This window comes from Ignavibacterium sp. (genome assembly GCA_032027145.1).
Lineage (GTDB): Bacteria > Bacteroidota > Ignavibacteria > Ignavibacteriales > Ignavibacteriaceae > IGN3.
Genome location: JAVSMP010000001.1, coordinates 2,570,157 through 2,800,842 on the forward strand (window position 1 = coordinate 2,570,157; position 230,686 = coordinate 2,800,842).

At 32.5% G+C, this 230,686-nt stretch carries 200 protein-coding genes and 9 tRNA genes (2 of these 209 only partly in view); 124 read left to right on the top strand and 85 right to left on the bottom strand.

The window, feature by feature from the left end; translation table 11 throughout:
• The 14 genes from ROY99_10765 to ROY99_10830 form a co-directional block, all read left to right on the top strand.
• Positions 1 to 1,173: the 3' portion of a (Fe-S)-binding protein gene (locus ROY99_10765; protein ID MDT3696861.1), read on the top strand. It extends 828 nt beyond the left edge of the window; the window shows 1,173 of its 2,001 coding nt (coding positions 829-2,001); its start codon lies off the left edge, out of view; it ends in the stop codon at positions 1,171 to 1,173.
• Positions 1,174 to 1,201: 28 nt separating this feature from the next.
• Positions 1,202 to 1,393, top strand: a complete 192-nt coding sequence (locus ROY99_10770; GenBank protein MDT3696862.1) for a histone H1 — start codon at positions 1,202 to 1,204, stop codon at positions 1,391 to 1,393.
• A gap of 64 nt (positions 1,394 to 1,457) precedes the next feature.
• Entirely contained in the window at positions 1,458 to 2,630 is a 1,173-nt protein-coding gene (locus tag ROY99_10775; GenBank protein MDT3696863.1) for a CapA family protein, read from the top strand.
• Positions 2,631 to 2,717: 87 nt separating this feature from the next.
• Positions 2,718 to 3,704, top strand: a complete 987-nt coding sequence (gene dusB / locus ROY99_10780; GenBank protein MDT3696864.1) for a tRNA dihydrouridine synthase DusB — start codon at positions 2,718 to 2,720, stop codon at positions 3,702 to 3,704.
• Between the two features lie 21 nt (positions 3,705 to 3,725).
• The gene (locus tag ROY99_10785; GenBank protein ID MDT3696865.1) at positions 3,726 to 4,337 is read left to right on the top strand and encodes a hypothetical protein; all 612 of its coding nucleotides are present in this window, start codon (positions 3,726 to 3,728) and stop codon (positions 4,335 to 4,337) included.
• Positions 4,334 to 5,086, top strand: coding sequence for an enoyl-CoA hydratase/isomerase family protein (locus ROY99_10790; GenBank protein MDT3696866.1), 753 nt, complete (start codon positions 4,334 to 4,336; stop codon positions 5,084 to 5,086). The genes ROY99_10785 and ROY99_10790 overlap by 4 nt, the downstream gene beginning before the upstream one ends.
• Entirely contained in the window at positions 5,087 to 5,611 is a 525-nt protein-coding gene (locus tag ROY99_10795; GenBank protein MDT3696867.1) for an adenine phosphoribosyltransferase, read from the top strand.
• Positions 5,612 to 5,625: 14 nt separating this feature from the next.
• Entirely contained in the window at positions 5,626 to 6,597 is a 972-nt protein-coding gene (locus tag ROY99_10800) for a stage II sporulation protein M (GenBank protein MDT3696868.1), read from the top strand.
• Entirely contained in the window at positions 6,584 to 7,489 is a 906-nt protein-coding gene (locus tag ROY99_10805) for a hypothetical protein (protein MDT3696869.1), read from the top strand. Before ROY99_10800 ends, ROY99_10805 begins: the two co-directional genes overlap by 14 nt.
• A complete protein-coding gene (locus ROY99_10810) occupies positions 7,464 to 8,240 on the top strand; it encodes a DUF4129 domain-containing protein (GenBank protein MDT3696870.1) in 777 nt (258 codons plus the stop codon). Before ROY99_10805 ends, ROY99_10810 begins: the two co-directional genes overlap by 26 nt.
• The gene (locus ROY99_10815; protein ID MDT3696871.1) at positions 8,240 to 9,421 is read left to right on the top strand and encodes a DUF4350 domain-containing protein; all 1,182 of its coding nucleotides are present in this window, start codon (positions 8,240 to 8,242) and stop codon (positions 9,419 to 9,421) included. Before ROY99_10810 ends, ROY99_10815 begins: the two co-directional genes overlap by 1 nt.
• Entirely contained in the window at positions 9,411 to 10,385 is a 975-nt protein-coding gene (locus ROY99_10820; GenBank protein MDT3696872.1) for a MoxR family ATPase, read from the top strand. The genes ROY99_10815 and ROY99_10820 overlap by 11 nt, the downstream gene beginning before the upstream one ends.
• Positions 10,385 to 11,716 carry a DUF58 domain-containing protein gene (locus tag ROY99_10825; GenBank protein MDT3696873.1) on the top strand — a complete coding sequence of 444 codons (1,332 nt, stop codon included), beginning with the start codon at positions 10,385 to 10,387 and terminating at the stop codon, positions 11,714 to 11,716. Before ROY99_10820 ends, ROY99_10825 begins: the two co-directional genes overlap by 1 nt.
• The gene (locus tag ROY99_10830) at positions 11,716 to 12,453 is read left to right on the top strand and encodes an RDD family protein (GenBank protein ID MDT3696874.1); all 738 of its coding nucleotides are present in this window, start codon (positions 11,716 to 11,718) and stop codon (positions 12,451 to 12,453) included. Before ROY99_10825 ends, ROY99_10830 begins: the two co-directional genes overlap by 1 nt.
• Here the strand turns inward: ROY99_10830 and rsmI are convergent.
• Positions 12,446 to 13,132 (bottom strand): 16S rRNA (cytidine(1402)-2'-O)-methyltransferase, encoded by a 687-nt coding sequence (gene rsmI / locus ROY99_10835; protein ID MDT3696875.1) that lies wholly within the window; start codon positions 13,130 to 13,132, stop codon positions 12,446 to 12,448. The genes ROY99_10830 and rsmI overlap by 8 nt on opposite strands.
• Positions 13,133 to 13,204: 72 nt before the next feature.
• Positions 13,205 to 14,569, bottom strand: a complete 1,365-nt coding sequence (gene lat, locus ROY99_10840; protein ID MDT3696876.1) for an L-lysine 6-transaminase — start codon at positions 14,567 to 14,569, stop codon at positions 13,205 to 13,207.
• 584 nt (positions 14,570 to 15,153) lie between these two features.
• Here lat and ROY99_10845 point away from each other — a divergent pair.
• The 4 genes from ROY99_10845 to ROY99_10860 all read left to right on the top strand — a co-directional run bounded on the left by ROY99_10845 (position 15,154) and on the right by ROY99_10860 (position 24,295).
• Positions 15,154 to 21,267, top strand: coding sequence for a right-handed parallel beta-helix repeat-containing protein (locus tag ROY99_10845; protein ID MDT3696877.1), 6,114 nt, complete (start codon positions 15,154 to 15,156; stop codon positions 21,265 to 21,267).
• A 57-nt stretch (positions 21,268 to 21,324) separates the two neighbouring features.
• The gene (locus tag ROY99_10850; GenBank protein ID MDT3696878.1) at positions 21,325 to 21,789 is read left to right on the top strand and encodes an Rrf2 family transcriptional regulator; all 465 of its coding nucleotides are present in this window, start codon (positions 21,325 to 21,327) and stop codon (positions 21,787 to 21,789) included.
• A gap of 9 nt (positions 21,790 to 21,798) precedes the next feature.
• Positions 21,799 to 23,331 carry an aldehyde dehydrogenase family protein gene (locus ROY99_10855; GenBank protein ID MDT3696879.1) on the top strand — a complete coding sequence of 511 codons (1,533 nt, stop codon included), beginning with the start codon at positions 21,799 to 21,801 and terminating at the stop codon, positions 23,329 to 23,331.
• A 238-nt stretch (positions 23,332 to 23,569) separates the two neighbouring features.
• Positions 23,570 to 24,295, top strand: coding sequence for a hypothetical protein (locus ROY99_10860; protein MDT3696880.1), 726 nt, complete (start codon positions 23,570 to 23,572; stop codon positions 24,293 to 24,295).
• On the opposite strand, the gene ROY99_10865 is transcribed toward ROY99_10860, so the two are convergent.
• Positions 24,292 to 26,367 carry a carboxy terminal-processing peptidase gene (locus ROY99_10865; GenBank protein ID MDT3696881.1) on the bottom strand — a complete coding sequence of 692 codons (2,076 nt, stop codon included), beginning with the start codon at positions 26,365 to 26,367 and terminating at the stop codon, positions 24,292 to 24,294. The genes ROY99_10860 and ROY99_10865 overlap by 4 nt on opposite strands.
• 141 nt (positions 26,368 to 26,508) lie before the next feature.
• Here ROY99_10865 and ROY99_10870 point away from each other — a divergent pair, with 141 nt between their 5' ends.
• On the top strand, positions 26,509 to 27,072 hold the full coding sequence (locus ROY99_10870; protein MDT3696882.1) for a hypothetical protein: 564 nt from the start codon (positions 26,509 to 26,511) through the stop codon (positions 27,070 to 27,072).
• A gap of 66 nt (positions 27,073 to 27,138) precedes the next feature.
• Here ROY99_10870 and purB read toward each other — a convergent pair whose 3' ends face one another.
• The 8 genes from purB to ROY99_10910 all read right to left on the bottom strand — a co-directional run bounded on the left by purB (position 27,139) and on the right by ROY99_10910 (position 33,535).
• On the bottom strand, positions 27,139 to 28,446 hold the full coding sequence (gene purB, locus ROY99_10875) for an adenylosuccinate lyase (protein ID MDT3696883.1): 1,308 nt from the start codon (positions 28,444 to 28,446) through the stop codon (positions 27,139 to 27,141).
• Positions 28,446 to 29,633 (bottom strand): trypsin-like peptidase domain-containing protein, encoded by a 1,188-nt coding sequence (locus tag ROY99_10880; protein MDT3696884.1) that lies wholly within the window; start codon positions 29,631 to 29,633, stop codon positions 28,446 to 28,448. Before ROY99_10880 ends, purB begins: the two co-directional genes overlap by 1 nt.
• Positions 29,626 to 30,252, bottom strand: coding sequence for a glycerol-3-phosphate acyltransferase (locus tag ROY99_10885; protein MDT3696885.1), 627 nt, complete (start codon positions 30,250 to 30,252; stop codon positions 29,626 to 29,628). Before ROY99_10885 ends, ROY99_10880 begins: the two co-directional genes overlap by 8 nt.
• A gap of 69 nt (positions 30,253 to 30,321) precedes the next feature.
• Positions 30,322 to 30,657, bottom strand: coding sequence for an Ig-like domain-containing protein (locus ROY99_10890; protein MDT3696886.1), 336 nt, complete (start codon positions 30,655 to 30,657; stop codon positions 30,322 to 30,324).
• Positions 30,658 to 30,812: 155 nt separating this feature from the next.
• Positions 30,813 to 30,886, bottom strand: a tRNA-Cys gene (locus ROY99_10895).
• A 38-nt stretch (positions 30,887 to 30,924) separates the two neighbouring features.
• Positions 30,925 to 30,997 (bottom strand) — tRNA-Gly (locus tag ROY99_10900).
• A 121-nt stretch (positions 30,998 to 31,118) separates the two neighbouring features.
• Entirely contained in the window at positions 31,119 to 32,882 is a 1,764-nt protein-coding gene (locus ROY99_10905) for a T9SS type A sorting domain-containing protein (GenBank protein MDT3696887.1), read from the bottom strand.
• Between the two features lie 134 nt (positions 32,883 to 33,016).
• On the bottom strand, positions 33,017 to 33,535 hold the full coding sequence (locus tag ROY99_10910; protein MDT3696888.1) for a DUF5698 domain-containing protein: 519 nt from the start codon (positions 33,533 to 33,535) through the stop codon (positions 33,017 to 33,019).
• An 87-nt stretch (positions 33,536 to 33,622) separates the two neighbouring features.
• Between ROY99_10910 and ROY99_10915 the strand changes: the two genes are divergently transcribed.
• The 6 genes from ROY99_10915 to ROY99_10940 all read left to right on the top strand — a co-directional run bounded on the left by ROY99_10915 (position 33,623) and on the right by ROY99_10940 (position 39,501).
• On the top strand, positions 33,623 to 34,261 hold the full coding sequence (locus ROY99_10915) for a protein-L-isoaspartate(D-aspartate) O-methyltransferase (GenBank protein MDT3696889.1): 639 nt from the start codon (positions 33,623 to 33,625) through the stop codon (positions 34,259 to 34,261).
• A complete protein-coding gene (miaA, locus tag ROY99_10920) occupies positions 34,249 to 35,178 on the top strand; it encodes a tRNA (adenosine(37)-N6)-dimethylallyltransferase MiaA (protein ID MDT3696890.1) in 930 nt (309 codons plus the stop codon). Before ROY99_10915 ends, miaA begins: the two co-directional genes overlap by 13 nt.
• A complete protein-coding gene (locus ROY99_10925; GenBank protein MDT3696891.1) occupies positions 35,162 to 36,529 on the top strand; it encodes an acyclic terpene utilization AtuA family protein in 1,368 nt (455 codons plus the stop codon). Before miaA ends, ROY99_10925 begins: the two co-directional genes overlap by 17 nt.
• Positions 36,530 to 36,865 carry a hypothetical protein gene (locus ROY99_10930; protein ID MDT3696892.1) on the top strand — a complete coding sequence of 112 codons (336 nt, stop codon included), beginning with the start codon at positions 36,530 to 36,532 and terminating at the stop codon, positions 36,863 to 36,865.
• 63 nt (positions 36,866 to 36,928) lie between these two features.
• The gene (gene prfB / locus ROY99_10935; GenBank protein ID MDT3696893.1) at positions 36,929 to 37,966 is read left to right on the top strand and encodes a peptide chain release factor 2; all 1,038 of its coding nucleotides are present in this window, start codon (positions 36,929 to 36,931) and stop codon (positions 37,964 to 37,966) included.
• Positions 37,967 to 37,983: 17 nt separating this feature from the next.
• Entirely contained in the window at positions 37,984 to 39,501 is a 1,518-nt protein-coding gene (locus ROY99_10940; GenBank protein ID MDT3696894.1) for a hypothetical protein, read from the top strand.
• A gap of 7 nt (positions 39,502 to 39,508) precedes the next feature.
• Here the strand turns inward: ROY99_10940 and ROY99_10945 are convergent, their stop codons facing one another.
• A complete protein-coding gene (locus tag ROY99_10945; protein MDT3696895.1) occupies positions 39,509 to 40,519 on the bottom strand; it encodes a glycerophosphodiester phosphodiesterase family protein in 1,011 nt (336 codons plus the stop codon).
• A gap of 74 nt (positions 40,520 to 40,593) precedes the next feature.
• On the opposite strand from ROY99_10945, the gene ROY99_10950 reads away from it, so the two are divergent.
• From ROY99_10950 to pbpC, 3 genes are all read left to right on the top strand, one after another.
• A complete protein-coding gene (locus tag ROY99_10950) occupies positions 40,594 to 40,947 on the top strand; it encodes an MGMT family protein (GenBank protein MDT3696896.1) in 354 nt (117 codons plus the stop codon).
• 138 nt (positions 40,948 to 41,085) lie between these two features.
• Entirely contained in the window at positions 41,086 to 46,536 is a 5,451-nt protein-coding gene (locus ROY99_10955) for an MG2 domain-containing protein (protein ID MDT3696897.1), read from the top strand.
• Between the two features lie 27 nt (positions 46,537 to 46,563).
• Complete coding sequence (pbpC, locus tag ROY99_10960) at positions 46,564 to 48,891, top strand: penicillin-binding protein 1C (protein ID MDT3696898.1); 2,328 nt, start codon at positions 46,564 to 46,566, stop codon at positions 48,889 to 48,891.
• A gap of 171 nt (positions 48,892 to 49,062) precedes the next feature.
• Here pbpC and ROY99_10965 read toward each other — a convergent pair whose 3' ends face one another.
• Together ROY99_10965 and ROY99_10970 are read right to left on the bottom strand one after the other, a co-directional pair.
• Positions 49,063 to 49,986 carry a DUF5668 domain-containing protein gene (locus ROY99_10965; protein ID MDT3696899.1) on the bottom strand — a complete coding sequence of 308 codons (924 nt, stop codon included), beginning with the start codon at positions 49,984 to 49,986 and terminating at the stop codon, positions 49,063 to 49,065.
• Positions 49,986 to 50,459 carry a PspC domain-containing protein gene (locus tag ROY99_10970; protein ID MDT3696900.1) on the bottom strand — a complete coding sequence of 158 codons (474 nt, stop codon included), beginning with the start codon at positions 50,457 to 50,459 and terminating at the stop codon, positions 49,986 to 49,988. Before ROY99_10970 ends, ROY99_10965 begins: the two co-directional genes overlap by 1 nt.
• Before the next feature lie 233 nt (positions 50,460 to 50,692).
• On the opposite strand from ROY99_10970, the gene ROY99_10975 reads away from it, so the two are divergent.
• The 5 genes from ROY99_10975 (at position 50,693) to ROY99_10995 (ending at position 57,910) form a co-directional block, all read left to right on the top strand.
• Complete coding sequence (locus ROY99_10975; GenBank protein MDT3696901.1) at positions 50,693 to 52,330, top strand: NAD+ synthase; 1,638 nt, start codon at positions 50,693 to 50,695, stop codon at positions 52,328 to 52,330.
• A gap of 103 nt (positions 52,331 to 52,433) precedes the next feature.
• Entirely contained in the window at positions 52,434 to 54,281 is a 1,848-nt protein-coding gene (locus ROY99_10980) for a 2-oxoacid:acceptor oxidoreductase subunit alpha (protein MDT3696902.1), read from the top strand.
• Complete coding sequence (locus ROY99_10985; GenBank protein ID MDT3696903.1) at positions 54,271 to 55,308, top strand: 2-oxoacid:ferredoxin oxidoreductase subunit beta; 1,038 nt, start codon at positions 54,271 to 54,273, stop codon at positions 55,306 to 55,308. The genes ROY99_10980 and ROY99_10985 overlap by 11 nt, the downstream gene beginning before the upstream one ends.
• Before the next feature lie 86 nt (positions 55,309 to 55,394).
• On the top strand, positions 55,395 to 56,378 hold the full coding sequence (locus ROY99_10990) for a bifunctional oligoribonuclease/PAP phosphatase NrnA (protein MDT3696904.1): 984 nt from the start codon (positions 55,395 to 55,397) through the stop codon (positions 56,376 to 56,378).
• Positions 56,379 to 56,392: 14 nt separating this feature from the next.
• Entirely contained in the window at positions 56,393 to 57,910 is a 1,518-nt protein-coding gene (locus tag ROY99_10995) for a leucyl aminopeptidase (protein MDT3696905.1), read from the top strand.
• A gap of 69 nt (positions 57,911 to 57,979) precedes the next feature.
• Here ROY99_10995 and ROY99_11000 read toward each other — a convergent pair whose 3' ends face one another.
• From ROY99_11000 to ROY99_11010, 3 genes are read right to left on the bottom strand one after another with little or no spacing between them, the layout of a single operon-like run.
• Positions 57,980 to 58,678, bottom strand: coding sequence for an ABC transporter ATP-binding protein (locus tag ROY99_11000; protein ID MDT3696906.1), 699 nt, complete (start codon positions 58,676 to 58,678; stop codon positions 57,980 to 57,982).
• 4 nt (positions 58,679 to 58,682) lie between these two features.
• The gene (locus tag ROY99_11005) at positions 58,683 to 59,915 is read right to left on the bottom strand and encodes an ABC transporter permease (protein ID MDT3696907.1); all 1,233 of its coding nucleotides are present in this window, start codon (positions 59,913 to 59,915) and stop codon (positions 58,683 to 58,685) included.
• A complete protein-coding gene (locus ROY99_11010; GenBank protein ID MDT3696908.1) occupies positions 59,915 to 61,231 on the bottom strand; it encodes an ABC transporter permease in 1,317 nt (438 codons plus the stop codon). Before ROY99_11010 ends, ROY99_11005 begins: the two co-directional genes overlap by 1 nt.
• A gap of 212 nt (positions 61,232 to 61,443) precedes the next feature.
• Between ROY99_11010 and ROY99_11015 the strand changes: the two genes are divergently transcribed.
• From ROY99_11015 to ROY99_11035, 5 genes are all read left to right on the top strand, one after another.
• A tRNA-Pro gene (locus ROY99_11015) sits at positions 61,444 to 61,518 on the top strand.
• A 486-nt stretch (positions 61,519 to 62,004) separates the two neighbouring features.
• A tRNA-Arg gene (locus ROY99_11020) sits at positions 62,005 to 62,078 on the top strand.
• Positions 62,079 to 62,102: 24 nt separating this feature from the next.
• Positions 62,103 to 62,176: transfer RNA gene (locus ROY99_11025), tRNA-His, on the top strand.
• Positions 62,177 to 62,218: 42 nt separating this feature from the next.
• Positions 62,219 to 62,290 (top strand) — tRNA-Glu (locus ROY99_11030).
• Between the two features lie 99 nt (positions 62,291 to 62,389).
• The gene (locus tag ROY99_11035) at positions 62,390 to 64,978 is read left to right on the top strand and encodes a DUF3160 domain-containing protein (protein ID MDT3696909.1); all 2,589 of its coding nucleotides are present in this window, start codon (positions 62,390 to 62,392) and stop codon (positions 64,976 to 64,978) included.
• Between the two features lie 59 nt (positions 64,979 to 65,037).
• On the opposite strand, the gene ROY99_11040 is transcribed toward ROY99_11035, so the two are convergent.
• The 7 genes from ROY99_11040 to ROY99_11070 all read right to left on the bottom strand — a co-directional run bounded on the left by ROY99_11040 (position 65,038) and on the right by ROY99_11070 (position 71,450).
• Positions 65,038 to 65,853, bottom strand: coding sequence for a sterol desaturase family protein (locus tag ROY99_11040; GenBank protein MDT3696910.1), 816 nt, complete (start codon positions 65,851 to 65,853; stop codon positions 65,038 to 65,040).
• A 58-nt stretch (positions 65,854 to 65,911) separates the two neighbouring features.
• On the bottom strand, positions 65,912 to 66,799 hold the full coding sequence (locus ROY99_11045; GenBank protein ID MDT3696911.1) for an N-acetylneuraminate synthase family protein: 888 nt from the start codon (positions 66,797 to 66,799) through the stop codon (positions 65,912 to 65,914).
• A 17-nt stretch (positions 66,800 to 66,816) separates the two neighbouring features.
• Complete coding sequence (locus tag ROY99_11050; GenBank protein ID MDT3696912.1) at positions 66,817 to 67,347, bottom strand: HAD-IIIA family hydrolase; 531 nt, start codon at positions 67,345 to 67,347, stop codon at positions 66,817 to 66,819.
• Positions 67,341 to 68,153, bottom strand: coding sequence for an SDR family oxidoreductase (locus ROY99_11055; GenBank protein ID MDT3696913.1), 813 nt, complete (start codon positions 68,151 to 68,153; stop codon positions 67,341 to 67,343). The genes ROY99_11050 and ROY99_11055 overlap by 7 nt, the downstream gene beginning before the upstream one ends.
• A gap of 71 nt (positions 68,154 to 68,224) precedes the next feature.
• Complete coding sequence (locus tag ROY99_11060; GenBank protein MDT3696914.1) at positions 68,225 to 69,565, bottom strand: aminotransferase class III-fold pyridoxal phosphate-dependent enzyme; 1,341 nt, start codon at positions 69,563 to 69,565, stop codon at positions 68,225 to 68,227.
• 10 nt (positions 69,566 to 69,575) lie between these two features.
• Positions 69,576 to 70,385 carry a glycosyltransferase family protein gene (locus ROY99_11065; protein ID MDT3696915.1) on the bottom strand — a complete coding sequence of 270 codons (810 nt, stop codon included), beginning with the start codon at positions 70,383 to 70,385 and terminating at the stop codon, positions 69,576 to 69,578.
• 9 nt (positions 70,386 to 70,394) lie between these two features.
• Positions 70,395 to 71,450, bottom strand: coding sequence for a hypothetical protein (locus ROY99_11070; protein ID MDT3696916.1), 1,056 nt, complete (start codon positions 71,448 to 71,450; stop codon positions 70,395 to 70,397).
• 370 nt (positions 71,451 to 71,820) lie between these two features.
• Between ROY99_11070 and ROY99_11075 the strand changes: the two genes are divergently transcribed.
• Positions 71,821 to 72,762 carry an LD-carboxypeptidase gene (locus ROY99_11075; protein MDT3696917.1) on the top strand — a complete coding sequence of 314 codons (942 nt, stop codon included), beginning with the start codon at positions 71,821 to 71,823 and terminating at the stop codon, positions 72,760 to 72,762.
• On the opposite strand, the gene ispE is transcribed toward ROY99_11075, so the two are convergent.
• The 4 genes from ispE to polA form a co-directional block, all read right to left on the bottom strand.
• The gene (gene ispE, locus ROY99_11080; GenBank protein ID MDT3696918.1) at positions 72,755 to 73,594 is read right to left on the bottom strand and encodes a 4-(cytidine 5'-diphospho)-2-C-methyl-D-erythritol kinase; all 840 of its coding nucleotides are present in this window, start codon (positions 73,592 to 73,594) and stop codon (positions 72,755 to 72,757) included. The genes ROY99_11075 and ispE overlap by 8 nt on opposite strands.
• Positions 73,587 to 75,611 carry a homocysteine S-methyltransferase family protein gene (locus tag ROY99_11085; GenBank protein ID MDT3696919.1) on the bottom strand — a complete coding sequence of 675 codons (2,025 nt, stop codon included), beginning with the start codon at positions 75,609 to 75,611 and terminating at the stop codon, positions 73,587 to 73,589. The genes ispE and ROY99_11085 overlap by 8 nt, the downstream gene beginning before the upstream one ends.
• Positions 75,612 to 75,774: 163 nt before the next feature.
• Entirely contained in the window at positions 75,775 to 76,800 is a 1,026-nt protein-coding gene (locus tag ROY99_11090; protein ID MDT3696920.1) for a glycosyltransferase family 9 protein, read from the bottom strand.
• Between the two features lie 20 nt (positions 76,801 to 76,820).
• Positions 76,821 to 79,601 (bottom strand): DNA polymerase I, encoded by a 2,781-nt coding sequence (gene polA, locus ROY99_11095; protein ID MDT3696921.1) that lies wholly within the window; start codon positions 79,599 to 79,601, stop codon positions 76,821 to 76,823.
• Positions 79,602 to 79,778: 177 nt separating this feature from the next.
• Here polA and ROY99_11100 point away from each other — a divergent pair, with 177 nt between their 5' ends.
• From ROY99_11100 to ROY99_11165, 14 genes are all read left to right on the top strand, one after another.
• Positions 79,779 to 81,596 carry a KUP/HAK/KT family potassium transporter gene (locus ROY99_11100; GenBank protein ID MDT3696922.1) on the top strand — a complete coding sequence of 606 codons (1,818 nt, stop codon included), beginning with the start codon at positions 79,779 to 79,781 and terminating at the stop codon, positions 81,594 to 81,596.
• Between the two features lie 20 nt (positions 81,597 to 81,616).
• Positions 81,617 to 82,669, top strand: a complete 1,053-nt coding sequence (locus ROY99_11105) for a hypothetical protein (GenBank protein MDT3696923.1) — start codon at positions 81,617 to 81,619, stop codon at positions 82,667 to 82,669.
• Entirely contained in the window at positions 82,662 to 83,354 is a 693-nt protein-coding gene (locus ROY99_11110) for an SDR family NAD(P)-dependent oxidoreductase (protein MDT3696924.1), read from the top strand. Before ROY99_11105 ends, ROY99_11110 begins: the two co-directional genes overlap by 8 nt.
• A gap of 291 nt (positions 83,355 to 83,645) precedes the next feature.
• A complete protein-coding gene (locus ROY99_11115) occupies positions 83,646 to 84,341 on the top strand; it encodes a MotA/TolQ/ExbB proton channel family protein (GenBank protein ID MDT3696925.1) in 696 nt (231 codons plus the stop codon).
• A gap of 18 nt (positions 84,342 to 84,359) precedes the next feature.
• On the top strand, positions 84,360 to 84,893 hold the full coding sequence (locus ROY99_11120; protein MDT3696926.1) for a biopolymer transporter ExbD: 534 nt from the start codon (positions 84,360 to 84,362) through the stop codon (positions 84,891 to 84,893).
• Between the two features lie 12 nt (positions 84,894 to 84,905).
• The gene (locus tag ROY99_11125; protein MDT3696927.1) at positions 84,906 to 85,319 is read left to right on the top strand and encodes a biopolymer transporter ExbD; all 414 of its coding nucleotides are present in this window, start codon (positions 84,906 to 84,908) and stop codon (positions 85,317 to 85,319) included.
• Between the two features lie 72 nt (positions 85,320 to 85,391).
• Complete coding sequence (locus ROY99_11130) at positions 85,392 to 85,844, top strand: GatB/YqeY domain-containing protein (GenBank protein ID MDT3696928.1); 453 nt, start codon at positions 85,392 to 85,394, stop codon at positions 85,842 to 85,844.
• On the top strand, positions 85,841 to 86,362 hold the full coding sequence (locus tag ROY99_11135; protein MDT3696929.1) for a CvpA family protein: 522 nt from the start codon (positions 85,841 to 85,843) through the stop codon (positions 86,360 to 86,362). The genes ROY99_11130 and ROY99_11135 overlap by 4 nt, the downstream gene beginning before the upstream one ends.
• Entirely contained in the window at positions 86,359 to 88,704 is a 2,346-nt protein-coding gene (locus ROY99_11140) for an endonuclease MutS2 (GenBank protein ID MDT3696930.1), read from the top strand. Before ROY99_11135 ends, ROY99_11140 begins: the two co-directional genes overlap by 4 nt.
• 8 nt (positions 88,705 to 88,712) lie before the next feature.
• Positions 88,713 to 90,200 (top strand): acetyl-CoA carboxylase biotin carboxylase subunit, encoded by a 1,488-nt coding sequence (locus ROY99_11145; protein ID MDT3696931.1) that lies wholly within the window; start codon positions 88,713 to 88,715, stop codon positions 90,198 to 90,200.
• On the top strand, positions 90,193 to 90,696 hold the full coding sequence (locus ROY99_11150; GenBank protein ID MDT3696932.1) for an acetyl-CoA carboxylase biotin carboxyl carrier protein subunit: 504 nt from the start codon (positions 90,193 to 90,195) through the stop codon (positions 90,694 to 90,696). Before ROY99_11145 ends, ROY99_11150 begins: the two co-directional genes overlap by 8 nt.
• Before the next feature lie 73 nt (positions 90,697 to 90,769).
• Positions 90,770 to 92,011, top strand: a complete 1,242-nt coding sequence (locus ROY99_11155; GenBank protein MDT3696933.1) for an outer membrane protein transport protein — start codon at positions 90,770 to 90,772, stop codon at positions 92,009 to 92,011.
• Positions 92,012 to 92,025: 14 nt separating this feature from the next.
• Positions 92,026 to 93,516 carry a hypothetical protein gene (locus ROY99_11160; GenBank protein MDT3696934.1) on the top strand — a complete coding sequence of 497 codons (1,491 nt, stop codon included), beginning with the start codon at positions 92,026 to 92,028 and terminating at the stop codon, positions 93,514 to 93,516.
• A gap of 67 nt (positions 93,517 to 93,583) precedes the next feature.
• Positions 93,584 to 93,988 carry an SPOR domain-containing protein gene (locus ROY99_11165; GenBank protein ID MDT3696935.1) on the top strand — a complete coding sequence of 135 codons (405 nt, stop codon included), beginning with the start codon at positions 93,584 to 93,586 and terminating at the stop codon, positions 93,986 to 93,988.
• Positions 93,989 to 94,036: 48 nt separating this feature from the next.
• Here ROY99_11165 and ROY99_11170 read toward each other — a convergent pair whose 3' ends face one another.
• Genes ROY99_11170 through ROY99_11180 form a run of 3 tightly spaced genes read right to left on the bottom strand, consistent with a single transcriptional unit; the run spans position 94,037 to position 96,434 of the window.
• The gene (locus tag ROY99_11170; GenBank protein ID MDT3696936.1) at positions 94,037 to 95,290 is read right to left on the bottom strand and encodes a hypothetical protein; all 1,254 of its coding nucleotides are present in this window, start codon (positions 95,288 to 95,290) and stop codon (positions 94,037 to 94,039) included.
• A gap of 9 nt (positions 95,291 to 95,299) precedes the next feature.
• Complete coding sequence (locus ROY99_11175; GenBank protein ID MDT3696937.1) at positions 95,300 to 95,896, bottom strand: hypothetical protein; 597 nt, start codon at positions 95,894 to 95,896, stop codon at positions 95,300 to 95,302.
• Between the two features lie 19 nt (positions 95,897 to 95,915).
• Positions 95,916 to 96,434 carry a hypothetical protein gene (locus tag ROY99_11180; protein MDT3696938.1) on the bottom strand — a complete coding sequence of 173 codons (519 nt, stop codon included), beginning with the start codon at positions 96,432 to 96,434 and terminating at the stop codon, positions 95,916 to 95,918.
• 348 nt (positions 96,435 to 96,782) lie between these two features.
• Between ROY99_11180 and ROY99_11185 the strand changes: the two genes are divergently transcribed.
• From ROY99_11185 to ROY99_11300, 24 genes are all read left to right on the top strand, one after another.
• On the top strand, positions 96,783 to 97,208 hold the full coding sequence (locus ROY99_11185) for a single-stranded DNA-binding protein (GenBank protein MDT3696939.1): 426 nt from the start codon (positions 96,783 to 96,785) through the stop codon (positions 97,206 to 97,208).
• A gap of 109 nt (positions 97,209 to 97,317) precedes the next feature.
• The gene (locus ROY99_11190) at positions 97,318 to 98,226 is read left to right on the top strand and encodes an MlaD family protein (protein ID MDT3696940.1); all 909 of its coding nucleotides are present in this window, start codon (positions 97,318 to 97,320) and stop codon (positions 98,224 to 98,226) included.
• Positions 98,210 to 99,910 (top strand): gamma-glutamyltransferase, encoded by a 1,701-nt coding sequence (gene ggt / locus ROY99_11195; protein MDT3696941.1) that lies wholly within the window; start codon positions 98,210 to 98,212, stop codon positions 99,908 to 99,910. Before ROY99_11190 ends, ggt begins: the two co-directional genes overlap by 17 nt.
• A gap of 9 nt (positions 99,911 to 99,919) precedes the next feature.
• Positions 99,920 to 100,294, top strand: coding sequence for a holo-ACP synthase (gene acpS, locus ROY99_11200; GenBank protein MDT3696942.1), 375 nt, complete (start codon positions 99,920 to 99,922; stop codon positions 100,292 to 100,294).
• A 304-nt stretch (positions 100,295 to 100,598) separates the two neighbouring features.
• Positions 100,599 to 101,102 carry an HNH endonuclease gene (locus tag ROY99_11205; protein MDT3696943.1) on the top strand — a complete coding sequence of 168 codons (504 nt, stop codon included), beginning with the start codon at positions 100,599 to 100,601 and terminating at the stop codon, positions 101,100 to 101,102.
• A 53-nt stretch (positions 101,103 to 101,155) separates the two neighbouring features.
• Positions 101,156 to 102,136 (top strand): tryptophan--tRNA ligase, encoded by a 981-nt coding sequence (gene trpS / locus ROY99_11210; GenBank protein MDT3696944.1) that lies wholly within the window; start codon positions 101,156 to 101,158, stop codon positions 102,134 to 102,136.
• Positions 102,136 to 102,855, top strand: a complete 720-nt coding sequence (locus tag ROY99_11215; protein MDT3696945.1) for a segregation/condensation protein A — start codon at positions 102,136 to 102,138, stop codon at positions 102,853 to 102,855. The genes trpS and ROY99_11215 overlap by 1 nt, the downstream gene beginning before the upstream one ends.
• A complete protein-coding gene (gene scpB, locus ROY99_11220; GenBank protein ID MDT3696946.1) occupies positions 102,848 to 103,498 on the top strand; it encodes an SMC-Scp complex subunit ScpB in 651 nt (216 codons plus the stop codon). Before ROY99_11215 ends, scpB begins: the two co-directional genes overlap by 8 nt.
• Entirely contained in the window at positions 103,467 to 104,177 is a 711-nt protein-coding gene (locus ROY99_11225) for a pseudouridine synthase (protein ID MDT3696947.1), read from the top strand. Before scpB ends, ROY99_11225 begins: the two co-directional genes overlap by 32 nt.
• Positions 104,152 to 105,678 carry a D-alanyl-D-alanine carboxypeptidase/D-alanyl-D-alanine-endopeptidase gene (gene dacB, locus ROY99_11230; GenBank protein ID MDT3696948.1) on the top strand — a complete coding sequence of 509 codons (1,527 nt, stop codon included), beginning with the start codon at positions 104,152 to 104,154 and terminating at the stop codon, positions 105,676 to 105,678. Before ROY99_11225 ends, dacB begins: the two co-directional genes overlap by 26 nt.
• A gap of 2 nt (positions 105,679 to 105,680) precedes the next feature.
• Positions 105,681 to 107,192 (top strand): lysine--tRNA ligase, encoded by a 1,512-nt coding sequence (lysS, locus tag ROY99_11235; protein MDT3696949.1) that lies wholly within the window; start codon positions 105,681 to 105,683, stop codon positions 107,190 to 107,192.
• Positions 107,193 to 107,267: 75 nt separating this feature from the next.
• Positions 107,268 to 108,875, top strand: a complete 1,608-nt coding sequence (locus ROY99_11240) for a S41 family peptidase (GenBank protein ID MDT3696950.1) — start codon at positions 107,268 to 107,270, stop codon at positions 108,873 to 108,875.
• On the top strand, positions 108,872 to 109,684 hold the full coding sequence (locus tag ROY99_11245; protein MDT3696951.1) for a DUF3108 domain-containing protein: 813 nt from the start codon (positions 108,872 to 108,874) through the stop codon (positions 109,682 to 109,684). Before ROY99_11240 ends, ROY99_11245 begins: the two co-directional genes overlap by 4 nt.
• Entirely contained in the window at positions 109,657 to 110,241 is a 585-nt protein-coding gene (locus ROY99_11250) for a gamma carbonic anhydrase family protein (GenBank protein ID MDT3696952.1), read from the top strand. Before ROY99_11245 ends, ROY99_11250 begins: the two co-directional genes overlap by 28 nt.
• Positions 110,238 to 110,657, top strand: a complete 420-nt coding sequence (gene ybeY / locus ROY99_11255) for an rRNA maturation RNase YbeY (GenBank protein ID MDT3696953.1) — start codon at positions 110,238 to 110,240, stop codon at positions 110,655 to 110,657. The genes ROY99_11250 and ybeY overlap by 4 nt, the downstream gene beginning before the upstream one ends.
• Before the next feature lie 119 nt (positions 110,658 to 110,776).
• Positions 110,777 to 111,658, top strand: coding sequence for a tyrosine-type recombinase/integrase (locus ROY99_11260; protein MDT3696954.1), 882 nt, complete (start codon positions 110,777 to 110,779; stop codon positions 111,656 to 111,658).
• A 15-nt stretch (positions 111,659 to 111,673) separates the two neighbouring features.
• Positions 111,674 to 111,976 carry a ribosome-associated translation inhibitor RaiA gene (raiA, locus tag ROY99_11265; protein MDT3696955.1) on the top strand — a complete coding sequence of 101 codons (303 nt, stop codon included), beginning with the start codon at positions 111,674 to 111,676 and terminating at the stop codon, positions 111,974 to 111,976.
• The gene (gene hprK, locus ROY99_11270; protein ID MDT3696956.1) at positions 111,976 to 112,986 is read left to right on the top strand and encodes an HPr(Ser) kinase/phosphatase; all 1,011 of its coding nucleotides are present in this window, start codon (positions 111,976 to 111,978) and stop codon (positions 112,984 to 112,986) included. Before raiA ends, hprK begins: the two co-directional genes overlap by 1 nt.
• A gap of 62 nt (positions 112,987 to 113,048) precedes the next feature.
• Entirely contained in the window at positions 113,049 to 113,960 is a 912-nt protein-coding gene (locus ROY99_11275; protein MDT3696957.1) for a M23 family metallopeptidase, read from the top strand.
• A gap of 31 nt (positions 113,961 to 113,991) precedes the next feature.
• Positions 113,992 to 114,213 (top strand): DUF2795 domain-containing protein, encoded by a 222-nt coding sequence (locus ROY99_11280; protein ID MDT3696958.1) that lies wholly within the window; start codon positions 113,992 to 113,994, stop codon positions 114,211 to 114,213.
• A 27-nt stretch (positions 114,214 to 114,240) separates the two neighbouring features.
• A complete protein-coding gene (locus tag ROY99_11285) occupies positions 114,241 to 115,359 on the top strand; it encodes a hypothetical protein (protein MDT3696959.1) in 1,119 nt (372 codons plus the stop codon).
• An 83-nt stretch (positions 115,360 to 115,442) separates the two neighbouring features.
• Positions 115,443 to 116,621 carry a thiolase family protein gene (locus tag ROY99_11290; GenBank protein MDT3696960.1) on the top strand — a complete coding sequence of 393 codons (1,179 nt, stop codon included), beginning with the start codon at positions 115,443 to 115,445 and terminating at the stop codon, positions 116,619 to 116,621.
• A 13-nt stretch (positions 116,622 to 116,634) separates the two neighbouring features.
• Positions 116,635 to 117,486 (top strand): 3-hydroxybutyryl-CoA dehydrogenase, encoded by an 852-nt coding sequence (locus ROY99_11295; protein MDT3696961.1) that lies wholly within the window; start codon positions 116,635 to 116,637, stop codon positions 117,484 to 117,486.
• 200 nt (positions 117,487 to 117,686) lie between these two features.
• Positions 117,687 to 119,564, top strand: coding sequence for a chloride channel protein (locus tag ROY99_11300; GenBank protein MDT3696962.1), 1,878 nt, complete (start codon positions 117,687 to 117,689; stop codon positions 119,562 to 119,564).
• Between the two features lie 40 nt (positions 119,565 to 119,604).
• Here ROY99_11300 and ROY99_11305 read toward each other — a convergent pair whose 3' ends face one another.
• From ROY99_11305 to purF, 5 genes are read right to left on the bottom strand one after another with little or no spacing between them, the layout of a single operon-like run.
• A complete protein-coding gene (locus ROY99_11305; GenBank protein MDT3696963.1) occupies positions 119,605 to 119,802 on the bottom strand; it encodes a hypothetical protein in 198 nt (65 codons plus the stop codon).
• A gap of 14 nt (positions 119,803 to 119,816) precedes the next feature.
• Positions 119,817 to 120,743 carry a signal recognition particle-docking protein FtsY gene (ftsY, locus tag ROY99_11310; GenBank protein MDT3696964.1) on the bottom strand — a complete coding sequence of 309 codons (927 nt, stop codon included), beginning with the start codon at positions 120,741 to 120,743 and terminating at the stop codon, positions 119,817 to 119,819.
• The gene (locus ROY99_11315; protein ID MDT3696965.1) at positions 120,730 to 121,302 is read right to left on the bottom strand and encodes a CDP-alcohol phosphatidyltransferase family protein; all 573 of its coding nucleotides are present in this window, start codon (positions 121,300 to 121,302) and stop codon (positions 120,730 to 120,732) included. Before ROY99_11315 ends, ftsY begins: the two co-directional genes overlap by 14 nt.
• The gene (locus tag ROY99_11320; GenBank protein MDT3696966.1) at positions 121,299 to 125,510 is read right to left on the bottom strand and encodes a S8 family serine peptidase; all 4,212 of its coding nucleotides are present in this window, start codon (positions 125,508 to 125,510) and stop codon (positions 121,299 to 121,301) included. The genes ROY99_11315 and ROY99_11320 overlap by 4 nt, the downstream gene beginning before the upstream one ends.
• Positions 125,500 to 126,981 (bottom strand): amidophosphoribosyltransferase, encoded by a 1,482-nt coding sequence (gene purF / locus ROY99_11325; GenBank protein ID MDT3696967.1) that lies wholly within the window; start codon positions 126,979 to 126,981, stop codon positions 125,500 to 125,502. The genes ROY99_11320 and purF overlap by 11 nt, the downstream gene beginning before the upstream one ends.
• A 156-nt stretch (positions 126,982 to 127,137) precedes the next feature.
• Between purF and ROY99_11330 the strand changes: the two genes are divergently transcribed.
• Positions 127,138 to 127,614, top strand: a complete 477-nt coding sequence (locus ROY99_11330) for a CoA-binding protein (GenBank protein MDT3696968.1) — start codon at positions 127,138 to 127,140, stop codon at positions 127,612 to 127,614.
• 89 nt (positions 127,615 to 127,703) lie between these two features.
• On the opposite strand, the gene ROY99_11335 is transcribed toward ROY99_11330, so the two are convergent.
• Complete coding sequence (locus ROY99_11335) at positions 127,704 to 128,720, bottom strand: alpha/beta fold hydrolase (GenBank protein MDT3696969.1); 1,017 nt, start codon at positions 128,718 to 128,720, stop codon at positions 127,704 to 127,706.
• 438 nt (positions 128,721 to 129,158) lie between these two features.
• Here ROY99_11335 and ROY99_11340 point away from each other — a divergent pair, with 438 nt between their 5' ends.
• The 4 genes from ROY99_11340 to ROY99_11355 all read left to right on the top strand — a co-directional run bounded on the left by ROY99_11340 (position 129,159) and on the right by ROY99_11355 (position 133,799).
• Positions 129,159 to 130,124 (top strand): hypothetical protein, encoded by a 966-nt coding sequence (locus tag ROY99_11340; protein ID MDT3696970.1) that lies wholly within the window; start codon positions 129,159 to 129,161, stop codon positions 130,122 to 130,124.
• 94 nt (positions 130,125 to 130,218) lie between these two features.
• Positions 130,219 to 131,124 (top strand): hypothetical protein, encoded by a 906-nt coding sequence (locus ROY99_11345; protein ID MDT3696971.1) that lies wholly within the window; start codon positions 130,219 to 130,221, stop codon positions 131,122 to 131,124.
• 23 nt (positions 131,125 to 131,147) lie between these two features.
• Positions 131,148 to 133,103: a hypothetical protein gene (locus ROY99_11350; GenBank protein ID MDT3696972.1), complete on the top strand. Its 1,956-nt coding sequence runs from the start codon at positions 131,148 to 131,150 to the stop codon at positions 133,101 to 133,103.
• A gap of 18 nt (positions 133,104 to 133,121) precedes the next feature.
• Positions 133,122 to 133,799, top strand: coding sequence for a hypothetical protein (locus ROY99_11355; GenBank protein MDT3696973.1), 678 nt, complete (start codon positions 133,122 to 133,124; stop codon positions 133,797 to 133,799).
• Here the strand turns inward: ROY99_11355 and ROY99_11360 are convergent.
• From ROY99_11360 to ROY99_11395, 8 genes are all read right to left on the bottom strand, one after another.
• Complete coding sequence (locus ROY99_11360; protein MDT3696974.1) at positions 133,796 to 136,219, bottom strand: sigma 54-interacting transcriptional regulator; 2,424 nt, start codon at positions 136,217 to 136,219, stop codon at positions 133,796 to 133,798. The genes ROY99_11355 and ROY99_11360 overlap by 4 nt on opposite strands.
• Positions 136,220 to 136,373: 154 nt before the next feature.
• Positions 136,374 to 136,913, bottom strand: a complete 540-nt coding sequence (locus ROY99_11365; GenBank protein ID MDT3696975.1) for a hypothetical protein — start codon at positions 136,911 to 136,913, stop codon at positions 136,374 to 136,376.
• 49 nt (positions 136,914 to 136,962) lie between these two features.
• A complete protein-coding gene (locus tag ROY99_11370) occupies positions 136,963 to 137,820 on the bottom strand; it encodes a T9SS type A sorting domain-containing protein (GenBank protein ID MDT3696976.1) in 858 nt (285 codons plus the stop codon).
• Positions 137,821 to 138,048: 228 nt separating this feature from the next.
• Positions 138,049 to 139,923, bottom strand: a complete 1,875-nt coding sequence (locus tag ROY99_11375; GenBank protein MDT3696977.1) for a T9SS type A sorting domain-containing protein — start codon at positions 139,921 to 139,923, stop codon at positions 138,049 to 138,051.
• Positions 139,924 to 139,939: 16 nt separating this feature from the next.
• Positions 139,940 to 141,217 (bottom strand): T9SS type A sorting domain-containing protein, encoded by a 1,278-nt coding sequence (locus ROY99_11380; protein ID MDT3696978.1) that lies wholly within the window; start codon positions 141,215 to 141,217, stop codon positions 139,940 to 139,942.
• A 42-nt stretch (positions 141,218 to 141,259) separates the two neighbouring features.
• Complete coding sequence (locus ROY99_11385; GenBank protein ID MDT3696979.1) at positions 141,260 to 142,573, bottom strand: T9SS type A sorting domain-containing protein; 1,314 nt, start codon at positions 142,571 to 142,573, stop codon at positions 141,260 to 141,262.
• A gap of 202 nt (positions 142,574 to 142,775) precedes the next feature.
• On the bottom strand, positions 142,776 to 146,909 hold the full coding sequence (locus ROY99_11390; GenBank protein ID MDT3696980.1) for a two-component regulator propeller domain-containing protein: 4,134 nt from the start codon (positions 146,907 to 146,909) through the stop codon (positions 142,776 to 142,778).
• A gap of 125 nt (positions 146,910 to 147,034) precedes the next feature.
• Entirely contained in the window at positions 147,035 to 149,053 is a 2,019-nt protein-coding gene (locus tag ROY99_11395; GenBank protein MDT3696981.1) for a bifunctional 3-deoxy-7-phosphoheptulonate synthase/chorismate mutase, read from the bottom strand.
• Between the two features lie 119 nt (positions 149,054 to 149,172).
• Between ROY99_11395 and ROY99_11400 the strand changes: the two genes are divergently transcribed.
• Positions 149,173 to 149,246 (top strand) — tRNA-Arg (locus tag ROY99_11400).
• Positions 149,247 to 149,421: 175 nt separating this feature from the next.
• On the opposite strand, the gene ROY99_11405 is transcribed toward ROY99_11400, so the two are convergent.
• Entirely contained in the window at positions 149,422 to 150,267 is an 846-nt protein-coding gene (locus tag ROY99_11405) for a hypothetical protein (protein ID MDT3696982.1), read from the bottom strand.
• A gap of 380 nt (positions 150,268 to 150,647) precedes the next feature.
• Here ROY99_11405 and tadA point away from each other — a divergent pair, with 380 nt between their 5' ends.
• Positions 150,648 to 151,127 carry a tRNA adenosine(34) deaminase TadA gene (tadA, locus tag ROY99_11410; GenBank protein MDT3696983.1) on the top strand — a complete coding sequence of 160 codons (480 nt, stop codon included), beginning with the start codon at positions 150,648 to 150,650 and terminating at the stop codon, positions 151,125 to 151,127.
• 66 nt (positions 151,128 to 151,193) lie between these two features.
• Positions 151,194 to 151,853 carry an adenylate kinase gene (locus ROY99_11415; GenBank protein ID MDT3696984.1) on the top strand — a complete coding sequence of 220 codons (660 nt, stop codon included), beginning with the start codon at positions 151,194 to 151,196 and terminating at the stop codon, positions 151,851 to 151,853.
• Here the strand turns inward: ROY99_11415 and ftsE are convergent.
• From ftsE to alr, 11 genes are all read right to left on the bottom strand, one after another.
• On the bottom strand, positions 151,847 to 152,521 hold the full coding sequence (gene ftsE, locus ROY99_11420; protein MDT3696985.1) for a cell division ATP-binding protein FtsE: 675 nt from the start codon (positions 152,519 to 152,521) through the stop codon (positions 151,847 to 151,849). The two genes, ROY99_11415 and ftsE, sit on opposite strands and share 7 nt — an antisense overlap.
• Positions 152,521 to 153,252, bottom strand: coding sequence for a class I SAM-dependent methyltransferase (locus ROY99_11425; protein MDT3696986.1), 732 nt, complete (start codon positions 153,250 to 153,252; stop codon positions 152,521 to 152,523). The genes ftsE and ROY99_11425 overlap by 1 nt, the downstream gene beginning before the upstream one ends.
• Positions 153,230 to 154,231 (bottom strand): 4-hydroxythreonine-4-phosphate dehydrogenase PdxA, encoded by a 1,002-nt coding sequence (pdxA, locus tag ROY99_11430; GenBank protein ID MDT3696987.1) that lies wholly within the window; start codon positions 154,229 to 154,231, stop codon positions 153,230 to 153,232. Before pdxA ends, ROY99_11425 begins: the two co-directional genes overlap by 23 nt.
• A complete protein-coding gene (locus tag ROY99_11435) occupies positions 154,228 to 155,508 on the bottom strand; it encodes a GWxTD domain-containing protein (GenBank protein MDT3696988.1) in 1,281 nt (426 codons plus the stop codon). The genes pdxA and ROY99_11435 overlap by 4 nt, the downstream gene beginning before the upstream one ends.
• A gap of 98 nt (positions 155,509 to 155,606) precedes the next feature.
• A complete protein-coding gene (rho, locus tag ROY99_11440; GenBank protein ID MDT3696989.1) occupies positions 155,607 to 156,854 on the bottom strand; it encodes a transcription termination factor Rho in 1,248 nt (415 codons plus the stop codon).
• Between the two features lie 152 nt (positions 156,855 to 157,006).
• Positions 157,007 to 158,269 carry a folylpolyglutamate synthase/dihydrofolate synthase family protein gene (locus ROY99_11445; protein MDT3696990.1) on the bottom strand — a complete coding sequence of 421 codons (1,263 nt, stop codon included), beginning with the start codon at positions 158,267 to 158,269 and terminating at the stop codon, positions 157,007 to 157,009.
• Positions 158,269 to 159,186 (bottom strand): dihydroorotate dehydrogenase, encoded by a 918-nt coding sequence (locus tag ROY99_11450; protein ID MDT3696991.1) that lies wholly within the window; start codon positions 159,184 to 159,186, stop codon positions 158,269 to 158,271. The genes ROY99_11445 and ROY99_11450 overlap by 1 nt, the downstream gene beginning before the upstream one ends.
• A complete protein-coding gene (locus ROY99_11455; GenBank protein ID MDT3696992.1) occupies positions 159,183 to 159,944 on the bottom strand; it encodes a dihydroorotate dehydrogenase electron transfer subunit in 762 nt (253 codons plus the stop codon). The genes ROY99_11450 and ROY99_11455 overlap by 4 nt, the downstream gene beginning before the upstream one ends.
• Before the next feature lie 113 nt (positions 159,945 to 160,057).
• Positions 160,058 to 161,125, bottom strand: a complete 1,068-nt coding sequence (locus ROY99_11460; protein MDT3696993.1) for a mannose-1-phosphate guanylyltransferase — start codon at positions 161,123 to 161,125, stop codon at positions 160,058 to 160,060.
• Positions 161,125 to 161,988, bottom strand: a complete 864-nt coding sequence (locus ROY99_11465; protein MDT3696994.1) for a hypothetical protein — start codon at positions 161,986 to 161,988, stop codon at positions 161,125 to 161,127. The genes ROY99_11460 and ROY99_11465 overlap by 1 nt, the downstream gene beginning before the upstream one ends.
• Entirely contained in the window at positions 161,988 to 163,109 is a 1,122-nt protein-coding gene (alr, locus tag ROY99_11470; protein ID MDT3696995.1) for an alanine racemase, read from the bottom strand. The genes ROY99_11465 and alr overlap by 1 nt, the downstream gene beginning before the upstream one ends.
• Positions 163,110 to 163,713: 604 nt before the next feature.
• On the opposite strand from alr, the gene ROY99_11475 reads away from it, so the two are divergent.
• The 16 genes from ROY99_11475 to ROY99_11550 all read left to right on the top strand — a co-directional run bounded on the left by ROY99_11475 (position 163,714) and on the right by ROY99_11550 (position 176,670).
• The gene (locus tag ROY99_11475) at positions 163,714 to 164,142 is read left to right on the top strand and encodes an NADH-quinone oxidoreductase subunit A (GenBank protein MDT3696996.1); all 429 of its coding nucleotides are present in this window, start codon (positions 163,714 to 163,716) and stop codon (positions 164,140 to 164,142) included.
• A complete protein-coding gene (gene nuoB / locus ROY99_11480) occupies positions 164,142 to 164,633 on the top strand; it encodes an NADH-quinone oxidoreductase subunit NuoB (GenBank protein ID MDT3696997.1) in 492 nt (163 codons plus the stop codon). The genes ROY99_11475 and nuoB overlap by 1 nt, the downstream gene beginning before the upstream one ends.
• Positions 164,630 to 165,118 (top strand): NADH-quinone oxidoreductase subunit C, encoded by a 489-nt coding sequence (locus ROY99_11485; protein ID MDT3696998.1) that lies wholly within the window; start codon positions 164,630 to 164,632, stop codon positions 165,116 to 165,118. The genes nuoB and ROY99_11485 overlap by 4 nt, the downstream gene beginning before the upstream one ends.
• 2 nt (positions 165,119 to 165,120) lie before the next feature.
• Positions 165,121 to 166,269, top strand: a complete 1,149-nt coding sequence (locus ROY99_11490) for an NADH-quinone oxidoreductase subunit D (protein ID MDT3696999.1) — start codon at positions 165,121 to 165,123, stop codon at positions 166,267 to 166,269.
• Positions 166,266 to 167,351 (top strand): NADH-quinone oxidoreductase subunit NuoH, encoded by a 1,086-nt coding sequence (gene nuoH, locus ROY99_11495; GenBank protein ID MDT3697000.1) that lies wholly within the window; start codon positions 166,266 to 166,268, stop codon positions 167,349 to 167,351. The genes ROY99_11490 and nuoH overlap by 4 nt, the downstream gene beginning before the upstream one ends.
• An 8-nt stretch (positions 167,352 to 167,359) precedes the next feature.
• Entirely contained in the window at positions 167,360 to 167,923 is a 564-nt protein-coding gene (locus ROY99_11500; protein ID MDT3697001.1) for an NADH-quinone oxidoreductase subunit I, read from the top strand.
• Positions 167,924 to 167,939: 16 nt separating this feature from the next.
• Positions 167,940 to 168,434, top strand: a complete 495-nt coding sequence (locus tag ROY99_11505; GenBank protein MDT3697002.1) for an NADH-quinone oxidoreductase subunit J — start codon at positions 167,940 to 167,942, stop codon at positions 168,432 to 168,434.
• Positions 168,434 to 168,742 carry an NADH-quinone oxidoreductase subunit NuoK gene (nuoK, locus tag ROY99_11510; GenBank protein ID MDT3697003.1) on the top strand — a complete coding sequence of 103 codons (309 nt, stop codon included), beginning with the start codon at positions 168,434 to 168,436 and terminating at the stop codon, positions 168,740 to 168,742. The genes ROY99_11505 and nuoK overlap by 1 nt, the downstream gene beginning before the upstream one ends.
• Positions 168,743 to 168,744: 2 nt before the next feature.
• Positions 168,745 to 170,817 (top strand): NADH-quinone oxidoreductase subunit L, encoded by a 2,073-nt coding sequence (gene nuoL / locus ROY99_11515; GenBank protein MDT3697004.1) that lies wholly within the window; start codon positions 168,745 to 168,747, stop codon positions 170,815 to 170,817.
• 31 nt (positions 170,818 to 170,848) lie between these two features.
• A complete protein-coding gene (locus ROY99_11520) occupies positions 170,849 to 172,453 on the top strand; it encodes an NADH-quinone oxidoreductase subunit M (protein MDT3697005.1) in 1,605 nt (534 codons plus the stop codon).
• A 9-nt stretch (positions 172,454 to 172,462) separates the two neighbouring features.
• Positions 172,463 to 173,971 carry an NADH-quinone oxidoreductase subunit N gene (locus ROY99_11525; protein MDT3697006.1) on the top strand — a complete coding sequence of 503 codons (1,509 nt, stop codon included), beginning with the start codon at positions 172,463 to 172,465 and terminating at the stop codon, positions 173,969 to 173,971.
• Between the two features lie 69 nt (positions 173,972 to 174,040).
• Positions 174,041 to 174,445 carry an Rrf2 family transcriptional regulator gene (locus tag ROY99_11530; GenBank protein MDT3697007.1) on the top strand — a complete coding sequence of 135 codons (405 nt, stop codon included), beginning with the start codon at positions 174,041 to 174,043 and terminating at the stop codon, positions 174,443 to 174,445.
• Between the two features lie 82 nt (positions 174,446 to 174,527).
• Positions 174,528 to 174,800: a hypothetical protein gene (locus ROY99_11535; protein ID MDT3697008.1), complete on the top strand. Its 273-nt coding sequence runs from the start codon at positions 174,528 to 174,530 to the stop codon at positions 174,798 to 174,800.
• Between the two features lie 45 nt (positions 174,801 to 174,845).
• The gene (locus ROY99_11540; protein ID MDT3697009.1) at positions 174,846 to 175,184 is read left to right on the top strand and encodes an iron-sulfur cluster assembly accessory protein; all 339 of its coding nucleotides are present in this window, start codon (positions 174,846 to 174,848) and stop codon (positions 175,182 to 175,184) included.
• 138 nt (positions 175,185 to 175,322) lie between these two features.
• Positions 175,323 to 175,928, top strand: coding sequence for a superoxide dismutase (locus ROY99_11545; GenBank protein ID MDT3697010.1), 606 nt, complete (start codon positions 175,323 to 175,325; stop codon positions 175,926 to 175,928).
• Positions 175,929 to 176,049: 121 nt separating this feature from the next.
• On the top strand, positions 176,050 to 176,670 hold the full coding sequence (locus ROY99_11550; GenBank protein ID MDT3697011.1) for an LON peptidase substrate-binding domain-containing protein: 621 nt from the start codon (positions 176,050 to 176,052) through the stop codon (positions 176,668 to 176,670).
• 139 nt (positions 176,671 to 176,809) lie between these two features.
• Here ROY99_11550 and ROY99_11555 read toward each other — a convergent pair whose 3' ends face one another.
• From ROY99_11555 to atpD, 3 genes are all read right to left on the bottom strand, one after another.
• On the bottom strand, positions 176,810 to 177,034 hold the full coding sequence (locus tag ROY99_11555) for an N-6 DNA methylase (protein ID MDT3697012.1): 225 nt from the start codon (positions 177,032 to 177,034) through the stop codon (positions 176,810 to 176,812).
• A 116-nt stretch (positions 177,035 to 177,150) separates the two neighbouring features.
• The gene (locus tag ROY99_11560; protein MDT3697013.1) at positions 177,151 to 177,558 is read right to left on the bottom strand and encodes a F0F1 ATP synthase subunit epsilon; all 408 of its coding nucleotides are present in this window, start codon (positions 177,556 to 177,558) and stop codon (positions 177,151 to 177,153) included.
• Positions 177,558 to 178,970 carry a F0F1 ATP synthase subunit beta gene (gene atpD / locus ROY99_11565; GenBank protein MDT3697014.1) on the bottom strand — a complete coding sequence of 471 codons (1,413 nt, stop codon included), beginning with the start codon at positions 178,968 to 178,970 and terminating at the stop codon, positions 177,558 to 177,560. Before atpD ends, ROY99_11560 begins: the two co-directional genes overlap by 1 nt.
• A gap of 258 nt (positions 178,971 to 179,228) precedes the next feature.
• Here atpD and ROY99_11570 point away from each other — a divergent pair, with 258 nt between their 5' ends.
• The 3 genes from ROY99_11570 to ROY99_11580 are packed head-to-tail and all read left to right on the top strand — an operon-like array spanning position 179,229 to position 181,023.
• A complete protein-coding gene (locus ROY99_11570) occupies positions 179,229 to 179,993 on the top strand; it encodes a 1-(5-phosphoribosyl)-5-[(5-phosphoribosylamino)methylideneamino] imidazole-4-carboxamide isomerase (protein ID MDT3697015.1) in 765 nt (254 codons plus the stop codon).
• A 9-nt stretch (positions 179,994 to 180,002) separates the two neighbouring features.
• Complete coding sequence (locus ROY99_11575) at positions 180,003 to 180,560, top strand: cyclic nucleotide-binding domain-containing protein (protein MDT3697016.1); 558 nt, start codon at positions 180,003 to 180,005, stop codon at positions 180,558 to 180,560.
• Positions 180,544 to 181,023: a universal stress protein gene (locus ROY99_11580; GenBank protein MDT3697017.1), complete on the top strand. Its 480-nt coding sequence runs from the start codon at positions 180,544 to 180,546 to the stop codon at positions 181,021 to 181,023. The genes ROY99_11575 and ROY99_11580 overlap by 17 nt, the downstream gene beginning before the upstream one ends.
• Before the next feature lie 99 nt (positions 181,024 to 181,122).
• On the opposite strand, the gene ROY99_11585 is transcribed toward ROY99_11580, so the two are convergent.
• The 8 genes from ROY99_11585 to glgA form a co-directional block, all read right to left on the bottom strand.
• A complete protein-coding gene (locus tag ROY99_11585; protein MDT3697018.1) occupies positions 181,123 to 182,097 on the bottom strand; it encodes a polyprenyl synthetase family protein in 975 nt (324 codons plus the stop codon).
• Positions 182,098 to 182,099: 2 nt separating this feature from the next.
• Complete coding sequence (gene tatC / locus ROY99_11590) at positions 182,100 to 182,861, bottom strand: twin-arginine translocase subunit TatC (protein ID MDT3697019.1); 762 nt, start codon at positions 182,859 to 182,861, stop codon at positions 182,100 to 182,102.
• A gap of 12 nt (positions 182,862 to 182,873) precedes the next feature.
• On the bottom strand, positions 182,874 to 184,169 hold the full coding sequence (gene glyA, locus ROY99_11595) for a serine hydroxymethyltransferase (protein ID MDT3697020.1): 1,296 nt from the start codon (positions 184,167 to 184,169) through the stop codon (positions 182,874 to 182,876).
• A gap of 95 nt (positions 184,170 to 184,264) precedes the next feature.
• Positions 184,265 to 185,497, bottom strand: coding sequence for a hypothetical protein (locus ROY99_11600; protein MDT3697021.1), 1,233 nt, complete (start codon positions 185,495 to 185,497; stop codon positions 184,265 to 184,267).
• A 28-nt stretch (positions 185,498 to 185,525) separates the two neighbouring features.
• Positions 185,526 to 186,773 carry a hypothetical protein gene (locus tag ROY99_11605; GenBank protein ID MDT3697022.1) on the bottom strand — a complete coding sequence of 416 codons (1,248 nt, stop codon included), beginning with the start codon at positions 186,771 to 186,773 and terminating at the stop codon, positions 185,526 to 185,528.
• A complete protein-coding gene (locus ROY99_11610; protein ID MDT3697023.1) occupies positions 186,773 to 187,963 on the bottom strand; it encodes a hypothetical protein in 1,191 nt (396 codons plus the stop codon). The genes ROY99_11605 and ROY99_11610 overlap by 1 nt, the downstream gene beginning before the upstream one ends.
• On the bottom strand, positions 187,964 to 188,536 hold the full coding sequence (locus ROY99_11615; protein ID MDT3697024.1) for an HAD family hydrolase: 573 nt from the start codon (positions 188,534 to 188,536) through the stop codon (positions 187,964 to 187,966). It lies immediately after the preceding gene.
• A gap of 4 nt (positions 188,537 to 188,540) precedes the next feature.
• Positions 188,541 to 190,037: a glycogen synthase GlgA gene (glgA, locus tag ROY99_11620; protein MDT3697025.1), complete on the bottom strand. Its 1,497-nt coding sequence runs from the start codon at positions 190,035 to 190,037 to the stop codon at positions 188,541 to 188,543.
• Positions 190,038 to 190,443: 406 nt separating this feature from the next.
• Here glgA and ROY99_11625 point away from each other — a divergent pair, with 406 nt between their 5' ends.
• Both ROY99_11625 and hutI read left to right on the top strand, forming a co-directional pair.
• A complete protein-coding gene (locus tag ROY99_11625) occupies positions 190,444 to 190,986 on the top strand; it encodes a hypothetical protein (GenBank protein ID MDT3697026.1) in 543 nt (180 codons plus the stop codon).
• Positions 190,986 to 192,227, top strand: a complete 1,242-nt coding sequence (hutI, locus tag ROY99_11630) for an imidazolonepropionase (GenBank protein MDT3697027.1) — start codon at positions 190,986 to 190,988, stop codon at positions 192,225 to 192,227. Before ROY99_11625 ends, hutI begins: the two co-directional genes overlap by 1 nt.
• Before the next feature lie 21 nt (positions 192,228 to 192,248).
• Here hutI and ROY99_11635 read toward each other — a convergent pair whose 3' ends face one another.
• From ROY99_11635 to ROY99_11710, 16 genes are all read right to left on the bottom strand, one after another.
• Positions 192,249 to 193,901 carry an Ig-like domain-containing protein gene (locus ROY99_11635; GenBank protein ID MDT3697028.1) on the bottom strand — a complete coding sequence of 551 codons (1,653 nt, stop codon included), beginning with the start codon at positions 193,899 to 193,901 and terminating at the stop codon, positions 192,249 to 192,251.
• Positions 193,898 to 194,887 carry an endolytic transglycosylase MltG gene (gene mltG / locus ROY99_11640; GenBank protein MDT3697029.1) on the bottom strand — a complete coding sequence of 330 codons (990 nt, stop codon included), beginning with the start codon at positions 194,885 to 194,887 and terminating at the stop codon, positions 193,898 to 193,900. The genes ROY99_11635 and mltG overlap by 4 nt, the downstream gene beginning before the upstream one ends.
• Positions 194,888 to 195,088: 201 nt before the next feature.
• Positions 195,089 to 196,105, bottom strand: coding sequence for a tRNA (adenosine(37)-N6)-threonylcarbamoyltransferase complex transferase subunit TsaD (gene tsaD / locus ROY99_11645; GenBank protein MDT3697030.1), 1,017 nt, complete (start codon positions 196,103 to 196,105; stop codon positions 195,089 to 195,091).
• Entirely contained in the window at positions 196,102 to 197,007 is a 906-nt protein-coding gene (locus ROY99_11650; GenBank protein ID MDT3697031.1) for a proline dehydrogenase family protein, read from the bottom strand. Before ROY99_11650 ends, tsaD begins: the two co-directional genes overlap by 4 nt.
• A 171-nt stretch (positions 197,008 to 197,178) precedes the next feature.
• Positions 197,179 to 197,763, bottom strand: a complete 585-nt coding sequence (coaE, locus tag ROY99_11655; GenBank protein ID MDT3697032.1) for a dephospho-CoA kinase — start codon at positions 197,761 to 197,763, stop codon at positions 197,179 to 197,181.
• Between the two features lie 36 nt (positions 197,764 to 197,799).
• On the bottom strand, positions 197,800 to 199,362 hold the full coding sequence (gene rny, locus ROY99_11660; protein MDT3697033.1) for a ribonuclease Y: 1,563 nt from the start codon (positions 199,360 to 199,362) through the stop codon (positions 197,800 to 197,802).
• Between the two features lie 232 nt (positions 199,363 to 199,594).
• Positions 199,595 to 199,891, bottom strand: a complete 297-nt coding sequence (locus ROY99_11665) for a cell division protein ZapA (GenBank protein MDT3697034.1) — start codon at positions 199,889 to 199,891, stop codon at positions 199,595 to 199,597.
• Positions 199,892 to 199,934: 43 nt separating this feature from the next.
• A complete protein-coding gene (locus ROY99_11670; protein MDT3697035.1) occupies positions 199,935 to 200,258 on the bottom strand; it encodes a hypothetical protein in 324 nt (107 codons plus the stop codon).
• Complete coding sequence (gene pheT, locus ROY99_11675; protein MDT3697036.1) at positions 200,259 to 202,664, bottom strand: phenylalanine--tRNA ligase subunit beta; 2,406 nt, start codon at positions 202,662 to 202,664, stop codon at positions 200,259 to 200,261.
• Between the two features lie 13 nt (positions 202,665 to 202,677).
• The gene (pheS, locus tag ROY99_11680) at positions 202,678 to 203,691 is read right to left on the bottom strand and encodes a phenylalanine--tRNA ligase subunit alpha (protein ID MDT3697037.1); all 1,014 of its coding nucleotides are present in this window, start codon (positions 203,689 to 203,691) and stop codon (positions 202,678 to 202,680) included.
• A 71-nt stretch (positions 203,692 to 203,762) separates the two neighbouring features.
• Positions 203,763 to 204,110: a 50S ribosomal protein L20 gene (rplT, locus tag ROY99_11685; GenBank protein MDT3697038.1), complete on the bottom strand. Its 348-nt coding sequence runs from the start codon at positions 204,108 to 204,110 to the stop codon at positions 203,763 to 203,765.
• Positions 204,111 to 204,125: 15 nt separating this feature from the next.
• Positions 204,126 to 204,317 (bottom strand): 50S ribosomal protein L35, encoded by a 192-nt coding sequence (gene rpmI, locus ROY99_11690; GenBank protein ID MDT3697039.1) that lies wholly within the window; start codon positions 204,315 to 204,317, stop codon positions 204,126 to 204,128.
• A 6-nt stretch (positions 204,318 to 204,323) separates the two neighbouring features.
• Complete coding sequence (gene infC / locus ROY99_11695) at positions 204,324 to 204,869, bottom strand: translation initiation factor IF-3 (GenBank protein MDT3697040.1); 546 nt, start codon at positions 204,867 to 204,869, stop codon at positions 204,324 to 204,326.
• A 30-nt stretch (positions 204,870 to 204,899) separates the two neighbouring features.
• Entirely contained in the window at positions 204,900 to 206,837 is a 1,938-nt protein-coding gene (thrS, locus tag ROY99_11700) for a threonine--tRNA ligase (GenBank protein MDT3697041.1), read from the bottom strand.
• A gap of 51 nt (positions 206,838 to 206,888) precedes the next feature.
• A tRNA-Val gene (locus ROY99_11705) sits at positions 206,889 to 206,962 on the bottom strand.
• A gap of 152 nt (positions 206,963 to 207,114) precedes the next feature.
• A tRNA-Leu gene (locus ROY99_11710) sits at positions 207,115 to 207,203 on the bottom strand.
• 326 nt (positions 207,204 to 207,529) lie between these two features.
• On the opposite strand from ROY99_11710, the gene mce reads away from it, so the two are divergent.
• The 5 genes from mce to ROY99_11735 all read left to right on the top strand — a co-directional run bounded on the left by mce (position 207,530) and on the right by ROY99_11735 (position 211,624).
• Entirely contained in the window at positions 207,530 to 207,934 is a 405-nt protein-coding gene (gene mce / locus ROY99_11715; GenBank protein MDT3697042.1) for a methylmalonyl-CoA epimerase, read from the top strand.
• A 90-nt stretch (positions 207,935 to 208,024) separates the two neighbouring features.
• Positions 208,025 to 209,578, top strand: a complete 1,554-nt coding sequence (locus tag ROY99_11720; protein ID MDT3697043.1) for an acyl-CoA carboxylase subunit beta — start codon at positions 208,025 to 208,027, stop codon at positions 209,576 to 209,578.
• 12 nt (positions 209,579 to 209,590) lie between these two features.
• Positions 209,591 to 210,001 carry an OadG family protein gene (locus ROY99_11725; protein ID MDT3697044.1) on the top strand — a complete coding sequence of 137 codons (411 nt, stop codon included), beginning with the start codon at positions 209,591 to 209,593 and terminating at the stop codon, positions 209,999 to 210,001.
• 13 nt (positions 210,002 to 210,014) lie between these two features.
• Positions 210,015 to 210,458, top strand: a complete 444-nt coding sequence (locus tag ROY99_11730; protein ID MDT3697045.1) for a biotin/lipoyl-containing protein — start codon at positions 210,015 to 210,017, stop codon at positions 210,456 to 210,458.
• 2 nt (positions 210,459 to 210,460) lie between these two features.
• Positions 210,461 to 211,624, top strand: coding sequence for a sodium ion-translocating decarboxylase subunit beta (locus tag ROY99_11735; GenBank protein ID MDT3697046.1), 1,164 nt, complete (start codon positions 210,461 to 210,463; stop codon positions 211,622 to 211,624).
• A 215-nt stretch (positions 211,625 to 211,839) separates the two neighbouring features.
• Here the strand turns inward: ROY99_11735 and ROY99_11740 are convergent, their stop codons facing one another.
• On the bottom strand, positions 211,840 to 213,168 hold the full coding sequence (locus tag ROY99_11740; protein ID MDT3697047.1) for a pyridoxal phosphate-dependent aminotransferase: 1,329 nt from the start codon (positions 213,166 to 213,168) through the stop codon (positions 211,840 to 211,842).
• Positions 213,169 to 213,697: 529 nt separating this feature from the next.
• Here ROY99_11740 and ROY99_11745 point away from each other — a divergent pair.
• The 13 genes from ROY99_11745 to ROY99_11805 form a co-directional block, all read left to right on the top strand.
• Positions 213,698 to 215,041 (top strand): nucleotide sugar dehydrogenase, encoded by a 1,344-nt coding sequence (locus ROY99_11745; protein ID MDT3697048.1) that lies wholly within the window; start codon positions 213,698 to 213,700, stop codon positions 215,039 to 215,041.
• A gap of 59 nt (positions 215,042 to 215,100) precedes the next feature.
• Complete coding sequence (locus ROY99_11750; GenBank protein MDT3697049.1) at positions 215,101 to 216,045, top strand: Gfo/Idh/MocA family oxidoreductase; 945 nt, start codon at positions 215,101 to 215,103, stop codon at positions 216,043 to 216,045.
• 36 nt (positions 216,046 to 216,081) lie between these two features.
• Positions 216,082 to 216,669, top strand: coding sequence for a DapH/DapD/GlmU-related protein (locus tag ROY99_11755; protein MDT3697050.1), 588 nt, complete (start codon positions 216,082 to 216,084; stop codon positions 216,667 to 216,669).
• Between the two features lie 898 nt (positions 216,670 to 217,567).
• Positions 217,568 to 218,734 (top strand): hypothetical protein, encoded by a 1,167-nt coding sequence (locus tag ROY99_11760; GenBank protein ID MDT3697051.1) that lies wholly within the window; start codon positions 217,568 to 217,570, stop codon positions 218,732 to 218,734.
• Between the two features lie 386 nt (positions 218,735 to 219,120).
• Positions 219,121 to 219,630 (top strand): SLBB domain-containing protein, encoded by a 510-nt coding sequence (locus ROY99_11765; GenBank protein ID MDT3697052.1) that lies wholly within the window; start codon positions 219,121 to 219,123, stop codon positions 219,628 to 219,630.
• A 9-nt stretch (positions 219,631 to 219,639) separates the two neighbouring features.
• The gene (locus ROY99_11770) at positions 219,640 to 221,856 is read left to right on the top strand and encodes a polysaccharide biosynthesis tyrosine autokinase (protein MDT3697053.1); all 2,217 of its coding nucleotides are present in this window, start codon (positions 219,640 to 219,642) and stop codon (positions 221,854 to 221,856) included.
• Positions 221,857 to 222,503: 647 nt separating this feature from the next.
• Positions 222,504 to 223,442, top strand: a complete 939-nt coding sequence (locus ROY99_11775) for an SDR family oxidoreductase (protein MDT3697054.1) — start codon at positions 222,504 to 222,506, stop codon at positions 223,440 to 223,442.
• Positions 223,443 to 224,930, top strand: coding sequence for an oligosaccharide flippase family protein (locus ROY99_11780; protein ID MDT3697055.1), 1,488 nt, complete (start codon positions 223,443 to 223,445; stop codon positions 224,928 to 224,930).
• A gap of 18 nt (positions 224,931 to 224,948) precedes the next feature.
• A complete protein-coding gene (locus tag ROY99_11785; GenBank protein ID MDT3697056.1) occupies positions 224,949 to 226,283 on the top strand; it encodes an O-antigen ligase family protein in 1,335 nt (444 codons plus the stop codon).
• Between the two features lie 7 nt (positions 226,284 to 226,290).
• Positions 226,291 to 227,571 (top strand): hypothetical protein, encoded by a 1,281-nt coding sequence (locus ROY99_11790; GenBank protein ID MDT3697057.1) that lies wholly within the window; start codon positions 226,291 to 226,293, stop codon positions 227,569 to 227,571.
• Positions 227,568 to 228,497 (top strand): glycosyltransferase family A protein, encoded by a 930-nt coding sequence (locus ROY99_11795; protein MDT3697058.1) that lies wholly within the window; start codon positions 227,568 to 227,570, stop codon positions 228,495 to 228,497. The genes ROY99_11790 and ROY99_11795 overlap by 4 nt, the downstream gene beginning before the upstream one ends.
• A gap of 250 nt (positions 228,498 to 228,747) precedes the next feature.
• On the top strand, positions 228,748 to 229,593 hold the full coding sequence (locus tag ROY99_11800) for a glycosyltransferase family 4 protein (protein ID MDT3697059.1): 846 nt from the start codon (positions 228,748 to 228,750) through the stop codon (positions 229,591 to 229,593).
• On the top strand, positions 229,586 to 230,686 hold the 5' portion of the coding sequence (locus ROY99_11805; protein MDT3697060.1) for a polysaccharide deacetylase family protein. 111 nt of this gene lie beyond the right edge of the window; the window shows 1,101 of its 1,212 coding nt (coding positions 1-1,101); it begins with the start codon at positions 229,586 to 229,588; the stop codon falls past the right edge of the window. The genes ROY99_11800 and ROY99_11805 overlap by 8 nt, the downstream gene beginning before the upstream one ends.

Below are 230,686 nucleotides of genomic sequence, written 5' to 3' on the forward strand. Positions count from 1 at the left end.
TTGGATGGATATTCCTGTACCGAATGCGGAAGATGTACTTGGAATTGTCCTGCAAACATTGTAGGTAAGTCGTTATCACCAAGGGAGTTAATTGTAGACATCAGAAGAAGAACTTTTGATAAAGCTCCATTGATTGTTGAAGGGAAAACTGAGGGTGAGCTTTATGAAAAAACTTTAATTCATAATTACATTTCGGATAAAGTACTGTGGCAGTGCACTACTTGTTTAGCTTGTGTTCAAGAGTGTCCGGTAATGATTGAACATGTTGATTCAATTGTAGATATGAGAAGGAATTTAGTTTTAACAGAATCAGAATTTCCGCCGCAATTAAATCCTGTATTTAAGAGCCTTGAAACTAATTACACTCCGTGGGCATTTAATGCTGCGGATAGAGCAGCCTGGGCTGAAGGAATGAACATAAAAACGATGGCAGAAGATAAGGATGGTGAAGTTTTATTCTGGGTTGGCTGTGCTGGTTCATTTGATGACAGATATAAAAAAGTTACAAAAGCTTTTGCCACTATAATGCAGAAAGCAGGCATTGATTTCAGAATACTTGGAACTGAAGAGAAATGTAACGGTGATACAGCAAGGAGATTGGGTAACGAATATTTAGCCCAAATGATGATGCGCGAGAATATTGAAACCCTGAATAATTACGGTGTAAAAAAAGTAGTAACAGCTTGTCCTCATTGTTTTCATTCATTAAAGAACGAGTTTCCTCAGTTCGGAGGTAATTATGAAGTTACTCATCATACTGTGTTTATAGAAGAGTTGATTGCAAAAGGCAAAATTCAGATTAAAGATGAATCTGAAAACCAAAAAGTTACATATCACGATTCATGTTACTTAGGCAGATATAATAATATTTATGATGCTCCAAGAAATTCGTTAAGTAAGGTTGCTGGTTTGGATATTGTTGAGATGAAAAGAAATAAGAGTAAAGGATTTTGCTGCGGAGCCGGAGGTGGAAGAATGTTTCTTGAAGATGATGAAGGTGGAAGGATAAATGAAGAAAGAACAAGAGAAGCCTTGGAAACAAATGCTGATACAATTGCTTCTGCCTGTCCGTTTTGTATGACAATGATAACTGATGGAGTAAAACATTTTGAAAAGACTGATGAAGTTGCTGTTAAAGATATTGCAGAAATAATTCTGGAAAACATAAAATAATTAATTCACTAATTTATAGGAGGTTCGTATGGAAAAATTTAATCAATTGGTACAATTCGTTCAAAGTTTGGAAGGTGATTTCCAAAAATTTTATGTGAAAGAACAAGCTGCTGCCGGTACAAGAGTACGCAAAGGTTTGAGCGATCTCAGAAAATTATGTCAGGAAATCAGAAATGATGTTCAGGCAGTAAAAGCTGCTAGAAAAGCTCCTAAACCATAAGAGCTTAAAATATTTGAATTATAAAAGGCTGAGTTAGAAATAGCTCAGCCTTGTTTTATATTGTATGAAAAATTTAATTATCTCATTATCAGTTTTATCTACATTTGTATTTAATATTCCATCAACCCAAATACTTGATGATTATAAAAGTGCTGTCAGAACAGATAGTACTATTACAATCACCATTTCTGTGGTTGGTGATTTAATGTGCCACAGTCCTCAATTTGAATATGCTAAAGTTGGTAAAGATAGTTTTGATTTTACTCCTACTTACAGAAATGTAAAAAGATATCTTGAATCATCCGATTTCACTTTCGGAAATCTGGAAACTGTTACTGCTGGGAAAAAAAACGGAGGTTTTACCGGATATCCTTTTTTTAATTCACCATCTCAATATCTTGATGCACTAAAATCTGTTGGATTCGATTTACTTGTAACTGCTAATAATCATTCTATTGATAGAGGTGAAAATGGTGTGCTTTTAACAATTGATGAACTGATAAAACGCAATATTAATTATGTTGGCACTTATAGTTCTCAAACTGACCGGGATTCTGTAAGAGTGTATGATATTAAAGGAATTAATATTGCTTTTCTTGCTTATAGTTATGGAACAAATGGTAATCCAATTCCAAAAGGGAAAAATTATTTAATTAATCTTATTGATTTTAACTTAATTGAACAGGATATTAAAACAGCAAGAAATAATGGAGCTGAATTAGTTTTAGTTCATTATCATTTTGGAGATGAATATATCCGTGAGCCTGTTAAAGCTCAGAGAGATGCTGTTAATAAAGCGATTGAATTTGGAGCGGATATTATTATTGGAGGACATCCGCATGTTCTTCAGCCTGTGGATTTTTTTCGGACAGTAAATGGAAAGCTTGATACCGGATTTGTTGCCTATTCAATGGGAAACTTTATTTCAAACCAGAGAGATAGATTTAAAGATGCTGGTATTATTATTACTCTGAATATCTTAAAAGATTTTAATGATAATAAAATTACTATCAATGAAGTAAATTATCTTCCCACCTGGGTATTTAAAGGAAATACTCTAAACGGCAGAGAATATGTGATAATTCCTTCTACATTTCAGAATGATTCAACCATAACTTTATCATTAGCAGATATAAAAAGAATGAATCAGGCATTTCAGGATACAAGGGATATAGTTAATAAATATTCAACAAATCCTAAGTTAAAAGAAATAATAGACATAAAAGAAATTGATTAGAAATTGAATTATCCTTAAATGCACTACGTTATTTTTTAAATCAATTATTTATATTAACCAATAAAAAGTATTAAAATATTATAACTGATGTTTAAAGTTGGAAATGTTGAAATAGATAAAGCAATTCTTCTTGCACCAATGGAAGATGTTACAGATGTTTCATTTCGTTTGGTGTGCAAAGAGCTTGGTGCAGATGTAGTTTATACTGAATTTGTAAACTCTGAGGGATTAGTCCGCTCAAATGAGCGAACACACAACAAACTTAAAATTATTGAAGCTGAAAGACCAGTTGGAATTCAGATCTATGGAAATAATATTGAATCAATGGTTGGTGCTGCAAAAATTGCAGATGCAGAAAATCCAGATATGATTGATATTAATGCCGGATGTTGGGTTAAAAATGTAGTTGGCAGCGGAGCAGGCTCAGCTTTACTAAAGGATATCCCGTACCTTACAAAACTTGTAAAAGCAGTTGTTGATTCAGTTGATAGCCCTGTAACTGTAAAAACGAGAATTGGCTGGGATAATAATTCAATTCAAATTGTTGAAGTAGCAAAACGACTTGAAGATATTGGAATAAAGGCTTTAACTGTTCACTGCAGAACAAGATCAATGGGGCATAAAGGTGATGCCGACTGGAGCTGGATTCCTAAAGTGAAGGAGTCAGTATCTATTCCGGTTGTTCTTAACGGAAATGTTCTTTATCCAGGAGATGTTAAACGCGCTTTCAGAGAAACTAACGCTGATGGTGTTATGATTGCCCGCGGAGCAATTGGTAATCCATGGATATTTTTGGAAGCTAAGGAAATTTTATCAAAAGGATATATCCAGACTAAAATTGACGATGAAAAGAAAATCAACACTTGCTTAAGACATTTAGAACTTGCCGTCGGAATAAAAGGCGAAAGACGAGCAGTAATTGAGCATAGAAAATTTTATTCAGGATATTTAAAAGGTATGCATCATGCATCTCGTGTCAGAAACGAGTTGATGCAGTACACAGAGTTAAATCCGGTTAAAGAAACTTTATTCAGATTTTTAGAAGAGCTAAAGAAAACTGAATCTATATTCTAACTATAATATTTATGATGATAATTGTTGAATCACTTTACTACAAATAGCTTTGCACGAGTTATATCAACCATTTTAGTTCCGCCATCTTTTACTATTATCATTTTTACCATATTTGCTTTCACACTTGAAATTGACTTATCAAAAAAAATCCTGACATTCGTGATACCCTTTGTTTTTGGTTTTGCATCACCTATTGCATTGTTTTTATATCTGAGAAAAAAGGGAAAACTTGCTGATCAGGATGCTTCAATTAAAGAAGAAAGAACTTTCCCGTTTTTAATCGCAATTGTTTTTTATTTTATTGGATTATTGTTAATGATAAAATTCAATCTTAATATTATTTCAATCGCATTTTGGTTTTGTTATATTTCTATCACAATAATTACAATATTTATTAATAAATATTGGAAGATAAGTGCTCATTCAATGGGAGTTTCGGGTCCTTTTGCAGTACTAATTTTTGTTTTTGGCTGGATTGGTTTATTGCTTCTCCCGATTGTTTTTCTTGTCGGCTGGTCAAGGGTAAAATTAAAATGTCATAGTATTGCACAAGTTATAACAGGAATTTTAGTAGCATTTATATCAGTTTACCTTCAAATGTATTATATAACTAAATACATAATCAATTTATGATAAAATCTGAAATTATAAATAATACAGCGGTTATAACTCTAAACCGACCTGAAAAAAGAAATGCTTTACATCCCTTTATGGTTGAGCAGATGAAAGGAAGTCTTAAAGAGTTTGCTGATAATGATGTTGTTCATTCTTTAATCATAACTGGTGAAGGTAATACTTTTTGCGCAGGTGCTGATTTAGAATATCTGAATAACTTATCTGATAATAATGCAATTGAAAACTATGATGATTCAAGATCACTTGCAGAAATGTATTTAACGATATACGAATTTCCAAAACCAACAATTGCAGCAGTTAATGGAGCAGCAATTGCCGGCGGTTGTGGGCTGGCTTCTGTTTGTGATTTTATTTTAGCTCATCCCGAAGAAAGTAAATTTGGTTACAGCGAAGTAAAAATTGGATTTATACCTGCTATAGTTTCAATATTTTTAATTAAAAGAATTGGAGAGGGAATGGCAAAACAATTGCTTTTGGAAGGAGATAGAATTTCAGGAAAGAGAGCTTATGAAATCGGTTTTGTAAATTATTTAAGCGAAAATGTATTTGAAAAATCTCTGTCACTTTCAGAAAAATTAAATAAAAACTCATTCGCAAGCATAAAGCAGACTAAACAAATGATTAATCAGATTTCTAATCTTTCTGTCCGCGAAGCAGTTAATCATTGTATAAATCTTAATGTGATAAGCCGTTCAACTGCAGATTTTAAAAATGGGATTAATTCTTTTTTAAATAAGGATAAGTAAATGGATTTAAAATCTTACATCAGGAATATTGAAAATTTTCCCAAACCGGGCATTATGTTTCGTGATATAACAACCCTGCTTAAAAATCCTTTAGTATTTAATTATACTCTTGATTTATTATTTTCTTTGATTAAAGATAAAAAAATCGATAAAGTAGTCGGTATAGAATCACGCGGATTTATTTTTGGTGCAGTATTGGCTTATAAACTTAATGCCGGATTTATTCCTGTGCGAAAACCGGGAAAACTACCCGCCGAAAAAGTTGCAATCTCTTATTCGCTTGAATATGGAGAGGATAAACTCGAAATTCATAAAGATGCTATTAAACCGGGAGATAAAGTATTAATCCATGATGATCTGCTTGCAACCGGCGGAACAATGAATGCAGTATGCAGCTTAATTGAAAAGCTTGGCGGTGAAATTGTTCAATTGTCTTTTGTTATTGAATTATCCTTCTTACAAGGAAGGGAGAAATTAAAAAAGTATGATATTCGTTCTATTGTCAATTATGTTGATGAAAAATAAATATCTGGATAAAATTGAAAGAAGTACAATTCATAAAAAACAATTCAGAACGATGGAAAGAAGTAGAATTATTCCTTTCTAAAAAGACTTCTTTTCAGGACCCGGATAAATTAGCTGAATTATTTATTCAATTAACAGATGATCTATCCTACTCTAAAACATTTTATCCTGCAAGTAAAACAACAGAATACTTGAACTCAATTACTGCAAAACTGCATCAATCTGTTTATAAGAATAGAAAAGAAAAAAAAAGCAGAATAATTTCTTTTTGGCAGTACGAATTGCCACTAGTTTTTTTTAGGCGAAGAAAAGAATTACTCATTTCATTTTTTGTTTTTCTAACTTCAATTTTAATTGGAGTAATATCGTCAACTGGTGATACAGGTTTTGTAAGATTAATTCTTGGCGATTCTTATGTTAATATGACTTTAGAGAATATTAAACAGGGTGATCCGCTTGCAGTTTATAAAAAGGTGAATGGCATTGATATGTTTATGGGGATTACTTTCAACAATATCAGGGTCTCGTTTTTTACATTTATGGCCGGGTTACTTTTATCTATTGGAACAATTTTGTTGCTGCTTTATAACGGAATTATGCTCGGTACTTTTCATCATCTGTTTTATTCACAAAATCTGTTGTTAAAATCACTATCTGTTGTTTGGATACACGGAACATTAGAAATTTCATCTATAATAATTGCCGGTGCAGCCGGTTTAATTCTTGGTAATTCTATACTATTTCCTAAAACTTATTCAAGACGACAGTTCTTTTTATTATCAGCAAAAGATGGAATAAAAATTATTGTTGGACTGATTCCGCTCTTTATTATTGCAGGATTCCTTGAATCTTTTGTTACCCGATTTACAGATATGCCGATAATAATTAACATTCTGATAATTGGTGGTTCAATAACTTTTATTGTGTGGTACGTAATACTTTATCCTATTAAGTTAAAGAAAAAGGGAAACTATGACACAAAGTAAAATAGAATTTAAGCGTTATCGTGATCTTGGACAGATACTTAATTCAACTTTTGAATTTATCAGACAGAATTTTTTATCATTGTTAAAGTCACTTGTCTTTCTTGTAGGACCTTTTTTGCTGATAACCGGAATATTATTAGGTTTTTATCAAAAGAGTGTATTTACAATTTTTCAGATAACTTCGATTTCTCAAATGGGAATAGTCATTTTATTAATGATTATTTCAATATTATTTACAATGCAAATGATGTTAACTACGGTATATTCTTATATTTTGATTTATCTGTCTAAACCTGAGTTTACACCAATTTCAATCGAAGAGGTTTGGGAAGGTGTTAAACAAAACTTTTTCAAGATTCTCGCTTTAACAGCATTAATATTTTTCTTGACTCTGATATACCTGTTACTCTTTTCATTGATTATTGCGGCTGTTTCAAGTGGTACATCCAGTATAGGCTTAGTAATGTTGTTGTTTTTAATATTATTTATTTTTCTAATTTTCTTAATGGTAAAGGTGTGTTTGGCTTATATGATAATGCTGTATGAAAGAACTGGAATCTGGATATCAATTCAACGATCGTTTTATTTAGTTAAAAATAAATGGTGGTTTTCTTTCGGAGTGATCTTTGTGTTAGTAATAATTCAGTCTTTAATGGGTTTTATTTTCCAGATACCACAATACATCGTAATGTTTGCAACAATGTTCAACTCCATTGATGGCAGCGGGGTTTCGGGAGTAACAGAGATTTTGATTATGTTAACCTCTGTCTTTGCAACGTTTCAATATCTTTTAACTACAATTCTAATTATTGCATTTGCATTTTTATATTTTAGTTTAGTTGAACAAAAAGAAGCAAAAGGTTTAATTGAAAAAATTGAATCTATTCAATAATAAAATATTTTTAGTCTGCCTTTTTGTATTGGTAAGTAATGTTGTTCTTTCGGTTCAATATGAAGAATACTTTCCCAATGCTGCATCAGCTTCTGAAATCAGAAGAAGTTTTAATTTGGATACATCTAATATTGAAGTTAGACAACTTGATTCTCAAATAATAAAATCATATTTGAAGGACAAAGATTTCAGATACTTTGAAAATCCCGAAGACACTAAAACATTATGGGAAAAGTTTCAGGATTGGATTCAGAAACAAATTGATAAACTCTTTTCTCTTGATCCTGAAGGAATAAGACAGAGTATCATTCAATATTTATTAATTGCGTTTGCTATTCTGGCTTTAATCTATGGATTTTACAGAAATGAAATAAAGGGTTTGTTCTTTGGAAATCAAAGTATTAAACAAATAATTATTAAAGAAGAGATTGAAGACATTCATTCAATTGATTTCAATAAAATGATTGATGAAGCAGTTCAAAATAAAAACTACAGATATGCAGTTAGACTTAATTATCTAAGAATACTGAAATTGTTATCCGATAAACAAATAATTAATTGGAAACCCGAAAAAACAAATCACGAATATTTAAGGGAAATAAAATCAAAAACTTTGTTTTCTTCTTTTTCTATAATTACAAATGATTTTGAAAATATTTGGTACGGCGGATTTATAGTTGATCAGAATAATTATTCTTTATTGATTGCAAGATATAAAGATGTTAATTCATTATTGGAGAAATATCAATAATGAAAACTTATAAATTTGTTATACCTGTTATTATTGTTGCGGTATTATTTCTGGTATTTAAACTTTTTACTCCAGAGCCTACCAATTGGGAGCAAAGTTATTCAAAAAATGATAAAACTCCTTATGGCTCTTATATACTTTATGAACAATTAAATCATCTGTTTCCCGGCAAAAACATCGAATCAACAAACCTGCCGTTTTATAATATTTCGATTCAAAGAAAGATTGAAGACAAGAACATCATTATTATCTGTAACAATTTCAATCCTGATGAACTTGATGCGAAAGTATTATTTGAACTGTTAAATAATGGTAATGATGTTTTTATTGCCTCAGCCTCTTTTGGTACTATACTTTCTGATTCCCTTAAAATACAAACTTACTTTTCTTACTTTAACAATTCTGATTCAGTTGGAATTAATTTTGTAAATCCGGCATTGAAAAGAGAAAACAATTACAGTTTTAAGAAAGGGAACTATGACCATTATTTCTATATGTTTGATACTGCTAAAGCAATAGTATTAGGAATAAATGAACAGGATGCACCTAATTATATAAAGATGAAAATAGGCAGCGGAACATTATTCTTACACACAATCCCTAATGTTTTTACAAATTATAACCTCTTGAACAAAGAAAGAGACTATATTTTTACAAGTTTATCATATCTAAAAGTCAGAGATGTTATCTGGGATGAATATTATAAGGAAGTAAATAAATATCAAAGCACCCCGATACGGTATATCTTAAGTCAGCCTTCGTTAAAATGGGGATACTTTACATTTCTTTTTGCAATGGTTCTGTTTGTGATATTTAAAGGAAAGAGGGAGCAGAGAATAATTCCTGTAATTAAACCATTAACAAATACTACGTTAGAGTTTATTCAAACAGTTGGAAATGTATATTTGAAACAGTCAAATCATAAAAATATTGCAAAGAAGAGAATCGTTTATTTTTTAGATCATATAAGAAACAAATATGCGATGCGTACAACAGAATTAAATAATGATGTAATTAAACAACTATCCGAAAAAAGCAATTATGATGTAAGTGAATTAAATAAAATCAGGAATATTATAACTATTGTTGACAGCTCTTCTTCAGTAAAAAAAGAAACCTTGATTGAACTAAATACTCTATTAGAAAATTTTTATTTAAAAACAGGTGCTTATGGAAAATAATTTGTCAAACAGAACAGACTTAACTGAATTACAAAATTCAATTGAAAAAGTTAAAACAGAAATAAAGAAAATTATAGTAGGGCAGGATAAAGTAATTGAGCTGCTGCTTGCCGCTGTTTTTGCAGATGGACATGTTTTAATTGAAGGCGTTCCTGGTATTGCAAAAACACTGATTGCAAAAATCTTGACAAAGACAATATCAGCAGATTTTTCGCGCATACAATTTACCCCGGACTTAATGCCTTCGGATATCCTTGGTACTTCAATTTTTAATATGAAGTCATCAGAGTTTGAATTCAAGAAAGGTCCCATATTTGCAAACATCATTTTGATAGATGAGATCAACAGATCACCCGCTAAAACTCAAGCTGCTTTATTTGAGGTGATGGAAGAAAAGCAAATTACAATTGACGGCAAAACTTATAAAATGAATGAGCCATTTATTGTGTTTGCCACTCAAAATCCTATAGAACACGAAGGAACATATAAACTTCCTGAAGCACAGCTCGATAGATTTTTATTTAAGATTGAAATGAATTATCCGGAACTTTCAGAAGAGATTAAAATATTACTCGAATTCAACAACAGGAAATCTGTAAACGATTTAGACCAAATAAATAAGATATTTACACAATCTGATTTAAATAACTTCAGGTCAATCATAAGATCAATCCATATTGAAGAAAAGATAGCATCTTATATTGCCAGCATTGTTAATCAGACAAGAAAATCAGGTGATTTATATCTTGGTGCTTCACCAAGAGCTTCAATCGCAATTATGATGGGTGCAAAATCATTGGCAGCAATAAAAGGCAGGGATTTTGTTATTCCTGATGATGTTAAAGAAATTACCTATCCTGCTCTAAGACACAGAGTTATGCTTACCGCAGAAAAAGAAATGGAAGGGAAAAATCCTGATGATATTTTACAACAAATATTGAATCGTGTTGAGGTGCCGAGGTAATGAAATTCTTAAAAGAATTTTATCTCACCTCCCGCTTTTTATTGATTACAGCAATTATAGTGCTGTTGTTTTTCTTTGGTTATTTTTTCGATCCGTTATTTTTTACCGCAAAAATATTATTGATATCATTTATTACGGTAATATTTGTTGAAACATTAATTCTTTTTACAAATAAAAAAAATATTTTTGCCGAAAGAGTTTTATCAGAACGGCTTTCTAACGGTGATGATAATGAAATTAAAATTGTTGTAACTAACAATTATACATTTGATGTTAATATCCGGATTATTGATGAACTGCCATTCATTTTTCAGATAAGAGATTTTGAAATATTTTCAAAAATTAAACAAGGAAATACAAAGATATTTTCTTTCATAATTCATCCGGTTAAAAGAGGTGAATATCAGTTTGGTTATTTAAATATATATGTCTCAACAATCTTGAATATAGTAAGCAGAAGATTAAGGATTGATCAAAGTAAAAGTGTCAAAGTATATCCTTCGTATATTCAGATGAGAAAATATCAGATCATGGCTATATCAGACAGGCTGATTGAAGTTGGTGTAAAGAAAGTAAGGAAAATCGGTCACTCGATGGAATTTGAACAGATTAAAGATTATGTAAGAGGAGATGACTATCGTACAATTAATTGGAAAGCAACTGCAAGAAAAAGACAACTGATGGTTAATCATTACGTTGATGAAAGAGCACAGCAGATTTATTCAATTATTGATATGGGCAGAACAATGAAGATGCCTTTTAATAAAATGTCGTTGTTGGATTATGCAATAAACACTTCACTTGTTATCTCAAATATTGCTTTGTTGAAGCAGGATAAAGCAGGAATAGTAACATTTAACAGTAAAGTAAACTCTATGTTGCCGGCTGAAAGAAATTCCGTTCAAATGAAAAAAATACTTGATTTGTTATATAAACAAGAAACAGATTATCTGGAATCAGATTATGAAAGACTTGCCGGAGTTATAAGAACGAAAATAAAACAAAGAAGTTTATTGCTCTTCTTTACTAACTTTGAAACTGCTAACTCGTTAAAGCGACAATTACCTTATTTTAATAGCCTCGCAAAGTCTCATCTGCTGATTGTTATATTCTTTTTTAATGTAGGATTGGATGAGCTTCTTTATGGTAAAGCAAAATCCCTCGATGAAATCTATCATAAAACAATTGCAGAAAAATTCGCTTATGAAAAAAGAGTTATTCGAAAAGAATTAGCTTTGCTTGGAATACAATCTATTTTAACTACTCCTCAAAAATTATCAATTAATACGATAAATAAATATTTGGAATTAAAAGCCAGAGCTATGATTTAATGGAAAAGATTGGAATTGAAACTACCCAGAATGTTGATATTAATTATAGAATTGCCAGCTTAGGTGATCGGGTAATAGCTCAAATTCTTGATACGTTAATAATCTGGGGATACTTCTTTGCACTAATTATTTTATGGATATATCTATTTGATTCATATTCTAACAGTCCTTACTTCTATCCGGTAGCTCTGTTTATAATACTTTTTCTGCCTGCGTTTTTATATGATTTTATTTTCGAAGTATTTTTTAATGGTCAATCACTTGGAAAAAAAATAATGAAGATAAAGGTTGTAAAAATTGATGGAACACAACCGGGTATTGGCAGTTATTTCTTAAGATGGATTCTTAAACCAATAGATGTTTTTTTTACTTATGGCGCTGTAGCAATTATAACTATTCTGATTAATGGAAAAGGTCAGCGCCTTGGTGATCTAGCTGCTAATACAACTGTTATCAAAATAAAAGCATACGTTAAACTTGAAGATATTTTAGTCCCGGAGTTGAAGGAAAATTATAATACAGAATATCCTCAGGTAAGTGTTTTATCAGATAATGATATTCAAATAATTAAAGATGTACTTAGTCACAAAGTTGATACAAACCAGATTGTATATCAAAACCTGATTGACAAAACTAAAGAACGAATTGCACTGAAGATGGGCGTTGAACCTGATACAAACGGAATAAGATTTCTAAATACTGTTATTAGGGATTACACTCATTTAAATTCTAAGTAAGATTTTTGATTTTCCAGTTTTGGGGTGCAATTACAACTACAAATTCTCCCTTAACAACTTTATCTGAAAAATTCAGTAAAACATCTTTTGCAAATCCGCGCCAGGTTTCTTCAAACTTTTTTGTGATCTCTCTGCAAACGACAATATATCTTTCAGGCAGAAATTCATTAAGTTCATTCAGAAGCTTTTCAATTCTATACATTGATTCATACAGAACAATTGTCCGTTCTTCTGCTGCTAATTGTTTAAGTTTTGTCTGACGCCCTTTTTTTTGTGGGAGAAATCCTTCAAACACAAAAGAATCTGTGGGTAATCCGCTCATGCTTAAGGCTGATAAAACTGCAGAAGCGCCTGGAATAGGGATGACCTCAATTTCATTTTCAATACAAGCTGAAACTAATCTGATCCCAGGATCCGAAATCAACGGAGTGCCCGCATCTGAAATTAAAGCTACAGATTGATTTGATTTTAGTCTGGTGATTATTGATTGAATTTTATGACTTTCGTTTACAGCATTTAAAGAAACAAGATCTTTGTTGATTCCGTAGTGATTAAGAAGATTTACAGAAACTCTTGTATCCTCACATAAGATAAAATCCACTTCTTTAAGAGTTTCTATAGCTCTCAAAGTAATATCCTTAAGATTGCCGATCGGAGTGCTTACAATGTATAATTTCATACTCTAAATTACTTTAAAACAGCAACGGCTCCAACTTAGGAGCCGCACCGTGCAAGTAGTTTATTTATATTGTTATTTTGACGAGACTAATTTCAGAACTTTTCTAACAATATTCAAGCCCTTATCTATTTCATCTTTAGTAATTGTTAGTGGAGGTCTGAAACGAACAGATTTCTCACCACAGCCCAGTATTATTAATTTCTCTTTGTAGCATATATTTCTAAACTTATCCCTTTGTTCACTTGATGGAAAATCAAATGAACACATCAAGCCTAAACCTCTGACATTTGAAAGTAGTTGAGGAAATTCATTTTTAATTTTCATCAGTTCACTTTTTAAATGCTCACCAACTATCCTTGCATTTTCGACAAGATTATCTTTTTGAATTACATCAAGAATGAACTTGGCTCTAACCATATCAGTAAGATTTGCACCCCAGGTTGAGTTAATTCTGCTTGAGACTTTAAAAACGTGATCATTAATGTCATCAATTCTATCTGAAACCATTATACCGCAAACCTGTGCTTTTTTACCGAAAGCGATTATATCCGGTTTAACATAATACTCGTATGCCCAGAATTTTCCTGTTAATCCAAAACCTGTCTGCACTTCATCAAACATTAATAGAATTTCATTTTCATCTGCAATCTGTCGTAGTTGTTTAAAGAATTCCGGTCTGAAAAAATTATCTCCGCCTTCGCCTTGTACTGGTTCGATAATTATTACTGCAATATCATCGGGATTATTTTTTATCGCCTGATTAATTTGTTGAATAGCGGTTTCTTCACTTTTGATAATTTCGTCTAAATTATTTTCTAAAGGAAACTTAATTTTAGGATTATCAATTCTTGGCCAGTTAAATTTTGGAAACAATTTTACCTTAGTCGGGTCAGTGTTTGTTAAAGACATTGTATAACCGCTACGTCCATGGAATGCCTCTTTAAAGTGAATGACCTGATGACCTTTTTCTTCTTTATAACCTTTGAGAAAGTTTTTTCTGACCTTCCAGTCAAAGGCTACCTTCAAACCGTTCTCAACTGCAAGCGCACCGCCTGAAATGAAAAATAAATACTTCATATAATCTGGTTTTGCAACTTTAGCGAATGTTTCAACAAAGTCAGCCATATATGTAGTATAAATATCAGAGTTTGATGGTTTGTTAACTGCAACTTTACCAAGTGTGCATTTTATTTTATCAGAATTAAGGAATGGATGATTTAATCCAATTGCAGAAGATGCAAAGAATGTAAAAAAATCATAATACTCATCTCCAGTAACCTGATCAACTAAGGTTATTCCGTTACTTTTCTCCAAGTCTAATACGATTTCAAAACCATCAGCCAATATATGTTTGCTTAATACAGAAAGAACATCTTTAGCATCTATTTCAGGTTTATAAATATTTGAAGTTATTTTATCAGAAATTAAAGAATTCATTTTTGACTCCTCTTTAAGGTTAAAACTATTGGAAATTATAATTGAAGAGCAGGGGACAATTAGAATAGATTTTCGAAGCTGGATACGAAATAACTTCGTAGAGAGAATTTTAGATTTTTATTCCAAGTAATCATAATTTTTTTATTCTTAGTTCCAATATACACAAAAACTGCTGATAATTTCAATTTGGATTTAATGAAAAATATTGGTTGAGGTTGCTGCTGTAAGCTCTGAATTAAGACTTTGAATGATGCTTAAATTAAACTCTTCCTTCCAATGGATTTTAGATTATGCAAGAAATTGCAGGATTAAAATTCTTTGTATTTTTTCAGTAGACTCCAATTATCAAATTATTGAATAATATTCTTTGATTTTGATTAAAAAAATGAGTAAATACTGAACAATATTTAGATTTGTTTAATAAAAGGGATTATTTTTAACTATTCGGTAACCGACAAAATATACTTTGGCTTAAGATTTATTTTTAATAAAGTATTACTGAAAAAATCTTTCAATTGAAAAAGAAGACTTGCTTTCCAAGCTTAATTAATAAATAAACAATAAATAAAAATAGGGAGAGTCAAATGAGACACACTTTACGCAGGTTACTTTTTGTTCTTTTTGCTCTGCTGCTTATGTATCCTGTACATACATTTGCACAACTAACAGGCAATTTTACAATCCCTGGTACTCCTTTTTCCACAATTAAAGAAGCAATAGATTCTTTGAATCTTGTGGGAGTCGGAGCAGGCGATGTTACTTTTAACATTGCTGCCGGATATACAGAAACCGCACCGGCAAATGGCTATTTACTCGGAAGTACAGTTTTGAATGCTACCACTTCAGCAAGTAATCAGATTGTATTTCAAAAAAGCAGTACCGGAGTTAATCCGTTGATTACTGCATTTACTCCTGGAACATCCACCACTGTTGATGGAATCTGGAAAATACAAGGAACAGATTATGTTACAATTGATGGGATAGATCTACAGGAGAATTCAAGTAATATTACAGCTACTGAGCTAATGGAATGGGGATACGCTTTAGTAAAACTGAATAATACTGCACCATTTGATGGCTGCCAGTATGTTACTATAAAAAACTGTACTATTACTTTAAGTAATTTAAATACCAGTTCTGTTGGTATTTATGCAGGAAATCATATTGCAACAGCTACTACTTCTTTAACTATAACAGACCCTTCTGATGCAATGAATAATTGCGGGTTCTATAGTAATACCATAAACAGTGCTTATACAGGCATCAGATTAGGTGGCTATGCTGCTACATCACCATTTACCCTTTACGATCAAAACAATGATATTGGTAGTATTGGAGGAAATACAATTACTAATTTTGGTGGTGGAAGTGCTACAGCTTATGGAATATATTCTATTTATCAGAATAATATTAATGTTGAAAATAATTCTATAAGTGGTACTGGAGCTTCAACTCTTTATGGGATTTTTTGTTCTACGGGTACAAGTTCAAATGTTGATATTGTAAATAACTACATAACAGTTTCCAGTACTGCTACAGCAAGCGCTCTTTATGGTATCAATAATGCTATGGGTTCAACTGCTGCAGGAAATACTGTTAACATCATTAATAACACTGTTGAAAACTGCCAATATCTTACTGCTACCAGCGGAACTTTCTATTCTATTTATAATACTGCTTCAGCAGAAAATGTAAATATAATTCAGAATACTGTTAATAATAATATATCGGCAGGAACAGGTGGATTTTATGGTATTTACAGTGGAGCCTGCCCTAACTTGCTTGTTCAGCAGAATACCGTTAGTAATAACCAGAAAACAGGTGCTTCAGGCAGTATGTATCTTTCTTATGCAAGTACATCTATTGTTAATTATCACAACAATAATCTTTTTAATAATAGTATTCCAAATAGCAGTGGAACAACTGCTGCAACAATATATGGGTACTATAATTTTGGCTCTCCGACAGTTGAAAATATACATCACAATAATATTTATAATAATTCTGTTAGTGGTACAAATACTTCTACTACTTCTTATAATGATGGTATTTACTCAAATACAATTGCTGGCGATGTAAAAAGTATATTTAATAATAATATTTATGGGCTTACGGCAGTATCAGGTAGTGTAAATGGAATTCGTACTAGTCTTGGTAATGCCAGTATTTATAATAACGATATCTATAATCTTACAAATAATACTGCTGCAACTACTGCTGCCTCTGTAAACGGAATTACAATTGCTTCTGGAAATCCGGTATATTTTTACAACAATTTTATATCTGATTTAAAAGCTCCTCAATCAGCAGGCACAGATGCTATCAGAGGAATAAATATTACAAGTGCAACTGCTTCCTCGGTTATTGGTTTGTATTATAATACAATATTCCTTAATGCTTTATCCACAGGTGCAAACTTTGGAAGCTCAGGTGTTTTTCATACAACAAGTGGTACAGCTACAACAGCATCACTTGATATGAGAAATAACATTATTGTTAATACTTCTACACCATCCGGTACAGGTTTAACAGTTGCCTATAGAAGAAGCAGCACTACATTAACAAATTACAATAGTGCATCTAATAACAATGATTTTTATGCAGGATTACCTTCAGCAACAAACCTGATATTTTCAGATGGTACTAACTTTGATTCAACAATTGCTGATTATAAAACAAGAGTTAGTCCAAGAGATGCTGCTTCTTTCAGTGAGAATCCACCTTTTGAAGATATAACTACAGCACCTTTTGATCTTCATCTAAAGACTAATGTACCTACTCAAATTGAAAGCGGGGGCATTCCGATAAGCTCACCAATAGCAGTAGTTGAGGATTTTGACGGAGATACAAGAAATGCTTCTACTCCCGATATTGGTGCTGATGAGTTTTCTGGTATGGGATTAGACTTATCTTCTCCTCTTATTTCATATACACCTCTATTGAATACAAGCTCACTTTCTAGCAGAACTTTAACAGCAACAATCGTTGATGCCAGCGGAGTACCAACTTCCGGTTTAGGATTACCTGTCTTATATTGGAAAATAGGAGTAAGCGGAAGTTATACTTCAGCTACCGGAACTTATTTAAGCGGAGATGATTATTCCTTTACATTTGGTAGTGGTGTAGTATTGAATGATACAGTATTTTATTACATTGTTGCACAGGATAATGCCTCTGTACCAAATGTAGGAGCATCACCTTCTAGCGGAGCTGGTGGTTTTACTGCTAATCCGCCTGCTGCATCAATACCGCCAACTGATCCCAGCGATTATTTTATTATTGATGTTCCGCTTGCCGGCGATTATACTGTCGGGACAGCATTGTTTAACCGGATTACTGGTCTAAATTTATCATTTGAAAAAGTAGTAAATAAGGTAGTGAAAGAAGTTGATGTTTTAGTTGCAGCCCCTGAAATAAAAGATGAAAAGGGACAAGTTACCCAAAAGACTTCTGCAGCTCCAATTACTGAAAAACAACTAATGGAAGTTGAAGAAACTACCTGGATTGCTTATTCAAATGGACAACCATATACGGGCGATTTATATGTAAAGAAATCTGAACATCCTGAATTGAATTTCCCGGACGGTGTAGATGGTATTTATTCTACCATCACTGCAGCTGTTGCTGATTTGAATCTTCGAGGTGTTTCTGCTCCGGTCAGATTCTTATTAACAGATGCATCATATTCAAGTGGTGAAACATTCCCTATAACAGTTTATATTACAAATAATGCACTTCCTACCGCAACAAATACTGTTACCTTTAAACCAAATACAGGTGTAACAGCTACAATTACTGGCTCAACTGCACAAAATGTGTTTGGTATATATGATAGTTATGTAACCATTGATGGCTCAAATACTGTTGGTGGTACAAGCAGAGATTTAACTATTATCAACAGTTATACAGGCGGAAGTTTCAATCTTGGAGTTGTCTTATGGAACGGCGGTGGTAAAGTTGCAACCAACACTACTGTTAAAAATTGTATTATTGAAGGTTCTCCAACACCTACAAGCAGTTACGGTTTGTTTCTAAATGCAAACGGTGGTGCTTATCATAATACTTCTTTTATTAACAATAAAATTCAAAATGTAAGAGTAGGAATTCAATTTGTTGGTGTTGACGGAAGTAAGACTAATGACGGTTTAATTTCCGGGAACATAATTGGAGAAGTTACTAAGCCAATAAAACAAGGTGGTATTCTTGCTGGTTATGTTGATAATTTAACAATTACTGAAAATGATATTTTTGGTGAGATTGATGGTAATACCAATACCGCTCAATATGGAATTTCATTATTAGCTGGCTCAACATCCAGTAAGATTACCAAAAATAAAATCCACGATTTCTACTATACTGGTACATCAGGATACGGATGCTTTGGGATCCGGTATAATTCTGATGCAACAACCGTTACCGAGATATCTAATAACTTTATTAGTAATATTAAATCTGATGGCGATGTTTCAAGTCAAAATTTCTCTCCGTCTGGTATTTATATTATCTCCGGTGGAAACATAAACTTGTATTATAATTCAATTTATATGTCTGGCAGTACACTTGGAAGAGGTACCACCTACAACGGAAGAAGTATCTGTGTTTCAATTGCATCGGGTATTACTTTATTGGACTTCAGGAATAACATATTCCAGAATTCAATGGATTCATATCCTGGCTCAACAAGAACTAATACTACATTCGGTGTTTACTCTGCAAGTGCCAACACTGCTTTTACAGATATAAACTATAACGATTATTTTGTAGATGGCGTCGGACCAAGAGTTGGTTATCTTGGTGGTGACCAAACTGATCTCACAGCCTGGCAGACTGCTACCGGTAAAGATGTAAACAGTATCTCAGCAAATCCTCAATTTGAAAGTACAACTGATTTACATATTCAAACACAGTATAATGTTGTAGATGGTAAAGCTCAGCCTATTGCTGCAGTTCTTACAGACATTGATAATGATTCAAGAAACGCAACTACACCTGATATAGGTGCTGATGAATACACTTTTGTTTTACCAACAGTTGTTGATCCTACCGCTGTTTCTGCAATTGCAATCAGTGGAGAACAGATAGATATTTCGTTTACACCAAATCCAAGCAATAATAATGTTGTAATTGTATATAATCTTACTGGCACATTCACTGCACCAACCGGTACTCCAACAGTTGGTCAGCCATTAGCAGGTGGTGAAGTTATTGCAATAACAACAACCGCTCCATTCTCGCATTTAGGGTTAACTCAGTTAACAACTTATTATTATAAGTTATTCTCTTATGATGGAACTGATTACTCACCAGGTGTTTCAGCAAACGCTACAACACCTTGTTTACCAATATCTACTTTCCCCTGGAACGAAAGTTTCGAGACTGTTACAATACCTGCATTTCCTGATTGCTGGTTTAGGGAGAATGGTGATTGGGTAACAACAAATAATGCTAATTCTACTTATGATGCAGATGCCCGCACTGGTACACAATTCTTGCGTGAATCTTATACAGCAACAAATGAATATATGTGGACTCCTGGTTTCCAACTTACAGCAGGAACATTATATGATTTCTCATTCTGGTGGGCAGGGGATAATTACGCAGGTTGGACAGGAGATGTATTTATGAATACATCACAAGTATCAACAGGTGCTGCTCAGATTGGAACTTCATTTGTTGAAAGTGGAACGACAACTACAAAAACATATCAGCAATTTTTATATACATTTGCACCATCAGCAAATGGAACATATTATTTTGCTATCAGAGTTAACGCCACTGGAGTTCCATGGTACTTAAGTTTTGACGATTTCAGTTTTGATGTTGCACAGGTTCCAACAGCACCATCCAACTTAACGGCAGTAGCAGATACATTTGCAATATTGTTGAATTGGGATGATAACTCTGCAACTGAACTTGGATTTAAGATTGAGAGAAAAAATGGTGATTCTTTAAGTGTTGATCCATTTGTTGAAATTGATTCAGTTGGTGCAAATGTAACTTCTTACAATGATTTAGGCAGGACACCAAATACTACTTATACTTACAGAGTAAGAGCATTTAATCAGCTTGGTTTCTCACTATATAGTAATGAAGTAACAGCTACTACAATAATCCCAGTTGAATTAACTTCATTTGCAGCTAACATTAGTGAAAGTGAAGTGTTGATATCCTGGACAACTGCTACTGAATTGAATAACAAGGGATTTGATCTTGAAAGAAAACTCGATGGCGAATGGCAGAAGTTAGCATTCATTGAAGGAATGGGAACTAAGTTAGAAGAAACAAAATATTCGTACAACGATAAGTTTTCTTATACATCATATCAGGGAACAGCACAGTATAGACTGAAACAAATCGATTACAATGGAACTATTTCTTATTCAAATGTTATCTCAGTTGAGTTAGATTTTACTCCAAAAGAATATGCTTTGTATCAGAACTATCCTAATCCTTTCAATCCTGCAACTTTAATTAAATTTGCATTGCCTTTCGAGAGCAGTGTTAAAATTTTAGTTTACAATTTGCTAGGCGAAAAGGTTGATATACTGTTTGAAGGAACAAAAGAAGCTGGTTATCACGATATAAATTGGAATGCCGGTAAATTAGCATCTGGCATCTATTTATATACTATTGAAGCAAATTCTTTAGATGGAACAAAGAACTTTTCTTCTGTAAAGAAAATGATGCTGATGAAGTAATTCTTTGTTAGTTATCTTGTTAATTAAGCCGCTCAGTTTTGAGCGGCTTTTTTTTTGTTGATTTTTGTTATTGGAATAGTTACACTTAGTGTAACAATTACAAAAATTATGTCTGCATCCACAAAATTATCAACATCTGTAAAAGCTTTATGTTTTCTCGCAGAAAATTCCATATCAAAAAACAGTAATGATATTGCAGATGCTATTGGAATTAACGCTTCCAAAATAAGAAGACTAATGGCTATGCTTGGAAAAGCCGGAATTGTTAAAAGCGATAGTGGAATGCTGGGCGGCTTTTCTTTAAATAAAACACCGGATAAAATTCATTTACAGGAAATTTATTGTGCTATTGAAGATAGAAAAGCTTTTTATCTTAATGTAAATAAAGAGAAGTTAAATCAATCTTCAAATTCAAAAAAGATTAATAACTTCTTTCTTAATCTGTTTTCTGATATTCAGGTTGAAATTGAAAATAAAATGGAAAATATAACATTAAATGACATATTAAATAATATTAAATAAGGAGTGAATATGGAATTCTTAAAAAGACTTGGTATTAAAGAAAAAAACTTTGGATGCTGTACTGGTACAGTATGGAATAAAACTACTGATCAGGGAGAATTGAAAATTTATTCTCCTGCTACCGGCGAGTTTATTGCTTCAGTTTATCAGGCTTCTGAAGACGATTTTAATAACCTGCTTGATGTAACTGATAAAGCATTTATATTTTGGAGAACATTACCAGCACCTAAAAGGGGGGAGATAGTAAGACAAATAGCCAATAAGTTAAGGGAGTTTAAAAAAGACCTTGGTACTCTTGTGTCATTTGAAATGGGGAAATCATTACAAGAAGGAATGGGTGAAGTTCAGGAGATGATTGATATTTGTGATTTTGCAGTAGGACAATCGAGACAGCTTTATGGTTTTACAATGCAGTCAGAAAGACCAATGCACAGAATGTATGATCAATACCATCCCCTGGGTACTGTATGTACAATTTCAGCTTTTAATTTTCCGGTTGCAGTTTGGTCATGGAATGCTATGATAGCGGCAGTTTGCGGCGATGTAAATATCTGGAAACCTTCTTCCAAGGTCCCGCTTTCAGCCATTGCTTGTCAGAATATTTTAAAAGATGTATTGATTGAAAACAATCTGCCCGAAGGAATATTTACTTTGATAATTGGTAAAGGTTCTACTATTGGTGAGAAAATACTTAATGAAAAACGTATTCCATTAATTTCAGTAACAGGTTCTACAAATGTTGGAAGACATGCAGCTGAAGTAATCGCAAAAAGATTTGGTAGGGCAATTCTTGAGCTTGGCGGAAATAATGCAATCATAATGACTCCTGATGCAGATTTAAAAATGGCAATGCCTGCAGTTGTGTTTGGGGCAGTCGGCACTGCCGGACAGAGATGTACAACCACAAGAAGGTTAATTGTGCACGAGTCTATTTATAATAAAGTAAAAGATGCTTTAATTAAAGCTTATAGTGGATTGAAAATTGGAAATCCACTGGATGAAAATAATCATGTTGGTCCGCTTATAGATAAAACAGCTGTAAAAGATTTTACTAATGCTCTTAAGCAGGTTCAGGAAGAAGGCGGAAAAATTGTTTATGGTGGAACTGTACTGGAAGGCGAACAATACAAGTCTGGTTCTTATGTGGTTCCTGCAATTGTTGAAGCAGAAAATCACTATAAAATTGTTCAGGAAGAAACATTTGCTCCAATATTATATCTGATAAAATATTCCGGAGATGTTAAAAATGCTATTGAATTACAGAATGGAGTTGTTCAAGGCTTATCTTCTTCCATATTTACAAACAATATGCGTGAGGTTGAAATGTTCCTTTCTGCAGAAGGTTCTGATTGTGGAATTGCAAACGTGAATATAGGTACTTCAGGTGCAGAAATAGGCGGAGCTTTTGGTGGTGAAAAGGAAACCGGCGGCGGTAGAGAATCGGGTTCTGATGCCTGGAAGACTTATATGCGAAGACAAACCAATACAATAAACTTCGGAACAAAACTTCCATTAGCTCAAGGGATTAAATTCGATATTTAAGATTTCCAATTGTAAAAAAGGGAAGTAAGGTTGTAAAATTTTACTTCCCTTTATGTTTTTATTTCAAATTTCTATAAGAAAAAATTACCTGAATTATTTTCCGCTTTTATTAATTCGTTTTTCACTTGAAATCTCAAACAACGATTAAGTTACTTTGGTCAATTCTGTCATGTTCAATTGCTGATACATTTCATTAAGTGGCCTGACATTTGTTTATACGGGAATAAAAAATATTGAAATGAATTTAGATATAACCAAAATAACTTCTTGCGGATCTGATTGGGAAACTAATCGGTACACTTTTTTACAAACCTTAAAAAGCTGGAGAAGTGAAATCCATCAAAATAAACTTTATCCGGTAATTGAATATGTTGATCAACTGCAATTAAGATTTAATGATATACTTAATGAAAACATTGAATCAAAATCCTGGTTGGAAAATGAAGTAAGGGGAACTTTTGTAGATAATAAACTTGTGATCCTCGAGAAAGCTCATCAGATAAGCTCACAATTGGATAAGTTAATTGACTTTGTAAAATGGGCATTAAATGAAAATCAGGAAATCCTAAATGAAGCAGGAATAGTTAAACAATTTGTTTGTGAGAATATTGATATATCTGCCTGCTGTAATAAGGATAAATACAGAGGGAAGGGATATATTTTAATTCCGGATAATATATTAAGTGTTTATAAAATATATCTTTATGATCTTTCTATAAACTGGTCTATAAATAATCCTGTTGAATATCTGGAAATGACATTGCTCAGATCTATTCCTGTAAAATTAGTCAGTCAATCACTTGAAGAATTAATGAACGAATTTGTAGAAAACTCCAGAACATTGTTTGATCCGATGATATATGTTTGCAGAACTGAACTTGATTTTCCATTCAAGGAAACAATGTTTCCTGTAATTAAAGAAAAATTATTAGCATCAGTTAACGGATTAGAACCTTATCTTTAACCGGATGTAAGCATAATCAGATCAGATAAAATTTTTCCGGTTTCATCAAGAATAAAATCTTTCTTTTGATTATCAATAACCCGAACTTCGCCATCTAAAAGTTCAATTTCTGTATTTCCGTCTGTTTCATCATTCCTTGCATATTTTCTTTGTTCTTCATTTTCTTTTTCGATCTTTCTTTTATCTTCATTCAAAGAAATTGAAGTTTTAAGTTTATTTTCCTGATATAACTTAATATCCTCTTTCAAATAGTTAAAATCCTGATCATTAGAAATTCTAACATCGTGTTTAATCTTTAATTCGGGGATAAATTTCTTCAGATCTTCAAATTTGTTAAATGAAGCCGGATTAATTTCATCGTAAGGCAAAGCACTTGGTTCAGCGCTTTCACCAAAGTCTTTCGGGTCAATCGCTGAGGGAAAAGTTATGTCAGGAATAACCCCAAGATTCTGAGTACTGGCACCGCTTACTCTATAATATTTTGCGATAGTAATCTTAAGCTGACCAAGGGTATTATTTTTATTTGAAGAAACTCTGTTCAGATCTATAAGATTTTGAACTGTACCTTTACCAAAAGTTTGTTCTCCAATAATAATTCCTCTTTGATAATCCTGAATTGCTCCCGCAAAAATTTCTGAAGCTGAAGCACTAAATCTATTTACAAGCACTGCCAGTGGTCCATCATACACTATTTGTGGATCTGGATCTTTTGCAATATCAATTTTTCCATCTGAATTTTTAACCTGAACCACTGGTCCATCTTTTATAAACAGACCTGTTAACTCAATTGCTTCCTGCAACGAGCCGCCGCCATCTTCTCTCAGGTCAATGATAATTCCTGAAATATTTTCTTTGGATAAAGAGTCGATAAGTTTTCTTACATCACGGGTAGTACTTCTAAAATCTCCGTCTCCTTTTCTTTGAGCTTCAAAATCACTATAGAATTTAGGAATATCAATAACTCCTATTCTAAAAGGTTTATCATCATTAAGGATTTCTAGTACTTTACCTGTAGCTGCCTGATCTTCAAGTTTAATTTTATCCCTAACTAAGGTTATCTCGATAGGTTTGGAATTTAAATCGCTGCCGGCTTTGATAATTTGTAACCTTACCGTTGTACCGGATTTGCCTCGTATTAGCTTTACCGCGTCTGTAATCCGCCATCCTATTATATCTTCAAATTCACCGTCATTGCCTTGTGCAACTCCAATAATTTTATCGTCTGCTTTAAGTAATTTGCTTTTATGTGCAGGACCACCGGGAATAATTTCAACTATCTTCGTATAATCATCTTCAGTTTGTAGCCTTGCACCAATACCCTCAAGTGAAAGACTCATATCGATTTTAAAATTTTCAGAGGAAACTGGTGATAAATAATTTGTATGCGGGTCAATATTTTCTGTAAAAGAATTCATTGCAAATTGAAATACATCTTCCGGTTTGTATTGATTTATAAAATTTGCCAGATTTCTATAACGCTTTCTAAGTGTCTTTTGAATAAACTCCCAATCCTTACCATTTAACTTATATGTAAGTGCATCATTTTTCAGTCGTTTCCTCCATAGCTCATCCAACTCAGATTTATCTTTAGCCCAGTTTGATTTATCACGATTATATTCAAAACTTTCATCGGCAGAATAATCGAATTCAGTATTCAACAGCGAATCAATTATATGCAGTCTCTCGTTGAACCTTTGACGATACAGATTAAATGTTTCAAAGTAAAAATCCAGATTGCCATCAAGCAGATTATCATCTAGTTTATCTTTATAAAAAGTAAGTTTATCTATATCCGATTTTAAAAAATAATTTTTCCCATTATCTAAAACTTTCAGATACCGATCAAAGATCTTTTCAGATAACGAATCATTTATTTCAATTTGTTTGTAATGATAACGCGACAATAGTGAAACAAGTAATTGGCTTTCGATTTTATAATGATTAAGCGGCTGAAGTATTGTAAGTGTATCTCTCGAATCTGTATGTGATATAACACTTCGAGAGCCAGAAATCGAAAAACTTAATGTTAAGATTGTGATTAAACCTAATAATACTATGTTTATTTTTTTCATTAAGTGCTCAGACTAATAAATAAATGTAAAAACTCATCTAACTTGCACAATAAATATACAATTAGTTCAGAAATTTCAAGATATTAAGACTTCTGTGACGAATAATGTGTTCCCTAACAAATAAAGTTTAGTTACAGAAAAATGATTAAAAACTTTTTTAACTTTGATCAGAAGTTTAATAATGGTTTGGTAATGGCAAAAGTAAGAGAAATATTAAGAAGAAAAGCGCAATATACAGACCCGTTAAGTGCATCTGTTGAAGATATATTTTCCGATATTCAAAATAGTATTGAAAATAAAGATGAGGTTGAAGTTATTGAGAAGGACGGGAAAAAGATTTTTGTCTTTAATGATCCGCTTTTTTCACGAGAACCAAGGAGTATAATAAATTATTCTATCTTCAGGGGTAAATGGGAGTTTGAACCTCTTGAGGATATTGACGAGACTGATTCTGATAAATGTGCTATCCAATTTACACCTCTAAATGATTCTGCAAAAATTATCATCGCTTTCAAGTCACTAAAAGACAGAGTAGAGTTTATGAATTCTATTTATGCAAATGAAGAGATGAAACAGATTGGTAGTGGAATGAGTTTTGAAAAGTTAGCTAATTCTAAAGTGTTACAAACTACCGGCGGTTTATTGGGATTAACTGTGGCTGGTTATGGATTATATAAAATGTTTTCGAAAAAAGATGAAGAATAATTTGTAATAACTTTACTCGATTATTACATATCTGTTTACTACAACGTAATTATTTTACCTGATCAGCTACAATTCATCTTTGTAGATTGTTCTGTTGAAAATATAATCGACATTTTTCAGCATATTCTTACTTTCAAAAATTCCAGCTATTTCAGATTCAGATATTACATTTTTTATGTTATCAGATTTTAACAGCTCATCCCTTAGATTCAGTGATTGATCCTGCCATACTTTCATAGCACAATCCTGAACTAATTTATATGCATCTTCTCGTGAAATACCTTTTGAAACAAGTTTTAGAAGTACTGTCTGAGAATAAATTAAACCTCTGGTCAGATTTAAATTCTTAATCATATTTTCAGGATATATGATTAAATTAGAAATTAATCTAATCATCAGATCCAACATATAATCCAGGGCAATACAACTATCCGGAATAATTATTCTTTCAACTGATGAATGTGATATATCGCGTTCGTGCCATAGTGGGATATTTTCCAAAGCCGCTATTGAATTGCTTCTTAGAATTCTAGCTAATCCGGTTATTCTTTCACTAATGATTGGATTACGTTTATGCGGCATAGCTGAAGAACCTTTTTGACCTTTGGAAAAATATTCTTCTGCCTCAAGTACTTCGGTACGTTGCAAATGTCTGATTTCAACCGCTATTTTCTCTAAAGTTGCACCTATAATAGCGATAACAGACATAAACTCAGCATGTCTGTCTCTTTGGATTACTTGTGTTGATATCGGGGCAGGTTTTAAACCCATTTTATTGCAAACATATTCTTCAACCTTGGGTGAAAGATGTTCGAAAGTTCCGACTGCACCGGAAATCTGTCCGACACTTATTGTTTCAACAGCACTGTTTAGTCTTTCAATATTTCTTTTTGTTTCTTCGTACCATAAAGCAAACTTTAATCCCATTGTTGTAGCTTCAGCGTGTATTCCGTGAGATCTGCCGACACAGATAGTATTTTTATGTTCTAATGCTCTTTTCTTTAATGTAGATTTCAAATCAGATAATCTGGTTAATAGTAAATTGCCTGCTACTTTCATTTGATAAGAAAGTGTTGTGTCAAGAATATCGGAAGAAGTCATACCATAGTGAATGTGTCTTGATTCAGGTCCAACATATTCGGCAACATTAGTCAGAAAAGCTATTACATCATGCTTAGTAGTCTCTTCTATTTCCAGAATCCGTTTTACATCAAAGTTAGCTTTAGTTTTAATCACATTAACATCTTCAGCAGGAATTTCGCCCAATTGAGCACGAGCTTCACAAGCATATATTTCAATATTAAGCCAAGTTTCAAATTTAAATTTGTCATCCCATATTTTTCCCATTTCAGGAAGAGTATATCTTTCAATCATTATTTTTTATCCAGTTTCATTTTTTTTGTTAACTCCGAGTTATCTCTGATTATCTTAACAGAAATTTCCTGTCCGGCTCTGAATTCCTGAAACACTCCAAAAATTGTCTGCTCATTATTAATCTTGTAACCTTCAATTTCTACAATAATATCGCCTGTTTTCAATCCTGCTCTATCAGCAGGGGTATTAGCGATAACTTTTGTAATTATTACTCCTTTAGTGTTTTTAAGATCATAATAATTAGCTATGCCTGCATCGATAGATTGAATGCTCATACCTATCTGAAAATCCCTATCAATCTTACCGCTGGTTTTAAGTTCAGTAACAATTCGTTTAACTTTATCTATTGGGATTGCGAATCCAAGTCCAATATTACCTTGATTGCCGCCGGCAGTATAAATTAAAGTATTCATTCCAATTACCTGACCAATTGAATTTACTAATGCACCGCCGCTGTTACCTCCGTTTATTGCAGCATCTGTTTGAATCATATTTAAATAATATCTGTCATTTATCGGCTCAAGGTTCATCCCAATTGCGGAGATAACTCCAAGTGTTACTGTAGGTTTATCGTTTAGTTCAAACAAACCGAAAGGATTACCTAATGCAATAACCCATTCACCGATTATTAAATCGTTTGATGAACCCAATTCGACATAAGGTAAATCTTTTCCATCAATTTTTAGCAGACAAATATCTGAAGTTGGATCGCTGCCTATAATCTCTGCTTTATGATGTGAGCCGTCAGTCATTGTAATTGTAATTTCAGCAGCATTACCTGCTACGTGATCATTTGTAACAATGTAACCATCAGGTGAGATAATATATCCTGAGCCAAGTCCCTGTACCTTTTGATTATAATTACCTCTGTTTCCAAAAAATTGTCTGAAAAATGGGTCATCAAAAAAAGAGCTGAAGGGATCCCTTACCTTCCTAATCTCAATAACATTGATACCAACTATTGCGGGACTAACTTTCTGAACAGTTTCAGTAATAATATTTTTTCTTGAATTAGTTATATCATCGTTAAATTTTCTTGCTAACTCTAAATTTGTTAGAGTAAGATTTCCTTTTTTCTGAATGTTAACAAAATCGTTATTTATTTTTGAATTTAGATAGATGAATGCACCTGATACACCTATTATCAGTGAAATGACTGATGATATGAAGACTTTTTTACTAATCATTTGAATTCTTATTATTTTTTTTAATTATTTCGTTTAATGGACCGATATGTTTGATGAAAACTAAAATTAATGTAACTGAAGATAACATTACTAATTCATTTACATTTTTATCAGTAATTATTGAGTATTCTATATAAAAATTATTACCGATCATTACAGTTACTAATGTTAATATAGTTGCAAAAATATTTGCTATCAAAATATCTTTTTTAATTAAATAAAAAACTAACCAGATAATTATCCATATTATTAATAGTAAAGGTGCCAGCACAAGGCTGCCGCCAGCAGCTGTTGCCAAACCGCGACCACCTTTAAAGTTAAGCCATGGATTAAAACAATGTGCAAATATGGAGAATACAAGTGTTAAACCAGCAAAAGAAAACTTGTAACCAAATAATTGTAAAATAATTAAAACAGGAATAACTCCTTTCAGAAAATCAACAACAAAAACTAAAATACCCAGCATTTTTGAGCCTGATACCTCATAGGAATTCATTGCACCAACATTGCCGGTTCCGCTTTTTGTTACATCAATACCTTTTGCTTTCTTTAGAACAATATATGCTGTAGGAATTGACCCGAATAAATAGCCTAATAGACTGCTGATAAAGTAATCCAACAATAAACCTATAATTGTGTTGTTTAAAGATAATTATTTTTCTGTAGTGAAATAAAGAGGGAAAATAAATCAATAGGAAGCTATATTATGATCTTCACTTATAAGATTACCGGATTTATCTCTTAGGTTACTAATAATGACTTTGTATTTACAGTTTGGAATATGTTTTTCTGTAAATAAAACAACCGCTGAATCACCGGGTACAACTCCAATTTTGAAAATTCTAACGGGAGTATTATCATCTCTAAAAATAGTGTAATTGGAAATATCAAAAATACCATCTCTGGACATCGGCTCACTGAACCTAAGCAAAACTTTTGAAGTATCAGCAACAGACTGGGGATAAACCTCGCAAAAGAATCCGGTTGCAAAAATGATGATAATTAATAAAAGTGTTTTAAGCATTTTGAAATAGTTTTGATATAATATCTCACCACTTGTATGCCAGATTAAAACCTACAGAAAATTTGTTTTAAAATAAATTGAGATAGAAAATTGAGTCTCAAAAAAAGAACAATCAGATAGATGTTTCAAAAGTAGAGAAAGAGAATTGAATATTGAGGCGCCGGTCGGATTCGAACCGACGAATAAAGGTTTTGCAGACCTTCCCCTTAAGCCACTTGGGTACAGCGCCATCATTATAAAAATAAAAATCCACCTAAGTGGATTTTGAGCGGGAAACGGGACTCGAACCCGCGACATCAACCTTGGCAAGGTTGCGCTCTACCAACTGAGCTATTCCCGCAATTAAATTAATCAACAAATCAAAAAACGTGGGCGAAATATAATATCCAGCAGTTTATTTTGCAATATTTTAAAATAAAAGAGCCGCAATAAGCGGCTCTTTCTAAAAATGCAATTAAGAATTACTTCATCAACATCATTTTAATCGCACTAACAGCATATGATGTTTCCAGCTTGCAGATATAAATTCCACTTGGTAATGATGCAGCATCAAAAGTTGCGTTAAATGTTCCCGAAGTCATATACTCATTCTTTAGTACTGAAACTTCTTCACCTAACATATTATAAACTGCCAATTTAACTAATGATGGTTCTGTAATAGAGTATTTAATATTTGTTGTTGGGTTGAAGGGATTTGGATAATTTTGTGCAACTCCAAATATAGTCGGGGCATTAACTTCAACAAATATTTCATCACTGTATTCAAAAGCTCCGCTAAAATCAACCTGTTTTAGTCTGTATGAATAATTTCCGTCAACTAAATCTACATCTGTATATGAATAGTGAGTTCTTTTGGTAGTTGTGCCTGCACCTTGAACTATTCCAATTGTAATAAACTGATCATCAGCAAATTTTCTCTGAATTTCAAATCCATTATTATTTAATTCAGATTCAGTAGTCCAGTTTAGTGTTACTGTGTTTTTGTTAACATTAGCTGTAAAAGCTGAAAGTTCGACCGGAACAACATTGAGATCTTCTACTGCATAATCGTCGATAAACATTTGGCAATTAGCATTATCACCAAAGAAATCACTTGCGTGTAAAGTTTTTGGCGTTACTGTACCATTTGCACCAAGAGACCATTGCCAACTAAGAACTGAATTTCCATTAATTGTTATTATACCAAGATCAGCATCCAGGTCAACATTAACCTCTACAGGAAACCAGGTTGCTATAGGCCAGGTAAAAGTAACTGCTGTAGAAGATCCGCCAAACATTCTGCCATTTCCACCAAGATCAAAATAGCATTCCATTGACCATTTAGTATTATTACCATCAAAAAGAGCAAGTGTATTGAAATATCCTGATTTACCTGCAGGAATATATGCGTAAAAGCTGATTTTATATTTTCCTGTTGAATATGGTGTAGATCCAAAAGTTTTTACCAAATCATTATCCTGAATTATAACTACAGAATTTGGAGAACTGTTTGAATAAGCATTGGAAACTAACGGGTCTTGACCGGCACCACCATCCCAGGTTGTCCAGAATGAAGGGTTCTGAGCAGCTAATCCTGTTCCGGCAGTGTAGGAATCAAAATTATCGGCAAACAGAATTGAAGAAGAAACCGGAGAATCCTCAACAACTCCACGAATATTCCAATTATAATTTAAGCCAAAACCTGATAGATGTTCCCATACTCCAGTATCATTTACCCAATCACCATCCGGGTTTCCCGGTCCTGCATCGCATCCAAAAGGATAATTTGCTCCAGTTGAATCAGCAACTTCTAAACATATCCATAAATCATTACCTGTAATTGGAATATAAGTGCTTAATTCAATTTCGTTCCATCCTGGCATGGTTAAAGATGATAAATTCAAAGGCTGATCCAATAAAAGTGCACCAGGAGCGGATGATGTACCGGTATCATAAATTTTTATTGTTAAACCTGTAGCAGCTTGAGCATAATAAAATTGAACAAATTGCAGTTCACCACTACTTAAAGGACCTAAGATTGCGGTAGTGAATCTTGCGCCGCCAATAAAAGTCGTTCCTCCATCGCCAATTGCATTTGAATTATTGCCATCATAATTAATTGTTACAAGCGTTTCAGATACATTTGGAGATCCGCCCGGCTTTGTGTTCTGAAGAACTGAAAAATTTTGTGCAAAAGAAAAAGCAGAAAAGCATAATAAGAGGAAAAAGGTATTTAACTTTTTCATAAGTACTCCATGGTTATGTTAGTTGATATAGTTATTTAAAAGATTGAAATAGTTTCTTCTAAAAAGATGTAAATTATTTTAATTTCTGATTGATATTAAATAATTTAAAAACAAACATCAAGAATTTTTAAATATTATTTTCTTACTCCATGAATAAATCCCCTATAGGGTAAAGAATGTTGAACAGTAATAAATGCTTTGGGATCTATTGATTCTATCAGCGAGATTACTTTTTTCTGATTTTTTCTCTGAACAATTACAACTAATAAAGATACATCACCGGATACACCTGTAGCAGGAAGCTGAGTAACACCGTATTTTTCTTTTCGCAGAATATCTGCAATTTTTTCAGATGCGATTTTGGAAATGATATTAAGCTGGGCAAATCCTAATCCAATTTTTTGTTCAAGAGTAATTCCAAGAATATTTCCAAGTCCAAATCCAATAGAATAACCAAAGAGATTTAAGACCTGATCAAGATTTTGAAATATATATCTGATTGCAAAAACCCATATTAATACTTCTATTGTACCGGCAAGTCCTGCAAGATATTTACGCCCCTGAACAACAAGTATTGTACGCATTGTACCGATTGAGACATCACAAATACGCATCAGCATTATTAAAAGCGCACCGAAAACTGATTCTAACATTATAACCGTATTATTGTTATTGTATTAAGTTACTTTTACAAAAAGTTTTATCTTTGCTTTGTAAATCTAAAAAAAAACTTGGTTAAAATGTTTAAAGTTCAACGTGAAGAATTAGTAGATGAATTGACAAAAAAAGGAATTTCTGATTTAGCAGTAATTAAAGCAATTGGAAGTGTTGAAAGAGAAAAGTTCATCCCAAAGACTATGCGTCATTTTGCATATAAAGATGTAGCATTGCCGATTGGATATGAACAAACAATATCTCAACCATATACTGTAGCTTTTATGACTCAATTATTGAAAATTAAAAAACCTGGTTTAAAAGTTCTGGAAATTGGAACTGGTTCAGGCTATCAGGCTGCAATTTTGGATGAAATGGGATGTGATGTTTATAGTATTGAAAGGAATATGGATTTACATCATCGGGCTGCGAAACTTTTTGATAAACTGGGAATAAGAGTTCATGCAAAATATGGTGATGGAACGATTGGCTGGACAGAGTTTGCACCTTTTGATGGAATAATTGTTACTGCCGGCTCACCAACCGTACCGCAAAAATTAAAAGATCAGTTAAGTATTGGAGGCAGGATGGTTATTCCTGTTGGTGATCGTGTTTCACAAAAACTATATCTTTTGATAAAAAAATCTGATACCGAATTTGATTCTGAAGTAATTCCTGAATTTGCTTTTGTTCCTTTGATTGGACGAGAAGGTTGGAAAGTGTAATTGTAATAGTTGGACCAACTTGTTCCGGGAAAACTAAATTAAGTTTAAAACTTGCTGAACTAATCAATTCAGAGATAATCTCTGCTGATAGCAGACAGATTTTTAAACTTCTTGATATTGGAACTGCAAAGCCTGCAAGGGTAGAATTAAATAGAGTTAAACATCATTTAATTGATAAAATAAATCCTGATCAGGATTATAATGCAAGCAAATTTGCTGTAGATGCCGTTGAGATAATTAAAAAACTTCTTGAGAGAAAGAAGATTCCAATCGTAGTCGGCGGATCAGGATTATATATAAAAGCATTGATTGATGGAATAGCTGATTCTGCTGATACAAATTCTGAATTGAGAGCAGAATTACTTGCACTTCGAAATAAAAAAGGAAATGAGTATCTGTATAACGAGCTGAAAAAAGTTGATATGGTAAGCGCTGAAAAAATGCTTCCGCAAAACTGGAAAAGAGTAATCCGGGCTATTGAGGTTTTTAAACTTACCGGTAAACCAATCTGGCAGCATTATCAGAGTCAACAAACTGAAAGGGAATTTTCTTTTAATCAAATTGGGTTAAATTGGCAAAGAGAAATTCTTTATAATAATATAGAAACCCGAGTTGATAAAATGATTGAAACCGGATTGATTGATGAAGTTAAAACTGTATTGGATATGGGATATTCAAGAACACTGAATGCATTGAACACTGTTGGCTATAAAGAAATAATAAAATATCTTGACAATCAAATTACTTTTAAAAGAGCTGTTGAGCTTATAAAAAGAAACACAAGACATTATGCTAAAAGGCAGATGACTTGGTTTAAAGCTGACAAAAGAATTAAATGGTTTAATATTAATGATGAAAGTGATTTAAATAATCTTGCTGAAAAAATTGCAAAGGAAGTAAATGAAAGAAAAAATTAAAATTGCATCCGGACAAGGATTTTGGGGAGATCTAATCGATGCGCCGTATCATCAAGTTACAAAAGGCGATATTGATTATCTTGTAATGGACTATCTTGCTGAAGTAACTATGTCAATACTGCAAAAACAGAAGAATAAAAATCCTGAACTTGGTTATGCAAAAGATATTCCCGATTTGATGAAAAGAATTCTTCCGATTATTAAAGAAAATAATATTAAAGTAATAACAAACGGAGGGGGAGTTAATCCTGTTGCATGTGCAAATGCTGTTCTACAAACGGCAAAAAATCTTGGAATAAAAAAACTAAAAATTGGTGTAGTGCTTGGTGATAATATTAAAGATAATCTTGATGAATTAATTAATGAAGGCGCAAAATTAAAAAATATGGAAACAGATGAACCAATTGAATTGGTTAAAGATAAAATTTTAAGTGCAAATGTTTACTTTGGTGCCTTCCCGATCGTAGAAGCACTTGAAAAAGGTGCTGATATTATTATTACCGGAAGAACAACAGATACAGGATTAACTCTTGCTCCGATGATTTATGAATTTGGCTGGAAAAAAACTGACTACGATTTGCTTTCTGCCGGTACTGTTGCCGGGCATATACTGGAATGTGGTGCCCAATCAAGCGGCGGAAATTTTTTAGGTGATTGGCAATCAATACCAAATTTTGCCGAGATTGGATTTCCAATTGCAGAAGCTTATCCCAACGGTAATGTAATTATAACAAAGCATCCGAATACAGGAGGCAGAGTTTCATTTGAAACAGTTGCAGAACAATTACTTTATGAAATAGGTGATCCGAAATCTTATATCACTCCGGATTGTGTTGCTGATTTTACATCTATTAAACTGCAGGATCTGGGAAATGATAAAGTAAAAGTATTTGATGTTAAAGGTTTCCCCGAAACTCAATTCTACAAGGTTTCATGTTCCTATGCTGATGGTTTCAGTGCAATATCTTCGTTAACTTATTCCTGGCCACAGGCACTTACTAAAGCAAAAGCCGCTGATGAAATTTTACGCAAGCGATTAGCTAATCTTAATTTGCAGTTTGATGAAATAAGAACAGAGTTTGTAGGTTACAATTCTACTCACGGACCATTAGCTAAAGAACTTGATGAAGAAGAAATAAATGAAATCGTTTTAAGAATTGGTGTAAGATCGCATGATTACAGCTCTGTAGAAAGATTTGGTAAGGAGATTGCTCCGCTTATTTTAACAGGACCGCCAAGCGTTACCGGTTTTGCCGGAGGAAGGCCTAAGCCTAGCGAAGTTGTTGCTTATTGGCCTGCACTTATTGATAACAAATTTGTAAAACCTATAATCACAATTATGGAGTTATAAATGAGGAAAATTAAGTTGATTGAAATAGCTCATGGAAGAAGCGGCGACAAAGGTGATGCTGCTAATGTAGGTATAATTGCATATGATGATAATGGATATAATTTTATCAATAAATATCTTACTGCAGAAAAAGTTAAAAAACATTTTGAAGGAATATGCTTTGGCAAAGTTGAAAGGTTTGAATTACCAAACCTAAGAGCCTTGAATTTTTTGTTGCACAATACTCTTGGAGGAGGTGGAACAGTTTCACTAAAACACGATGCACAGGGAAAAACTTTAGCAGCAGCTTTACTCAGAATGGAATTAGAAATTGAAAATAATAATTTGGAGATATAATGTACGAAGAAGAGATTAAATCGTTGAATAATTATAAAGTTAGGATAGATAATTTACGGAGCTATCTTTGACGTTGACCGCAAAATAGCTAAGACCGAAGAACTTCATAGAAAAACTGAAGAACCCAATTTCTGGAACGATCAACTGAATGCACAAAAAATTCTTCAGGAGATTAAAACGCTTCAAACCTGGATTGACCTCTGGAAATCAGTTAACAAAAAAGCTGAAGAGGTTGATGAACTTATTCAACTTGCACAGATGGATGATGATGAAACTCTTTACGATGAGGTAAATGCAGAATTAGATAAATTAGATAAGGCAATTGAAGATGCTGAGTTTAAAAATATGCTCAGTGGAAAAGATGATAATAAAAACTGCATATTAACTATTCATTCCGGTGCAGGTGGAACTGAAGCGCAGGATTGGGCTGATATGCTACTGAGGATGTATTTAAGATATGGTGAACAGAATGGATTTAAAATGACTATTCTTGATATGCTGGATGGTGATGGAGCGGGGATTAAATCAGCAACAGTTGAAGTTGAAGGTGAATATGCTTATGGCTATCTTAAAGCTGAAAACGGAGTTCATCGCTTAGTCAGAATTTCTCCATTCGATTCAAATAAAAGGAGACACACTTCTTTTGCTTCTGTATTTGTAATTCCGGAAATTGATGATACAATAGAGATTGATATAAATCCTGCTGATCTTAGAATTGATACTTATCGTTCCGGTGGTAAAGGCGGACAAAATGTAAACAAGGTTGAAACTGCTGTTAGAATTACTCATATCCCGACTGGAATAGTTGCTGCTTGCCAAACTGAACGATCTCAGCTTCAGAACAGAACAAATGCTATGAAACTTTTAAAATCAAGGTTATATCAGTTAGAATTAGATAAGCAAGCCGCTGAACAAGATGAAATTGAAAAGAATAAAATGAAAATTGAATGGGGCAGCCAGATAAGAAGTTATGTTTTTCATCCATACAATTTGGTAAAAGATCACAGAACTGATGAAGAAACTTCTGATGTACAGGGAGTGATGGATGGTGAGCTCGAAAGATTTATTAAAGCTTACTTGTTAAAAAATAATAACCAGTAACTTTTTTACAAAGTTTTATGAAATATACTCTTCTTTTAATATTCATTTTATATGTGATTGTTTTATCACTTTTCTCAAAAGGTAATTTTCCAGATTCTGAATTTAACAACTCATATTTCCCATATCTGTCAGAAAGACCATTAACTGAAGATGGGTTTTATTCATTAAAGATTGCATGGAATATTGGAACAGGGAAGGGAATAACTTATAACTTTAATCAACCGACAACCGGTTTCCAGCCATTATATGTTTTTCTGCTTTCATTATTTGCTTTTATCATCTCTGATTTTGGAGGTGATAAAATTACTTTTTTGCGTTTTGTAATTCTGATCTCAGGTTTTACTGCATTGTTGTTATCATTTTTCATCTATCACTTAACAAAGCAGTTTGAAAGGAAAGAACATCATAATATTCTGTTGATCATAATATTACTGCTGGTTCTTTTTAATTTTAAAATACTTCTTAACCTGTTCAATGGATTGGAAACAGGGATATATTTGACTTTTCTTGTTCTTGCGATGATTCTGACTAAAAAAATTACTGAACAAAAGAAAAATTTAAGTCAGATATCTCTATTTGGATTTGTACTTGGATTAACAGTTTTAGCAAGAATTGATTTTATACTTATTGCTGTATCGGTACTATTTACTTTATTGTTTACCGGAGCTTTAGGCAAAAAAGAATTTGCTCTGATTTTGCTGATATTATTTCTCACTATTCTTCCATGGTTTTGTTTTGTTTTTATTACTCAACAAAGTATAATCCCTTCTTCTGCATCTGTTCAAACAGGATTGATAAGTATAGAGTTTTCATATCGTATTGATCAGTTCTTTTATTCGATATTTAGTAATTATCTACCATGGCTGCATTCTGGTTATACTCAATCGGTAATAATTTATTTCTTTACACTAATCTTCATCGGATATTTGTACAAATACCAAAAAGTATTCGTTAAAAAGTTTTTTGAAATACCGGTTATAAAATTCTGGTCTGTTGCAATCTTTATTATTTCAGTTGTGTACTTACTATTTGCATCGCAACCATATTTCTTTTTCAGATATTTATCTGTCCATATATTGATTGCCATACCATTTTTAGCTTTACTGATTTTAAATTTACTTGAAAACAGAACAACAAAAATCAAATACAGCTTTATAACAATCGTTGTGCTGGTATTCTTCTTAAATACCGGATATTATTTCCATTATCCAAAACAGATAACCAGTTTAGCTTTAAGAACATCTTTTTTAAAAGAAAACAATTTTAATAACGAAAAAGTCGGAATGGCTCAAAGCGGAATATCAGGATTTTTTTTCGATAACGTTATAAATCTTGATGGTAAGGTTAACGACAAAGCATTAAATGCAGTTAAAGGTAATTATTTATATAACTATATTGCTAGCGAGAATATTTCCATACTGATTGAATGGAAGGAGTGGTTTGACGGTATATCTTCATCTGATCTGAAGCAGGATTGGCAAATATTTGATAAGCAAATTAAAGACAATAAAACTTTGGTAATGATAAAAAAATAAAATCTTTTTACTTTGCCTTTAAGTTATACTGATTTGCAAGATTTTTTAATCTTCTTGGATAGTCGGTTTGCATTCCATTTATCCCCGATTTAATCAAGCATTCCATTTCACGTTTATCATTAATTGTACACCCGATAAGAAAATCTATTTTCTGTGTATTCAAAGTTCTATTCAGTTTTAATCTCCTCCTAACATCGTACCAAATAACTCTTCTAAAAGTCATCCAACTAGCAATAGTAATTTGACGCGGTCTCATTATAATTGCAACATTGTTATTATTTTTGGCGGCAACCTTAATTGTGCTGTGTATTTTGGGCATAAAGATAAAACCTGGCGGGATTTCAACATCCAAGCTATAATTTAAGTCCGGGTATTTACTTTTTGCAATTTCCAGTACTTCTGGAAAGAAAGTTTCAACTATAAAGTTAGTCTTCAAATTGAATTCATTCTTATACGTATCTAATTGTTCAAGGATAACTAAAATTAATTCTTTTTCATCTTTAGGAACTTTTATATCAAGAAAGACAAATTGTACTTGGGGTTTCTCTTTAAGCCAGATAATAAACTCTTTTAAAGTCGGGATATGTGCATTGACGGGAAATGATTCACCTTTTTTAATATAGTTAAAATGTTTTCGCATCTCCTGTAAAGTCAACTCTGATGTTTTATTTCTAAATCCACTAAACGGTGCAGGAAAATCAGGTTTGTAAGCTACTTCTGGTTCAAGACCTTTTTCTCTTAATAACGCTACTAAATCATCCGGATTCCAATCATGCCAAAGTATAACCACGTTATCTTTTGTTATACAAATATCAACTTCAAGTGAATTTGCACCTTCTCTGACAGCACGCTCGAAAGAGGGAATAGTATTTTCTGGTTCATTAACCGGAGATCCGCGATGCCCGCAAATCAGAAATAGATTATCTCTATCAACTTTAGAATAACTTATCGGACAAAATCTAAAAAGTTCTTTAAACCATATCAGATATTTTAATAGTCTTCGTTTTAAACTTGCCATAATTATGTTTTATTGTGATTTTGCATTCAAAATTATTGCATTAAAGTATCAGATAAAAATAAATCATTTACATTGTGAAAAAGAAAAAGAAGTTAACCCAGAAAAAGGATCAAACACACAAAGATTTTTTTAATAAAGTTTATAAGATCACAAAAAAGATTCCTTATGGTAAAGTAACAACTTATGGCGACATCGCTGAAGCTTGTGGGATTCGTTCTGCTGCAAGAACAGTTGGCTGGGCATTAAACGGTTGTGCATCTGATATTCCGGCTCACCGTGTTGTCAATCGTTATGGAGCATTAACAGGAAAATTTCATTTTGGAGATCCCAATCTGATGGAAGAACTTTTACGAAGCGAAGGAATTGAGTTTGATGAAAAAGGCTGTGTAAGACTGGATAAGCATCTTTGGAAACCAAAGAAAAAGTGATAATTGATTGATTGCAAATATTTAATTAACTAACTTTTACAGTGTATTATTGTATTTAGATAAACTGATTTAAGACTTTTAACATATCCGTTTTAGATTTTAATAAATTCAATATCTTATCTTTTCAGAGGGGTTCTTATGAAACACATTATTTTTAGTGCGGTTATTAGTATTGCAATAGTATTTAGCTGTTCATTTAATAATGTTGAAGTAATTTCATTTTCACCGCAAGGAAAAATTGAACAACTTTCAAATTTTACTATTGAATTTTCACACGATCTTGCGCCTGCAGAATTGATCGGTCAATGGATTGATACCAAATTTATAGAATTTGAACCGCAGATTAATGGCAAATTTATGTGGTCCTCAGCTAATACATTAGTGTTTTCTGCTGAAAGCCAGCTGAGTCCAATCCAAAAATACACTGCTATTATAACCGATAAGGTATTATTCAATACAAAACTAAACTCAGATTTTAAAAAATTTTCATTTAACACTCCGGATTTTGATGTAAATAAAGTAGAGTATTTCTGGACAAATATTCCTCATCAGGATTATAAACTAAGTGTTCAGGCAAACATTGTTTTTAATTATCCAGTTGATCCAAAAAAATTACAAGGTATGATCGAAGTAAAAAATGATGGACAAGTGATAGATAATTATCAGATAGTTTCTGAACAGATTTCAGATGTCATAGCAGTAAATTTTGGTGAAGTTAAACAGAAAGATAAAAAACAATTATTCAGTATAAAGATTAAAAAAGGTTTGTATTCTGTCTATGGAAAGAAACCCTTAGAGGATGAAAGAACTTTTGACAGTGAATTACCGCCGATTACAAAACTGGTTATTACTGATGTTACCTCAGGATTTTCTGGTGAAACTCCCTGGATAGAGATATATACTACTCAGAAAGTTGAAGAAAATATAAAATCATTTATTGTATTAGAACCTAAAATTGATTTTGATATAATGATTAATGATAACAACATCAGATTGGAATTACTAAAATTTACTCAGCAAAATGTTAGCCTTACAATTAAGTCCGGTATGCCTGGATTATACGGCGGAAAACTCGAAAGTGAATTTAGCCAGGATATTGTTTTAGCTAATGTTACACCTTCACTCAGATTCAATGATCAACATGGGCTGTATCTTTTAAGAGGCGGAAGTCAGAAACTTGTTATAGATGCTGTAAATGTAAAAGAGATGGAAGTAACTTACTTGCAGGTGTTTGATAATAATCTTATACACTTCTTGAATGGCAGCTATTCCGGTAATTATTACGGTGGCGATTATTATTATGACAGCTATTATGATGATAGTTATGATGATGATCAATATGATTATACTGATTACTATTACTCCAGTGGTAACTCATATTCAATTGGAAATTATGGCAAACAAATCTTTACTGAAAAAGTTAAAATAGATAACAAAAATAATCTCCTCACTAAAGTTAATCTTGATATAAAAGAGAAACTTAATAAACAGTTTAAAGGCATCTATGTTATTACAGTAAGGTCAGCTGATAAAAGATATATAAGTGATTCTAAAATAATTTCACTATCAAATCTCGGAATAATTGCAAAAAGTGTCAGCGATGAGATAATTGTATTTGTGAATCAGATTAACACCACAGAAAGTGTAAGCGGCGCCACTGTAAAAATTATTTCAAGAAATAATCAGAAATTATTTGAAGGTATTACTGATAGAAATGGAATTTTAAAATGCAATTTAAAAGATGAATCAATAAAGGGGTTTGAACCTTCTTTAGTTATTGTGGAAAAAGATGATGATTATAATTTCCTGAACTTCAGTAAAACAAAAGTGAATACTTCCAGATTTGATGTTGGCGGTTTATCAACGCCCCAGGCTGATTATAAATTATTTCTATACGGTACTAGAAATCTTTACAGACCTGGCGATGACGTGAATATCTCAGGTATTTTGAGAAATGAAAAATTTGAAATAATTAAAGACTTCCCTTTAATTATTAAGATTATTAATCCCTCGGGAAAAATTTTTGATGAATTTAAAAAAGACATTGATGAGCAGGGTGCCTTTGATCTGAAATTTAATCTGCCTGTATTTGCTCAAACTGGTCAATATGCTGCTGAAGTTTACTCAGGAAGCAAACAATTTATCGAGTCTTATTATTTTAGTACCGAAGAATTTGTTCCGGATAAAATACGTGCTGATGTTAAAACCGATAAACAGAAATATTTACCCAATGGAATAGTTAATTTATCAATTGTGGCAGAATATCTTTATGGCGCAAAAGGTTCTGGATTAGATTACCAGATTTATTACAAGTTCAGTCATCTGCCTTATAAAAGCAAAAATTACCCCGTCTATAGTTTCAGTAGAACATCAATAAAAAATTCTTCTATGAATGATATTAATGTAGAAGGAAAACTTGATGAAGACGGTAAAGCGACTGATAAACTTCAGATACCTGATAAACTAAGCAGCAGCGGATATATAAATACAACTGCTTTTGTAAGTGTTTTTGATCCTACAGGGAGAACCATTAACAGGTCTGTTGATTTTAGTATTTACACCAGAGATTATTTTATTGGTATAAAACCAGGTGGAGATTACTTCAATGTAAATGAAAAAATTAATTTTGATCTTATTGCTGTTAATTCCAATGATCAGATAATTCAAGGTTTTAGTGCTAAAGCAAAACTCTTTAAACTTGAGTGGCAGACAGTATTAAAAAAAGATGGCTCAGGAAAATATTATTATACTTCAGAAGAAAAATATATCAGTGAGTGGGAAAAAGAGATATCAATAAGTGAAAAAACTCAGTTTAGTTTTAAAGTAAGCAAATCCGGAAAGTATGAGTTAAGAGTTTATAAAAAAGATAGCGACGAGTTTGTAGCCCGGAATTTTTATGCCTGGGGATGGGGCAGTTCAACATCAACTTCATTTAAAGTTGATAGAGAAGGCAGAGTTGAAATTACACCCGATAAAAAGGAATATCAGCCCGGTGAAACAGCTAAACTTCTATTTACATGTCCGTTTTCAGGTAAAATGTTAGTAACGCTCGAGAGAAATAATGTTTATTCTTATGAATACGTTGATGTTAAAAATAAATCTGTCGAGTTAAGTGTTAAACTAAAAGATGAATTTATGCCGAATGTGTATGTAACAGCTACACTATTTAAGGAGCATTCATCTGATCAGGAATCACCATTATTTGTTGGTCATGGATTTACTTCTTTAGGTGTAATTAAAAATGAAAATAAAATTGATATTAAGATCAATGCACCTGATAAGATTAAACCAAATGTAACCCAGACTATAACCATAAAGACCAATCAGTCAAAAAAATTGAAAGTAACATTGGCTGCTGTTGATGAAGGTATTTTACAGATAAAAAATTATGAAACTCCGGATCCTTTTGAATTTATGTTTGCAAAAAGACCTCTAGGTGTTTCATCTTATGATCTTTACGAATTGCTGTTACCGGAGTTCAAAAAATCATCATCAACCGGCGGTGACGGAACTGAAAGCCCATTAGAGAAAAGAGTAAATCCGATAACAGTTAAAAGATTTAAACTTCTTTCATACTGGAGCGGAATAAAAACAACAGGTAATGACGGGAATATCAATATTCCTGTTTACATTCCGCAGTTTAACGGAAATGTAAGGCTGATGGTAGTTGCTTATTCTGATCAAAGTTTTGGAAGTGCAGAAAAAAATATGCTTGTTGCTGATGATATAATAATTGAACCGCAGGTTCCGAGAACGTTATCACAAAATGATAAACTAAATTCAGTTGTTACTTTACTTAATACAACAGACAATGAAAAGAATATTAAGATAAATCTGAATGTTGAAGGACCATTAAAAATTGATGGTGAATCACAAATGAATGTAAAGATTAAACCAAAGTCTTCTGCATTTGTTTCATTTGGGATTAATGCACAATCCGAAATCGGAGCTGCTAAAATTATCTTTACTGTAACCGGAGATGCAAAAGCTAAAGAAGAAATTGATATTGCTGTTAAACCAATATCTCCTTTGTATGTTGAATCAGGAAACGGAAGTATAAAAGCAGGTGAAACTAAAGTTATAAACATCCCTAAAGATTTTCTTGCCAATACTCAAAATACAATGCTTACTATCAGTAAGTTTCCGGCAATTAAATTTGCTAAACAGTTAAAAGCACTGATTGGCTATCCTTATGGTTGTGCCGAGCAAACTGTCTCGAGACTTTTTCCACAACTGTATTTTGAAGATCTTGCAAAACTTGCTGCGCCGGAATATTACAAAACAACTAATCCTGTTTATTATGTAAAAGAGGGAATTAAGAAAATTGAGTCAATGCAGTTATATGATGGTTCGATAGCGTATTGGCAGGGAGATAATTACTCAAATTGGTGGGCAACTGTTTATGCAGCTCATTTTCTTATCGAAGCCCGTAAAGCCAAGTATAATGTTTCTGAGACTGTCTTAAATAATCTTTTATCGTATATCGGCAAAAAAGCAAAAGAGCCATCAACCTATGATTATGTAACTTATTCAGTTGAAAACAAAAGGACAATAACAAAGATTGCCAGTAAAGAAATACTTTATTCACTTTATGTTCTTGCCCTTGCTAAAAAAGAAGATATCTCTACAATGAACTATTACAAAGCCAGGATGCATCTTCTTTCTGAAGATTCAAAATATTTACTTGCCGGATCTTATGCTGCAATAGGTAAATGGAATTCTTACTATGAAATTATTCCTAATTCATTTCAATCTGTTCATCCTGAAAGAACTATGGGTGGCAGCTTTGATTCTGATGTAAGAGCAAATGCAATTATGTTAAACGTTTTACTGGATACCGAGCCTTCAAATAAACTAGTTCCGACAATAACTAAATATCTGGTAAACAAGATTGATAGAGCATACTCAACACAAGAAAACGCATTTGTATTTTTAGCTCTTGGTAAAGCCGCAAGAAATGTTTCAGCAACTGATATGAAAATTGATGTCATTGTTAATGATAAAGTTATTAAATCTTACACCGGCAGTGATATTAATATAAAAGATGCTGCATTAAACCAGGCTAAGGTTACACTGAAAGCCAGTGGAAAAGGAGAATTATTTTATTTCTGGAGTACTGAAGGGATAAAACTTAATCAAAAAGTAAAAGAAGAAGATTCAAATCTAAGAGTCAGAAGAGAGTATTATAGCTTCAAAACAAAATCTCATATAACAAACAGTAACTTTACACAAGGCGAATTGATAATATGTAAAATTTCTATAACGGGAATTGATAAAAGTGCAGAAAATGTTGTAATAACTGATATAGTTCCGGCAGGATTTGAAATTGATAATCCGAGACTCGGTACAAGCACAAAACTTGATTGGGTATCAAAATTCCCGATGAGAATTAATTCACTTGATATTAGGGATGACCGGTTGATTATCTTCACTAATGCTGAAACAAGATGGACTGAGTATTTCTATTTATTGAGAGCTGTAAGTCAGGGGACTTTTCAGTTACCGGTAATTGGTGCTGAAGCAATGTATGACAGAGATTATCACTCTTATAACGGTGCAGGCACAATTAAAGTTAATGCAAAGAATTAATCAAATTATTGGTTAAGCAGGATATTTATGGATTATACTGCTTTCATTAAAAAAGCTTTTGATACGAGTAAGAAAAAAAAACTATTCTTATTAATATTATTTCTGATAGTTTTCCTTTTCTTACTCGACTTATTATTTCCGTTACCTGATTTAAAACCATATTCAAAAGCTATTTATGCTTCTGATGGAACTCTTTTAACTGCATATCTTACTGAAGATCATAAGTGGAGGTTAAGAACAAATATTGAGGATGTTTCACCTGATCTTATCAAAGCAATAATTACCAAAGAGGACAAGAACTTCTTTTTTCACAGGGGTGTTGATTTTTTTGCAATTATAAGATCCGGGATAAAAAATTTAACTCAAGGTAAAGTTGTAACGGGTGCATCAACAATTACAATGCAGGTTGTAAGGATCCTTGAACCGAAAAAGCGAACGATCATCAATAAGATGTTAGAAGCACTCAGATCAATTCAATTTGAGGTTCATTACTCAAAAAAAGAAATACTAAGTATTTATCTCAGTCATCTTCCTTTGGGAGGAAATATTGAAGGTGTAAAATCAGCCTCCTTTTTTTATTTCAATCATCCCCCAAATACTTTAAGTCTTTCACAGGCAATATTGATTTCAATCATTCCTGCTAACCCGAATAAACTACGTCTTGATAGAATAAATAATGGTGTTGGTGCACAGCGGGATTATTGGATCAAGAGATTTATGAAGTTAAATATCTTCAGTCAAACTGATTTGAAAGATGCACTTAATGAGCCGATTGTTCAGAAGAGATATAACATGAGAAATTATGCGCCTCATTTTTCTAATTATGTTAAGAATTATAATAAGGAAGAAGATGATGAGGTGTTTTCAACATTGAACCTTAACGTACAAAAAATAACAGAAAATATTTTATTTAATTACATAAACAGGATACGTGATAAAAATATTTCTAACGGAGCTGTAATTGTAGTTGATAATATGAAATCTGAAGTGGTTGCTTATTGTGGTTCAGCAGCTTTTTTTGATAAACAAAATCAAGGAGAAGTTAACGGGATTTTAGCTGTACGATCTCCAGGTTCTACATTAAAACCTGCATTATATGCCGAGGCGATTGAACAGGGTTTTTTAACTACTGGTACAAAAATGCTTGATGTTCCTATGGAATTTGGCGGATATGAACCGGAGAATTTTAATCAGAAATTTAACGGAATGGTAACAGCACAATATGCGCTTGTAAATTCGCTAAACATTCCAGCAGTAAATCTGCTAAATGAAATAGGTGTAAATAAATTTATTGAGCTATTAAATAGCCTTGAATTCAAAAAACTGAATTCACAAAAAAATAAATTAGGATTATCAATGATACTCGGCGGTTGTGGTGTAACCCTGGAAGAGCTTACAAATCTATATTCAACTTTTGGAAGAAAGGGAATATTTAAAACACTTAAATACACAAAAACACAGAATGATGATGAGACAAAAAGAATTTTCTCGGAAGAAACAAATTATCTAATAGCAGATATACTTTCAGGGCTAAGCCGTAATGATATAAATGCCGGAATTGATTTTTCTAAACTGCCAAAATTTGCATGGAAAACAGGAACATCTTATGGTAAAAGAGATGCCTGGTCTGCCGGTTTTAATCCAAATTATACGATAGTTGTTTGGGTTGGTAATTTTAATAATGATGGATCACCTTTTTTGATTGGTGCAGATGCAGCATTACCTTTATTAGCAGAGTTGTTTAATGCAATTGATTATAACAGTGGAATTAAATGGTTTGATAAACCTGAAAAAGTTATTACCCGGAAAGTCTGCTCTGAATCAGGGCTGCTGCCTTTGCAATTTTGTAAAGAACAGATAAACGATATTGCTATTGAAGACCGCTCTCATAATTCTTATTGTGATATTCATCAGGAAGTATTTGTAAATGAAGAAGAGAGTATTCAATATTGTTTTGAGTGTTTACCCACTAGTAATTATAAAAAGAAAATTTATACAGTTTACAAAGTAGAATATCAAGACTTTATCAAAAAGCAGTTTATTAATTATGATAAAGTTCCATTTCATAATCCTGAATGTGCAAGATTAAAATATGACGGTGAACTTAAAATAATTTCTCCATCTGAGAATTTTGAATACTTTATTGATCGGAATGATCCGCAGGAAATTACTCTACAAGCTGTTGCAGATTATAAGGCAAAACAAGTTTACTGGTATGTTGATGACAAATTAATCAGAAGAGCAAGTTCTTCAGAAAAGGTGTTTCACAGATTTGATGAAGGAAAACATACTATTGTTTGTATGGATGATCAGGGTAGATCAGTTAAGATTGTTATAAATGTAAAAAAGTATTAAGAACCGTAGTTTGATTAAGTATTTAACTTTCAAAAAATATGATAAATAATTTATTACAACAGGAATAAATAATAAATCTATCTTACCTATTAGTTCTATTAAATCATTTAAGAATACAAAAAAAGCGGCTCGAATGAACCGCTTTTTTTTTAGATGTAGTTACTTTGCTTTTTAGTATCTCTTTACATCTATTGAAGAAACTCCGCAGTCAATTTCGATATATATTTTTTTTGGATACTTATCAAAATCCTCTGTTCGGTATAAATCATTACCGGTTTTAACAAAGCCTTCATAGTTTCTGGCGGATAATGCTGCATCAGATCTAATTTCACAGCTTACAGAATCCGGAATAAGAATATTTATATCAGAAGCACCAGCATCTATATCTATTTTGGTTATATCCGAAAGGTTACCAAGTTTTACATTTAATTTTGCGGCTCCCATATCAACATCAAGTTTTTTGATTTTATAATGTGTAAGATCAAGATCAACTGATGCTGCACCCACTGAAAAATTTAATTCCCATTCAGGTTTTGTATTTAATGACATTTCAACAAGGTTCTTATAATTTTTATCACCAATGTTGAATTTGGTACTTTTCATTTGAAAATTAATTTCAGCATGGGAATCAAAATCTTCCCGCTGAAGATTGAGTTTATATTTATTTTTTGATCCTTCGGTTTTAAAATCAAAAAGTTTTTCTGTCGGAACTAATATCTTAAAACTGCCGGCTCCGGCACTAAAATTTAATGCTGCACTTTTTATTGAGTCACTAAACTCTTTTGAAAAATAAGTAGTATCATACATTGTGGTTCCGTTATCAAAATTTATCTCAAAGTCATCATTAAATAAATTTGTAGTTGCACTAACTGATGCATATATGGTTAATGCCAAAACTAATGCAGCTAACCCAGCTACTATTGCTTTACCGATTTGATTTTTTACAAGAATTGAAACACCTATAAGAACCAGCACAGTTGGCCAGAATTTCCAGGCAGAATCCCAAGTAAAAGTTAAGTTGGCATAATTACCAAGCAGTAATAAAACACCTATTGCTAAAAAGAATACTCCCCAAAAAATGCTTGATGGTTTCATTAAATCACCTCATTAGTTTTATTATTTTTTGCTTTATAGATTATCGCTAATCCAAGAATTATTAAGACAACAGGCCAATAATCTTTAAAATAAAATCCAGGAATAAAATTACTTAATAAAATAATCACACCTAAAACAATAAGAAATACTCCAGCGAAAACAGTTTTGTTATTACTTATGTTTTTGTAAAACAAATTTGATTGCAGATCATTTGAAGTTTTTTTTTCACTCTCGACATCATTTAAGTTATCATCAGATTTATTTTCCTGATTAAAAGGAGTAATAATGTATGGCTTCTGAGGAATAATAATCCATAAAATTATATAAGCTAATATTCCGCTACCGCCAAAGATAACTGCCAAAACAAAAGTAAGTCTGATAATAACAGGGTCAATGCCAAAATATTCAGCAATACCGCCGCAAACACCACCTAACATTTTATCTGTAACTGACCGATATAGTTTTTTGTTCATTTCAGAATTCCTTTCTAAATCAAATTCCTGATGCAAAACTAATATATAAATAGATAGAAGGTTGTTTTTATAGTATGAATGGTTATGCAGGATTAGAACAGGAAAAAACAATTTATTTTCGGGCGAATAGTATCGGTGAATGGTGGATAACACTGCTAAAATTATTGCATTCAGAAAAACTTATCTTATTTTAGATACAGTATTTTATTTAATATTGAGATTAAAACTTCTTTATGAAAATAGCTCTTTGTCAGATAAACCCTATTGTAGGGAATCTCGAATACAATAAGAAAAAAATTTTAGAAGAATATAATAAAGCGGTTAAAGCAAAAGTTGATTTAGCTGTTTTTCCAGAACTTGCACTTGTTGGTTATCCTCCATTAGACCTGATTGAAAAATCTGAATTCAGACTTGCTGTTAAAAATGCTGCTGACGAAATTGCATCACAAACAGATTCTGTTGGATTGATTTTTGGAGCTATCACTGAAGAATTGAATAAGGTCGGAACAGATATTTATAATTCAGCTCTGCTTTGCTTCAACGGTAAAATTCAATTTATCCAGCATAAAACACTGATTCCAAATTATGATGTGTTTGATGAGATGCGTTATTTTAATTCAGCTAAAAGTGTTGATGTATTTGAATTCAAAGGAGAAAAACTTGGTATTTCGATTTGTGAGGATATTTGGAATGATGAAAACTACTGGTATAGAAGAAGATACCGGAGAAATCCAATTAAGGATTTAATAGATCAGGGTACATCATTGTTGATTAACATCTCTGCAAGTCCTTATTATTACGGCAAACGCTCTACCAGAAAAGAAATGCTGTCAGCTTTATCGAAAAAAGATAAAACTCCTCTTGTGTATGCTTGCTGTGTCGGTGCACAAACTGATCTGATATTTGACGGCACAAGTATGTGTTTTGATAAAGATGGAAATCTGGTAAAACTTGGGAAAGCTTACGAGGAAGATTTTATTGTATTTGATACTGATGAAAAATTAAATCCAATTTTTAAGTGTGAAGAAACATTTGAAGAAGAGGTTCTTAACTCCCTTATCTATGGATTAAGAGAGTATTGTTCAAAACTTAGTTTTAAGAAAGTTGTAGTCGGATTAAGCGGCGGAATGGATTCGGCGCTTGTAACTTATATTGCTGTTAAAGCAATAGGAGCAGAAAATGTTAATGTGTTGGTTATGCCATCAAAGTACTCAAGTAAACAAAGTATAAAAGATGCAGAAGAATTAATAAAAAATTTGAATATTAAATCTGATAATGTAAGCATCCAACCCGTAGTTGATGAAACATTAAAGCAGTTGGATAATATTTTGAATTCAAACTCAAAATCAATAACAGAAGAAAACTTACAGGCACGAGTAAGAGGAATTTATCTGATGGCATACTCGAATAATTTTGGTCATCTTTTACTAACAACCGGTAACAAATCTGAAAGTGCAGTTGGTTATTGTACTTTATATGGAGATATGTGCGGCGGTATTGCTGTTATTGCTGATGTGTACAAAACAGATGTATATAAAATTGCAAATTATATTAACAGAAATGACGAGATAATTCCAAAAAATATTATTGATAAAGCACCATCAGCAGAATTAAAACCAAATCAAACTGATCAGGATACTTTACCTCCTTATGAAATACTCGATAAAATTTTAAAAATGTATCTGGAAGAGAATAAAGAATTTAATGAAATCAATAAAGTTATTAATGATGGAGCATTGGTGAAAAAGGTTCTAAGGATGGTTGATACAAGTGAATTTAAGCGTAATCAGTCTGCACCTGTACTTCGAATATCATCAAAAGCCTTTGGATATGGCAGAAGATATCCTATTGTTCAAGGCTGGCGGACCTGACAGTTTTTCCACTTTAAAATAGTTGACTGCAAAATAGATTGTAAAATCTAAACAGTCTTATTAGTTTAGCATTAGCAAATTATTAATTTTTAGAGTAAATGACATGACAAATGAAAAAGAATTACAAATAATTGAAGAGGTTACCGTAAGATTTGCTGGAGATTCAGGCGATGGAATGCAGCTTACTGGTTCTCAATTTAGTGATACAACAGCTTGGGTAGGTAATGATCTAAAAACCCTGCCTGATTATCCCGCTGAAATACGCGCACCTGCCGGAACAATTTACGGCGTTAGTGGATTTCAATTACATTTCAGCAGTGAAAATATCCATACACCTGGCGATCAGCCGGATGTTTTAGTTGCAATGAATCCTGCAGCTTTAAAGAAAAATCTTTCTGAGTTAAAGAAAAACGGAATGATAATCGTTAACAGCGATGCTTTTGATTCAAAGAATTTAAAACTTGCTCACTATGATTCAAATCCGTTGGAAGATAATTCACTTGAAGGTATAACAGTATTTACTGTACCAATAAGTTCATTAACTGAAAATGCATTAAAAGAAACTAAATTATCAGTAAAAGAAATTGCAAGATGCAAAAACTTTTTTGCACTTGGATTAATGTATTGGTTGTATAACAGACCACTTGAAAATACAGAAAAATGGATCGAAGAAAAGTTTGCTAAAAGTCCTGAATTTATTGAAGCAAATACAAAAGCCTTGCATGCCGGATATAATTACGGCGAAATGACAGAAGTTTTTACAACACGTTATGCAGTTGAACCTGCAAAACTGCCAAAAGGCACTTACAGAAATATTTCTGGTAACGAAGCTACAGCATTAGGATTCCTTACAGCATCAGTGAAAAGCGGATTACCTTTGTTTTTAGGTTCTTATCCAATTACTCCTGCTACAGAAATATTACAGTTCTTAAGTACATATAAAAATTTTGGAGTTAAAACATTTCAGGCAGAAGATGAGATCGCCGGAATTGCTACTGCTATTGGTGCTTCGTTTGCTGGTAATCTTGCAATTACTTCAACCAGCGGTCCAGGATTAGCATTAAAAACTGAAGCAATTGGTCTTGCTGTAATGACTGAATTACCTTTGGTTATTATAAATGTCCAAAGAGGAGGTCCTAGTACTGGTTTGCCTACAAAAACAGAGCAAGCAGATCTTTTGCAGGCTGTTTTAGGAAGAAATGGTGAATCTCCTGTTGCAGTTGTTGCTGCTAAAACACCGAGAGATTGTTTCTATATGGCGATTGAAGCTTCAAGAATTGCATTAAAATATATGACACCGGTTATTCTTTTAACCGATGGTTATCTGGCAAATGGCAGTGAACCCTGGAGAATTCCCAATATAGATAGTCTGCCTAAAATCGATGTGAAATTAAGAACTGAAGCAGATGGATTTTATCCTTATTTAAGAAATGAATTTCTTGCAAGACCTTGGGCAGTACCTGGTACTCCAAATCTCGAACACAGAATCGGTGGTCTTGAAAAAGCAGATATTACAGGAAATGTGAGTTATGATCCCGAGAACCATAATAAAATGTCCCGACTTAGAGCTGAGAAAATAAAAAATATTGAAAATGATATTCCACTTCTTGAAGTTGATGGCGACCAATCAGGCGATCTTTTGGTCCTTGGCTGGGGTGGAACATACGGTTCAATTAAAGAAGCAGTTATTAAGGCAAGGATTTTAGGTTATAAGGTTTCTCAGGCACATCTGCAATATCTGAATCCTTTTCCAAAAAATACCGGAGAAGTTCTTAAAAGTTTTAAAAAGGTGCTTGTACCTGAAATCAATCTCGGGCAGTTAGCTAAATTATTAAGAAGCGAATATCTCATAGAAGTAGAACAGTTTAATATGATGAGAGGATTGCCGTTAAGAGTATCCTATATTTTAAATAAGATTAAAGAAATCCACGGAGGAAGTAATGGAAAGTAAAGTTGAGATGAATACAAAGAAGTTAACAGCTAAAGATTTTGCATCGGATCAGGAAGTAAGGTGGTGTCCCGGATGTGGTAATTACTCTATTCTTGCTCAGGTTCAAAGAACTTTTCCTGAAATAATTGAAGTGCCAAAAGAAAATATAGTTTGGATATCTGGAATTGGATGTTCCAGCCGATTCCCATATTATATGGATACTTATGGATTCCATGGAATTCATGGAAGAGCACCAGTATTAGCAGCAGGTGTAAAACTTGCAAATCCAAAGTTAGATGTTTGGGTTGCTACAGGAGATGGTGATTTACTCAGTATCGGTGGTAATCATTTTATACACGCTTGTAGAAAAAATATTGATTTGAAAGTGCTTCTGTTCAATAATCAAATCTATGGTTTAACAAAAGGACAGTATTCACCTACATCCGAAAGAGGAAAGGTTACAAAGACTACACCTTATGGAAGTGTGGATTATCCGTTTAACCCTACAATGCTTGCAACAGGTGCTGATGCTACATTTATTGCACGTTCGATCGATCGGAATACAAAACATTTACAAGAAATGATAAAAAGAGTTGCAAAACATAAAGGATTAGCTTTTCTGGAAATATATCAGAATTGTAATATCTTTAACGACGGAGCATTCGCTCTGCTTACTGAAAAAGATACAAAGGATGATAATGTTTTAATGTTGGAACATAATCAGCCGATGGTATTTGGAAAAAATAAAGATAAAGGAATTAAAATTGATGGACTAAAACCAATTGTCGTTGATTTATCGAACGGGAAATATTCCATCAATGATGTCTTAGTCCACGACGAGTTTGATGAATCTCCGATGCGTGCAACTATATTATCAAGTTTTACTACTACACCAGGTTTTCCAACTCCGGTTGGTGTATTCAGACAAATCTTTAAGCCAACTTATGGTCAGGGACTTACTGAACAAATAGAAGATATTAAGAAGCAAAAAGGCGAAGGTGACTTGAAAAAAGTATTGTTTGGCAGTAATACCTGGGAAGTTAATTGAACTTTTCAATTTTGAATTTTTATTAAGCTTATATTTATTTTTCGGGGCTTGAATTATTGTCAAGCCCTTTTATTTTTAAATGATATATGATAGATTTTTCTAAACTTAAAGAAATAGTTCTGAATAATAACTCGTTTCTACTTACAACTCATGTTAATCCGGATGCTGATGCTATTGGTTCAGAAGCAGCATTTTATTATCTGCTGAAAAAACTTGGGAAACAAGCATACATAATCAATCACAGCGAAACTCCCTACAACATGGAGTTTTTCAATAAAGATAAAATCCTGCATAAGTATGATGAAAATCTTCATAAGAATTTGTTTAATAGTGTTGATGTACTTGTAGCACTTGATTTCAACCGCTCTGATCGGGTTGTTAGTATGCAGGAACCTTTTATGAATTCTGATAAATTAAAAATTTGTATTGATCACCATCAGTTGCCTGAAGATTTTGTTGATCATCTTTTTATTGATAGTAACTATTGTGCAACAGGACAGATTATTTTTGATTTCATAAAACAAACAAATATCGTAGAACTTGATTTACAAATTGCAAATCCAATATATGCCGCAATTATGACTGATACAGGCTCGTTTAGATTTGAGAGAACTACGGCTGAAGTGCATAGAATAACAGCAGAATTACTTGATCTTGGGGTTTGCCCCTGGGAAATTTATGATCAGCTTTATGATCAAAGTAAATTCAGTAAAATAAAATTACTCGGGCGAGCACTGGATTCTGTAAAGTTGGATGCAGAAGGCAGAATAGGTTATATGATGTTAACTCAAAAAGATTTTGATGAGCTTGGTGCTTTAGAAAGTGATACTGAAAATTTTGTTAACTTTAATCTTTCTGTTGAAAATGTTGTAATCGGAATAATATTTATTGAACTTAAAGATGGTTTCAAAGTTAGTATCCGTTCAAAGGGAGATATCCCTGTTAATCTTCTTGCAAGAGAGTTCGGCGGCGGAGGACATATTAACGCATCAGGTGCAAGGTTCTTTACAAATAATATGCAGAAAATGATACCTGTAATTCTTGCTAAAGCAAAAAGTTATCTTAAATAGTCAAGGTTGTAAATATGTATAAAATAAGTCTTTCCTCTGGCGGGACAAAAATTTCTTATAAGCCATTATCAATTACTCTTAAATATTTGATTGATGATAATAAACTTGAAAAGAGTCTCCCAAATCTAGAAAAGATTTTTAACATAAAATTTTCTGAACTTCAAAAGAAAAGCTTTCTATCCTCTGATGTTAATAAAATCCGAATTACAAAGCCCACTGGAAAACCGGATGAAATAATATTGTTTAAAATAAAACCAGATGATTTAAATCCAGATTATTTTAGAAATCAATTAGCAGAGTTTATAGTTAATCTGCAGTCTGAAGTGATAGAAAACTTGTACATATTTATACCATCCTTTTCTGTTGTAAAAAAGTATTTTGATAGTGAAGAATATTATTATCAGTCACTTGCAGAAGGTGTATTGCTGGGTAATTATTCTTTTGATAAGTATAAAAAAGAAAAACAAAAACAGAAATCTCTGAATGTTTGTTTTTATGCAGAAGATGAAAGGAAACTTAAGTCTGCATTAAAAAATGCTTTTAATATAATTTCTTCAGTTGCACTTACACGTGATCTGCAAAATGAGCCGGCAAATAATCTTACACCGGATATTTTTGCAAACAGAGTATCGAATGAGCTGCGTAAACTTGGTATTAAGACAACTGTGTTCGGACAAAAAGAAATTCAAAGAAGAAAGATGGGCGGTTTGATCGCAATCGGGCAGGGAAGTATCAACAAGCCAAAGTTTATTATTCTTGAATACAAACCTGCGCTAAAATCAAAAAGGAATAAAAAAGAAGATGTAAAGACTATCGCTTTGGTTGGAAAGGGAATTACTTTTGATACCGGTGGAATTTCTCTGAAGCCTTCAAAAGGTATGGGTGCAATGAAAGCAGATATGTCCGGTGCCGCCGTTGTTGTTGGAACATTAAGCGCTGCTGCTAAATCAAATCTGAAAGTTCATTTATATGGTATTATTCCTGCAGCAGAAAATATGTGTTCAGGAGAATCGATAAGACCCGGAGATATTGTAAAAATTTCAAATGGAAAGAGTGTAGAGATTGAAGATACAGACGCTGAAGGTAGAGTAGTATTAGCCGATGCACTTCATTATGCTTCGCAGTTGAAACCTGATCAGATTATTGACCTTGCTACATTAACCGGCGCTTGTGTAGTTGCACTTGGAGAATTTGTAGCTGGTATGTTTACTAAGGATGAACAAATGGCTGACCGACTTTATAAAAGTGGAATGAAGACTTATGACAGAGTATGGCGTTTGCCATTGTGGGACGATTTTAATGAATTAATTAAAAGTGATGTTGCAGATGTGGCTAATCTGGGTTCAACCAGATGGGCTGGAGCAATTACAGCTGCTAAGTTTCTTGAGCATTTTGTTGATAAAAATATTCCCTGGACTCATCTTGATATAGCTGGTCCAGCAATTAATAATTCATCAAAAAGTTATACAAAAAAATATATGACAGGTTTTGGTGTAAGATTATTGTTTGACTACCTGTCAAACAAAATATGAATTTATTATTGTACAATATTTATTTTTAATCAGTCAATAGAGCAATTATATCTAAAAATAATTAAAGTTCTATTTAACAGATTGATTATTAGTTTGTTTTATCATTCCATCTTTAATTTCGAAAATCACATCGGCAAGTTTCATTAGGTCAGGATTATGTGTAACGATTACAAATGTTTTTTGATATTTATCTCTAAGTTCAAACAATAGTTTATGAATTGAATCACTATTAACCGAATCAAGATTCCCGGTTGGCTCATCAGCAAGAATAATTTTAGGATTATTTGCAATTGCTCTTGCAACAGCTACTCTTTGCTGTTCGCCGCCTGAGAGTTCAGCAGGTTTATGGTTTTTTCTTTGGGCAAGACCAACTATTTCTAATAGTTTCTCAGATTCTCTTAAAGCTGATTTTAAGTTTTTGCCGTTAATCATCATCGGAATTGCAGCATTTTCAAGTGCAGTAAATTCTGGTAATAAATGATGAAACTGAAACACAAATCCCATATTTTCATTTCTGAACTTTGCAAGTTTGTCATTACTAAATTTATAAATGTTGCTGTTCTCAAACAGAACATTTCCGCTGTCAGGTCTATCAAGACCACCGAGTAAATGTAACAATGTCGATTTGCCTGCACCAGAGGCTCCAACTATAACAGATATTTTCTGCTCCTCAATATCAACCGAAATATCCTTAAGAACATTAAGTTTGTTTTCTTTATTTACCAGATATGATTTATTAAGATTATTTGCACTTAAAATTATACTCATTTATTTACTCCCATTTGATAGATTGTAATGCATCTACTTTTGCAGCTCGCTTTGCAGGAATATAAGCTGCAATCAATGCAAGTAAAATTGAAATTCCTGTGATAAAGAAAAAATCTGTTACTCTAAGTTCCATTGGCAGTGAGTCAATCTTGTACTGTGTTGGGTCTAATGGATAAATATTGTATTGCAGTTGTAAATAACAAATTAAATAACCGAGGATCACTCCTAAAAGAGTTCCGGTTAATCCAATCATCAATCCTTCATACATAAAAATTTTTAAGATTGATTTTTCTTTTGAACCCATTGATCTTAAAATACCAATATCTCTTTTCTTTTCAATTACAGACATTGAAAGTGAACCAAGAATGTTAAAAGACGCAACTGCAATAATAAGCGAAAGTAAAATATATGCGACCCATCTTTCAATTTGCATCATCGAATAAAGTTCTTTATGAAAATCATACCACGTGTTTATTGAATAATTCTCAGTGCCAAGCAATGCTTCAAGTTGATCTTTAACTTTAAACGAGTTATTAAAATTATTAAGTTTAATATCGTACCCCTGATAACTATCATCATATCCCAATAAATATTGAGCGTCATCCAATGGAACAAACATTAAGTTTCCATCATATTCATTATTTTGCGAACTGAAAATTCCACTGACCACAAATTTTTGCATATTAGGCATACCAAACTGGGTTATCGCTCTTTCGATTCCTTCTGCTGAAACAATAGTTATTGTATCACCAATCAGTGTTTGTAGTCTGTCGGCTAATCTAAGCCCAATTATTGCTCCAGAAAGATTATCAGATACAGAAAAACTATCATCACCATAAAGAATACTATTTTTAATTTTATATAATTTGTTTACTGCTGATGTATCAATGCCTTTAAGCGAAATTACTTGTGTTATCCCACTGGCATAAGCAAGAACTTTTCCACTGACGAAAGGTGCATAAGAATTTATATCTTCAATATGTTTCATAGCTGATATTATATCTTCACTTGTGTTCAATGCTTTTTCTGTTTGAAATTCTATTCTTAAATCGGGATCAAAATTTGTTAAAAATTTTGTAACAAGACTTCCAAATCCGTTAAATACTGAAAGAACGACTATTAATGCTGCTACCCCAATCGTAATTCCAGTAATTGATATCAAAGAAATGATTGTAATAAAATTAAGCTTGTGTTTCGAAAACAAATATCTTTTAGCAATAAATCGTTCGTAGTTCATCAGTCAAACCTTAATGCAGTTACAGGATTTGTTTTAGAAGCAAAATAACTTGGAAGGATAGAAGAGATTAAAGATAAAACAAAAGTAATCACCGAAATAAGGATGAAGAATTTTATATCCATTTCTATAGGTACTCTGGTTACAAAATACACACTAGATGGAATTTTAATAATATTAAACTTTAATTGGATACTCATTAAAAGCCAGGCTAAGATGTTACCAGAAATAATTCCAATTAAGCTTAAATAAATTCCCTGGTAAACAAATATTCTAATAATTTCCCTGCTCTTTGCACCGAGTGATTTTAATATTCCAATGGATTTTGTTTTTTCCAATACCAGCATCAATAATGTGCTGATAATATTAAAAACAGCAACGATTATTATTAATCCCAGAACAATTGGAATTGGTTTTTTTTGCAAATCAATCCATGTAAAAATATTTCTGTGGATTTCAAAAATCGTTCTTGCATAATAAGGATATTTTAATTCTTTTCTGATAAGAGTTGATAAACTATCAATTTTAGCTACCGATTTAAGTTTTATATCCAAACCATTTATTTCATCTTGCATAGAAAAAAGAGATTGTGATGCTTTTAAACTTGTGAATCCAATCAGATTGTCATAATCAGCCATACCACTTTCATAAATTCCGGATATCGTAAAGACTTTTATATTTGGTAAATTGAAAGTAGTAGGGAGTTTATCATTTTTTAGAGCAAAAAGTTTTACTTTATCTCCGGGTTTAACAAGAAGTTTAGTTGCTAAAGTTTTACCGAGTAAAATAGAAGTATCGCTGTTTTCCAGATATTCACCAACGATAATATTTGATTGAATTCTTTTGATATGTTTATCTTCAATTAATCCTTGCAGGTTAATTCCTTCCTTACGATGCTTTGAAGAAATTATTGCCAGCTTAGAAACGAAAGGGGATATGTAATCTAGTTGGTTTGAAATTTTATTTGAAATTTTGTCAATATTGGATTTGTAATTGGGCAAATCTTCTTTAAACGAAGAAATTCTAATATGAGAATCAAAATCTATAATTTTTTCAGTTAGAGTATTTTCAAATCCATTTAATACACTTAGAGCAATAATAAGTGTTGCAACTCCCAGACTGATTCCAATAATTGCAATTACAGATATAAGATTTAGTAATCTCGAATCTTTATTAGAAAAAATATATCTTGTTGATATAAATAACGGGAATTTCATTAAAAGTAAGTAGATTTTAGTTGCTTCATACTTTTGAGAATTTGTTCTAAAAATCAAAAACTTAAGTAGATCACACTTTCTATCGAAAATGGATGGTTTCAAAATCTTTGATTTTAATTTCGAGACAACTCCAAAGAGATAATAACAATAACTTTTTTGAAGTTTCTATTTGTAATTTAAGTATTATCCAATTACCAAAAAATTGTTTTTAAAGTATCAATGGTATATATTTTCAATCTATTTTTTGAAAATTATGTTTTGGGATTGGATGTTAGGTTATTCGGGGTTGAGAAATTCAAACAAAGTATAATTATCGGGGCGTAGCGTAGTCCGGCTATCGCGCTTGCTTTGGGAGCAAGAGGCCGCAGGTTCGAATCCTGCCGCCCCGACATAGCAGCTTAATCAATTAAGTTGTTCTTGAAAATAGTTATCGATTTTAAGTTGTCGGCTATCGCGTCCCGATTTGATCGGGAAGGCCGCAGGTTCGAATCCTGCCGCCCCGACATAGTAGCTTAATCAATTAAGTTGTTCTTGAAAATAGTTATCGATTTTAAGTTGTCGGCTATCGCGTCCCGATTTGATCGGGAAGGCCGCAGGTTCGAATCCTGCCGCCCCGACATAGTAGCTTAATCAATTAAGTTGTTCTTGAAAATAGTTATCGATTTTAAGTTGTCGGCTATCGCGTCCCGATTTGATCGGGAAGGCCGCAGGTTCGAATCCTGCCGCCCCGACATAGCAGCTTAATCAATTAAGTTGTTCTTGAAAATAGTTATCGATTTTAAGTTGTCGGCTATCGCGTCCCGATTTGATCGGGAAGGCCGCAGGTTCGAATCCTGCCGCCCCGACTTTAGATGTTCAAAATTATATTCTGAGTTGCGCCCGTAGCTCAATTGGATAGAGCATCAGCCTTCTAAGCTGAGGGTTAGTGGTTCGAGTCCACTCGGGCGTACGATATTAGATTGTTCTTTTGATGGTGAGCGTAGCTCAGTTGGTTAGAGCACCAGGTTGTGGCCCTGGGGGTCGTGGGTTCAAATCCCATCGCTCACCCAAATGTTGTTTTAATGCGCTGTTAAATTGAAAAATTTCCTTGGCCCCATCGTCTAGTGGTTAGGACATCGCCCTTTCACGGCGGTAACAGGAGTTCAAATCTCCTTGGGGTCACTTAAGCCTCAGTATCTTGCTGAGGCTTTTTTTATTGCTAATTGGAAATAGTTATTTCAATTTCCTTTTGTTAAGTTTGAAAAAAGATGGAGAAATGTAATGAAACCTATTATCCAAATCCGGTTTTTCACATTTGTTCTGCTTTTCCTGCAACTCAAAACTTACTCACAAGTTTTTAATATCGAAGATTATAAACTGTTTCTTCAACAGCATCAGAATATGAGTACTGAAGAACTCCTGCAAATGCATGATGCGGGATTCTTTTCTGATCAAATTAACACAAGTTATGGTGATGCGCTTTATTTCGATTCTCTCAATGGTTATTACAATTTTTCCGAGTATGAAAAATCTCTGATTCAAGATCATGGATTTATGGTTAGTGAGAGATTAAAGAGAATTTCATTCGGAGAATCATTACTTGAAATATTTAATCAGGATTTTCCTGTCTTCGTTTCAACAGATGCAATACTGCACGCATTCCATATTTCTTACGACAGAATATTAACCGATATGGAAGCTGGACTGCTTGAAGACAGACTTACTGAACTTCTCTGGAATCTGAGAAACTCAATCAGCCAGTTGCATAATAATTACGGCAGCAATCCTGATATGATTACCATGCTGCAGGATGTTGATCTCTATGTGACAGTTCCACTTCTATTATTGGAGGAAAACGTTCAGCCATACTATCCGGAAAATAATGTAATGATAGATTCAATCCTGAACTGGATTGATAATGAACAGGGAGGTATATCTTCAAAGATTTTTTCATCAACATGTCGTGTTATGGACTGGAGTCAGTTTAAACCCAGAGGACATTACGTGTACAATCCTTCAACTCAGATTGATCTCGAAGGTTACTTCAGAGCAATGATGTGGCTTGGGAGAATTGAACTATATCTTACCGCACCATCTTCATATCCTGTTCAATGTCCGAATCAAAAATTTCAGGATATCCAGAGACAAGCTATTGATGCATTCCTGATTGATGAATTATTTGATATTGCAAATGCTGCTCCGATTTATGAAGAGATGGAAAACATTCTTAAGTTTTTCGTTGGTGAATCCGATAATGTAACACTTGATAATCTTGATTACTTAAAACAAGCAATCTCATTAAATAATCCAACCGAACTACTCGACAGTTTGAAGATGGTTGAGTTCCAGGATACGTTGAGCAATCAGGCTTTTGCATACCAACTAATACTTTCCCAGATTTTATTTAGTAATCCGATGAGTCCTGACACGATTGTTCCGGCTTCAGCATTTATGATATTCGGACAGAGATTTGTAATTGATTCTTATGTAACCGGCACTGTAGTGTTCGACAGGATTTTGTACTATGGAAATAAAATTTGCAGATTATTTCCTTCAACTCTCGATGTTCTGTTCTCGCTTGGTAACAGCGCATCAGCTCAACTTCTTGTAGAAGAGTTAAATCAATTTCATTATTCAACAAATCTTGCTGCGCTCAGATATTTAATCGATCACTATGATCAGAATTTCTGGGGAAGTTCTATTTATAATTACTGGTTGAATTCAATCAGAAAATTAAATCCGCCGGAAGATCGAAACGGGTTACCAGAATTTATGAGGACAGCCGCTTTCTGGCAGCAGAAGATGAATACACAGCTTGCTTCTTGGACTGAACTCAGGCACGATAATCTTCTTTATGCAAAACAATCTTACACTGGTGGTACAATTTGTTCATATCCTTATAGTTTTGTCGAACCGTTCCCGGAGTTTTACGCAACACTTAACGCATATTCTACTGATGCGCTCAACTATTTCACAAGTCTAAATTTTCCCAACCCAGGAATTAAAAATAAAATCATCTATTACTTTGGAAGATGTAAAGGCATAACTGATACGCTTCAAACAATTTGTGAAAAAGAACTTGCAGGAATTCCTTTTAGTGGAGGCGAACAAGCGTTTTTAGCCGGAATGATTTACCAAACGGGACAAAGCGGAGTTTCATTAGATGGATGGTACCCAAATCTTTTTTATAATGATGTATTTCGTGGAGAGCTGGGATATGAAGGTTTAATGGAAAGCGATCATATCGTTGCAGACATTCACACCACACCAACTAATTGTAGTGGTGGTTATATCGGTGCTATCTCACACGTAGGAACAGGTAATATTAATCTTGGAGTTTTTGTTACTGATAATCATCTCGGTGAACCAACTGCTTTTGTTGGACCTTTGATGAGTTATTATGAATACAGAACAACTGACTTTTTCAGATTAACTGATGACGAATGGGAAAATACTTATCTCCAATCTGCTTTGAGACCTGAATGGGTTAACATTTATCTCGCTAATAGTCTTGGTAATACAAGAGGAAGCGGACCCAAGTTAATAACTTCTGTTGAGCAAGATAAAAACCCGGTTATTCCTCAATCGCAAATTCTGCTGAACAATTATCCGAATCCGTTTAATCCGTATACGATAATTTCTTTTTCAATTCCTTATGATTTAACAAACTCATTTGTTGAACTGAAGATATATGATATTAATGGAAGTCTTGTAAAAACACTGGTAAGTGAAAATCTTCCTGCAGGAAATTATTTAACCAAATGGGAAGGTGATAATGCCGGTGGAAATAAAGTAAGCAGCGGAGTTTATATTTATTCTATCTGCGTTGGTGACAGAGCAGTTAATAATAAAATGAATCTGATAAAATAATTTGTGAAAATTAAGAAATAAAATATTGAAGATGAGGTAAATATTTAACAGAGATATTTTTATTCTTTCTTCTTAAATCTTCGGAATGCATATAAAGTCTGATTGAAATAATGAGCAGGAAAGTAAGTCTTTAATCCATATTCATCAGGTTTTGTATCGGGCAGATATGCTGTTCCAAAAATCCAATCCCAAATTGCAAATTTTGTTGCAAAGTTTCTGTTCCTTCCTTTACCAGTTGAGTGATGCCATCTATGCATTTCAGGACCGTTTATTATTTTTTGCAGCCAGCCTGTTTGCACATTTAAGTTTGAGTGAATGTACATTCCCCAAACAGCACTTATCACTCCTTTGTACGCGATTACTTCAGGCGGTGAACCAAGCAAAACAATCGGAAGAAATTCAATTGTCTGGTTGATTAAAATTTCTAAAGCATGAGATCTTGAACCAGAAAGCCAATCAACTTTTTTGGGTGAATGGTGAGCTTCGTGTATGCGCCATAGCCATTTATTGCTGTGCTGCCAGCGGTGCATAAAATAAATATATATGTCGTGTGTTACTGTAAAGAAAACCAGTTGAATCCAAACCGGAATATCAGCAAACAGTTTCAACCTTGATAAACCCGTAGTTTCATCAATATAACTAATGATAAAACTGAAGATAATAATACTTAGAATATAACTTTGAGCAATTGTGTAAAGTGCAAGATCGTCGAAGAAACCTTCACGTAGAACTTTTTGTCCTTTAGTGTACGGGAAAAATCTTTCTAGAATAACAAAGAGAATCGCTGTAGCTGCAATTATCAGCATCGAATATTTTTCAGCATTTGAGATGTTCAGAAAATAACTGCTTATTGCATCAACTATATCTGATATCATATTTGCCTGCATTCACTGATCCTTTTTGCATTCAGATTACTTATTCTGATGAAGTAATTTATTTTAATCCTTTTATTCTTCTTAATTTCTGGATTTGACACAACTCACTGTTATAAACTTTTTTAACACCATCACCTAAAGCAAGTTCAATATCGCGGATATTAGAAATCAATCTTTCCATTCCTCCGATTTCTACCGAGGCAGCCTGATCCGTGCCCCACATTGCTCTATCAAGGGTTATGTGTCTTTCAATAAAACAAGCACCAAGAGCAACTGCTGCCCAGGTAGGAGCCAGTCCAACTTCGTGTCCGCTGTAACCAATTGGAATGTTTTTGTATTTATTTTTAAGAGTTTCGATCATCCTAAGATTAAGCTCTTCGTTTTTGCAGGGATATGAAGATGTTGTGTGAGCAATCATTAAATTCTTCTGATCCATAATTGAAATTGCATTTTCAATTTCTTCCATTGTTGACATTCCAGTTGACATCATAACCGGTCTATTTAATTTTCTGATTTTTTCTAACAAGGAAAAATCAGTTAAGCAAGCAGATGAAGTTTTGTATAAAGGCGGATCAAACTTTTCAATAAAATCAACCGATGGTTCATCCCAACAGGAAGCAAACCAGGTTATCCCGATTTGTTTACAATACCTATCAATCTCTGCGTATTCTTTTTCACCAAACTCAATCCTATGCCGGTAATCAATGTATGTCATTCTGCCCCAGGGAGTATCTCTTTCAATATTCCATTGATCTTTATGAACACAAATTTCAGGAGTGCGTTTTTGAAATTTTACAGCATCAACACCTGAGTGTTTTGCTCCAGCGATTATTTTTTTTGCAATATTTACATCACCGTTATGGTTTATTCCAATTTCACCAATTACGAAGATCGGATGACCGTCACCAATAAAACGATCATTTACTTTTATTTCTCTTTTACTCATTAAGAATCAAAATTATACTATGTAACATTTTTGAATGCAATTATTAATTCAGCAAATTCTCTGAAAGCTCCATATCCGGCTTTTGTTTCACATACATAATCAACTATTTCTTTTATAAAGCTCATTCCATCAGCAGGTGTAGCAGTAAAACCGCATTGTTGAATAACATCATAATCATTTGAATCATCTCCGATATATGCAATTTCTTCTTTTAAGAAACCATTTTTTTTCTTGATGATTTCAAGTACTTCAGTTTTATCTTTAACACCTAAATAATATTCCGCCATTTTTAACTTTTCTGCTCTCGATTTTACAGCAGCAGAATTTTCACCTGTTATAATGATCGTTTCAATTCCGGTATATCGTCTTAATCTTTCAATGCCCATTCCATCGCGCACAGAATATCTTTTTAATGCTTCACCTTGTGGACCATAATAAATCCCAGTGTCAGTTAAAACTCCATCTACATCTGTAAGAATAACTTTTATCTTTTCTGCTTTTTCTTTGAACCTGAAATTCTTATCTCTTAATATTTTATCAATTACCATGCTGTCCAGCCTCCATCTACAATTAAATTTGCTCCGGTCATATATGATGAAGCATCACTTGCTAAAAAAATAATTGCTCCTTTATAATCAGTTGGATAAGCCATTCTTCCTAAAGGAGTTTTTTCAGAATAGTTTTTTATAAAATATGCTTCTTGATTATTTTCAACACCGCCGGGAGTTAAAGTATTAACCCGTACTCCCTTATTGCCCCAGTAAGCTGCAAGATATCTTGTGAAGTTAATTATCGCTCCTTTTGTTGTTGGATAGGCAGGGGATTTATAAAATGATTGTGAATCATCATGTTTTTTATAGATTGATTGATCCGGTCCTACCAATCCATACGTTGATGCAATATTAATTATACTGCCTTTACCAGCTTGTGCCATTTCACTTCCAATAATCTGCGAGCAAAGAAAAGTACCGGTTAAATTTACATCTAAAGACTTTTGCCACAGTTCAATCGGATAATTTTCAAACATAGATTGTTCAGCAGCAGATTGCGGATTTTCGAACATATCATTTATTGCAGCATTGTTAACTAGTATATCAATCCTTCCAAATTTTTTAATTGTTTGATCTCTTAAGTTTTTCACTGCCGATTTGTCCGTAATATCTACACCAACTCCTAAAGATTTTACCGGTAATGATTTGGAAAACTCTTCACATTTCTTTTCATCAATATCACACACTATAATGTTAGCTCCTGCTTCAGCTAATGCAGAACAATGGTTTTTACCAAGCAAACCCAAAGCACCGGTTACAATTGCAACTTTATCTTTTAAAGAAAATAATTCTAATGAGTTCATAAATGTGACGACTATTTAGCAATTATAAATAATTCTATTAGTTGTTTTTTGTATGAGAAAATATGATTCAATTATTTATTTCTTGGTTTTAAATTAAAATTACCTACTTTTCGGAACACTGGCTCGACCGGTTCGCCTTTCAAATATTTTTTTATGTCCTTTTCATCAACTGCTTTTTTTAGGATTGGAAGAACATCCTCATAAGCTTTTAATGTGTAATTAACATCATTATCTGAATGAGAGAAAGAAATATTGTGAAACCCGCCCCATAAAATTCCTCGTTTTATCATTTCCTGTTGAACGAGTGATTTCATCTCAAGAGGATTACGGCCGGACTTTTCAGCGTCAAAAGTGATAATTGTTCTGCAATCATAACCGGAACATTTTGTGTAATTCAGACCAAGTTTTTCTGTGATGCTATTATAACCAGCTTTTAATTTATTTCCTTGCTTGGCTAATTGAGATTGAACATTTTTTTCTATCATCTCATTTATTGTTGCTTTGGCTGCAGCCAAAGATAAAGCTTCTCCGCCAAACGTATTGAAGAAGAAAACATCTTTTTCAAACAAAGACATAATTTCTTTTTTACCAGTTAAAACTGATAACGGCATTCCATTAGCAACAGCTTTTGAAAAACATGCTAAATCTGCTTTTATGCCAAAAAATTCTTGAGCGCCGCCTAATGAGATTCTAAATCCAGTCCACATCTCATCAAAAACTAAAACAATTCCTTTTTTTGTGCAGACATCGCGTAGCTTTTGAAGAAAATTATCTTTTGGTTCTTCAAATACAAATGGTTCTAAAATTACGCAGGCAGTATCATCATCAATTGAATCAATTACAGATTGTATATCGTTATAGTTAAAAGTAAAAGTCATATCCTGAATTGATTGCGGAATACCCTTATTACGATCAGTTACTGAAATATACCAATCGTGCCATCCATGATATCCACAGCAAAGAACTTTATTTTTTCCTGTATAAGCTCTTGAAACTCTAACAGCTCCGGAAACAACCTCAGCTCCTCCGCGGCTATATCGAATTGATTCAGCGTTTGGAATAATCTTATGAATCAACTCTGCAACTTCAACTTCAAGGGGATGAGGCATCGAGAAAGTAATACCATTTTTTAATTGTTCTGATATTGCTTCATCCACCTTTTCGTAGGCATAACCAAGCGATAATGGGCCAACACCCATTGTATAATCTATGTATTCATTTCCATCCACATCCCAAACATGAGAACCTTTACCTTTTTGTAAAAATTTTGGTGCAACCCCTTTAATGTTTTGTCCTGTTCCTTTAGCAAGAGTTTGAGTCTGAGCTGGAATTAAATCAAGGGCTATTTTATAGTATTCATCAGACTTTTTAATAACAGGGTAGTCTTTATTAAATTTAATTTTGTTTGGCATTTTATTTTTTCTACAAAATCTTTGTTTGATTTGATGTAATTGTTTTTAATTCTTTTAAATGATTTCGATACCAATTAATACCGATATACTTTGCGTTAATTTTTTTGATCTCCGGATTTTCATTCAGCAAATTTAATATATCTTCAAGTGAAAAATCAGGTTTTTTTATATACAACTCATCATAAACTTTTTTAATGAATTCATAATCTTCCGGATAATCAATTGTAAATCTATGAGTCATTGAATAATCATATCCTGTTTCCCAAACAACATTTCCAATTCTGAATATATCCGGATTTTCCCAGATAAACGGTGTAGTATGCTCTCTTTCAAATTCACGTTTTGCACTATTCCAGGCTTTTCTCAAGGCATCAAAACTCATTATCTCAACATCATTTCCATCAGGATAAGTTGCCGGATGAAGATTACTTACATAATCATAATTATCTATGTTGTCTAAATAAAACTGAATTACTTTATCAATTACTTTTGCATCTATTAGAGGACAGTCAGATGGAATTTTTATAACTGCATCAGCAGAAAACATTTTAGCGGCTTGATAATGTCTATCCAATAGATCAGTCTGATGACCCCTGAAATATTTCAATTGATGATCTTTACAAAATGATTCAACTTTATTATCACTGCTATCTGTTGTTGTTGCAATAACAATTGTTCCTTTTAATCTGGATGCAGCAACTCGTTCAAACATTCTATAGAGTAAAGGTTTGCCAGTAAGCGTTAAAAATATTTTATTTGCTAATCTGCTCGAACCAGTTCGGGCTTGAATGATAGTTACTATTTTGATTGGTTTATTCAATTTGGGACATTATTTAAGTGCGAGTTTTCTTTTAAGTAATTGCTTTAGATTGTCCTTTAAATCTTCCAGATATTTATTTTTTTCTTTCGTCCTGTTTATTGGCTCAGTTGAAGCTAGTAATTCCAGCGCAACATTAGCAATTTCTTTTGCAGAAGTTCCGTCATTCTGGATTGGAGTTAACTTTTTGATTTCCTCAGCATCAATATGGCTGTAAACTTCTTTGCCGAGTGCAAGGGCAGGGAAAATTGTACTTGAAAATCTTGTAACTAGTGTATCGCAATTAGCAATTATCGGATCAATACATACATCTTGATAAACTAATGCATCCGGCAGATATCTTTTTACTTCTGCAGTCCGTTTTTCTAAAATTTCATTTGGATGAAGTTTTACGATTATTTTTTTATCCCGGGCAATTTTTTTTGAGTTTAATAAAAACTTTTTACGGTTTTCGTATTTAGTAGTTTCTCTGCTATCTGAAGTTGTAACAAGAACAAAATTTTTATGCTCAAACTCAAGATCTTTTATTTTAGCAAAGTTATCAAAATTAGGAATTCCTGTTACACGGATTTTTTTTGGATTAACTCCGCGCTCAACAAATAATTCCTTAAATCCCTCAGATGCTACACAAAAATAATCATACTGATGAGATAAACCTGTCATTGATGTGCTGGCACACCATCTTCCTAATCCAAAGAAACGAGTAACATGATAACGCCAGTCAGGTGGATCTACCATTCCTTCCTGAACTAGAATTGTTTTAAATTTTTTTATTTTTCTGGGAATAATCAGATCCTGACAAGTAAAAACCAAATCATAATTATCGTTTTTACCTTCATAATCAATTTTTAGGTTATTTGATTTTAAATAATTTAAAGTTTTTCTTTTAAATTCACCGCCCAATATTGTAAACTCAAGCATTTTTAGTTTAGTCAATAACCATAATGGACCGCTGGCATAATAAGGGGTAAAATAAGCATCACACTCAGGAAGCTCCTGTGCAATTTTATGCATCATTGTTGTCTGATTGAGCGATCCGCCGATAAACAGAATTTTAGGTTTAGTCATTCCTGTATTTTAATTAAATTCATTAAAACCATTTAACTGCAAAAAGACTATAATGAAATATTAATTTGTTATAATCTTTAAAAAACCATTCAAAATATAATGATTTTCAGCAAATTTATTGAATTTGAATTGTGCTGAGTCATTATCAGTTGTTTTTAGAGACTCCTGAGAAATTATGTAGAATTATCAAAAATGGAGATTAGCATTCTTTCCCACATTATTGATTATTTTAAAATTCTTCAAATTCAAATTTTAACTAGCTCGGATTAAATTTGGTAACATTTTTTCAAAAGTCTATTAGTTAAAGTTTGTTCAGATTTTTATGTTTCATTAAATTGCAATTAGTAAGAAAATGATTAAAGGAAATAATATGGTACCACTCAAACCCAAGCGATTAAACCCAAAAGATGTTATTGGTTTGATATCACCCGCTTCTTCACCAGATGAGTTTTTAAGAGTAGAGAAGGGGGTTAAGTATCTTGAAAGCTTAGGTTATAGGGTTAAGGTTGGGAATAATGTTGGTAAAGGATATGGTTATTTAGCAGGCACAGACCAGGAAAGATTAGATGATTTACACTCAATGTTTAAAGATAAAAATGTTAAAGCGATTTTTACTTTGCGCGGCGGATATGGTGCTTTCAGAATGCTGGATAAAATTAATTTTAACTTAATAAAAAGTAATCCTAAAATATTTGTTGGTTATAGCGAAATCACAGCTTTACAAATGGCTTTTTTAGAAAAATCTGGATTGATAACATTTGCTGGTCCGATGGTAGCTGTTGATTTTTATCAAGATATAAGTCCATTTACAAATGAAATGTTTTGGGCAACAATTACCTCAAATAAAAAATTAGGGAAGCTTACTTACCCTGAAGAGCAAAAACCATCTTGCCTGGTTAAAGGAATTGCTGCAGGAAGAATTATAGGAGGTAATCTGGCAGTTTTTACTGCTTTGCTCGGAACACCTTATTTTCCAAACCTTACTGGAAAAATTTTATTGATTGAAGATATTGGTGAATTACCTTATCGAATAGACAGGATGTTAAATCAACTTAGACTTTCTGGAGCTTTTAATAAAGTTAAGGGAGTAATTATTGGAAGATTTGTTGACTGCCATGAATATGATCCTAATAAAAAGACTTTAACATTAGGAGAAGTAATCGAACATTATATTAGTTCATTGAAGAAACCTTCAATTTACACATTTCCGCACGGGCACATTAAAGATTTTGTTACAATACCATTTGGTATCAAAGTAAATCTTAACGCTTCAAAAGGCATTGTTGAATTTGTTGAAGCAGCAGTTAAATAGTTTCCTGTATAAATACAAAATAATTTTTCCTTTTGAAGTATAATTCTGTTTGGAAGGCTGCTTCTTTTTCATCGAACATTCCCCAAACAGTTGAACCAGTCCCAGTCATCATACTTTGCTTTGCTCCAAGTTCGATCATTTTCTCTTTTACTTCAGAAACCACAGGGAAATGAGTGAAGACTATATTCTCAAAATCATTTGAGGCAGAGGTAATAATTTCATCTATGGATATATTCTGTTTTAATGTAAATAATTTAAGGCTGGATTTAGGCAATGAGGGTTTAATCAATCCGAAAGCCCATTTTGTAGAAATATGAATCCCCGGATTTACAATAAGCAAAAACTTTTTAGTAATAATATTAAGTGGATAAAGCGTTTCTCCTCTTGACTCAGCAAACGAAGGAACAGGATTTAGAAAAAAAGGCACATCTGAACCTAATGAAAGTGCTAATCTGGATAAGTCTGAATTAGATATTTTGAGATCAAACAATTTGTTGAATCCAATTAATGTTGAAGCAGCGTTTGAACTGCCTCCACCTAAGCCTGATCCAATAGGAATTTCTTTTTTTAGAAAAATATTAACATTAAAAGTAGTCTGAAAAAAGTTTTCTAAAATCTCTTTAGTTTTTATGATAAGGTTGGTTTTTTCAAGATTCAGTTGTTTATCATTACTGTCAAAAGAAAAACTGTTGCTTTTTGTAATGGTTATTTCATCAAAAAGATCTAAAGGATAAAAAATAGTTTCTAAGTTATGATAACCATCTTCTCTTTTATTAATGATGTTTAATCCGATATTAATTTTTGCAGGAGATTTTATTTTAATATTATCCATCAATTAAATGTTTAAGTTTTTTAATATGATTAGCATTTGAACCGCAGCAGGCACCAATAAACGATGGATTATATTTTAAATATCCTTTAACTTTATCAGAGTATTCAACCGGTGAAATAGCACATTCAATTTTAGCGTCAGTAAAATTTCCGCCACCGCAGTTGAGATAAAATCCCCAGTTCATTTCAGGTTTAATCCTTTTTACTGCTTGTTCCAATACCTCAAAAGTCATACAATTAAAACCAATCGCAAGAGGGTTGTACTTCATTACATATTCAATTGCATCAGTCAGGTTTTCTCCAGATAACAGCTTAGGTTTATCTTTTAAGAAAAAGCTCATAATAAATGGAATATTATTTTCTCCGCAATATTTTGAAATAAATTTAATTTCATCAAAATGACTTTGAGTTTCATTTAAAATAAAATCACATCCCGCTTCTATGAGTAAATCTATATGAACTTTATGATTCCATTCAAGATCTTTCTGAGAAATTGTTCGTTCAACCTTATAACAATCTTCAGCAGGCGGATTTGAGCCAGCTATAAATATTGTTGATTTTCCTCTTGCTTTTTTTGCAAGCTCAACAGCATTTTTTACACTTTCGTTGATATCTGTAATGCCTGTCGATATAAGAGTATATGGATTTGTCCTAAATGTATTAGTAGTTATGATATCAGCCCCGGCACGTATATAGTCTTTATGAAGAGTAATCACCTCCAGCTTAGAATCATCATTTGCAGTTGCACTCCAGACTCTTTTATTTGATGTTAACTTTTTTTCCTGAAGCATACTTCCCATAGCACCATCAAGAATTAAAGGTCTGTTTATTGTTTTGGCTCTTTCAAAAGGATTTAGTCTTTCGTGGATTTTAATTTTATCAAAAGTCGAATAATAATCTTCAATCTCATTAAGAATTCGATTCAGATCCAGATTCTTTATACATTCAAGATCGTATGGACATTCTTTTTTCCAGCAAGGAGAGCAAAACAAGTCCGGTTGGTAAATTTTAACTCCTCTATCATACAAATCTATTTCAGTCCAACAGCTCAATCCAAACCACGCAATTACATATTTTTTTAATGCAATTGCTAAGTGCATTCCAAAAGTATCTCCGGTAACAATCAGCTGTGGAATCGATTCATAACAAGCACCTTTTCTAATACCTTCATTAGTCGGAGTATTGATTACTCTGCCCTTAAAATGATCTGCAATTTCTTTATTTCTGGCAGTATCTTCCGGTCCTCCAAGAAGCATAATTTTATATTTCTTTTTTGCAAGTAGTCTATTGATTAAAAAGATATGCTGACCAACTGACATTTTTTTATTTGGATAAAGATCAGAACAGCCTGTATTAAATCCGATTATTTTATTGGTATCTCTCAGATGAAATTCTTTTTTGAAATTTTCAATAAATCTTAATTCATCTGTGGTAAAATTGAATATGTATTCATCACGTTGATAATCCAATTCAAAAGTCTCTGCCAGATAATCCTGACCTGTTCTCTGATTAACCTTAAATTTTAAGTGGTCATCCATTCCGAGATCATAATTATATTTTGCGCTTTTGTTTGCTGGAATTATCGCACCATTTTTATGTAACGCAAAACCTAACTTATTCTTTGCATTAATTGAGTTCAATAATGCACAGGATCTTTGTGATTTGTCAACATTAAATACATAATCAAACTCCATCTGGTTTAAGATCATCAGAGACTCAGCATCCCAATTAAAAACTTTATCAATATACCCGTTATTATTAAGCAGGGGAGAAGTTGATTTAAGTGTTATCCAGTAAATACTAGATTCAGGAAATTTTCTTTTGATTGCCGGTAATTGAGCAGTGGTCATCAAAACATCGCCCATAGCATCCAGATTAATAATTAAAATCCTTGTGCCAATTGTTAATTTATCTTTACAGCCATTCTCCCAACAATTATGGTCAGGGTAACACGGTTTATAGCCGCTAAATCTTTTACAAGAGAAAACATCACTCTTATCATCAATATTTTTTTTCATAACCTTTTATAGCTTAATTGTTAATAATATCTTTCTACAAGTTGTTTAGACTGATCAAATCTTCTACATTTGATTTATTTAAATTTGCTATTTCTGAAAATTGAATCAACTGACTTTTTCACAGAATCAAGCATAGTACACTATTTTGTTTTTAATATTCAATTTATTTTCTGTTGTATTTTAATTCAATAATTTTTTGAAGCTTTGCTATTACCTGCTGAACAGGTAATTCAGTCATACATTCGTGTTTGTATGGACAAACTAATTTGTCACAACAGATACACCAAAGATCATCTTTAATTACAAAGTCTGAAGTTTCTGAATATGGTCTGTGACCACGAGGGTTAGTTGGCCCAAATAAACCAATTGTCGGAACGCCTAATGCTGCTGAAATATGCATCGGACCAGAATCATTCGAGATAACAGCATAACATTTTGATATCAATGCAGCTAATTGTAAAATACTGGACTTAGGAGCCAATATACTTTTTTCTTTCAGATTAGTCTGAAGAAACTCAGCATCAACTTCATCACCGGGACCCCAAAGAATCAATACTTTAGAATTAAATTCTTGGATTAGTGCATTACAGATTTCTAACCATTTCTGCTTAGTGCATCTCTTGGAATCCCAGCTACCTGAGGGTATAATTCCAAATACAATATCATCGTCATTAAAAGTTTTTCTAAAGAATTCATCAGCAAAATCCTTTTCCTGGCTGCCAGTATAGTAATGAATTCTTTTAGAGATAATCTCTACATTTATTGCTTTCAGTAATTCAAGATTATGTTCTGCAGAATGATGTGTTCCTCTTTCAGAGGTTCCTAAAATATTATAGGCGTATTTTCTGCCACGGTAAGCAAAACCAACTCTATATTTAGCACGTGTTAAAAATGTTATTTGAGCTGTTTTAGGATTTGACCAGAGGTCAATAATCATATCGTATTTTTCTTTTCTGATTTTCAGGGCAACTTTAATAACATTATCCTTTTTGTACATTGTAAGTACTTTATTTACGAGAGGATTGTTTGAAACTGAATGCTTTGCAAAATATTCTGTCAGATAATCAATCTTGACATTTTTATAATTGTAGTGCAGGTTATCCAACACAATTGTTGATAAAACAATATCTCCGATTCCCCGTGGTTTTATTATAAGTATTTTAGAAACTTTATCTGGATTTATTTTCATAATTATTTATTAACCGAAGTCTAATGAGCATCTAACCAGTTTTTCCCAATACCGGTTTCAACAATTACCGGAACTTTTAATGGGAGAGCTTTTTCCATCATTCCTTTGATGACAGGAATTAGATCATCAATTTCATTCTTGTGCATATCAAAAACCAATTCATCGTGTACTTGTAATATCATTTTTGATTTTGAATTTCTTCTTTTCAGTTCGTTATGGATACTAATCATAGCAAGCTTTATCATATCTGCTGCGGAACCCTGAATAGGCATATTGATTGCAACTCTTTCCTCAAATTGTCTTACAACCCTGTTATTGCTGTTTATATTTTTTAAATATCTCCGGCGTTTCATTAAGGTTTCAGCATATCCGTTTTCCTGAGCAAACTTTACAGAGTTGTCCATAAATTCTCTAACTCTCTTAAACGTTTTAAAGTATGTTTCGATTATTTCCTTAGCGTGAGTTTGAGTAATACCTAATCTGGTTTTTAATCCAAAAGCTCCAATCCCATATAATATTCCAAAGTTAACCTCTTTAGCTTTTCTTCTCATATCAGGTGTTACTTCTTCAGGTTTTACTTCAAAAACAAGAGCAGCAGTACTACGATGAATATCTTCACCCTTGTTAAATGCTTTGATCAATGTTTCGTCACCGCATATTGAAGCCATTATTCTCAGTTCAATCTGACTGTAATCTGCACTTAAGATCAGATAATCATCATTTCTTGGTACAAAAGCTTTTCTGATTTCTCTACCCATTTCTGTTCTTATAGGAATATTCTGCAGATTTGGATCAATACTTGAAAGTCTGCCGGTTGATGCTATAGTCTGGTTATAACTTGTGTGAATCCTGCCTGTTTTTGGATTAATAAGATTAGGCAGGGTATCAGCATAAGTAGATTTTAATTTTGCTGCTTGTCTGTAACCTAATATTAAATCAATAATTTCGTGTTCGCCTCTAAGATTTTCAAGAGCACGTGCATCAGTTGAAAATCCTGTCTTGGTTTTTCTTCCTGTTGATAGATTCAGTTTGTCAAAAAGTATTTCCTGTAATTGTTTGGGTGAGTTAATATTAAATTCTGAGCCGGCTGATTTGAAAATTTCAGTTGTATAATTATCCAATAAAATCTGAAGATCTTTACTGAATGATTTTAATGCTTTTGTATCAATTTTTACTCCTTCATATTCCATTGCTCCGAGAACAGGAGCAAGCGGAAATTCTATTTCATAAGCTACCTTCTCAATACCTTCTTTTTTCATCTCTTGATCCAAACGCTGATACAGTCGATAAGTTACATCAGCATCTTCAGCAGAGTAATCCTTTAACGCTTCAAGATCTGCATTAAATATTTCAGCAGGGTCTTTCTTTTCACCGATTATTGTGGTTAATGATATAGGAGAGTAATCAAGATATTTTTCAGAAAGATCATCCATACCATGTTTTTGATCTGCATCAATAACATAGCTTGCAAGCATAGTATCAAAGTAAAAGTTACTTACATCTATTTCAATACTTTTCAATACTGATATATCGTATTTACCGTTCTGACAGACTTTTTTTATTTCCGGATTTTCGAACACTTTCTTAAAAATTTTTCTGAATGTACTGATATGTAACCTTTCAGCGGTCTGTGTTGTAAACAGATTATCTTCTTCTTCAAAAGGATTGATCGCAACAAAGTATGCTTCTGCAGGATGAATACAAAAAGCAACACCGGCTATATTAACTTCAAAAGTATTAAGATTATCTGTTTCCGTATCAAATACAAATAGATCAGATTCAAGCAATTTAGCGGCAAGTTTCCTTGCATCGTGTTCTTTTGTGATAAGCGAATACTTAACAGATGATTTATCAAATGATTTAAGTTGTCCATCATTTACTGATGATACTTCCTTATCAGCATTACTAACTGATGAACTATTTTTATAAAGCTTCATCAGCCTGGTATAAATTGTTTTAAATTCAAGCTCAAACAATAATTGCTTAAGTTTCACAAAATCAGGATCGGAAAAACGTGAATCATCAAAGTTAAAATCAATTGGAACTTCACAATGGATAGTAGCTAGTTCTTTTGAAAGGAATGCTGATTCTTTGCTGGTTTCTAATTTGCTTTTTATAGCGGCTTTATCAATTTCATCAATATGTTTGTAAATCTTTTCAAGTGTTCCGAATTTTTGAATAAGAGGAACAGCTCCTTTTGGACCAATGCCTTTAACTCCCGGTATATCATCACTATTATCACCAACAATAGCTAAATAATCAACCATAAATTTTGGTTCAAAACCCAGCTCATCAATTACTTTTTGTTTATCATAAATTACTGCCTCATCCGATTTTTTACCTGGTCTGATAATAAATACTTTATCAGAAATTAACTGAAAATAATCTTTATCCGGTGTAACTGCGTAAGAAATAAACCCTTTTTTTTCAGCTAACTTAACTGCAGAGCCTATTATGTCATCTGCTTCATAACCAGGTAAAATATAAAGCGGAATGTTTAATGCATTAACAATATCTTTTATTCTTTGAATCTGAGGAATCATATCTTCAGGCATTGCCTGGCGGGAAGATTTGTAAGCTTCATATCTTTCGTGTCTGAATGTCTTTTCTTTTGAATCAAATGCTACAGCAAGATAGTCAGGTTTTTGATCTTCTAATACTTTAATTAGCTGGTTAATAAAACCGTAAACAGCTGAAGTTGATTCTCCCTGGCTGGTTGTCAATGGTCGATTTATAAATGCATAATAACCCCGGTATGCAAGCGCCATTGCATCTATTATTACAAATTTATTTTTTTTCATTCAGTAACAGTAATTAGAAATAATCTCCGATCAGAAAATAATGATTAGTTAGTAAAATTGAAATAAAAATAAAGTGATTTAATATTTCAATGCAGTAATAAAATAGTATATTTTTGATAAGTCAAAAAATCATAAGGAATAACAGCTTCTCAAATTATTCAGTTTGAAGAGCACTATATGGAAAAATCTACTGTAAGTTCTGCAAAGAATATTATTAAAGCAATGGGAATTGTATTTGGAGATATTGGTACAAGCCCTATCTATACTCTACCGATTGTGTTTACGCTTGTTACTCCCACAAAAGAAAATATATTTGGAATACTATCACTGATTGTCTGGACATTGATAGCTTTGGTTACAATTCAGTATTCCTGGCTTGCAATGAGCTTAAGTATAAGAGGTGAAGGTGGAATAATTGTATTAAAAGAGATACTAACATCTATTTTAAAGAAAGGGAGAAAAATTGGCGTCGTATCATTTTTAGGATATATCGGAATTTCACTTTTATTTGGTGATGGGGTAATAACACCCGCAATTACAATTTTATCAGCTGTTGAAGGATTAAAGTTGATTCCTGGTCTGCATTCCATCGGAACGAACACGATAATCCTGATTACAATATTTATTACCATATTGCTTTTTGCAATACAATATAAAGGAACAACAAAGGTTGCTTTATCATTTGGCCCGATTATGTTATTATGGTTTATAAGTCTGTTTCTTTCAGGTCTGTTCTATCTGATTCATACACCGGATATTTTTCTTGCTCTTAATCCATACTATGCTTTTGATTTTTTTGCAGAAAATGGATTTTCTGGTTTCTTTATTTTAAGTGAAGTAATATTATGTGCTACTGGTGGTGAAGCTCTTTATGCAGATATGGGGCATTTAGGCGCAAAACCAATTAGAGAAGCCTGGACATTTGTGTTTTTTGCTTTGATAATTAATTATTTGGGGCAGGGAGCATATATTTATGAACACAATGATTCTTCACAGGTTTTATTCAAATTAGTTAGTACTTTTTCACAATTTTTTTATGTGCCTTTTTTAATCTTAACTTTGATTGCCACGATTATTGCATCACAATCTATGATCAGTGCTGTTATGTCCTTGATATTTCAAGGTATTAATATTGGAATATTTCCTCTGATGAGGATTAAATACACATCAACTGAAATGAGATCTCAGATTTACATTCCTGCAGTTAACTGGCTGCTGCTAATAGCAGTAATATTTATGGTTTTGATTTTCAGAGAGTCAAATAATTTAGCCGCAGCTTATGGATTGGCAGTTACAGCTACTATGTTTATAAGTTCAATTTTTATTATTACTATTTTAAAGTATAGAAAAGAATATTGGAAGATGTCGCTCGCTGCAATAGTTCTTATAATTACTTCATCGTATCTGGTAGCGGTTACACAAAAAATACCTCACGGAGGATATTGGTCACTGGTTATTGCAATAATTGTTTTATTAATTATGGGATTATGGATCACAGGTATGAGTAGATTGAGAAAATCGTTAAAATCGGTTGATCTCGAAACATTTCAGGAAAGTTTTAATCAGATTTACCAGACTGGTAATTATCTTTCAGGTGAAGCACTATTTTTTACAAAAAATATTAATATAGTTTCACCCTATATTTTACATTGTATGTTCAGAACAGGTATTATGTATGAAAAAAATGTGTTAGTTTCAGTTGAAAATACAGATCAGCCTTATGGAGTTAAACTTGAACGTTACGAAGAAGTTTCAAAGGGATTATTTGTAGCAAATATTTTTTATGGTTATATGGAAGTCCTAAATCTACCTGAATTATTTAAGAAATGGGGATTTAATGAAAAAGCTATTTTTTATGGGGCAGAAGAAATCAAAACTAATAAGTTTCCATTGAAAATATTTATTTTGCTTAAAAAGATTGCGCCGAATTGGGTTAGTTATTTTGATTTCCCATATAATAAATTACATGGTGTTGTTACGAGAATCGAGATTTAATAATAATTAAACGGATTAAAATGAATTTATCAAAAGTTTTATTGTTAGTATTGTTAACAGTTAATCTTTCTTGTGCTCAGATAGCAAAGAATGAGTTATTTGTTGCCCACTGGAATATTGAAAATCTATTCGATACAATAGATGACTCAAAAACAAGCGATGAAGAATTCCTGAGTACCGGTAAGAAAGAATGGACAAACGAAAGACTTGAGCGTAAACTCTATAATCTTGCCCGCGTTATCAGATCTATGAATAACAATAACGGACCGGACTTGCTTGGAGTATGTGAATCCGAACATGAATATCTGCTTGATTCATTGGTTAAAAGTTTTCTATCAGATAAAAATTACAAAGCAGTTTCACTTGAATCTCCAGATTTCAGAGGAATAGATAACGGTATTATTTATAATTCTGATAGACTTTCATTATTGAATGTAAAAGGATATGAAACAAAGTTTAATGATAATTATAATACAAGGATAATATTATTAGGAACTTTTTTGTTTGATAAAACCGATACGATTTATTTTTTTGTAAATCATTGGCCTTCACGAAGAGGAGGACAGCAGGAATCTGAACCAAGAAGAATTAAAGTTGCTCAAACTCATAAAGCAATTGTTGATTCAATTTTTAATAATAATCCCAATAGCAAAATTATTATTGTCGGTGATTTTAACGATGAACCAACCAATGTATCCATTACTGAAACCCTCGGAGCTTCTTCGTTTTTATGTGACAGTATAGATTCCAGTTCATTTTCGGAGGATTCTGGAACAACCCTATTCAACACTTCGTATAAAGCCTGGTCTGATGGATTTGGTAGTTATTTTTATCAAGATAGTTTCAATATGCTTGATCAGATTATTGTTTCAAAGGAATTGGTTGTTGGCTCTGATATAGTTTACGAGTGCAATTCATTTGAAGTTTATAAACCGGATTTTATGATTACCCGAACAGGTAAATTTAAAGGTGCACCATTTCCAACTTATGGCGGAAACAGATACCTTGGCGGTTACAGCGATCATTTTCCTGTTATTGCAAAATTTAAATTATTGGACGAAAAAAATGATTGACAGAAAATTAATTGTTTTTGGTGCTTCAGGTGCTCTTGGTAAAGGTGTTGTCAAAACTCTTATCCAAAAACCATTTAAAGAAATAATTCTTTTCGATAGAAAATTTGAAGAAACATTTTCTGATGAAAGGATAAAAACATATAATATTAAAGATATGAGTGTGGAAAACAATGTTCTAGCTGCTTTGCACGAAGTTAATACATCAGACAAAACACAATTGCATCTCTTTTCCACTATTGGCGGATATTACGGAGGAACAAGTGTTTGGGAAACTGAAGAACAAGATTTCGATAGAATGATAAATATTAATGTGAAATCAAATTTCTTTATAGCCAAACATTTTGTATCACTTGTTAAAAGAAGTTATAGTGGTTCAATTTGCTTTACATCCGCATTTACATCTTTACAGCCTGAAAAGCTTAAATTTGTTTATGGTGCATCAAAATCAGCACTTAATTATCTTGTTCAATCTCTTGCTGATGAAGGAAAAAGTATAAATCTTTCAGTAAATGCAATAGCACCCTACATAATTGATACACCATCAAACAGAGAATGGCAAAAAAATGCAGATTATACTACATGGATAAAATCGAATGAAATAGGGGAGTTAGTTTATTCTTTGATTGAAAATCATAATTTTGTTTCAGGAAATATTTTAAGGTTAAAATACAGATTTAATAAATAGAAATGTATAAATTTTATTTTAACTAAAGACTGTCATACTTCTGAGAAATTATTATGAAAACTTAAAGTTATAGAATGTCATTCTGTCTGCAAAAGCAGACTATTTTAGAATCTCTTTATTGTGATTCTGAAACTGATTCAGGATAGTTTCAACAATCATTTTTCAGGAGTCTAACTAAACTATTTTATTGACTTTGTTTTTTGAAATACTTATTGTAGAACCACGTTTTTAAGAAAATTATTTGTTAATTACATAATTAGATTTGTCTAATATACCAGGAGGTTATCTTTTATGGATTTAGTACTAACTATCGCTTCAATTTTCAATGTTATTGCCCAAGCTACTAATGATAGTGGGGTAATGAATTGGCTCACCGAGAAATATGTTGCTGGTGGTATTTTTATGCATCCAATTCTTGCATCACTTATTATCGGTTTAGGATTCTGTTTTGAAAGACTTTGGACATTGACCAGAGCAAGAACCAATACTAAGAAGTTTATTGTTGATGTTAAAAAGGCATTAAATAACGGCGGTATTGAAGCAGCAAAAAAAATATGTGAAAATACCCGGGGTCCAGTGGCTTCAGTTTTTTATGCTGGATTATTAAGATATAATGAAGGATTAGATGCAGCTGAAAAAGCAATTTCTGCTTACGGCGGAATTGAAATGGGATTTCTTGAAAGAGGACTTATTTGGATTTCCACATTTATTACATTAGCACCTATGCTTGGTTTTACCGGTACGGTGCAAGGTATGATTGAGGCATTTGATGCGATTAAAGAAGCTGCTCAGATTTCTCCTGCAATCGTTGCTGATGGTATTGCTATTGCTCTTTTAACAACTCTTTTTGGTCTTGTAGTAGCAATGATACTTCAAGTTTTCTATAATTATTTCGTATCAAGAATTGACAGACTGGTTGGAGATATGGAACAAACTTCTATTGAATTGATAGATGCTTTATATGAAATGAAATCTCCAAAGAAGTAATTTTTTAAGGGAAGTTAAATGATTAAGAAAAGAAAAATTCCGGATGCCGAAATTCCGACTGCCTCTCAAGCTGATTTGGCATTTCTTCTGTTACTCTTCTTTCTTGTTTCAACTGTAATAGATGTTGATACAGGATTAGGCTTAGTCTTGCCTGAATATGTTCCGCCTGACGAGCAAATAGAAGTAAAAGTAGATCCAAGCAGAATGGCAGCTGTTTTAGTTAATGAAAACGGCGAAGTTTTAATTGACGGAAATATTGTACCTGTATTTAAAATTAAAGATTTATTAAAACCAAGAATTGAATCTAAAATTAGTCTGCCGCTTAATAAGAAAATGATTGTTTCACTTAAAACTGATCGAAAGACGGTTTATAACGTCTATATTGCAGCTTTGGATCAAATTAAACAGGCGTTTTTTGAAGTCAGAGATGAATATTCAAATGGAAAATTTGGAAAAAAGTTCAATGACGTGAATCAAGAGCAGCAAGATGATGTAAAGGATGCAGTGCCTATTATAATCTCATTGGCAGAACCAGAATCAATAAAGAAATAACAAGGTTTTATTATGACATTCGAAAAAAGACGTGCCCAGACAAAACAAGAAATTCCTACTACATCAATGCCTGATATTGTGTTTATGCTTCTTATGTTTTTTATGTGCGTTACTACTATGAGAGAGGTTGATGTTCTTGTTCAATTTAAATTGCCTGAAGCGAAGGCTATTGAGAAAATTGAAAATAAAAGAATTGTTTCTTATATCTGGGTTGGTAAGGATAAAAAAATTCAAATTAATGATTCACTAATTGATCTTGGTAAGGTTGAAGAGATAATGTACTTAAAGAGAAAAGCTTTACCAGAAGTAATTGTTTCTTTAAGATCTGATCAAAGTGTTGATATGGGAGTAATTACTGATATCCAACAAGCTCTAAGAAAAGCTTATTGTCTCAGGATCAATTATTCTGCTTTGATTAAAAGTTAGTGATATTGAAATATTCTTTTTCTAAGGCAGGTTCGATTTATCACCTGCCTTTTCAATTTATAGAGGGCATTTATGAATCTAAAAGAAAAAATAAATAACGATCTTAAAGATGCTATGAAATCCGGAGATAAAACCAAACTGGCTGTTGTCAGATCAATCAGAGCACTAATCCTGGAATTTGAAAAGAGCGGTATCGGCAGAGCATTAAACTCCGAAGATGAATTACAGATGCTTACTACCGCTGCAAAAAAAAGAAAAGATTCTATTGAACAGTTTAGAAATGCCGGCAGAAATGATCTAGCTGATCAAGAAGAAAAAGAACTAAAAGTACTGCAGGAATATCTTCCTAAACAACTTAATGAAGATGAAATTAAAGCAGAAGTTGTAAAATTAGCATCACAAATCGGAGCAAAATCTAAGGAGGATTTTTCAAAACTGATGCCCTTAGTTATGAAAGAACTTAAAGGTAAAGCTGATGGTAAAATTGTTAAATCAATTGTTGAAAACTTTCTGGCATCAAATTGAATTATATTGATATTATAATACTATTAGCTATTCTTACAGGGTTTCTGCTTGGATTTAAAGATGGTTTTGTTAGAAAGCTGATTGGTATTATTGGTTTTATAATTGCAGTTATTGTTGCAATACTTTTATCTTCACATTTCGGGAGAGTAATTGAGTCTGTTCTGAATATTGAATATTACCTCGCTGAAATTATGGCAGGAATGATTTTATTTATAGCCTTAATGATAGTAACCACTATTCTTAAAAGGGTAATCCATCCTTTTGATAAAGTTAACAATTTTATAAATCAGATAATTGGCGGAGTGGTTGGCGTTATCCAGCTTCTGTTTTTTATCAGCGCCATTTTTTTGCTGCTTAATGTTTTTAATTTTCCTGATGTAAAAACTCAGAATTCCTCACTCCTCTATAAATATGCCTACGGTGTTATTCCACATTCAATAGATTTTCTAAAAGCTTATACTCCTGATACTGAAGACATAATAAAAGAGTATATAAATGAAAAAGATACTCTTAAATGATTAATAAATCAGTTATAGAAAAATTGGAGTTTCCTAAAGTTCTAGACTTCATTTCGAGATACGCCATTACTGAATCCGGCAGAAAAAAAGTTCTGAGTCTTCTACCTGTAAGTAACCTGAGCTTTATTAAAAATGAAGGAGATGTAATAAATGAAGCTAAAGAATTAATCAATAAAGTCGGCTATCCTCCTATTGAATATTTATCAGAGATATTTGCTGTTTTGTCAGAAACCAGAATTGATGGAGCAGTAATTACCGGCATTAAACTGTTAGAGATTTTAAAATTAGCTAAAACATCCAGATTGCTTAGACAATATATTTTTCAGGAAGCAAAAGAAAATTCAAGTCTTAAGCAAAAAGCATACGGTTTGTTTTCGGATAAATTATTTGAGAATAGAATAGAAAAAATTATTACTGAACAAGGCGAAGTTAAAGAAAATGCAAGTAATGAGTTGGCAAGGCTTAGAAAAGAAATAAACAATAAAAAATCAGAGCTTGTAAAATCAATTAATCGCATTATTAAATCGCTTAAAGAAGAAGATATTGTCCGCGAAGATTATCTTACTTTGCGGGATGGAAGGATGGTTATTCCCGTTAAAGTTGAACATAAGCGTCACCTAAGAGGTTTCATTCATTCCGAATCTTCCACAGGACAGACTGTATATATCGAACCTGAAGAAACACTCGATTTAAACAATGACATAATCTCTACATCATTTGCAGAAAAAAGAGAAATTGAAAGAATACTTAAAGAATTAACAAAAGTAATTGGTCAATCAGCTGAACAATTAATAGATTCACTTGAAATTTTAGCTGAGATAGATTCAATCTTTGCGAGAGCAAAATACTCTTTAGAGATTATTGGAGAATGTCCCGGAATAGATAACAACAAACCTTTGTATTTATCTGAAGCCAGACATCCGTTGTTATTAAAAAAACTTGGAAGACAAAATACAGTTCCTCTTAGTTTTGAATTAAATGACATAGATATAGTTGTAATTACAGGTCCCAATGCCGGAGGTAAAACAGTTGTTTTAAAAACGATTGGATTACTGAATTTGATGCTTCAGGCAGGAATTCATGTTCCGGTAAATTCAGAGTCCAATTTTCATATATTTGATAATATTCTGATTGACATCGGAGATCAGCAGTCTATTGAAGATGATCTTTCAACTTTTAGTTCTCATTTGAAAAATTTAGCTCATATTATAAATTCATCAGATTCCAAAACACTTATACTCTTGGATGAAATCGGAACAGGAACAGAACCTGCTGAAGGTTCTGCATTAGCTGCTTCAATATTGGAAGAACTGCAGAAGAAAGGCTCCTTGGTTTTTGCTACAACTCATCATGGTAGTCTTAAAGTTTTTGCATTTAATCATAAGAAAATGCAAAATGCCGCTATGGAGTTCGATCATTCTAATTTATCCCCAACATATCGGTTTCATCTCGGTATACCCGGATCAAGTTATGCTTTTGAAATAGCACAAAGGAGTGGAATTAGTGAATCAATTCTTAATAATGCAAAAAAAAATATTGATGACGATAAGTATAGTCTGGAAAGATTTCTTTCTGAACTTGAGGAAAAATCAAATAAATTGAACAAAAAGTTGAATGAACTTGAAATAGAAAATACAAGACTTAAAGGTTTATCAGCTTTGTATAAAAGGAGCTATGAAAAAATTGAAAATGAAAAAAAGGAGATATTAAAGAAAGTAAAAACAGAAAGTGACTTGTATTTAGATAGTGTAAATAAACAAATAGAGAAAGTGATTAAGGAAATCAGGGAAAAAGATGCCAGTAAAGAAGTTATAAAAGAAGCAAAAAAAATCATTAAAGATATTAAAGAAGAAAACAAAAATATTTTTATTTTTCTGAATGATAAAACTGACAACAACAGACAATATAAAGTTGGTGATACAGTTGGTATTAAAAATTCATCAACTGTTGGAAAAATTGTGGACATAAATACTGAAAAAGAATATGCAACTATTCTGGTTGGTGCTATAAAAATGAAAGTTAAATTATCTGAACTGATTGAAGCAGTTGAAAGTAAATCTGTACATAAAGAAACTTTTAATAATTTTCCGGTTACTGAAATTAACTACAGATTGGATATAAGAGGTGAGCGGCCGGAGGAAGCCGAGTATAAAGTAATCCGTTTTGTTGATGAAGCATATCAGGCTTCTTTGGATAAAGTAGAAATTTTACATGGAAAAGGTACCGGAGTATTAAAGAAAACTGTTTGGGATATTTTGAAACATCACGATAAAATTAAAAATTATTATTATGCTGCAATTGAATTTGGTGGTGAAGGTATTACGATAGTTGAATTAATTTAGGAGAGATATTGTTTAATAAAATTCTTATTGCAAACAGAGGTGAAATTGCTGTTAGAATTATCAAAGCCTGTAAAGAGTTAGGTATTAAGGCAGCAGCAATTTATTCCGATATTGATATTACTTCTATGCATTCCAAACTTGCAGATGAATCATATCATATCGGTTCATCTGATGTTTCAGACTCTTATCTTAATAAAAATAAAATAATTGAGCTGGCAAAAAGAATCTCAGCTGATGCAATCCATCCGGGTTACGGCTTCTTCGCAGAAAACGCTTCTTTTATTGAAGATGTTGAAAGAGCAGGAATTACTTTTATCGGACCTTCATCCAGGTCTGTAAAGATGATTGGCAGTAAAACTTCTGCACGGGCTTTAATGAAGAAAAGCAATGTTCCCATTGTTCCAGGAGGCACTGAACCGATAGGCAGCATTAAAGAAGGTTTAGATTATGCTAAGGAAATCGGGTTCCCAATTTTGTTAAAAGCCTCTGCAGGCGGTGGTGGAAAGGGTATGCGGAAAGTTAGCTCAGCAGAAGAGTTTGAAGCGGCTTTTGAATCGACCAAAAGAGAAGCATTAAAAGCATTTGCAAATGACGATATCTATATTGAAAAATTTATTGAAAAACCTAAGCATATTGAAGTTCAAATTATATCTGACAAGTTTGGGAATTTCAGACACATATTTGAAAGAGAATGTTCGATACAAAGAAGACATCAAAAAATTATTGAAGAAGCACCATCATCTTTTGTGGATGAAGCAACCAGGGAAAAACTTGTTACCTCTGCAATTAATGCTGCAAGAGCTTGTGATTATTTTAACGCAGGAACGATTGAATTTTTAATGGATCAGAATAAAAATTTTTATTTTCTTGAAATGAATACAAGAATACAGGTTGAACATCCTGTTACCGAACTTATCTCCGGTATTGATCTTGTCCGCGAACAAATCTCAATTGCTGCGGGAAATAAAATCTCTTTTATGCAAGAAGATATCTCAATTAAAGGATTTGCACTTGAGTGCAGAATATATGCAGAAGATTCAGCTAATAATTTTTTGCCCTCTAGCGGAAAACTATTAAAATATGTGGAACCAAATGGTCCAGGGGTAAGAGTGGATTCAGGGTTTTCTGAAAATTCCGAGATATCAATTTATTATGATCCAATGATCGCAAAATTAATATGCTGGGATAAAGATAGAGCCAGTTCCATTCTGCGTATGAAAAGAGCTTTAGCTGAATACATTATAGCAGGAATCGTTACAAATAAAGATTTTCTTTATCATATTCTTGATCATCCAAAGTTTATCAAAGGTGATTATGATATAAATTTTATCGATACAATGGATTTAACAGAAGTTGACTTTAAAGAAAAACAATTGAATGATATTGAAGATTCTTCTGCTTTATTTGCTGCTTTAATGAAAGATAAAAAATCCTCTGTTAGTGTAAAGAAAAATGTAAACAATTACTCAAAATGGTGGGATTTAAATCATGAATGAGTTTGTAGTTAGATTAAACGATAAGATTAAAAACGTAAAAATCATTGATGAGTCAAATGCTGAGATTGATGGAGTCGATGTAGAATATCAAATACTTGCTATTGATGATAATAATTTTCTTTTGAAGCTAAATGATAAGCTCTTTCACTCTTCAGTTATATCAAATTCAAATGGTAAACTGTCATTTGTAATAAATGGTACATCTGTAATTGCAAACACAAAATCCAGTCTTGAAGAAAAAGCATTTCAATTATTATCAAAATCTAAAAGCATAGATCACAATAAAATTGAAGTAAAATCTCCAATGCCAGGATTAGTTTTAAAAATAAAAAAACAAAAAGGTGAATCTCTAAAAAAAGGGGAGGCAGTGTTAATACTTGAAGCGATGAAAATGGAAAACGAAATCAAATCTCCAGCTGATGGTATACTAGAAGAAATACATGTTAGTGAAGGTGCGGCAATCGAAAAAAATATTTCTTTATTTACTGTTAAATAATTTGTTATTAGAAAATTTTTAACAATTTTAGCTTAATTAATTATCAACTAATTAAATTCAGGAGATAAAAAAAGTGAAATCAAAGTTACTTCTTCTAATTGTTACACTATTGTTGATATCTACAAATACTTTTGCCGGTGGATTTCAACTTAACGAGCACGGAGCTAAAGCTCTTGCTATGGGAGGGGCATTTACAGCAATTGCAAATGATCCTTCCGCTGTTTATTGGAATGGTGCTGGTTTATCCCAGTTTTCCGGAACACACCTGATGTTTGGCACCTCTCTGATAGCACCTCAAAGTTCTTTCCGTGGTGTTTACCCTGATATTACTAAATACAGAGCTATGAATTTAGTGTTCTTTCCTTCGCACTTTTTTGGTACTCATTCCTTTAATGAAAAATTCTCTGTTGGTTTTGGTTTCACAACTCCATTCGGTTTGGGAACTGAATGGGATAATGATTGGATTGGAAGATATCTTGCAGTAAAAACTCAACTTATGACTTTTACTATGAGTCCGGTTGTAACTTATGCACCCATTAAACAAATAGCTTTAAGTGCAGGATTTGTTTATAGTTTTGCAAATGTTGTTATTGAAAGAAAAGTTCAGCCGAGCACAATCCTTGCTAATGATGCTTATGTTTCATTGGAAGGTAATGATAACGCTGCATTTGGTTTTAATGCTGGGATAATGATTAAACCCTTAGCGTATCTTACGATTGGTGCTTCATATCATAGTGAAGTAAAATATGGATTTACCGGTACAGCAACTTCTACAGGACCTGCACAACTTCAATCTCAGTTACCCTCTGGTGATATTTCGGCAGAGCTTACAACTCCGCAAAATATTGCTGTAGGTATCGCAGTTGATATTACTAAAGATTTAAAAGTAAGTGCTGATTATCAGATGGTTGGCTGGTCAAGTTATGATAAACTTGAAGTTACTTTTGAAGAAACAGGAACAAAAAGTACCAGTCCAAGATTGTACGATGATTCTTATATTATAAGATTTGGTGCTGATTACAGGCTTAATAAACAGGTTAGTTTAATGGGAGGTGTTTACTTTGATAAAAATCCTGTATCAACAGAGTATTTAAACCCCTCTTTACCTGAGTCTGACAGATTAGGTTTAAGCTGTGGAATTGAAGGAAGATTATTTGATAATTTCACTATTACAGGTTCATATCTTTTTATCCGCGCAAAACAGCTAACTGTTAGTGATTCTAAGGAAATTTATTCAGGTTTAAACAGTACCTTTAATGGCACCTATAATTCAAGTGCAAATATATTTTCACTTGGTTTTGTTTATAGTTTTTAAGGAGGAAGATTAACATGAAATTGAAAGTTAAATTTTTTGTATCGTTGTTTTTATTAGCTCTGATTTTTATTGGTTGTGATGATTATTCTGATCTAACACCGGTTGTTAAAGATCAAGTTAGCGGTACTGCTGATTTTACCCGTTTTGTAACAATTGGCAACAGCATAACTGCAGGATATCAGAGCGGAACAATTTATGAATCCGCACAGATGTATAGTTATGGTAATTTAATTGCCAAACAAGTTGGTACAGATTATCAGATACCCTATGTTTCTGATCCTGGTTTAGGCGGAAGAATGGAAGTACAGAGCTTAAGTCCTTTTACTCTTTTTACTAATACCTCCAGTGGAATGCCGTTAAATGCCAGTTATCCGAAAGCATACAATAATTTAGGTATTCCGGGTGCACTTACATATGATGTTTTGTTTGCGAGAAGTTCAACTACCTGTGCTTCATTCGTATTTTCAGGTTCTGCTAATCCATATTTTGATTTTATTTTACGCGGCAAAGGAACACAATTAGAACAAGCTTTATCCTTATCTCCAACATTTATTACAATCTGGATCGGAAATAATGATGTATTGGGTTATGCTACTTCCGGTGGAACATCGCCTGCTGCACCAACTAGTATTCCTCAGTTTACTCAATTATTTGGCGGAATTGCACAAGGAATTCAACAGTACAAAACTCAATCAGGTACTAATCCGGGAGTCTTAGTTGGAAATATTCCAAATGTTTCTGCTATTCCATTTTTTACTACTGTAGGACCAGCACTTGCTGTAAACCCGGCTGTTAAATGGTGGCAAATAAGATTGATGCAGCAGGGTAGTGGATTACCATTAACTGGTTTAATATATGCCAGCCACGAGGGCGGAACTAATTTAGGTATGCTTCCTTATAAAATTAATTTTGCTGATTCAGCAGCTTTATTATCAGGCAGTACACTTATTACATTAAAAGGGCAGACTTATGCGGGACTACTTGGACAATTAACAGGAAAATTTTATCGAGATAACAATATTGCAATACCATTAGGAGTAGATACTACAAAACCATTTGGCTTCCATCCACAAAATCCTTTCCCGGATGCTTTTGTTCTTGATCCAGATGAAATAGCAACCTCAAACAATGCTGTTACTGGTTTTAATAATGTTATTGCTGGTGTGGCTCAACAAAGTAGTTTCTTTGTTGTTGACATAAATACAAAATTTAATGAACTAAGAGCAGCGGACTTTTCAGGAGGTACTATAATCAATGGTATTCCTTTTAAAACCACATATGTTCAGGGTGGTTTATTTAGTTTAGATGGTGTTCATCCATCAAGTCAGGCACACGGAATTATTGCAAATGAATTCATCAAAGTAATTAATTCAAAATTCAAAGCTAATATCCCTTTAGTTGATGTTGGTTCAATACCAGGTAGTATTTTCTTTAATGCAAAATATAGTTACCAAAATAGTTTTCCGATAATTCCTCATAACCTTTTTGATCATTTGTTATTTTAAGTTTTCTTTTACTATGGGATGAGATGGTTATCCATCTCATTCTATAGATGGGAGGTTTTCTCAAATTATGAAAAAAAGTCTTTTTATTTTGTTTGCTGTCTTTTTACTTGCTGGATGTACAACTTTGCATCAGGATACTGAAGAACAAAAGCAAGTATATGTTTTTGATGAAGTGCCGGAGGATAAAACGATTGATGTACCTAAAACAGGGGAGTATCCAAATATTAAAGAAACATATTATGTTGTTCAGGTTGGTGCATATACTACTGAAGAAAAGGCAAATTCTTTTGCAGAAATGAGCAGAAAAAAAACAAATTACAAATTCAGTGTTGTTTACAGTGAAAGTTTAAAGCTGCATTTAGTTCAAGTTATTCCATTCTTTAAGTCCAGGACAGAAGCTGAAGAAGTTAGAAATAATCTTTGGAGTATTACAGAATTTGTTGATGCATGGATTTTGACCGTTAATAAATAAAAAAAGGCTGCCTTTGTAAGACAGCCTTAATAAATAAAACAATTATTACTAATCTTCATACCAGCTTACAACCCTGAAGAATTTTGTACTTGGAAAGTAGGGAGGTGTTACTTTAGTAAATCTTGAATCAAATTTATGAACATAACTATATCCTTTTATAGGTATATACTTCCCACCAACTAACTGATATTTTGCTGTTGGCTGAACTTTTTGCCCAACGATTCCACCGATCAAATTCATTTTGTGAGCAGTAGTGTAACCTTCATAGTTTTCCACAACTAATCCATCTTTCTGAGAGAATATTGAAGCATGAATATTTATATCTCCTCTTGAATTGTCATAAGTTACGGTAACTTTATTCTCTGCAACTATCCCCAGCATATCATCACTATTAGGATTAGTAAGTGGGTTATCTTTATACTCAATACTATTATTGATAAAAACTTGTCCAGCGGAAGAATTTCCTTTTTGAGATGCAACAAGTGTTGCTCTTCCGTCTAAAACTCCTTGAAGATTTATATTACCCCTCTCAACATAAATAACCCCATTGGGAGCTAATGTATTAAGTGGAACTGTTTTATAAGCAGTATAAGCACCAGTACCAATTTTTATCCTGTATTGAACTTCTCCTGAAGCAAGAAAATTCAAATCAACTGTTGTTAATTTTCCCTTATTTGTTGTATCACTAAATACTTTTCCGTTAGTATAGGCAGCAATCCGAATTACAGATGTGTCAAACTCTAATGGTATTGGTTCAGTTACTTTTGTACCACCGTGAAATTCTGGATGTGAGTATTTATCATATTTTTTTACACCTTTGGAGGTAGTTGCTGGTCCTAAGAAAATAGGATCACCATAACAATTTATCCAGTCATTTGCATGAAATCTACCCTCTAAGGTATCACCAGTTGCCCACCAAACACCACCCATAACATTATAGAAGTTACCGAAGATGGAAAAATTTTCTGGTTCAAGAATTACTTCTACGGTTTTAGTTTTTCCATTATAATTTCCTATAGAAACAATTTTTCTGCTATTCCATCCGACAGTATCAATATCAACATCTATTTTTCCATCAGCAAAAGACAAGTTGGAGATTCCTGCCATCCAGTTTTTATTAAGATATAATTTATTAATTGCAATATTTGCACCGCTAATAGCAATACTTGATGCCCTTGTTGAACTGTAATATTCGCTATAATTTTCAGTAATAGTAACACTATTACTTAAAATATTTCTTCCAACCAATGCGAATAAAACACTAAAAGACATAACTAATATTAAAGACACTTTGCCGCCCATATCAACCTCTCAGTTTCTTTTTAAATTTTTTGAAGTTACAGTTAATCGTCTCCAGAATGCCTCAGTATATTTTTCATCATAAGCAAATGGATCTTCTACTCTAAAACTAATTTTTATGTATGTTGCTAATCCGGGTGATGCTAAAGGAGTAGTTAGGGTATCGTAAAGTGCATCTAAATATTGCAATTTGAATTCTGTTACATTATTGCTAACAATAAATGGATAATCTGAATTGACTTTCCGATATAATATCCTATCTCTTGGATTAGGTGTGTTATTAAGATAATTTGTGTCACTTACATAGTAGTAAACTGTATCATAAACTCCATCTTTATCAACATCAAAGACAATTTTTATTGACGAAGTATCAGCAAGTATAACCTTTGGATCATCGTTCATATTAAGTGGATTAGCACAATATCCAATTTTATTGAAATCAGAATCCACGATATTTGCAATATTAATAACTTCAACCTGAAGACTGACATCATGACCGGTTGCGCTATCTACCTGATAAACATTTTCATTCAATTTGAGAAGATTGATTAGTAACAGCCCTCCTATAATTGCAGCACCGAGGATATCAATTATTGTTGTGAATCCCATTTTTAATCCTTCAAATTATTTATTCTAAAAGTGTCCAGTAACTAAAAACAGAAGATATTCTTATTGTATCAACCAAAGCAGTACTAGATACTGATACTGTTATTTTTTTATGATAAGTTTTACCGGCTGCTTTTATATCAGGGTTTGCATCATTGACATATTCAACTTTAGCTCTGATATCAAAACGAGTAGCCGCACCGGTCAGGGGATCTTTTAGTGACACTGTATCAGGGTAGAAGAGATTATTGTAATCATCAAAATCATCAAAGTCTGGATAAACCTCACCACTTTCCAAACCTAAAACAGAAGAAAAATCTGAAGCAGATGTAATTGACTTTGTAGTATCAAGAACAACTGCATCAAAGACTTTATCCTTTGCCTCTTCAATCAAAGAATTAGCTAATGATGTTGCAACAATTCCAAACTTTGCATTATATGAGGCTTGTGATGAAGTAAGTTGGATGCTATTAAATCGTAGTACTAAAAATGATAACAACATCATAGCACCCATAGCAAGCATTGACTGACCAGTATTCATTTAAACATCCATATTTTTTTCTCTTCTTAGATTCAAGTATTAAGCCAAAGATTATATGGTTTTAACGTCTTATTATATTTTTAATATCCATTTTTGTGTTTTATAATGAGAAAGTGATTGATATTTATTCTGTAAATACTCTTTGAAAATAAAGGTTTCTTTTGTCAACAAATCTTGACAGTATCTGCTAAGTTATGCGCAAAATTAGTCGGTAAATATTACAGCAAAAGATTACATCATATTATTAATTTTTTTTTGTGGCATTTTAATTTAACATCATTTAAATTGTGAAATATATATTGTCTTTCTTAATCAACTTATCTAACAATAAATAAACAGGAGGCACTAATGGCTTTTTCATTAAACCGGATTATGTTGATTGGCAATTTGGGTAGAGATGTTGAAACCAGATTTACTGGTGATACTCTTTCAATTTCCAGCTTCTCACTTGCAACTACTCATAGTTATAAGGGCAAAAACGGAGAATGGGTAAATGAAACTACCTGGCATAATGTTACTGCTTATAATCTTTCAGATTTTATGAAAGATCATTTGAAAAAAGGCAAGAAAATTTATGTTGAAGGAAGGTTAAAAAAAGGTGAATACACTGATAAAGATGGAATTAAACGGTATTCAACTGAAGTTATTTCTGAAAAGATTATTCCATTAGAAGGAAGCGGCGAAAGTTCCGGATTATCAGATTCAAATTCCGAAAACAATATTCAGAATGAAAGCATGTCTTCAGTTGACTCAAACGAGGATCTGCCTTTCTAAATTATATTCGGAAAATATTTAGAATTAACGGATGAATAATTAAATTTATTCATCCTTTTTTATTTAATTTTACTTATTCACTAGCAGGAAAAATTCTTAAGTGATCAAAATGAAAAATGAGCGCAAAACAGAAATTAAAGTCGGTATTACTGTAGTTATTGGATTACTAGTTTTACTATGGATTTTTGGATGGACAAAGAATTTTTCTTTAAGTTCAAATTCTTATAAAATAAATGTCAGGTTTGATAATGTATCTGGACTGGAAATTGGTGATCAGGTAACAGTTAATGGAATGAAGAAAGGTTTTGTTCAGGATATGAAAGTCGGAGCAAATAGCGTTTTAGTTGAACTATCAATTGATAACGATATTATTTTAAAAGAGGATGCAACATTTGCTGTCTCAATGCTTGATTTAATGGGTGGAAAAAAAGTTGAGATATTTCCCGGTAAATCAAATATAAATTTTGATAAATCAAAAATTGCAAATGGAGTTTTTTATTCCGATATACCTTCCGCTATGTCTTTATTTGGTTCCGTGCAGGATGATCTGGTTACAGTTCTTAAAGATGTTAAGATATCTTTAGGTTCGTTAAATAAAATTGTGAGTGATGATAATTTTAATAATGATGTTAGAAAATCTATATCTAATCTTGTTGTGCTAACTGATAAAGTTAATTCAATACTGAACGAAAACAGAAATGATATAAAAAAACTTACAACAAATGCTGTGGAGCTTTCTGAGAAGACCAATAAATTGCTTACTGATAATACAGAAAATATCAATGTGTTATTAGCTGATTTAAAATCGTTGGTTAAAAAAAGCGATGAACTTTTAGCTGATTTGAATACAATAACAAGTGAAACAGTAAATCAGCAGAATAATATCGGCAAACTACTTTACGATAAAGATTTATTTGATAAGCTGAATAAAACTTTAGAACAGGTAAACGAGCTAACTTCTGTCTTGATTGACCAGCTTAAAAATGATGGAATTAATGTTGATGCAAATATTTTTTAGATCATTATCAGTTTTTTATCTGATTTTTTTTTATTACGCACCCGAAAATACCGCAGCATTACAAGATCCGGTTAGAGGAAAAAACGGAATAGTTGTAACTGCTAGTAAAATTGCTTCAGATGTTGGTTTAGAGATTTTGAAAAAGGGAGGTAATGCTGTTGACGCTGCTGTTGCAGTTGGATTTGCACTAGCTGTTACTTATCCATCAGCCGGAAATCTTGGCGGAGGTGGATTTATGGTAATCCATCTTTCTGATGGAAAAAATACAACAATTGATTATCGTGAAAAAGCCCCAGGCACTTCTTTCGAAACAATGTATCAGGATTCTTCAGGTGCCTTTATCCCAGAGTTAAGTCAATACGGTGTAACATCATCCGGGGTTCCGGGCAGTGTTGCAGGATTAATATATGCCTTAAATAAATATGGAACACTGTCTTTGGATGAGATAATTCAACCTGCTATTGATCTTGCAGAGAACGGTTTTCTTATTGAGAATAGATTTGCACAGTCACTAGAATTTGAGCTGGAAGAATTTAATAAGGTTGAATCAACCAGGAAAATATTTACAAAAAATGGATTAGCATTTTCAGAAGGCGAGCTGCTGATTCAAAAAGATCTTGCTAAGACATTAAAACTTATCAGCAAATTTGGTTTGGATGGTTTTTACAAAGGTGAAACCGCTGAGCTTATTGTAAAACAAATTAATTCAGATAATGGATATATTTCAAAAAATGATCTTGAAAATTATAAACCAATAGAAAGAGAACCTATTTCAATTCAATACAACGGTTATAAAGTAATTACAATGGGTCCGCCAAGCGGTGGTGGTGTAAGCCTGCTTGAAATGCTAAATATTCTGGAAAATTATAATTTCACAAAAGAAGAATGGGGTAGCAGTAATTATATTCACGCTTTGGTTGAAAGTATGAAGTATTCTTTTGCTGACAGATCTAAATATATCGGCGATCCTGATTTTATAGATATTCCTATTGATTCTATCTTATCTGAATTTTACACTAAAAATATTTTTTCCAAGATAGGCAGCAATGCAGTACCTTCTCTGCAAATCTTACCGGGTAATTTTAAAAGTCAATATGAAAGTGAAGAGACAACTCATTACTCAATAGTAGATAGATTTGGAAATGCTGTTAGTACTACAACTACTATTAACTCATCTTACGGTTCAAAAGTTGTTGTTGATGGAGCTGGCTTCTTTTTAAATAATGAAATGGATGATTTTAGTTCGAAGGTTGGTGAACCAAATCAATTTGGTTTACTTGGAAGTTACGCAAATAGAATTGAACCAAATAAAAGAATGCAAAGTTCAATGAGTCCGACAATAGTGCTGAAGGATAATATACCAGTTCTTATCGTTGGGTCTCCGGGTGGTTCTACTATTTCGACTGTTGTTTTGCAGGTTATCCTGAATGTCCTGAATTTTGGAATGGATATACAGCAAGCCATAAACAAACCAAGAATTCATCATCAATTGATGCCTGATCAGATTGATTATGAAAGTTTTGGATTAACTGCTGATGTTAAAAATTCATTGATTGAAATGGGGCATTCTATTGGCAATGAACGATCACTGGGAAGAGTTGAAGGAATATATTTTGATGTAATGAAAAAAGTCTTTTATGGTGCTACGGATCCCAGAGGTTATGGTAAAGCAGCAGGTTATTAAAGGATAGTTATGATCATTGGAATTGGAATTGATATAATAGAAATTGATAGAATAAAAGACAGTGTTAATAAATTTGGTGATATATTTTTAAATAAAATCTATACTCAAAACGAAATAAATTATTGTTTGGCAAAATTCAACAAGTATCAGCATCTTGCAGCAAGGTTTGCTGCAAAAGAAGCTATCTACAAAGCATTATCTGGCACGTGGGACAAAGTTGCAAGCTGGAAAAATATTGAGATAACCAATGAACAAAACGGATTGCCTGTTGTTAAGTTTTTTGGCAAACTAAAAGATTATCTTTCCAATGATAAAGAAATAAAAATTTCTATTAGCCATTCTGACAATTACGTAGCTTGTGTTGCGCTGATATATATGAAATAAATAAATTACTTTTTATTTATTGATAAACTGTTTTACAATTTGTAGTTTTGTTTTAACAAAATTGTGATTCAGATGCAAAAAAATTGGTACAACTATTTTAACTATTCATCTATCATTTTAGCTGTAGTGGCTGCAGTGTTATTGTTTTTCAACTTGGTGCCCAGAAGCTGGTTCGTACCAGTACTTATAATAATGATAATAATATTTATTCTTCGCATTGTTGCCAGAATTTATTTAATTAAATCCTCCAGAAAATCTGATTAAGGAGATAGTCTTCGAACGGTCTGTTCCAGTAAATGGTAAATTGAATTCTAAAGTGCTTGTCTTAAATAATAGTTATGAGCCGTTATCAATTTGCAGTATTCGTAAAGCATTTATACTAATATATCTTGGCAAAGCGGAATCAGTAATAAACGATGAGAGAAAAAATCTTCATTCCATATCACGTGAATATCCCTGGCCAAGTGTTATCAGAATTAATAAGTTCATTAAACTGCCCTACAAAAAAGTTATTCTTACCAGAAAAAATATTTTAAGAAGAGATTCTTTTAAATGTGCCTATTGCGGCAGGTCAGATATTCCTCTTACTGTTGATCATATCTTCCCAAAAGCACGCGGCGGAGATGATACATGGGAAAATCTTATAACTGCCTGTACCGTTTGTAACAACAGAAAAGGTGACCGCACTCCTGAAGAAGCAAATATGAAATTATTATCACGCCCTTTTAAGCCAAGCCATATTCTTTTTATTAAGAATGTTGTAAGCCGGCTTGATGATAGATGGAAACCGTATCTATATCTGTCCTGAAAGTTTTTATCATTATTTGTATCTTTAACAGTTAAAAACAAAAAATAGTTAAGATGCCGAAAAAAAGAATTTTAAGCGGAATGAGACCGACTGGCAAGCTTCATCTCGGTCATTACGCAGGTGCTTTGGAAAACTGGATTGCTTTGCAGAATCAGTACGATAGTTTTTTCCTGATTGCAGATTATCATGTTCTCACAACTAATTTGGATACAAAAGATATTTATCAGAATTCAATTGATATGCTGATAGACTGGTTAGCTGTTGGGCTTAATGCTGATCAAAGTCCGATGTTCAGACAGTCTCAGATTAAAGAACATACAGAATTGAATTTGATTTGCAGCATGTTGATAACAGTAAGCAGACTTGAGAGAAATCCAACTTTGAAGGATCAAATTCGGGACTTACATATTCAGAATACTGTATATGGACATTTGGGATATCCTGTACTTCAGGCTGCAGATATACTATTGTATAAGGGAAGTGTTGTACCCGTTGGTGATGATCAGGTGCCGCATGTTGAAATTACAAGGGAAATTGCTCGAAGGTTCAATAAACAATATGGCAATGTCTTTCCTGAGCCAGAACCTTTGCTCACAAAATTTCCAAGGTTATCCGGTTTGGATGGAAATGCAAAAATGAGTAAGTCGCTGGGCAATGCAATATTGCTTTCTGATGAACCTGAAATAGTGCAGAAGAAAATGAGAAAAGCTGCTATTGATCCGAATAAAACTAAAAAAGAAACTCCGGGAAATCCTGATATTTGTACAGTATTTTCATATCATAAATTTTTTAATAAGGAAGCAGCTAAAGAAATTGATGAGGCTTGCAGAGGCGGTACAATCAGTTGTTTTGAGTGTAAAATGAAATGTGCTGAAAAAATATCTGAGTTCCTTTCACCAATTATTGAAAAAAGAAAACATTTTGAATCAAACATGAATGAAGTAAAAGATATTCTTGCAGATGGTGAAAAGAAAGCTAAACAAGTTGCCGTTAAAACAATGAGTGAAGTTCATGATAAGATGAAGCTTGGATAATGTATAAAATTAAATTAGAACAATTTGAAGGACCGCTTGATTTACTTCTCTTTTTTATAAAAAGAGATGAACTGAATATTTATGATATTCCTATTTCAAGAATAACAAGTGAGTTTCTGGAATATGTGAATCTTATTAAACTTATGGATTTAGAAGTTGCCGGTGATTTTATTCTTATGGCTTCCACATTGATGCACATAAAAGTTAGGATGCTATTGCCCCGAGAAGTTAATGAAAAAGGTGATGAAATTGATCCGCGTGCAGATTTGATTAAGGCTTTACTTGAATATAAAAAGTATAAAGAAGTTGCTGAAGATCTTACATTTCTTGAATCAAATCAGCGTAAGCTTAATTACAGAGGTTACTTTTCTGCTGATGAAAAGACTGCTCCACCAGAGTATGATATATTATTGAAAAATATTTCTATTTATGATTTAGCTAAAGCATTCAAAAAGGCAATTGATGGAGTTAAACCGCAGGTTGTTCATGAAATTAAAAAAATAAACATCAGTATTGATGATCAGATAAAATATATACTGGATAGGATCTTAGAAAAAGGTGAAATTCATTTTTTAAGTCTTGTTTACGGTATGAAAGAAAAAATCAGAATAGTGATAACCTTTATTGCATTGCTCGAATTAACTAAGATAGGAAGGATTGGAATAAAAGAATCATCTGAGTTTAATGATTTTGTTATATACGGATTAGCAAATGGATAAATCTTACAGTTCTATAATTGAAGTGCTTATTTTTTCTTCTGATGAACCGATTTCAGAAAACGAAATTATTCGAGCTATCAAGGGAATTGATGGCGAAGATATCGAAATCAGTTCAGAAAATGTTTATGAAACTATTGAGCAATTAAATAAATCTTATGAAGATAGCAGCAGATCTTTTAGAATTAAAAAAATTGCTAACGGCTTTGTCTTTGTTACGACAGAAATATTTGCAAAATACGTCGGTTATCTTTCATCTGAAAAATCAAAAAGAAGATTAAGCCAGGCTGCATTAGAAACTCTTGCTATTATAGCTTATAAGCAGCCGGTTACAAAACCAGAGCTAGAACAAATTAGAGGTGTGAATTCAGATTACATCCTCACAACATTATTGGAAAAAAATCTTATAACAATTATAGGCAGGGCAGAAAGTATCGGAAGACCATTGCTTTATGGTACTACAACAGAATTTTTAAAATATTTTGGGTTGTATAATTTGAGTGATCTACCCAAACCTCGTGAAATTGAGGAAATTATGAAAGACGAAGATTTCATTGAACAAAAAAATAAAATAATGATGAACTTTGTCGAAGAATCTCTGGAAAAAGAAATTGGTGAAGATAAAAACTACGACCAGACTGAATAAATATATTGCCGAAAGCGGGCTGACTTCAAGACGTAAAGCTGAGGAACTTATACTTCAGGGAAGGGTAACTGTTAATAATAAAACTATCACTAAACTTGCCTTTGAAGTTGATCCTGATATTGATAATGTTTTTGTGGATGGAGAAAAAATACAGCCAGCTGAGCATGTTTATTATCTTTTGAATAAGCCAAAGGGAGTTGTTACTACCACAGACGATGAAAAGAAAAGAAAAACTGTTGTTGATCTGATAATTTCAAAACAGAAAGTTTTTCCTGTCGGGAGATTGGATTATAATACTACCGGTGTTTTAATCCTTACCAACGATGGTGATTTTGCCCAGAAATTATTGCATCCAAAACATAATATAATTCGAGAGTATGAAGTAACACTTGATAAAGAGCTATCATTAGAAGATGAAAAAAAATTAATCAAAGGGGTTTTTATCGATGGCAAGCGAAGCCGATTTTCAGAAATATCTTACGGTAAAAAATCCTTTGGTAAAAATGTAATTGTAAAATGCACCGAAGGCAGAAATCACTTTGTTAAAAAGATGTTTTCGACCCTTAATTATACAGTTGAAAAATTGAACCGGAAAAGTTTTGCAGGAATAACAGCAGATATACCAGTAGGTTCTTATAGAAAGTTAAAACAAAATGAAATTCAGAAGCTTAGTAAATAGTTTTATAATTTTAAGTATTTCATATTTTGCCTACAACAATGTACCAGCACAGGATAGTACCTATTTGCTTAAGGATTCACTTAAAACTTACTCTTATTCAACTATATCCGATCTGCAAAAAGAACTGAATGATATTTTTGATGACAATAGTTTCAGAAACGCAAATTGGGGTGTTGTTATTCAATCGCTGAATAATGGAGAGTATTTTTATAAAAGGAATGAAGATAAATTTTTTATTCCTGCTTCTAACTTAAAACTTTTTACAAGCTCCGGTGGATTACTGCTTTTAGGAAGTGATTATAAATTTTCAACCAATGTTTTAACAAACGGTTATCAATCAGGCTCAACACTTTACGGCGATCTAATAATTCAGGGAAGAGGGGATCCAACAATATCAGGCAGATTTTATAACAACGATTTAAATTATGTCTTTGATAACTGGATAGATTCTTTACTGGAAATGGGTATTAAAAATATTAAAGGAAATATTGTCGGTGATGATAATTTATTTGAAGATACCGGACTTGGCAATGGATGGGCATGGGATTATGAAACAGATTGGTACGCAGCACAATCCAGCGCTTTATCTTACAATGATAATTGCATTGATATTACAATTAAATATGATCCTATAACTGATTCTGTATTTGTGAATTATAACCCTGCTTTAAGAAATATTGTATTGTTGAATAATGTTTCTGTTGCTTCAAAGAATGAGAAAACTTCGATTGATGTTTACAGGGAACGTGGAACTAATGTAGTTACAGTATCAGGAACTTTCAGAAAGAATTCAGACAGTCTTATAACATATTCAACTGTGATGAATCCTACACAGTTTATGATAATGGCATTTAAAAACAGGCTCGAACAACGTAAAATAAGAGTTAATGGCTACTCAATTGATATAGATGACTATGACAGAGAGATAAATTATAATGACCTTGAATTATTGTTTACTTGGTATTCTGAGCCGCTAAGAGAAATAATTAAAGTAATTAATAAAGGAAGCCAGAATTTCTTTGCTGAACAGCTATTAAAAACTATTGGGCTTGAAAAGAAAGGTTTTGGATCAGCAGCAAATGGAATTGCTGTGCTTAAAGAACTGTTCAGCGAAATTGGATTGAATCCGGAAAATATTGTAATGGTGGATGGAAGCGGATTATCATACATAAATATGGTTACGCCACGACAAATTGTTGAATTGTTAAAATATATTTACTCAAATAATAAAATATATCCCGATTTTTTTAATTCCCTGCCAATTGCCGGAGTTGATGGAACTATAGGGAAGAGAATGAATAATACTTCGGCAGAAAATAATGTAAGAGCAAAAACAGGATTTATCAGTCACGTAAGAAGTCTTTCCGGTTATGCTTTTACAGGTGATAGCGAACCGGTTGCTTTTTCAATCATTGCTAACAATTTTAATGTTCCAATCAAGCTTGCTGATAATATTCAGGATCTTGTCTGTTTAAGATTAACTAATTTCAGGAGAAAATAATTTTGGAGAACACTGTTCAACCTTCAATTAATGAACTTATAAAAAGAAGATATGAAGAACTTGATGAACTTTTAAAAAAAGGAATACAACCTTTTGAATATTCTTTCAATGTCAATTCAGATTCAGAAACAATAAAAAGCACCTTTGTTGAAGGTAATGAAATGAACGTAAGTATTGCCGGCAGAATTATGGCAATACGCCGAATGGGTAAAGCGTCCTTTGCTCATATTCAAGATCATAAAGGAAGAATTCAAATCTATTTAAAGAAAGATGATATTGGCGAGTATTATGATATTTTTAAATTGATGGATATAGGTGACATAATTGGTGTAGAAGGATTTGTGTTTAAAACAAAAACCGGTGAGATTTCTGTCCACACCAAGCTTATGAAGTTATTGAGTAAATCCCTATTGCCGCTTCCTATTGCAAAAGAAGTTGTTGACGAACAGGGTAATAAAACTATTTTCGATCAGTTTGCTGATAAAGAATTACGATACAGAAGAAGATACCTTGATTTGATCGTTAATCCTGAAATCAAAGATGTTTTTATCAAAAGAAGTAAAATTATTTCTTCAATGAGGAATTTTCTGGATTCAAATAATTATCTTGAAGTAGAAACTCCTGTTTTGCAGCCGCTTTATGGAGGGGCTTCTGCAAGACCGTTCATTACTTATCATAATACGCTTGATACCCAGCTTTATTTAAGAATTGCCGATGAGCTTTACCTTAAAAGATTAATTGTTGGTGGATTTAACGGAGTTTATGAAATATCTAAAGATTTTAGAAATGAAGGAATGGATAGATCGCATAATCCTGAGTTTACTATGATGGAACTCTATGTTCCTTACAAAGATTATAACTGGATGATGGAATTTGTTGAATCAATGTTTGAACATATTTGTAAAAGTGTTTTTAATACACTTGAGTTTCAGATTGATGATAAACTTGTAAGTTTTAAAGCACCCTGGAAAAGAGTATCGATGATTGAAGAGATTCAGAATAAAACCGGTTTAAATATTTTAAACTGTTCACTTGAAGACTTAAAAAACACTGCAAAGAAACAAGGCTTAGATGTTTCTGTTAATAATTCTAGAGCTAAATTAGTTGATGAATTGTTTAGTGCGACTGTAGAACCAACATTAATACAGCCTACATTTATTATAGATTATCCAATTGAACTTTCACCATTGGCAAAAAAACACCGGACTAAAGAAGGAGTTGTGGAAAGATTTGAAGGGTATGTTATGGGCAGAGAAATCTGTAATGCTTTCTCCGAACTTAATGATCCGATTGATCAAAGAAAAAGATTTGAAGAACAAGTTAAGATGCGTGAAGCTGGTGACGAAGAAGCTCATCAGATTGATGAAGATTTTCTTCGCGCACTTGAATATGGAATGCCGCCAACAGCTGGGTTGGGAATTGGTATAGACAGAATTGTTATGCTTTTTACTAATCAACCTTCTATCAGAGATGTAATCTTTTTTCCTCAGATGAAACCGGAAGTAAAAAGTTAAAAAGATTAATATTTGACTATTTAAGTTGATGTTTTTTATTTATCTATAAACTGAAATTATGGAGTATTTAACTAAATGTTCAGATCTGTAAAATTTCCTTATCTTCTGTTTGCAACTGTAATAGGCATTGTCCTGGGTGTGTTCTTAAATAAAGCTTTCTCCGTTGATAATCTTCGCGAAAGCATAAGAAAATTTAACGATGTATTGACTTTTACCGAGAAGTATTATGTTGAAGAGGTTGATACACAAAAGCTTGTTGAATCTGCAATAAATGGAATGCTTAATGAATTAGACCCTCATTCAGTTTACATCTCACCTGAACAGTTTACACAGGTTGAAGAATCTTTCAGAGGTGATTTTGAAGGCATCGGAATTGAATTTCAGATAGTAAACGATACCTTAACTGTTGTTTCAGCAATCTCTGGCGGTCCTAGTGAAGCGCTCGGAATATTACCCGGTGATCGAATAGTGAAAATTGATGGCGAAAACATAATTGGTATTACTAATGACGTTGTTAGAAAAAAATTAAGAGGTAAAGCCGGTACTGAAGTTAATGTTTCAATTATTAGAACAGGAATTGCAAAAGTAATTGAATACACAATTGTAAGAGATAAAATTCCGCTCTATTCGGTTGATACATATTTTATGATTGATAACAACACTGGTTATGTAAGTGTTTCAAGGTTTTCAGAAACTACCTATGATGAACTTAATAAAGCATTACAAACACTTAATAAAGATGGAATGAAACAACTTGTTCTTGATTTAAGAAGTAATCCTGGTGGATATTTAAATCAGGCAGTAAAGATATCTGACCTTTTTATTGATGGTAAGAAAAAGATCGTTTACACTGAAGGAAGAAGACAGGAATTTGATGAACAATATTTTGCTTCAGAATCATCTATCTTTGAAAAAACTCCAATTATTATATTGATTAATCACGGCAGTGCTTCTGCAAGTGAAATAGTATCCGGCGCAGTTCAGGATTGGGATAGAGGTTTGATTGTAGGTGAAACTTCGTTTGGTAAGGGTCTTGTTCAAAGACAATTTGATTTACCGGATAACTCTGCACTAAGATTAACAATATCACGATACTATACACCAAGCGGAAGATTGATACAGAGGGACTATAAAAACAAAAAAGATAAGACTGAATATTATTCCGAGTTGAATGAAGAAGATACTACTGAGGGTGAAAATCTGTACCACACTGCAGAAAAAGACTCTGTTAAACCTGTTTATAAAACTAAAAAAGGAAGACTTGTTTATGGAGGCGGTGGTATAACTCCTGATTATATTATCAAATCAAAATCTGTAACATTGTTTACTCAAAACTTATTAAGAAAAAATATTTTTTATACTTACATACTTTCATATCTCGATAAAAATAATGGAATGATTAAGGAAAAATATCCGGATCTTAAATCATTTAAAGATAGTTTTATAATATCTGATTCGTTCGTAAAAAACTTTATAGATTATGCTAAATCAAAAGATGTTGAGTTTGATGAAAAAGAATTTAATGAAGATAAAGATTATATTATTGCCAGATTAAAAGCTCAAATAGCAAGAAATTATTGGAAAAATGAAGGCTGGTATTCAATATTGTTAACTGCTGATGAACAAATGAACAAAGCTTTAACTCTGTTTGACGAAGCAAAAAACATAGCTGAATTAAATTGAAAAAATATTTTTTTCTGATTTTATCTTTTATAATTTTATTTTGTTCTTTACCCTCATCAAATAAGGTGTATAGTTTCACTAATGATTATAAACCTAAAAAAATAATTGTTGGTGAGGATATAACCTATGTCGTAAAATACCTTGCTTTTGAAATAGGGGAGATAAGATTAAAAGTTACTAGTGCAACTACAGAAAAAAATGATACAATTTACAGTGCAATTGCTTTTATTGATTCATATTACGGGATACCTTTTGTAGATCTGCATCAAATCTATGAAACAAAGTTTGATCAAAAGCAGCATTCCCGTTACTTCAAAGGAACGATAATAAAAAGCGATACAACCTTTACAATCTATCAGTATGATAAAAATAAAAAAACAATTCATGTTAAAAAGGGTCGCGAAGGAACAAATGAAATCTGGACAGATTCATTAGGTAAATCAGATAAAGATTATCTGGATGGTTTATCGTTGTTTTATTATGCCCGAATGAGAACCGGACTTCAGAAAAAATTATCTGTCCCGGTTTTTATTAATGAAAAATTTGAAAAAACTAATATTAATTTCTATAAGGATAATGAAGACCGGGATATTGATGCGGTTAATTACGATATTGATTGTGTTTATCTTGATGGTGAAACAGAATTCAGAGGTATTTTTGGTTTAACGGGTTATTTTGAAGGATGGTTTTCAAATGACGAATTTGCAATTCCGATTCGTGCTAAGATGCAGGTAATAATTGGAAGTATTACATTAGAATTAAAAAACTGGAATAAGAAAGAATGGATGCCTCCAAAATACAAAGATTAAATAAACATTATAATGAAGTTAAACTTTTTCCTTATAAAGATTTATTTCCAAAGATAGATAAAACAGTTTTTCTTGCTTCAGGAGTAAAAATTGTTGGTGATGTTAAAATTGATAAAGACTCAAGTATCTGGTACAATACTGTAATAAGAGGTGATGTACATTATGTAAAGATCGGGTCAACAACAAATATTCAGGATAATTCAATGCTGCATGTAACAAATGGAAGATTCCCACTGAATATCGGTAATAAAGTTACAGTTGGTCATGCTGTTAAATTACACGGTTGTACTTTAATGGATCTTTGTTTAATTGGAATTGGTGCTATAGTATTAGATGGGGCAGTGATTGAAGAAAAGGCAATGGTTGCTGCTGGTTCTGTAGTTAAACAAAATTTTGTGGTTCCTGCCGGAAAATTAGTTGCTGGTGTACCGGCTAAGATTGTGAGAGATTTAACTGAAGCAGAGATAAATGAATTTGAAAAATCAGCTTTAAGATATGCCGGTTACACAGAAATTACTGTTGATTCATTATTAAGTTCATTTGAGTCTTTAGGATGAAGAACCTTAGTATATCTGATAAAACAAAATCCCTGAATAAAAAAAAAATTCATCAATTAGTTTATTATTTATCAAAAGAAATCAGTTTTTCTGTACAAGTTTTGCAAATAAACTTTATAAATAATAAAGAGATAAGAGAGTTAAACAAAAAGCACTTATCACACGATTATACTACAGATATATTAACATTTGATTATTCAAATGATAAAGAATCAATTGATGCAGAAATCTATATCTCGTTAGATGAAGCATTAACAAACTCAAAAAAATTCAAAGTAAGCTTTGAAACCGAGATAAAAAGACTCGTTATTCACGGTATTTTACATTTGACCGGTTATGATGATAAAACACCGAGTGAAAAAAAAATAATGAAAAGGTTAGAAAACAGATTGCTTTCGAAAATTAATTTTACTTAATTGTAATCAGATTTTAATCAATTAATATAAACCTCAATTGATCCCGATGTATAAATATTTTTTCCGGATCATATCATACAGTCATTGTAATTTAACCATAGTTTTGATTTCTAAATATTGTGACAATAGAATCGCTGATAAATAATTTTTTGTCAAATTTACGCAACATTAGCAGGTATTCTGAGCATACACTTAAGGCTTATACCAATGATCTTGCTGAGTTTGAAAAATATTGTACTCTTAAAGGAAAGTTTAAAAATTCTGATATTACAGAGCGGTTCTTAAAATCGTATTTGGTATACTTAAATGAAAAAGAACTTGACAAAAAAACAATTTCAAGAAAATTAGCAGCAATCAGAAGTCTTTTTAAGTATGCTTTTCAAAATGATCTGATAGAAGAAAATCCTGTACAATTAATTAAAAATCCAAAATCAAAAAGAAAATTGCCGGAAATAATATCTGATGCAACTTTTCCGGAATTACTTGATAATGTTAAAGAGACAAATGAAAAACCAGAGCTAATATCAGTTATTTTTGAGATTTTATACGGATCTGCTTTAAGGGTTAGTGAGCTTTGTAATCTGAAGTATAAAGAGTATAATTCAAATAAAGGACAGTTTCTTGTTACTGGTAAAGGAAATAAAACCCGCATAGTACCGGTTGGAGAAAAAGCAATGCTTGCAATTTCAAAATATTTGGAATTAAATCCTGTTGCTTCAAAGAATGATTACTTGATTAGAACAAAAAAAAATGATAAACTTTACCCAAGATTTGTTTATCGGATTGTTAACAAATATTTATCGAGAGTTTCAGACATTAAAAAGAAAAGTCCTCATATTCTACGTCATAGTGCCGCAACACATATGCTGGATAAGGGTGCTGATTTGAGAGCTGTAAAAGAAATATTAGGACACGAAAATTTATCAACAACACAAATCTATACACATGTAAGTATAGAAAGATTAAAAACTACATATAAAAAATCTCATCCAAAATCATAATTAACGGAGGATAAAATGAATATTCAGATAACAGCCAGAAAGTTCAAAGCTCATGATACCTTAAAAGAATTTATCAGGGATGAAATTACTGCACTTGAAAAATTTAATGATGATATCATCGGAGCAGACGTAATCCTTAGTTATCAGAATAATCAGAATAGTATAAAAAAAGCAGAAGTTGTTTTGTACATCCCTGGGCAAACATTAAATGCAGCAGATCAATCAGAAGAATTTAAAGTAGCTATAAGTTCTGCTGCTGAAAAACTAAGGAGACAGTTAAAAACTATAAAATCAAAAAGAGTTTCTAAAGCAAGATGATGAAGTTTGATCAGAATGCTGTTAGTCGAAAAGAATCTATTACAGTAGGATTTCTTTTTGAAAACGCAAAAAAGATTTGCAAGTTAGAACTATTGAGTGAAAACAACGATTTTGAAAAAAAAATATATGAACAAAACTTACACCGGTCAGGTTTAGCCCTGGCCGGTTTTGTTGATTTGTTTTCTTACACCAGGGTTCAGGTTTTTGGTAATACTGAAATGAGATATTTAGAACATTTAACACCTGAAAAATTGAATGAATCACTTGAAAAAATTTTTAAGTTTAACATCCCCTGTATTATTCTAACCGATAATAATAAACCAATCCCTTTATTAATAGAAAAAGCAAATAAATTTCGTATCCCATTGTTTCAAACCAGCTATTCTACCACAAAACTAGTTTATTTCTTAAGCGATTTTTTAGACGATCAGTTTTCTCCACGAATGTCATTCCACGGATCCTTTATTGATGTTTATGGTGTAGGTATTATGGTTATTGGAAAATCAGGAATTGGAAAAAGTGAAGTTGCATTAGACCTTATCGAAAGAGGTCATCGCTTAGTAGCTGATGATGTTATTATTCTTACAAAAAAAGGTGAAGGAATTTTGATTGGTTCTGCAACTGAAATTGGTCAGAAATTTATGGAAATAAGGGGATTAGGAATAATTGATATTCAAAGCATTTTTGGAATAAGAGCCATTAGATTACAAAAAAGACTTGAGATTGTTGTAGAATTAGAATTCTGGGATGATAATTCTGATTATACCAGAACTGGATTAGAGGATAAAACTATGAATATAATGGATGTAGATATTCCTTACATTAAATTACCGATTATTCCCGGCAAAAATATTACAGTTATCCTGGAAATTATTGGATTAAACTATTTACTAAAGCATTATGGATACGATGCTGCAAAGGTATTTCAAAGCAAACTGAATGAAAAACTAAAAAGTAAAAATTCCGCTTTAAGCAGAGAAGTTGATTATTTCGAACATGATTTCGAATGAGTTTTTTCTATCTTTTTGATATTGACAAAGCAGACTCATTTCTTTAAGTTGCACCACAATTTATGAAAAAGTTTTACTATTTCTCTGAAAAAAGCCTCAATTTCCTTGAAATAAAGCATTTCAAGAAAAAGCTTGTAACTTATTTTACTGTATCTGTATTTGTTTTAAGTGCAGTGATATTTGGAATATTTTATCTCGTTACAGGACTTCTTAACAACGAGAATGATGTTGCAATTTTAAAAAATGAAAATAAAGAACTGAAGGGAAAAATTTTAAAATTATCCCAGAAGTATTCTGATTTAGAAAAAGAATTATCTTCAGTTACAGAGATCAGTAACGAATTAAGACTTGCAACCAATTTAACACCCATTAACCCTGAAGAAAGAATATTTGGTATTGGCGGAAGCAGTACAATAGAAAATTTGTATCACGATTTTTCTGGGGAAGTATCTGATGCTTTGAATTATATTGATAAAGTTACAAAAAGATTTGAATTTGAAAAGTCGCAGTATAATGAGATTGTGATCAAGCTAAATGAAAATAAAGATTTCTATGAAAGAATTCCGGCTATTTTACCTACCAATGGAAATTATAGTAGTGAAAGTTATGGAATGAGAATACATCCAGTCTTAGGTGTTAATAAAATGCACAATGGTATTGACATTATTGCTGATGTTGGGACAAATGTTAAATCCTCTGGTAAAGGTAAAGTAATCTTTTCTGGACCAAAACAAGGCTATGGGTTGGCAGTAGAAATTGATCATGGATTTGGTTATAGAACAATTTATGCTCACTTATCCAAAATCCTAGTTCGTGAGGGACAGAGTGTTAAAAGAGGTGAGATTATTGCAAAGACAGGCAATACTGGTCTTTCTACTGGTCCGCATTTGCATTATGAAGTTCTGCACAATGGAGAAAACCTGAATCCTGTTGATTTCTTTTTTGATGAATATAATTATTTTGAATCTAATTAAGTGCTAATAAAGTTGGAGGATTTTTACTTAAATGATCTGGACAGTTGAACTAGCGGCTTTTCTTGACGATGCTCCCTGGCCCGCAACTAAAGAAGAACTATTAGAATATGCTGATAGAATTGGTGCCCCTTATGAAGTAATTGAAAATTTAAAAGAGCTTGAAGATTCGGATGAACCCTACGAATCAATTGAGGATATTTGGCCAGATTATCCTTCTGATGAAGATTTTTTCTATAACGATGAAGATAATTAAGTGCAGGCGCCTTGAGCGCCTTTTTTTATGAATAGTTTTTTGAATGAAATAGCAGGTAATCAAAAAGTAAAATTAGTGCTGGCTAATATTCTTAGAAGTAAAAATATTCCTCACGCTTTTTTATTTTCTGGAAATGAGGGACTCGGTAAAGACAATGCTGCAATTAGTTTTGCTAAAGAACTCACTCTGATTAATAGTAATGATGAGTTAAGAAACTCAAAACTTGTTCAATTTATTAATCACTTATCAGAACCTTATATTAAATATATTTTTCCGCTTCCCAGAGGAAAAAACGAAACTGATCAGAATGGTCCTTTAGAAAGATTATCACAGGATGAAATGGATATAGTCAATTCTGAATTTCAAGTAAAATCTAATAATCCATATTACAAAATTCGAATACCTAAGGCTAATCAAATAAAAGTAAGTAGTATTCGTGATATCAAAAAGTTTTTAACATTAAACTATGATGATATAAACTATCGGATAATTTTGATTTCACAAGCTCATTTAATGAATGAAGAATCGCAAAATGCCTTACTTAAAAACCTTGAAGAACCACCAAACGGAGTTGTATTTATTTTAACAACTTCAGCACCAGAAAAACTTAGAGAAACTATTAAATCCCGTTGCTGGAATATTGCTTTTCAACCAATACCCGAGCAGGAATTAAAGAAGATATTAGTTGAAAGATTTAACATTGAAGAAGAATTAGCTGATGAAGTTATCCCATTTTCAGAAGGTTCAGTTCAAACGGCATTATCTTTAATTGAAAGTAATCTTTTTGAATTATTAGAAAAAGTTATCAAAATTCTTAGATATTCTTTCGGGAAAAGATATAATTCTGCACTTGCTGAGTTTGAAGAAATAGTTTCAGAATCAGACTTGTTAAAATTTAATCTAATAATCCGCTTGATATTAACCTGGTTCAATGACTTGCAGCGATATCGGTATAACTCAAATTCTAAGTTGTATTTTAAGGGATATTTGGACACTTTTCAAAAATTCCACGAGAAATTTCCAGAAGCAAATATTCAATCTGTAATTAGTAAACTTGATAACATCTCCAACTATACCAGGAATAATATTAATCTGAATGTTGCAGTTAGTAATGTTATTGCACAAATCTCTTTGATTACTTCATAATTATTCTTCCGAATTGTAATTCTTTTAGCATTTATTTTTTTATTTTTGATAAAATAATATTAACTATTTAAACCGAGGGTATTATGAAGAAAGTAGTTATTGTATCTGCAAAAAGAACAGCTATTGGTTCATTTAACGGTGTCTTATCACCTTTTTCAGCAGCACAATTAGGCAGTTTTGCCATTAAATCTGTTTTAGAAGATTCTAAACTTGATCCTAAGATTGTGGATGAAGTAATAATGGGAAATGTTTTAATGGCTGGACAGGGACAAGCACCAGCCAGACAAGCAGCGTTGTACGCAGGTCTTCCGGTAAAAACTGAATGTTTAACAATAAATAAAATGTGTGGCAGTGGATTGAAAGCAGTAATGCTAGCACAGCAGGCAATAGCATTAGGCGATGCTGATATTGTAATAGCCGGAGGACAGGAAAGTATGACCAACGCTCCATATCTTCTTTCAAGTGCAAGAAATGGTTATCGTTTAGGACACGGAGAATTAAAAGATTCTATAATTACTGATGGATTGTGGGATGTTTATAATAATATTCATATGGGTAATTGTGCTGAATCTTGTGCAAGAGATTTTTCTTTTACAAGAGAAGAACTTGATCATTTTGCAATTGAATCTTACAAGAGAGCAAATGAAGCAGTAAATTCGGGAAAATTTGAAGAAGAAATATATCCAATAAAACAAACTTCTAAATCAGGCGAAATCATTATTAATAAAGATGAGGAACCTGGCAAAGTAAAATATGATAAGATCCCTTCACTTAGACCTGTTTTTGATAAGAACGGAGTTGTAACTGCTGCCAATGCTTCAAGTATTAATGATGGTGCAGCAGCACTCATTATTATGAGTGAAGAAAAAGCCAAAGAACTTAATATTACTCCTTTAGTTGAAATTGTTGCACAAGGATCTGCAGCTAAAGCACCGATCGAATTTACGACTGCACCAGCTGATGCAATAAATAAAGTATTGAAAAAAGCTGGTATGAAAATAAATGATATAGACCTCTGGGAAATTAATGAAGCTTTTGCTGTTGTATCATTGGCAGTAAATAAGTTATTGGGACTAACAACCGAAAACGTTAATGTAAATGGAGGTGCAATTGCTTTAGGTCATCCGATTGGGGCAAGCGGGGCAAGAATACTTGTAACTCTTATTCATGAAATGAAAAGAAGGAAACTAAATTTAGGATTAGCATCTTTATGTATAGGCGGGGGAGAAGCATCTGCAGTTATAGTAAAAAATTATTTATAATAAGGAGTTAAAAATGGATATCAAAAAAGTTGCTGTTATTGGAGGCGGTACTATGGGAAATGGAATTGCTCATGTATTTGCATTAAATAATTTTGAAGTTCATTTAACTGAAACATCTGAAACACTTGTTAACAGAGCAATCAATACGATTACTTCTAATTTAGATAGACAGGTTAAAAAGCAAATTATTTCAGAGACTCAGAAATCTGAAACATTAAAAAGAATAATTAGCACTGTTGGTGTTGAAAAAATTCCGTCTGATGTACAATTAATAATAGAAGCTATTTTTGAGAATAAGGAGATAAAGATAGCTCTTTTTAAGGAGTTAGAGAATCGAATAAATGAAGATTGTATCTTTGCTTCAAACACATCTTCAATTTCTATAACTGAGCTTTCTGCAGTTTGCAGACCTGATAAATTTATAGGAATGCATTTTATGAATCCGGTTCCAGTTATGAAATTAGTTGAAGTCATTCGTGCTTATTCTACTTCAGATCAAACATACAATACAATAAAGGAATTATCTTATAAATTAGGCAAGGAGCCAGTAGAAGTATTTGATTACCCAGGATTTATATCCAATCGTATTTTAATGCCGATGATAAATGAAGCTGTTTTTGCACTAATGGAAGGTGTTGCCTCCAAAGAATCTATCGATTCAGTTATGAAACTTGGAATGGCTCATCCAATGGGTCCCTTAACTTTAGCTGATTTTATTGGATTGGATGTTTGTCTTGCAATAATGAATGTTATTTATGAGGGTTACAATGATTCTAAATACAGACCTTGCCCGTTGTTAAAAAAAATGGTTGCTGCAAATAAACTTGGCAGAAAAACTGGTGAGGGATTTTATAAATATGACTGAAAGTAATTGAGGATAAAATTATAATTTCTAAAAGAATAAATTCAGTAAAAGATTATTTCGAAAGACATTCATTCCCTGAATATATTTCTTTCAGCATTTATGCTATTATAATTGGTGTAGCTGCGGGGTTATCGGCAGTATTCTTTCATCTTTCAATAGAATTTTTTAACAGAATCTTTTTTGAAAGAACAGCCGGTGGTTTGTTTTTCTTAGGTGCAGCAGCTGTTATCCTGTTACCAGCAATTGGAATGTTTATTCAGTTTCTGATGATTAAAGCCGCACCCGAAGTTTCTAAAAGAAGGGGAGTGTTGGATATAATTAAATCGGTAGCTACAAGAGATGGAATCATTTCTTTCAGAACTACAATTTTCCACTTCTTTGCACCGGTTATTTCGATTGGCTCCGGAGGTACTGTAGGACCTGAGGGACCTGCTGCTCAGATAGGTGGGGGTGTTGCCAGTAAGATTGCAACCTTATTAAAAGTTTCTGATCAACGAAGAAGAGTATTTACAACTGCAGGCTCAGGCGCTGCCATTGCTGCAATTTTCAATACTCCATTAGGCGGAGTGTTTTTTGCTCTCGAGATAATTTTACTTAATGATTATCATACCCCAACTTTTTCAGCTTTAATTCTGGCTTCTGTTACAGCTAGTGCAATCGCAAGAATATTCTTAGGTAACAATTCAGTTTTTATGTTTAATGTACCGGATATCGGAGGTTACTATTATTTATATCTTTTTATAATCTTAGGTCTTCTTGGTGGTATTTTATCAATTCTGTTTTTGAAATTTGATTTTTTCTCTGAAAGAATAATAAAGAATAAAATCCGTAAAGTAATTCCAAAATGGATGCTTATGATTATTATTGGGCTTTTAGTAGGCGTCAGTGGCTATTTTTATAAAGAGATATTCGGAATTGGTTATACTGGAATTAACCAAATACTAAAATCAGTTTTAGACTGGAGAGTAGTGCTTGTTTTACTGTTACTGAAGTTTTTTCTGGTCCCTTTAACTTTAAACTCAGGTGGTTTTGGCGGTACTTTTGCTCCTTCATTATTTATGGGAGCAGCTTTAGGGTACCTTTTTTCTGTTTTAATGTCCGTTTTATTTGGTTTAAAGCTTGATTCGACAACATACACTTTAGTTGGGATGGGCGCAGTTTTAGGAGGTATTAATTCTATTCCAATTACTGCAATACTAATGATTTTTGAAATGACAAGGGAATACTCTTTAATTTTACCGCTTATGCTTGCTGTTATTGTCAGTTCAACTATCACTCAAATTGTTTTTAAAGGTCCGGTTCATTTAAAAAGATTAGAAAGACAAGGTTTTAAACTAACATCCGCAAAAGAAACAAGTATTCTGAAAAATATGATTGCTGAACACTATATGCAAAAGAATCCTGTCCTTATAGATCAAAACGTTACATTACAAGAAGTTGTTACAAGTTTAATGAAATCTAAATTTCACAGAATCTATACTGTTGATTCTAATAAAAGCCTTACGGGTGTTATATCTGATAAACATGTTCGAAATCTAATCACTGAATTCGATTCTTTAAAAATGTCACTTATTGCCAGTGATATCGCTGATAACAAGCCGGCTTATGTAATTAAAGATCAGGATCTTGATTATGCTTTAAAAATTTTAACTAAGGGTGAAATTGAGGAATTACCTGTGATAAACAATTCAATTAATAGAAATATAATCGGAGTAATAACCAGAAATGATATACTATCAATTTATAATAACCTGAGCTTGAAAAGTGATTTGGCTGAAGGACTGACAAGAGAGATTTCCACTCTAAATGAATCGAGGACTTCTAAAATTTCAGATGGTTATTCTATTGTTGAGAGAAAACCTAAGTATGAATTTATTGGAAAGACTCTGAAGGAATTAAGAATCCGAAATATATATGGATTAGAAATTTTGATGATAAAAAAATATGATGAAATGTTTGATGAATCCGGATTGAAAGAAAAGATAGTGATGCCAGGACACGATTATATCATAGAGACTGACGATATATTGGTTTTATTTGGTAAAGATGAAAATATTGAAAAAACCAAGGAATGGTAATCTGTCCGATAATGTATATTATGTAAACTATTGGACTACCTTATCTAACGCTAAGTTTGTAAATGATAAAAAGTACTGCAAGTATAAATACTAACCATAAAACAGGATTCTTTTTCTTACGCGTGTATTTCCTGTAGCTTGTAAACCCAAGTTTCCGTTTTCTTCGTTCTTGTTCATCTTCTTCAGGTTTATAATGCCTGAATGGATAATCAAAAATTCTGTGTCTGGGTCTTTTCATTAACATGTTCGAACCTAATTAAATATTGCATTTACAAATGAATCAGGATTAAATTCCATAAGGTCGTCAATACCTTCACCAACTCCGATAAATTTAACCGGAATTTTATGAGCAGCTACAATCTGGAAAACTACTCCGCCTTTAGCAGTGCCATCCAATTTAGTAACAACTAAACCAGTAACGTTGGTAACTTTTGAGAATTCTTCAGTTTGTTTAACCGCATTTTGTCCCGTATTACCATCCAAAACTAAAAAAGTTTCATTTGGAGCAAGAGGTATAATTTTTTTAATAACCCGTCTTATCTTATCAAGCTCGTTCATAAGATTAGTTTTATTATGCAAACGACCAGCAGTATCAATTAAAACAACATCATATTTTTCGTCAACTGCCTTTTTTAATGTATCAAAAACAACAGAAGATGGATCAGTACCTTTTGTGCTTTGAATAATATCTACTTCAGCTCGTTCAGCCCAGATTTCAAGTTGCTCATTAGCAGCAGCACGAAATGTATCAGCAGAGCCAATAATAACTTTTTTGCCTATCTTTTTGTAATTATGTGCTAATTTACCTACTGTTGTTGTCTTCCCTGCTCCGTTAACCCCTATAATAAGAATAACAAATGGTACATTTTCGTCAAAACCATTTGAAACTGAATTATAAGAAACAACTTTTGTTAATTCTTCTTTAACAACTTCAATTATTTTTTCACTTGACCTTTCTTTTTCTAATTTAAGATTTTTCCTGACATTTTCAATTATTCTTTCAGTTGTATCAAATCCTATATCAGAACTTAAAAGTATTTCTTCAATTTGATCAATTGATACTTCGTCAAGTACAGCTTTACCTGTTACAACTTCTGTAATCGAATTAACAATTTTATTTCGGGTTTTACTTAAACCTTCTTTTAATTTATTTAGATTAAAATTTTTAAACAGACTCATTTTTTTTCTTTTTTATAAATTCAACTGCTCTGTAAACATAAGCAAGAAATGAAATAAACATTAAAACAATACTTGAAAAATAGAACAAAGTAAATATTAAACTATTTCTATCAATTCCCAGCAATATTAAAAGTACTACCATACCGATGCACAATACGGTAATCTTGCCAAGTATGTTTGAAGGTAAAACAGTTCCAAGTATTTTGGTAACGATTAAACCGCCAAAAAAAATAAGTATATCACGAAGAAATATTGTCAGGAAAAAGAATAAATTTATTTCGCCAATTAAAAACAATTTAATTACAACAACTGCCATTGCAGCTTTATCAGCTAATGGATCAATAATTTTACCTAACTCTGTTATTTGATTTAATTTTCTGGCAAGATATCCATCAAGGATATCAGTAGCAGCAGCAAACAGACACAAGGCAAATGTAATATATCTTACTGATTGCAATTCATAATGATCAAGCAAAAACCAAAGAGGAATTACCAAAAGAAGTCTAAGTAAACTAATTCCGTTTGATATCGTAAATATTTCCTGACTGGAAAATTTCATCTTATGATTGCAAACTTTCCGAGTTTTTCCTCACCTTCATTTCTCATATTATCCAGTTGAACAATACGATAAATATATACACCGCTCGATATTCTATTTCCTGAAAAATCTTTTAGATAAAAATCTACACCACCATTACCATCATTTTCTTCTAATTCATATATTATTTGTCCATCTATAGACCAGATTGTAATCTTAGCCCTTTGAGGAAGATTTGCGAATGTTATCTTTTCTGCGTTTTCTTTCGTTGGATTTGGATATACAAAAACACCTGATAAATCTTTTGCAAATGTTGATAATACCAGGTAACTGCCGGCTCCCGAGTTTATGGTAACTCCACCGGATGCTGCATCAGAAATAAGATCTTTAATTCTTAAAACATACTCCTTCCCTATTGAACCTACTGGTTTATTACCAGTTAAATCAAGATAAATGATTTTGGGATCTGTTTGATCTATATATACTGATGAAACTTTGTTATCTGGAGTAAAAATATAATTATTTGTATTTAAAGCTGAATTTTGATCTACCGGAAAATTAAATGTGAGTTTTATTTTATATGAATTTATAATTTCAAAATTTGAAACATAAAATGAAGGATCTTCCGGGCTGGATATCGTTGTAAAAGTTAAAGTATCTGTTTGAATCGGCGAACCATAAAAATCTCTAATATCTTTTATAACGATCTGATGCTCACCGTTTGAAAAATCTGAATTAAAAGTTAATAAATATGAATATTGATTATTTGCAGTGATAGAATTAGGATAACCAAAACCTAAAACATTAAATGACTGAAGATTATCAATTGTGTTTTTCATCTTTTCTGAAAAAGTAACAATAACACTTCTGTTACTGTTGCTGACAGCATTAATAGCGATTGCAGGTGTATGGGAATATACACTGATAATATTACTCATTCCCGAAAGCGGAATCAGGTTAAAAGGATTATACGACCGAACTCCATAATAATAATTCTTATCTGGCTCTACAAAATTATCAATATAGCTTGGTTCAAAAACAAGTGAGTCAATCAAAATCAAATTATCGGGAGTTAATCCTTTGTAAATATAAAACCGTTCTGCAAGAGCAGACCATTTTAACTGTATAGCCGAAGCAGATATACTAAAACCATTTAAGCCAAGTGGTTTAGGAGCCTGCTCAGAAAAAGTAAATTCGATAAACTGTATTCCGTTTTCTGTGGGGAAAGCAACTTCAGGTACACCGTTATCGTTCAAATCGCCAACAAAAATCGAATTTGAATTTATATTCTCTCTGTATGAAACTACCCTGACAGATCCAAAATCATATTTGAAGATATAAGAGTATGGAAAAACAAAAAGAATTAACTCATCTGAACCATCATTATCAAGGTCTTTAAGTCTGATACTATTTTCAGATCTTCTAAATGTGTTATTAAATTCTGTAGAAGCATCTATTAAAGCTTTATCAAATAAGAAATTAACCTGATTATTTAAAATATTAAATACAACAAGTCTATAGAACGGTGAAATATCGAGATCCTCAACTGAATGTAATAAGACAGCTAATTCTTGTTTTCCATCACCATCAAAATCACCAGAAGTAAGATGTGCAGAAGAACCAAGAAAACCTGTCCGGATTACGAAGCCCTTTTCGAATTTATTATTTCCAGTAATTTTATATCCAAAAATATCACCATCCTGATCTACCATCCAGAATTCATTTATTGCATCCCCATCTATATCAGTAATTACAGCATTAGGAGAATTAATTATATTGAAACCAAATCCTGAAGGTGAGAAATTAGTAAGTGTAGCTACTTTATTAAGATTTAATGATGAATTTACTTCCCATACTTCAATGGTTGAGTCATTCAAAACACTAAATATTTCAGTAATACCATCATTATCAACATCCTTTGCTAAAATCGGCCAAAACTTACCGCCAACATTAGAATATTTTTCTGTAAAAGAATAAGAGTTAGAACTGCTTTGTTCATCTATAAAGCCATCCCGAACAAAATAATCTAACAAGTCTGTTAAACCATTATTATTAAAGTCGCCAGCCGCTTTCACAATTCTATCATTAAGTGAATCTACGAGAACAAATTCATTATTCTGAAAAGAATAAATTGATGATACTTTTGGTGATGTATTTTTTCTTATGATAATATCTTTTGAGTTATTTGATAAAGAAATTTGATTTTCAAAAACACTACCGGGCGGTAAAGTAAATGATTGTATATAATCTGTAGAAAGTTCAGCTTCAAATGAAGTTGAAATCAAGAAATCTGTGTTATTATCTTTTATTATCGTTTTTAATCCAACAAGATTTTCAGCTTCTAAGTAAATCTGATATAAAGAGTTTTGTACAATCAGATCTTTTGGGATGAAACCATAATGAATAGACTTAACAAATTGATTATTAATAGTAAATCCATCCAAGGTAACAAAATTATAATCGGCAGTTCCATAAAGCTTATAATAAAGACGCACGATTGAAGGATCATCAGTATAAACAGAAGCAAGTATAGTTGTTTTATCACCATAGAATGCTGGAATTATTGAAATCAACTCAGTAACAGGCGCACTTCTGTCAACATAAAAATTAATTCTTTCTTCAAGCGTCCTCCCTGTTGTCTGATTTACAATTAACCTTAAAGTATAAACTGTATCTGCAAATCCTGAAACATCCAAATCCAATATTTCTTCATTTGCAATCTGATATTGCTGATTGCTAATCAAGCTGATCCAATTTTTAGGATTAAGTCCAATTCCATAATCCATACTAAATGATGAAAAATAAGGAGACAGAACTGAAACTTTAATCGGAATATTATTGCCAGAGGTTGCAAAATCCTGAGTTGGCGAATGAAATTTTATTGCGGATGGAGCAGTAACCGAGAGAACTTTAAATAAATTTAATCTTCCTGCTCCACTTTTTATATCCCAGCCAGGTTCACCAATATCATCAGTTGTAGATTTAATAATCTGTTTTACTTCTTCATTAGTAAAATTATTAAGTGAAAGAATTAAAGCAGCGGCTGCAGAAACAAAAGGTGCTGATGCTGAAGTTCCGCTAATTTCAGCATAACCATTATTACGGGCAGTTGTTAAAATTGAAGAACCAGGGGCAACCAGATCAATTGTAGAACCGTAATTTGAACTTCCTGCAACATAATCTTCACGGGTAGAATTACCAACAGAAATTACTTCCGAATAACCAGATGGATAATGCGGCAAATTCGAACCTGTATTTCCGGCACTTGCTACAAGCACAACCCCTTGACTGTAGGCATACCTGATAACATCACGCAGTACATACGAAAATGCATTATCACCAAAACTCATATTAATAACTTTTGCACCTATTTGTACTGCGTAAAGAATTGCAGCGGCGGCATCATCTTCTTCACCGTATCCTCCAGGATCAAAGGCGCGCAGATTAAGTACTTTAATCAGCGGAGCTGCCCCGGATATGCCAGAAAAATTATTTGTTTGAGCTGCTGCTATTCCTGCAATATAAGTTCCATGCCCATTTTCATCAAAAGGATCATTGTCCCAGTCTAAATAATCTCCTCCGGTTGAATCGAAAGGAAATCCCAATCTATCAGTAAAATCCCATCCCATATAATCATCGATAAAACCATTTCCATCATCATCAATTCCGTTTGTTCTTTTATCATTTCCAAATTGATCGATTCCAATTTCACCGGAGTTTATATAAATTTTATTTTTTAAGTCAGGATGATCATAATCCATTCCGGTATCAATAATAGCAAGCAAAACTGTATCAGAACCTTGAGTAATATCCCATGCATTGAATGCTTGTATCTTTTCCAATGCCCATTGCTGAGAGACAAGACTGTCATTAGGTATAAAATCAATCTTGTAATTATTTGCTTGTTGTATGTATTCAATATCAGGATCATTAGAAAATATTGAGTTGAGATTTTCTGCATCAACATTTTCAAAAAATTTTATTTTCAGAATTCTCTCCAATACTTCATCTCCCATCCCGAGACCTTTTGCAAAATAGTTAATTTGAAATTCGGGAAAATTAATTTGTCTGTTTGCAAATGTATCAGAGATTTTCTGTTCCGAAACTTTGTCAGCTATAATACTAAGTGGTACATTGTTTTTATATTTAATAAAAAATGTTGTTTGTGCTATTGATGTAACCGAAAAAAGTATTGATGTGATAAAAAGAAAAGCTGGATTAAACTTCATACATCTCCTTTTTGAAGCTAGTATCTATTTTTGTTGGATACTGACCTGAAAAACAAGCTGTACAAAAATTATCTTTACCTGCTTCAGAAACTGCTTCCAACATCTCTTCGATAGTTAAGTATTCCAAGCTATCTACTTCAAGATACTTTTTAATCTCTTTTATATCTCCTTTTTTTTGGAAAGCAATTAATTCCTCACTGCTTGGAAAATCCATCCCATAAAAACAGGGATACATTATTGGTGGAGATGATATTCTTAGATGAACAGCTTTTGGTTTTGCTTCTTTAATTAAGTGAACAAGTTGTTTTGATGTAGTACCGCGGACAATCGAATCATCAACAAGAACTATTGTTCTACCTTCGAGAACACCTTTAACGATATTAAACTTGATTCTTACTCCCATTTCTCTGTTTGATTGACCAGGTTTAATAAAAGTTCGCCCAATATAATGACTCCTTATCAAACCGATTTCTAATCTTGAATCAATTCCCATCTTTTCTAATTCCCGTGCATATCCTAATGCAGTAGTGTTTGAACTATCAGGAACACTAATTACAAAAACTTTATCTCCATCAGGGTCCACAACAGGATGATTTTTTGCAAGAACCTTTCCTAGTCTTCTGCGCATTTTATCAACATTATGTCCGAAGATAAAACTATCGGGGCGTGAAAAATATATATATTCGAAAACACAATATTTCTTTGGCTGATGGTCGCCATTTATTTTATAAGATTTTATTTGTTTGGTCTTAATAACTTCATCATCAATAACTATAAGTTCACCTGGTTCAACTTCTCTGACAAAGTCTGCATGTTGAATGTCAAATGCACAGGTTTCAGAGGCAGCCAAAAAAGCATTACCAAGTTTTCCGATTGATAATGGTCTGAATCCAAGCGGATCCCTTGCTGCAATTAATTTATCATCAGTTAAAATAACAAGGCAATACGCGCCTTCAATTCGTCTCAATGCTTCTACTATCTGATCAATCTGATTATCAAGTCTGCTTCGAGCAATTAAATGTAGGATAACTTCTGTATCGCTTGTAGTTTGAAAAATAGCACCTTCATTTACTAACTCTTCACGAAGTTCTTTTGCATTTGTCAGATTTCCGTTATGTGCAACAGCCAGATTCCCCATTCGATAATTAACCATAAACGGCTGAATATTCTTTCTTGATTTAGCAGTGCCTGTTGTAGAGTATCTATTATGTCCGATTGCTGAATTACCAATCAAAACATCTGAAAGTAATGACAGATCTTCAAATACTTCCGAAACTAATCCCTCACCTTTAACAATATTAAAGTGAGGTTTATTATCACCATTAAACGACCTTGTAACAATTCCGCTGGCTTCCTGTCCCCGATGCTGTAAAGCATGCAACCCATAATATACCTGAGCAGAAGCACCTTCATAACCATATATCCCAAATATACCGCAATAAGAAATAGGTTTATCTTCTATGTAATTCATTTTAATCCGATTTAGTATGAAAAAATTATAAACAAAATTAAGTAATAGTACATATTTTATGAAATTTGAAATTACTGTAAATATTTTTTTAAAAAGAATAATTCTTTTGTGAATGAATTATTTTAATTTTAATGTAAAAATAAAAGGAATTTTATAATGGATTTATCAGTAATAGAATCATTTACAAAACAAAAGAATATAGCTGTTGTTGGTGTATCGTCAAAAGGCAAAGGATTTGGAGCCTCAGTTTTTAAACATCTGAAAGATAACAACTATAATGCTTTTGCTGTTAATAAGAACGGCGGGACCTTAAATGATATTAAACTTTATAATTCACTTTCTTCTATTGAACATACTATTGATGGAGTTATTACTGTTGTGCCGCCATTTGAAACAGAAAATATAGTTAAAGAAGCCAAAGAGTTAGGTATAAAATTTATCTGGATGCAGCAAGGATCAGAATCGAATAATGCTATTAACTACTGTAAAGAAAACGGAATGCTGGTTGTATCAGGCGAATGTATTTTGATGTTTGTTGAACCGGTAAAATCAATTCATAAGTTTCACCGCTGGATTGATAAAGTTACAGGAAAAGTTACAGGAAAATTTCCACAAGCTGAAAAAGCGAATTAATCTTATGGAATAATTGAATAACTGAATAGTGGATTGATGTATCCTGATATATATATTATTCCATAATACAAATACTCCTATATTCTTTACTAATCTAAAAAATTTGCAATCTCCTCTCTCACTCTGTCTATTTCACATGAAACTGCGAGATGACCGCAATTATTATCAAGTACTAAAAGTCTCGATGAAGTTAAGTTAGCAAGATCAATTGCTTCAGAAGGGTTTAGCAATAAATCCGATTTGCTTACAATGATGAACATTTTAGCTATGATCTTTTCAGATGCTTCTGTCATTGATTCATTTGTATCTCTGGAAATATCATGTTTCATCATAGCTTTTAATTGTGTAAGATAATTTTGTAATGTAAAAATCTTTTTTGATTCCTTATCAAATGAATCCAGATAATTTTGAAATTCAGACCTGTCAATATCTTTAGTAACATAATCAGGAGTTCTGGCAAAGTTAGCTGATAGTATTTCTGATAACCTGGTTACCTCCCTTTCACTCATTCCGCAATTTAAAGATGACTCAATCAGATTTTGTTGAGTTGCCATCCATAAAAGATCTGAACTGCTTAATCGTGGTGTAGCGACATAACCAATTATTTTTTTAGCAAACTCAGGATATGTAACAGCCATTTGAAGAACCTGCATGCTACCCATCGACCCGCCGATTGCTGCATAAATTCTATTTAATCCGAAATGTTCAGTAAGCAATTTGTAATTTGCATTTACCATATCAGAAATTGATAAGCTATAAAACACAGAATCGGATATATCAGAGTTTGAAATCGAGGATGATACTCCATTTCCTAATGCATCCACTGCAATTATAAAATATTTTGTTGTATCAATAAACTTGTATTTATTTATCAGGATTCCGATCGCTTCTGAGTTGCCTCCGAACCAGCTGCAATAAAGCACAACATTGGATGAATCTTTACTAATAGAGCCGAAAGTTCTATAGCCAATTTTACAATTATTGATAGTATAGCCGGCTTCTGTTTCAAAACTATTTATCTGATAGAACTTCTGTATTGATTGAGCATTCAAACAAATGTCTAACGAAAGTAAAAATAACAAGGTCAAGAAAAATGTTTTTCTCATTGAAATACTGTCTTAAAGTTGGTTTATTAATGTAATGATCAATTGTTATCGTAAAAGTAATTAATTATCCTTTAAAATGGTTATAAAAAAATATTGTCTATTTCCCTCCATATTTAAATCTTTATTAAACATAATCAGCACTCAGCCAAATAATTCAAATTTATACCTTTAACAGAGAGAGAATCAAATTCAGTAAATATTATTAAGATAATTGTAAACATAGCAATATGTCTAAGAAGTGGTTTATATATTGCATTAAATGCCGGAAACTTTTTAATACGTCATGCAAATAACCTAATTTTCCATGCATTTCTAAATGCATGAAACTACTATTTTTAACATATTTATTAAGAGTATTTTGAATTTTCCAGTTGGCACAATTCTTTGGAAGGTGATTTTCAAAAACAAAACATCTTTCAATAAAAACAGGAGAATAAAATGATTCGCATAAATAAAAACTCTCAATTATTCAAAAAATTTTGGATAATACTTGTATTTGCAATGGTATCTATTTTTGTCGGATGCCAGGATGATATGACAGTTCAAACTACCGATGATCCTGCAACTGACCAGGAGGCACTGGTAAAAATTGTTTCAGAAGATTCAGTATTAACTTCCTTCGAGCCAAACTATAACGAAGGCGGTGATATGGATATTCTTCAAAAAACGAATACTGAAATTTATCCATTCAGAGTTGGTCATAAAATGAGATTAGTAAATCGTAATGTGAACATAAATATTGTTGGTGATACAGCATACGGATTGATTACGAATACTTTTGAAGGAATACTTTATATTAAAGGATCGTATGACCCTAATGCAACTAATCCTGATACACTAATCACTAAACCTTTTACTTCCGTTGTTACCAGGAATATTGTTTTTGTTAAGATTGCGAATACTCGTCATCCATTACTTAATTGGAAAATTGCTGCTATATCTTTGCCTGAAGGCGGAACTCAAAGTTCAAATATAAACATCACAAAATTAACTGCATTCTTACCTAATGGAGATACACTCGAAATAAATTCACCAAATGATTATTATCTTGTAAGACATTGGGGCTTCTGGTGGAGATGGCATCATATACCGGTAATTCCCCAAAATCAAGATGTATTACTACGAGTTGAACTAACTTCTGCTTATGCTGATACAGATTTTGTTACCTTAACTTACGGTGCAAATCGATTTGGAATGCACAGAACAAAGAAAAAATTTGAGTTAATTTCTTCAACTCAAAATGGTAGTGTATTCAATAAAATTTATGAACAGACTTACAGAACACATCAGTATGTAGGATTTTATCATGCAATAATTAATGCAATGCCGAAACAGGTCGTTTTTGATGATGCAACACCAGTTGAAATGGAATCCTGGGGAATACCATATTTTGTTAGACCATAATTAAATTAATGGTTATAAAGCAAACCCGATTTCCAAAAGAAATTGGGTTTGCTTAGTTTTACTAAAGTTATCAGAACTTAAAGATTAAATACAAATGAAAAAATATTTTTTTATACTGTTAATCATTCCGCTATTTTTTTACACAGCTTGTGATGAACCGGCTCCAACTGAATTAGTTGATAATGATTCGTTTGAAGTGGAAATACTAGGAAAAGATATTGAAAATGAATATTACACAAACGGATATGATACCAGCGGTGTACCAAATGAAATCCTAAACTATTCAAGTGTTATATCTGTAAGTGGAATAAAGATCACTAGCAACGGAAGAACAGACAACATTTCTTCGGCTCAGGTTTTTGTTTTTGATAAATCAAAACCTTTTCGTTCACCAATAAATAATGTTCTGCTTGGTTATGGAACAATTATTCCGGGTATAATTCGTTTTGATAATGTTGTTGCTCGGTTGTCTGATTACAGAATCAGATTTCGGGAAGCAGGAAACTTGATTGATACAGTTCTTGGAAAAAAATACGAACTTTTTAATCTCAATAACAGACCATTCTTTGATCCTTTCATATTTAAGTATAATGCAAATATCGACTTTAATTATAATGCATTTCTTGGAGGACAAAATTCAAACTTTGAAATAACTACTCCCAAAGAGATAACCGGAACTATTAAGTTTATCAATCACGGAAAACAAAACAATCCATTTATTGAAATTAACTGGGATGGTGAATCGGTAGATAATTTCTATTTAATACTTGGCGGAATAAAATCAGCGAACAATAAAGCTTTTCCGTTTTATAAAATAAAAACAAATGACGACGGTAGGCTGATCATTCCTGATTATTTGCTTAAGAATATCCCAAGAAATAAGTTTAACAAGTTTGCAATAAGTCTGGTCCGCAAGTATAGTGGAGTTAAAAGTCTAAATGAAAATGAGCTTTATGTTGTTTCTCAAAGTGTTCACACAATTTTGGTAGATATTCCTTGAGATTAATTATAATAACAATACTTATGATTTCATTAGGTGAAATATATGCTCAATCTGCATTGGGACTAAATCCAGTAAATTCAATTTCTGAATTGTCTTTCTCATCTATTAATTCAATAGAGTTTAATCCCTCAAATTATAATGTGATAAAAGACTGGGCATTTTCTTTTACATTAGGTGGTGAAGTTTTATCAAGGAATTTTTACAGCAGTCTTTATCAGATTTCTGCAGGCAAAAAAATTAATGATCACTATTTACAATTAAGATATTCACCTGGATTTCAAAAAGAATTTGTGATAAAATCTGAACAGCAAGTGATTTATGGAAATGAAAATAAATCAACTCTTGAAACCAGATATCTTTTTAAGGAACTATTTTCAGCCGGATACTCGTACAAGTTTAATGAAAAGATTTCTGCGGGATTCAATGTAAGGTATTTAAAAGAAGAATTTTACAAGGATATAGTTACAACAATTTTTTCTGATACTGTATATTTTATTCCAGAAACGGAACAAAATATTTTTAATAATTGGAAAATTGATCTTGGATTGGTTTGGGATTTAACAAAAGATATTAACATTAATATTTGTTCAGTTAACCTGCTGAATCTGACAGAGAATGCTAATCAAAGTGAATATCAAAACCTGAGATTAAAACAAGAAAAAGAATTATTAGTTGGTTTAAGCTATAGCCTTATTGATCAATTTAGTTTAAATCTTTCTTATGAAACTAGTTCAAGTTTTATTTTTGGTTTTAATGCATTGCATAATATTGGTCCATTTAATGCCGGACTTTCAATCTCTAGTTTTCATGATAAAAAACAGAATCCTTTTTTTGCAGGGATTAATTTATCCGGTTTAATTATCACTAAATATTTTGATCTCGCTTTAACCTGGTTAAAATATTTTTCAAATAGAACTTCTAGTTACGATTTAAATGAATTTACAGGACAAGGAATATCAAACATTATAAATAATCAATTCAGTAATGATAAAATATTATTGAATGCTGTATTCAAAATAAACACTTTAAATGAACAGAAAGTAAAATTCCTTGATATTGAAATAATTAAAAGTATTTATCCGGCACTTTCAGATCTTTATCTTGATGAGCCATTTGCTACAGCAAAAGTAATAAATCTTACTGAGACAAAGATTGAGGTTAATCCTTCAATAAGAATAAACAATTTCAGCAATGAAATATTTTCTTCTTCTCCAGTTGTCATTAATGCTTTTGATACTGCTGATGTTAAATATTATCTGATAATTCCGGAAAATTATCGCTCTGCCAATCCTGATTTGACTTATGCTGATTTTTTGATTTCAACTTCTAATGATTTTATTGATGATGAAATACAAAAGCCATTATTAATTAATGGTATAAATGCGTGGGATGGTAAAGTAATTAACTTAAAATATTTTATTAAGAATGATCTGGATTTCTCTATTAAATATTCAAAAAATATTCTTTCTGGATATAAATCACTTTTAGATTCCACTATTAGCTCATTACTTACCTTTCGGAAAGCGGAAATAATTTTTAATTCATTTGTTAAAAACATGACTTACATTGCAGATCCGAGAGCAACCGGAGAATATGTGCAGTATCCTCAACAGACACTTGAATTAAAAGGCGGCGATTGTGATGACTTAAGCGTCTGTTACAGTTCTCTCCTGGAAAGTATAGGAATTGAGACTGCACTTATAGATTATAAATCTGATGGCTCTATAAGGCATGTTAGTGTATTGCTAAATACAAAATTAAATCCGGAACAGGGATATCTGCTTGGAGCAAATGATACAAAATATTTTTTAAGAAAAAATGCTAAGGGTGATGATGAAATCTGGATACCTATTGAAACAACAAGTTTAACTGATTTTAATGATGCCTGGTCAATTGCTGCTGCAAAGTTTAACAATGATGCAATAAATAACTTTGGTCTAATTACTGACAAGGTTGAAATAATAGATATTTATTGAGATTTATTAGGTGATAAAATGAAAATAATAATTATAGTATTAATTCTGATTAGAATACTTCCAGCTCAGGATTACGAGATTGAAAAACTAAAGGGTGACGTTAAATTCATTTTGCCTGAACAAAATAACTGGCAAAAGGTAAATACCAAAACATCTGTTTCAGAAAATACTATCGTAAGCACAGATAATAATTCAAAAGCAAAAATTACCGGAGAAGGATTAAATTTTATATTGAAAGACAACTCGGCACTCAACATCTCGAGTATTAAAAAAATATCTCTGGATGAATTAATTATGGCACTTGCTCTTGACCGTGTACTGAATGCTCCGAGGCAAAAAGAGAAACTTAAATCAGAATCAACAAGTGTGTATGGTAATAATCTTTCCGCTTCAAATGAAGTAATACTTTCAAATGATTTCGGTTGGAAACGAATAAAAGGTGCAAAACAGCTCGCAGAAAATGGCTATATCGAATCCTCAATTATTGCCGCAAAAGAAATTTTCAGAAAATATCCTGAAACGAGTAAAGAACCTGATAATCGTATTTACTTCGCGAATTTGTTGTTTTCAAAAAAACTTTATGACGAGGCATTAGAGGATTTTATTTCTATAAAAAAACTAAATCTCTCAAGTGATCAAAAAGAAGAAGTTGAAAGCAAAATAAATTCAATTAGCAAATTATTATTGAAAGATTAGTGTTTATTTAGAAGTTCTTTAATAACAAGATCAAGATATGCGTGATATTTTTGAGGCAGGTTTTTATACTTTGAAATTAATTCCGACTTTACAACGTCAAAATCTTTTGATTTACATTTATCAACATCTTTTTTAATGTTTGCCAGCCAGGTTTCAAGTTTTGATTTAACTTTAATATTTACATCCACATCACTTGTTTGTGAAATAATATTTACAGCTTTTTCAATATCATAATTAGTCTCAGAATATAATTTAAGCGAATAACCCCTGAAATTTTCTGATATCAATGTTCTGCTGACATTCCCTAGCTCCTTAGCAGTTTCGTTAATTGCAGAATGTGAAAATCTTTTACTTCTGAGTGATTCAAGTACCATTTCTTCAAAACCATGTTTTCCTGTTTGTACTAGCTCTTTGGGAAGATCATTTAGTTGGATTAATATACGATTATCAGTCTGGCAGAAGACCTTTGCCCTTTTTAATGTTGATTCGAGCTCACGAACATTTCCTTTCCAATCATGATTTATTAATACATCTTTAGCCGCCAAAGATATTTGATATTTAATTTCTTCTTCTGTCAGGAAATAACTTATTAATACCTCTATATCTTCCTTTCTGTCTCTCAGCGGTTCTATATGTATGTTGATTACATTTAATCTGTAGTAAAGATCTTCTCTAAATTTATTCTCATTGATTAACTTCATCAAATCTTTATTTGTTGCAGCAATTATTCTAACATCAACTTTAGAAGTATTTTCAGAGCCGACTTTATCAAACTCACCCGATTGTAAAACACGAAGTAATTTAACCTGAAAATTTTCAGAAGTTTCTCCAATCTCATCCAAAAAGATCGAACCTTTATCCGCGAGTTCAAACTTACCCAGTTTATTATTATAGGCTCCTGTAAATGCTCCTTTTACATGTCCGAACAATTCGCTTTCAAGCAAAGATTCAGTTAAGGCAGCACAATTTACAGCTACAAATTTCTGTTCACTTCTTTTACTTAGTTGATGAATAGCTCTTGCAGCTAATTCTTTACCTGTTCCGCTTTCACCTGTTATTAATATTGTTGCATCGGTTGGTGCAGCCTTCTTTATCAAATCAACAACCAATTGCATCTTAGGTGATTTATAAACTATCCCATAAAAATTATTGAAGTTTGCATTGCTTTCAAGGATTGTTTCTTTAAGATCTTCCTCAGATTTTTTTAAAATGGCTAAACTGTTTTTTAGTTCCCGGATTTTACCCAAAAGCAAACTTGAATCTCCGTTTGCAGTTAGATCCATTTCTTTTTCCAGCTGAAATAATTGTTTCTCATATTTTACCAGCAGATTTTTTAAGACTTCAGTTTCATTAAAGTATCCGCTGATTACTGCCCTGCTTTCTTTTGTTTTATAATAAACTTCCACAACAATCTGAGCTAAAGCAGGAATCAGAAAATAAGTGTAAGCGAGTTCAATATTTAAAATCCTGCTAATTGTAAGTAATAAAAATAAAAGAGAGAGAACTGTAATTAATTTCCAGTGCAATCTTGTATTTCTGAATATAAAAATTAGTGCTAATGAAAATATTATAAATACAGGGATTGAAAAATCATAATACTCATCTAAGATAAATCTGTTATTAATTAAGTTATCAAGAGCAAAAGCATGCAATGCAACACCTGGAATGACATCGTCAAAAGTTGTAGAGATACCGGATGAGAGTTGTCTGTCACTGATTCCTATCAAAACTATTTTATGCTTGAACAAATTCAGTTGAGAATTTTTCGATTGTACCATCTGAAGAAATTCTATAAAAGAATAATTAGTAAACCTATTCCAGTTAGAAATAAAGTTTATTTTTATATCCGGTCTTTCAATATTTTTATCAAACAGATTCAAAGAAAAGGCTTTTTCGGAATTATTGCCATATCTGATACTTAAGGGAATTTTAATTCCAAACTCACGAATAAAATTAGTATGCCCTGAATTTATACTGCTATTTAATAATTTTGGACTAGGTAAGCTCAAGGAGTCAGTAAAATATTGATTATCATTTTCTTTAATATCTCCAGCAACAGAACTCAAAACTAAGCTATCAAACTTTTCTAATTCCTTTTGAAGAACTCGATCATAAACAGACTGAGAAGCAAACTTTGCACTTAAAAATATTTCAAACCCAACTTTTTTAGTTTCCAATTGATCCAAATATTGAAGTAGCAAAGCATAATAACTTCTTTTAATTGGCCAGGGTCCAATCTGCTGAATATCATTGTCGGTTATATGAATAATAATAATTGAAGAGTCAGGTTGTCTCTCCCCTATAATTTTATTGAAAGAATTGCTAATTGTTAGGTCAGCATCTCTAAAAAATGAATAGAAAATGACAAGAAATAGAATAATTGAGAAAGCAGTAATTATTTTGAGTAGAACTTGATTCATTAAATCTAATTTTCATTTGAATAAATCAAATTTAACTAAATAAAAATAATTCTTATAAATAATTATTCTAAAAATAATTGAGTGTTGAAAAAAACAATTAAAAGTAGATGTCTGAGGATATTGCATAATTGCTGCTATCCTCAGACTAAATATATTAGTTAACGTCGGGCACTCTGGTTGCAGAAAAATTTCCACTTACAGAAACCTCAGTAAGGGCAGCGGTTTGAAGAATCAATTTTCCTGAGACACTGCCTTCTATCTTACCACCAACTGCTCCATAATTTGAAACAGTAGTTGTCCCTTGCTGTGAACCTAAATAGTAGCTCATTGCTGAAGAACTTTTTTTCGACAGCATTACACCAAAATCACCTCCCCAATTTTGAGCTCCAGTTTGTTTACCTTTAAACACAATATAAAAGTATAAAGAGTCAGAATTTACTGTGCCCATAAAAAGAGCTACAGTTGCTGTATCTGATACAGAATATCCTGCTGTTCCATTTTTTAATGTAACTACCTGGTTATTAAAAGTATCACCATTCAGGGTTAATTTTGCTTCATTACTACTTCCGCCTCCGCCGTTATTACCTCCGCCGCCAGGATTAACAGGGTTATTTGAATCACTTTTCGAACAACTTATAAATAGTACTACTGAAAGTAGTGAGAGAAAGAAAAAAACAAATTTTATGTTTTTCATTTTAGTTCCTTAATTAGTTTATAAATTAATTTAGTTAGTTAGTTATTTATTACCTTAATATAATAAGCTTTTTTGTATCTGAAAAATTTCCTGCTGTGATCTTATAAAAGTAAACTCCGCTCGAAAACTGATTAGCATTAAAATTAATTTCATATTTACCGGCATTTTTAAATTCATTTACTAGGGTTCCTACATCCTTTCCTAATAAATCAAATACTTTGATTTCAACATCAGCACTTACTGGTATTTGATATCTAATTGATGTTATCGGATTGAAAGGATTCGGAAAGTTTTGAAATAATTCAAATTCGTTTAATAGATTTTCATCACTTGAAATATCTGATGAACCATTTATAAATCCAATTTCATCAATGGTTAATTCAGTTCCAACTTGTACATTTACAAAGCCAGAGGATACTATTATAATCAAGGAATCCGGTATCAAATTAGACTGATAAGTAATAGGAAATTCTAGATTAGTAAACTGCGTTATAGTTGAATCGATTTTAAAAGTGCAGCTATCCATAACTGCTACTGCACTATCACCCTTCATTAATGCAATCATTATAAGAACTTGGTCACCTGACATAATATTTGACTTAACACATGCATAAAACTTAGTTGGTCTCTCATTGAAGTTTATGGCAGTCTCTAAAAGTGCAAAGCCCGGAAATGCAAATCCGGCATTTATTGTTTTTACAGTCATTGCAAATTGCCCCTGACAACCGGGAGAAAAAGGCTCAACATTAATTAATGGGAAATCATTAGTTGTTTGCCAGCCCACAGGGTTATAATTTCCTGCAGAGTCTGTTTCCCAATTCTCAAATCCATTATTTGTAATCTGAGCATTCAGATTAAATGAATAGGACATAAATAAATAAAAGCAACAGACAGTTAAACATTTCATATTTTAATCCTTTATTATTATTAGAAAATTATTTAGTTAAAATTATTTTATCTGAACAAATTCACTACATTCTAAACGGCAAACATATTGTCCGTGCATATTCATCATCGGCTAAAGAGTTAATAGTCATATTTAGTTGAGCATTCAACTGCAGCATCATTATCAGAAGTGTAATGAATAAAGCAAACAAATATTTTTTTTGATTTCATTATCATATTCTTCTGATTTTTACCTAAGATAAATCATCTTTTTTATATCTGAAAAACTTCCGGCAGTTAGTTTGTAGAAATAAATTCCACTTGATAATAAGCTTGCATTAAAGGAGATAGAATAACTGCCAGTTGATATTTCTTCTTTAATTAGTTCAGCAACTTCTTCTCCCAGAGAATTAAAGACTTTCAGTGAAACAAATTCCTCTTCCGGGATTGAAAAGTTTATAGTTGTCGTTGGATTGAAAGGATTCGGATAATTTTGCAGAAGCGCAAATTCAGTCGGGATTTTATCATCTACTTTTTCAACATCGGTTATTAATTCAAGATATCCAAAAGCAGATGTATTCCCTGTACTTGTTGTTGCAGTTAATGAAACTGCTTCTATTGACGGATCGGTAATTTCATAAGAAAAAACATTGTTCGAACCGACTGTAGTTGATCCAATCCACTCATAAGCTGATGAAGAAAATTCATTTATGTTTGCCTTATAAATATCTATAAGTGCACCAGAAACATCGCAAATCCCTGCAATGGTATTGTTGTTAAACGATAAACCATATGGTGGTAATAATCCATTATTAGCCTGAGATGACATAAATACATTTGCTGAATTATTCTGATATATAATATTTTTTCTGAATTGAATTTTTGAAGGGTTGTAACCAAAATCAGACATAACTGCTATTCCCCTATTTTGATTTCCAATAATGCTGTTAGGCAAATGCAATCCAGCTAAATTTGTTCCAATAGTTACCTCCTCAACATTTCCCTGGATGGTTATACCATCCATTCCATTTGGGAATTGAACATTATTTGAATTAACACCTATCTTGTTCTCAGCAATTGTATGCCCATAAGTTTTTGTTTCATTATCAAAACCGAAAATGTGAATACCACTAGTTGAATTTCCGGCAATTATGTTTCGACTCAGAAATTCAATTCTTGCGCCATTTGTTATAATGATGCCTTTCCCATTTGGTATTACATATGATTCGGTAGGATCCAAACCTATGATATTGCTCCATACTCCATTTGCAATAGAATAGTTATCAGGCGGTACACCGCCTAAAGTAATTCCGGCAACTGAATTTCCGGATATAACATTTTTCTCATCAAGAGTTTCTCCCCCGATAAGGTTGTAGTCTGATCCGTCGATACTGATTCCAATCGTATTTCCAAGTCCTGATTGACCCTGGGAATTTGTTCCTATATAATTTTTTCTGATAACGTTATCACTACCTTCACCAATTGATATCCCCACCAAGCTACTGCCACAAATTATATTTGAGGCAATCGTATTGGCAGAACCAGTAATATTAATAGCTATAGCATTGGGTCCCAGATTATTATTTTGATCAATTCCAAAGCGGTTAAAACCAACCGAATTTGAGTCACCCCATATATCGACAGCAAAGGAGTTATTTAAAAAAATATTAGTGGAACCAATTGTATTATTATCACCATGGATGGTAATAGCAGAGTATGTCAATCCATTAAAAATCAATCGTTCAATTTGACAATCATTTTCAAGCTCGAAGCCGGCATTACCAGTTATTTCAACCTGATCATTACCAAGAATCTCTGATCCATCTACAGGATAAAGCGCATCCATCAAGTTAATTTGCCCATTTACTGAAAAGAAAAGAGTCAGCGATTGATCCATATTATTCGATTCATCGATAGCTGCCCGTATTGTACATCTTCCCAATTCATCCTGACATATTCCATCTTCTGATTCATCAGCAGTTGTGTTTGGATCATCATACGCATAAGCATATTCATCATCTGCTAAAGAGTTAACAGTCATATTCAGTTGAGCGTTTGATTGAGATGTGATTACCAGGAATAAAATGAATACGGCAAGCAAAGAGATATTTTTATTTGTTTTCATTTTTATACTCCTTTTTTTATTTGATGTAAATCATTTTTTTAACCTGTGTAAATGAACCGGTTGAGAACTTGTATAAATAAACACCAGTTGAAAGTTCTGAGGCATTGCATGAGACAGAATAATTACCAGCAGGTTTGGTCTCGCTTATTAATTCAGCAACTTCTTCTCCCAGAGAATTGAAAACTTTAAGAGAAACAAATTCTTCTTCCGGAATCGAAAAGGAAATTGTTGTTGATGGATTAAATGGATTAGGGTAATTTTGATTCAAAGTAAAAACACCCGGAAGATTATTATTTAAGTTACTTATATCAGAAGTCTCATCAATCAGTCTTCTTAGAACTCCATCCTGTGTTCCTGCTAAAATATAATCACCGTTTATGGCGAATACATAATTGTTTGTATTTGGATTTACGGGACCATAATCCTCCCAAAGCAAACCGTTATTCGTAGTTCTATAACAACCACCCAAATCTGACCCCGCAAAAACTATTGGTGCAGATGAATCGCCCGGAGTTGAAGTGAGTGCCCAAATCCAATTACTGATAACTCCGTTATTAATCTGAGTCCAGCTATCACCCTCGTTTGTTGATAGATACATTCCACCATTATGTGTTCCGGCAAATAAGTTAGTAACACCAGAAGTAATGTTTGATGCGAATACTCTAACATCAAGATGATTGAGACCATTGTTTGAGGTGAACCAGGAATTGCCAAAGTCTGTTGATTTATAAATCCCATCACCATTTGAAGCTGCAAAAATCTGTGGATCAGAAGTACCATTGCCTAATGTAATGAAGGAAAAAAGATAAAGATTTGAAATTCCATTATTCGCTGGTAACCAATTCGACGCGAAATCGGTGGATTTGAAAATCCCTCCTCCAAAAGTCGCAGCAAAAAGAGTAGTATCGCCTAAATTGTTAGCGACAATTTCAACTCCTCTGATATTGAAAGATGGCAGACCATTACTGCTTAATGACCAGTTCTGTCCATTATTCGATGATCTTATCAATCCGCCATTTTTAGTTCCGGCAAAAATCCAATCATTAGCTGTTGCCAAACAATAAACAAGAGTATCAGTTTGAACTGCCCATAACGTATCCCAATTAGCACCACTATCACTCGAATTGTAAATTCCTCGAAAGGTGCCTGCATACAAGTCTGTTCCGGCAGTATCATATTTTGGAGCTAATGCAGGCGTTATCTCTGTTAATGAAGTTGACATCCATTGGGAGAATATTTCATTTGAAGCAAGTAGTAAATAAATTATGATCAGAAATAATAAATAGTTTTTCATTTTTTAACTCCTTTAAATTTTAATTTAAAATTGAATGGGCGCTTACTTCAATAAAATCATTTTTCTTATTTGATTAAAAGTACCTGACTGTAGTGTGTAGAAATAAACACCGGATGATAATCCTGTTGCATTGAAATCAACTTGATAATTACCAGCAGGCTTGGTTTCATTAATTAGTTCAGCAACTTCTTCTCCAAGAGAATTGAAAACTTTCAGTGAAACGAATTCTTCTTCAGGAATAGAAAAAGAAACTGTTGTTGATGGGTTAAAAGGATTAGGGTAGTTTTGACTTAACTCAAAATCCGATGGATAATCGGATAACTCGTTGATTGAACTTATTCCATTGATTGCCAACAGATATCCCTCATTCTGTGAAGTCAAACCATTCGTTCCCTGACCAACTATAAATTGACCATCGGAAGAAATATCAAGAGCAGTAGATAACTCAGAACCAGTTGTAAGCAAGCTTGAATAAACCTGGTTCAGTGAATCCAGTCCACCAGCATTAGAAAGCCGAAATGCACCATCACCAAAAGATCCAACAATAATACTTCCATCTCCGGATACAGCATTTCCCTGGCTGAAATTTCCTGCAATGTTAAACTCAAAACCACCGCTTTGTGTCCAACGAAATGCTTTGTAAATCCCGGCACTGCCTGTCTCAAAACCGGTAATTGTATTTCCATCTTCAGATATGCCTAATGCAAAACTGTAGAAAGTACCAATCTGTTCCATTCCAACACCATCAACCCAGCGAAATGCATAAGGATCTCCAGCACTGACATAAGAATAACCACAAATTTTTGAACCATCAGCCGATATATCAGTCACACCAGATAAACTACCACCGAGAGTACCTAAGTCTTGAATACCTCCAGCTTGTGTCCAGCGATAAGCACTTGGATAGATATCAATTATAATTGCTGCACCGTCTGCTGAAATACCAAGGGCTTTGCTATAATCACCGGCACCTAAATCCTGTATACCGGTTCCAGCAGTCCATTTAAATGCACGGTAAATATTATTAGCATCATAAGACCAACCGACGATAACAGAACCATCAGCAGATACATCAGTAGCTTCGCTCCAGTCACCCCCTAACGTCCCAAGATCCTGGATTCCGCTTTGTACTGTCCATCTGAAAGCACGGGGATTACCGTTCTGATCATTAGCAACTCCAACAATAACTGAACCATCTGAAGATACTGATCGTGCTTCACTGTTATTTCCGCCAAGTGTGCCGAGCCAGATTAATTCCGGTTGTTGGGCTAAAGCATCACAAAAGGATAGTGCTAAAATTGAAATAACAGTACAGCCAATTTTCAAAACGAGCTTTCTTGGTAAAAAATGTTTCATACTTAACTCCTGAAAGAATTATTAAAATTATTAGAAGAAAGTTAATTTTTATGGCAGGCGTTTGCTGTCGCAGATGTGTCAATGTTTAGCGGTTTTGTTGCAAATTGTGGAAAAAAGGTATAGAATATGAGGGTATAAGGGTATAGGGTAGGATTATCAGTTTTTAAGAATCTTGTTAACTTATACCTTATACCCTGTTTCCTTATACCCTATTGGCGAACTCTGTTGGCAGGCAATTAAATTGCTGTCGGAATGCTTTTGTGAAATGAGATGGACTGCTGAATCCAACTTCAAATGCAATTTGAGTCATGCTGAATCTTTTTTCCAATATAAGTGAAGCTGCTTTTTTAAGTCTGAAAGATCTTGCAAATTCTCCCGGTGCCTGACCGGTGATTGCCAGTAGTTTCCGGTGAAGCTGACTTCTACTTACAAACATTTCTTGTGCAAATAATTCTGAACTGAATCCGGTGTTGGAAAGATTTTTCTCCACGACTGCAAAAGCTTTTTCGAGGAATTCATTATCAATCGCATTTACTGTAATTGATGCTGGTTCGATTTCAATTTCTTTACTGAACTTTTCACGTAATTTTCTTCTTTGCTCAAGAAGGTTTTTTACACGAACTAATAATTCTTTTGAACTGAATGGTTTAGTCAGATAATCGTCAGCACCTGTTTCAAGTCCTTCAATCTTACTTTCAGATGATGCTTTAGCAGTCAAGAGTATTACAGGAATATGACTCGTCTGCCAATCAGTCTTTATTTTTTTGCAGAACTCAAATCCATCCATCGAAGGCATCATAACATCACTGATAATAAGATCAGGTGATTTTTCAGAGGCTATTTCTAAACCGCTTCTTCCATTTTCAGCTTCGAGTATAGTGAAATTTTCAAATAGTATTCCTTTTAAAAACTGTCTTACCTCTTGTGAATCCTCAACTAATAGTATAACTGCCTTTTTATCGGTATCACTCTCAGTAGTTTCAAAATCATTAATCTGAATATCCTGAAATGTTTTTACTAAATTGTTTGAGCTTTCATAAGCTTTTTTATCAACAGAAGTACTTTTTAATGCTACAGCTTCAACACTTGGTATTGAGATTAAGAATTCAGTTCCAATCCCTAAGCTGCTTTTCACAGAAATACTCCAATGATGTAAATCCACAAACTCCTTAACTAAAGATAAACCAATACCTGAACCGCCATAACTTCTGCTTGAGGAATCATCAACCTGATAAAACCTGTCAAATATTTTAGGCAATTTATCTTCATCAATTCCTATCCCATTATCTTTAATAATTAAATCGAAGAATGTTTTTTCTTCCGAGAATCTTTTTTTAAGACTAACTGAAATTGAACCCTTTTTGTCTGTAAACTTATAGGCATTTGATAACAGGTTATTTATTATCTTTTCAAATTTATCAGAATCAACCATCGCGATAAACTTTTCATCAGGGCAATCTAGTGTAAGCGAGATTTCTTTCTGCTCTGTAATTGAATTAAATAAAACAACAAGTCCTTTTAATAAAGTAGATATGTCTTCTTCGCGGGCATCTAACGGAATTAAGTTTGATTCAAGTTTTGATATATCAAGCAGCTGATCTATTAACAATTTCAATTTTTCTGTATTGTTATAAGCAAGTCTGGTATGTTCATCAGCATTACCTTTTTTCATGAGTAATTGTTCAAGTGGTCCCTTAATCAGCATTAATGGGGTTCTGAATTCGTGTGAAATATTTGCAAAGAATCTTGATTTAAGCGTTTCAATTTCCTTTTGCTTTTTAGTTTCAAACTCAAGATTCTTTATCTCATTTCTAAGTTTTGTTCTGTTAATTTCAAACTTTCTAATAAAGAACAGGATACTCATAATTACAATTACAAACATTACATAAGCCCAACCGGAGCGCCACCATGGAAATTTAATGATTACTTGTATCTCCGCCTTATTTGTGCCCCATTGTCCATCACTATTAGTACCCCGTATCTTAAAAACATAATTGCCAGGATTTAGATTTGTGTAAACAGCAATGTTTGATGTGTTTGAATAAATCCAATCTTTGTCAAATCCCTCCATTTTATAAGCATACTTAATATTTTCTCTTGAATTAAAATCCAAAGAAGAAAATTTGAATGTCAGAGCATTTTCATCACTCTCTAGTCTAACAATTTTGGAATATGAAATACTTGAATCAAGAATTTTGTTATCGTTACTTGAAACACTTTTATTAAAAACTAAGAAATCAGTAATAACTATATCAGGATCATAATCAGATTGTTTAATTTTTTCCGGATTAAAAAATGTCGGACCTTTTACACTGCCAAAAACAATAATGTTATTCATAATTCCGGTACCAGCACCTGAATTAAAAATTTCTGAACCGTAACCCTCAGAAATTCTAAAATCTAAAAGTTCCTTACTATCAGTTTTATATTTATAAATACCCTTATTGGTACTCATCCACAGTTCATTAGAGTTAACCACAATACTTCTTATTGAAGCATCAGTAATGTTATGTTGATAAGAAAGGATATCAAAACTTGCATCAAAATTGTAAATATCATTACTATGATTTTTTATAGTCATCTTATTTAATCCGGCATCGGTTCCGATATATAGAATAGTCTCGTCTGTATTATCAGCTTGTCCTTCTGCAATACTTTGAATACTATTATTAAGCAGGCCTGCTTGTTCAGTATCAAAGCTTGTCCAATGCAAAAACTCACCATTATTTCTTGGCAGAAAGAGATTTAATCCGCCGCCATTGGTAGCAATCCAAACTCTGCCAAATTTATCCAAATGTATATACCAGACATCGTTATAACTGAGGCTGTTCGGATCCTTTTTATCATTTATCCATATCTTATATTTTCCTGATGAACTATTTAATGCAGCTAATCCGCCGCCCCAAAAACCAATCCAAAGTATTCCATCCTTACTTAATCTCAGAGCTTTAATATATTCAAATGCTGATGTTTGAAATGTTGGAGATACAATAGGATACTTTACTAAAGTTTGCGTTTTGAAATTATAATTAAAAAGTCCTTTACCATAAGTACCGATCCAGATAGAGCTACCTTCACCTTTTTCGAGCGACCAAATATTTAAACCGTTCAGTTTATCAATTTTAGAAACAGAGACTTCATCATTTTTTATGATAACTGAAAACATCCCGTCATTTGTCCCAAGTAATGTAGTATTATTGTCTAAACTTAAAACTGATTTTATATCAGCACTCAAAAGATCCTGCACCAATGGCTGAGTCAAATATTCTGAAAAAATATAATTTATTTTTTTTGTACTAGCAGGTAGATAGTTTAATCCGTTATCAGTAGCTAACCACAGAACACCAGATTTATCAATTATAAGCTGATCAATTTGATTGTTAAGTAAACCGGAGATATTCTTTTTATCAGCCACATATTGTTTTGATTTATGTGTATTTAAGTCTAAGTGATATATTCCCCCGTATGTAGCGATCCATAGTGCTTTTTTGCCATCACTTCTATCTTCAACAACAGAAGCAATACTTTTGCTGAATTGTGATGGGAATTCGATATTGAAATTTATCTGTTCAAATTTTTTGCTGATCAAATTATAAGTACACAAACCGTCAGAGGTGCAGATAAATAACAGGTTATTATCAAATTTTGACTGTAAAATCTTCCAGACCAGGTTACCTGGTATTGAGTTTGAATTGTTTTTTATGTTCTTAAAAAGTGTAATTTTATTTTCATCCGGATTCAAGTAATTCAATCCGTTATATGTTGATATCCAGATTCCACCGTTTTTATCAAGTAATAATGAAGTGATATAGTTATTACTTAAACCATTTGGTTTATTTTCTTCATACTGCCAATTTGTAATTTGCCCGCTTGTTACTTGATATCTGAATAATCCTTTAGAGTAAGATCCAAACCAGATATTCCCTTTTACATCTTCCAGGATTGATGTAATGCTATTTCCAGTATTCTCTGAATCCTCGAACTCAATTGTGGTAAACTTATCAACAAAAGGAGAATATTTAACTAAGTCTCCATTTTTAGTCCCGATCCAAATATTTCCGGTTCTATCTTCATAAAGCGACCAAATGCTATTATATGGTAAACTAGCAGGATCATTTTGTTTATTTTTGAACACCTTAAATTCATAACCATCATATCTATTTAGCCCGCTTTCAGTTCCAATCCATAAGAATCCCATTCTATCCTGAATTATGCAATTGACATCACTATCAGACAGACCATCCTGAACAGATAGACTGAAAAATAATTGTCTTTGTGATAATGCTTGAACATTAAATAAGATTAAATATAATAGTATGTGAACTACGATTTTCATTAGCTTAATTTATTGAATATACTGAATTAGTATTGAGAAGATAGATAATAATTCAAACATTAAAAATAATTCTATCATGCACTTTGTTATAATTCAAACTGAATTATAGTAATCCCCACTTTTCCTCAATTCATTTTCTGAAGCTCGTATGTCATTTGTCTGAATTGGTCAAATCTCATAGATTGTTCACCGTCACTAAGTGCTTTCTCAGGTTCAGGATGTATTTCAACCATTATGCCATCAGCACCAACTGCTTTTGCAGCTTTTGCAAGCGGGATAACCTTATCTCTTTGTCCGATAGCATGTGAGGGATCAACAATAATTGGTAGGTGAGTTAATTCTTTCAGGACAGGAATTGCACTCAAGTCCAATGTATTTCGGGTTGCTGTTTCAAAAGTTCTGATTCCGCGTTCACATAAAATTACTTGTCTGTTTCCTCTTGCAAGGATATATTCAGCCGCATTTAAAAACTCCTCTATTGATGCCATTAAACCGCGTTTAAGTAAAACAGGTCTGAATGATTTACCAACTTCCGAAAGCAATGAAAAGTTCTGCATATTTCTAGCACCTATCTGAAGTATATCAGATTGAGCAGCAACTTTTTCTACCTGATCAATCGAAATTACTTCAGTTATAATCGGCAAATCATAATTATTACCAGCAGACTTTAAATAATTGAGAGCTTCAAAACCAAGTCCTTGAAATGCATAAGGAGAAGTTCGTGGTTTAAAACAACCGCCTCTTAAAACTTGTGCAAAATTTTCTTTAACCTCTCTGGCACATTGCATAATCTGATCGTAGGATTCAACAGAACAAGGTCCGGCAATTATAACGAAATTATCACCGCCGATTTTAACATCCTTTACAGTAATCACGGTATCTTCTTCTTTATACTCCCTGCTGGCGAGTTTATATGCAACTCTTTTCTGAGATTTTTTATCAACAGCTTTTTGCTCCGGAATATTTTTCTTGATACTCTCGCCATTCCTAACCGGAATACTCTCTATCTTTGTATTATCAGCTTCTTTCATTGGATAACATCCCAAAACTTTTAAATATCTTGTGTGTTTACCAACTTCATCAAGTAAAGATTTAACTTTCTGATCTTGTATGTTTCCTTGAAAATCGAGATAAAACATTTCTTCCCACGGGTTACCTATTATTGGTCTGGATTCAAGTTTGGTTAGATTAAAATTAAAATCCTTAAAAACCGATAATACTTCGACAAGTGATCCGGGTTTTTGAGAAGTAGCCAGGATTAAAGATGTTTTAGCTGGTATCCGTTCATCAACAATTATTGGTTCACGCGAACAAATAATAAAACGAGTAAAATTGCCCTGCTGATTTGCGATGTCTTCACGTAACACTGTTGTATTAAAAATATCTGATGCTTCTTTACTTGCAATTGCAGCAAATGTCTTATCACCTTTATTCATAATGTACTCAACAGATCTGGCTGTATCCTGTAAAAGTTCAACTTCCGCATTTGGAATTGATTTTAAAAATTTACTGCATTGTCTTGCTGCCTGATAATGAGTAAAAATTTTTTTAATACTATTTAATGGTATCGTATCAAGTGCCAGCAGACAGTGCTTAACCTGAAAAATCTCTTCACCCACAATATGAAGATTACCGCTCATTAATGCATCATATACATCGTTGATACTTCCGCTGGTTGTGTTTTCTATAGGCAGTACTGCATAATCTGAAGTTGCATCAACAACAGATTCAACTGCTTCATCAAAACTATTTAACTTAAAATAGTGTACTGATTTTCCTGAATTACTGAAGAACTGCTGTGAAGCAAGATAACTGTATGATCCTTCAATTCCCTGAATTGATATCTTTATTACACCGGATTTATCCTCTGCGTCGTTACTTACGAGTACAAATTTATTTTGAATCCTTATTGAATCGTTTATTATTTCATAAAACACTTTTGTTATAAAGTGTTTATCTAATCCATATTCTCTGCCGGCTTCAATTAATCTTGTTAATAGTTGTTTTTCGCGGTCCTTATCACGGATTGAAGATCTATCCTGATTTTTTAATTTGATAATTTCAATGCTCAATTGTCTTCTATCGCCCAGTAGTTTCAAAATCTGGTTATCAATAGTGTTTATTTTTTCTCTTATCTCTTCCATCGTTAGTAAATTTTATGTTTATGAATTTTGGTAACGAATATCGTTTTATTTTTGTTTGCAGTCAAGAAACCTATAACTCCAATTTTGAACAAAATATTCTTAATGTTAATTTTGCACACGCACCCGTAGCTCAACTGGACAGAGCATTTGACTTCGGATCAAAGGGTTGAGGGTTCGAATCCTTCCGGGTGTACTTAGGTGTAATGTTATTGTGAATTTAGTCTATTAGTAAAGATTTTCAAGTTTGAGATTAAATTATTAAAAACTAATATTTCCTATCATCTTTCTAAATAAATGTTTAAAATAAAAATCCCGCAGCAATTCCATTTAATCAAGAATTATTGCGGGTTAAATTAAATAATCATCCCTTATTTTAAATCATAAGTTTTCTTCATCAAATTGAAAAGATTATTGCGTGCTTGTTCGTTTAAAGAATTCTGTATAATACCTATTTCATAAATGGAACCTTTTAAGTGGTTATATTTATTATTTACTGTTCCCTTACCAATCTGAATGCCGTCGAAATCACTTAGACCAATAAAATTATTATAAACAAGTTTTTCATTTATAAAAACTCGAGAATCTTTCATATTATATTCAATCAAAATATAATTAATGCCATTAGTCAGTCCTGGTATTCTATAAGTTCCAGCACTTTCAATAACTAATTCTGGTTTTCCATCTTTCCCGTTTTCAACTCTGATTTGATTAACTTTTGCTCCTGCTGATTCCAATAAAACACTCTCTGTTTTTGTATCATCAGTTTTATAAACAATAAAAATGCTAAATGGCTGCACAGTTTTAAATGATGAATTTACCCAGTAATCATTATCTCCATCGAAATTAATCCCGAAATATTTACCCTCAGATATTTTAGCTGGTCTATTTCCGTTTCCGATTGAGGTAAGATGATTGCCTTTTAATTCAAATTGTTTGGAGACAAAGCCTTTATACTCTATCGTTCCCCATTGAGCAGAGACCCAGAATTGAATCTCATTATTCCAGCCATCTTTAAACGCATCAGCAAGAAAATTGTTCAAATTTTCTTTACTTGATATACTGCCTTTATCAAGATTTACAGTTTTTAGATATTGGTTTATTTCCCTTATGACTTCGGGGTTATTGGAATTAGATATGTTTTGTGCAAATGATAATTGTGAGAAAGAAATTGTAATAGCAATAAGAATGAAGAATTTTATATATGTCTTAATCATTTCAAATATTCCTTAATTTATATGAAAAATATTTACACTTACAAACTTACTTTTTTATCTTCAAAATATTACTACCACTCATCATAACATCTTAGATCTGATAATAATCCTCTATGGCAATATTTACTTTCAGACTGTTCTTATAAATTCTTTTAATAAAGGCAGTTACTATAAAAATATAATATTTAAGATCGTACCTGTTTGTATGTACTTCATTAGCAGGCAGGATTTATTTACCGTTCATCATCAAACCTGATTGAGAAAAAGATTGAACAGAGAATTTTCAAATGATAGTAATCATTTATAAAAAATTATTGGTTATTTTTACAATAAAAATTGGATCTAATCCTTAAAGAACAATTCAAGCAGGTTATCTTTTCATGTTATTTGAAGAATATCAATATCGTTTTATGTATGCGGCTCTACAGGAAGCAGAAAAAGCTTTTGAGGAGAATGAAGTTCCGGTTGGAGCAGTTGTTGTTCATAATAATAAAATCATTGGAAAAGGTTATAATCAGGTAGAAAAATTGAAAGATGCAACTGCACATGCTGAAATGATTGCTTTAACCTCAGCTTCTAATCATCTTGGTAATTGGCGATTAAATGAATGTGATATTTATGTAACCTTGGAACCTTGCATTATGTGTACAGGTGCTTTATTGTCTTCAAGAATTAATCGGCTTTTTTATGGTATCAGTGATCTAAAATCCGGTGCCTGCGGAAGTATTCATAACCTTGCTGAAAATTCCCTGACAAATCACAATATCAAGGTATTTAGCGGAATCTTAGCAAAAGAAAGTGAACAATTATTAAAAACATTTTTTAATCAACACAGAAAGGGGGCAGAAAAAATATCCTGACAGATTCATAAAACCTTGCTTAGGTATTTAAATAAATCTAATTTGCATAAAAAAAAAAAATAAATTATGCGAATAATACTTTTCGGCTCACCAGGCGTGGGTAAAGGCACACAAGCAAAAATCATTTCAAAAAACTTTAACATTCCTCATATTTCAACCGGTGATATTTTACGCAAAGCAGTTAAAGAACAAACTGAACTTGGAAAAAAAGCAGGCGAAATAATGTCGCGGGGTGAACTTGTTCCTGATGATCTGATGATTGCTTTAATTAAAGAGGTGCTTACTTCTGCTGAATGTGTGAATGGTTTTATTTTAGATGGTTTTCCAAGAACAACAGTTCAGGCGATAGCACTTGATAAATTGTTTTCACAAATTGAAATTAGTGACGCGGTTTTAATATACATTACAGCAGATGAAAATGAGATTATCAAAAGATTGAACAACCGGCGCGCTTGTAAACAGTGCGGAAGTATTTATGTTCTAAAGGATATCGAAAACTTGAATACTTGTCCTAATTGTGGAGCAAAAAACAGTTTCTATTTACGTAATGACGATAAAGAAGATGTAATTAAAAACAGATTGGAAGTTTTTAAATCTACAACTATGCCTGTTCTGGATTATTACAAAAGCAAAGGCAGGGTAATAGAGGTAAACGGACTTGATACAATTGAAAATGTTAATAAAAAAATAATTGAATCATTAAAAGCAAAGAATCTTTATCACTGATCTTTTGGTTTTAGATATCCTTTTAGAATTTTTCCTGATTCAATCTTGAATACTCGTGTATTCCCTTTTCTTACCATATCATAATTATGTGTAGCTACCAGAATAGCAGTCCCTCGTTTGTTGATCTTCTGAAGCAAATCAAGAATTTCATTTGAAGTTTCCGGGTCTAAATTACCTGTGGGTTCATCCGCAAGAATAATCAACGGATTGTTCAGAATCGCTCTTGCAATTGCTACTTTTTGTTTTTCTCCGCCAGAAAGTTTATCGGGTTTTGTCAGTCTCTTGTGAGAAAGTCCAACTTCATTCAGAACATCATTAACTCTTTTTTTAATCTCTTTTTTATGAGTTGCAGTTACTTCAAGAACAAAGGACAGATTCTCAAAAACATTTCTATCAGTTAATAGTTTAAAATCCTGAAAAACAATTCCAATCTTTCTTCTTAGATATGGCAGCTCACTTTTTTTAATGGTTTTACTGTTAAAATCACCTACCGATACTGATCCCGAATCCGGTAGTACATTCATATAAACCATTTGGAGCAATGTGGTTTTACCTGATCCGCTTTTACCAATTAGAAATGCAAATTCTCCTGCACCAAGCTCAAGACTTACATTTACAAACAACGGCTGATTTTCATAATTAAAAGATACATTTTGTATTGATAGCATTAAGTAATCCTTTTCATAATAAACTGAACTCTATCTGAAGTCGGTTTTCCCTTTTGAAATGTAAAAGCTTTAAAACACTCTGCAACATACAAATTACATTTATCTGCAATTTCAAAATAAGTTTCAAAATCAAAAATTTTTTGTTTATGAGTTTCAGTAATTGTTTTTCCAGAATGGATAATCCTGAATATGTTTTTATGTATTCGGCTAAACGGATAAAACTTGCTAATCCGACTATATTCTATACCATTATGATATCCATTAATTGATGCCGTTTTTTGATGCTTCAAACTATTATTAATTAATGCTGCATCAAATGTAAATATTCCATTATCCGAAAGATGAGCATTAACAGCATCTAATAAAGATTTTAGTTTTGCTTTATTTGTAAGATAATTAATACTGTCGAAGGCTGAAAATATCAAATCAAATTTTTTATTAAACGGTATTGCCGTCATATCGCAGCAAACTTTTTTGATTTTATTATCAGCTCCGGAAAGCATACTAAGGGAAATATCTGAAGCAATATAGTCCTTATAATTTTTTGATAGATGATTTGCTAATTTGCAGTTACCTGCTCCTAACTCAAGCACTGAAGGAGATTTACTTAAATGGTTTGCAGTGATGGAGTAGATATATTTTGCCCACCATTTATAGTCAACAAAATCCATTAAATGAATGTAAATTGAAGAAACATACTTATAAGGATCAATATGATTTTTCTTTTTCAATTATTCTCTTCCTGCTATAATAAATCTTTAATGCAGTACGATATGCTTCGTAAAAGCTTGCTTCGTTAGCTATTCCTCTTCCAGCAATATCAAACGCTGTACCGTGATCAGGAGAGGTTCTTATCATCTTTAGTCCTGCTGTATAATTAACTCCTCTATCAAAGTTCAGTAATTTAAATGGTATCAATACCTGATCGTGATACATACCCAATACAAAATCAAATTGCTTGAATAATTTTGCACCCCAAAATGCATCGGGAACAAAAGGACCGGCAGCATTAATCTTCTTACCTAACAATTTAACAACAGGAGTGATTATTTCTTTTTCCTCAGTGCCGATATTCCCGTTTTCTCCGGAATGTGGGTTTAATCCAAGCACTGCAATTCTTGGATTGTGCATAGCAAGATCATTTATTGCAGTCTTTTGAATAATGATTAAAGCCTCAATGATTTTTGCTTTTGATACAAGAGAAGGTATTTTATTTAACGGTTCATGAATTGTTAACAAAGCAACATTAACTTTTTTCGATAAGAACATCATCAAATATTTATTCTGTTTTTCTGATGCAGCTAACAATTCAGTGTGTCCAGGAAATTTTATTCCAGCTAAATTAAAAGCTGTTTTTGAAATTGGTGCAGTTACTAATACGTCAGCAAATCCTTCTTTTAAAAATTCAATTGATTTTACAATTGATTTGTATGCTGCTTTACCTGAATCCTTTGTTGCTTTACCAATTGTTAGTTTTGAATTTTCTATCGGTATTAAGTTTAAAGATGAACCATTACTCAATTCTCTATCGAAAAGATGATATTTAAAATCAGCTTTCAGTAGTTTATAATAGTATTCAAATACATTTAATGGGCAAACAAAGGCTATTGTTTTTCTGGATTCAGATCTGAATAGTTTTGAAAAGAGTTTGATTGCTATTTCTGGTCCGATACCATTTGTATCTCCGCAGGTAAATACAGCTCTGCTCATTGATTACCAACCAACTGAAATTTTCCGGTGCCATCACTATCAATAAAGATAAATGATCTATTTAATTGCTTAAAGAACCAGGTTTCTACAACTTTATCGTTTATATCAGAATCCCGTTTAATAGTATCGGGAGACCCATATTTAATAAATATTTTCCCTCGATCAGTTTTTGCACCACTATTTCCGCTTATCGGTTTAAACTTCACTTCACAATAATCAATACGCGAATAAAATTCATTCATCAATTCATTATAATTTGTCTCGGGTGTTGGGTCTTTTGTTTTCCAATATTGATATAGCGTATTTGTATAATCTTTTTTACTCAGCAATTCGGCTACTTTTTCTTTCGGTTCAATGTTTTCAAGAAATTTAATCGCCTGTTCAGAATCACTCAATGAATTTGGTTTATGAATCCAAATAACATCAACATTGAATATTTGCTTGTATGTATTTAAGCTGTCTATTGCAATTTCAATTTTGATAGGAGACTCGGTAAGTCTGGACGAAAAATTTTTAATGACGAAGTATTTAAGCGAGTCCTGTCCTGCTGATTTTCTCAATACAGCATTCTTATCACAAATTGAAATATTATTATTTAGAAAGACCATCTCGTCTATTACCTGATCTTTAACGATGCTGCTTTCAGCACTAAAGATTGAATACCTTAATTTATTTATATTATTCTGAGTAACAGGGATTAATAAAGAGTTCGATGGCTGATTAAAAGGTACTGCAGAAGAATTATTAATTATCTGATAAAATTCAGATTCATCAGAACAGATATTTACACTTGGATTAATAACAATCGGATTAAGAATTAAATTGGAATCAGAAATATCAATCTGAATGGAAGATAACTTTCTTTCTCTTTTGGATATCAAATCAGAAATAAAAGGGAAAAAAGAATATTTACCTTTTGGTAAATTAAATTTTATAAGTCCATTTATAAAAAGCTGATCTGAATTTGATTCATCAAAGTCTTTGGTGGACACATTTTGTTTATCAAAACCTCTGTCAACAATTTGTCCAGCAGAATCTTTTATTTCTATATTAACTGCAATTCCCGCTTTAAATTGATCAGATATTTTTTCAAAAAAAAGTTGTGAATTAGAAATCTTATAAATGTAAAAAACATTAAAACTTCCGCTGGCAGGAAAAAAATGTATCTCAGAATTATAATACTTACCTGATTGAATGACTTCCCGATTGCTGCGAAACTCTGATTGTGCAAAGGTACTGTAAGTAAGCAGAATTATGACAAAAAATAATTTTTTCATTCTGGCACAAAGTATAAAAGCTGATAATAAAAAAGCAATCGATTAATTAAAACCGGAAGACTAATTGCCCTGATAATAAATAATTAAAAATAAGATATTTAACTATTCATATTATTTAAGAACTCTTTATTGTTTTTTGTTCCCCTTACTTTATCCAACAAAAATTCCATTGCTTCAACAGGATTAAAATCGCTTAGTATTTTCCTTAAGATCCAAACCTTAGCAAGCTCATCTTCTTTCATTAATAAATCTTCTCTTCTGGTGCCTGATCTGTTTACATCAATTGCAGGAAAGATTCTTCTATCGCTTAAATCCCTGTTAAGAACAAGCTCCATATTACCTGTTCCTTTGAATTCCTCAAAGATAACATCATCCATTCTGCTTCCAGTATCAATCAAAGCAGTAGCGATAATAGTAAGGCTTCCGCCGTCTTCAGTATTTCTTGCAGCACCAAAAAATCTTTTTGGTTTATGTAGTGCATTGGAATCAACACCACCTGATAATATTCTTCCGCTATGCGGAATAACTATATTATGTGCACGGGCTAATCTGGTAATACTATCTAATAGAATAACCACATCTTCTTTAGCTTCGACAAGTCTTTTTGCCTTTTCAATAACCATATCAGCAACCTGTACGTGCCGGTCAGCTGGTTCATCAAAAGTGGAACTGATAACCTCTGCTTTTACCGAACGTTCCATATCAGTAACTTCTTCCGGTCTTTCATCAATAAGAAGGATTATTAGTTTTACTTCAGGATGATTTCTGGTAATAGAGTTGGCAATCTTTTGAAGCAGCACTGTCTTTCCACTTTTAGGCGGTGATACAATAAGTCCGCGCTGCCCTTTACCAATTGGTGCAAGCATATCCATAATTCGTGTGGAGTATTCACCGGGGACTGATTCAAGAATTAACTTTTTGGTAGGATAAACAGGTGTAAGGTTATCAAATAAAGTTCTGTTTCTTATATGATCAGGTGATTGACCATTAACAGCCTCTACTCTCAGCAAAGCAAAGAACCTTTCGCCTTCCTTCGGAGGTCTTACTTGACCGCTTACAAAATCGCCAGTACGAAGGCTGAATTTTTTTATTTGAGATGGAGAAACATAAATATCATCTGGTGAAGGGAGATAATTATAATCCGAAGATCTGAGAAAACCATAACCATCCGGAAGAACTTCCAAAACACCTTTTGAGAAAGTTAGACCATCTTTAACACTTTGAGCTTCCAGAATTTTGAAGATAAGCTCCTGCTTTCTCAAATCACTGTAACCAGCAATGTTAAGTTCTTTTGCTATTTCATTAAGCTCTACAATCTTTTTCGATTTAAGATCGGAAATGTCCATCGGCATCTTAAGCACCTGTTATTTTGTTAATTGATTTTATTTATGATTTTTTTTTCAAACTGGTATTATCCTGATAAGCTCTCGTGGTATTTCTGTACGTATGAAAGGAACTCGAGGTCTTAACCCAAAATTAAATACTTAGATTTATATTGTCAAGAAAGAAGTTCAGTCAAAATTGGCTTAACTTCACCTAATAAATACATACTTCCGGCAGCCACAAGGCAATTTTCTTTTGTCCCATTGATATATTGAGTCAAAAAGAATCTCAGATCATTGATAATTGAATATTTGATTGAAATTGAATCCGCAATAGATTTAAGTGTTTCTATATCTGCTGCTCTTTCATAAGACAATTCATAAAAGCAAACTTCATCAAATACAGCTTTAACAGATAAAAGCATCTGTTTGATGTTTTTATCCTTCATTACACTAAACAATAAAGTAGATTTTTGGTAATTATTCTTTTCAATTTTGAATGTATTAACCAGAGATTCAATACCTTGAGGATTATGTGCTGAATCAAGAATAATACGGGGTTTATTCAGAGCAATTTCATATCTGCCCTGAATTCGTGTATTCTTAACTACATTTTTTATTCCATTTATTATAATTGAAGGATCATCAATGTGAAAGGATTTGGTAAAACAAAGCGCAGCAAGTGCAGCGTTATATTTCTGATGTTTACCAATTAATGGAACTTCCCATTCATCAAATTGAATTTCCTCTGTGTATAGTTGAATATTATTATTCTTTTCTACAATATATTCTTCAAGACAAAACAACTCAGCTTTTACAGTATTAACTTTCTTTTCTATTACTTTGATTGCTTCTTCCGGAATCAGCCCAATAAAAGTTTTGCATCCGGGTTTAATTATTTCAGATTTCTCAAATGCAATATGTTCTAAATCTTCGCCAAGTATATTAGTATGTTCAAGACTTAGCGGTGTAATTATACAAGCTAATGGATTCAGTACATTAGTAGCATCAAGTCTTCCACCCAAACCGGTTTCTATAACGGCAATATCTACACCCATAAAAACGAAATATTCAAAAGCCATTGCAGTAGTTACTTCAAAGAAAGTAAGATGATACTCTTCCATCTTTTTCTGATTGCGATCAATAAAATTTGCTATGTAATCATCAGAGATCAGCTTTCCGTCAATTGAAATTCGTTCATTAAATTTTACGAAATGCGGAGAGGTATATAAACCTGTTTTATATCCGGATTCCATCAAAATACTGGCAGTAAACGAAGCAGTACTGCCCTTTCCATTTGAACCTGCAATGTGTATGGCATTTAATTTTTTCTGAGGATTACCAATAGCATCAAGAAATCCTTTGATATTATCAAGTCCAAGCTTTACATCAAACTGATGAAGAGCAAACAGTTTATTTAATGAGTCTTGAATATCCATTAAATTATATACGATGCTGTTAAATCTGAAATTTTATTAATCTGGTTTGATACACAAAAATCTTCTAATTCTTTTATCATTTTTTCAGGTGCAGCGGGATCAATAAAATTTAATGTTCCTGTTTGAATTGCTGATGCACCGACAATCATAAATTCAATAACATCTTTCCAATTCATAATACCGCCGATTCCAATTATCGGAATATTAACTTTACGTGAAATCTCTAATACTTTAGCTAGTGCAACAGGTTTAATTGCCGGTCCTGAAAGTCCGCCGTTAATATTATAAATTTTAGGTTTTTTAGTTATGATATTAAATGCTGTTCCGACCAGAGTATTAATTGCTGAAACTGCATCTCCGCCTTCATCTTTAACTACCTGTGCAAATTCTGAAATATAAGATACATTAGGCGATAGTTTAATAATCAATGGTTTATTAGTTACCGCACGAACTTTTGAAGTAATCAAGCCAACTGCTTTAATATCATTTCCGAATTGTAATCCTCCGTCTTTAACATTCGGGCAAGATACATTTATCTCAAAGGCTTTTACTGTTTCTTCTGAATCAAGTATTTTTACACATTCAACATATTCTTCAACACTGCTTGCAGCAACATTACAAACGAGCGGAACATCGTACTTTTTTAAAAACGGAATTTTTTCTTTTAAAAAGACATCAACTCCAACATTAGCCAGACCAATTGCATTTAACATGCCTGAGGGAGTTTCTACAATTCTCTGCGGAGGATTACCTTTCCTTGGTTTCAGCGAAAGTGATTTTGTTACTATTGCACCAAGCTTATTTAAATCTGAGAATTCCGATATTTCATTACCATAACCAACTGTGCCCGAAGCAAGCATAATCGGATTACGAAGTTTTAGTTTTCCGATAGTTACTGATAAATCAATAGTACTCATATATTAACATCTTTGACATTGAATACAGGACCGTCTTTGCAGACAAGCAAATACTTATCAGGGTCTTTGGTTGATTCAATCGGACATCCCTGGCATATTCCAAATCCGCATGCCATTGCTGACTCAGTTGAAATCTCACAGTTATAATCGTATTTAAGGCAGAACTCTTTTAAACTCCTTAACATTGCATTAGGACCGCATCCAAAAATTTTAATTTTATCTTTATCCAGTTTATCCCGGTTTTTTTCAAGTAATTTTACCACATTTCCCTTATATCCTTCAGAACCATCATCAGTTGAAGTATGAAAATTCAACATTGAATATGTAATTAAATCTTTTTTACTTCTACCGCCAACAAAAGAAATTATTTTTTTTGATTGTCCAATTTTTCTTGTAAGATAAGGAAATGGTGCTGAGCCTAAACCACCGGCAACTAAAACAGCAGTTTCAAAATCATCATTCAAATTAAATCCGTTGCCAAGCGGACCTAATATATCCACTAAACTGCCAGGTTGCCTGCAAGCAAGTATTTTAGTCCCCTCGCCCATTACATTGAACAAAATAAAAATATTATCACCATCAACATCGCAAATGCTGAAAGGTCTTCTCAACAATGGATTTGTTGTTTCAGAAACCCTGATATTAAGAAACTGTCCCGGATTAATATTTTGTGCAATTTCAGGTGAAAGTATCTTTTGTATAAAAATATTTTCGTGAATTTGTATAGTCTCTACAACCGGAGAGTTTACAATGAGCAAGTTTATTCCTTTACTAAACGTGTTTTGATTTTAGGAAATTATTGTTGGATAATATTAAAATAAAACTTCTTACTAAAACTAAAATGTTTCAGTTAAATTTCCGAATAATTTTTTTACAGATGTTCATCCATTTTGTTGATTTTCAGATAATCAACAATTTCTTTAACATCCTGAGCCTTATCCCGCCGGCATACAAGCAATGTATCGCCCTGATTAATTACAATTACATTATCAAGTCCGATAACCGCAGTCATTTTATCGGGTGAATAAATATATGAATCATTAACCATATTAGTATAAACTTGCCCAAAGGAAGCAACACCATTTTCATTTTTAGGCGATAATTGATAAACCTCTTCCCAGCTGCCAACATCACTCCAACTGAACGAGCCTTTTGTAAGATACACTTTGGATGATCTTTCCATTATACCGTAATCTATAGAAATTTTTTTAAGCTGGGCATAAATATTTTTTAATTCTTCTTTAAAGTTATTTGAAAACAGACTTTTTTCGATATCAACCAATCCTTCGTGCAGATCTATCATTAAATTTTTTATTTCATCAAGTATTACATCAACTCTCCAAATAAACATCCCCGAGTTCCAAAGAAAATCGCCGCTTTCTACAAACCGGACAGCTGTAGCATAATTTGGTTTTTCGGCAAAGGTAAAAACTTTAAAAATATTATCTGCAACAGGTTTATCATCAATTTGAATATAACCATAACCGGTTTCAGGGCGCGTTGGTTTAATACCGATAGTAACTAATCCTTTTGACTCATTTGCAAATCTTGCAGCATTTTCAATTATGTTTTTAAATTCATCAACATCTTTTATGATATGATCTGCGGGCAAAACAACGGTAATTGCATCCGGGTCTTTTGATTTAATCATTACAGAAGCAAGTCCGATACAGGCAGCAGTATTTCTTCCAAACGGTTCTTCGATAATATTTTCAACCGGTAAATCAGGCAATTGTTTTTTTATCTCAGAACTTTGAAGCTCATTTGTAATAATATAGATCTTATCTTTTTCAACCATTCCTGTCAATCGTTTAACAGTAGCCTGAATCATCGTATCATCACCAAATATATTTAATAATTGTTTAGGCATTCTCTTTTTGCTTCTTGGCCAGAAACGTGAGCCAACACCGCCTGCCATAATTACAGCATATAAATTCATTACTTAGTATCCTTGCTTTTTATTTTTAATAATTGATTGCCAAACCGTTCTGCTTTATTTAAATAATTATTAATATCAACATCTTTACCGCGTACTACTGCTACAATAACAATTAAACAAGCTCTTAAACTTTCTATTACTTCTTTACCTGGCATCAAATCCCGATTCTTAATCAGGATCAGAGCTTTAGAAACAATTCTATGCATGCCTGATAAAATTTCAAATCCGATCTTTCTGGATAATGATGCATTTTCATCCATTATTTTTGAGAACTTAATCAGCTCTTCATATTCAACATCATTATCGGATAATTTTTTTAATAGGTTATCTAATGGTTTAATAGGACTTAAAATTATTGATTCAAAATTCTGAATAATCTCTTCAGTTTCTGTTTCCTCAGCTTCTTCGAAGATAATTTCTTCTTTTATTTCATCTGTTTCAGATTTTTCAAATTGCTGATCATCATAAACCCGTTTAGATAAATCAACTTTTATTTCCTCATTAGAATCAGTATCAGTCCCTCTTAATTTTTCAATTGCAGTTTTAAAAATAGCCGGTGTGCAAATATCAAGCATATGCCCTAAATCTTTTATTAAATACCTGCTGTGCTCTTTAAATTGATCAGACATTTTTAAGAAGTCTATTGGATTCTGTGTTAATGAATTATATATATCGTTTAATCTGATAGCCAGTGTGGAAAGCTCTGTTATTTTTTTCATATTAATAAGATCATCACTAAGCTTATCCGATTTGGTAATAGTTTCTTTAAGCAATGCAACAACTTCAATCTGCTGATTGTTTAACCGCAGGTTATTTGCTGCTATTGATATACTCTGGTTAATATAGTTTTTAATCAGATCCATTATTTTACTAATACTCTTGGAACTCTTTTACTAATTCCACAAAGAACTTCATAAGGAATTGTATTAAGTTTTTCAGACCAATCCCATGCGTCTATTGCTAATTTACCGTTTTTACCAATTAAAATTACTTCGTCGCCGATTTTTATATCATCACGTCCTACATCAAACATTACTCTGTCCATCGTAACAATACCAACCTGATTGTATAATTTACCTTTAATAATTGCTTTAGCTTTGTTGGTTAAATTTCTTGAAAAACCATCAGCGTAACCCATCGGTATTGTAATAATTTTTGTTTTCCGTTTAGTATAGTACTTTCTGCCATAGCTTATTGATTCACCCTTATTAACAATCTTAATAGAGCCTACTTTTGAAATTACTGACATTACCGGATTTAATTTTAACTTTTTTGATGTTTCCAATGATGGATAATATCCATATAAAGAAATTCCAGGTCTAACCATATCATAATATGCTTCAGGAAAATCTAATATTGCACCGGAGTTAGCTGAATATGCAAATCCGAAGTTTATTTTATTTTCTTTAAGTTTATTTATAACAGAATCAAATCTTTTTATTTGCAGTTTTGCAAATTTACTTCCTGCTTCATCTGAGGTTGCAAAGTGTGTATAGATTCCATCGATAATAATTTGTTTAACTTTTGATAATCTCTTTATAAATTCAAATGCATCCTGAAAATCAACACCTAATCTGCGCATTCCTGTATCAATATTTACATGCACCTTTATTTTTCTTTTTGAATTTGTTTTTTTGAGTTCGTCAGTTAATACCTTTATGTGCCTCTCAGTAAAAACAGTTGTTATTAAATCCATCTCAATAATATCTTTTACTGAATCTTCGTCAATAAGATCAAAAATAACTACAGGTTGAGTAACTTTTAATTTTTTTAATTCTATCCCTTCTTCAATAGTGGCAACTGCATAGTAATCAGGTTTTTTATTTCCAAGCGAATTTAATGTTTGAACAACAAACTTTACATTATGTCCGTAAGCATCTGCTTTGACAACTGCCATAACTTTTACATTGCCAACTTTCTTCCGGATGTTCAGATAATTCTTTTTAAGATTTACAGCACTAATTAAAGCTTTTGTTGGACGCATAAATATCTTGAATTGCTTTTTTAGAAATTGTTAAGGTTTACTGATAAAATTTACGAAAATATTGCTATTTGATAAAACGTGCCGTAAGAAAATTGAAAATGCTAAACTTTTACTGCTGAGATTATTAATAATTATTGTCTAAGATTCGTATTCATAACATCAGCCTTAAAAGAAGGAAAGTCTTTTACTGAAATGCACAATGTATTTTAAAATTATTATCAGAGAATTAAATCAGTTAATTAAAAACATAAATTATGCTTTACCTACTTTAACCCTATCTACATTTAAAATATTACTCAAAGAGTACTTGAAAGAAAAAAAGCAAATACAAAACTGGTTAAGGAAACATAAAAGACTATTATTATTGATTAATCAGTTTATATCTGTTAAATCAGTTAAATCCGTGTTCCAATGTATGCAAAATAACAGAATAAGCTTTGAAGAAGCAGAAAATCTAAAATAAAGATTAGTGTGAAACAGCAATTGACACAATAATTTACTAACAATAATTATCAACTTTTCTGAATCATCAATGTTTTTATTTAAGAATTCTTGACATTCCACAAAGGCAATGGTAACTTTGAGCCAATAATTTTTAAAAGTTATGCTAACAGAATTCGGAAAAGCTTTTATTTTTATTTTAATAGCAATGATATTTGTTATTGGGCTTGTATTCCTTTCAAAACTTATTCGTCCCCACAGACCAACAAAAGAAAAGTTATTGACTTATGAATGCGGTGAAAATCCGGAAGGCTCACCTTGGATAAAATTTAATATTAGATTTTATGTTGTCGCTCTTATCTTCCTGATTTTTGATGTTGAGGTTGTATTGCTTATTCCCTGGGCTTTAGGTTACAAAGCATTTGGAATGACCGGCTTCTTAGTTGGCTTAGTATTCTTAGTGCTCTTAGGTATCGGTATGGCTTATGAGTGGCGTAAAGGTGATCTGGAATGGGAAAAGCCAAAAGTTCAACCTCCGGTAATAAATAAGCAGCCTGCAGCAAAAGTAGAAGAAGAATTAGTTGAGGTTTAATGGGTTTACTCGATAAAGAATTTACTGATGGTAACATTGTTATAGCTAAAGCTGAAGACTTAATGAACTGGGCAAGATTGTCATCATTATGGCAAGTTAGTTTTGGATTAGCCTGTTGTGCAATCGAAATGATGGCAACATCAGCATCGCATTATGATTTTGACAGATTTGGAGTTATTCCCCGCCCTTCTCCAAGACATGCAGATATTATTATCATATCTGGTACTGTTACATTAAAAATGGCAACCCGGATTAAAAGACTTTATGAACAAATGCCTGAACCAAAGTATATTATCTCGATGGGCAGTTGTTCTAATAGCGGAGGACCTTACTGGGAGCATGGTTATCACGTTCTTAAAGGTATTGATAGAGTAATTCCGGTTGATGTTTATGTACCAGGTTGCCCACCAAGACCTGAAGCATTATTGGAAGGATTAATTAAACTTCAGGAGAAGATCCGGAAAACAAGTTTAGTAAAAAAATCAACATGAAAAACACTGAAGAAATTTTACAGGTATTAAAAGATAGTTTTCCAGATTTTAGTTTTGAACTTAAATCAGATTTACCTGTTGAAAGTTTTATTATTTGTAGTTCGTTAGTAATTGACAAAGTAGCACACTTTTTACACGATACTGCCGAGCTTAATTTTGATTCGTTAATCAATTTATCCGGAGTTGATGAAATTAAAGCAAATCAATTAAGCGTGTATTATCATCTCGAATCAACAGAATTAAAACATAAATTAGTTTTGAAAGTAGTAACAGATAGAAATAATCCGGAAGTAGCATCCGTTGTTGATATCTGGCAAGGCGCTAATTGGCACGAACGCGAAGCTTATGATATGTTTGGAATTAAATTTTTAAATCACCCTGACCTAAGAAGAATCCTGATGCCTTATGATTGGGAAGCCGGCTATCCTTTAAGAAAAGATTATGAAAATCCTGAGTTTTACCAGGGAATGAAGGTACCATATTAATTATGTCACAAGATTTACTGACAAATACTAAAAGCTCTGTAATCCGCACCGAAGAAATGGTTCTTAATATGGGTCCTCAACACCCATCCACACACGGAGTATTAAGATTAGAGCTTACTATTGAAGGTGAAATTATAACTAAGGTTACTCCTCATATAGGCTACTTACACAGATGTTTTGAAAAGCATTGTGAAGCAATGACTTATCCTCAAATAGTTCCTTATACAGATCGTATGGATTATTTAGCATCAATGGGTAATGAATTTGGCTATGCTGTAGCAATGGAAAAACTTCTTGGTATTGAAGTTCCTCAAAGAGTTGAATATATCAGGGTGATAATGGCTGAGTTTCAGAGAATTGCTTCACACCTTGTTGCTTTGGGTACTTATGGAGCTGATATAGGAGCTTTTACCCCATTCCTTTATTGTTTTAGAGATAGAGAAAAAATTTTACATCTGTTTGAAATTACCTGCGGTGCAAGATTACTTTATAATTATATATGGGTCGGTGGATTATCTCACGATTTACATCCTGACTTTGTTAGAAAAGCAAGAGATTTTGTTAAAGAATTCAGACCAACTATTAAAGAGCTTAATGATCTGTTAAGTTATAATAAGATTTTTATCGATCGTACTGCAAATGTTGGTATCCTGCCGGTTAAAACAGCAATTAATTTTGGAGTTTCAGGTCCAAATTTAAGAGCATCAGGAATTAAGTGGGATATAAGAAAAGATGATCCGTATTCTGTTTATAATAAATTTGATTTTGATATTCCTGTCGGCAAAGGAACGCACGGATCCGTTGGTGATAGCTGGGATAGATATTTCGTACGAATTTTAGAAATGGAAGAAAGTCTTAAAATCATTGAACAGGCGTTAGATCAGCTGCCTGAAGGTGATGTGCAATCAGCAATCCCAAAAAGAATTAAACCAAATGCAGGGCAGGTTTATGGCAGAGTTGAAAATCCTAGAGGAGAATTAGGATATTTTATTATTAGTGATGGCTCTACAACTCCCTACAGAGTTAAAGTAAGAGCTCCTTCATTTGTTACATTGCAGGTGCTTGGAGAATTGTGTAAAGGTTATATGATAGCTGATGTTATTACAATTCTCGGTAGTATTGATATTGTATTAGGAGAGATTGACAGATGATGTACGATTTTTTTGTTGATTTATTTGGAAATACTGTTATTGCAGCAATAGCTTCGGGAATTCTTATGAGCCTGCTGCCGTTGTTTTTGTTTATTCTGCCTTATGCTCTCTTTGCAGTTTTGGCTGAACGAAAAGTTTCAGCACATATGCAGGACAGGCTTGGTCCGATGAGAATCGGCTGGCATGGCTGGAACCAAACTATTGCTGATATAATAAAACTTATTCAGAAAGAAGATATTGTTGCTTCTGATACAGATAAACCATTGTTTAATTTTGCACCCGTTCTTGTTTTTGCTGGAAGCTATGCTGCTTTTGCCGCTATTCCATTCAGTAGTTATTATATAGGCTCAGAAGTTGACTTAGGTATATTTTATATTATTGCAGTTACGGGATTAGTAGTTGCCGGAATATTAATGGCAGGCTGGGCATCAAATAACAAATACTCGCTGCTCGGCTCAATGAGATCAGTTGCACAGATTGTAAGTTATGAAATTCCAACTATGCTGGTTGTGCTTAGTCTGGTAATGGTTAGTGAAACTATGAGTCTGCATAAACTAAGTGAAATGCAGACCGGATATTTCTGGAATTGGTATATCTTTGGCGGTCCCGGCTTTGGTCTCACTAAATTTTTACTCATTCCATCAATGCTGATTGGATTTATTATTATCTATATAAGCACCTTGGCTGAAGTTAACCGCGTTCCTTTCGATATCCCTGAAGCCGAATCTGAACTTGTAGCTGGTTATCATACAGAATATTCAGGGATGAAATTTGCAATGTTCTTTTTAGCTGAATATGCAAATATGTATGCTGTTTCTGCTATTGTTGCTGCACTGTTTTTTGGAGGTTATCAATCACCTGTCGGGTATATTGGAAATTTGTTAGGCGTTGAATGGCTTATACCGATTGAACAGTTTTTTTGGTTTACTGCAAAGGGATTGTTCTTTGTTTTCGTACAAATGTGGCTCCGATGGACATTACCCAGACTGCGTGTTGATCAGTTAATGGCAGTAAGCTGGAAGTATCTGATTCCAATTGCATTTGTAAATCTTATAACCATTGGTTTTATTACGTTAATTTAAAGTTTGAAATGAAAGAATATTTCTCAAATATTTATACAGCTCTGGTAACAATCTTTATCGGTATGAAAGTAACATTAAAGCATTTGTTTGTTCCATCTGTAACAATACAATATCCGGATGTAAAACCTGAATTACCTGAGCGCGAAAGAAATAGATTATATGTAAACATGGATGATTGTATAGGATGCGACCAGTGTGCAAGAGCATGTCCTGTAAGCTGTATTCAAATTGAAACTACCAAAGGTCTGCCTTCAGAGGATCTTGGAAAAACTTCAAATGGAAAAAAGAAAGCCTTATGGGTTACAGGATTTACTATTGATTTTTCTAAATGCTGTTATTGTCAGTTATGTGTTTTTCCTTGTCCAACTGATTGTATTTATATGACTGATGTTTATGAATTTTCAGAATATCAGCGTGATGACCTTATTTTTGATTTTGTAACCTTAACTCCTGAAGAAAGACAGCAGAAGCGCGATAATCTGGCTAAGTTTAATGCAGAAAAAGAAGCTGAAAAGTTAAAAGCTGCATCTGAAACAAAACCAAAAGCTGAAGCTGAGCAGAAAAAAGATTAACCAAAGGAATAATGAATTGAACCTTTACGATTTAATGTTTTACTTGTTTGCTGCATTGACAGTTATTTCTGGTTTTTTTGTTGTAACTAACAGAAATATCATCTACTCCGGTTTCTTTTTATTGTTCACATTCTTTGGTGTTGCTGGTATTTATGTTTTACTTGGTGCAGACTTTGTTGCTATAGTGCAGTTGATTGTTTATGTGGGCGGCATTCTGATATTACTGCTCTTTGGTGTGATGCTTACAAACACGATTACTAATGTAGAAATTAAAACCGGTACCATTAACATTTATCCTGCTACAATAGCTATTGGTTTATTAACCGGTTCATTACTGGCTGCTTTGATAAATTCATCTTGGTTAACAGTATCTACTGCAGCACCTGAGCCAACAACAAAAGCACTCGGTACTTTGCTTATTCAAGAGTATGCACTGATCTTTGAATTACTTGGAATTATTTTATTGATTGCACTTGTAGGTGCAGCATCAATGGCAAGAAGAGAAAAATAATGGAAGTAGGCTTAAATCATTTTTTAGTTGTAAGTACCTTGTTGTTCTCAATGGGTATTTATGCAATCGTAACAAGAAAAAATGCTATTCTGGTTTTAATGGGAATCGAATTAATCCTTAATTCAGCAAATATTAATTTTATCGCATTTTCACGATTTGGTAATTTCGGATTACAGGGTCATCTGATAGCATTATTTGTTATTGTGCTTGCAGCCGCCGAAGCTGCAATAGCACTGGCAATCGTTTTAAATATTTATAAAACATTATCAACTGTAAATATAGATGAGATTGATAATCTGAAAGATTAATAATGACAGAATCAGTTTTAATAAATTTATCAAATGCTATCTTATTCCTGCCCCTGCTGGGTTTTGTTGTAACCCTTCTACTTGGTAAAAAAGTTAAATCAATTTTTCTTTTTGAAGTTTTTATTCTGACTATTGTTCTGATAGCATCAATTGTATTAGCCTTTGGTAAGTTATCTTACTTCGTTGATGATAAAATTACAGCAGAGTTCGAATGGTTCAGGCTTACAGATACCTTCGCAATTAAACTTGGTTTTTTGATTGACAATATTACAGTGCTGATGCTGTTTGTTGTTGCACTTATTAGCGGACTTGTTCATTACTTTTCTATTGCATATATGAAGGGTGATGAAAGATATAACCGTTACTTTGCATATCTTGGTTTGTTTACTTTTTCTATGAATGGAATCGTTCTGACACACAGCATTATAATGATGTATATGTTCTGGGAGCTGGTCGGTCTTTCATCTTATTTACTGATTGGATTTTGGTTTGAGAAAAAATCTGCTGCTGATGCCGGTAAAAAAGCATTCCTCGTAAATAGAATCGGTGATACCGGAATGTTAATTGGAATTTTAATTTTATACCTAACCTATCACACTTTTTCATTTGATCAGATATTTGCTTCTATAAGCTCCGGTGTTTTGCCGTTCAATTCAGAATTCTGGCTGACAATGGCTGGTATTCTTCTTTTTATGGGTGCGATTGGAAAATCTGCTCAATTCCCTCTTCACGTTTGGTTACCTGATGCAATGGAAGGTCCCACTCCAGTTAGTGCTTTAATTCATGCTGCTACAATGGTTGCTGCGGGTGTTTATCTTACTATCAGAATATTCGGCTTGCTTACCGCTGATGCAATGATGTTTATTGCGATTATTGGAATGTTATCAGCATTTATACCGGCAACAATAGCTTTAACACAAAATGATATTAAAAAAGTTCTGGCTTACTCTACTGTTTCACAGCTTGGATATATGGTTATGGCACTTGGAGTCGGAGCTTATAAATTTGCTTTCTTCCACCTGGTTACTCATGCTTTCTTTAAAGCCTGTTTATTTCTGGGTTCTGGTTCTGTTATTCATTCTATGCACCACGAACAGGATATTAGAAATATGGGTGGGCTTAGAAAAAAGATGCCTTTAACTTATGCTACTTTCCTGATTTCATCATTAGCTATTTCAGGTATTCCGTTAACATCAGGATTTTTAAGTAAAGATGGAATACTTGCAAGCACTTTTGCTTTCGGATCGTTAACAGGTTATTGGATCTTTACAATAGTAGGTCTTCTTGTTGCACTTTTAACTGCTTTCTATATGTTTAGATTGATCATTGTTACATTTCATGGTGGACCAAAAGATCAGCATAAATATGAACACGCAAAAGAATCACCTTTTGTGATGGCAATGCCATTAGCAGTGTTAGCAGCATTATCAGTTTTTATTTTCTATACTCCAAATCCTTTAAGTGCAGAACAAGGATGGTTTTTAACCAAATGGATTAATAATCCTGAATTACATTCTCCTAATTCGACACGTTTTGATTTTATGCAATCTGATATGGTTGAACAAGCTTCTGTTTCTGAACATAATTCGATTTTGTATTCTGAACAATATACTGAAGCAATGCACGGCGCTCATTATCCAGCAATGCTCTTATCATTATTTGTTGCAGTACTTGGAATCTTTACTGCATTTGTGTTTTATCAATGGAAAAAAGTTGACGTTGATAAACTTAAAGGTTCATTAAAACCATTATATAATTTTTCACTTAACAAATGGTTCTTTGATGAGTTTTATCAAAAAACATTTGTTGCTGGATTATTCAGCTTCAGCAGACTTATGTACTGGTTTGATTCAAAAATTGTTGATGGAATTGTAAATGGTTCAGCAGCAGTTACGCATGCTCTCTCAACATTTATGGGCGGATTTGATAAATACGTTGTTGACAGATTTGTAAATTTTATGGCGTATTTAAGCGGCTTTTTCGGATTACTTTTCAGAAGAGTACAAACCGGAAAAGTTCAGACATACATCGTACTGGTTATATTCTCGATTATAATTTTTTTCTTTTTCTTTTAAAATAAAAGTTTGAAAAACAGGTAATACAAAAATGAATAATTTTCCGATACTAACTTTTTTAACCTTCCTGCCTATACTAGGAATGGTTATTGTTCTTCTGCTTCCCAAAAAGCAGGTGCAATCAATTAAGATAACTACTCTATTAGTTACAGGAATACAGATAGTATTATCAATCTTTCTTTTAATGGGCTATAATTTTTCTGCTGCAGGTATTAATGACCCAGCCTCCTTTCAGTTTGTAGAAAAATTCAGATGGATTGATATTACCGGCTTTGCTTGGATTGGTAAAATTAAAATTGACTATTTTCTCGGCGTTGACGGATTAAGCACGCCGTTAGTGCTGCTTACAGCTATTGTAGTTTTTATTGCAACAATATCATCCTGGAGTATTGATAAATCTGTCAAAGGATATTTTGCAATGTTTCTTTTGCTTGATACCGGCATGATGGGAACATTTGTTGCCCTTGATTTCTTTTTATTCTATGTTTTCTGGGAATTGATGTTACTCCCAATGTATTTCTTAATTGGTATTTGGGGCGGAGCAAGAAGAGAATATGCTGCAATTAAGTTTTTCCTCTATACTTTATTTGGAAGTATTTTCATTTTACTGGTAATGATAGGTTTATATTTCAGCTCAATGGAAACACTTGCCGATGGTACAAGAGTGTTTACATTTAATATGCTTGAGATGATGAATCCAGCTAATTATACTTCTAACGGAATATTATCTCCATTGAATCCGAATAACTTAAGACTTTTAGCATACATTGCTCTTTTTGCCGGCTTTGCAATTAAAATTCCTATGTTCCCCTTCCATACCTGGTTACCAGATGCACACGTAGAAGCTCCTACAGCAATCAGTGTTATTCTTGCCGGAGTGCTGCTTAAAATGGGAACCTACGGAATACTAAGATTGTGTTTTCCTGTTTTTCCGGAAATTACATATCAGCTTGCATGGTGGATTGCAATGTTTGGTATGATCAACATTATTTATGGCGCATTAACCGCTATGGCTCAAAAGGATTTTAAAAAGCTAATTGCATATTCATCTGTTTCGCACATGGGATTTGTATTACTTGGTATGTCAGGTCTAAATACTATTGGTATATCTGGAGCAATTCTTCAGATGTTTAACCACGGAACAATTACTGCTATGCTCTTTTTAATTGTCGGAGTAATTTATGACCGTGCCCATATCAGAGACTTAGACGCTTTTGGTGGTTTAGGTAAACAAATGCCTATATATACCGGATTTGTAACGATAGCATTCTTTGCAGCAATCGGATTACCTGGTTTGAGCGGTTTCATTTCTGAAGCTTTGGTATTTTTAGGCGGATTTGGTTCAGCTACTACACGTGTCTTTACAGCAATATCAACACTTGGTATTTTATTGGGTGCAACTTATATGCTCTGGACTATGCAGAGAGTATATCTCGGCTCATTAAATGAAAAATGGAAAGAACTGAAAGATCTTACTACAAGAGAGTATTTTATGCTTGTCCCGCTTACAGCTATTGTTATCTTTTTAGGTGTTTATCCCTCGCCTATGCTTGATTTGATGAATACATCTGTAAATGCAATGGTTAAGTTTATTACTGATGCACAGGGAGTTTATAGTGCTTTTAATTCATTCTAATTATTTGAAGTGAATAAATTGATTATACCAGATTTAATAAATAGTCTTAATTCTATTTTACCTGAGATAGTACTATCTCTTACCTTAGTTGCAATTATTCTATCAGATTTGATATTTCATAAAAACAAAAAATATCTGCCGTATATTGCCTTAATCGGACTGATAACAACTTTTGTATTTTTAATAAATCAATTTGGTAAATCTGATCCCGCTTTCCCTGTTTCAGCACAATTGAGTCTTCTTTCACTCGATCCGTTTTCTTTGTTCTTCAAAGTCATCATACTTATTAGTTCGTTCTTAATCATTTTGTTTTCAATGTCATCAAAAGAAATTGAAACTGGTTTAAACAGACACGGTGAATATTACGGACTGATATTTGGAATGATAATCGGTATGTTCTTTATGATCTCTGCAAACGATCTCATTCTGATTTATTTATCATTAGAGCTTCTTTCACTTTCATCTTATATCCTTGCAGGATTTGTAAAAACTTCTCTTAGAAACAGCGAAGCTTCGTTGAAATACCTTATTTACGGTGCAGCATCATCAGGTATTATGCTTTTTGGTATATCTATTTTATTTGGAATTTTTGGCTCGACAAATCTTCAGGAAATAAATGCACTGATTAACACCCCTGCAGCAAGTCAGCTTACTTTTTTAATATCTGTTATTTTAATTTTTGCCGGTATCGGATTTAAAATTTCTGTAGTTCCTTTTCACTTCTGGACACCCGATGTTTATGAAGGCGCTCCGATTACTATAACTGCTTTCCTTTCTGTAGCAAGTAAAGCTGCTGGTTTTGCAGTGCTGATACGCTTTCTTAAGGTTACATTTATTGATTCATTAACCGGAAATGGTTACTGGCAATTGATTGGTTATATTGACTGGCAAATTCTTCTGATTATTATTGCGATTATTACAATGACCTTTGGAAACTTTGCAGCTCTTTGGCAGGATAATTTGAAAAGAATGCTGGCTTATTCAAGCATTGCTCATGCCGGTTATTTAATGCTCGGAGTATCTGTTTTTTCTGATCAAGGTTTAATTGCAGTATTGGTTTACTTCTTTATTTACATGTTTATGAACCTTGGCGCTTTTTACGTTGTTATGCTTATTGCAAATAAAATCAATTCAGAAGATATTGAAGATTATAAGGGGCTCGGTTATTCACTTCCATTTCTTGGAACCTTATTAGGATTGTTTTTGGTCTCACTGACAGGATTACCTCCTACTGCCGGATTTATCGGTAAACTTTATCTCTTCATTGCATTAGTTGATGCAAACATGATAACTGTTGCAATTATCGCTTTGCTGAACACTGTCGTTTCACTTTACTATTATATAAGAGTTTTAAGAGTGATGTACTTGATTAAATCTGAAAAAACTGTTTCTATTAATTTGAACCCGCTTAGTTTTGTTGTGTTGATGTTTATGGCTATCCCTACATTAGTACTTGGGGTTTATTTTAGTCCATTGGTAAACTTTGCTAAAGAGTCAGTACAGTTATTAGGATTTTAATCACACCAGGTTGATAATAAAACTATTTTATTTTAAGTTGATAACCGACTAATTTAGTCTTATTTCAATATGCTAAAACTTTCAAAAAAATCTGAATATGCATTGATGGCTGCCGGATATATGGCAGTTAAAAATCAGGGAACTGCAATTACAGCCAAAGAAATTGCAAATAGTTTTAATCTCTCGTATGAGTTGATATCCAAAGTTTTACAAAGCTTATCAAAAAATCAGATCGTGGTTTCTTATAAAGGTGTTAAAGGCGGATATGTTTTATCAAAATCACCGATTGATATTTCACTAATAGATTTGATCAAAGCAGTTGAGCCTGATTATCAAATTGCAGAATGCTTAAGATATGAAAGCAAAAAATCTTGCTGCTATGAAGAACACTGCACAATAAAGGATCCGCTTGCATCTGTTCAGCAGAAAATTGATAAAGTATTTTTAGAAACTAAGCTATCACATATTATTTAAGTAAAAGTAAATTTTATAAATCAAAGAAGAGTGTAATAATATGAGTAACAAAAATGTTCAGAGCTTATTTGAAAGCTTAAAAATGGAAAATGAAATTTTCTTGAATTATCTGAAAGCTAAATTTCCTCTATTTCATAATTCAAATGTTTTTTCAAGAGATTTTGAATATGGATTAGAAAGCTTTCTTGAAAAAAGAGGAATATACCTATCGTACCAAAAACTCGAAGAGCTTTCTAAACTTTTTTCTGATTACTTTGAATCAACCGGCATATTTGTTAAAACAAGTAAAATAGGCTGGAGATTGAATTATCCGCAATTTGTTACAACAAAACCAGGTGATCCTTTTTCATTTTAATCTAACAATACTCACACTTCTGTCTGAGTAAAATAATGAGAAAATATGAATACAGATAAAACAGAAGCTGAAATTACCGTTACTGAAAAAGCAGTAAACGAGATAAAAAAAATTATGGAGGAAAATAAAATTACTCCGGAATTTGGATTGAGAATCGGAGTAAAAGGCGGTGGAGCTGCAGGATTAACATATTCTTTAGGATTTGATCCTGACACAAGAGATGGTGATACAATTATCGAACAAAACGGACTTAAACTTTTGATAGATGGTAAAAGTTTATTTTATCTAAGCGGTATCCAGTTAGATTATTCTGATGGTTTGAATGGAAAGGGATTTGTTTTTAAAAATCCTAACGATACTAAAAGCTGTGGTTGTGAAGGTTAATTTGAAATAAACAGAGAGGTAACATTTATGCAAAGAAGAAAGTTTATTATTGCATTGGGTAGTATTCCCGCTGTTTCTTTGATTAGTAATACAGAAGACAAGTTAAATAAAATCAATAAATATATAAGGAGAAATACTATGGCTAAATTTGAATTACCCCAACTTCCCTATTCGTATGATGCACTTGAACCTTACATTGATAAAATGACAATGGAAATTCATCATACAAAACATCACAACGCTTATGTTACAAATCTTAATAAAGCATTGGAAGGAACTGAACACGAGGGAAAATCTTTAGAAGAAATGTTTACAATGATTTCAAAACTTCCTGCCGGAGTTAGAAATAACGGCGGCGGTCACTGGAACCATTCCTTGTTTTGGACATTGATGAAACAGAATGGCGGCGGAAAACCAAACGGTAAAGTTGCTGATGCAATTAACTCAGCTTTTGGTTCATTTGACGAATTTAAATCTAAATTCAATACTGCTGCTGCAACTCGTTTTGGTTCCGGATGGGCTTGGTTACTTGTTCAGGATGGAAAACTTGTTGTTTCTTCAACTCCAAATCAGGATAATCCTTTAATGGATGTTGCTGAAGTTAAAGGTACACCAATCTTAGGTATTGATGTTTGGGAACACGCTTATTATCTGAAGTATCAGAACAGAAGACCTGAATATGTTGATAATTGGTGGAATGTTGTTAACTGGGATAAAGTTAACGAGCTTTTTTCTAAAGCATAAGTCTCTTTTGAAATAGTGGAGTTTTGGAATAAAACATTATTAAAATTTCCATCACTCCACTACTTCTTTATTACATTGCTCTATTATTTGATTATTCCATTTTATTTGCATCTTAAATAATATGAAAACAATACCTATTTTCCCGTTAAACTTAGTAGTATTCCCAGGTTCAAAATATCCATTACACATATTTGAAGAACGATACAAGATTTTAATTCAAAAATGTCTGAGGGAAAAATCAGGATTCGGAATTGTTTCTTCATTTGATAATAAAATATCTGATGTAGGTGTTTATGTATTAATAGATTCAGTATTGAAATACTATGATAACGGGGAATCAGATATTGTTGTTACAGGGATTGAAAGATTTTTGATTGCTAATATTTATACTCATCCTGATGGATATAGTATTGCTGAAGTTGAAAAATATACTGATGCCAGTTTTAATATTGATGACAGTCTTATCTCTTATTTGAAATCGAAATTTGAAGAAATTGTTGAATTAGCAAACTATAAACTGGAAGAATCATTCTGGAATAATTTCAAAAATGCAGAGCTTAAATCGTACAAGATTGCAGAAAAATCGGGACTTAGTTATGAGCAGCAACAGGAATTTTTAATCCTGAAAAATGAAAACGACAGATTAACTTATCTGATAAATTATTTTCTATCGATTAAAGAGAAAGTATCTGCTGCAGAAAACCTGAAACGCATTATAATGAATAATGGATATTTGAATTAAGAATATTTTCTTAAAAAGTTATGATATTAATTTTTCGGATTCTCACTTAATAACATAACCGGCTATTTGTAAATCTCACCCTTTCCCATTCAATCCTTCAATAATTTCCTTAAAGCTTGCCAGTCCTGTTTCTACATTTTCAGCAGTCTTTTTCTAACTGTTTCTCCTGCACCGCCTTCAACAAAACATTATCAGGAACAACTACTGCAGCTTTGCCATCTGCTTTGAGCATTGATCGTACATGCTGAACAAAATTCAACTGCTTGTTTGAAGTTGTTGTCCAGAAATCCTGTCTTCCGTAAGTGAGTGCTTCCCTGCAAAATAACGAAAAAAACTTTGGATGGTAAGGATTAGCTACTTTAATAAAGTAAAGTTAACTGGGAAATTCATTAATACACATTCGAATAAGAATCACTTATATAAATAGCAGAGATAAGCGATCAATATCTGTCAATAATTTAATCTAAAAAAGTCTGTTACCTATTTATACTTTTCCTTGATCTGGATTCTATTATTAGCTCTTGCCAGTGCAGCCTCAGCCCTTGTAATATTTATCTTGCTGTTCTTTGCAGATAATCTCTCTTCTGCTCTTTGTTTAGCTTTTAATGCACGTTCTTCATCTATTTCAGATACTTCTTCAATTGAATCAGCTAACACAAGAACCTTGTTGTCAAGAACTTCAATTGTGCCGCCTGCTGTTGCATAGTAATCTGATTTTCCATCAGGCAGATCAACTTTAATCATTCCGACTTCGAAAGTACTGATTATTGGAGCGTGATTTTTTAGTACCTGAAATCTGCCCTTTGTTCCCGGGACTGTAATTGCTTTTATCTCACCATTAAAAGCAGACTTTGATGGAGTAATTATTTCTAAATTTAATTCAAACATTATCCAGCCATCTTTTTAGCATTTTCAATTGCCTCTTCAATTGTACCGACATACATAAACGCTGATTCAGGAAGATCATCATACTTACCATCAATGATTCCCTTGAAACCGCGGATTGTATCTTCCAACTTAACATATTTTCCTGCTTTACCTGTAAATGCTTCAGCTACGTGGAAAGGCTGACTAAAAAATCTCTGTATTCTTCTGGCTCTTCTTACTACAATTTTATCATCATCAGAAAGCTCGTCCATACCAAGAATGTTAATGATATCCTGAAGGTCTTTGTAATGCTGAAGGATCTCTTTACAGTTTTTTGCAACATCGTAATGCTCTTGTCCTAAAATGCCAGGCTCAAGAATTCTTGAAGTTGATTCGAGCGGATCAACAGCAGGGTAAATACCAAGCTCTGAAATCTGACGGCTTAACACAGTTGTTGCATCAAGGTGGGCAAATGCAGCTGCAGGAGCAGGGTCAGTTAAATCATCTGCAGGAACATAAATTGCCTGAACAGATGTAATTGATCCTTTATCTGTAGAAGTAATTCTTTCCTGTAGTGCACCCATTTCAGTAGCAAGATTAGGCTGATAACCAACAGCTGAAGGCATTCTTCCTAAAAGTGCGGATACTTCTGAACCTGCCTGAGTGAAACGGAAAATGTTATCAACAAATAAAAGAACATCTCTTCCCTCTTCATCTCTAAAATATTCAGCAATCGTTAATCCTGTTAAAGCTACACGCAATCTTGCGCCAGGCGGTTCATTCATCTGACCAAATACCAATGCAGTTTTATCAATTACACCCGACTCTTTCATTTCGAGCCAAAGATCATTTCCTTCACGTGTTCTTTCACCTACACCGGCAAATACAGAATAACCTCCGTGTTGTTTTGCAATATTGTCAATCAATTCTTGAATGATTACTGTTTTACCAACACCTGCACCGCCAAATAGCCCTGTTTTACCACCACGGCTGTATGGTTCCATCAAGTCAATCACCTTAATACCGGTTTCAAACATCTGTGTATTAGTAGTTAAATTTTTGAACGCAGGGGCAGCTCTATGAATTGGATATCGTTTTTCTGATTTTATTTCGCCAAGTCCGTCAATTCCATCACCAATTACATTAATCAATCTACCGAGAGTTGCAGGTCCAACAGGAACAGTTATTGGTTTACCGGTATCAAACACATCCATACCTCTAACTAATCCATCAGTTGAATCCATAGCAACTGCTCTTACTCTATCTTCACCGAGATGCTGCTGAACTTCAACCACAAGATCCTCACTTTTGCCTTCTGTAGAGACTCTTGGAATTCTTATTGAGTTATAAATATTTGGAAGATGACCACCTTCAAATTCGATATCAACAACAGGTCCGATAATCTGAATAATTTTGCCTTTTATCTCGCTCATTTTTTACCTTATTAGTTATAATTTAAGTAACAAAGTTAAGTTTAATGCCCTTTTTTTACAACTTTTTTATATCATAAGAATTAAATTTATCTATTCATTTTCAAGCAGTTAATAAATTGAATCTTTTCTCATTTTCCGGTTAATTTCAGACAGTATTTATTAACAAATTGCAGTTCTAAGGTAATTATATTCTTCTTTTACTTTGTCAATTGATTTAGTTATTTTTTATCTTAAATAAATAACTGTGTTCATTAAGATATGGCTTCAATTAAAAAGCAACTGTTAGTTATTCCATCTATCGATATTCAAAATGGAAAAACTGTCAGAATTATTAAAGGAATTCCTGAACTAGACTGCCGTGAATACGATGATGATCCTGTTGAGATGGCAATGCTTTGGCGTGCAGAAAATGCAAAGATGCTGCATATAGTTGATTTTGATGGAGCATTTGATCATTCTAATAAAAATCAGGATATAATTAAAGAAATATGTAATTCCGTAATCATACCAATTGAATTTGCAGGTGGTGTAAGAAGTATTGATGAAGCTAAAGCAATCTTTGATCTTGGAGTTTATCGTATCGCTATCAATACAATGGCATTGGAAAACCGTCCTGAGTTTATAAAATTATTTGAAAAATTCGGACCCACCAAAATAGTACTTTCAATAGATATTCTTAATAATAAGCTTGTATCCCGCGGCAGACAAAAACAATCAGATTTAAATTATTTTGACTTTGTTAAGGAGATGATACAAATAGGAATTGACCGGGTTATTGTTACAGACGTTAATCGTAACGGGGTTATGCAAGGACCTAATATACAGTTATCTAAATCTATTGCTGAAAAATGCAAAGTAAAAGTAACTCACTCAGGCGGAGTTCGAAATAAAGATGAATTATTTGATCTTCAAGAATTAATTCCGATTGGAATAGATTCTGTTATTATTGGAAGAGCATTTTATGAAAACAGATTCCCCTGCCAGAAATTATGGCGGGTAGCTGAATCCGGATTATTTAACTGAGGATTTTATATGGAAAAAGAAAAAGTTGTTCATAGTAGTTTTTGGGTAAATATTTTTAATTCACCTACTGAAGAAACTGATTTAATAAATTCACTTAAATCTATTCCTATATTCAAAGAGCTTAATAAAAGAGATATCACATCACTGATGAGTATTATTCATAGCCGTACTTATGTTGCCGGCGAAATTATATTTTATCAGGGTGATCCCGGAATTGGTCTTTACCTTATCCGTGAAGGAGAAGTTGAAATCAAAAGGACTAATGATTTTGGTCTAGAAAATACACTTGCTGTTTTTTCGCGAGGTGATTTTTTTGGAGAACTTGCACTGGTTGATGGTGAGAAAAGATCTGCATCGGCTGTTGCTAAAACAGCTTGTAAAATATCTGTAATATTCAAACCTGATCTGGACGAATTTATTGAGAAGTATCCAAAGAAAGGGATAAAAATTCTTACCGGTATTTGCAATATTCTTGCATTAAGATTAAGAACAGTCAACGAAGATTTCCATAATCTGCAATACAATAAACCACAAGAGAAAGGGAATGAAGATGGAATCAACAATTAAAAAAGTTCTTGTACCTATTGATTTTTCTGACTATTCCAAAAGTGCATTAAAATATGCAGTTAATTTCTCAAAACTTTTTAATGCTGAAATTATTCTGATATATGTTGTCGAACCTGTTATATATCCTTTGGATTTTAGTATGGGTCAGATTGCTATGCCTTCTTTTAGTACTGAATGGGATACACGTGCAAAAGAGGAGCTTGATAAACTTGCTAAGAAAGAAATTAATTCAAATGTAAAAACTATAATTAAAACGGGAAAACCATTTCTTGAGATCATTGAGACAGCAAAAGAGGAAGATATTGACTTGATTATAATTGCAACTCATGGTCATACAGGTGTAGAGCATATAATATTCGGAAGCACTGCTGAGAAGGTTGTAAGAAAAGCACCTTGTCCTGTTTTAACATTGCGCGAACCAATTAAAGGTTATAATCATAAGGAAGAAAACAATAAAGCTTAGTAAATTTTCTGTTATATAATTTAATAATAATATCAAATCTGATTTGACAGGAAAGTTTTTTGATTAATAAGGATAATTTCAATAAAGCGGTTTTTCTGATTAGTTTTCTCTTTGTGTAACAAAGTCAACTAAATTTATCAGAGATGATTTCATCTCAGATTCGGGGAAGATATTAAGAGCATCTTTGGCTTGAACAGAATAATCTTGTGAAATCTTCAAAGCATAATCGATTCCGTTATTAGCTTTTACAAAACCAATAATTTCCTTTACTTTAGTCTTGTCATTACCATTCTTAAGGATATTCCTTATTCTTGCTGCTTCACTTTTAGATACTTTGTTAAGAGCATAAATTAAAGGAAGAGTTATTTTCTTTTCTTTAATATCACCGCCTACAGGTTTGCCAATTAAATTAGTTGTTCCTTCATAATCGAGAATGTCATCTCTGATCTGAAATGCCATTCCTATTGAGTGACCAAACTTTTTCATAGCTTCAATAAATTCTGAATTACTGGTTGTACTCATAGAGCCAATCAGGCAGCAAGTCTCCAACAAAGAAGCAGTTTTATCTGAAATAACTTTAAAATAAGTTTCTTCATCAATATCAAGCTTTCTTGTTTTCTGGATTTGCAGCAGCTCTCCCTCAGACATTCTTTTTACTGCTTCTGTAATAACTTTTAGAAAATCATAATCCTTACCTTCAACAGAAATCATCAGACCGCGTGAGAGTAAATAATCACCCATTAGTACCGCAACTTTATTTTTAAAGATTGCGTTGATAGACCATATTCCCCTTCTCTTATCAGCATTATCTACAACATCATCATGAATAAGTGTAGCTGTATGAAGTAATTCTACAAGGTTGGCACCGCGAAAAGTTCTTTCAGTTATTCCGCCGGATATTTTAGCAGAAAGAAGAACAAGTATTGGGCGAATCTTCTTTCCTTTCTGTCTGATAATGTATCTTGCAACCAGATCAACAATTCCAACATTAGAACGCATAGCAGTTTTGAATATTTCTTCAAATTGAGCTAATTCATTTTTAATTGGTCGGCTTATTTTAGTAAGAGAAGACATTATCAAGACTTTTTTTGTGAAAATTTGGATATCAAAATACTTATTTCATATAACAGCACTAATGGAACTGCTAAAACTATTTGTGATACGGGATCGGTTCCGGGAGTCAAAAAAGCAGCAGCAACCAAAATAAAAACGAATGCATGTCTTCTGTATTTTCTCATAAAACTCGGTTTAAGGATTCCAAGTTTAGATAAAAAAAATGAAATCATAGGCAACTCAAATACTAATCCAGCTGCAAGCATAACACTTATAATAATTGACATATACTCATCTACTGCAAACTCATTCTTAATTGACTCAGATCCAAATTGTGCTGCAAACTTAAGAGATAAAGGAAGCATTACAAAATACGCAAATGCTATACCGGCTAAGAAACAAAGTGAAGAAAAGATAACAATCCAAAGTATATATCTTCGTTCTTGTTTTCTTAATGCTGGTGCAATAAACTGCCATAGTTGATAAAACAGATTTGGAATACTAAGAATTATCCCGACCATTATCGCAATTTGCACATATAAAAATAACTGACCGAATGGTTTTAAATTCTGTAGTGAAGCATTTGAATCTTTAGCAGGTTTTAGTAAAACTACATCAACAAGAAAATCAATAAATATCCAGGCAACAATTGTCCCGACAACAACACCAATAAGCGAATAAATTATTCTCCACCTGAGTTCCTCAAGATGTTCAAGAAACGTCATTTCTCTTTCAGAAGCTGCATCCTCCTGTTTTATATCTTCTTTTGCTAATTCTTCAGTCACGATAATAGAATATTACTTCATTTCTGCAAATAATGGGAATGGTGCAGTTAATTTCTTTACTTCTTGCTGTAAATCGCTAAGTATTTTTTTGTTCTCGAAACCATTGATTGCTTTATTAATTATATCTGCAATTATTTCCATTTCCTTTTCTTTCATTCCACGGGAAGTTAGAGCAGAAGAACCAATCCTAATTCCGCTTGTAACAAACGGACTTCTCTTATCAAAAGGCACCATATTTTTGTTGACTGTAATTCCGGCATCTTCAAGAGCTATTTCAGCTTGTTTGCCGGTAATATTTTTATTTGATAAATCAATCAGCATAAGATGATTATCTGTTCCACCGGAAACAATATCAAAATTATATTCAATCAATTTTGCTGCTAATGTCTGAGCATTTTTTCTTACCTGTAAAACATAATCTTTGAATGAATCAGAAAGTGCTTCTCCAAATGAAACTCCTTTTGCCATAATGATGTGCATCAATGGTCCTCCCTGAATTCCCGGCATAACCATACTGTCAATTAATTCAGACATCATTTTTACTCTATCACCTTTTGGTGTAGTCAATCCCCATGGATTCTCTTTATCTTTTCCAATGAGAATTATACCGCCTCTTGGTCCTCTTAAAGTTTTATGTGTAGTTGAAGTAACCGCATCACAATATTTTAACGGATTATTAAGCAATCCTTTAGCAATTAAACCTGCAGGATGAGCCATATCGCACATCAATAAAGCACCAACAGAATCTGCTATTTCTCTGAACTTTTTATAATCCCAATCTCTTGAATATGCACTTGCACCTGTAATGATCAGTTTTGGTTTTTCTTTATTAGCCATATCAGAGATTTTATCATAATCAAGTAAACCGGTCTGTTCATTTAATTCATACCCTACTGCTTCATAAAGCTTACCTGAAAAGTTAACAGGTGAGCCATGTGTTAAGTGCCCACCATGGGCTAAACTTAACCCGAGAAATTTATCTCCTGGTTTTAGAAAAGTCATTAGAACAGCCATATTTGCCTGAGAGCCGCTATGAGGCTGTACATTAACATACTCAGCATTAAAAAGTTTCTTTAATCTTTCTCTGGCAATATCTTCTGCCTGATCAACAAACTCACAACCACCATAATACCTTTTACCCGGATAACCTTCAGCATATTTATTCATAAGTACTGTACCAGAGGCTTCCAGGACTGCTGGGCTTACATAATTTTCCGAAGCAATCAATTCAAGTTTATTCTTTTGTCTATCAATTTCTAATTGCAGGACATTAAATAATTCTGAGTCTTTTTTTAGATGTGATTCCATTTTAACCGCTTAATTTGATGAATGAATGAAGTAAAATTAGAAAAGGTTTCCTGAAATCTCAAGAAACCTTTTTAACGAAAATTAACAAAAGTGAGCTATTGTACAGTAACACTTCTACCGATCCAACCAACACAAGTTATTGGTATGGAAGTGCCTGATTTAATATTTCTAAAGAATAAATCTTCTTTAGTTGGAACAACACCAGATAAAGCATTTATTCTATCTTTAGCTTCATTAAGATTGGGATCCATATTTAATGCTTTTCTGTATGTTTGTTGAGCTAACAAATAAACAAGTTTTCTATCAAAATCCGAACAACTATTTGCAGATTGTTCATATAAAAATCCTTCATAAAAAATAGGTAAAGCCCAGTTATTCCCTAGTTCACTTGCTTTTAAAAATTGAGTTCTTGCCTGAGAATATTTTCCGGCATCCATTAAAGCTTTACCATAATAGAAGTAATGATCCTTATTTTCTGGTTCGAGTTTAATTAGCTTGGAGAAAACTTCTTCAGATTTTTTAGTATTATCTAACTTTGTATATGCATTACCAAGTTGAGTTAAGAATCCCACATTATCTGGTTCTTTACTTATTAAAAACTCCAAAGGTGCAATTGCTTCATTCCACTCGCTTGCCTGAATTGCAGTAGCAGCTAATGCTTTAGCCTTCTTTATATTTTCAGGATCTTTTTGCCAGGCTTCCTTCTGAAAAGCTAATATTTCATCAATACTTCCAAACAATTCGGTAACAATACTTCCCCAAACCGGATTATCAGGTTCTCTTTCAGAAAGCAATGTATAGATATCAATTGCTTTTTGCTTAAAATCGTTCGTACCATCATCATTATTTATATAAAGCTGACCTAATCTGTTATAATAGAATGAAGATAAATCAGGCTGCCATTGAATTGCCTGTTCGTAATCCGGAATTGTAATTGAAGCTGGCAAATGCAGCCATATTTCCGAAACATAAGCTTTGCGAGCTTGAAAATATCCTCTATCCTCTGGTCTGTATTTAATTGCAAGATCATAAAAATATAAAATTGTATCCTGCACTTCTTTAACCATTTCTTGAGAAGTAGTAGAAGAATCGTGTATTGCCCATAGTGATTCTTCCATTTTATAATATATCCATTTACTGAATTTTACCGGATTTGCTTCAACAACTGACCAGAAATAAGGCATTGCGCTTTCAAAGTCCTTATTCTTATGATACTCAGTACCTAAGCTATAATCAGTAATTATTTTCATTGAATCAGCAGTTTGTCCAAATGTAACAACAGTACTTATAATCAATGTTAATGTTATAGTTTGTATTAGTGTTTTCACTTTATGCACCTTTGTGATTATTAGTGAACTATTTATCATATCTCAAAAACCAGAGTTCGCCAAGACTTAAGCCAAGGTAAACTCTTATTGAATTTTCATTTAATAAGCTGTTTTCTGTAGTCCCGCGTTTCGAATATTGCAGCGCAACATCAATTGAATTTTCTGCACCTAATGGATAAGAAAAGCCAACAAAAGCTCCTAGCTGATCTATTCCTGTACCATTAAAAATATATTGTGTTTGTTCTAAACTTAAACCCAAACGCCAGATAATTTGTTCCCATTCACTCATTCCCATACCTTTCTTAGGTTTATATTCAAAACCTACACTGAATTTATTTATATCTCGCAGATTAATTTCTGTTTTTTCATTAAAAGTATATTCACTCATTGGCTGATACATATAATCAAAATTAAAAGAAAACAATTCATTAAAAACAAAACTTATGCCGCCGTTAAATCTTTGTGGAATCTTCATTTTTGTCTGCCCTGAAGAAATAGTGTCCACCAAATAGAGCGATGTAGAGGTAAAAAGAGTATCAGTATCCAGATTTCCCAATACATTATATGAAAAACCAAGTCTTAAATCATCTAAAAATGAAATTGAAAGCTCATTTGCCAGATTTGGAGAAATGATTCCAAATGAACCTCCAAATCCTGTTGATCTTCGCAGACTTTCGTACTTTGTATTAATAAGAGTTTCACTTTGATTAAAATTAATATTAGAGATATAGTCAATATTACCAAAGTAATAATCCAGTGATGCACCAGCAGAAAAACCTAAAGGTAAATAAACAGACGATCCGACAAATAATTTAGAAATACCGCCTTTGCCTTCATACTCAACAGAGTATTCCGGAATTTCACTTTGTGCTGAAAAATTCTCTTTAGCTTTATAACTAACCCGTGAAAATGGAACAAGACCAGTCACAACTCCAATACCAAGATCCCGACTAATAGGAAAACCGAAAGTAAATCCTTTAAAATCTGTTTCACTATTATATACTGAGCGATTTGCATCAGAGATTAAAACACCTTTGTAACCAAAACCAAATTCAATTCTTGTTTTGGACATTACAGTCCACCCGGCAGGATTTGCAACCAATAAATGATCCTGATCCAGAAGTGCAGCACCAATATCTCCAATAGAAATAAGCTTAGATGAGTAACTATATTCAAAATCACCAATTCCATATCTGGAATAAACAGAAGAGTTCTGGGCAAAAAGAATTTCAGAAAGAATAATTAAAAAAATGGAGGTTGATAACAGAGTTTTCATTATCGTTTACCTCCTTTGGAATAAATTATTTCCAGCCTTGGACGATCAGAAATATTAGAAGCATTGCTTCCTTTAATTGCAAAAATCTCTAATCCCCAAAACTCCTGTGTTGATTTTATCAAAATTCCCTGATTATCCACATTATTGTTAAATGCACGGATAATATAAGTTATATCACCTGAAAAAGTGTTACCATTTCTACTTAATTTATAAGAATAATTTTTATTCAAGCTATCTTTAGTTGAATCAGCAATAAGGAAAACACTCAACGAATTTTCAAAATCACTGCCAAATTTTGATTGGAGTGTGTCAATAGTCAAAGTCAGTTTTGCTGAATTAATAGCAATATCTTTAGGTAAAACAGAAAAATCAAAGTTAAGCTGCATTTCAGATGTAAGACTTGATTGTATAGCAAGATTTTCAGTTCCAACATCTGCCACTGAACCAATTATTGCACTAACATCTAAAGTAATATACCCTATCAAAGTGTCTATATAAGCTCCGGGTTTCTGAACCACAACTCTCAGGATAGGAACATTAACATCACTTACATTATATGCCGTAAAACCCAGTACTTTCTGTGTATTATCCTCAGGTGAAAGTAAGATACCATAATTGTTACCTAATGAAGTATCAGCATAATTCTTCAGCCAGGATGTTGCTAGTTCGTTGCTAAGATGAAATGTATAGGTTGTATCGTTTAATGATGTTCTGTTAGAACTTAAATCAACATTATCAACAGACAGAGAGGCAAAATCATCTGAGGTAAAATCAGAAGAACTCCAAAACTCATTAATCTTAAATACTTTATAATCAAAACTGCCATTTGAATTTCCAAAGGAATAATCTTTAGTTAATGTAACGTATGAATCAATAACATTTATAGTCTGAGATTTAATTTCACTAACTATTGAGTCAGGTAAAAGAAAGGCAAACTTTAATAAAATATGCGAAGTTACATTTTCAGTTTTACCTAATAAAACATGCGATGCATTGCCAAGAATATAAACTTTTTTGAAGTCAAATGAGTTTTGTGATATAGAATCAACCATTGAGTCAAATTTCTTTACTTCAACACCATCCTGATTAAGAAAATTACTTCCTAAATCAGTTGGAGAATCATTACAATGGGATAATAAAATACCTGTTATAATTAAGGCTAGAAATGAAAATATTTTTTTAAATATCAATTAAACTCCGGTGGAATCGTTAATTATATGTTTAGATGCTTCAGTAAAATTTTCGGCTACAAAACTTGGAAAATTATTGTCATTTTGCAAGATAGAAAAACTTAGATCACCTTTTCCTGTTCTAACAAGAATTGATTTCAAGCCTGCATTTTTAGCAGCTAAAATATCAACTTCTGAATCACCTACAAAATATGATTTTGATAAATCAACATTAAATTTATTTACGGCTTCGATGATCATTCCGATTTCTGGCTTTCTGCATTTACATAGTTCTATATCATTAAAATCGGGATGATAAGGACAATAAAAAAAGGCATCAATTTGTACATTAAATTCTTTTAGCTTGGTATTGATGGCTTCATTTATTTTTTCGACCTGTTCTTTGGTAATCAAACCTCTGGCAATTCCGGATTGATTTGATATTACAATCAATTTGAAATGATAGATATTCTTAAGCTCTGCCAAACATTTGCCAACATCTGGAAACAATTCAACTTTTTCAGCATCACCGATATAACCAGTATCAAAGTTAAGCGTACCATCACGATCCAAAAAAACAGCTTTATTCAGCATTAAATTATTCGGTATTAATCATTGACTTGTAAAGTTCAATATATTGTTTTGCAGAAACATCCCAGCTAAAATCCATCTTCATTCCGTTACGCATTATCCTCTGCCAAACTTTTTTATTTGCAAATACTTTTACTGCTCTTTTAATTTCCTTTAACATTTCGATAGAATCATACTTCTTAAAAACGAAACCAGTACCTTCTTCCGTTTTTTCGTTATACTTTATCACTGTATCGGCTAATCCGCCTGTTTCACGAACAATAGGCACAGTACCATAGGCAAGGCTGTACATCTGATTTAATCCGCAAGGTTCATATTTAGACGGCATTAAAAATATGTCTGCTCCTGCTTCAATTAAATGCGCAAGCTCATCATTAAATCCAAGATAAACTGCAAATTTTTCGGAATGTTTCATTGCCATTTTTTCGAAGAAAGAATGATATTTAGAATCTCCTGTTCCAAGAACTATTAACTGAATATTTAATTTCATTAAATCCGGAAAAGCTTTTTGAAGAAGATCAATACCTTTTGAATTAAACAAACGCGAAATTAATCCAATTATCGGCACATCTTCTCTGAACTTTAATCCGAATCTATCAGCAAGCTCTTTTTTATTCTCAAGTTTTGCTTCAATATTCTTAACCGAGAACTTAGCAGGAATCAACTTATCTTTTTCAGGATTCCAAACATTTTTATCAATTCCATTTACAATACCAAATAATGAATCTTTTCTCTTGGACAGAACTTCCTTAAGTCCTTCGCCATATTCTTCTTTTGTCCTTATTTCATTGGCATAAGTTCGACTTACAGTATTAATTACATCCGCAAACATAAGTCCGCTTTTCATAAAGTTTATTTTTCCGTTATGCACAATACCTTTAGAAGCACTCTCTAATTCTTTCGGAAGACCGGTTTTATGAAAAGTTGCAATAGGAAATTCGCCCTGATAAGCCAGGTTATGAATTGTGAATAGTGTGTTAAACTTATCAAAACTTTCGTGGTCTTTGTAAATTGTTTTTAGATATGCAGGTATTAATCCGCACTGCCAGTCATTCAGATGAATTACATCAGGTATCCATCCAAGTTTAATAATTAATTCCATTACAGCGCGGCTTAATAGAATAAATCTTTCATCGTTATCCGGATAATCTTTTCCTGTTCTTGGATCTGTATAAAGACTATTCCGGCTGCCGAAATATTCTTGATTATCCAGAAAGTAAATCTGAACCCGTACTCTAGGTCCAGGCAAAAAACAAGACTTTAAAGAAAAAACAACATCTTTATCCCCTATCTTTACTTGCAGATCTTTTAATCTCACGATTTCATGAATCTTAAATTTTCTTTCGTCAACTGCACCATATTTGGGTACAACGATTCTTACTTCGTGTCCCAATTCAGAAAGCATTTGAGGCAATGCTGAGGATACATCAGCTAATCCACCTGTTTTTACAAATGGAACTACTTCTGATGTTACAAACAATATTTTAAGTTTTTTTGCAGCCATTTTTGTATTTCTTTAATTATTTGACTTACAAAAATACTAAAAAGCATATGTTTCTCAAAGATTTACAGCTTTCAATCATTAGTAATGATTGCTAATTTCATTGTTGATTAAACTATCAATAAGCAAAAATGGATTTATAGTTCAATTAAATTTTTAATAATTGACAGTTTTTTTTTGAAATCTAACTTCTCGGTTGAATGATTATTAAATCTAAAAGTTATATAATCATCTTAGAAACCTCAGTTTTTTATTGATTAATAATTAGAGTTAACATCACTTATTCCATTGTAGGATTTTAATCGCAGATCTGATTATCTGTTAAAGATTACTGAGTTTCAGATTTATTTGGAATTTAATTCTATGTATAAAAAGATTATATTTGATTAAAATTATTGAGAAATTTTAAATGCTAAAATCAAGAGTTTATTATTCTTTCGTTTTAGTCCTTTATTTTGTATTGGTATCCTGTTCAGCATCAACCGGAAGCCGGTATGAAAATGAAAACAATAGGGTTAATAATGACAAACATAAAAGTACTACTCAAAAAGATGAAGAAAAATTAAACGAAGATTTTGATATAACGCCTTATAAAACGAAAATCACAATCGCTGAGAAGAAAACTACTGAATCTGTTTCTGATGAAATTTGGTTTACATATAAGTCAAACTCTAACGAAGCAAAGAAAAAAACTATTGTTGGAAGCGCAGATGGTTTCAGAGTTTTGATTTTAATTACTGATGATATTGATGAAGCGAATCAAGTACGTTCAGAAATATATTTTAGTAATAAATCCGAAGAAGTTTATATTGATTTTGAACCGCCTTTTTATAAAGTAAAAATGGGCGATTTCGATTCTGAGCGAAACGCAAATGAACTTAGATTCAAGTTAAATCAGCAAGGTTATCTTGAAGCAAAAGTAATAAAAGATAAGATAAATAAGTTTGAATAATGAGGAAGCTGCTAACAGGTTTTGCACAAATAATTACCTGTAATACAAACGGCAATAATTGTAAACGGGGTAATTACCTTTCCGATATTACTGCTCTTGAAAATCACTCTATAATTATTGAAGATGAAATAATTAAAGACATCATACCGGATTCTTCAATAGGTAATATAAAAGCAGAACAAAACTTAAATTTCAAAGGCAGAACTATTCTGCCAGGTTTAATTGATTGTCATACACATACAGCATTTGCCGGTTCACGGGCAAAAGAATTTAAGGAAAAGATAGCGGGTGTACACTATGAGGAAATTGCAAAACGCGGCGGTGGAATTTTAACAACTGTAAATGCAGTTAGAAGTTCATCATTTAAGGATTTAATTGAACTGATTAAACCAAGAGTTCAGGAATTTATTGCACAAGGTGTTACTACACTTGAAATTAAGAGCGGTTATGGATTGGATTTTGAGAATGAAATTAAATTACTTCATGCTATTAATTTTCTTGATGAAATCTTTCCGATAGATATCGTACCTACTTTTTTAGGTGCTCATACTTTTCCATCTGATTTTAAAGATAATCATAAAGGATATGTTGATCTGATTATTGATAAGATGATTCCGCATATAGCAAAAAATAATCTTGCAGAATTTTGTGATGGATTTTGTGAAGCAACAGCATTTAATTCCGAAGAAATTGATCAGATATTTACTTCTGCTGAAAAATCGGGATTAAAACTTAAACTGCATACTGAGCAGTTTAATAATGTAGGTGGTTTAGATATAGCCATTAAACATAATGCTGTAAGCGTAGATCATCTTGAGGTAATTGCTGAAAAGGATTTAAGTAGATTTGCGGATTCTGAAACAGTTGCAGTTTTATTGCCGGGTGTTTCTTTGTTTCTTGATTATGATTTTGCACCTGCGAGAAAATTGATTGAAAACAATGCTATTGTTGCTTTGGCGACTGACTATAATCCCGGCTCATCTCATATTCTTAACCTGCATTTAATTATGAGTCTGGCTTCTATAAAAATGAAAATGAAAATGGAAGAAGTAATCAATGCTGTTACAATTAATGCGGCAAAGGCACTTAATAGGGAAAATGCAATCGGCAGTATTGAGCTGGATAAGAATGCTGATTTTGCAGTGTTTGATGTTGAAGATTATTCAGAAATTATATACAATGCCGGAAGAAATCTGGTTACTCATACAATTAAAAACGGCGAAATAATTTTTCAAAGATAATTAGCAGCTAAGACACTTTTACTAAAACTCAATGTTATAATCATTCACACTCCATCTTGGTCTAAGATTTAAAGTATCGGTAATAACTTTAAACTCTTCCGAAAACTCAAATGGCTCAGGGTAACCTTTAGAATAATTATTACTGCTGTCTTTATCAGAATACACCCATAAAGTATAGATACCGGGATTAATCCTTTCGAAAGAATAAACAGATGTATTGTCAGGGATTGCAGTAAAAATTATTTTCTCATCTTTTAAGTTTTGTAAAATTATTTTAACATTTTCTTTCTTAGTGTTTATTTTACCTGAAAGACCTGTAAACTCAATTCCTGTTATCGTTGAAAACTTCAATGTAAAAACCGAATCTTTTTTATTTCCAGCAGCATCATAAAATCCTGAAAGATTAAGCGTAACTAAGTAATCAGTGTCCGGTTTAAGATCTTTTTCCGGTTTGATTTTCAAAATAGCGTTATCAATAAAAGTGCAGTTAAATGAAAGATTGTTTTTTAGAGTATCAGAAAACTGTATAAGATTTTTAACATCTTTATTTGAAATAGCATCATCAAAGTGAATAAATATTTCAGGATTTTTAAAATCAGTTGTATTCCCCTTACCAGGCAAAGTATTGATAATTTGGGGTGAATTGGTATCCGGTCTTTCAGAAATAATCAACTCATTCATTTCATTCTCAAATCTATTACCTGATGCATCAGTTAAAAACCTTCCTCTAAGATAGTACAAGTTTTCTTTTATAAGCTGATGATTAAATACAAGAACAAGTTCGGTTTTCTTTGATTTGTTTAAATAAGAAAATTCTACTGAAATAATTTGATTTAAAGTCGAATCAATAATAGAATAATTCTCCGGTGTATATGTAACAGAATCACATTCTTCACTTAAAGTAATTAAAATATGATTTCTATCAGTCATAACAATATTGTGAATACGGGGTTTAACAGTATCAATTTTAGTAAGAAAAAAATCTAAGCCAGCAAATGATGAATCACTATTTAACAATGGGATATCAATAAACGGCATTCCTATCAAATCCTGATCAGCCTGATAAAGAAGATCACGAAACTGATCTTTTACTGCAAACACTCTATATTCAGCTTCTGCCAAGCCTTTAAGTTGATAATCACCTTTAGATCCAACCTGTGAAATATAATCAGGTTTTCGTGAAAGATATTTTGTAGTATCATCTTTAAATCTATAAGCATAAATCAAAGTGCCGCCGGCATCTTTACCATATACTTTTCCGCTAATTACTCTTTTATCAATCTTATTGCTTTTAGAAAATGTAATTGAAAAAGCATCAGCCATTCTGTTTTTATTATTTACATCAACTACATCGGTTCCGATTGTAACAACATAAGTTACACCGTCTTTTAGTCCTTCTGGAAAATAAACCTCAACTGATTTCCCGCTCCAGTTAATTTCTGGTTCCTTATCCAAAGCTGGTGAAATAAATAAAGCTTCTTTAAATGTCCTTTTATCAACATATTCAGAAAATTCAAATTCTATATAATCATCATCAAAGTTGATGGCTTCATTTTCAGGATACGTAAAAACTATTTCAGGTGGAATTAAATCAATCTCTCCTCCGCCTGGGGGAAGCTGATTAGCACAGCTAACTAAAAATAAAAACGATAAAGAAAATAATATTGTTCTCATTTGTTGTTTTTCTCTCTGACAATTTTCCGGTACTCAGCAACATATTTTAAATGTTCAGAATAAGTTTTTGCAAATTTATGTGCGCCATTTCCATCAGCTACAAAATACAAATAATTATTCTTTTCGGGATAAAGTGCAGCAAGAATTGCATCAGCGCCCGGGTTGTTAATCGGACCGGGAGGTAAACCTGAATATTTATAAGTGTTATAAGGCGATTCAATTTTCAAATCAGTATAAGTTAATCTTCTCCATCCACCGGTCAGCAAGTACTGGATAGTTGGATCTGCCTGAAGACGCATACCGATCCTAAGTCTGTTATGATAAACACCTGATATTATCGGCATCTCATCAGGCTGATTTGTTTCTCCTTTAATGATGGAAGCGAGTGTTAAAACCTCGTGAACTGTAAATCCGATTTGTGATGCTCTTTTTTGTAATGAGTCATTAAAAAAATCTGTAAATGCTTTGTAAAATATTTTTATCGCTTCTTCGGGTGAAGAGTTTTCGTAAATCTTATAAGTTTTAGAAAATAAATATCCTTCAAGCGTGTTAACATTTAGCCCAAGTGATTTTATGAACTCTTTATCATTTGCAAGATTTACAAATGCTGCCGAATCAATTTTAACATCTCTTTTCACTTTAGCACCAAGCCATTTAAGCGTTTGTCCATCATTTATACGGATAGATCGCAAATAATCTGCTGGACCATTAACAAACAAATCAAGCAGATCCAAGTAACTAAGATCATTTGGAATCTTAAATCTTGCAGCTTTTATTTTTGTTTCTGCGCCATAAATAAATGCAGCCAATTTAAAATTAAATTTACCCGGGATTATTCCTTCGTTATAAAGTCTATCTGTTACATTTGAAAAAGTTTCACCTTCTTTAATTTCAAAAGTAAAAGGTGCACTTTTATCAAAGTGATTTGGGGTAAAAAAAGTATAATAACCTGCACCAAGTATTGCTAAAAAAACAGAAATAATCATTACCCATTGAAACTTGTTGAATATGTCGGATAGTTTTACAGACAAATACTTTATTATTGATTTTTTAGAGTGAATAAATTATTAAGTGGTAATATAAAATAGTTAATTGAGAATAATAGCCCATAGTTCTGTATGTAATCATCTTTATTTAAACTTGAAACTTTAATCCAATACCTAAAATAAAACTTAGAACTTTTGCGATTACATTATTAAAAAATGATTTTCACTCAAAGCAGGAAATGTTTTACAAGAAAGCGTATCTCTAACTCCATTTTCAAAAAGTGATTTTCCTCTGAATGCTATCATTGCAGCATTATCACCACAAAATTGTAAATCGGGAACAACTAAAATCTTTTTGTACTTCTCGGCAATTTTTGTCATTTCGGATTTTAAATGAGAGTTTGCCGCAACTCCGCCTACAACTGAAATTGATTTAACTTCATATTGTTCAAGCGCACGCTTAACATTTCTGGTTAAAGCATTAACCGCAGCAGATTGAAAACAAGCAGCGATATCATTTTTATTCTGTTCACTCAATCTCTCAACACCGCCCTGCGATTGTATATAACGAAGCACTGCAGTTTTTAATCCGCTGAAAGAGAAGTTTAATTTTTGTTTAAGATCAGAAACCGGAAAGTTAATTTTGTCAGCATCACCAAACTTTGCAGCATTTTGTATCTTCGGTCCGCCGGGATAACCCAAACCGAGCAGCTTAGCTACTTTATCAAAAGCTTCGCCAACTGCATCATCAACGGTATTGCCAAGCTTATATATTTCAGTAAAACCTTTTACCAAAAGCAAAAGTGTATGCCCGCCTGAAACAACAAGACACAGAAATGGAAACTCAGGTTTTTGAGGCATTAAAAACCCTGAGAAAATATGTCCTTCAATATGATTAACACCTATGAATGGTTTATTCATTCCAAGTGCAAGACCTTTTGCATAAGTTAGTCCAACTAATAAAGCACCAATTAAACCGGGTCCTGCAGTTGCAGCAATTAAATCAACATCAATTAAATCTATTCCGGATTTTTTTAAAGCATCCTTAACTAGCGGATTAACAATTTGCAGATGTGCACGGCTGGATAGTTCAGGTACAACACCGCCATAATTTTTATGAAAATCCTGAGAAGAGATCAGGTTTGCAGAAAGTATATCATCTTTTATTACAGCTACTGAAGTTTCATCACAAGAACTTTCAATACCGAGAACAATCATCTTTTACCGAAAGTTAAAAAGCTCTTGGCTATATGACCAGCAACTGATGGATTTTCTTTTAAGCGTCTTACTGAGTATGCATACCAATCTTTACCAAATGGTACATAAATTCTAATTTTATAACCATCATTGTTTATCTTGTCGCGTAAATCTTCTCTTACACCAAGCAGCATTTGGAATTCAAACTTATCTTTAGAAATATTTTTTTCTTTGATTCGCTTATATGCTTCATCAATAAGGTATTTGTCGTGAGTAGCAATACCTACATAATTTCCATCCTTAAACATTGCATCAAGAAGCTTTAAATAATTATTTCTAACTTCTTGTTTATCCTTATAAGCAATTGAAGCCGACTCAACATAAATTCCTTTACAAAGTCTGTAATTAGTTCCAATTTTATTTAATGTAATAACATCATCATAAGACCGGCGCATATACGATTGAATAACAACACCAACATTTTTATAATCCTGATAAATACGCTTATAAACATTGATTGTCTTATCTGTATATGGAGAATCTTCCATATCAATACGCACAAAGTTCTTAATCTCAGCTGCTTTTTTAACAATTTCAAAGATCTGCTGGTAAGCAAATTCTTCATCGATTGCCAGACCCATTTGTGTTGGTTTGATTGACAGATTAGCTTTTAACTTATTTTGTTCGATAGCTTCTAAAACTTCAATAGCTTCATTTTTACAACGGATTGCTTCTTCTTTATTAGAGACTGATTCGCCAAGTACATCCATTGTTGCGTAAATACCTATTGAATTTAATTTTTTTACATAATCAACAGCAGCTTGAAGTGTAACACCAGCGATATATTTTTTAGAAAAGAATCCAACAACCGGTTTAGGCATCAGTTGTACAATTTTAACGATAAGATGATTGATAGCTTCCACAAAATACTCCTGAATTTTTGCTTTACAAATTTAGTGTATTTTACAGATGTAATAAAAATACAGTTTTGTGTTTTTTTGTTGTGTTTGTTTGTTTAGCAGAATATTAAAATTACCATAGGTTTAATAATATCTTTAATAAACTCAGGTTTGAATTGAATGAAAGAAGCTGTACTACAAAATACCTAACGATAGAAGCAGCAAGTTAAATTTGGAATGCAAATCATCAATACTCCCGTCATTGGCAAAGATAAAATCAGCACGTTTTCTTTTTTCATCTTCAGCAATTTGGCTGGATTCGCGTTTAACAAAATCTTCTTCTGTTATACCCGATTTAAGCTTTCTTTGTAAACGAATATTTCTGTCAGAAATTATCAACACTACATAATCAAACATTCTTTCCATATCGGCTTCGTATATCAAAGCAGATTCCACAAAAACTGTTTTATTATCTTTTTCCAGACTCTTAATTGTATCATTAATCGATTTGATAACTCTTGGATGAAGTATAGATTCAATCTTATTCAAACTAACAGGATCAGAAAAAACCTTTTGAGCTAGATATTTAATATCAGGTTTATTGTTTATAAATGATTGTTTTCCAAAAGCTTTAATTATTTCATTACGAACTTCAGAATCCTTACTTAGGATTTCTTTTGAAATATCATCGGCTTTTAAAACAATAAATCCCTTTTTCTCAGCAAAAGAAGAAAAGAGGCTTTTACCAGATCCGATATTTCCGGTGATAGCAATTTTCATTTTTTAAATTAAGCTCATAAACAATACCATATTAACTTACTTTGCAATTCCGATCTTTCTTACTTCACGTATAACTACCACTTTAATTTGTCCCGGATATTCCATCTCTTCCTCAATCTTCTGAGCGATTTCACGGGCTAATCTATCTGCAACGATATCATCAACTTTATCATTTTCGACCATAACTCTTATTTCTCTACCAGCTTGTATTGCATAAGTTTTAGCAACACCTTCAAATGATTTAGCCATTTGTTCCAGATTTTCCAATCGTTTAACATAGCTTTCCAATGGCTCTCTTCGTGCACCGGGTCTTGCACCGCTTATTGCGTCAGCAGCTTGAACCAATGCTGCAATCGGATGCTCCATTTCAATATCTTCATGATGTGATCCAACTGCATTTACAACAATAGGATGCTCTTTGTATTTCTTAGTAAGATCATAACCAAGTAAAGCATGCGGACCCTCAACATTCTTATCAACTGTTTTACCAACATCATGTAATAATCCGGCTCTTTTTGCAAGTATGGGATCAAGTCCCAGTTCAGCCGCCATAATTCCTGTAAGATATCCTACCTCAATACTGTGCTGTAACAGATTCTGTCCATAGCTGGATCTGTATTTCATTTTGCCAACAAACTTAATAAGATCAGAATGCATATTATGAAGTCCAAGCTGCAGAATAGTATTTTCACCTTCTCGTTGAATTTCTTCTTCGAGTTCCTGAGTAACTTTTTCAACAACTTCTTCAATTCTTGCAGGATGTATTCTGCCGTCAGCAATCAATCTTTCTAGTGATAATCTTGCAATCTCTCTTCTAAACTGATCAAAAGATGAAAGGATAACAGCTTCCGGAGTATCATCAACGATAACATCAACACCTGTGGCGGATTCAAAAGCACGTATATTTCTTCCCTCTTTACCGATTATTCTTCCCTTCATTTCATCGTTTTGAATTTGAACTACCGAAACAGTAGTTTCAATAGAATAATCGGCTGCAGTTCTTTGAATAGCCTGAACAATTATTTTCTGAGCTTCTTTTTTAGCATCAGTTTTTGCGCGGTCGTGTATTTCTTTAATGGTTTGTGAAGCATCAATCTTTGCCTGATTAATCATGTTTTCAACCAGCATTTTCTTTGCTTCTTCAGAGGTCAAACCTGAAATCTTCTCAAGTTTGTCATTCTGTTCAGCTTCAAGCTTTTTAATCTCAACATTTTTTTCATCAAGATTTATTTTAAAATCCTGAAGTTGTTTTTCAAGTTTTCTTAATTCTTTTTCTTTTTGAAGCACCAGATCAAATTTTTTCTCGCTGTTTTCTTCACGTTGTTGAACTTGTTTTTCAAGATTTTGTAATTTTTGTTTTTTCTGATTTACTTCATTGTCAAATTCAACTTTTTTCTTGTACCACTCGTCTTTAACTTCAAGAAGTTTTTCTCTTTTAAGATTCGCAGCTTCTTTTTTGGCATCCTGAATTACTTGTTCGGCTTTTTCTTCTGCTGCACTAATACTTTTTTTGCCAACTCTAGTGTTGAACATCCATCCTAAATAAAAGAACAGAACAATCAGCACTACTATCATTGGTATTATAATAATCAGATCCATATTAACATTCTCCGGCTGTATAGTTTATTAAATACCGACACTGCCGCCGCTAATAGGAAAAACCCTATAAGCACGGTGGGAAAGCGCTCGAAAGCTTTTTACTTCCACTGCTCTGAAACAAGTTCAGAATCTCCGACAAGTCGGGGTGAGGCCTGTAATACACTCCGAAGTTCACAATCCCTGTTTAATTTAACTGTTAGTTTTTCATTAAAAAAACGGCAGTGCGGTAAACTTAAGATGGGTCAGACATTTCAGGTTCTTTAAGAAGAAGCTTTATTCTTTTAATCTTATCTGTAGCTTGAATTAGAAATTCACGGTTTTTATTCTTCTCGATAAATAAATCATAAGCAATATTCAAACAGGCAATAATTGCAATAGTCTGTGCCGGCTGATCTGGCAATTCATCCTTAGTTTCTTCCATCACTTTATTAACATAAAGTGCCAGTTCTTTTGCAATTTCTTCATTCTCAACCAAAAGAGAATATTCTTTATCAAATATTTTAATTTTAAGCTTCTTTTTTTCTGTCATTGAACTATCTTCACCATCAAACAATCATTTAATTTATAAGAACTTAAACCTGCCTGGAACCAGACAGATGAAAATCAATTTTAGAAATAATATCCTGTAATTTTAGTTTTAAGTTTTCTTTCTCCTTGCTATTTAAAGAATTAAATATATTTCCTTCTTCGTCCTGTTTAACTAAAACAATTTCCTGCTCCATATCTATAATTTTTTTTTGCAGAAACGCGTTTTCCTGACGAAGTTTTGCAATTTGTATTTCAAGTTCGGTTTTGCGTATTTCAGTATCTTTTAATCTGCTGCCAATTGTGGCAATCTCTGCTTCGATTGCAGAAAGATCCTGAATTATGGTATCGTATTTAGCCAGATCTACCAACTATTTACCTCTTAATTGAGCATTAAATTCTTTTGTAACTAAAGTAATTAAGTTATTAAAATCTTTCTCAACTTCTTCTTCGGTCAATGTTCTGTTATTATCATAATATTCAAGCGTAAAAGCAATACTTTTCTTTCCTTGTCCTAACAATTCACTTTCAAACAAATCAAAAACTGAGACTTCTTTAAGAAGTTGAGAGCTTTTCTTTTTAATAAACTCTTTAATATCAAGATATTTTACCGATTCATCGAAGATAAATGCAAAATCACGAATAACTTTAGGATATTTTAGTGGTTCTGTAAATCTTCTTTTTTGAGTACTTACATTCTTAAGCTCGGTTAAATTGAACTCAAAACAGTAAACATCCTGATTAATATCAAATTGTTTAAGAACTTCCTTTTTTATTTTCCCACCCGAACCAATTTCCACATTATTATAGTTTTTCTTAAAATAATAAGCGAAAATTTCATTTGCAGTGGAATAATAGGAATCAATTAAAACATTGTCAAGTGATAACTTAAGTAAAAATGAATCAACAATACCTTTAAGATTAAAAATATCAGATTCTTTTTCTGATATATTCCAGCCTTTCAGCTGTTCTTTACCGCTTATTAAAAACAAAAGATTCTGATTTTCTGAAAAATCATCAAAAGATTTAATTCCGTTTTCAGTCTTTTTATTAAAAACATTTCCAATCTCAAAAAGATTTATTTCCTTAACACCTTGTCTCAGATTTCTTGATACTGTTAATAATGCACCAGAAATCAATGTAGTTCGTAAATACTCCATATCAACACTTAAGGGATTTGAAACTTTTACTGGATTCCCAAAAATTTTAACATCATTTTCAGACTGCAACGGATTATTGATCATTTCAAAAAGTCCTAATCCACAAGCTACTTGTCTTATCGTCTCATCAATTTCAGTTTCATCGTGCTTCTGCTCAAGTGTAATATTTATTTTAGGAACAGTAGGAATATTATCATAGCCATTAATTCTCGCTATTTCCTCAATAAGATCAATCTCCCGTTCAATATCAGGGCGATATGTTGGAACAGAAACAAGTAAGTTATCATCATCCAAAACTTTAATTACTAAACCAAGCCGAGATAAAATTGTTTTTATTTTATTATGCGAAACTTCATAACCTAGAATCTTAGCTGTTCTGGAGAATCTTAATTTAATTTCTTTGGGCAGGATTACTTTTGGATAAACATCAATTAAACCATCAACAATTTTACCGTCTGCTAACTGTTCTATTAAACTTGCACATCTTTCTGCAGCAAACTTTGTAATATTGGGATCAGTTCCTCTTTCAAAACGATAAGAGGCATCTGTGCTTAAAGCAAGAGCCTTTGAAGTTTTCCTTACACTTGATGGATTAAAGTAGGCACTCTCAATCAATATATTTTTTGTTGATTCGGTTATTTCAGAATTCTCCCCACCCATTACTCCGGCGATAGCTACTTCTCTTTTTCCATCACAAATCATTAAAGTATTAACAGGCAGTTTTCTTTCTTTTGAATCAAGCGTTGTAAAGTCTTTTTCTGTTTTTGTACTTTTAACAATTATTTTTTTATCAGCAAGCTTATCAAGATCAAAAGCATGTAATGGCTGCCCGCACTCGTATAAAACAAAATTAGTAATATCAACAATATTGTTCCTCGGTCTCAATCCGATCTTTTCTAATCTGTCTTTCAGCCACTCAGGTGATTCTTTAATCTGAACATTCCTAATAACCTTTGCAATATAACGCGGACAATTGATTGCATCTTCAATTATTACGGAAGCTTCTTTACCCGCATCTTCTCCTTTATCGGAATAAGTCACTTCAGGCATTCGCAAATCTCTATCGAATAAAGCCGCAAGGTCTCGTGCAACTCCTATGAATGAAAGCGCATCTGGACGATTTGGAGTAATTGCGATATCAAGTATTACATCATTAAGATTTAATGCTTCAGTTATCGGTGTCCCGGTTTCAAGATTTTCATCCAAAACCATAATACCAGAATGATCATCACTTAATAAAAGTTCATCTTCAGCACAGATCATTCCATTTGATTCAACTCCTCTGATCTTTGCTTTTTTAATTACAAAATTTCCGTTAGGAATTTCGGTGCCAATTGGTGCAAAAACAATTTTCTGACCAGCTTTTACATTTGAAGCACCACAGACAACTTGCAAGACTTCTTTACCGTCAAAAACTTTACATATAGTAAGTTTATCTGCATTGGGATGTTTTTCTGTTTCTTTTACAAATCCAACAACAAAACTTTTATAAAGGTTTGCCTGATTAATTACATCTTCAACTTCCAGCCCGGACATTGTTAGTTTGGAAACAATTTCATCTGTTGTAATGCCCTCCAGATTAACTAATTCTTTTATCCAGCTTAGTAAAATTTTCATTTCTTATTCCGAATTAAAACTGTTTTAAGAATCTGATATCGTTATCAAAAAAGATTCTGATATCGGTAATACCATATTTTAGCAATGCAATTCTTTCAATACCCATTCCGAAAGCATATCCGGAAAATTTTTCAGAATCATAATTAACAAATTTATACACATTTGGATCAACCATACCGCAGCCAAGAATTTCGAGCCAGCCGGAATCTTTACAAATCTTGCATCCTTTACCTTTACATAAATAACAGGTAATATCCATTTCGGCACTTGGCTCAGTAAATGGGAAGAAACTTGGACGGAATCTGTATTTTAGATCCGAGCCATAAAACTGTTTAGCAAAGGATACCAATGTTCCTTTAAGTTCTGCAAAGGTTACATCTGTATCAACATAAATTCCATCTACCTGATGGAACATACAATAACTTCTTGCACTAACTGCTTCATTGCGATAAACCCTGCCGGGCATAATAGCACGTACAGGCGGTGCTTGCTTTTCCATAATTCTTATTTGAACCGGAGTGGTATGTGTACGAAGTAAGAAATCTTTACTGACAAAAAAAGTATCCTGCATATCTCTTGCCGGATGGTCGGATGGAAAATTTAATGATTCAAAGTTATAATAGTCAGATTCAAGTTCTGGTCCTGTAACTACAGAAAACCCCAATCCCTTAAATATGGATTTAATTTCGTCAAGAGTTTGAGTTAAGATGTGTTTGCTTCCGATAATATATTGATTACCAGGTAAGGTTAAATCTATTTTTTTTTCTTTGTTATATTGAAGTGAAGCAATTCTTTCTTTCATTTCTTCAAAATGTGCAGATACTTCGTCTCTAAGCTGATTTAATTTTTTACCGAGTATTGGTTTTTCTTCTTTCGCAGTTTCTTTAAGCTGTTCAAAAAGTTGTGATACTAATCCGTTTCTGCTGAAATATTTAATCCTTATTTCTTCAATATCTTTTAACGAATTAACAGATTTAATATCTGCTAAAAAACTGTCTTTTATTTCAGTAATGTTTTTTTCGAGCATAAGATTTCTTTAAATAGAAAATACCCCCGACGGATAAAATAATTTTCAATAAATCCGAAGAGGGTATAAAATTAATTATTGGAAAACTTAACAACTTCAGCAAAAGCTGAAGGATTTTCAACTGCAAGACTTGCCAGAACTTTTCTGTTGATATCAACACCTTTTTTATTCAGTGCATCTATCAATCTTGAATAAGTTGTACCGTTAGATCTTGCTGCTGCATTAATTCTGGTTATCCATAAAGATCTAAAAACTCTCTTCTTCAATCTTCTATCTCTGTACGCATGGGTTAAACCTTTTTCGATTGCATTTTTTGCTGAGGTTAAAACATTACCTTGATTACCCCAATACCCTTTTGACAGTTTTAACAGTTTTCTTCTTCTTCTATGTGAAGCAACTTTATTTCTTGATCTTGGCATTTTATCATTACTCCTTTATTGAACCATTATCTTTACGCGTTTTTGTTCTGCATCGCTTACTAATGTTCCTTTTCTTAAACTTCTTTTTCTCTTTGTAGATTTAGAAGTTAGAATGTGGCTTTTATAAGCTTTTTTTCTTTTGAATTTTCCTGATGCAGTCTTTTTAAATGTTTTAGATGCACCACGATTGCTTTTCATTTTTGGCATATATAATTATTCCTGCTTATTAGTTTTCTTACCTTTTTTAGATTGAGGAACTAATATGGTAGCCATATTTCTTCCTTCAAGTTTTATGGGAGACTCAACTTTAGATATGTCTTCCAGTTTTTCAATAAATTTTTTCAATAATTCTTCCCCTTGTTCAGTATAAGCCATCTCCCGACCTTTAAACATCACACTTACTTTAACCTTGTTACCATCTTCCAGAAAATTTAGAGCGTGTTTTACTTTAAAATCAAAATCATGTACATCAGTATTAGGGTGTAATCTTATTTCTTTTAAAACCGAAACAATCTGATTTTTCTTTTGAATTTTTTCCCGTTTCTGCTGCTCATATTTATATTTACCAAAATCAATTATCTTACATACTGGCGGAACAGCCTGTGGTGCAATCTCGACCAGATCTTGTCCTCTTTCTTCTGCAAATCTTAAAGCATCTCTAACAGTATATACTCCCAATTGTGTTCCATCAATATCTATCACCCTTATTTTTGGTGCCTTTATTTCTTCGTTTACCCTGACTGATTGTTTCTGTGTGATATAAACCTCTTGCCTTGTTAAAGAATGTAATTACACTTTATTATTTATTTCGACTACAATTTTATCAATAAAATCTGATAAATTCAAAGAACCTTGATCTCCAATTTTATGCTTTCTTACTGAAACAGAACATGATTCCATTTCCTTTTCACCAACAATTAACATATAAGGAACCTTTTTCATTTCCCAATCACGGATCTTGTAACCAATCTTTTCATTCCTTTCATCTATCTCAAATCTAATTCCGGCTTTTCTAAAGCTCTCTGCAACTTTATTTCCATATTCAACAAAATTTTGAGATACAGGAATAATGGCAGCTTGTGTCGGTGCAAGCCACAATGGAAATTCTCCGGCTAAATGTTCGATAAGAACGCCGATAAATCTTTCAAGTGAACCAAATGGCGCACGATGTATCACAACCGGGCGGTGTTTCTGTCCATCACTTCCAACATATTCCAAATCGAATCTTTCAGGCATAACATAATCAATCTGAACAGTTCCCAACTGCCATTTTCTGCCTAAAGCATCTTTAACCATAAAATCTATTTTAGGACCATAAAAGGCAGCTTCACCCTCTTCAATTGTATAAACTAATTTCATCTCATCTGCAGCTTCTTTAATTTCTGCCTGAGCTTTTTCCCAAAGTAAAATATCTCCACCGTATTTTTCAGAATTCTCATCTCTAAAAGAAAGTTGTGTTGTAAAATCAGCAAAACCCATAACCTTAAAAACATATTGAATCAATTCTATTACACTAAATAATTCTTCTTTAAGTTGATCCTGTCTGACAAACATATGAGAATCATCAACTGAAAAACATCGTACCCTGGTTAATCCGTTAAGCTCACCAGATTGTTCATAACGATATACAGTTCCAAATTCTGAATATCGAATAGGCAAATCTCTGTAGCTTCTTGGTTTTGAAGCGTAAATTTGAAAGTGATGAGGACAGTTCATAGGTTTTAACAGATATTCTTCTTCCCTATCACCAAATTTCATTGGAGGAAACTGACTGTCACTATAATACGGATAATGTCCACTGGTTTTATAAAGATTTATATTTCCAATGTGAGGAGTAATAACAGGTAAATAGCCTCGTTTGGTTTGTTCTTCTCTTAAAAACCTTTCCAAAGTTTCTCTTAATATTGTTCCTTTGGGCAGCCAGATTGGTAAACCAGTGCCAACGTTAGGTGAAAAGAAAAACAACTCCAATGCTTTACCAAGTTTTCTGTGATCTCTCTTTTTTGCTTCTTCAAGCATGTAAAGATAATCATCAAGCATTTTCTTTTTAGGAAAAGTAATACCATATATCCTTTGCAATTGCTTATTCTTTTCATCACCTCGCCAATAAGAACCTGATATATTAAGCAGTTTAATATATTTTATCTTACCGGGATTAGGAAGATGAGGACCTCTGCATAAATCAGTAAATGAGCCTTCTTTGTAAATACTGATTGTTTCTTTGCTTTCATCCATTTCAGATAAAAGCTCCACTTTGTATTGATCGCCCTTCTTTTTAAAATAATCAATTGCTTCCTGCTTAGATAGTTCTTCCCTTTCAAATTTGGAATCAGCTTTTGAAAGTTCAATCATTCTATCTTCTATCAGCTTAAGATGATTTTCGGACAATTGAGTATTAATGTCTATATCATAGTAAAAACCTGCATCTATCGCTGGTCCAACACCAAACTTTGCTTCCGGAAAAATATCCTGAATTGCATGTGCCATAAGATGCGAAGATGAATGCCAGTAAATTTCTTTTCCTTCTTTATCTTCAAAAGTTAAAAACTTTACATTTCCATCTGAAGTGATTGCTCTGTTTAAGTCAATCACTATATCATTAAATTTTACGGCTAATATATCGTCAGCTAATCTTTGTGAAATTGATTGAGCAATCTGATATCCAGTTATTCCGCTGTCATATTCTTTAACAGCACCATCCGGAAATGTTATTTTAATTTTTTGCATATATCACCTAAAAAAATCGGAGTTGACTCCGAAAACTATTCAAATCAGTTGTGGGCTCTAAAGGAGTCGAACCTTTGACCTCCTGCACGTCAAGCAGACGCTCTAACCAACTGAGCTAAGAGCCCAATATTTATTTTTAATATTGCTTCGTAATCTTTGACCTTGCAAACAAAGTTGCAACGCTCTGTCAATTGAGTTAAAAGAATTATAAATTGCCCAATAAATTAAAAATGCACAATTAACCTAATAACTGTACATCTTTAATTAACATTATATTTGGTACCGAGGGCCGGACTCGAACCGGCACGGGAACAAGTTCCCACAGGATTTTAAGTCCTGTGCGTCTACCAATTCCGCCACCCCGGCAACAAAAAAGTTACAAACAGTATTAAAAATTAGAGTGTAAAAATAGATAATTTGACTATTCTGTGCAAGAAAGTTTAAGAAGTTTTTACTTAATCACTTATAACATTAATGAAAAGCAAAACTCTAACTGAAATACTTTATTTCTCATAAACAGGAATATCAATAATTGATTTTTCTTGTAATAAGGATTGATTAACAATTATCAAATTCAACAAATAAGCATAATTCCACTTATATTTAATTAATCAATGCTGGCACTAACTTTGCAAAAATACAGCGATTTTAATTATTTACTTATCATTTAATTAATCAAAAAAGTAACAAAGATGAATATAACACACATTGAACATATCGGTATTGCAGTTAAAAACATTGATGAAGCAAAAAAATATTATGAGGGAGTACTTGGATTAAAATGTTATTCCATTGAAGAAGTAGCTGATCAAAAAGTTAAAACTGCATTTTTTATGGTTGGTCAAACAAAAATAGAATTACTTGAATCAACCTCGCCTGATGGACCAATCGGAAAGTTTATAGAAAAAAAAGGCGAAGGTATCCATCATCTTGCATTTGCAGTAAAAGGATTGCAAGATTCATTGGATGAAGCTAAATCCAAAAATATAGTTTTAATAGATGAGAAAGGTAGAAAAGGTGCAGAGGGACTAAACATTGCTTTTCTTCATCCTAAATCTACATTTGGTGTATTAACCGAGCTTTGTGAAAAACCATAATTAAACTGACTATAAATTCAATTTACCACGATTTGTAAAGCTGAAATTATTTTAGAATAACTAAAAAGTATTACAGAAAGCAAAATAGCTATGGAAAATAAAATAAAAGAGTTGATGGCGCTGCGTCAGCAAGCCAAGCTTGGCGGCGGTGAAAAGCGTATTGCATCACAACACAAGAAAGGCAAACTTACTGCCAGAGAAAGACTTGAACTGCTGCTGGATGAGGGCAGTTTTGAAGAATTTGATATGTTCGTTTGCCATAGAAGCATTGATTTTGGATTAGATAAAGAATCATATCTGTCGGATGGAGTTGTTACCGGTTATGGAACAATAGACGGACGATTAGTATATGTTTTTTCACAGGACTTTACAGTCTTTGGCGGATCGCTATCTGAAATGTATGCTCAAAAAATATGTAAGGTTATGGATAAAGCACTCAAAGTTGGTGCACCTGTAATCGGAATAAATGATAGCGGCGGTGCCAGAATTCAAGAGGGTGTTAAATCACTTGGCGGATATGCAGATATTTTTCAGCGGAATATTTTAGCCTCTGGTGTCGTTCCCCAAATATCTGCAATATTTGGACCTTGTGCCGGCGGTGCTGTTTATTCACCTGCCTTAACAGACTTTATTGTAATGTCAAACAAAACCAGTTATATGTTTGTAACTGGTCCAAAAGTAGTTAAAACAGTTACAGGCGAAACAGTAAGCGAAGAAGAACTTGGCGGTGCAATGATTCACGGTGCAAAATCCGGAGTTACGCATTTCGTAGCTGATACTGAAGAAGAAGGAATACAATTAATCAGAAAACTTTTGAGTTATTTACCTCAAAACAATCTTGAAGACCCACCTGTTCTTCCTTCTGATGATCCAATTGATAGACTTGAAGATGCACTTAATACACTTATACCTGAGCAGACTAATAAACCTTATGATGTTAAGGATGTAATTCACGCGGTAGTAGATCAGCACGAATTTTTAGAAATTCAGAGACATTATGCTCCTAACATAGTTATTGGATTTGCAAGATTTAATGGAATGCCAGTCGGTATTGTTGCTAATCAACCAAACTATCTTGCAGGTGTACTTGATATTAACTCTTCACGTAAAGCAGCAAGGTTTGTAAGATTTTGCGATGCATTTAATATTCCAATTGTTACTTTTGTTGATGTTCCGGGATTTTTGCCAGGCACAACACAGGAATACGGTGGAATCATTATACATGGTGCAAAATTATTATTTGCTTTTGGTGAAGCTACTGTTCCCAAAGTTACAGTCATTTTGCGTAAAGCTTATGGTGGTGCGTACGATGTGATGAGTTCAAAACATCTAAGAGGTGATATTAATTATGCATGGCCCGGAGCTGAAATTGCTGTAATGGGTCCAAAAGGTGCGATAGAAGTTCTTCATCAAAAAGAACTTCAATTGATTACAGATCCAGAAGAGAGAATTAAATTTGTTAAGGATCGCGAAGAAGATTACAGAAAGAAATTTGCTACTCCTTATGTTGCAGCAAAATATGGATATATTGATGATGTAATTGAACCGAGAAACACAAGATTCAGAGTTATAAGAGCTTTGCAATCACTTGCTACAAAGAAGGATACAAATCCTCCGAAAAAACATTCTAATCTTCCATTGTAGAAAGGAGCTAAAATGTTTTTAGGATTAATACAACAAACTGCAACAGATTCTTCAGCGGCTGTAATTCATAAAAATTCAATTAAGTTTTTAGAGTTGGATCCCTGGGGTATTGGTATGGCAGTTATCGGTTATTTAGTAGTATTTGCAGCACTATTATTTCTATATCTGATTTTTGCCAATTTAACAAAAGCTCTTAATCTTAATATTAAAAGAATTTTGAGAAGAGAAGGAAAAACCGAAGATATTAAAGAAGAGCAAAGTATATCGGGCGAGGTTAATGCTGCAATTGCAATGGCTATCCATCTTTACTATTCAGAAATGCATGATAAAGAAGATACCGTTTTAACAATAAGTAAAGTATCAAGAACTTACTCTCCGTGGAGTTCAAAGATCTACGGATTAAGACAACATCCCAGATTTTAGAGGATAAAAAATTATGAAAAAATTTAAGTTTACTATTCAGGGTAATAAATACGATGTAAATATCATTACTGTTGAAGAAAACATTGCTGAAATTGAAGTAAACGGTGCAACATATAAAGTTGAGTTAGATAAAGTAATCGCACAAAGTAAAACACCTAAGCTTGTAAGATCAGTAGCCGTACCTTCAACTGATATTGCCCCATCCCAACAAAAAACAAGTGCACCAACCTCACCAAAAGGTGCTGGATTTGTCAAATCACCACTACCAGGTGTCATACTTAATATTCACGTTAAAGAAGGTGATCAGATTAAAGTTGGAACAAAACTGATAACACTTGAAGCAATGAAAATGGAAAACAATATTAATGCTGATAAAGAAGGTGTGGTAAAAGCAATTAAAGTTAAAACTGGTGACTCTGTTCTTGAGGGTGAAGTACTTGTAGAAATCGGAGAATAATTATGGGAAATTTATTTGATTTTATGACTCACGGTTTCGAGCAGTTTTTCCAATATACTGCTTTCCCTCATTTTACAATTGGTCACATCGTAATGATAATAGTAGCCCTGGCATTTATCCATCTTGCTATTAAAAAGGAGTATGAACCATTATTACTTATTCCAATAGGTTTCGGAATTCTGATTGGTAATATTCCCTTTTTACAAGATGCCAATTTGCAGATAGGCGTCTATGAACCTGGCAGTGTAATGAGCTATCTTTATTTCGGAGTAATAAAAGGAATATATCCTCCGCTGATCTTTTTAGGTATTGGTGCAATGACTGATTTTTCAACTCTGCTATCAAATCCAAAACTTCTTTTACTTGGTGCTGCTGCTCAGTTAGGAATTTTTGGTGCGTACATAATCGCACTTTCATTAGGTTACTTGCCCGAGCAAGCTGCTGCAATTGGTATTATCGGCGGTGCAGATGGACCCACTGCAATATTTCTTGCATCTAAACTTGCACCTGATTTAGTGGGTGCAATAGCTGTTTCAGCTTATTCTTATATGGCACTGGTTCCGGTTATTCAACCGCCAATAATGAGATTGTTGACAACTGATAAGGAACGTGTTATTAGAATGAAACCACCGCGTTCTGTTTCAAGATTAGAAAAAATACTGTTCCCTATTGTAGGGCTTATTTTGACAACCTTAATCAGTCCAAGCGCTATGCCTTTATTAGGTATGTTATTTTTTGGAAACTTATTAAAAGAAAGCGGGGTTACTAAAAGATTAGCTGATACTGCAAAAGGAGCAATGATAGACATCGTTACTATTTTAATTGGACTGACAGTTGGAGCATCTACACAAGCAACTACTTTTTTAACTGCAAAATCAGTTGGAATATTTGCACTTGGTGCTGTTTCATTTATGATAGCTACTTGTGGCGGAGTGATGTTTGCTAAAGTTATGAATCTTTTCTTAAAAGAAGGGAATAAAATTAATCCACTAATTGGTAATGCTGGTGTATCTGCAGTACCTGATAGTGCTCGCGTATCTCAAGTAGTGGGGTTGGAATATGATAAAACAAATCACTTGTTAATGCATGCCATGGCACCTAATGTTGCTGGAGTAATTGGAAGTGCAGTTGTTGCAGGTATTCTCCTAAGTTTCTTTATGGGATAAAATGATTTTCTGATTTTGATTATAATTTAACTGCTTCAAGAGTTTTACTTTTTACTCAGTAAAAACAAACCCAATTTCTAAAAAAATTGGGTTTGTCATTTACACCAGAAAATAGATTTCAATTTGATATCTGCTTTTTTTAATTCCAGGAAAGATTTCAAAAAACTTAAAATCAATTAGATTTAATCAATCAATACACTACTAACAAATTCATTTTATTTCTTATGATCTTCATTAAACTTCTTCAGCCTGTATTCTAAGTCCTTAAATTGCTCTCGCTTAACTAAAGAAACACAAGCTCTAATTCCTTCAAGTCTTTCACTGCCGGTAATTGCCAAAGAGATTGCACTAATACCATAATATAAAAGCTCATTTAATAATTCTTCACCTGTAAAACCTGGATATGAAAATGTAAAATAGAATCCATCAGCGATTGGTTCGTCTTCATCTTTATCATATACGATTTTAAATCCATTATTAATAAAAAGGTTTTTCATGATATGTGCCTTTTCACCATACTCTTTAACCTCTTCAACAAAATTAAGTTTACCATCATTTGCAGCTTTAAAGATTGCGGCGAGAGCGTACTGTGTTGAATGAGTAATACCAGCACTTAAAGCATAAATTGTCCCAAAAATAATTGAATGACCAAATAAATCTCTTGCATAATATTTTTTTAAATCCGGATAACTCCGGTTAAAAATCTCATCTGAAATTACAAGCATACCAATTCTTTGTCCGGCATAGCTAAAAACTTTTGAACTGGAAATGGTAAGTATGTAATTATTCGTGTATTTTGCTACCGTAGGCTGGTAAGGCGGTTCTCCTGGTTTTGATAAATCTCTTCTGAAATCCATAGCAAAATAAGCTAAATCTTCTATTACAATTACATCATATTTATTGCAGAGATCACCAATTATTTCTAATTCAGTTTCAGTAAAACATATCCATGATGGATTATTGGGATTAGAATAAAGCAGACAGGAAATATTTCTTTTGCTTAAAATTGATTCAAGTTTATCTCTTAATTTATTTCCACGATAATTATAAACATCAAAAGATACCATCTTCTGATTAAGTACTTTCAACTGCTGACGATGAACCGGAAAACCAGGATCAATTAATAATGTAGTATCTTTTTCAGGATTGCATCTGTTGATCGTCATAAAGGCTGCTAAACTTCCCATCATTGAGCCGCAAGTTGGGATGCAACCTTCAGGACTAACATCAATATCCATGAATAATTTTACAAACCTGGAAGTTTCTGTTTTAAGTTGTGGTATTCCATAAATATCCGGATAAATAGCTGCAATACCGGTTTTCAAAGCTTCTATCTCAGCTTCAATACCAATTCTTGTTGGAGGTAAACCCGGAACACCCATTTCCATCCTGACAAATTTTTCTCCGGTTGCTTTTTCAATATCATCAATTAGTTTTTTGATCTCACGAATTGATGCTTTGCCAGGGCTTTCCAGTTTACTTTCCTTTATTTTTTGGGTAACCATTTTAAAATCAATTGGGGTGCTTCTTGTAGTAGTATTCATTTCATACCTGATTATATATTGTATAAAATTGTTTCTTCAAAAATAACTATGCTGTGATGGTATAACAAATAATTAAGCGGAATATAGATTAAATGTTGTGAGTTAATATCTCTACGAGATAAAAATAACTTTCTCTAAGCTCTTAAATGCAGTGGGAGAAGCTTGTCAACAATAAACCGATTTATAAGCATATTCTGAAAGAAAATTTACATTAGTCTATAAGAATTAATAAGTTCTTCCATCTGTAAGTGATGGGTTGGAATGAGTCATAAACTTAGAAGATAGTATATATTATTTTATCAAAATTAATTTTAATTCAAGAATGACAACCTGGACAGACTTGCGTGTTTAATTAAATGAATATTAAAAAATCATTCGACTATTCACATCAATTAAAAATGTCTGATTTTTTTTACTAAATTTGGGATAAGCATAAATTAAAAAAAGTCGTAATAACGATTGGACTTTTTACTTACTAAAACAGATCATTAAAAAGTAAATCAATTATATTAACAAGAAAAAGGATTTTATGAATAATAATCTATTAAAGAAGATAGAAAATAATTCAGGGGTAATTGGTGTAATAGGTCTTGGTTATGTAGGATTACCTTTAGCTCTTGAATATGCATTAAAAGGTTTTAAAACAATCGGTTTTGATGTGGATGAAAAAAAGATACCAATACTAAATTCAGGTAAAAGCTATATAAAGCATATTAAAAAAGAAAAGATTCAGAAAGTAATAAGAGCCAGAAAATTTATTGCAACAGCCGACTTTTCTAGATTAACAGAAACTGATGCAATTATAATTTGTGTCCCAACTCCATTAAATGAACACCGCGAACCTGATATGACTTACATTATTAATTCAGGAAAGATTATAGCTGAATATCTGAAAAAAGGTCAGTTTGTTTCGTTAGAATCATCAACCTATCCAGGGACTACAGAAGAAATTCTTCTGCCGATGTTTGAAAATGCACCGTTAACACAGAAAATAAGTACTCAAAAATTTGTAGTTGGAAAAGATTTTTATTTAGCATTTTCTCCGGAAAGAGAAGACCCAAATAATCTTAAATACTCAACAGCTACTATTCCAAAAGTTGTTGGAGGGGTTACACCAAATTGTCTGAAGATAGCTTTAGCTCTTTACAATAAAGTAATAATAAAAACTGTTCCTGTTACTTCGCCTCGTGCAGCAGAAGCAACCAAACTGCTGGAAAATATTTACCGCTCAATAAATATAGCGCTTGTCAATGAACTTAAAATGGTCTTTGACAAGATGAATATTGATATTTGGGAAGTAGTTAATGCAGCTAGTACTAAACCATTCGGATTTCAGCCATTCTATCCGGGACCAGGCTTAGGCGGACATTGCATTCCAATAGACCCTTTTTATCTAACTTGGAAAGCAAGAGAATTTGAAATCAGTACTAAGTTTATTGAACTTGCCGGTGAGATCAATACCTTTATGCCATATTATGTTGTCGAAAAGGCATCCGAGGTATTAAATAAATTCAAGAAATCTATCAATGGATCTAAAATACTTATACTTGGTGCTTCTTATAAAAAAGATGTAGATGATATGCGTGAATCACCTTCACTTAAACTAATAGAAATTTTTAGAGATAAAGGTGCTAAGATAGATTATAATGACCCTTTTGTACCTCAGCTCCCAAAAACCAGAAAATATCAGTATGATATGAGATCTGTTGAGTTAACAAAAAATAATCTTGCTAAATATGATTTGATTTTATTAAGTACTGATCATTCTGACTATAATTATAAATTTATTAATTCAGCCTCTAAACTTATATTAGATACACGAAATGCATTTGAAAGAGCTGGAATTAAATCGGATAAAATATACAAAGCCTAACATAATATCAGACTGTTAAACTGATGAAATAAAATTAATAATGGAAATAGAATTTTGATATGAAAAATTTTGCTTTAACCGGTGTAGCAGGCTACATTGCTCCAAGACATTTACAGGCAATCAAAGATACAGGCAACAGACTTGTTGCTGCAGTGGATCCCCACGATTCAGTTGGAATATTGGATAAATATTTTCCAAAAACAAGTTTTTTTACTGAGTTCGAGAGATTTGATAGACATTTGGAAAAACTAAGACGTACCCATTCAGATGAAAAAGTAGATTATCTTTCCATTTGCTCCCCAAACAATCTGCATGATGCACATATCAGGCTTGCTTTACGTGTAGGAGCAGATGCTATTTGTGAAAAACCACTTGTGCTTAATCCCTGGAATCTGGATCAATTGCAGGAAATTGAAAAAGAAACGGGTAAAAAAGTATTTACAGTTCTCCAATTGAGAGTCCACCCTGCTCTGATAGCAATAAAAGATAAGATAGATAAAACTATTTCTAGAAATAAATACAATGTTGAGCTTACATATATTACATCAAGAGGACCCTGGTATAATTTCTCGTGGAAAGGCAGAGAAGATATTTCGGGCGGTGTTGCAACAAATATCGGAATTCACTTCTTCGATTTATTACTGTGGTTGTTTGGAGAAGTAAAGCAAAATTATTTGTTTCTAAAATCTTTTAATAAGGCTTCAGGATATATTGAATTAAAAAATGCTAATGTTAAATGGTATTTGTCTATAGATTCCAAAGACCTTCCGCAAGAAGCAATAAAAAAAAATAAAACTACACACCGCTCAATAACAATAGATGGAAATGAACTTGAATTTACTGATGGCTTTACAGATCTGCATACCAAGATATATGAAGAAATATTACAAGGTAAAGGATTTGGGATTGAAACTGCCAGAGCATCTATTGAAACAGCTTATACAATAAGACATCTTTCTGTTTCAAATATTAAAGAACTATTGCATCCAATGCTAATTAAATAAAATGGAAATAAAAACTGATCACTATAAGGAAAAACCATGAACGAAAAACCTATCTTTTATATAAACGAGCATGCAGTTGTAGATGATAATGTTGAGATTGGAGAAGGAACTAAAATTTGGCACTTCTCACATATACAAAGCGGAAGCCGTATTGGTAAGAATTGTGTATTCGGACAGAATGTTAATGTTGGAAATAATGTTTCGATCGGAAATTATTGTAAAATCCAGAATAATGTTTCTATTTATGAAGGAGTAACATTAGAAGACTATGTTTTTTGCGGTCCCTCAATGGTTTTTACAAACATATTAGATCCCCGATGTAAATATCCGCAAGTCGGTGCAAAATACTATGTTAAAACATTGGTGAAAGAAGGTGCATCAATAGGTGCAAATGCTACTATTGTTTGCGGACATACAATCGGTAAACATTGTATGATAGGAGCAGGCTCTGTTGTAACTAAAGACGTACCGGATTTCGCACTTGTAATCGGAAATCCTGGAAGAGTTGTTGGCTGGGTGTCTGAAGCGGGAAAAAAATTAAGATTTGATGAAAATGGTAACGCATTTTGTGAAAAATCTGGGAAGACTTACACTCTAACGAATAACCATGTTATAAGCGATTAAATAAATCATTTAACTTGATATTTTATAAAGAGTTATATTTTTCTTCTCATTTACATTTAATCGGCAGTCAGATAAATAAATTTTCTTTTTTTAATTAACATTTCTGTTATATCTTTAGAAACAAACAGATAAAGATTAATCTCACATATATCCTATCTTTTTGTATATAAAATTTTTCCTGCCTCATTATACTCCCCTAGGTTATTCAGTCTTAGAAATTATAAAACTCACAACATATGATAAGTTTTTTAGTAAAATTTCAATTGCAGAAATCACCAGTTAAAGATTTTTATTATTATCAAAAAATTTAGAGTTACGTTAAACAAAAAAAATAAAGACCAGACAATTAAGAATCATTATTTTAATATAATTACAACACGGATAGATTTATTCTTCTATTAAAGATTAAGTTGTACGGCTTTCTTCAAAATTGTGAGTCAATTTAGTTATTGAGTCTTATTTGAACTTATTCCAACCTAGCCCCTACAATGAAATGGGCTTATGATAGCCTATTAACAAAATGTAAATTTTCTGTTCAACTTTTCTCATAAATTGGTTTAGCGTTAAGAAGTCTCGCCAACAAAAAGACTTGTTTGGCTAAGTGAAAATTTTTTATGGATTCAAGTGGAAAAAAGAAAAACAGTTTTTGTTTTCACTGATAATTTAATATGACAGAGGAAATCTTTATTTTTGTTTACAAATAGTCTGATATGTTAGTAAATTTTACTATAAGTTGATTATTCTGCTCAAAATAAGAGACTATTTTCGGTCTGAAAATTGTTTTAATAAGTCTTTGAGACTTCTAAAACGAAAATTAATTTTTGTATAGTTGAAAAAGCTTTTTGAATAACAAATCATTATTTATAGATAAACAATAATCTGATAGAGAAATAACAAAATGAAAATACCATCATTTATAATGTTAATTTTAATTGTTGTTCTTTTTCCAATATTAATTAATGCTCAGGAGGAAGAAGAACAGATTTTATATTATCAAATGGAACCCCTTGATGATAGTTTATTCATTCATATTCAGGAAGAGCTGTTTATAGATCCTCCAGATCCAAAAGCAGAAATAGTAGTTGATCTGAGAAATGTTACTGATCAAACAATATCAGTAAAAGGTAGTCTCTATCCATTACTCGCATTAAAACCTGAAACACGTGCAAGAATAATAACTTACCCTTTTAAACTTAATCTGGAAGAAACTATAAATTTTGGAAGTGTATTTACAAGAGTTGTAGATAAATTACGTTTTAATAACATATTGAATCCGCCAACTGTATTTCAGATATCACCCACATTAGGCTATATCAACCCTTATGTGCAAGTAATGGGTGGTGAAAGGTTTGGAATTCCATTGAAGAAAGATATTGGATTATCAATTGGTTTTGGAACACCCTACTCCGGAGCACTAGAAACAAACTACTCTGAGGTGAATTTCCATATTCTTGGAGCTAAGGTAGGGGCTTATTTAAGTGTCGATGCAATGACAGAGCTTAAAAGCTCTGAGAATCATAATAATCTTTATGTAACTAGTGGAATCCAAATGTCTTATACTATACCATTTGGCAACTTCTTTGAAGTTGGATATTTAAGTACTACTTCAGAATTTGACTCTTCTTTGATTAGAAAATACCAGAAGAACACTGTTAATAAAGGTAACATTGTCAGAAATCCTGATGGAACAATTAAATACCAACCTTATTTATTAGACGGAGGATTTGTAAATTGGGAATTCAGATATCCTGTTAAAATATTAGGAGCACTTCGGAGCAAATTTTATGCGGCTTACTTTATTGATGAATACCACATTGGTTTTACAGGCAGAGAGCTTACACTAGCCGGAAGCGTGTTTGATCTTAGAATGGATTATATGTTCAACAGTCCAATACGCAATAATCAATTTGTAATGGATATCGCAATTCAAAAGATATTTGACTATTGGGCTTACAGTTCCATTGCAATCGGACCAAGTATTATTATTACAAACTTAAAAGGCGGCGGAATCGGATTTTCCTCTTTCTTTGTGAATATTAGAGTTAAAGTAGGCAGCTCACTTTAAGTTAAAATATTAAATGAACAATGTGTATGTCTTTTTTTTCTATAGCTATTTTCTTAATAGAAGATTCAATAAGACAAAAGTTGGATTAGAACGATCACTATTGGACAATGGTATTATGAAATATTGGAATGGTGATGTAATAGTTTTGGGGAATGATGATAGTATTATTAAAGACTTCTGAAATTTTTTGTTATGATATTACCATTCCGGTTGAGTAACCATTTTAAACTGATTCTTAAGTAATATACCTTTGGGAGGAAGAAAGTTATTCTTTACTTTACTCTTTAGATAATGTTTCGAGGGCTGCGGTAATAATTCTATCCCGGATTTAACTAAATTCAAAATTTCCCTATATTTGAAACACTAACAATATTAACAATTTAATCATGAATAAAATTTGTTTTTTACTTTTTATATTATTTTCATTTTCAATACTATTAAATGCACAGGATGATGTGCAGATAGGCAGTAATCTGAACAATTACAGACAGACTCAAGGCGGATTATTTGATTACTCTGATCCGTCAGGTATAAATATTAAGGTACAATTATGGGGGTATGTTAAATATCCCGGTTACTACATAATTCCATCATACTGCAGTATGAATGACCTTATTTCGTTTGCCGGTGGTCCATTAGAAGACGCATTGATGGAAGATGTGAAGATATACAGAAAATCAGACGAAAAACTTGAACTGTTTAAATTCAATTTTAATGACCTGCTTTGGGAGGACACTATACTTACTGAAATAAGCTTTCCAAAATTAATTGCCGGAGACGTAGTAATTGTTCCGGGTGAACCAAGGTACTTCTTAAGACAAGATGTATCGTTCTACCTGTCAATCACAACTGCCCTGGCATCAATTGTTGCAATAATCATCAGTTTAACCAAATAAAATTTTATTATGAACAATCAGAATTCATTTGAACCTGGCTTTGAAGAACAGCAAAGCAGTACATTAAAAGATTATTTAATATTATTCAGCGTTAATCTTAAACCTGTATTAACAATATTGGCGGCAAGTCTTATTATATCAATAATATATGCTTTAACTGCACCTGATATATTTAAAACAACTACTGCATTGAAGATAACAAAACCCGGCGGCAGCATTTTACAATCACCACTGCTTCCGGAGATAAATGATTTTGGCAATGACAGATTTATTGCTAATGAAATTGAAATACTTAAAAGCTATAACCTGCGAGAACGAATTGCAAAAATTTTAACAGACTCCCTTTTAAAAAGTCCTGACAGGGAAGATTTCTCATTATTGCTTATTAACGAACTGGGGAAAGATAAAACACCTGCAAGTGTACCTGAAGCAGCTAAAATACTTGAAGATGCTGTTCAAATAGAACAAAAGCGCGGGCTTGATATAATTGATATAAGCGTTCAATCGAAAGAACCTGCTGAAGCTGTTTTGATAGCAAATGTATATGCTAAAGAATATCTTATATATAATTTAGAAATAAACAGGAATCAATTGATATTTGTTCGGAAGTTTCTGGATAATCAAAGGCAGGAGAAAAAGGAACAACTTAATGAAGCTGAAGAAATATTAAGATCATATCAGGAAAAAGGCGGAATAATAGCACTTGATCAACAGGCACAAACTTTAATACAACAGCTTGCACAATTTGAAGCTCAGAGAAACGCTGTACAAATTGAGCTTGAAGCATCTAATGAAATATTAAAACAATATAGAAATGAACTTCAGCAGCAGGATCCAAAACTTGCAGATTATCTGACCAGCGCAACATCTGAAGCTTATATCAAAGCACTTCAGAATCAGATTGCAGAACTTCAGATACGCCGCGATCTATCTATGACAAATGCTGAGCCCAAGAGTAATTTTACAACTCAGTTGAAAGAATATGACATAAAAATAAACGAACTTAAAAAGAAACTTGATGAAAAAATTAAAGTGCTGAAAGCAGGTATTTTTGCCAGCAGCCCTGAGGAGGTAAAAAATCTTAGCCAGAAAATAATTGAGGAAGAGATTAAAAACGGATCACTGCATACAACATTAGCAGAATTAAATATAGTGGTAAAAAGATACGATGAAAGATTTAACAGACTGCCAAAAACATCTATTGAACTTGCAAGGTTTCAGAGAAACAGAGAATCTTTAGAAAAGCTTTATACTCTGGTTGAAGAGAGATATCAGGAAGCATTGATTAATGAGCAATCTCAGCCGGGCAACGTGCTGATAATTGATAACGCACGTATTCCCGACAATCCAAGCAAACCAAACAGAGTACTTATAATTATTGTGGGTATATTTATCGGATTTGGATTAGCATTTGCGTATGTCTTTCTTAAAAATTATTTTGATAACACTGTTAAAACTCCTGAAGATATTCAGAATAGCAAAATGAATCTGCTTGGATGGATACCACAGGTTGATGAACTTATTGACAAAGAGAACAGTAAAATTGATTTTATTATTTCACACAAACCTGATTCAGTAACAAGTGAATCATTCAGAGCACTACGAACCAGAATTCAGTTTTCCAGACCTGATAAAGAAAATCTAAAAACAATCGTCCTTACTTCACCGGCACCACAGGAAGGAAAAACTTTTGTTACGGTAAACCTTGCAGGAAGTTTTGCACAGGCGGAAAAGAAAGTTCTTTTAGTTGACTGCGATCTTAGAAAGCCGAGGGTACACCGTATATTCGAAGCTCAAAAAGATCCCGGACTGATTGATTATCTTGTCGGTGAAAAAACTCTTGATGAAGTTATTCATAAAAGCACACTGAAAAATTTGTACTATATAACTTCAGGTACAATTCCGCCAAACCCTGCTGAGATGCTTGATTCAATACAGATGGATGAATTTCTAAAACTTGTTAGAGATAAGTTTGATTATGTAATAATAGATTCCCCTCCCATTATTGCAGTTACGGATGCTGAGATATTAACAAAAAAAGTGGATGGAACTATACTTGTTGTATCTTCAGAGGTAACCGAATATCGTATGATGGAAAGAGCTAATCAGCTTATTCAGCACGATAATACTACTTTGATTGGTATTGTGCTTAATGGGTTTGATACTAATAGTGCTTATGGAACATATTATAAGTATAAGTACTATTATTATTACGCTGCTAAGTAGTTTGATTGTGAACCGGAGATAGGATTAGGTGCATTGGGTCGTTATTCGCAATACTTCAAGCTTCTAACCAAAACAAACTCACCTAACCTCTCTTATAAAGAGAGGGATAGGACAGAAAATAAAAAGCATTTGATCAATAAAGCCATTCAGTGTTTTACTTCTTGCTTCTTATTTTTAGCCAAAACAAACTCACCTAATCTCTCTTATAAAGAGAGGGATAGGACAGAAAATAAAAAGCATTTGATCAATAAAGCCATTCAGTGTTTTACTTCTTGCTTCTTATTTTTAGCCAAAACAAACTCTCCTAGCCTCTCTTATAAAGAGAGGGATAGGACAGAAAATAAAAAGCATTTGATCATTAAAGCCATTCAGTGATTTATTTCTTGCTTCTTATTTCTAGCCAAAACAAACTCACCTAACCTCTCTTATAAAGAGAGGGATAGGACAAAAAAAAGTCATTAAATTATTTGTAGTCATTTAATCATAATACTTCTGAGTTCTGTGTTCTGACTCCTGACTTCTTACTTCTGAGTCCTGAGTTCCGAGTTCTTTCCTCCTCCCCCCTCTTGAGTTAGATGAAAAAAAATTCAGTTATTAATTCTGAAAATTTGTAAATTGACTACAGAAAATTTTTAATAGGGAATATTTTGAAATTCTTAGTTACCGGCGGAGCCGGATTTATAGGCTCAAATATAGTTGAAGAATTATTGCAGCGTGGAAATACCGTTCGTGTATTAGATAATTTCGCTACAGGTAAACGTGAAAACTTAAAAGACTTTACAAAGGATATTGATTTAATCGAAGGTGATATCCGCTCATTTCATATTGTACAGCAGGCTGTTAAAGGTATTGATGTAATTCTTCATCAGGCGGCTTTGCCTTCCGTCCCCCGCTCTATTAAAGACCCAATAACAAGCAATGAAGTTAATGTTGTCGGAACATTAAATATTTTAGAAGCTTCTAAGGATGCGGGAGTAAAACGTGTAGTTTATGCGTCGTCATCATCTGTGTATGGTGATAACCCCGAGCTGCCGAAGCATGAAGGAATGATTCCAAATCCATTATCTCCTTATGCTGTAAGCAAATTAGCGGGCGAAAAATACTGCAGTGTGTATTCCCGATTATACGGAATTGAAACTGTTGCATTAAGATATTTTAATGTATTCGGTCCAAGACAGGATCCTAACTCACAGTACTCTGCAGTAATTCCATTATTTATAAAAGCTATTATGAATGATAAGCAGCCAATAATATTTGGCGACGGCAAACAGAGCAGGGATTTTACTTATGTTGCTAATGTTGTAGAAGCAAATATTCTTGCCGCTACAAAAGATGTTGAAAGTGGGTTGGTTATGAATTGTGCCTGCCACGGACAGATAACCTTGAATTCATTGGTGCATGAGTTGAATGTTCTGCTGGATAAAGATATTAAACCATTTTATGCTGATAAAAGACCGGGTGATATATTACACTCTTTTGCAGACATTACTAAAATTCAGCACGAGCTTGGTTTTAATCCTAAGGTTGATTTCAATATTGGGATTAGAATGACATTAACGAGCTTCCAAAAGGTAGTTCAAGTTTAAATGCAATTATCAAATCTTTTTCGGCTAGAATCTGCTTCTCTCAAAAAACTTAGTACTGTTCTATTTATAGGGCAAGTAACTGCATTTGTAATATATTACTTATCTACATTTATATTAGTTAGAATACTTAATACAAATGATTATGGAGTCTTCCAACAATTTAATTTGTTGATTACTACGTTTACACCAATATTTGGTTTTACATTAGTTACCAGTCTCTATTATTTTTACCCCATATCCAATGAGTTGGACAAAAAATCCTTTGTAATCCAAACTTATTTATTATTAATAGTAATAGGTATTTTTGCAGCAACCCTGTTTATTTTATTTAAGAATGAATTATTGCTCTTTCTTAATTTTAATGAACTGAATCAGGTGAATAAATGGCTATTTTTATCAATGAGTATCTTCTTAGTAAGCACGATCTCTGAGAATATCTTTATCCTTGAAAAAAAAGTTTGGTTCATTTTACTATTTGCCCCTATAGAAAAAACAGTTTATTTAGTTTTTGTAATTATCTGTGCAATAAATAATAAAAATTTTGAAGGTGCAATATTTGGATATTTTTTATATGTGGTATTAAAATTAACACTTGTGTCAACTTATATTTATGTAAAATATTTAGGAAACTTTCATATTATAATAAAAAAGAAAAATATTTTGGATCAAATTAAATATTGTGCACCATTTTTTGGGGGATTGTTAATTTATACATTATCTCAAAAATTTGACAAAGTATTAGTAAACCAATACATCACGTCTACTGATTATGGTATTTACAGTATATCGTTTTTAAGTGTACCACTGTTGGCAAACCTAATTTCCTCAATTAACAATGTATCTATCCCAAAATATGTAGAAATGTACAAAAATGGTGATATTTATGGGATGATTATTTTATATAAAAAAATTGTATCAACTACCTCTGCTATAGTAATACCAATGGTTGTTTTTTTTTTCACCTTTGCAGACAAAGTTATAATAGTTTTATTTACATCAAGATTTGAAAATGCAATACCATATTATAGAATTTTTATCATAACATTTTTGCTTTTAATGACATCATCTGGTCTTATTCTTCGTGCATCTAATAAAACAAAAATTATATTTTACACTAACTTTGCAGCCTGCCTAGTTGTATTAATAGTTGGATTTATTATTATACCGAGATACAAACTTTTAGGAGGTATAATTACTGCATCAGTTTCAATAATCACACCTATAATTTTGCAATTAGCTGCGGAGTCAAGATTACTAAAGGTAGGTTTATTAAAAATGTTGCCATACACCACGATTGTTAAAATATCAATAATCTCTATTATCCCGCTACCTGTATTTATTTACTTACATTTACTTGTGAATAACGACCTGTTATTTTTATTGTTCAGTTTTGTAATTTATAGCGTATTAGTTGGTATTTTCGAATATATATTGGATATTATTCCCTATAAAGAAAAAATCCGACAATTGTGTAAAATATTTTTTTAAGCAAGTTACGATAGATTTATGGATTCTAACAAAAATTATTTTTTACTCTATATACTTAGTGTCGCTCTCATAATTTCTTTTTCAGTTATTGGTAAGCATCAGTACGCACTGTATTTACTAATATTTGGATTAGTTATACTCACTTTTATTAATAATAAATATATTATTTTTTTAACAATAGTTTTTTTACCAACAAACGGGATTTTCCCAAGAGAGATTTATATAGGCGGTGTATTAGGACTAAAACAGATTTTGTCTTTCTTTGTAATGATACCATTATTATTAATCAAGTTTAATGGAAAAGACAAAGTCGAGAAGAAATATCTTAATAGTATAATTGCTTTACTTTTTGTGCTAACTATTTACCAAACATACACTGCTATTAAAAATGCAATTTGGGGTATCGGAGATACATATAACAGTGATTTAGCTACAATGAAAGTGATTGGAATAATAGCTTTGTTGGTACCTCTAATTCTGATAATTAAAAAAAGTCCAATAATTAAAAATGAAATTTCAATTGCAGTAACTTATGGTATAGTAAATATGTCCATTTTTACATTTATTAGTCCAATTTTGCCCGATCTAGGTCTAAAATCCACCGGTATAGTTATTTCAGAAATGACATTTGACAGATTTGCTGGTATTATGGCTGATGGTGACACAAATACGTTAGGTGTTTTTTTTGCAATGAGTATTGGATATCTAATCTTAAAATATCAATACTATAATAATTACATTTTGTTTACATTAATTTGTACTTCATTATTTGCATTAGCATTAACAGGATCACGGACTGCATTTTTTGCATTAACAACAGTTTTTTTATTATTCATGTTGAGAAAAACAAAAGTGAAAATCAAAGGTAAAGTATTATTTTTTTTACTACTTACTGTAGTTTCAACTTTTTCATTTTGGGTGATACTTTTTGAGCGAGTTTTGTTATCCGGATTACAGCTAGATACACAGACCGGAGCAAACAGGATTGGAAAATGGATTTTATATTTTGCATTTTTTGAGAAGAATCCGCTAATATATCTTCGAGGTACTGACAAGGATATAATGATCACTTGGAATAATGCATATTATGCGGCACATAATTTTTATATTCAAGTTATTTATAATGCCGGGCTTATTGCACTTTTTCTATTTCTCTTGAGTTATTGGAAAATATATAATAGTGGGAAAAAATTATTTAGCACTATTGATTTTCTATTCATAGCAATCCCTTATCTATTTATTACTTCTTTTGTGAGCGATATCGGAATAATTTACTACGCACTATTATATGCAACTTTGTTACCATTGCGCTTGTATCCGAACAGTAAGATCGTATCAAATAATAATCATTGAATTGCCAATGAAAAACGCACTACTTTTTAAATTATTCACTTCAAAATTTTTTAATGAATATCAGGCCATAAAATTTGGAGAGGATCAAAAAAAATCTTCAAAAGATAAATTAGTACATTTCTGGGAGATTATCAGAGAAGAAGTTCCGTATTATAGATCATTAAATATAAAGGAGGATAACTTCTTTAATTTGCCTTTTTTGACTAAAGAAATTATTAGGAGCAATTTTATAAATCTTAAAAATCCGAGCTACTCTGCTTCAAGATTTATATTAGATTCAACAAGTGGCTCAACAGGTGAAACTCTAAAATTTTTCAGTGATGTAAAATTAAGATATAGACGTATGGCATACGCTGAATTCGGAGATTCATTTTCAGGATGGGAATTAGGCGAACCACGACTGATAATTTGGGGTGCCGAAAGAGACATCAATAAAAAACTGTCGCGAAAAATCGCACATTCAAAATTTTTATTTAATACTAAAATTTTGTCTTCGTATTACTTAACAAATGACGATTTAACCGAGATAATTAACACAATAAATTTATTTAAACCTGTGCTGATTTCAGCTTACCCATCTACACTTGATTTTATTTCAAATTATATCAGAAGTAAGGGGGGACTAGTGCATTATCCTCGAGTCATTGTAATAGGAGGAGAAACCTTGTACGATTTTCAAAAGGCAACGATTCAAGAGGTTTTTCAATGTAAAGTATTAAGAAGATACGGCAGCAGAGAGTTTGGAGTGATAGCCAGTGAATGCCAGGAACAACAGGGATTACATATACACACTGATCGGATATTCTTAGAAATAATAAATGAAAGACTTGAACAGACCCAGCCTGGTGAATTAGGTGAAATAATAATAACTGATTTAGAAAATTATATTTTCCCCTTTGTTAGATACAGAATCGGTGATATTGGAATATTTTCAAAGGATAATTGCAAGTGCGGGAGGCAAACGCCGTTACTTACATCAGTGGAAGGTAGAACGTTTGATTTAATTATTGGAACAAACGGAAATAGAGTTTCCGGTAATTATTTTACACTTTTAAGAAATAAAGTGAAAGGGATACTTAAATTTCAAGTGTTACAGGAACAACCAGGCACAATTATTTTTAACATTATATGTGATGATAAATTTGACAAATTTGAAAGGAATAAACTGACAGTTGAATTAAAAAGTAAATTAGGTATAGATATGGAAGTAACTATTAATGAAGTTGCAAATATAAACACAAGTTCAAATGGTAAGTACCGTTTCGTTATTTCAAAAATTAATAATTGACTAGTCTGATTATGTTTACGCAACCTACGTTTTCAGTTTTTACAGCAACATTCAATCGTGCAAAATTTCTACCCAAGCTTTACGAAGCTTTATTAAACCAGACTTTTAAAAGTTTTGAATGGCTGATTATAGATGATGGTTCTTCTGATAACACTCAAAAAATAATTGAAAATTTTGTGGAAGAAAATAAAATTAGTATCAAATACATTTACCAAGAACATAAAGGTAAACATGCTGCCACTAACAAAGCTTTAGATTTAGCAAATGGGATTTTCTTTTTACCACTAGATGATGATGATTTACCACTAAACAATGCACTGTCTTTACTGATATCAACTTACGAGGACATACCTGAAGTTGTAAAACCATATTTTTCTGCAGTCACAGGATTATGTATTGATCCAGAGGGAAAAGTTATTGGTGATGCTTTCCCGGAAGATATTATTGATTCAGATCCTATTGAAATGTATTATAAGTTTAAAATAAAAGGTGATAAGTGGGGATGTCAATTAACCAAAATACGCAAGCAATATAAATATCCTGTACCTTCAATGAAATTAAATTACTATCCTGAAATTACAATTTTTGGAGAGATTGCAAAAAAATACAAAACTAGATACATAAATAAGCCATTAAAAATTGTTAGATATCATTCTGATGGTTTATCAAAAAGAAAATTACCTAATGCGTATTCAAAAAAAATTTCACATATGTATATACTTAATGAACATATAGATTATTTCGAGAAAAATCCATATGAGTTCTTTATCCATAGTATACTATATACACGTTGGTCGCTTCATTGCAAAAAAATAGAAATTAAAGGAATAAAACCTATTCTAAGTAAGATACTTATTTTAGTATCATTTCCGGCAGGTTTTTTATTTTACTTGTATGACAAATTTTACGCACAAAAAAAAATCTAAAGATTTAATATTCATTTGTGGGAACCTATACCCTTTTGATGTTGGAGGTACAGAAATATTCAACTATTATTTGATGTTGTCACTTTCCAGATTTCTAAATGTTTATTGCGTGAGCCAATATAAACGACCTAAAATCTATGATAACATTGGATTCTTTAAAATCCCAAACATTAAACCAGCTGGAATATTTTTTTCAATATTTGCATTTATTAAAATCATAACCCTAAAATCAAAACATCCAACATTAATATTGACATACAGTAGATCAAAATGGATTAATTGGTGGCCATATCCATTATTAAAACAATTGTTCGATATAAATTATATAATCATTATTCATGGTGGTGGTTTGTCAAAGTGGATTTTTAAAACACCACATAAGAAATTATTCAAATACGCACATGAAATTATTGGTATCTCAAATCGAATATGTGATGAATATAAACTAAGGACATCCAAAAAAGTACTTTATATACCACCATTAATTCCATTTAGCGTTCAAACCAAATCAAAAAATGAATCTAAAATGGAGTTAAATTTACTACCAAATAGTCTTGTATTCTTATACGTTGGATCCCTAAAAAAGCTAAAGGATCCAAAGACTATCCTAGAAGCACTAAGCATACTTGGATTAAGTTTTTTGCAAGAACATAATATTTATTTATTTATGATAGGTGATGGCCCACTAAAAGAAGAATTGATCAATTTCACATTGGACAATAAATTATCTGAAAGAGTTATCATTAAAGGAATTATTGAACGCACAATTGTCCCGCTATATTATACTGCAAGTGATTATTTTATCATTTCATCAGAATACGAGGGTACTCCATTGTCTTTGCTTGAGGCATTGTTTAATAACTTAACAGTAATTGGCTCGGACTCACCAGGTATTAATAATATAATCCAAAATGGGTTTAACGGTTACTTATTTAAAACTGGTGATGCCAGGAATCTTGCAGAAATAATTGCGTACTCAATTAAAAGTGAAAGCGAAGAAACTATTCGTGCTAATGCAAAACGTACATTTATCGAGAACTATAATTATGAAGTAATGTTAACCCAATATTTAACTATTCTTGAAAATAATGAGTAACAAAAATATTCCAGTAATTATGTATCATAGTGTTGGCATACCAAATAAAAAATGGCATTGGAATTTTTTGACATGTCCATGGATGATTTTTGAAGATCAAATGCAGTGGATTAAAAATAATGGCTATACAACAATTCACCTTGACGATTTATATAGTTTTATTTACGCTGGTAAGACTTTGCCAGATAAACCAATAGTATTAACTTTTGATGATGGTTACTTGGATAATTATGTGTTTGCCTATCCTTTGTTAAAAAAATATGGATTAAAAGGTACCATATTTATTAATCCTGAATTTGTCGATCCACGACTTATTAAACGGAAACAATTTGATCAAACAGATGACATATCTAAACTTGAGACTGATGGTTTTTTATCTTGGGAAGAAATCGAAGAGATGTTTGCAGATAATATTTTTGATTTTCAATCACATGCTTTAACTCATACCTGGTATCCTATTTCAAACGAGATTGTTGATTTTCGTCATCCAGACGATAATTACATTTGGATGACATGGAACGATAACATAGATAAAAAGCCTTATCTTCAAACTGATGATAAGAAATTAATTGAATTAGGTGCACCCGTTTATAAATATTCAAAAAGTTTAAGTGCTCCAAGATATTTCCCTGATGATAAATTGAAAGATTTTCTTCTTACATTTGTAAGAGAAAATGGAGGTAAATTATTTTTTGGTAATACAGATTGGCAAAATATTTTATATCAAAAGGTAGAAGAATATAGAGCAAACAATGAAATTATTGATTGTGTTGAAACTGAAAATGAATATTATGAAAGAATAAAACATGAATTAACTTCAAGTAAAAATATTTTAGAAAATCGACTTAAAAAGAAAGTTAATTTTTTATGCTGGCCCGGTGGCAGTGGCACTAAAGTTGGCATAGAATTATCAAAAATAATTGGTTATAAAATGACCACTGCAGCCAAGGACTTATCAAAGCAATCAAGAAGGAAAATTAAGAATAATCCTTCTAAACCTTGTTCAAGAATATCACGCATCAGTCCAATTTATTATGAAAGTTTAAACAAGAATGGTGGAATTGATGTAACATATTCAGGAAGTCGTATTTAT

What these genes read in the sequence shown, in the direction of transcription:
- ROY99_10770 (MDT3696862.1), top strand. Translation starts at nt 1,202, where the DNA reads ATGGAAAAATTTAATCAATTGGTACAATTCGTTCAAAGTTTGGAAGGT.
- ROY99_10775 (MDT3696863.1), top strand. Translation starts at nt 1,458, where the DNA reads ATGAAAAATTTAATTATCTCATTATCAGTTTTATCTACATTTGTATTT.
- dusB (MDT3696864.1), top strand. Translation starts at nt 2,718, where the DNA reads ATGTTTAAAGTTGGAAATGTTGAAATAGATAAAGCAATTCTTCTTGCA.
- ROY99_10790 (MDT3696866.1), top strand. Translation starts at nt 4,334, where the DNA reads ATGATAAAATCTGAAATTATAAATAATACAGCGGTTATAACTCTAAAC.
- ROY99_10795 (MDT3696867.1), top strand. Translation starts at nt 5,087, where the DNA reads ATGGATTTAAAATCTTACATCAGGAATATTGAAAATTTTCCCAAACCG.
- ROY99_10805 (MDT3696869.1), top strand. Translation starts at nt 6,584, where the DNA reads ATGACACAAAGTAAAATAGAATTTAAGCGTTATCGTGATCTTGGACAG.
- ROY99_10815 (MDT3696871.1), top strand. Translation starts at nt 8,240, where the DNA reads ATGAAAACTTATAAATTTGTTATACCTGTTATTATTGTTGCGGTATTA.
- ROY99_10820 (MDT3696872.1), top strand. Translation starts at nt 9,411, where the DNA reads ATGGAAAATAATTTGTCAAACAGAACAGACTTAACTGAATTACAAAAT.
- ROY99_10825 (MDT3696873.1), top strand. Translation starts at nt 10,385, where the DNA reads ATGAAATTCTTAAAAGAATTTTATCTCACCTCCCGCTTTTTATTGATT.
- ROY99_10830 (MDT3696874.1), top strand. Translation starts at nt 11,716, where the DNA reads ATGGAAAAGATTGGAATTGAAACTACCCAGAATGTTGATATTAATTAT.
- rsmI (MDT3696875.1), bottom strand. Translation starts at nt 13,132, where the DNA reads ATGAAATTATACATTGTAAGCACTCCGATCGGCAATCTTAAGGATATT.
- lat (MDT3696876.1), bottom strand. Translation starts at nt 14,569, where the DNA reads ATGAATTCTTTAATTTCTGATAAAATAACTTCAAATATTTATAAACCT.
- ROY99_10845 (MDT3696877.1), top strand. Translation starts at nt 15,154, where the DNA reads ATGAGACACACTTTACGCAGGTTACTTTTTGTTCTTTTTGCTCTGCTG.
- ROY99_10855 (MDT3696879.1), top strand. Translation starts at nt 21,799, where the DNA reads ATGGAATTCTTAAAAAGACTTGGTATTAAAGAAAAAAACTTTGGATGC.
- ROY99_10860 (MDT3696880.1), top strand. Translation starts at nt 23,570, where the DNA reads ATGAATTTAGATATAACCAAAATAACTTCTTGCGGATCTGATTGGGAA.
- ROY99_10865 (MDT3696881.1), bottom strand. Translation starts at nt 26,367, where the DNA reads ATGAAAAAAATAAACATAGTATTATTAGGTTTAATCACAATCTTAACA.
- ROY99_10870 (MDT3696882.1), top strand. Translation starts at nt 26,509, where the DNA reads ATGATTAAAAACTTTTTTAACTTTGATCAGAAGTTTAATAATGGTTTG.
- purB (MDT3696883.1), bottom strand. Translation starts at nt 28,446, where the DNA reads ATGATTGAAAGATATACTCTTCCTGAAATGGGAAAAATATGGGATGAC.
- ROY99_10880 (MDT3696884.1), bottom strand. Translation starts at nt 29,633, where the DNA reads ATGATTAGTAAAAAAGTCTTCATATCATCAGTCATTTCACTGATAATA.
- ROY99_10890 (MDT3696886.1), bottom strand. Translation starts at nt 30,657, where the DNA reads ATGCTTAAAACACTTTTATTAATTATCATCATTTTTGCAACCGGATTC.
- ROY99_10905 (MDT3696887.1), bottom strand. Translation starts at nt 32,882, where the DNA reads ATGAAAAAGTTAAATACCTTTTTCCTCTTATTATGCTTTTCTGCTTTT.
- ROY99_10910 (MDT3696888.1), bottom strand. Translation starts at nt 33,535, where the DNA reads ATGTTAGAATCAGTTTTCGGTGCGCTTTTAATAATGCTGATGCGTATT.
- ROY99_10915 (MDT3696889.1), top strand. Translation starts at nt 33,623, where the DNA reads ATGTTTAAAGTTCAACGTGAAGAATTAGTAGATGAATTGACAAAAAAA.
- ROY99_10925 (MDT3696891.1), top strand. Translation starts at nt 35,162, where the DNA reads ATGAAAGAAAAAATTAAAATTGCATCCGGACAAGGATTTTGGGGAGAT.
- ROY99_10930 (MDT3696892.1), top strand. Translation starts at nt 36,530, where the DNA reads ATGAGGAAAATTAAGTTGATTGAAATAGCTCATGGAAGAAGCGGCGAC.
- ROY99_10940 (MDT3696894.1), top strand. Translation starts at nt 37,984, where the DNA reads ATGAAATATACTCTTCTTTTAATATTCATTTTATATGTGATTGTTTTA.
- ROY99_10945 (MDT3696895.1), bottom strand. Translation starts at nt 40,519, where the DNA reads ATGGCAAGTTTAAAACGAAGACTATTAAAATATCTGATATGGTTTAAA.
- ROY99_10955 (MDT3696897.1), top strand. Translation starts at nt 41,086, where the DNA reads ATGAAACACATTATTTTTAGTGCGGTTATTAGTATTGCAATAGTATTT.
- pbpC (MDT3696898.1), top strand. Translation starts at nt 46,564, where the DNA reads ATGGATTATACTGCTTTCATTAAAAAAGCTTTTGATACGAGTAAGAAA.
- ROY99_10965 (MDT3696899.1), bottom strand. Translation starts at nt 49,986, where the DNA reads ATGAAACCATCAAGCATTTTTTGGGGAGTATTCTTTTTAGCAATAGGT.
- ROY99_10970 (MDT3696900.1), bottom strand. Translation starts at nt 50,459, where the DNA reads ATGAACAAAAAACTATATCGGTCAGTTACAGATAAAATGTTAGGTGGT.
- ROY99_10975 (MDT3696901.1), top strand. Translation starts at nt 50,693, where the DNA reads ATGAAAATAGCTCTTTGTCAGATAAACCCTATTGTAGGGAATCTCGAA.
- ROY99_10980 (MDT3696902.1), top strand. Translation starts at nt 52,434, where the DNA reads ATGACAAATGAAAAAGAATTACAAATAATTGAAGAGGTTACCGTAAGA.
- ROY99_10985 (MDT3696903.1), top strand. Translation starts at nt 54,271, where the DNA reads ATGGAAAGTAAAGTTGAGATGAATACAAAGAAGTTAACAGCTAAAGAT.
- ROY99_10990 (MDT3696904.1), top strand. Translation starts at nt 55,395, where the DNA reads ATGATAGATTTTTCTAAACTTAAAGAAATAGTTCTGAATAATAACTCG.
- ROY99_10995 (MDT3696905.1), top strand. Translation starts at nt 56,393, where the DNA reads ATGTATAAAATAAGTCTTTCCTCTGGCGGGACAAAAATTTCTTATAAG.
- ROY99_11000 (MDT3696906.1), bottom strand. Translation starts at nt 58,678, where the DNA reads ATGAGTATAATTTTAAGTGCAAATAATCTTAATAAATCATATCTGGTA.
- ROY99_11005 (MDT3696907.1), bottom strand. Translation starts at nt 59,915, where the DNA reads ATGAACTACGAACGATTTATTGCTAAAAGATATTTGTTTTCGAAACAC.
- ROY99_11035 (MDT3696909.1), top strand. Translation starts at nt 62,390, where the DNA reads ATGAAACCTATTATCCAAATCCGGTTTTTCACATTTGTTCTGCTTTTC.
- ROY99_11040 (MDT3696910.1), bottom strand. Translation starts at nt 65,853, where the DNA reads ATGATATCAGATATAGTTGATGCAATAAGCAGTTATTTTCTGAACATC.
- ROY99_11045 (MDT3696911.1), bottom strand. Translation starts at nt 66,799, where the DNA reads ATGAGTAAAAGAGAAATAAAAGTAAATGATCGTTTTATTGGTGACGGT.
- ROY99_11050 (MDT3696912.1), bottom strand. Translation starts at nt 67,347, where the DNA reads ATGGTAATTGATAAAATATTAAGAGATAAGAATTTCAGGTTCAAAGAA.
- ROY99_11055 (MDT3696913.1), bottom strand. Translation starts at nt 68,153, where the DNA reads ATGAACTCATTAGAATTATTTTCTTTAAAAGATAAAGTTGCAATTGTA.
- ROY99_11060 (MDT3696914.1), bottom strand. Translation starts at nt 69,565, where the DNA reads ATGCCAAACAAAATTAAATTTAATAAAGACTACCCTGTTATTAAAAAG.
- ROY99_11070 (MDT3696916.1), bottom strand. Translation starts at nt 71,450, where the DNA reads ATGACTAAACCTAAAATTCTGTTTATCGGCGGATCGCTCAATCAGACA.
- ROY99_11075 (MDT3696917.1), top strand. Translation starts at nt 71,821, where the DNA reads ATGGTACCACTCAAACCCAAGCGATTAAACCCAAAAGATGTTATTGGT.
- ispE (MDT3696918.1), bottom strand. Translation starts at nt 73,594, where the DNA reads ATGGATAATATTAAAATAAAATCTCCTGCAAAAATTAATATCGGATTA.
- ROY99_11085 (MDT3696919.1), bottom strand. Translation starts at nt 75,611, where the DNA reads ATGAAAAAAAATATTGATGATAAGAGTGATGTTTTCTCTTGTAAAAGA.
- ROY99_11090 (MDT3696920.1), bottom strand. Translation starts at nt 76,800, where the DNA reads ATGAAAATAAATCCAGATAAAGTTTCTAAAATACTTATAATAAAACCA.
- polA (MDT3696921.1), bottom strand. Translation starts at nt 79,601, where the DNA reads ATGAAAAAAAATAAATTTGTAATAATAGATGCAATGGCGCTTGCATAC.
- ROY99_11100 (MDT3696922.1), top strand. Translation starts at nt 79,779, where the DNA reads ATGGAAAAATCTACTGTAAGTTCTGCAAAGAATATTATTAAAGCAATG.
- ROY99_11105 (MDT3696923.1), top strand. Translation starts at nt 81,617, where the DNA reads ATGAATTTATCAAAAGTTTTATTGTTAGTATTGTTAACAGTTAATCTT.
- ROY99_11110 (MDT3696924.1), top strand. Translation starts at nt 82,662, where the DNA reads ATGATTGACAGAAAATTAATTGTTTTTGGTGCTTCAGGTGCTCTTGGT.
- ROY99_11115 (MDT3696925.1), top strand. Translation starts at nt 83,646, where the DNA reads ATGGATTTAGTACTAACTATCGCTTCAATTTTCAATGTTATTGCCCAA.
- ROY99_11120 (MDT3696926.1), top strand. Translation starts at nt 84,360, where the DNA reads ATGATTAAGAAAAGAAAAATTCCGGATGCCGAAATTCCGACTGCCTCT.
- ROY99_11125 (MDT3696927.1), top strand. Translation starts at nt 84,906, where the DNA reads ATGACATTCGAAAAAAGACGTGCCCAGACAAAACAAGAAATTCCTACT.
- ROY99_11130 (MDT3696928.1), top strand. Translation starts at nt 85,392, where the DNA reads ATGAATCTAAAAGAAAAAATAAATAACGATCTTAAAGATGCTATGAAA.
- ROY99_11140 (MDT3696930.1), top strand. Translation starts at nt 86,359, where the DNA reads ATGATTAATAAATCAGTTATAGAAAAATTGGAGTTTCCTAAAGTTCTA.
- ROY99_11150 (MDT3696932.1), top strand. Translation starts at nt 90,193, where the DNA reads ATGAATGAGTTTGTAGTTAGATTAAACGATAAGATTAAAAACGTAAAA.
- ROY99_11160 (MDT3696934.1), top strand. Translation starts at nt 92,026, where the DNA reads ATGAAATTGAAAGTTAAATTTTTTGTATCGTTGTTTTTATTAGCTCTG.
- ROY99_11165 (MDT3696935.1), top strand. Translation starts at nt 93,584, where the DNA reads ATGAAAAAAAGTCTTTTTATTTTGTTTGCTGTCTTTTTACTTGCTGGA.
- ROY99_11170 (MDT3696936.1), bottom strand. Translation starts at nt 95,290, where the DNA reads ATGGGCGGCAAAGTGTCTTTAATATTAGTTATGTCTTTTAGTGTTTTA.
- ROY99_11175 (MDT3696937.1), bottom strand. Translation starts at nt 95,896, where the DNA reads ATGGGATTCACAACAATAATTGATATCCTCGGTGCTGCAATTATAGGA.
- ROY99_11180 (MDT3696938.1), bottom strand. Translation starts at nt 96,434, where the DNA reads ATGAATACTGGTCAGTCAATGCTTGCTATGGGTGCTATGATGTTGTTA.
- ROY99_11185 (MDT3696939.1), top strand. Translation starts at nt 96,783, where the DNA reads ATGGCTTTTTCATTAAACCGGATTATGTTGATTGGCAATTTGGGTAGA.
- ROY99_11190 (MDT3696940.1), top strand. Translation starts at nt 97,318, where the DNA reads ATGAAAAATGAGCGCAAAACAGAAATTAAAGTCGGTATTACTGTAGTT.
- ggt (MDT3696941.1), top strand. Translation starts at nt 98,210, where the DNA reads ATGCAAATATTTTTTAGATCATTATCAGTTTTTTATCTGATTTTTTTT.
- acpS (MDT3696942.1), top strand. Translation starts at nt 99,920, where the DNA reads ATGATCATTGGAATTGGAATTGATATAATAGAAATTGATAGAATAAAA.
- trpS (MDT3696944.1), top strand. Translation starts at nt 101,156, where the DNA reads ATGCCGAAAAAAAGAATTTTAAGCGGAATGAGACCGACTGGCAAGCTT.
- ROY99_11215 (MDT3696945.1), top strand. Translation starts at nt 102,136, where the DNA reads ATGTATAAAATTAAATTAGAACAATTTGAAGGACCGCTTGATTTACTT.
- scpB (MDT3696946.1), top strand. Translation starts at nt 102,848, where the DNA reads ATGGATAAATCTTACAGTTCTATAATTGAAGTGCTTATTTTTTCTTCT.
- dacB (MDT3696948.1), top strand. Translation starts at nt 104,152, where the DNA reads ATGAAATTCAGAAGCTTAGTAAATAGTTTTATAATTTTAAGTATTTCA.
- ROY99_11240 (MDT3696950.1), top strand. Translation starts at nt 107,268, where the DNA reads ATGTTCAGATCTGTAAAATTTCCTTATCTTCTGTTTGCAACTGTAATA.
- ROY99_11250 (MDT3696952.1), top strand. Translation starts at nt 109,657, where the DNA reads ATGGATGCCTCCAAAATACAAAGATTAAATAAACATTATAATGAAGTT.
- ybeY (MDT3696953.1), top strand. Translation starts at nt 110,238, where the DNA reads ATGAAGAACCTTAGTATATCTGATAAAACAAAATCCCTGAATAAAAAA.
- raiA (MDT3696955.1), top strand. Translation starts at nt 111,674, where the DNA reads ATGAATATTCAGATAACAGCCAGAAAGTTCAAAGCTCATGATACCTTA.
- hprK (MDT3696956.1), top strand. Translation starts at nt 111,976, where the DNA reads ATGAAGTTTGATCAGAATGCTGTTAGTCGAAAAGAATCTATTACAGTA.
- ROY99_11275 (MDT3696957.1), top strand. Translation starts at nt 113,049, where the DNA reads ATGAAAAAGTTTTACTATTTCTCTGAAAAAAGCCTCAATTTCCTTGAA.
- ROY99_11280 (MDT3696958.1), top strand. Translation starts at nt 113,992, where the DNA reads ATGATCTGGACAGTTGAACTAGCGGCTTTTCTTGACGATGCTCCCTGG.
- ROY99_11285 (MDT3696959.1), top strand. Translation starts at nt 114,241, where the DNA reads ATGAATAGTTTTTTGAATGAAATAGCAGGTAATCAAAAAGTAAAATTA.
- ROY99_11290 (MDT3696960.1), top strand. Translation starts at nt 115,443, where the DNA reads ATGAAGAAAGTAGTTATTGTATCTGCAAAAAGAACAGCTATTGGTTCA.
- ROY99_11295 (MDT3696961.1), top strand. Translation starts at nt 116,635, where the DNA reads ATGGATATCAAAAAAGTTGCTGTTATTGGAGGCGGTACTATGGGAAAT.
- ROY99_11305 (MDT3696963.1), bottom strand. Translation starts at nt 119,802, where the DNA reads ATGAAAAGACCCAGACACAGAATTTTTGATTATCCATTCAGGCATTAT.
- ftsY (MDT3696964.1), bottom strand. Translation starts at nt 120,743, where the DNA reads ATGAGTCTGTTTAAAAATTTTAATCTAAATAAATTAAAAGAAGGTTTA.
- ROY99_11315 (MDT3696965.1), bottom strand. Translation starts at nt 121,302, where the DNA reads ATGAAATTTTCCAGTCAGGAAATATTTACGATATCAAACGGAATTAGT.
- ROY99_11320 (MDT3696966.1), bottom strand. Translation starts at nt 125,510, where the DNA reads ATGAAGTTTAATCCAGCTTTTCTTTTTATCACATCAATACTTTTTTCG.
- purF (MDT3696967.1), bottom strand. Translation starts at nt 126,981, where the DNA reads ATGAATTACATAGAAGATAAACCTATTTCTTATTGCGGTATATTTGGG.
- ROY99_11330 (MDT3696968.1), top strand. Translation starts at nt 127,138, where the DNA reads ATGGATTTATCAGTAATAGAATCATTTACAAAACAAAAGAATATAGCT.
- ROY99_11335 (MDT3696969.1), bottom strand. Translation starts at nt 128,720, where the DNA reads ATGAGAAAAACATTTTTCTTGACCTTGTTATTTTTACTTTCGTTAGAC.
- ROY99_11340 (MDT3696970.1), top strand. Translation starts at nt 129,159, where the DNA reads ATGATTCGCATAAATAAAAACTCTCAATTATTCAAAAAATTTTGGATA.
- ROY99_11345 (MDT3696971.1), top strand. Translation starts at nt 130,219, where the DNA reads ATGAAAAAATATTTTTTTATACTGTTAATCATTCCGCTATTTTTTTAC.
- ROY99_11350 (MDT3696972.1), top strand. Translation starts at nt 131,148, where the DNA reads ATGATTTCATTAGGTGAAATATATGCTCAATCTGCATTGGGACTAAAT.
- ROY99_11355 (MDT3696973.1), top strand. Translation starts at nt 133,122, where the DNA reads ATGAAAATAATAATTATAGTATTAATTCTGATTAGAATACTTCCAGCT.
- ROY99_11360 (MDT3696974.1), bottom strand. Translation starts at nt 136,219, where the DNA reads ATGAATCAAGTTCTACTCAAAATAATTACTGCTTTCTCAATTATTCTA.
- ROY99_11365 (MDT3696975.1), bottom strand. Translation starts at nt 136,913, where the DNA reads ATGAAAAACATAAAATTTGTTTTTTTCTTTCTCTCACTACTTTCAGTA.
- ROY99_11370 (MDT3696976.1), bottom strand. Translation starts at nt 137,820, where the DNA reads ATGAAATGTTTAACTGTCTGTTGCTTTTATTTATTTATGTCCTATTCA.
- ROY99_11375 (MDT3696977.1), bottom strand. Translation starts at nt 139,923, where the DNA reads ATGAAAACAAATAAAAATATCTCTTTGCTTGCCGTATTCATTTTATTC.
- ROY99_11380 (MDT3696978.1), bottom strand. Translation starts at nt 141,217, where the DNA reads ATGAAAAACTATTTATTATTTCTGATCATAATTTATTTACTACTTGCT.
- ROY99_11385 (MDT3696979.1), bottom strand. Translation starts at nt 142,573, where the DNA reads ATGAAACATTTTTTACCAAGAAAGCTCGTTTTGAAAATTGGCTGTACT.
- ROY99_11390 (MDT3696980.1), bottom strand. Translation starts at nt 146,909, where the DNA reads ATGAAAATCGTAGTTCACATACTATTATATTTAATCTTATTTAATGTT.
- ROY99_11395 (MDT3696981.1), bottom strand. Translation starts at nt 149,053, where the DNA reads ATGGAAGAGATAAGAGAAAAAATAAACACTATTGATAACCAGATTTTG.
- ROY99_11405 (MDT3696982.1), bottom strand. Translation starts at nt 150,267, where the DNA reads ATGATTAAGACATATATAAAATTCTTCATTCTTATTGCTATTACAATT.
- tadA (MDT3696983.1), top strand. Translation starts at nt 150,648, where the DNA reads ATGTTATTTGAAGAATATCAATATCGTTTTATGTATGCGGCTCTACAG.
- ROY99_11415 (MDT3696984.1), top strand. Translation starts at nt 151,194, where the DNA reads ATGCGAATAATACTTTTCGGCTCACCAGGCGTGGGTAAAGGCACACAA.
- ftsE (MDT3696985.1), bottom strand. Translation starts at nt 152,521, where the DNA reads ATGCTATCAATACAAAATGTATCTTTTAATTATGAAAATCAGCCGTTG.
- pdxA (MDT3696987.1), bottom strand. Translation starts at nt 154,231, where the DNA reads ATGAGCAGAGCTGTATTTACCTGCGGAGATACAAATGGTATCGGACCA.
- ROY99_11435 (MDT3696988.1), bottom strand. Translation starts at nt 155,508, where the DNA reads ATGAAAAAATTATTTTTTGTCATAATTCTGCTTACTTACAGTACCTTT.
- rho (MDT3696989.1), bottom strand. Translation starts at nt 156,854, where the DNA reads ATGGACATTTCCGATCTTAAATCGAAAAAGATTGTAGAGCTTAATGAA.
- ROY99_11445 (MDT3696990.1), bottom strand. Translation starts at nt 158,269, where the DNA reads ATGGATATTCAAGACTCATTAAATAAACTGTTTGCTCTTCATCAGTTT.
- ROY99_11450 (MDT3696991.1), bottom strand. Translation starts at nt 159,186, where the DNA reads ATGAGTACTATTGATTTATCAGTAACTATCGGAAAACTAAAACTTCGT.
- ROY99_11460 (MDT3696993.1), bottom strand. Translation starts at nt 161,125, where the DNA reads ATGAATTTATATGCTGTAATTATGGCAGGCGGTGTTGGCTCACGTTTC.
- ROY99_11465 (MDT3696994.1), bottom strand. Translation starts at nt 161,988, where the DNA reads ATGGATCTGATTAAAAACTATATTAACCAGAGTATATCAATAGCAGCA.
- alr (MDT3696995.1), bottom strand. Translation starts at nt 163,109, where the DNA reads ATGCGTCCAACAAAAGCTTTAATTAGTGCTGTAAATCTTAAAAAGAAT.
- ROY99_11475 (MDT3696996.1), top strand. Translation starts at nt 163,714, where the DNA reads ATGCTAACAGAATTCGGAAAAGCTTTTATTTTTATTTTAATAGCAATG.
- nuoB (MDT3696997.1), top strand. Translation starts at nt 164,142, where the DNA reads ATGGGTTTACTCGATAAAGAATTTACTGATGGTAACATTGTTATAGCT.
- ROY99_11485 (MDT3696998.1), top strand. Translation starts at nt 164,630, where the DNA reads ATGAAAAACACTGAAGAAATTTTACAGGTATTAAAAGATAGTTTTCCA.
- ROY99_11490 (MDT3696999.1), top strand. Translation starts at nt 165,121, where the DNA reads ATGTCACAAGATTTACTGACAAATACTAAAAGCTCTGTAATCCGCACC.
- nuoH (MDT3697000.1), top strand. Translation starts at nt 166,266, where the DNA reads ATGATGTACGATTTTTTTGTTGATTTATTTGGAAATACTGTTATTGCA.
- ROY99_11500 (MDT3697001.1), top strand. Translation starts at nt 167,360, where the DNA reads ATGAAAGAATATTTCTCAAATATTTATACAGCTCTGGTAACAATCTTT.
- nuoK (MDT3697003.1), top strand. Translation starts at nt 168,434, where the DNA reads ATGGAAGTAGGCTTAAATCATTTTTTAGTTGTAAGTACCTTGTTGTTC.
- nuoL (MDT3697004.1), top strand. Translation starts at nt 168,745, where the DNA reads ATGACAGAATCAGTTTTAATAAATTTATCAAATGCTATCTTATTCCTG.
- ROY99_11520 (MDT3697005.1), top strand. Translation starts at nt 170,849, where the DNA reads ATGAATAATTTTCCGATACTAACTTTTTTAACCTTCCTGCCTATACTA.
- ROY99_11530 (MDT3697007.1), top strand. Translation starts at nt 174,041, where the DNA reads ATGCTAAAACTTTCAAAAAAATCTGAATATGCATTGATGGCTGCCGGA.
- ROY99_11535 (MDT3697008.1), top strand. Translation starts at nt 174,528, where the DNA reads ATGGAAAATGAAATTTTCTTGAATTATCTGAAAGCTAAATTTCCTCTA.
- ROY99_11540 (MDT3697009.1), top strand. Translation starts at nt 174,846, where the DNA reads ATGAATACAGATAAAACAGAAGCTGAAATTACCGTTACTGAAAAAGCA.
- ROY99_11545 (MDT3697010.1), top strand. Translation starts at nt 175,323, where the DNA reads ATGGCTAAATTTGAATTACCCCAACTTCCCTATTCGTATGATGCACTT.
- ROY99_11550 (MDT3697011.1), top strand. Translation starts at nt 176,050, where the DNA reads ATGAAAACAATACCTATTTTCCCGTTAAACTTAGTAGTATTCCCAGGT.
- ROY99_11560 (MDT3697013.1), bottom strand. Translation starts at nt 177,558, where the DNA reads ATGTTTGAATTAAATTTAGAAATAATTACTCCATCAAAGTCTGCTTTT.
- atpD (MDT3697014.1), bottom strand. Translation starts at nt 178,970, where the DNA reads ATGAGCGAGATAAAAGGCAAAATTATTCAGATTATCGGACCTGTTGTT.
- ROY99_11570 (MDT3697015.1), top strand. Translation starts at nt 179,229, where the DNA reads ATGGCTTCAATTAAAAAGCAACTGTTAGTTATTCCATCTATCGATATT.
- ROY99_11575 (MDT3697016.1), top strand. Translation starts at nt 180,003, where the DNA reads ATGGAAAAAGAAAAAGTTGTTCATAGTAGTTTTTGGGTAAATATTTTT.
- ROY99_11580 (MDT3697017.1), top strand. Translation starts at nt 180,544, where the DNA reads ATGGAATCAACAATTAAAAAAGTTCTTGTACCTATTGATTTTTCTGAC.
- ROY99_11585 (MDT3697018.1), bottom strand. Translation starts at nt 182,097, where the DNA reads ATGTCTTCTCTTACTAAAATAAGCCGACCAATTAAAAATGAATTAGCT.
- glyA (MDT3697020.1), bottom strand. Translation starts at nt 184,169, where the DNA reads ATGGAATCACATCTAAAAAAAGACTCAGAATTATTTAATGTCCTGCAA.
- ROY99_11605 (MDT3697022.1), bottom strand. Translation starts at nt 186,773, where the DNA reads ATGAAAACTCTGTTATCAACCTCCATTTTTTTAATTATTCTTTCTGAA.
- ROY99_11615 (MDT3697024.1), bottom strand. Translation starts at nt 188,536, where the DNA reads ATGCTGAATAAAGCTGTTTTTTTGGATCGTGATGGTACGCTTAACTTT.
- glgA (MDT3697025.1), bottom strand. Translation starts at nt 190,037, where the DNA reads ATGGCTGCAAAAAAACTTAAAATATTGTTTGTAACATCAGAAGTAGTT.
- ROY99_11625 (MDT3697026.1), top strand. Translation starts at nt 190,444, where the DNA reads ATGCTAAAATCAAGAGTTTATTATTCTTTCGTTTTAGTCCTTTATTTT.
- hutI (MDT3697027.1), top strand. Translation starts at nt 190,986, where the DNA reads ATGAGGAAGCTGCTAACAGGTTTTGCACAAATAATTACCTGTAATACA.
- ROY99_11635 (MDT3697028.1), bottom strand. Translation starts at nt 193,901, where the DNA reads ATGAGAACAATATTATTTTCTTTATCGTTTTTATTTTTAGTTAGCTGT.
- mltG (MDT3697029.1), bottom strand. Translation starts at nt 194,887, where the DNA reads ATGATTATTTCTGTTTTTTTAGCAATACTTGGTGCAGGTTATTATACT.
- tsaD (MDT3697030.1), bottom strand. Translation starts at nt 196,105, where the DNA reads ATGATTGTTCTCGGTATTGAAAGTTCTTGTGATGAAACTTCAGTAGCT.
- coaE (MDT3697032.1), bottom strand. Translation starts at nt 197,763, where the DNA reads ATGAAAATTGCTATCACCGGAAATATCGGATCTGGTAAAAGCCTCTTT.
- rny (MDT3697033.1), bottom strand. Translation starts at nt 199,362, where the DNA reads ATGGATCTGATTATTATAATACCAATGATAGTAGTGCTGATTGTTCTG.
- ROY99_11665 (MDT3697034.1), bottom strand. Translation starts at nt 199,891, where the DNA reads ATGACAGAAAAAAAGAAGCTTAAAATTAAAATATTTGATAAAGAATAT.
- pheT (MDT3697036.1), bottom strand. Translation starts at nt 202,664, where the DNA reads ATGAAAATTTTACTAAGCTGGATAAAAGAATTAGTTAATCTGGAGGGC.
- pheS (MDT3697037.1), bottom strand. Translation starts at nt 203,691, where the DNA reads ATGCTCGAAAAAAACATTACTGAAATAAAAGACAGTTTTTTAGCAGAT.
- rplT (MDT3697038.1), bottom strand. Translation starts at nt 204,110, where the DNA reads ATGCCAAGATCAAGAAATAAAGTTGCTTCACATAGAAGAAGAAGAAAA.
- rpmI (MDT3697039.1), bottom strand. Translation starts at nt 204,317, where the DNA reads ATGCCAAAAATGAAAAGCAATCGTGGTGCATCTAAAACATTTAAAAAG.
- thrS (MDT3697041.1), bottom strand. Translation starts at nt 206,837, where the DNA reads ATGCAAAAAATTAAAATAACATTTCCGGATGGTGCTGTTAAAGAATAT.
- mce (MDT3697042.1), top strand. Translation starts at nt 207,530, where the DNA reads ATGAATATAACACACATTGAACATATCGGTATTGCAGTTAAAAACATT.
- ROY99_11720 (MDT3697043.1), top strand. Translation starts at nt 208,025, where the DNA reads ATGGAAAATAAAATAAAAGAGTTGATGGCGCTGCGTCAGCAAGCCAAG.
- ROY99_11725 (MDT3697044.1), top strand. Translation starts at nt 209,591, where the DNA reads ATGTTTTTAGGATTAATACAACAAACTGCAACAGATTCTTCAGCGGCT.
- ROY99_11730 (MDT3697045.1), top strand. Translation starts at nt 210,015, where the DNA reads ATGAAAAAATTTAAGTTTACTATTCAGGGTAATAAATACGATGTAAAT.
- ROY99_11735 (MDT3697046.1), top strand. Translation starts at nt 210,461, where the DNA reads ATGGGAAATTTATTTGATTTTATGACTCACGGTTTCGAGCAGTTTTTC.
- ROY99_11740 (MDT3697047.1), bottom strand. Translation starts at nt 213,168, where the DNA reads ATGAATACTACTACAAGAAGCACCCCAATTGATTTTAAAATGGTTACC.
- ROY99_11745 (MDT3697048.1), top strand. Translation starts at nt 213,698, where the DNA reads ATGAATAATAATCTATTAAAGAAGATAGAAAATAATTCAGGGGTAATT.
- ROY99_11750 (MDT3697049.1), top strand. Translation starts at nt 215,101, where the DNA reads ATGAAAAATTTTGCTTTAACCGGTGTAGCAGGCTACATTGCTCCAAGA.
- ROY99_11755 (MDT3697050.1), top strand. Translation starts at nt 216,082, where the DNA reads ATGAACGAAAAACCTATCTTTTATATAAACGAGCATGCAGTTGTAGAT.
- ROY99_11760 (MDT3697051.1), top strand. Translation starts at nt 217,568, where the DNA reads ATGAAAATACCATCATTTATAATGTTAATTTTAATTGTTGTTCTTTTT.
- ROY99_11765 (MDT3697052.1), top strand. Translation starts at nt 219,121, where the DNA reads ATGAATAAAATTTGTTTTTTACTTTTTATATTATTTTCATTTTCAATA.
- ROY99_11770 (MDT3697053.1), top strand. Translation starts at nt 219,640, where the DNA reads ATGAACAATCAGAATTCATTTGAACCTGGCTTTGAAGAACAGCAAAGC.
- ROY99_11780 (MDT3697055.1), top strand. Translation starts at nt 223,443, where the DNA reads ATGCAATTATCAAATCTTTTTCGGCTAGAATCTGCTTCTCTCAAAAAA.
- ROY99_11785 (MDT3697056.1), top strand. Translation starts at nt 224,949, where the DNA reads ATGGATTCTAACAAAAATTATTTTTTACTCTATATACTTAGTGTCGCT.
- ROY99_11790 (MDT3697057.1), top strand. Translation starts at nt 226,291, where the DNA reads ATGAAAAACGCACTACTTTTTAAATTATTCACTTCAAAATTTTTTAAT.